The organism is Bradyrhizobium sp. SOJA106 (genome assembly GCF_059448745.1).
On record NZ_CM182549.1, the window covers coordinates 959742 to 1185765 of the forward strand.

Annotated in this window: 208 protein-coding genes, 1 other RNA gene and 2 pseudogenes (2 of these 211 only partly in view); 134 read left to right on the forward strand and 77 right to left on the reverse strand. The window is 64.8% G+C overall.

Annotated elements, in window-relative coordinates; genetic code table 11:
- The 8 genes from AC5V87_RS04495 to AC5V87_RS04530 form a co-directional block, all read right to left on the reverse strand.
- Positions 1–1185, reverse strand: partial view of an ABC transporter substrate-binding protein gene (locus AC5V87_RS04495; RefSeq protein WP_495370130.1) — the 5' portion only. 45 nt of this gene lie to the left of the window's left edge; only the first 1185 of its 1230 coding nucleotides appear in the window; the start codon lies at positions 1183–1185; the stop codon falls past the left edge of the window.
- Between the two features lie 251 nt (positions 1186–1436).
- Positions 1437–2663: an ABC transporter substrate-binding protein gene (locus AC5V87_RS04500; protein WP_495370131.1), complete on the reverse strand. Its 1227-nt coding sequence runs from the start codon at positions 2661–2663 to the stop codon at positions 1437–1439.
- Positions 2664–2800: 137 nt separating this feature from the next.
- Positions 2801–4036, reverse strand: a complete 1236-nt coding sequence (locus AC5V87_RS04505) for an ABC transporter substrate-binding protein (protein ID WP_495370132.1) — start codon at positions 4034–4036, stop codon at positions 2801–2803.
- Between the two features lie 31 nt (positions 4037–4067).
- Positions 4068–5087, reverse strand: coding sequence for a branched-chain amino acid ABC transporter permease (locus tag AC5V87_RS04510; protein ID WP_456841159.1), 1020 nt, complete (start codon positions 5085–5087; stop codon positions 4068–4070).
- 2 nt (positions 5088–5089) lie between these two features.
- Entirely contained in the window at positions 5090–5968 is an 879-nt protein-coding gene (locus AC5V87_RS04515) for a branched-chain amino acid ABC transporter permease (protein WP_456841158.1), read from the reverse strand.
- A gap of 13 nt (positions 5969–5981) precedes the next feature.
- A complete protein-coding gene (locus AC5V87_RS04520; RefSeq protein WP_097660017.1) occupies positions 5982–6695 on the reverse strand; it encodes an ABC transporter ATP-binding protein in 714 nt (237 codons plus the stop codon).
- Positions 6692–7489: an ABC transporter ATP-binding protein gene (locus tag AC5V87_RS04525; RefSeq protein WP_495370133.1), complete on the reverse strand. Its 798-nt coding sequence runs from the start codon at positions 7487–7489 to the stop codon at positions 6692–6694. Before AC5V87_RS04525 ends, AC5V87_RS04520 begins: the two co-directional genes overlap by 4 nt.
- Before the next feature lie 66 nt (positions 7490–7555).
- Positions 7556–8422 carry an IclR family transcriptional regulator gene (locus AC5V87_RS04530; RefSeq protein WP_283087102.1) on the reverse strand — a complete coding sequence of 289 codons (867 nt, stop codon included), beginning with the start codon at positions 8420–8422 and terminating at the stop codon, positions 7556–7558.
- Between the two features lie 131 nt (positions 8423–8553).
- On the opposite strand from AC5V87_RS04530, the gene AC5V87_RS04535 reads away from it, so the two are divergent.
- The 8 genes from AC5V87_RS04535 (at position 8554) to glpK (ending at position 19493) form a co-directional block, all read left to right on the forward strand.
- Positions 8554–10650 (forward strand): 3-hydroxyacyl-CoA dehydrogenase NAD-binding domain-containing protein, encoded by a 2097-nt coding sequence (locus AC5V87_RS04535; protein WP_495370134.1) that lies wholly within the window; start codon positions 8554–8556, stop codon positions 10648–10650.
- A 109-nt stretch (positions 10651–10759) separates the two neighbouring features.
- On the forward strand, positions 10760–12442 hold the full coding sequence (gene pimA, locus AC5V87_RS04540) for a dicarboxylate--CoA ligase PimA (protein ID WP_495370135.1): 1683 nt from the start codon (positions 10760–10762) through the stop codon (positions 12440–12442).
- A complete protein-coding gene (locus tag AC5V87_RS04545; protein ID WP_495370136.1) occupies positions 12439–13626 on the forward strand; it encodes an acetyl-CoA C-acyltransferase in 1188 nt (395 codons plus the stop codon). Before pimA ends, AC5V87_RS04545 begins: the two co-directional genes overlap by 4 nt.
- Before the next feature lie 154 nt (positions 13627–13780).
- Positions 13781–14971 (forward strand): pimeloyl-CoA dehydrogenase large subunit, encoded by a 1191-nt coding sequence (gene pimC, locus AC5V87_RS04550; RefSeq protein ID WP_495370137.1) that lies wholly within the window; start codon positions 13781–13783, stop codon positions 14969–14971.
- 163 nt (positions 14972–15134) lie between these two features.
- Positions 15135–16277 carry a pimeloyl-CoA dehydrogenase small subunit gene (gene pimD / locus AC5V87_RS04555; protein ID WP_495370138.1) on the forward strand — a complete coding sequence of 381 codons (1143 nt, stop codon included), beginning with the start codon at positions 15135–15137 and terminating at the stop codon, positions 16275–16277.
- A 159-nt stretch (positions 16278–16436) separates the two neighbouring features.
- Entirely contained in the window at positions 16437–17210 is a 774-nt protein-coding gene (locus AC5V87_RS04560) for an SDR family NAD(P)-dependent oxidoreductase (RefSeq protein ID WP_495370139.1), read from the forward strand.
- A 106-nt stretch (positions 17211–17316) separates the two neighbouring features.
- The gene (locus AC5V87_RS04565; protein ID WP_495370140.1) at positions 17317–17709 is read left to right on the forward strand and encodes an endonuclease domain-containing protein; all 393 of its coding nucleotides are present in this window, start codon (positions 17317–17319) and stop codon (positions 17707–17709) included.
- 278 nt (positions 17710–17987) lie between these two features.
- Entirely contained in the window at positions 17988–19493 is a 1506-nt protein-coding gene (glpK, locus tag AC5V87_RS04570) for a glycerol kinase GlpK (RefSeq protein WP_456841149.1), read from the forward strand.
- A gap of 293 nt (positions 19494–19786) precedes the next feature.
- On the opposite strand, the gene AC5V87_RS04575 is transcribed toward glpK, so the two are convergent.
- Positions 19787–20770: a threonine/serine dehydratase gene (locus AC5V87_RS04575; protein ID WP_495370141.1), complete on the reverse strand. Its 984-nt coding sequence runs from the start codon at positions 20768–20770 to the stop codon at positions 19787–19789.
- Between the two features lie 166 nt (positions 20771–20936).
- Between AC5V87_RS04575 and AC5V87_RS04580 the strand changes: the two genes are divergently transcribed.
- Positions 20937–21566 carry a glutathione S-transferase family protein gene (locus AC5V87_RS04580; RefSeq protein WP_456841147.1) on the forward strand — a complete coding sequence of 210 codons (630 nt, stop codon included), beginning with the start codon at positions 20937–20939 and terminating at the stop codon, positions 21564–21566.
- Between the two features lie 363 nt (positions 21567–21929).
- Here the strand turns inward: AC5V87_RS04580 and metH are convergent, their stop codons facing one another.
- Together metH and metF are read right to left on the reverse strand one after the other, a co-directional pair.
- Positions 21930–25775: a methionine synthase gene (gene metH / locus AC5V87_RS04585; protein WP_495370142.1), complete on the reverse strand. Its 3846-nt coding sequence runs from the start codon at positions 25773–25775 to the stop codon at positions 21930–21932.
- A gap of 6 nt (positions 25776–25781) precedes the next feature.
- Positions 25782–26702: a methylenetetrahydrofolate reductase [NAD(P)H] gene (gene metF / locus AC5V87_RS04590; protein WP_456841145.1), complete on the reverse strand. Its 921-nt coding sequence runs from the start codon at positions 26700–26702 to the stop codon at positions 25782–25784.
- 383 nt (positions 26703–27085) lie between these two features.
- Here metF and AC5V87_RS04595 point away from each other — a divergent pair, with 383 nt between their 5' ends.
- Positions 27086–28099, forward strand: coding sequence for an LLM class flavin-dependent oxidoreductase (locus tag AC5V87_RS04595; protein WP_495370143.1), 1014 nt, complete (start codon positions 27086–27088; stop codon positions 28097–28099).
- Positions 28100–28215: 116 nt separating this feature from the next.
- Here the strand turns inward: AC5V87_RS04595 and AC5V87_RS04600 are convergent, their stop codons facing one another.
- Both AC5V87_RS04600 and AC5V87_RS04605 read right to left on the reverse strand, forming a co-directional pair.
- Entirely contained in the window at positions 28216–29073 is an 858-nt protein-coding gene (locus AC5V87_RS04600; RefSeq protein WP_456841143.1) for a prephenate dehydratase, read from the reverse strand.
- 21 nt (positions 29074–29094) lie between these two features.
- Positions 29095–29835, reverse strand: a complete 741-nt coding sequence (locus AC5V87_RS04605; RefSeq protein ID WP_495370144.1) for a 3-deoxy-manno-octulosonate cytidylyltransferase — start codon at positions 29833–29835, stop codon at positions 29095–29097.
- A gap of 235 nt (positions 29836–30070) precedes the next feature.
- Between AC5V87_RS04605 and AC5V87_RS04610 the strand changes: the two genes are divergently transcribed.
- The 6 genes from AC5V87_RS04610 to AC5V87_RS04635 all read left to right on the forward strand — a co-directional run bounded on the left by AC5V87_RS04610 (position 30071) and on the right by AC5V87_RS04635 (position 38554).
- Positions 30071–30628 (forward strand): c-type cytochrome, encoded by a 558-nt coding sequence (locus AC5V87_RS04610; RefSeq protein ID WP_456841141.1) that lies wholly within the window; start codon positions 30071–30073, stop codon positions 30626–30628.
- A 212-nt stretch (positions 30629–30840) separates the two neighbouring features.
- Complete coding sequence (locus AC5V87_RS04615) at positions 30841–32733, forward strand: extracellular solute-binding protein (RefSeq protein WP_495370145.1); 1893 nt, start codon at positions 30841–30843, stop codon at positions 32731–32733.
- Positions 32734–32747: 14 nt separating this feature from the next.
- A complete protein-coding gene (locus AC5V87_RS04620) occupies positions 32748–34622 on the forward strand; it encodes an extracellular solute-binding protein (RefSeq protein WP_495370146.1) in 1875 nt (624 codons plus the stop codon).
- A gap of 2 nt (positions 34623–34624) precedes the next feature.
- Positions 34625–35734, forward strand: a complete 1110-nt coding sequence (locus AC5V87_RS04625) for a microcin C ABC transporter permease YejB (RefSeq protein WP_456841138.1) — start codon at positions 34625–34627, stop codon at positions 35732–35734.
- Positions 35734–36912, forward strand: coding sequence for an ABC transporter permease (locus tag AC5V87_RS04630; protein WP_495370147.1), 1179 nt, complete (start codon positions 35734–35736; stop codon positions 36910–36912). The genes AC5V87_RS04625 and AC5V87_RS04630 overlap by 1 nt, the downstream gene beginning before the upstream one ends.
- Before the next feature lie 4 nt (positions 36913–36916).
- A complete protein-coding gene (locus AC5V87_RS04635) occupies positions 36917–38554 on the forward strand; it encodes an ABC transporter ATP-binding protein (protein WP_495370148.1) in 1638 nt (545 codons plus the stop codon).
- Between the two features lie 125 nt (positions 38555–38679).
- On the opposite strand, the gene AC5V87_RS04640 is transcribed toward AC5V87_RS04635, so the two are convergent.
- Both AC5V87_RS04640 and AC5V87_RS04645 read right to left on the reverse strand, forming a co-directional pair.
- The gene (locus AC5V87_RS04640) at positions 38680–39522 is read right to left on the reverse strand and encodes a C40 family peptidase (RefSeq protein WP_495370149.1); all 843 of its coding nucleotides are present in this window, start codon (positions 39520–39522) and stop codon (positions 38680–38682) included.
- Positions 39515–40888, reverse strand: coding sequence for a leucyl aminopeptidase family protein (locus AC5V87_RS04645; RefSeq protein ID WP_456841134.1), 1374 nt, complete (start codon positions 40886–40888; stop codon positions 39515–39517). The genes AC5V87_RS04640 and AC5V87_RS04645 overlap by 8 nt, the downstream gene beginning before the upstream one ends.
- Positions 40889–41085: 197 nt before the next feature.
- Between AC5V87_RS04645 and AC5V87_RS04650 the strand changes: the two genes are divergently transcribed.
- The 3 genes from AC5V87_RS04650 (at position 41086) to AC5V87_RS04660 (ending at position 42686) form a co-directional block, all read left to right on the forward strand.
- Entirely contained in the window at positions 41086–41289 is a 204-nt protein-coding gene (locus tag AC5V87_RS04650) for a hypothetical protein (protein WP_456843469.1), read from the forward strand.
- A gap of 352 nt (positions 41290–41641) precedes the next feature.
- A complete protein-coding gene (locus AC5V87_RS04655) occupies positions 41642–41779 on the forward strand; it encodes a hypothetical protein (RefSeq protein WP_495370150.1) in 138 nt (45 codons plus the stop codon).
- Between the two features lie 94 nt (positions 41780–41873).
- On the forward strand, positions 41874–42686 hold the full coding sequence (locus tag AC5V87_RS04660) for a tetratricopeptide repeat protein (protein ID WP_456841132.1): 813 nt from the start codon (positions 41874–41876) through the stop codon (positions 42684–42686).
- Between the two features lie 59 nt (positions 42687–42745).
- Here the strand turns inward: AC5V87_RS04660 and AC5V87_RS04665 are convergent, their stop codons facing one another.
- From AC5V87_RS04665 to AC5V87_RS04710, 10 genes are all read right to left on the reverse strand, one after another.
- Positions 42746–43720, reverse strand: coding sequence for a type II secretion system F family protein (locus tag AC5V87_RS04665; RefSeq protein WP_456841131.1), 975 nt, complete (start codon positions 43718–43720; stop codon positions 42746–42748).
- A gap of 9 nt (positions 43721–43729) precedes the next feature.
- Positions 43730–44707 carry a type II secretion system F family protein gene (locus AC5V87_RS04670; protein WP_456841130.1) on the reverse strand — a complete coding sequence of 326 codons (978 nt, stop codon included), beginning with the start codon at positions 44705–44707 and terminating at the stop codon, positions 43730–43732.
- 15 nt (positions 44708–44722) lie between these two features.
- The gene (locus AC5V87_RS04675; protein ID WP_495370151.1) at positions 44723–46183 is read right to left on the reverse strand and encodes a TadA family conjugal transfer-associated ATPase; all 1461 of its coding nucleotides are present in this window, start codon (positions 46181–46183) and stop codon (positions 44723–44725) included.
- Positions 46184–46204: 21 nt separating this feature from the next.
- A complete protein-coding gene (locus AC5V87_RS04680; protein WP_456841128.1) occupies positions 46205–47473 on the reverse strand; it encodes a CpaE/TadZ family protein in 1269 nt (422 codons plus the stop codon).
- Complete coding sequence (locus tag AC5V87_RS04685; RefSeq protein ID WP_495370152.1) at positions 47470–48204, reverse strand: CpaD family pilus assembly protein; 735 nt, start codon at positions 48202–48204, stop codon at positions 47470–47472. Before AC5V87_RS04685 ends, AC5V87_RS04680 begins: the two co-directional genes overlap by 4 nt.
- Positions 48205–48224: 20 nt before the next feature.
- Entirely contained in the window at positions 48225–49700 is a 1476-nt protein-coding gene (locus AC5V87_RS04690; RefSeq protein ID WP_456841126.1) for a type II and III secretion system protein family protein, read from the reverse strand.
- An 11-nt stretch (positions 49701–49711) separates the two neighbouring features.
- Positions 49712–50512, reverse strand: coding sequence for a Flp pilus assembly protein CpaB (gene cpaB / locus AC5V87_RS04695; protein ID WP_456841125.1), 801 nt, complete (start codon positions 50510–50512; stop codon positions 49712–49714).
- 128 nt (positions 50513–50640) lie between these two features.
- Positions 50641–51165: an A24 family peptidase gene (locus tag AC5V87_RS04700; RefSeq protein ID WP_456841124.1), complete on the reverse strand. Its 525-nt coding sequence runs from the start codon at positions 51163–51165 to the stop codon at positions 50641–50643.
- A 135-nt stretch (positions 51166–51300) separates the two neighbouring features.
- Positions 51301–51447, reverse strand: a complete 147-nt coding sequence (locus AC5V87_RS04705; protein ID WP_495370153.1) for a hypothetical protein — start codon at positions 51445–51447, stop codon at positions 51301–51303.
- Positions 51448–51517: 70 nt separating this feature from the next.
- On the reverse strand, positions 51518–51682 hold the full coding sequence (locus AC5V87_RS04710) for a Flp family type IVb pilin (protein WP_008546920.1): 165 nt from the start codon (positions 51680–51682) through the stop codon (positions 51518–51520).
- A 270-nt stretch (positions 51683–51952) separates the two neighbouring features.
- Here AC5V87_RS04710 and AC5V87_RS04715 point away from each other — a divergent pair, with 270 nt between their 5' ends.
- From AC5V87_RS04715 to AC5V87_RS04735, 5 genes are all read left to right on the forward strand, one after another.
- Entirely contained in the window at positions 51953–52780 is an 828-nt protein-coding gene (locus AC5V87_RS04715) for a sterol desaturase family protein (RefSeq protein WP_456841123.1), read from the forward strand.
- A gap of 163 nt (positions 52781–52943) precedes the next feature.
- On the forward strand, positions 52944–53435 hold the full coding sequence (locus AC5V87_RS04720; RefSeq protein ID WP_456841122.1) for a pilus assembly protein N-terminal domain-containing protein: 492 nt from the start codon (positions 52944–52946) through the stop codon (positions 53433–53435).
- 303 nt (positions 53436–53738) lie between these two features.
- A complete protein-coding gene (locus tag AC5V87_RS04725) occupies positions 53739–55169 on the forward strand; it encodes a TadE/TadG family type IV pilus assembly protein (RefSeq protein WP_456841121.1) in 1431 nt (476 codons plus the stop codon).
- A gap of 9 nt (positions 55170–55178) precedes the next feature.
- Positions 55179–55736: a TadE/TadG family type IV pilus assembly protein gene (locus AC5V87_RS04730; protein WP_456841120.1), complete on the forward strand. Its 558-nt coding sequence runs from the start codon at positions 55179–55181 to the stop codon at positions 55734–55736.
- 13 nt (positions 55737–55749) lie between these two features.
- Positions 55750–56412 carry a TadE/TadG family type IV pilus assembly protein gene (locus AC5V87_RS04735; RefSeq protein WP_456841119.1) on the forward strand — a complete coding sequence of 221 codons (663 nt, stop codon included), beginning with the start codon at positions 55750–55752 and terminating at the stop codon, positions 56410–56412.
- A gap of 173 nt (positions 56413–56585) precedes the next feature.
- On the opposite strand, the gene AC5V87_RS04740 is transcribed toward AC5V87_RS04735, so the two are convergent.
- From AC5V87_RS04740 to AC5V87_RS04750, 3 genes are all read right to left on the reverse strand, one after another.
- The gene (locus tag AC5V87_RS04740; RefSeq protein WP_027561198.1) at positions 56586–56798 is read right to left on the reverse strand and encodes a cold-shock protein; all 213 of its coding nucleotides are present in this window, start codon (positions 56796–56798) and stop codon (positions 56586–56588) included.
- Between the two features lie 267 nt (positions 56799–57065).
- Complete coding sequence (gene infA / locus AC5V87_RS04745) at positions 57066–57356, reverse strand: translation initiation factor IF-1 (RefSeq protein ID WP_439370577.1); 291 nt, start codon at positions 57354–57356, stop codon at positions 57066–57068.
- A 24-nt stretch (positions 57357–57380) separates the two neighbouring features.
- Positions 57381–58919, reverse strand: a complete 1539-nt coding sequence (locus AC5V87_RS04750) for a DEAD/DEAH box helicase (RefSeq protein WP_495372034.1) — start codon at positions 58917–58919, stop codon at positions 57381–57383.
- Positions 58920–59399: 480 nt separating this feature from the next.
- Between AC5V87_RS04750 and urtA the strand changes: the two genes are divergently transcribed.
- From urtA to AC5V87_RS04825, 15 genes are all read left to right on the forward strand, one after another.
- Positions 59400–60722 (forward strand): urea ABC transporter substrate-binding protein, encoded by a 1323-nt coding sequence (urtA, locus tag AC5V87_RS04755; protein ID WP_495370154.1) that lies wholly within the window; start codon positions 59400–59402, stop codon positions 60720–60722.
- 81 nt (positions 60723–60803) lie between these two features.
- Positions 60804–62411 carry an urea ABC transporter permease subunit UrtB gene (urtB, locus tag AC5V87_RS04760; RefSeq protein ID WP_456841116.1) on the forward strand — a complete coding sequence of 536 codons (1608 nt, stop codon included), beginning with the start codon at positions 60804–60806 and terminating at the stop codon, positions 62409–62411.
- Positions 62408–63574, forward strand: coding sequence for an urea ABC transporter permease subunit UrtC (gene urtC, locus AC5V87_RS04765; protein WP_456841115.1), 1167 nt, complete (start codon positions 62408–62410; stop codon positions 63572–63574). The genes urtB and urtC overlap by 4 nt, the downstream gene beginning before the upstream one ends.
- A 6-nt stretch (positions 63575–63580) precedes the next feature.
- Positions 63581–64342: an urea ABC transporter ATP-binding protein UrtD gene (gene urtD / locus AC5V87_RS04770; RefSeq protein WP_456841114.1), complete on the forward strand. Its 762-nt coding sequence runs from the start codon at positions 63581–63583 to the stop codon at positions 64340–64342.
- Between the two features lie 3 nt (positions 64343–64345).
- Positions 64346–65041 (forward strand): urea ABC transporter ATP-binding subunit UrtE, encoded by a 696-nt coding sequence (gene urtE / locus AC5V87_RS04775; RefSeq protein ID WP_495370155.1) that lies wholly within the window; start codon positions 64346–64348, stop codon positions 65039–65041.
- A gap of 34 nt (positions 65042–65075) precedes the next feature.
- Positions 65076–65906 carry an urease accessory protein UreD gene (locus AC5V87_RS04780; protein WP_495370156.1) on the forward strand — a complete coding sequence of 277 codons (831 nt, stop codon included), beginning with the start codon at positions 65076–65078 and terminating at the stop codon, positions 65904–65906.
- 24 nt (positions 65907–65930) lie between these two features.
- Positions 65931–66233, forward strand: a complete 303-nt coding sequence (locus AC5V87_RS04785) for an urease subunit gamma (protein WP_260374319.1) — start codon at positions 65931–65933, stop codon at positions 66231–66233.
- A 112-nt stretch (positions 66234–66345) separates the two neighbouring features.
- Positions 66346–66651: an urease subunit beta gene (locus AC5V87_RS04790; protein WP_092186707.1), complete on the forward strand. Its 306-nt coding sequence runs from the start codon at positions 66346–66348 to the stop codon at positions 66649–66651.
- A 57-nt stretch (positions 66652–66708) separates the two neighbouring features.
- Positions 66709–67248: an HD domain-containing protein gene (locus AC5V87_RS04795; protein ID WP_456841111.1), complete on the forward strand. Its 540-nt coding sequence runs from the start codon at positions 66709–66711 to the stop codon at positions 67246–67248.
- A gap of 34 nt (positions 67249–67282) precedes the next feature.
- Positions 67283–68998, forward strand: coding sequence for an urease subunit alpha (gene ureC, locus AC5V87_RS04800; protein WP_456841110.1), 1716 nt, complete (start codon positions 67283–67285; stop codon positions 68996–68998).
- A gap of 129 nt (positions 68999–69127) precedes the next feature.
- The gene (locus tag AC5V87_RS04805) at positions 69128–69427 is read left to right on the forward strand and encodes a putative quinol monooxygenase (protein ID WP_456841109.1); all 300 of its coding nucleotides are present in this window, start codon (positions 69128–69130) and stop codon (positions 69425–69427) included.
- 14 nt (positions 69428–69441) lie between these two features.
- Positions 69442–70032, forward strand: coding sequence for an urease accessory protein UreE (locus tag AC5V87_RS04810; protein ID WP_456841108.1), 591 nt, complete (start codon positions 69442–69444; stop codon positions 70030–70032).
- On the forward strand, positions 70013–70741 hold the full coding sequence (locus AC5V87_RS04815) for an urease accessory protein UreF (RefSeq protein ID WP_495372035.1): 729 nt from the start codon (positions 70013–70015) through the stop codon (positions 70739–70741). The genes AC5V87_RS04810 and AC5V87_RS04815 overlap by 20 nt, the downstream gene beginning before the upstream one ends.
- Before the next feature lie 39 nt (positions 70742–70780).
- Positions 70781–71401, forward strand: a complete 621-nt coding sequence (ureG, locus tag AC5V87_RS04820; protein ID WP_495370157.1) for an urease accessory protein UreG — start codon at positions 70781–70783, stop codon at positions 71399–71401.
- Between the two features lie 282 nt (positions 71402–71683).
- Positions 71684–73339, forward strand: a complete 1656-nt coding sequence (locus AC5V87_RS04825) for a CHASE domain-containing protein (protein WP_495370158.1) — start codon at positions 71684–71686, stop codon at positions 73337–73339.
- Here the strand turns inward: AC5V87_RS04825 and AC5V87_RS04830 are convergent.
- Positions 73336–73944 (reverse strand): TetR/AcrR family transcriptional regulator, encoded by a 609-nt coding sequence (locus tag AC5V87_RS04830; RefSeq protein ID WP_456843467.1) that lies wholly within the window; start codon positions 73942–73944, stop codon positions 73336–73338. The two genes, AC5V87_RS04825 and AC5V87_RS04830, sit on opposite strands and share 4 nt — an antisense overlap.
- 176 nt (positions 73945–74120) lie before the next feature.
- On the reverse strand, positions 74121–75263 hold the full coding sequence (locus tag AC5V87_RS04835; RefSeq protein WP_495370159.1) for an OpgC domain-containing protein: 1143 nt from the start codon (positions 75261–75263) through the stop codon (positions 74121–74123).
- A 350-nt stretch (positions 75264–75613) separates the two neighbouring features.
- On the opposite strand from AC5V87_RS04835, the gene AC5V87_RS04840 reads away from it, so the two are divergent.
- The gene (locus AC5V87_RS04840) at positions 75614–75796 is read left to right on the forward strand and encodes a hypothetical protein (RefSeq protein WP_495370160.1); all 183 of its coding nucleotides are present in this window, start codon (positions 75614–75616) and stop codon (positions 75794–75796) included.
- A 2-nt stretch (positions 75797–75798) separates the two neighbouring features.
- On the opposite strand, the gene AC5V87_RS04845 is transcribed toward AC5V87_RS04840, so the two are convergent.
- The 3 genes from AC5V87_RS04845 to AC5V87_RS04855 all read right to left on the reverse strand — a co-directional run bounded on the left by AC5V87_RS04845 (position 75799) and on the right by AC5V87_RS04855 (position 77899).
- Positions 75799–76254 carry a hypothetical protein gene (locus AC5V87_RS04845; RefSeq protein WP_456841103.1) on the reverse strand — a complete coding sequence of 152 codons (456 nt, stop codon included), beginning with the start codon at positions 76252–76254 and terminating at the stop codon, positions 75799–75801.
- Positions 76255–76336: 82 nt separating this feature from the next.
- A complete protein-coding gene (locus AC5V87_RS04850; protein WP_456841102.1) occupies positions 76337–76708 on the reverse strand; it encodes an ElaB/YgaM/YqjD family protein in 372 nt (123 codons plus the stop codon).
- Between the two features lie 78 nt (positions 76709–76786).
- A complete protein-coding gene (locus AC5V87_RS04855; protein WP_456841101.1) occupies positions 76787–77899 on the reverse strand; it encodes an AI-2E family transporter in 1113 nt (370 codons plus the stop codon).
- Positions 77900–78107: 208 nt separating this feature from the next.
- On the opposite strand from AC5V87_RS04855, the gene AC5V87_RS04860 reads away from it, so the two are divergent.
- Positions 78108–78896 carry a L,D-transpeptidase gene (locus AC5V87_RS04860; RefSeq protein WP_495370161.1) on the forward strand — a complete coding sequence of 263 codons (789 nt, stop codon included), beginning with the start codon at positions 78108–78110 and terminating at the stop codon, positions 78894–78896.
- A gap of 16 nt (positions 78897–78912) precedes the next feature.
- On the forward strand, positions 78913–79566 hold the full coding sequence (locus AC5V87_RS04865; protein ID WP_495370162.1) for a DUF2865 domain-containing protein: 654 nt from the start codon (positions 78913–78915) through the stop codon (positions 79564–79566).
- Between the two features lie 224 nt (positions 79567–79790).
- Here the strand turns inward: AC5V87_RS04865 and AC5V87_RS04870 are convergent, their stop codons facing one another.
- Positions 79791–81884, reverse strand: coding sequence for a methyl-accepting chemotaxis protein (locus AC5V87_RS04870; RefSeq protein WP_495370163.1), 2094 nt, complete (start codon positions 81882–81884; stop codon positions 79791–79793).
- 271 nt (positions 81885–82155) lie between these two features.
- On the opposite strand from AC5V87_RS04870, the gene AC5V87_RS04875 reads away from it, so the two are divergent.
- Complete coding sequence (locus AC5V87_RS04875; RefSeq protein ID WP_008546817.1) at positions 82156–82311, forward strand: Thivi_2564 family membrane protein; 156 nt, start codon at positions 82156–82158, stop codon at positions 82309–82311.
- Between the two features lie 161 nt (positions 82312–82472).
- Here AC5V87_RS04875 and AC5V87_RS04880 read toward each other — a convergent pair whose 3' ends face one another.
- From AC5V87_RS04880 to cysD, 4 genes are all read right to left on the reverse strand, one after another.
- Positions 82473–82673: a CsbD family protein gene (locus AC5V87_RS04880; protein ID WP_164934719.1), complete on the reverse strand. Its 201-nt coding sequence runs from the start codon at positions 82671–82673 to the stop codon at positions 82473–82475.
- A gap of 144 nt (positions 82674–82817) precedes the next feature.
- Positions 82818–84983 (reverse strand): malate synthase G, encoded by a 2166-nt coding sequence (locus tag AC5V87_RS04885; protein WP_495370164.1) that lies wholly within the window; start codon positions 84981–84983, stop codon positions 82818–82820.
- A gap of 297 nt (positions 84984–85280) precedes the next feature.
- Complete coding sequence (cysC, locus tag AC5V87_RS04890; RefSeq protein ID WP_495370165.1) at positions 85281–87197, reverse strand: adenylyl-sulfate kinase; 1917 nt, start codon at positions 87195–87197, stop codon at positions 85281–85283.
- A gap of 20 nt (positions 87198–87217) precedes the next feature.
- A complete protein-coding gene (gene cysD, locus AC5V87_RS04895) occupies positions 87218–88012 on the reverse strand; it encodes a sulfate adenylyltransferase subunit CysD (protein ID WP_456843466.1) in 795 nt (264 codons plus the stop codon).
- Between the two features lie 245 nt (positions 88013–88257).
- On the opposite strand from cysD, the gene cysG reads away from it, so the two are divergent.
- The 12 genes from cysG to AC5V87_RS04955 all read left to right on the forward strand — a co-directional run bounded on the left by cysG (position 88258) and on the right by AC5V87_RS04955 (position 99543).
- Complete coding sequence (cysG, locus tag AC5V87_RS04900) at positions 88258–89682, forward strand: siroheme synthase CysG (protein WP_495370166.1); 1425 nt, start codon at positions 88258–88260, stop codon at positions 89680–89682.
- Positions 89679–89996 carry a DUF2849 domain-containing protein gene (locus AC5V87_RS04905; RefSeq protein WP_456841094.1) on the forward strand — a complete coding sequence of 106 codons (318 nt, stop codon included), beginning with the start codon at positions 89679–89681 and terminating at the stop codon, positions 89994–89996. The genes cysG and AC5V87_RS04905 overlap by 4 nt, the downstream gene beginning before the upstream one ends.
- 11 nt (positions 89997–90007) lie before the next feature.
- Positions 90008–91663 (forward strand): nitrite/sulfite reductase, encoded by a 1656-nt coding sequence (locus AC5V87_RS04910; protein WP_456841093.1) that lies wholly within the window; start codon positions 90008–90010, stop codon positions 91661–91663.
- Positions 91650–92165: a DUF934 domain-containing protein gene (locus AC5V87_RS04915; RefSeq protein WP_495370167.1), complete on the forward strand. Its 516-nt coding sequence runs from the start codon at positions 91650–91652 to the stop codon at positions 92163–92165. Before AC5V87_RS04910 ends, AC5V87_RS04915 begins: the two co-directional genes overlap by 14 nt.
- Positions 92162–92887 (forward strand): phosphoadenylyl-sulfate reductase, encoded by a 726-nt coding sequence (locus AC5V87_RS04920; RefSeq protein WP_456841091.1) that lies wholly within the window; start codon positions 92162–92164, stop codon positions 92885–92887. Before AC5V87_RS04915 ends, AC5V87_RS04920 begins: the two co-directional genes overlap by 4 nt.
- A 124-nt stretch (positions 92888–93011) precedes the next feature.
- Positions 93012–94013, forward strand: a complete 1002-nt coding sequence (locus AC5V87_RS04925; protein WP_495370168.1) for a sulfate ABC transporter substrate-binding protein — start codon at positions 93012–93014, stop codon at positions 94011–94013.
- A gap of 87 nt (positions 94014–94100) precedes the next feature.
- The gene (gene cysT, locus AC5V87_RS04930) at positions 94101–94886 is read left to right on the forward strand and encodes a sulfate ABC transporter permease subunit CysT (protein WP_495372036.1); all 786 of its coding nucleotides are present in this window, start codon (positions 94101–94103) and stop codon (positions 94884–94886) included.
- A 10-nt stretch (positions 94887–94896) separates the two neighbouring features.
- The gene (gene cysW, locus AC5V87_RS04935; protein ID WP_456841088.1) at positions 94897–95808 is read left to right on the forward strand and encodes a sulfate ABC transporter permease subunit CysW; all 912 of its coding nucleotides are present in this window, start codon (positions 94897–94899) and stop codon (positions 95806–95808) included.
- Positions 95798–96832, forward strand: a complete 1035-nt coding sequence (locus AC5V87_RS04940; RefSeq protein WP_495370169.1) for a sulfate/molybdate ABC transporter ATP-binding protein — start codon at positions 95798–95800, stop codon at positions 96830–96832. The genes cysW and AC5V87_RS04940 overlap by 11 nt, the downstream gene beginning before the upstream one ends.
- A 166-nt stretch (positions 96833–96998) precedes the next feature.
- Positions 96999–97499 (forward strand): CAP domain-containing protein, encoded by a 501-nt coding sequence (locus AC5V87_RS04945; protein ID WP_456841086.1) that lies wholly within the window; start codon positions 96999–97001, stop codon positions 97497–97499.
- A gap of 78 nt (positions 97500–97577) precedes the next feature.
- A complete protein-coding gene (locus AC5V87_RS04950) occupies positions 97578–98753 on the forward strand; it encodes a DUF3734 domain-containing protein (RefSeq protein WP_495370170.1) in 1176 nt (391 codons plus the stop codon).
- A 1-nt stretch (position 98754) separates the two neighbouring features.
- Positions 98755–99543 carry a 3-hydroxybutyrate dehydrogenase gene (locus tag AC5V87_RS04955; protein WP_456841084.1) on the forward strand — a complete coding sequence of 263 codons (789 nt, stop codon included), beginning with the start codon at positions 98755–98757 and terminating at the stop codon, positions 99541–99543.
- A gap of 132 nt (positions 99544–99675) precedes the next feature.
- Here AC5V87_RS04955 and AC5V87_RS04960 read toward each other — a convergent pair whose 3' ends face one another.
- From AC5V87_RS04960 to AC5V87_RS04970, 3 genes are all read right to left on the reverse strand, one after another.
- Positions 99676–100500, reverse strand: a complete 825-nt coding sequence (locus AC5V87_RS04960) for a sulfite exporter TauE/SafE family protein (protein ID WP_456841083.1) — start codon at positions 100498–100500, stop codon at positions 99676–99678.
- Between the two features lie 187 nt (positions 100501–100687).
- Positions 100688–102055, reverse strand: a complete 1368-nt coding sequence (locus AC5V87_RS04965; RefSeq protein WP_495370171.1) for a flippase — start codon at positions 102053–102055, stop codon at positions 100688–100690.
- 949 nt (positions 102056–103004) lie between these two features.
- Positions 103005–103844 (reverse strand): protein-disulfide reductase DsbD domain-containing protein, encoded by an 840-nt coding sequence (locus tag AC5V87_RS04970; RefSeq protein ID WP_456841081.1) that lies wholly within the window; start codon positions 103842–103844, stop codon positions 103005–103007.
- 141 nt (positions 103845–103985) lie between these two features.
- Here AC5V87_RS04970 and AC5V87_RS04975 point away from each other — a divergent pair, with 141 nt between their 5' ends.
- Positions 103986–104630 carry a YqgE/AlgH family protein gene (locus AC5V87_RS04975; RefSeq protein ID WP_027561154.1) on the forward strand — a complete coding sequence of 215 codons (645 nt, stop codon included), beginning with the start codon at positions 103986–103988 and terminating at the stop codon, positions 104628–104630.
- Between the two features lie 218 nt (positions 104631–104848).
- Here the strand turns inward: AC5V87_RS04975 and AC5V87_RS04980 are convergent, their stop codons facing one another.
- Positions 104849–105736, reverse strand: a complete 888-nt coding sequence (locus tag AC5V87_RS04980; RefSeq protein ID WP_495370172.1) for a TauD/TfdA dioxygenase family protein — start codon at positions 105734–105736, stop codon at positions 104849–104851.
- Positions 105737–105834: 98 nt separating this feature from the next.
- The gene (locus AC5V87_RS04985) at positions 105835–106614 is read right to left on the reverse strand and encodes an SDR family NAD(P)-dependent oxidoreductase (RefSeq protein WP_495370173.1); all 780 of its coding nucleotides are present in this window, start codon (positions 106612–106614) and stop codon (positions 105835–105837) included.
- A 96-nt stretch (positions 106615–106710) separates the two neighbouring features.
- Between AC5V87_RS04985 and AC5V87_RS04990 the strand changes: the two genes are divergently transcribed.
- Together AC5V87_RS04990 and AC5V87_RS04995 are read left to right on the forward strand one after the other, a co-directional pair.
- Positions 106711–107448 (forward strand): SDR family NAD(P)-dependent oxidoreductase, encoded by a 738-nt coding sequence (locus AC5V87_RS04990; RefSeq protein ID WP_495370174.1) that lies wholly within the window; start codon positions 106711–106713, stop codon positions 107446–107448.
- 60 nt (positions 107449–107508) lie between these two features.
- Positions 107509–107886, forward strand: a complete 378-nt coding sequence (locus AC5V87_RS04995) for a CsbD family protein (RefSeq protein WP_456841078.1) — start codon at positions 107509–107511, stop codon at positions 107884–107886.
- A 127-nt stretch (positions 107887–108013) separates the two neighbouring features.
- Here the strand turns inward: AC5V87_RS04995 and AC5V87_RS05000 are convergent, their stop codons facing one another.
- Together AC5V87_RS05000 and AC5V87_RS05005 are read right to left on the reverse strand one after the other, a co-directional pair.
- Entirely contained in the window at positions 108014–109723 is a 1710-nt protein-coding gene (locus AC5V87_RS05000; protein WP_456841077.1) for an SGNH/GDSL hydrolase family protein, read from the reverse strand.
- Between the two features lie 150 nt (positions 109724–109873).
- Entirely contained in the window at positions 109874–111214 is a 1341-nt protein-coding gene (locus tag AC5V87_RS05005; protein WP_495370175.1) for a lytic murein transglycosylase, read from the reverse strand.
- Between the two features lie 250 nt (positions 111215–111464).
- On the opposite strand from AC5V87_RS05005, the gene AC5V87_RS05010 reads away from it, so the two are divergent.
- A complete protein-coding gene (locus tag AC5V87_RS05010) occupies positions 111465–112340 on the forward strand; it encodes a UTP--glucose-1-phosphate uridylyltransferase (protein ID WP_456841075.1) in 876 nt (291 codons plus the stop codon).
- A 112-nt stretch (positions 112341–112452) separates the two neighbouring features.
- Here the strand turns inward: AC5V87_RS05010 and AC5V87_RS05015 are convergent, their stop codons facing one another.
- A complete protein-coding gene (locus AC5V87_RS05015) occupies positions 112453–113949 on the reverse strand; it encodes a sensor domain-containing diguanylate cyclase (protein ID WP_456841074.1) in 1497 nt (498 codons plus the stop codon).
- 153 nt (positions 113950–114102) lie between these two features.
- Here AC5V87_RS05015 and AC5V87_RS05020 point away from each other — a divergent pair, with 153 nt between their 5' ends.
- A complete protein-coding gene (locus AC5V87_RS05020; protein WP_027561145.1) occupies positions 114103–114366 on the forward strand; it encodes a DUF7662 domain-containing protein in 264 nt (87 codons plus the stop codon).
- 45 nt (positions 114367–114411) lie between these two features.
- On the opposite strand, the gene AC5V87_RS05025 is transcribed toward AC5V87_RS05020, so the two are convergent.
- The 3 genes from AC5V87_RS05025 to AC5V87_RS05035 all read right to left on the reverse strand — a co-directional run bounded on the left by AC5V87_RS05025 (position 114412) and on the right by AC5V87_RS05035 (position 118935).
- The gene (locus AC5V87_RS05025) at positions 114412–114669 is read right to left on the reverse strand and encodes a hypothetical protein (RefSeq protein ID WP_456841073.1); all 258 of its coding nucleotides are present in this window, start codon (positions 114667–114669) and stop codon (positions 114412–114414) included.
- A gap of 250 nt (positions 114670–114919) precedes the next feature.
- The gene (locus AC5V87_RS05030) at positions 114920–117796 is read right to left on the reverse strand and encodes an EAL domain-containing protein (RefSeq protein WP_456841072.1); all 2877 of its coding nucleotides are present in this window, start codon (positions 117794–117796) and stop codon (positions 114920–114922) included.
- A 140-nt stretch (positions 117797–117936) separates the two neighbouring features.
- Positions 117937–118935 carry an NAD(P)H-quinone oxidoreductase gene (locus AC5V87_RS05035; protein ID WP_495370176.1) on the reverse strand — a complete coding sequence of 333 codons (999 nt, stop codon included), beginning with the start codon at positions 118933–118935 and terminating at the stop codon, positions 117937–117939.
- Positions 118936–119056: 121 nt separating this feature from the next.
- Between AC5V87_RS05035 and AC5V87_RS05040 the strand changes: the two genes are divergently transcribed.
- From AC5V87_RS05040 to AC5V87_RS05050, 3 genes are all read left to right on the forward strand, one after another.
- Positions 119057–119248 carry a DUF1192 domain-containing protein gene (locus AC5V87_RS05040; protein WP_027561141.1) on the forward strand — a complete coding sequence of 64 codons (192 nt, stop codon included), beginning with the start codon at positions 119057–119059 and terminating at the stop codon, positions 119246–119248.
- 529 nt (positions 119249–119777) lie between these two features.
- Positions 119778–120287: a protease adaptor protein RcdA gene (gene rcdA / locus AC5V87_RS05045; protein ID WP_456841070.1), complete on the forward strand. Its 510-nt coding sequence runs from the start codon at positions 119778–119780 to the stop codon at positions 120285–120287.
- 265 nt (positions 120288–120552) lie between these two features.
- Complete coding sequence (locus AC5V87_RS05050) at positions 120553–121917, forward strand: IS1182 family transposase (RefSeq protein ID WP_495368595.1); 1365 nt, start codon at positions 120553–120555, stop codon at positions 121915–121917.
- A 118-nt stretch (positions 121918–122035) separates the two neighbouring features.
- On the opposite strand, the gene rpmE is transcribed toward AC5V87_RS05050, so the two are convergent.
- The gene (gene rpmE / locus AC5V87_RS05055; RefSeq protein WP_027553890.1) at positions 122036–122263 is read right to left on the reverse strand and encodes a 50S ribosomal protein L31; all 228 of its coding nucleotides are present in this window, start codon (positions 122261–122263) and stop codon (positions 122036–122038) included.
- Positions 122264–122464: 201 nt separating this feature from the next.
- Here rpmE and AC5V87_RS05060 point away from each other — a divergent pair, with 201 nt between their 5' ends.
- The gene (locus tag AC5V87_RS05060) at positions 122465–124315 is read left to right on the forward strand and encodes an ABC transporter ATP-binding protein/permease (protein WP_456841069.1); all 1851 of its coding nucleotides are present in this window, start codon (positions 122465–122467) and stop codon (positions 124313–124315) included.
- A 68-nt stretch (positions 124316–124383) separates the two neighbouring features.
- Here AC5V87_RS05060 and AC5V87_RS05065 read toward each other — a convergent pair whose 3' ends face one another.
- The 4 genes from AC5V87_RS05065 to AC5V87_RS05080 form a co-directional block, all read right to left on the reverse strand.
- Positions 124384–124599: a hypothetical protein gene (locus AC5V87_RS05065; RefSeq protein ID WP_495370177.1), complete on the reverse strand. Its 216-nt coding sequence runs from the start codon at positions 124597–124599 to the stop codon at positions 124384–124386.
- An 87-nt stretch (positions 124600–124686) separates the two neighbouring features.
- Positions 124687–125133: a GNAT family N-acetyltransferase gene (locus tag AC5V87_RS05070; RefSeq protein ID WP_495370178.1), complete on the reverse strand. Its 447-nt coding sequence runs from the start codon at positions 125131–125133 to the stop codon at positions 124687–124689.
- 129 nt (positions 125134–125262) lie between these two features.
- Positions 125263–126291 carry a peptidoglycan -binding protein gene (locus AC5V87_RS05075; RefSeq protein ID WP_495370179.1) on the reverse strand — a complete coding sequence of 343 codons (1029 nt, stop codon included), beginning with the start codon at positions 126289–126291 and terminating at the stop codon, positions 125263–125265.
- A 186-nt stretch (positions 126292–126477) separates the two neighbouring features.
- The gene (locus AC5V87_RS05080; RefSeq protein ID WP_456841066.1) at positions 126478–127497 is read right to left on the reverse strand and encodes a flagellar motor protein MotA; all 1020 of its coding nucleotides are present in this window, start codon (positions 127495–127497) and stop codon (positions 126478–126480) included.
- Positions 127498–127749: 252 nt separating this feature from the next.
- On the opposite strand from AC5V87_RS05080, the gene AC5V87_RS05085 reads away from it, so the two are divergent.
- The 4 genes from AC5V87_RS05085 (at position 127750) to AC5V87_RS05100 (ending at position 134616) form a co-directional block, all read left to right on the forward strand.
- Positions 127750–128769 carry an SAM-dependent methyltransferase gene (locus AC5V87_RS05085; protein ID WP_495370180.1) on the forward strand — a complete coding sequence of 340 codons (1020 nt, stop codon included), beginning with the start codon at positions 127750–127752 and terminating at the stop codon, positions 128767–128769.
- Positions 128770–129000: 231 nt separating this feature from the next.
- Complete coding sequence (locus AC5V87_RS05090; protein WP_495370181.1) at positions 129001–130194, forward strand: efflux RND transporter periplasmic adaptor subunit; 1194 nt, start codon at positions 129001–129003, stop codon at positions 130192–130194.
- Between the two features lie 6 nt (positions 130195–130200).
- Positions 130201–133362 (forward strand): multidrug efflux RND transporter permease subunit, encoded by a 3162-nt coding sequence (locus AC5V87_RS05095; protein WP_495370182.1) that lies wholly within the window; start codon positions 130201–130203, stop codon positions 133360–133362.
- Positions 133363–133488: 126 nt separating this feature from the next.
- The gene (locus AC5V87_RS05100; RefSeq protein WP_456841062.1) at positions 133489–134616 is read left to right on the forward strand and encodes an AAA family ATPase; all 1128 of its coding nucleotides are present in this window, start codon (positions 133489–133491) and stop codon (positions 134614–134616) included.
- Positions 134617–134788: 172 nt separating this feature from the next.
- Here the strand turns inward: AC5V87_RS05100 and AC5V87_RS05105 are convergent, their stop codons facing one another.
- From AC5V87_RS05105 to tkt, 8 genes are all read right to left on the reverse strand, one after another.
- Positions 134789–135580, reverse strand: coding sequence for an inositol monophosphatase family protein (locus AC5V87_RS05105; protein ID WP_456841061.1), 792 nt, complete (start codon positions 135578–135580; stop codon positions 134789–134791).
- Between the two features lie 96 nt (positions 135581–135676).
- Positions 135677–136759 carry a tetratricopeptide repeat protein gene (locus tag AC5V87_RS05110; RefSeq protein ID WP_495370183.1) on the reverse strand — a complete coding sequence of 361 codons (1083 nt, stop codon included), beginning with the start codon at positions 136757–136759 and terminating at the stop codon, positions 135677–135679.
- Positions 136760–136768: 9 nt separating this feature from the next.
- Positions 136769–137443 carry a thiamine phosphate synthase gene (locus AC5V87_RS05115; protein WP_456841059.1) on the reverse strand — a complete coding sequence of 225 codons (675 nt, stop codon included), beginning with the start codon at positions 137441–137443 and terminating at the stop codon, positions 136769–136771.
- Positions 137444–137446: 3 nt separating this feature from the next.
- The gene (locus AC5V87_RS05120; protein WP_456841058.1) at positions 137447–138472 is read right to left on the reverse strand and encodes a class I fructose-bisphosphate aldolase; all 1026 of its coding nucleotides are present in this window, start codon (positions 138470–138472) and stop codon (positions 137447–137449) included.
- 256 nt (positions 138473–138728) lie between these two features.
- On the reverse strand, positions 138729–139796 hold the full coding sequence (gene fba, locus AC5V87_RS05125; RefSeq protein WP_035998315.1) for a class II fructose-bisphosphate aldolase: 1068 nt from the start codon (positions 139794–139796) through the stop codon (positions 138729–138731).
- A 53-nt stretch (positions 139797–139849) separates the two neighbouring features.
- A complete protein-coding gene (locus AC5V87_RS05130) occupies positions 139850–141046 on the reverse strand; it encodes a phosphoglycerate kinase (RefSeq protein WP_495370184.1) in 1197 nt (398 codons plus the stop codon).
- Positions 141047–141185: 139 nt separating this feature from the next.
- Positions 141186–142193: a type I glyceraldehyde-3-phosphate dehydrogenase gene (gap, locus tag AC5V87_RS05135; protein WP_456841056.1), complete on the reverse strand. Its 1008-nt coding sequence runs from the start codon at positions 142191–142193 to the stop codon at positions 141186–141188.
- Positions 142194–142364: 171 nt separating this feature from the next.
- Positions 142365–144350 carry a transketolase gene (gene tkt, locus AC5V87_RS05140; RefSeq protein ID WP_495370185.1) on the reverse strand — a complete coding sequence of 662 codons (1986 nt, stop codon included), beginning with the start codon at positions 144348–144350 and terminating at the stop codon, positions 142365–142367.
- Positions 144351–144755: 405 nt separating this feature from the next.
- Here tkt and AC5V87_RS05145 point away from each other — a divergent pair, with 405 nt between their 5' ends.
- The 5 genes from AC5V87_RS05145 to AC5V87_RS05165 all read left to right on the forward strand — a co-directional run bounded on the left by AC5V87_RS05145 (position 144756) and on the right by AC5V87_RS05165 (position 147470).
- Positions 144756–145076 carry a DUF4164 domain-containing protein gene (locus AC5V87_RS05145; protein WP_014439722.1) on the forward strand — a complete coding sequence of 107 codons (321 nt, stop codon included), beginning with the start codon at positions 144756–144758 and terminating at the stop codon, positions 145074–145076.
- A complete protein-coding gene (locus AC5V87_RS05150) occupies positions 145073–145456 on the forward strand; it encodes a cell division protein ZapA (protein ID WP_027553871.1) in 384 nt (127 codons plus the stop codon). The genes AC5V87_RS05145 and AC5V87_RS05150 overlap by 4 nt, the downstream gene beginning before the upstream one ends.
- A gap of 265 nt (positions 145457–145721) precedes the next feature.
- A non-coding RNA gene (ssrS, locus tag AC5V87_RS05155) (6S RNA) lies at positions 145722–145882 on the forward strand.
- A gap of 189 nt (positions 145883–146071) precedes the next feature.
- Positions 146072–146668 (forward strand): 5-formyltetrahydrofolate cyclo-ligase, encoded by a 597-nt coding sequence (locus AC5V87_RS05160; RefSeq protein WP_495370186.1) that lies wholly within the window; start codon positions 146072–146074, stop codon positions 146666–146668.
- A complete protein-coding gene (locus AC5V87_RS05165; RefSeq protein WP_495370187.1) occupies positions 146646–147470 on the forward strand; it encodes a TIGR00282 family metallophosphoesterase in 825 nt (274 codons plus the stop codon). Before AC5V87_RS05160 ends, AC5V87_RS05165 begins: the two co-directional genes overlap by 23 nt.
- Before the next feature lie 193 nt (positions 147471–147663).
- On the opposite strand, the gene AC5V87_RS05170 is transcribed toward AC5V87_RS05165, so the two are convergent.
- The 5 genes from AC5V87_RS05170 to AC5V87_RS05190 all read right to left on the reverse strand — a co-directional run bounded on the left by AC5V87_RS05170 (position 147664) and on the right by AC5V87_RS05190 (position 155663).
- Complete coding sequence (locus AC5V87_RS05170) at positions 147664–149001, reverse strand: c-type cytochrome (RefSeq protein WP_495370188.1); 1338 nt, start codon at positions 148999–149001, stop codon at positions 147664–147666.
- Positions 148998–151166: a xanthine dehydrogenase family protein molybdopterin-binding subunit gene (locus AC5V87_RS05175; protein ID WP_495370189.1), complete on the reverse strand. Its 2169-nt coding sequence runs from the start codon at positions 151164–151166 to the stop codon at positions 148998–149000. The genes AC5V87_RS05170 and AC5V87_RS05175 overlap by 4 nt, the downstream gene beginning before the upstream one ends.
- An 8-nt stretch (positions 151167–151174) precedes the next feature.
- Complete coding sequence (locus AC5V87_RS05180; protein WP_495370190.1) at positions 151175–151639, reverse strand: (2Fe-2S)-binding protein; 465 nt, start codon at positions 151637–151639, stop codon at positions 151175–151177.
- A 662-nt stretch (positions 151640–152301) separates the two neighbouring features.
- Positions 152302–153726 carry a methyl-accepting chemotaxis protein gene (locus AC5V87_RS05185; RefSeq protein WP_495370191.1) on the reverse strand — a complete coding sequence of 475 codons (1425 nt, stop codon included), beginning with the start codon at positions 153724–153726 and terminating at the stop codon, positions 152302–152304.
- Positions 153727–153914: 188 nt separating this feature from the next.
- Entirely contained in the window at positions 153915–155663 is a 1749-nt protein-coding gene (locus tag AC5V87_RS05190; RefSeq protein WP_495370192.1) for a methyl-accepting chemotaxis protein, read from the reverse strand.
- 200 nt (positions 155664–155863) lie between these two features.
- Here AC5V87_RS05190 and AC5V87_RS05195 point away from each other — a divergent pair, with 200 nt between their 5' ends.
- The 7 genes from AC5V87_RS05195 (at position 155864) to AC5V87_RS05225 (ending at position 161308) form a co-directional block, all read left to right on the forward strand.
- The gene (locus AC5V87_RS05195) at positions 155864–156610 is read left to right on the forward strand and encodes a YebC/PmpR family DNA-binding transcriptional regulator (protein WP_456841046.1); all 747 of its coding nucleotides are present in this window, start codon (positions 155864–155866) and stop codon (positions 156608–156610) included.
- Between the two features lie 229 nt (positions 156611–156839).
- Positions 156840–157367, forward strand: coding sequence for a crossover junction endodeoxyribonuclease RuvC (gene ruvC / locus AC5V87_RS05200; RefSeq protein WP_456841045.1), 528 nt, complete (start codon positions 156840–156842; stop codon positions 157365–157367).
- A 142-nt stretch (positions 157368–157509) separates the two neighbouring features.
- Positions 157510–158127 carry a Holliday junction branch migration protein RuvA gene (gene ruvA, locus AC5V87_RS05205; RefSeq protein WP_254125428.1) on the forward strand — a complete coding sequence of 206 codons (618 nt, stop codon included), beginning with the start codon at positions 157510–157512 and terminating at the stop codon, positions 158125–158127.
- A 20-nt stretch (positions 158128–158147) separates the two neighbouring features.
- The gene (ruvB, locus tag AC5V87_RS05210) at positions 158148–159182 is read left to right on the forward strand and encodes a Holliday junction branch migration DNA helicase RuvB (protein WP_495371827.1); all 1035 of its coding nucleotides are present in this window, start codon (positions 158148–158150) and stop codon (positions 159180–159182) included.
- Positions 159183–159325: 143 nt separating this feature from the next.
- The gene (locus AC5V87_RS05215) at positions 159326–160243 is read left to right on the forward strand and encodes a metallophosphoesterase (RefSeq protein ID WP_456841044.1); all 918 of its coding nucleotides are present in this window, start codon (positions 159326–159328) and stop codon (positions 160241–160243) included.
- Between the two features lie 68 nt (positions 160244–160311).
- Entirely contained in the window at positions 160312–160761 is a 450-nt protein-coding gene (ybgC, locus tag AC5V87_RS05220) for a tol-pal system-associated acyl-CoA thioesterase (protein WP_495370193.1), read from the forward strand.
- 79 nt (positions 160762–160840) lie between these two features.
- Positions 160841–161308: a nuclear transport factor 2 family protein gene (locus AC5V87_RS05225; RefSeq protein ID WP_456841042.1), complete on the forward strand. Its 468-nt coding sequence runs from the start codon at positions 160841–160843 to the stop codon at positions 161306–161308.
- Positions 161309–161504: 196 nt separating this feature from the next.
- Here the strand turns inward: AC5V87_RS05225 and AC5V87_RS05230 are convergent, their stop codons facing one another.
- On the reverse strand, positions 161505–162209 hold the full coding sequence (locus tag AC5V87_RS05230; RefSeq protein WP_456841041.1) for a type 1 glutamine amidotransferase: 705 nt from the start codon (positions 162207–162209) through the stop codon (positions 161505–161507).
- Positions 162210–162237: 28 nt separating this feature from the next.
- Positions 162238–163164 (reverse strand): LysR family transcriptional regulator, encoded by a 927-nt coding sequence (locus AC5V87_RS05235; protein WP_456841040.1) that lies wholly within the window; start codon positions 163162–163164, stop codon positions 162238–162240.
- A 183-nt stretch (positions 163165–163347) separates the two neighbouring features.
- Here AC5V87_RS05235 and AC5V87_RS05240 point away from each other — a divergent pair, with 183 nt between their 5' ends.
- From AC5V87_RS05240 to AC5V87_RS05280, 9 genes are read left to right on the forward strand one after another with little or no spacing between them, the layout of a single operon-like run.
- On the forward strand, positions 163348–164271 hold the full coding sequence (locus AC5V87_RS05240) for an N-carbamoyl-D-amino-acid hydrolase (protein WP_495371828.1): 924 nt from the start codon (positions 163348–163350) through the stop codon (positions 164269–164271).
- 30 nt (positions 164272–164301) lie between these two features.
- Entirely contained in the window at positions 164302–165129 is an 828-nt protein-coding gene (locus AC5V87_RS05245; protein ID WP_495370194.1) for an ABC transporter substrate-binding protein, read from the forward strand.
- Positions 165126–165983 (forward strand): amino acid ABC transporter permease, encoded by an 858-nt coding sequence (locus tag AC5V87_RS05250; RefSeq protein WP_456841037.1) that lies wholly within the window; start codon positions 165126–165128, stop codon positions 165981–165983. Before AC5V87_RS05245 ends, AC5V87_RS05250 begins: the two co-directional genes overlap by 4 nt.
- A complete protein-coding gene (locus AC5V87_RS05255) occupies positions 165980–166744 on the forward strand; it encodes an amino acid ABC transporter ATP-binding protein (RefSeq protein WP_495370195.1) in 765 nt (254 codons plus the stop codon). Before AC5V87_RS05250 ends, AC5V87_RS05255 begins: the two co-directional genes overlap by 4 nt.
- A gap of 16 nt (positions 166745–166760) precedes the next feature.
- Entirely contained in the window at positions 166761–167576 is an 816-nt protein-coding gene (locus AC5V87_RS05260) for an ABC transporter substrate-binding protein (protein WP_495370196.1), read from the forward strand.
- Complete coding sequence (locus AC5V87_RS05265; RefSeq protein WP_495370197.1) at positions 167563–168447, forward strand: polysaccharide deacetylase family protein; 885 nt, start codon at positions 167563–167565, stop codon at positions 168445–168447. Before AC5V87_RS05260 ends, AC5V87_RS05265 begins: the two co-directional genes overlap by 14 nt.
- Before the next feature lie 7 nt (positions 168448–168454).
- Positions 168455–169111 carry an aspartate/glutamate racemase family protein gene (locus AC5V87_RS05270; RefSeq protein ID WP_495370198.1) on the forward strand — a complete coding sequence of 219 codons (657 nt, stop codon included), beginning with the start codon at positions 168455–168457 and terminating at the stop codon, positions 169109–169111.
- A gap of 22 nt (positions 169112–169133) precedes the next feature.
- Positions 169134–170717 (forward strand): ABC transporter substrate-binding protein, encoded by a 1584-nt coding sequence (locus tag AC5V87_RS05275; RefSeq protein ID WP_495370199.1) that lies wholly within the window; start codon positions 169134–169136, stop codon positions 170715–170717.
- Positions 170714–172087, forward strand: coding sequence for an amidohydrolase family protein (locus AC5V87_RS05280; protein WP_495370200.1), 1374 nt, complete (start codon positions 170714–170716; stop codon positions 172085–172087). The genes AC5V87_RS05275 and AC5V87_RS05280 overlap by 4 nt, the downstream gene beginning before the upstream one ends.
- Here the strand turns inward: AC5V87_RS05280 and AC5V87_RS05285 are convergent.
- Positions 172084–172983, reverse strand: a complete 900-nt coding sequence (locus AC5V87_RS05285; RefSeq protein ID WP_456841030.1) for a LysR substrate-binding domain-containing protein — start codon at positions 172981–172983, stop codon at positions 172084–172086. The two genes, AC5V87_RS05280 and AC5V87_RS05285, sit on opposite strands and share 4 nt — an antisense overlap.
- Positions 172984–173259: 276 nt before the next feature.
- On the opposite strand from AC5V87_RS05285, the gene AC5V87_RS05290 reads away from it, so the two are divergent.
- Genes AC5V87_RS05290 through AC5V87_RS05330 form a run of 9 tightly spaced genes read left to right on the forward strand, consistent with a single transcriptional unit; the run spans position 173260 to position 181400 of the window.
- Positions 173260–174294 (forward strand): ABC transporter substrate-binding protein, encoded by a 1035-nt coding sequence (locus AC5V87_RS05290; RefSeq protein WP_495370201.1) that lies wholly within the window; start codon positions 173260–173262, stop codon positions 174292–174294.
- Between the two features lie 23 nt (positions 174295–174317).
- Complete coding sequence (locus AC5V87_RS05295; RefSeq protein ID WP_456841028.1) at positions 174318–175358, forward strand: ABC transporter ATP-binding protein; 1041 nt, start codon at positions 174318–174320, stop codon at positions 175356–175358.
- Positions 175355–176230, forward strand: a complete 876-nt coding sequence (locus tag AC5V87_RS05300) for an ABC transporter permease (RefSeq protein WP_495370202.1) — start codon at positions 175355–175357, stop codon at positions 176228–176230. Before AC5V87_RS05295 ends, AC5V87_RS05300 begins: the two co-directional genes overlap by 4 nt.
- The gene (locus AC5V87_RS05305; RefSeq protein ID WP_456841026.1) at positions 176227–177036 is read left to right on the forward strand and encodes an ABC transporter permease; all 810 of its coding nucleotides are present in this window, start codon (positions 176227–176229) and stop codon (positions 177034–177036) included. The genes AC5V87_RS05300 and AC5V87_RS05305 overlap by 4 nt, the downstream gene beginning before the upstream one ends.
- An 8-nt stretch (positions 177037–177044) precedes the next feature.
- Positions 177045–178181, forward strand: coding sequence for an NAD(P)/FAD-dependent oxidoreductase (locus AC5V87_RS05310; RefSeq protein WP_456841025.1), 1137 nt, complete (start codon positions 177045–177047; stop codon positions 178179–178181).
- A gap of 27 nt (positions 178182–178208) precedes the next feature.
- Positions 178209–178505 carry a (2Fe-2S)-binding protein gene (locus AC5V87_RS05315; RefSeq protein WP_172784813.1) on the forward strand — a complete coding sequence of 99 codons (297 nt, stop codon included), beginning with the start codon at positions 178209–178211 and terminating at the stop codon, positions 178503–178505.
- Complete coding sequence (locus AC5V87_RS05320) at positions 178502–179920, forward strand: FAD/NAD(P)-dependent oxidoreductase (protein WP_495370203.1); 1419 nt, start codon at positions 178502–178504, stop codon at positions 179918–179920. Before AC5V87_RS05315 ends, AC5V87_RS05320 begins: the two co-directional genes overlap by 4 nt.
- Positions 179917–181038 (forward strand): NAD(P)/FAD-dependent oxidoreductase, encoded by a 1122-nt coding sequence (locus AC5V87_RS05325; RefSeq protein ID WP_495370204.1) that lies wholly within the window; start codon positions 179917–179919, stop codon positions 181036–181038. The genes AC5V87_RS05320 and AC5V87_RS05325 overlap by 4 nt, the downstream gene beginning before the upstream one ends.
- A 14-nt stretch (positions 181039–181052) precedes the next feature.
- Entirely contained in the window at positions 181053–181400 is a 348-nt protein-coding gene (locus tag AC5V87_RS05330) for a RidA family protein (RefSeq protein WP_456841022.1), read from the forward strand.
- A 198-nt stretch (positions 181401–181598) separates the two neighbouring features.
- On the opposite strand, the gene AC5V87_RS05335 is transcribed toward AC5V87_RS05330, so the two are convergent.
- Complete coding sequence (locus tag AC5V87_RS05335) at positions 181599–182933, reverse strand: dicarboxylate/amino acid:cation symporter (RefSeq protein WP_495370205.1); 1335 nt, start codon at positions 182931–182933, stop codon at positions 181599–181601.
- A 157-nt stretch (positions 182934–183090) separates the two neighbouring features.
- Between AC5V87_RS05335 and AC5V87_RS05340 the strand changes: the two genes are divergently transcribed.
- The 15 genes and pseudogenes from AC5V87_RS05340 (at position 183091) to AC5V87_RS05410 (ending at position 199227) form a co-directional block, all read left to right on the forward strand.
- Positions 183091–184410, forward strand: coding sequence for a solute carrier family 23 protein (locus AC5V87_RS05340; protein ID WP_495370206.1), 1320 nt, complete (start codon positions 183091–183093; stop codon positions 184408–184410).
- A gap of 72 nt (positions 184411–184482) precedes the next feature.
- Positions 184483–185319: an SDR family oxidoreductase gene (locus AC5V87_RS05345; protein WP_456841021.1), complete on the forward strand. Its 837-nt coding sequence runs from the start codon at positions 184483–184485 to the stop codon at positions 185317–185319.
- A 305-nt stretch (positions 185320–185624) separates the two neighbouring features.
- Positions 185625–185960 (forward strand): annotated as a pseudogene (locus tag AC5V87_RS05350) (hypothetical protein); the annotation flags it as partial.
- Between the two features lie 165 nt (positions 185961–186125).
- Entirely contained in the window at positions 186126–186875 is a 750-nt protein-coding gene (locus AC5V87_RS05355) for a YadA-like family protein (RefSeq protein ID WP_456843464.1), read from the forward strand.
- A gap of 55 nt (positions 186876–186930) precedes the next feature.
- Positions 186931–187491, forward strand: a complete 561-nt coding sequence (locus AC5V87_RS05360; protein ID WP_495371829.1) for a hypothetical protein — start codon at positions 186931–186933, stop codon at positions 187489–187491.
- Between the two features lie 165 nt (positions 187492–187656).
- Positions 187657–188787 (forward strand): helix-turn-helix transcriptional regulator, encoded by a 1131-nt coding sequence (locus AC5V87_RS05365; RefSeq protein WP_495370207.1) that lies wholly within the window; start codon positions 187657–187659, stop codon positions 188785–188787.
- Positions 188788–188824: 37 nt separating this feature from the next.
- Entirely contained in the window at positions 188825–189646 is an 822-nt protein-coding gene (locus tag AC5V87_RS05370) for an NAD-dependent protein deacetylase (protein WP_495370208.1), read from the forward strand.
- A 141-nt stretch (positions 189647–189787) separates the two neighbouring features.
- Positions 189788–191872 (forward strand): hydantoinase/oxoprolinase family protein, encoded by a 2085-nt coding sequence (locus AC5V87_RS05375; RefSeq protein ID WP_495370209.1) that lies wholly within the window; start codon positions 189788–189790, stop codon positions 191870–191872.
- Positions 191873–191874: 2 nt separating this feature from the next.
- A complete protein-coding gene (locus AC5V87_RS05380; RefSeq protein WP_456841017.1) occupies positions 191875–193533 on the forward strand; it encodes a hydantoinase B/oxoprolinase family protein in 1659 nt (552 codons plus the stop codon).
- 33 nt (positions 193534–193566) lie between these two features.
- On the forward strand, positions 193567–194565 hold the full coding sequence (locus tag AC5V87_RS05385) for a TRAP transporter substrate-binding protein (protein ID WP_495370210.1): 999 nt from the start codon (positions 193567–193569) through the stop codon (positions 194563–194565).
- A gap of 10 nt (positions 194566–194575) precedes the next feature.
- Positions 194576–195169, forward strand: a complete 594-nt coding sequence (locus tag AC5V87_RS05390) for a TRAP transporter small permease subunit (protein WP_495370211.1) — start codon at positions 194576–194578, stop codon at positions 195167–195169.
- Between the two features lie 31 nt (positions 195170–195200).
- Positions 195201–195974 (forward strand): annotated as a pseudogene (locus tag AC5V87_RS05395) (TRAP transporter large permease subunit); the annotation flags it as partial.
- Positions 195975–196274: 300 nt separating this feature from the next.
- Positions 196275–197993 (forward strand): pyrroloquinoline quinone-dependent dehydrogenase, encoded by a 1719-nt coding sequence (locus AC5V87_RS05400; protein ID WP_456841013.1) that lies wholly within the window; start codon positions 196275–196277, stop codon positions 197991–197993.
- A gap of 87 nt (positions 197994–198080) precedes the next feature.
- A complete protein-coding gene (locus AC5V87_RS05405; protein ID WP_495370212.1) occupies positions 198081–198422 on the forward strand; it encodes a c-type cytochrome in 342 nt (113 codons plus the stop codon).
- A gap of 37 nt (positions 198423–198459) precedes the next feature.
- Complete coding sequence (locus tag AC5V87_RS05410) at positions 198460–199227, forward strand: substrate-binding periplasmic protein (protein WP_495370213.1); 768 nt, start codon at positions 198460–198462, stop codon at positions 199225–199227.
- Positions 199228–199455: 228 nt separating this feature from the next.
- On the opposite strand, the gene AC5V87_RS05415 is transcribed toward AC5V87_RS05410, so the two are convergent.
- A complete protein-coding gene (locus AC5V87_RS05415) occupies positions 199456–200100 on the reverse strand; it encodes a glutathione binding-like protein (protein ID WP_456841010.1) in 645 nt (214 codons plus the stop codon).
- A 106-nt stretch (positions 200101–200206) separates the two neighbouring features.
- Here AC5V87_RS05415 and AC5V87_RS05420 point away from each other — a divergent pair, with 106 nt between their 5' ends.
- Complete coding sequence (locus AC5V87_RS05420; protein WP_495370214.1) at positions 200207–200857, forward strand: TetR/AcrR family transcriptional regulator; 651 nt, start codon at positions 200207–200209, stop codon at positions 200855–200857.
- A gap of 182 nt (positions 200858–201039) precedes the next feature.
- Here AC5V87_RS05420 and AC5V87_RS05425 read toward each other — a convergent pair whose 3' ends face one another.
- Positions 201040–203007 (reverse strand): methyl-accepting chemotaxis protein, encoded by a 1968-nt coding sequence (locus AC5V87_RS05425; protein WP_495370215.1) that lies wholly within the window; start codon positions 203005–203007, stop codon positions 201040–201042.
- 117 nt (positions 203008–203124) lie between these two features.
- On the reverse strand, positions 203125–204090 hold the full coding sequence (locus AC5V87_RS05430; RefSeq protein ID WP_495370216.1) for a 2-hydroxyacid dehydrogenase: 966 nt from the start codon (positions 204088–204090) through the stop codon (positions 203125–203127).
- A 144-nt stretch (positions 204091–204234) separates the two neighbouring features.
- On the opposite strand from AC5V87_RS05430, the gene AC5V87_RS05435 reads away from it, so the two are divergent.
- The 4 genes from AC5V87_RS05435 to AC5V87_RS05450 all read left to right on the forward strand — a co-directional run bounded on the left by AC5V87_RS05435 (position 204235) and on the right by AC5V87_RS05450 (position 207064).
- Positions 204235–204603: a YciI family protein gene (locus AC5V87_RS05435; protein WP_271582407.1), complete on the forward strand. Its 369-nt coding sequence runs from the start codon at positions 204235–204237 to the stop codon at positions 204601–204603.
- Positions 204600–205901, forward strand: coding sequence for an RNA polymerase sigma factor (locus AC5V87_RS05440; RefSeq protein ID WP_495370217.1), 1302 nt, complete (start codon positions 204600–204602; stop codon positions 205899–205901). The genes AC5V87_RS05435 and AC5V87_RS05440 overlap by 4 nt, the downstream gene beginning before the upstream one ends.
- A gap of 174 nt (positions 205902–206075) precedes the next feature.
- Entirely contained in the window at positions 206076–206612 is a 537-nt protein-coding gene (locus AC5V87_RS05445; RefSeq protein ID WP_495370218.1) for an SRPBCC family protein, read from the forward strand.
- 38 nt (positions 206613–206650) lie between these two features.
- Positions 206651–207064, forward strand: coding sequence for a VOC family protein (locus AC5V87_RS05450; protein ID WP_456841004.1), 414 nt, complete (start codon positions 206651–206653; stop codon positions 207062–207064).
- Positions 207065–207392: 328 nt separating this feature from the next.
- On the opposite strand, the gene AC5V87_RS05455 is transcribed toward AC5V87_RS05450, so the two are convergent.
- Positions 207393–207830 carry a hypothetical protein gene (locus AC5V87_RS05455; protein WP_495370219.1) on the reverse strand — a complete coding sequence of 146 codons (438 nt, stop codon included), beginning with the start codon at positions 207828–207830 and terminating at the stop codon, positions 207393–207395.
- Between the two features lie 130 nt (positions 207831–207960).
- Positions 207961–208749, reverse strand: a complete 789-nt coding sequence (locus AC5V87_RS05460) for an SDR family NAD(P)-dependent oxidoreductase (RefSeq protein WP_456841002.1) — start codon at positions 208747–208749, stop codon at positions 207961–207963.
- 404 nt (positions 208750–209153) lie between these two features.
- On the opposite strand from AC5V87_RS05460, the gene AC5V87_RS05465 reads away from it, so the two are divergent.
- The 5 genes from AC5V87_RS05465 to AC5V87_RS05485 all read left to right on the forward strand — a co-directional run bounded on the left by AC5V87_RS05465 (position 209154) and on the right by AC5V87_RS05485 (position 212015).
- Positions 209154–209558: a YciI family protein gene (locus AC5V87_RS05465; RefSeq protein WP_495370220.1), complete on the forward strand. Its 405-nt coding sequence runs from the start codon at positions 209154–209156 to the stop codon at positions 209556–209558.
- Positions 209559–209619: 61 nt separating this feature from the next.
- Positions 209620–209985 carry a YciI family protein gene (locus AC5V87_RS05470; RefSeq protein ID WP_495370221.1) on the forward strand — a complete coding sequence of 122 codons (366 nt, stop codon included), beginning with the start codon at positions 209620–209622 and terminating at the stop codon, positions 209983–209985.
- Positions 209986–210185: 200 nt separating this feature from the next.
- A complete protein-coding gene (locus AC5V87_RS05475) occupies positions 210186–210926 on the forward strand; it encodes a TetR/AcrR family transcriptional regulator (RefSeq protein WP_456840999.1) in 741 nt (246 codons plus the stop codon).
- Positions 210927–211047: 121 nt separating this feature from the next.
- Positions 211048–211539, forward strand: a complete 492-nt coding sequence (locus AC5V87_RS05480) for a DUF2852 domain-containing protein (protein WP_456840998.1) — start codon at positions 211048–211050, stop codon at positions 211537–211539.
- 305 nt (positions 211540–211844) lie between these two features.
- Positions 211845–212015: a hypothetical protein gene (locus tag AC5V87_RS05485; RefSeq protein WP_495370222.1), complete on the forward strand. Its 171-nt coding sequence runs from the start codon at positions 211845–211847 to the stop codon at positions 212013–212015.
- Positions 212016–212048: 33 nt separating this feature from the next.
- Here AC5V87_RS05485 and AC5V87_RS05490 read toward each other — a convergent pair whose 3' ends face one another.
- The gene (locus tag AC5V87_RS05490; protein WP_456840997.1) at positions 212049–212567 is read right to left on the reverse strand and encodes a DUF2231 domain-containing protein; all 519 of its coding nucleotides are present in this window, start codon (positions 212565–212567) and stop codon (positions 212049–212051) included.
- 512 nt (positions 212568–213079) lie between these two features.
- Between AC5V87_RS05490 and tolQ the strand changes: the two genes are divergently transcribed.
- The 11 genes from tolQ to AC5V87_RS05545 all read left to right on the forward strand — a co-directional run.
- Entirely contained in the window at positions 213080–213796 is a 717-nt protein-coding gene (gene tolQ, locus AC5V87_RS05495; RefSeq protein ID WP_027561063.1) for a protein TolQ, read from the forward strand.
- A gap of 43 nt (positions 213797–213839) precedes the next feature.
- A complete protein-coding gene (gene tolR / locus AC5V87_RS05500) occupies positions 213840–214292 on the forward strand; it encodes a protein TolR (RefSeq protein ID WP_456840996.1) in 453 nt (150 codons plus the stop codon).
- Between the two features lie 4 nt (positions 214293–214296).
- Complete coding sequence (gene tolA / locus AC5V87_RS05505; protein ID WP_456840995.1) at positions 214297–215256, forward strand: cell envelope integrity protein TolA; 960 nt, start codon at positions 214297–214299, stop codon at positions 215254–215256.
- A gap of 41 nt (positions 215257–215297) precedes the next feature.
- Positions 215298–216644, forward strand: a complete 1347-nt coding sequence (gene tolB, locus AC5V87_RS05510; RefSeq protein ID WP_495371830.1) for a Tol-Pal system beta propeller repeat protein TolB — start codon at positions 215298–215300, stop codon at positions 216642–216644.
- A gap of 256 nt (positions 216645–216900) precedes the next feature.
- Positions 216901–219237, forward strand: coding sequence for a putative bifunctional diguanylate cyclase/phosphodiesterase (locus tag AC5V87_RS05515; protein ID WP_456840994.1), 2337 nt, complete (start codon positions 216901–216903; stop codon positions 219235–219237).
- Between the two features lie 180 nt (positions 219238–219417).
- Positions 219418–220149: an N-acyl amino acid synthase FeeM domain-containing protein gene (locus AC5V87_RS05520; RefSeq protein ID WP_456840993.1), complete on the forward strand. Its 732-nt coding sequence runs from the start codon at positions 219418–219420 to the stop codon at positions 220147–220149.
- A gap of 280 nt (positions 220150–220429) precedes the next feature.
- Positions 220430–220918: a peptidoglycan-associated lipoprotein Pal gene (pal, locus tag AC5V87_RS05525; protein ID WP_271672528.1), complete on the forward strand. Its 489-nt coding sequence runs from the start codon at positions 220430–220432 to the stop codon at positions 220916–220918.
- A 186-nt stretch (positions 220919–221104) separates the two neighbouring features.
- A complete protein-coding gene (ybgF, locus tag AC5V87_RS05530) occupies positions 221105–222172 on the forward strand; it encodes a tol-pal system protein YbgF (protein WP_456840992.1) in 1068 nt (355 codons plus the stop codon).
- 143 nt (positions 222173–222315) lie between these two features.
- Entirely contained in the window at positions 222316–223386 is a 1071-nt protein-coding gene (tilS, locus tag AC5V87_RS05535) for a tRNA lysidine(34) synthetase TilS (RefSeq protein WP_495370223.1), read from the forward strand.
- A gap of 293 nt (positions 223387–223679) precedes the next feature.
- Positions 223680–225602, forward strand: coding sequence for an ATP-dependent zinc metalloprotease FtsH (ftsH, locus tag AC5V87_RS05540; protein ID WP_456840990.1), 1923 nt, complete (start codon positions 223680–223682; stop codon positions 225600–225602).
- Positions 225603–225906: 304 nt separating this feature from the next.
- Positions 225907–226024: the 5' end (the start) of an ABC transporter substrate-binding protein gene (locus AC5V87_RS05545; RefSeq protein WP_495370224.1), read on the forward strand. Its footprint extends 1088 nt past the window's final position; only the first 118 of its 1206 coding nucleotides appear in the window; its start codon is at positions 225907–225909; the stop codon falls past the right edge of the window.

Below are 226024 nucleotides of genomic sequence, written 5' to 3' on the forward strand. Positions count from 1 at the left end.
GGTCTCGCCCTTGAAGCGCATCAATTGCAGCTGCGACAGAGGCGCGAAATCGGTCGTCGACGTGTTGACCCTGATGCCTGGCAGCATCATTCCGAGTTCAAGATCCTTGATGCCCGCCGCCTGCCTCATAACATTCTCGCGGGTCAGATTGTCCCCACACTGCTTCAGTACGTGGACCAGCGTCTGGGCGACGGTATAGCCATAGACTACGGAGTTATCTGTCCGGTTTGCATCTGGGTAGTACTTGTCGAGAAACTCGTTCCAGGCCTTCATTCCGGCATCGTCTTTCCATTGCGGGTCCGTCGGATCCTTCAGATACGCGGACGAAATGATGCCCTGCCCGTTCTCGACTCCTGCCGGCTTCATGACGCTGCCGATTGAAATCGACACGTTGTTGAGGAAATGCACAGGCTTCCAGCCTACCTCCGCGTTCTTCTTGATGGCCTGGGCGGCGAATTTCGGCGTCGTGATGTTGACGAAGACGTCGGCTCCCGTCGATTTCAGCTTGACGATGTGCGAGTCGATTGTGGGCTCCGAAACCTCATAGCTTTCCTCCATCACGATCATTGACGCTGCCTTGGCGCCGAGCCCATCCTTCAGCCCCTTCAGATAGTCCTTGCCGTAATCGTCGTTCTGGAACAGGACGGCGATCTTGGCATTCGGCATCTCCTTGAGGATGTATTTCGCATAGATCTGCGTCTCGCTCTGGTAGTTGGGCTGCCAGCCCATCGTCCACGGGAAGTTCTGCGGATCGTTCCACTTCGTGGCGCCGGTGGCGACGAACAACTGCGGTACCTTCTTCTGGTTCATGTATTTCTGGATCGCCGAGTTCGGCGGCGTGCCAAGCGAGTTGAAGATCAGCAGCACCTCGTCGCTCTCAACCAGCTTGCGCGCTTGCTCCACGGTCTTCGGCGGGGAATAGGCGTCATCGTAAGTGATGAAGTTGATCTTCCGGCCGTTGATGCCGCCTTCTGCGTTGATCTTGCGGAAATAGGCCTCTTCGGTCTTGCCGATCACGCCGTAGGCGGACGCCGGACCGCTATAGGGCATGATGTTGCCGATCTTGATTTCGGTGTCGGACGCGCCGGTGTCGTATTTCTTCTGCGCAGACGCTGCCGTGGAAAGGGCGGCAGCCAGCACGAGGGCAGCCGAGACGGCCCCCAATCGCACATGCATTGCAGGCATCTTGCTCTCCCTAGATGGGTTGATTGTGTCGATTGTTCTTGTTGGGAGCGATCGTTGCTGGTCGCTCCGTCGCGTATTCAATACCTATCCGCGGCCATCAGCAAGAAGAACGCCCGCACCGGCCGCGGGCGCGGCGATCTCTTCGTAGGCGAAGGTCAATATTCCGGCGTGTGAGATTTTTTGCGCGACCAACTCACCGTTGGAGTTGCTCTGTGAAGAAACAGCTATCGTCAATTGCATCGCTGCGACGCTCAGTGGCTCATCTCGCTCGAGATGATATCGCCGAACAGCTCCCATTTCCGGCCCTTGAAGCGCATCATCTGGAGCTGCTCGATCGGGGCGAAATTGTCCGGTGCGGTGTTGATCTTGATGCCCGGCAGCAGCGTGTCGGGCTCGAAATCCTTCAAGCTCGCCGCCTGCTTCATGACGTTCTCGCGGGTGAGGTCGTCGCCACACATCTGAAGCACCTTCACCATGGTCTGCGCCGCGGCGTAGCCGAACACCACGCCGGCGTCGAGCTTGTTGGCCTTGGGGTCGTACTGCGCGACGAAGTTATAGAATTTCTTCATCCCGTCATCGGCGTTCCATCGCGGGTCGGAGCCGTCCTTGGTGTAGGTCGCCGACAGGACGCCTTGCGAGATCTCGATGCCGGCCGGCTCGAGCACGCCGCCGACCGAGGCCGAGACGTTGGAGATGATGTGGACCGGGTGCCAGTTGATCTCCGCGGCCTTCTTGATCGCTTGGGCTGCAAATTTCGGCGTGGTGATGCTGATGAAGACGTCGGCGCCCGCGGCCTTCAGCTTCACGATGTGCTCGTCGATCGCTGGCTCCGAGGTCTCGTAGCCATCCTCCATCACGATCATCGACGCCTTGGCGCCGAGGCCATCTTTCAAGCCCTTCAGATAGTCCTTGCCGAAATCGTCGTTCTGATAGAGCACGCCGATCTTCGCGTCCGGCTTCTCCTTCATGATGTACTTGGCGTAGATGCGCGCCTCGCTGGCGTAGCTCGGCTGCCAGCCCATGGTCCACGGATATTGCTGCGGATCGTTCCACTTCGAGGCGCCGCTCGCCACGAACAATTGCGGCACCTTTTTCTCGTTCATGTATTTGCGGATCGCGCTGTTGGTGGAGGTGCCGAGCGAGCCGAAGATCAGCAGCACGTTGTCGCCCTCGACTAGCTTGCGCGCCTGCTCCACCGTCTTCGGCGGCGAATAGGCGTCGTCATAGGAGATGAACTTGATCTTGCGCCCGTTGATGCCACCCTCGGCATTAACCTTGTTGAAATAGGCTTCCTCGGTCTTGCCGATCGCGGCATAGGCGGAGGCCGGCCCGCTATACGGCATGATGTTGCCGATTCTGATCTCGGTATCGGAGGCGCCGCTGTCGTATTTCTTTTGCGCCAGCACCGGGCCAGTCACCGCAGTGCACAACGCGAGCGCGACCCAACGGGACGCAACCTGAAAACGAACGGCGGTCATCGGTCTCCTACCCGGCTCGGATCGGCGCATTGAACAAGATTGGCACGCGTCGTCAACAAAAAGCCCCCGCGATCGCTCGCGGGGGCTTTGTCTCGGACTAAAGCATGATCCGGAAAAGTGCGCTTTGCGTCAGCTTGTCACTCGGAGGCGACGTCGCCGCTGATGATCTCGCCGAAGAGTTCCCATTTCTCGCCCTTGAAGCGCTGCATCTGGAGCTGCGAGATTGGGGCGAAGTCGGTGGCGCTGGTGTTGATCTTGACGCCGGGCAGCAGGGTGTCCGGCGCAAAGTCCTTCAGGCTCGCCGCCTGCTTCATCAGATTGGCGCGGGTGAGATCGTCACCGCACATCTCCAGGACCTTGGCCAGCGTCGAGGCCGCACCATAGCCGTAGACCATGCCGGTATCGGTCTTGTCGGCGCCGGGCATGTACTTGTCGACGAACTCGTTCCATTTCTTCATGCCGGGGTCGTTGTTCCACTGCGGATCCGTGGAATCCTTGGCATAGGCCGCCGACAGCACGTCCTGCGAGGCCTCGAAGCCGGCCGGCTTCATCACGCTGCCGACCGAGATCGACACGTTGGTGAGGATCTGGAGCGGCTTCCAGCTGAGCTCGGCGGTCTTCTTGATGGTCTGCGCGGCGAATTTCGGCGTCGCATAGATCAGCAGCACGTCGGGATTGGCGGCCTTGATCTTGACGATGTGGCCGTCGATCGACGGCTCGGACACCTCATAGCTCTCTTCCAGGATGATCATGGACGAGGCCTTGGCGCCGAGGCCGTCCTTGGTCCCCTTGAGGTAGTCTTTGCCGAAATCGTCGTTCTGGTAGAGGATCGCGATCTTGGCGTTCGGCTTCTCCTTCATCAGCCACTTCGCGTAGATCTGCGCTTCGCTCTGGTAGGAGGGCTGCCAGCCCATGGTCCAGGGGAAGTTCTTCGGATCGTTCCACTTGGTGGCGCCGGTGGCGACGAACAGCTGCGGGATCTTCTTGGCGTTGAGGTATTTCTGGATCGCGGTGTTGGAGGGCGTGCCGAGCGGGTTGAACACGGCCAGCACCTCGTCGCTCTCGACCAGCTTACGGACCTGCTCGACCGCCTTCGGCGGTGAATAGGCGTCGTCATAGGTGACGAAATTGACCTTGCGGCCGTTGATGCCGCCCTTGTCGTTGATCATCTTGAAATAGGCTTCTTCGGTCTTGCCGATGATGCCGTAGGCCGACGCCGGCCCGCTATACGGCATGATGTTGCCGATCTTGATCTCGGTATCGGAAGCGCCGGTGTCGTATTTCTTTTGCGCGAGTGCCGCGCCGGAGGTGAAAGTAAAGGCCGCCGTTGCCGTGACTAGCGCGGCGGCTCGGAGTGTTCTTTCAAAAAGCAATTCGGGTCTCCTTGGTTTAACGAACGAGTCTTCAGTTCTTCCTGAGCTTGCCGGCGAGCTGCTGGCCGAGGATCGCGACCTGCCTTGCGCCGTGCGGCACGAGGTAGATGACCAGGAACAGGAGCACGCCGAACACCGCGCCGGAAAGGCCCTTGGAGATGCCCTCCGCGATGTTCGGCACGAAGATGATGAAGGCGGCGCCGACGATCGAGCCGGGCAGCCAGCCCACGCCGCCGACGACCATGCCGAGGAACAGCGAGATCGCGAGCGTGATGGTGTAGCTGTCGGGCGCGACGAACTGCACCGCGATGGCGCCGAGCGAGCCGGCGACGCCGGTGATGGCGGCGGATACGCCGAAGGCCAGCGTCTTGTACAGCGCGACGTCGACGCCCATCGCGGAAGCTGCGATCTCGTTGTCGCGGATCGCCATGAAGGCGCGGCCCGAGCGGGATCGTAAGAGGTTCACCGAGAAGATGTAGATCGCGATCGTGACGACGAGCGTGAAGTAGTACAGCCACATGTCCTGCGACATCGGCAGGCCGAACGGCGCATCGGGCTTGGTGACGACGAGGCCCTGCACGCCGCCGGTCCAGTGCTCGAGGAAATTCAGCTTGAGCAGCTGCGGCATCGCGGTCGCGAGCGCGAAGGTCGCGAGCGCGAGATAGACGCCGCTTAGCCGCAGCGCCGGCTGGCCGAACAGGAAGCCGAAGCCGAAACAGACCACGCCGGCGATCGGCAGGGTCAGCGCGTAATTGACGTTGAAGTGCTCCATCAGCACCGCCGTCGTGTACGCGCCGACGGCGTAGAACGCGCTCTGTCCCAGCGAGAACTGGCCGCTGCCGCCGGTCAGGATGTTCAGCGCCAGCACCGCGAGCCCGTAGATCAGGAGCATCGTCATCTGGAAGATGATGAAGTTCTTGACGAACACGGGCGCGATCAGCAGCGCGGCGAGCACCACCAGCGAGGTGCCGGTGCCCAAGGTCATGGCCCGCTTCGGGACGGCTTCGACCGCCTGGTGGCCTTCTGCAACGACTTCTTCTGCAGCGCTCATGATCAAACTCGCTTGACGATGTGCCGGCCGAACAGGCCGGCGGGTTTGACGACCAGGACGGAGATGATCAGCGCGAGCGCGATCGGGAGTTTCAGCTCGTTGCCGACGCCGGGAATGTAGGTGCCGGCGAGGTTCTCGAAGATGCCGACCAGGAAGCCGCCGACAACGGCGCCGAACGGGCTGGTGAGGCCGCCGAGCACGGCGGCGGCAAAGCCGTAGATCAAGACCCCGCCCATCATGTTGGGTTCGAGGAACACGACCGGGGCGATCAGCATGCCGGCGATCGAGCCGATCGCCGAGGCCATGCCCCAGCCGAGCGCGATCATCCAGCTGGTGTTGATGCCGACGAGCCGGGCCGATTCAGGCACCGAGGCGGCCGCGCGCATGGCAAGGCCGATCCTGGTGTACTGGAAGAAGAAGTAGAGGCCGAGCAGCAGCAGCACGGTGACGCCGATCATGCCGGCCTGGTGGGTCGAGATCAGCTGGCTGCCGAGGAACGGCGAGGAGCCGAACGGGGTCGGGTACTGCTTGATGGTGAAGTCCCAGATCAGGCCGGCCGAGGAGTTGATGATCGCGAACAGCGCGATGAAGCCGGCGACGTTGGTCAGCACCGGCGCCTTGGCCAGCGGCTTGAACAGGATCCGCTCGATCGCGATGCCGCCGATGAAGGAGAACGCGAGCGTGATAATGAACGCTCCCCAGTACGGCACGCCCCACTGCATCAGCTGCCAGGAGATGAAGGTCGAGAACATCGCCATCTCGCCTTGCGCGAAGTTGAGGTGGTCGATGGCCTGGTAGATCATGACCACGGCCAGCGCCATGCAGGCGTAGATCGCGCCGGTGGCAATCCCAGCCAGGACTTGGTTGGTGAACAGCTCCATTGTCCCGGCTCCCTCAGTAACCCAGATAGGATTTGCGGATTTCTTCGTTGTTCGCGATGTCCTTGGCGTTGCCCGACATTACGATGCGTCCGGTTTCGATCACATAGGCCTGGTCGGCGAGCTCGAGCGCGAGCTGGGCGTTCTGCTCGACCACCAGGATCGACACCTTGTCCTCGCGGTTGATCTTGCCGAGGATGCCGAACAGGTCGCGCACGACGAGGGGAGCAAGGCCGAAGGACGGCTCGTCGAGCAGCATCAGGCGCGGCCGCAGCATCAGCGCGCGGGCGACCGCGAGCATCTGCTGCTCGCCGCCGGAGAGCGTGCCGGCCTGCTGGGTGTGGCGCTGCTTCAGCACCGGGAAATGCGCATACATGCGCTCGATGTCGGAGACGATGCCGGCGCTGTCCTTGCGGGTGATGGCCCCGAGCTGGAGGTTCTCCTCCACCGTCATGTTGGTGAAGGTGCCGCGGCCCTGCGGCACGTGGGCGATGCCGAACCGCACGATGCTCTCGGTGGAGCGGTTGTTCAGCGGCTTGCCGTCGAACTCGATGCCACCGGTGGAGCGCACCATGTTGCAGATCGCGCGCAGCGTGGTGGTCTTGCCGGCGCCGTTGGCCCCTAGCAGCGTCGTCAGCGAGCCCTCGTTGAGCGAGAACGACAGGCCATGGAGCGCCTGGACCTGGCCGTAATAGGCGCGCAGGTCTTTGACGTTGAGCAGTGTCGTCATTGGTCCTTGCTCCCGAGATAGGCCTTGATGACGTCGGGGTCGGCCTGCACCTGCGCGGGAGTGCCTTCCGCGAGCTTCTTGCCGAAATTGAGCGCGACGACGTGGTCGGCGATCGACATCACGAGGCCCATGTGGTGCTCGACCAGCAGCACGGTCATGTGGCGGTCGTCGCGGATGCGGCGGATGAGGTCGCCGAGCACATAGACTTCCTCGTGGTTGAGGCCGCCGGCGGGTTCGTCGAGCAGCAGGATCTTCGGATCGGCCGCCAGTGCGCGCGCCAGCTCGACACGCTTCTGCGTGCCGAACGGCAAGCCCGAGACGGTGGTGTGGGCGACGTCCTCGAGGTCGAGATAAGCGAGGATCTCGTGCACTTTCTTGTTGACGTGACCCTCGCTGCGCCGGACCCAGGCGAGCCTCAAGGAGTCGCTGATGATGTCGCTGGAGGTCTTCGAATGGGCGCCGACGCGGACGTTGTCCATCACCGAGAGGTTCGGAAACAGCGCCACGTTCTGGAAGGTGCGGCCGATGCCGATCTCGGCGATGCGGTGCGGCGGCCGCGACAGGATGCTGACGCCTTCCATCAGGATGTCGCCGGACGAGGGCTGATAGAGCCGCGAGAGACAGTTGAAGAGCGTGGTCTTGCCGGCGCCGTTGGGGCCGATCAAGCCGAGGATCTGGCCCTTGTGCATGTCGAACGACACGCCGTTGAGCGCAACGATGCCGCCGAACACGACGCTGACGTCGCGAACCGCGAGCAGGGGCGATGTTCCCCGCGCGAGCTGTGCCTGCGTCATCTCGTCTCGCCCACTTCGTTCAGTGGGCGACGGGGCGATACGAACCGCTCCCGATGATGACAAAGGCTATCTGATCCCCTCGGCCACACGCGCAACTTTTCCTCCTGATTTCAGCTTTTTGCTGATTTCTTTTTTGGATTGCGGCATCAATCCCCCGAGTGCCGCTTCGATGTTCCTTACCATCGCAAGCAGACGCGGTCCAATGTCGTTGATCAAACGCTCTTCCGTGAAACGGAATGCGGGCGCACCGCAATTGAATGCGTAAGGTCCGGTTCCGTCGTTGAGCCTGAGTGCGACGCCGGCGGCGCCGATGTCGTCGTGCCAGTCGCCGACCGAAATCGCGAAGCCGTATTTCGCGACGGTCTCGCCGGAGCGCTCCAATCCGTCGCGCATCTTGGGCCAGCGGCTGCCGTAATGTTCGCGCAGCATGCGGGACAATTCGGCGCGATCCTCGTCGTCGAGCGCCCAGAAATAGGCGCGGCCCATCGCGCTGGTTGCAATCGGCACGCGGGAGCCGACGTCAAGTTGAACGCCGACCGTCTCGCTGCCGCGGCTCTGCCCGAAATAGATCATGCTGTGACGATCGCGGCCGCCGACGGCCACGGCGCCGCCCGTCGCGCGCATCACTTCCTCGCGGAACGGCTCGGACAAATGCCGAACGCCGAGATTGGCGAGCGCGGCGTAGCCGAGCGACATCGCGGCGGGCGCAAGCTGGTACTTCTCGAAGCGTGGAACCGGCGTCAGATAACCGAGCTTCGTCAACGTGTAGGTCAGGCGCGAAACCGTCGGCTTCGGCAGGTTGGTGCGGGCCGCAATCTCCTGATTGCCGAGCAGGCCGTCATTGGGTTGGAATGCGCGCAATACATCCAGTCCGCGGGAAAGCGCGACGACGAAATTCCGATCGGTCGCAGTCTTCTTTGCTGTACGCTTCATCCCTGATCTGCTTCTTGCGCGGAGTCGTTGACAAGCCACGTGCTTCAAAATAACCCTGCCGTCAAGATGCGGAATTAAATTCCGCACCGCGAAATCTAAACAAAAGTAAATCCCCACCAAGGAGGGACACCGTGAGCGAAGTGGTCAAGCTTGAGCGTCATGACGAAGTCGGCATCGTCACGGTCGACAGTCCTCCGGTCAATGCGCTGAGCGCGGCAGTCCGCGGCGGCATCTTGGAGTGCATCAAGGCCGCGGTCGCCGATCCCGCCATCAAGGGCATCGTGCTGACCTGCGCCGGCCGCACCTTCATTGCCGGTGCCGACATCACCGAATTCGGCAAGCCGCCGAAGCCGCCGGCGCTCAACGACGTGCTCGCCGAGATCGAGAATTCGCCGAAGCCCGTCGTTGCCGCGATCCACGGTACCGCGCTCGGCGGGGGCCTCGAGGTCGCGCTCGCCTGTCATTTCCGCGTTGCGGTGAAGGAAGCCAAGCTCGGCCTGCCCGAGGTGAAGCTCGGCCTGTTGCCCGGCGCCGGTGGCACCCAGCGCCTGCCACGCGCGGTCGGGCCCGAGCTCGCGGTCAAGATGATTGTTGGCGGCGATCCGATCGGCGCGGCGGAAGCGCTGAAGCACGGGTTGATCGAGGAGATCATCGAAGGTCCGGCCGCCGGCGGCGAAGCCTTCGTCCGCAAGCTGATCGCCGAGAAGCGTCCGCTGCGCCGCCTGCGCGACGACGATTCCAAGATCGCGGCCGCCAAGGCCGACCGCTCGATCTTCACCAACGCGGTCGCCGCCATGACCAAGAAGTCGCGCGGTTTGGAAGCGCCGTTCGCGGCGGCCGACGCGGTCGGCTATGCCATCGACCTGCCGTTCGACGAAGGTCTGAAGAAGGAGCGCGAGGGCTTTTTGAAGCTCGTCGCCAGCGACCAGTCCAAGGCGCAGCGTTACGCCTTCTTCGCCGAGCGCGAGGCCAACAAGATCGCGGGCGTGCCGGAAGGCACCAAGCCGCGGCCCGTTAACCGTGTCGCCATTCTCGGCGCCGGCACCATGGGCGGCGGCATCGCGATGTCCTTTGCCAATGCCGGCGTGCCCGTCACGCTGATCGAGACCGGCGATGAGCAGCTCAAGCGCGGCATGGGCATCATGCAGAAGAACTGGGAAGCGACCGCCGCGCGCGGCGGCATCCCGGCCGATGCGCCCGCCAAGCGCATGGCGCTGATCAACGGCGTCGTCGGCATCGAGAATGTCGGCGATGCCGACCTCGTCATCGAGGCCGTGTTCGAGACCATGGCAGTGAAGAAGGAAGTGTTCGGCAAGCTCGATCAGTTCGCCAAGCCTGGCGCGGTGCTCGCCTCCAACACCTCGTATCTCAACATCGACGAGATCGCGAAGTCGACCAAGCGTCCGCAGGACGTCTTGGGCATGCACTTCTTCTCGCCGGCCAACGTCATGAAGCTCTGCGAGATCGTCCGTGCCGACAAGACCGCGCCGGATGCACTGGTGACGGCCGTCGCCATTGCGCGCAAGATTGCAAAAGTGCCGGTCGTGGTCGGCGTCTGCGACGGCTTCGTCGGCAACCGCATGCTGGCCCAGCGCGGCAAGCAGTCGGAAAAGCTGCTGTTCGAAGGCGCGCTGCCGCAGCAGGTCGATGCCGTGGTGACAAAGTTCGGCATGCCGATGGGGCCGTTCGCGATGAGCGACCTCGCCGGCCTCGACATCGGTTGGCGCTCGCGGAAGGATCGCGGCATCAAGTCGGAGATCGCGGACGCGCTGTGCGAAGCCGGCCGCTTCGGCCAAAAGACCGGTAAGGGCTATTACAAGTACGAAGCCGGCTCCCGCGCGCCGCTGCCCGACCCCGAGGTCGAGAAGCTGATCGACGAGACGCTGCTGCGCCTCGGCCGCAAGAAGCGCGTCGTCAGCGACGAGGAGATCCTCGAGCGCATGATGTACCCGATGATCAACGAGGGTGCGAAGATCCTCGAAGAGGGCATCGCCGCGCGTCCCTCCGACATCGACGTGGTCTGGCTCTACGGTTACGGCTGGCCGATCTATCGCGGCGGCCCGATGTACTGGGCCGACAGCGTCGGCCTCAAGCACATCGCCGATCGCCTGTCGTTCTATGCCAAGGAGACCAACGACCCCAGCCTCGAGCCCGCGCCCTTGCTGAAGAAGCTCGCCGCGGAAGGCAAGGCGTTCGCGTCGCTGGCCGCGGCATCGAAGGCGGCGTGATGGTTGGCGTCGTTCCCGGGCGCCCGCAGGGCGAACCCGGAAGCTCGAGATTCCGGGTTCGGCTCTTCGAGCCGCCCCGGAATGACGGTCTCTGTGGCTTAAGGACTCCATGACCCATCCCGGCGAACAGTTTTACCCCGAGGGCGTGCACTGGGACGACACCATCGCCCAGGGCTCGTTGCCTGACCTGCTGTCGAAAGCCGCCGCCGACTACGGTCCGCGCACCGCGCTCGAATTCCGCGATCGCCCCATCACCTATACCGAGCTCGCAGTCATGGCCGAGCGCGCGGCGGCGGCGTTCCTGCGCGAAGGCATCGGCAAGAACAGCTCCGTCGCGCTGTTCCTCGGCAACACGCCCGATCACCCCGCCAATTTCTTCGGCGCGCTGAAGGCCGGCGCCCGCGTCGCGCATCTGTCGCCGCTCGACGGCGAGATCGCGTTGACGCACAAGATCTCCGATTCAGGCTCGCGCGTGCTCGTCACCTCGAATCTTCAGGCGCTGCTGCCGACCGCGCTGAAATTCTTGGAGAAGGGCCTGATCGAGCGCCTCGTCGTCTGCGAGGACGACGATTGGGGCAAGGTCGGCACGCCGCAGGCGGCGATCCCTGCGGATCCCCGCATCGTCACCTTCAAGACTTTTGTCGAGGGCGCCACCGTGCCTGCGCAATGGCCGCAAGTCACCGCCGACGATGTCGCGCTGCTGCAATATACCGGCGGCACCACCGGCCTGCCCAAGGGCGCCATGTTGACGCACGGCAATCTCACCTCGGCGGTGTCGATCTACGACGTCTGGGGCAAGCCGAACCGTGCAGCGCGCGGCGATGTGATCGAGCGCGTGATCTGCGTGCTGCCGCTGTTCCACATCTATGCGCTCACGGTCGTGCTGCTCTCCGCGCTCAGCCGCGGCAATCTGATCTCGCTGCATCAGCGCTTCGACGTCGAAGCCGTGATGCGCGACATCGAGGTCAAGCGCGCGACTTACTTTCCGGGCGTGCCGACGATGTGGATCGCGATCGCCGCGCTCCCTGATCTCGACAAGCGCGACTTCTCCTCGCTCGCCGCCATCGGCTCCGGCGGCGCGCCGCTGCCGGTGGAGGTCGCCAACTTCTTCGAGCGCAAGGTCGGCAAGAAGCTGCGCAGCGGCTGGGGTATGACCGAGACCTGCTCGCCCGGCACCGGCCATCCGCCCACCGGCCCGGACAAGCCGGGCTCGATCGGCCTGATGCTGCCCGGCATCGAGCTCGACGTCGTCGCGCTCGACGATCCCAGACGCGTGCTGCCGCCCGGCGAAGTCGGCGAGATCCGCATCAAGGGCCCGAACGTCACCAAGGGCTACTGGAACAAGCCGGCGGGATCCGCGGAGGCCTTCATCGACGGCCGCTTCCTCACCGGCGACATCGGCTATGTCGACACCGACGGCTATTTCTTCCTTGTCGACCGCAAGAAGGACATGATCATCTCCGGCGGCTTCAACGTCTATCCGCAGATGATCGAGCAGGCGATCTACACCATTCCGGGCGTGCACGAGGTGATCGTGCTCGGCATTCCCGACCAGTACCGGGGTGAGGCCGCAAAGGCCTTCATCAAGCTCAGGCCGGACGCCAAGCCGTTCACGCTCGACGAGCTGCGCGCGCAGCTCGCCGGCAAGCTCGGCAAGCACGAAATGCCGGCGGCAGTCGAGTTCGTCGCCGATCTGCCGCGCACGCCGGTCGGAAAATTGTCGCGCCACGAATTGCGCCAGCAGCAGAAACCACCACAATCCACCCCACTTGCATCAGGAGGTCGTTCTTGACCGACGCCGTCATCGTTTCCACCGCCCGCACCCCGATCGGCAAGGCCTATCGCGGCATGCTCAACGCCACCGAGGGCGCAACCCTGCTCGGCCACGCCATCGGCGAAGCCGTCGCGCGCGCCAAGGTCGATCCGAAGGAGGTCGAGGACGTCGTGATGGGCGCAGCCCTCCAGCAGGGCGCGACCGGCGGCAACATCGCGCGCAAGGCGCTGCTCCGCGCCGGCCTTCCCGTGACCGTCGCCGGCACTACCATCGACCGGCAATGCGCTTCGGGCCTGCAGGCGATCGCGCTCGCCGCGCGCTCGGTGATCTTCGACGGCGTCGAGATCGCGGTCGGCGGCGGCGGCGAGTCGATCAGCCTCGTGCAGAACGACAAGATGAACGGTTTCCACGCCCAGGATCCGGCGCTGCTCAAGATCAAGGGCGAGGTCTACATGCCGATGATCGACACCGCGGAAGTCGTGGCCAAGCGCTACGGCATCTCGCGCGAGAAGCAGGACGAATATTCGCTGGAGAGCCAGCGCCGCACCGCCGCCGCGCAGCAGGGCGGCAAGTTCAGGGATGAGCTCGCGCCGATCACGACGCAGATGGCCGTCACCGACAAGGCGACCGGCGCGGTGTCGATGAAAGAGGTGACGCTGTCGCAGGACGAGGGCCCGCGGCCTGAGACCACCATCGAAGGCCTCGCCGGCCTGAAGCCGGTGCGCGGCGACGGCTTCACCATCACCGCCGGCAATGCCAGCCAGCTCTCCGACGGCGCCAGTGCCTCGGTGATCATGAGCGACAAGGAAGCCTCAAAGCGCGGCCTCAACCCGCTCGGCATCTTCCGCGGCTTCGTCTCCGCCGGCTGCGAGCCGGACGAGATGGGCATCGGCCCGGTCTTCGCCGTGCCGCGCCTCTTGAAGCGCCACGGCCTCACCGTCGACGACATCGGCCTGTGGGAGCTCAACGAAGCCTTCGCGGTGCAGGTGCTGTATTGCCGCGACAAGCTCGGCATCGACCCCGACAAGATCAACGTCAACGGCGGCGCGATCTCGGTCGGCCATCCCTACGGCATGTCCGGCGCACGCCTCACCGGCCACGCTTTGATCGAAGGCCGCCGCCGTAAGGCCAAGTATGCGGTCGTCACCATGTGCGTCGGCGGCGGCATGGGCGCGGCCGGCTTGTTCGAGGTGTTGCAGTAACCGGCCCCGTCGTTCCGGGGCATTCGCATCAGCGAATGAACCCGGAACCTCGAGCCACAAACTTCTAGATTCTCTGATGCGCAATTGCGCATCATAGTTCGCGCTTCGCGCGCCCCGGAATGAGGGCGGGAATAAAAGCTCACAGGAGGATCCGATGGATCTCGCATTCACGAAAGAAGAGCAGGCGTTTCGCGAGGAGGTGCGGCAGTTCTTCCGCGACAACGTGCCGCCGGATACGCGGCGCAAGCTGGTCGAGGGCCGCCACCTCACCAAGGACGAGATGGTGACGTGGTGGCGCATCCTCAACAAGAAGGGCTGGGGCGTCAGCCACTGGCCCAAGCAATATGGCGGCACGGGGTGGACCTCCGTGCAGCACTACATCTTTAACGAGGAGCTGCAGTCCTATCCGGCGCCGCAGCCGCTCGCCTTCGGCGTCAGCATGGTTGGCCCGGTCATCTACACCTTCGGCAACGAGGAGCAGAAGAAGAAGTACCTGCCGCGCATCGCCAATGTCGACGATTGGTGGTGCCAGGGTTTTTCGGAGCCCGGCTCCGGCTCCGACCTCGCCTCGCTGAAGACGAAGGCCGAGCGCCGTGGCGACAGGTGGATCATCAACGGCCAGAAGACCTGGACCACGCTCGCCCAGTACGCCGACATGATCTTCTGCCTCTGCCGCACCGACAACAATGCCAAGAAGCAGATGGGCATCTCCTTCATCGTGTTCTCGATGAAGTCGAAGGGCGTCACTGTGCGTCCGATCCAGACCATCGACGGCGGCCACGAGGTCAACGAGGTCTTCTTCGACGACGTCGAAGTCCCGATCGAGAATCTGATCGGCGAGGAGAACAAGGGCTGGGACTACGCAAAGTTCCTGCTCGGCAATGAGCGCACCGGCATCGCCCGCGTCGGCGTCTCCAAGGAGCGGCTGCGCCGTATCCGCGATCTCGCCGGCAAGGTCGAATCCGCCGGCAAGCCGATCATCCAGGACGCTGCCTTCCGCGAGAAGTTAGCTGCCTGCGAGATCGAGCTGAAGGCGCTCGAGCTGACCCAGCTCCGCGTCGTCGCCGACGAGGGCAAGCACGGCAAGGGCAAGCCCAATCCGGCCTCCTCGGTGCTGAAGATCAAGGGCTCCGAAATCCAGCAGACCACCACCGAGCTGCTCATGGAGGTGATCGGCCCGTTCGCCGCGCCCTACGACGTGCACGGCGACGACGGCTCCAACGAGGCCATGGATTGGACCGCCCAGATCGCGCCGAGCTACTTCAACAACCGCAAGGTCTCGATCTACGGCGGCTCCAACGAGATCCAGCGCAACATCATCGCCAAGGCGGTGCTGGGGCTCTGAGTCAACAATGACGGTGTCGTCCCCCGCGAAGGCGGGGGACCCAGTACGCCGCAGCGGTCGCGAGTACGGCAGGCGGCTGCGTTTACTGGATCCCCGCTTTCGCGGGGATGACGACAGAGGATGAGGCGACGGCAGGGCAATTCCCGCCGATTTGGAGAGAAACATGGATTTTGACCTGAACGAGGAGCAGCGGCTTCTCAAGGAAAGCATCGACGGCCTGCTGACCGATTCCTATGATTTCGAGCAGCGCAAGAAGTACATGAAGGAGAAGGGCGGCTGGAGCCGGGCCGTCTGGGGCAAGCTCGCCGAGCAGGGCCTGCTCGGCCTGCCCTTCAGCGAAGCCGATGGCGGCTTCGGCGGCGGCGGTGTCGAGACCATGATCGTGATGGAAGCGCTCGGCAAGGCGCTGGTGCTGGAGCCCTACCTCCCGACGGTCGTGATCGGCGGCGGCTTCCTCCGCCATGGCGGCAGCGATGCGCAGAAGGCCGCGCACGTGCCGGGGATCATCGACGGCAGCAAGACGCTCGCCTTCGCCCAGCTCGAGAAGAACTCGCGCTACGATCTCTTCGACGTCTCGACGACGGCGAAGAAGAAGGGTGACGGCTGGATCATCGACGGCGAAAAATTCGTCGTGCGCAACGGCGAGAACGCCGACACGCTCGTCGTCACCGCCCGCACCAAGGGTGACCGCCGCGACAAGACCGGCATCGGCGTGTTCCTCGTTCCCGCGAACGCCAAGGGCGTCACCAAGAAGTCCTACCCGACCCAGGACGGCCTGCACGCCGCCGACATCACCTTTACCGGTGTCGAGGTCGGCAGTGACGCGGCGATCGGCAATCCGGAGGACAGCCTCGCGCTGATCGAGCGCGTCGTGGACGAAGCCCGCGTCGCGCTCTGCGCCGAGGCGGTCGGTTTGATGGACGAGTCGCTCAAGACCACGGTCGAGTACATCAAGACGCGAAAGCAGTTCGGCGTCGCGATCGGCTCGTTCCAGGCGCTGCAGCACCGCGCCTCCGACATGTTCGTCGCCACCGAGCAGGCCCGTTCGATGTCGATGTTCGCGACCATGGCGAACGATTTCGAGGACGCCAAGGAGCGCAGCAACGCCATCGCCGCGGCCAAGGTGCAGATCGGCAAGTCGGCCAAATTCGTCGGCCAGCAGTCGATCCAGCTCCACGGCGGCATCGGCATGACCATGGAGGCGAAGATCGGCCACTACTTCAAGCGCCTCACCATGATCGAGAACACCTTCGGCGACACTGACTACCACCAGCGCCGCGTCGCCGATGCGGGCGGGTTGGTTTAGTCGACTAGGCCAAACGAAGACTGTCATGCCCCGGCTTGACCGGGGCATCCAGTACTCCGCGGCAGCAGTTTGCTCATGCAACGTCAGCCGCAGCGTACTGGATCGCCCGATCAAGTCGGGCGATGACACCGAGCAAGTGGACGCAGGGAGGCAATAACAATGAAAAACACCCCGTTCGATCTCACCGGAAAAGTTGCCGTCGTCACCGGCTCCAGCCGCGGCATCGGCCGCTCCTCTGCCGAGCTGCTCGCCAGGCTCGGTGCCAAGGTCGTGGTGTCCTCCCGCAAGCTTGAGGCCTGCAAGGAAGTCGCCGACGGCATCAACGCATCAGGCGGCGATGCCATCGTCATCCCCTGCAACATCGCGCGCAAGAACGAGGTCGAGGCGCTGATCTCGGGCGCCACCAAGCATTACGGCAAGATCGACATCCTCGTCTGCAACGCCGCGGTGAACCCGTATTACGGCCCGCTGCTCGACATCACCGATGAAGCCTTCGACAAGATCATGGGCTCGAACGTCAAGAGCAACATCTGGCTCTCCGCGCTCACGATCCCGCAGATGGCGGAGCGCGGCAGCGGCTCGGTCGTCATCATCTCCTCGATCGGAGGCTTGCGCGGCTCGACCGTGATCGGCGCCTACGGCATTTCGAAAGCCGCCGATTTCGCGCTGTGCCGCTCGCTCGCCGGCGAATGGGGCCCGAAAGGCGTCCGCGTCAACTGCATCGCCCCCGGCCTCATCAAGACCGACTTCGCCCGCGCCTTGTGGGAAGACGAAGCCAACCTCAAGCGCCGCACCGCCACCACGCCGCTTCGCCGCATCGGCGAACCCGACGAAATCGCCGGCGCCGTCGCCTACCTCGCCTCCGACGCCTCGAGCTTCATGACCGGCCAGACCATCGTCATCGACGGCGGCGTGACGACGGCGGCGGTGTAGCCTTACACCACTTGGAATTGCATCGCGGCGGCACTTCGCTTACCCTCCCCTGGAGGGGAGGGTCGCTCACGCGCAGCGTGAGCGGGGTGGGGTGAAGCCACGCAAAATGGTCTCGACATCGATCCGACGCGCCGCCGCGAAGAGGCTGCGAGCGAACACGACGCCATACGAGCGGATTCTGTGGCGCGCACTCAAGGAAGTTCCGCTCGAAGGCTCGCACTTCCGCCGCCAAGCGCCGATCGGTCCCTACGTCGTCGACTTTCTCTGCCCAGCCAAACGTCTCATCATCGAGCTCGACGGCGGGCACCACAACGAAGATCGTACTGCAGAGCGCGACCGCGACAGGCAGCGATGGCTCGAGAATGAGGGGTATCGTGTCGTGCGGTTTTGGAATTCCGAGGTCGCCGCCGACTTGAATGCGGTGCTCGAACGTATTTACGTCGAGCTGTACGGATCACGTGAGGCTGAAGCCATCAAATTGAAACATCGGCGCAAATAAAGCTCCGTTGTCTTACCCTCCCCTGGAGGGGGAGAGTCGATCGCGCGCAGCGCGAGCGGGGTGGGGTGATCTCTCCGCACGGGCACTGTTGGATGTGGAGAGACCGTCACCCCACCCCGTCTCACATTTCGCTGCGCTCAATGTGAGCCGACCCTCCCCCTCCAGGGGAGGGTAAGAGGAGAGCCGCCTTGACCTCTTGCCGGCAATCCCGTTTCTTTGGCGCGACACAATGACCCCTCACGGGAAAACGCTCAAAGAAAACGCCAAGGTAAGCCGCCATGTCTTTCGTCCTCGCCATCGACCAGGGCACCACCTCCTCGCGCGCGATCGTGTTTCGCGGCGACATCTCCATCGCGGCGAAGGCGCAAGCCGAGTTTCCGCAGCATTTTCCGGCCTCGGGCTGGGTCGAGCACGAGCCGGAGGACATCTGGACCTCGACGGTGATGGTCTGCCGCGAGGCGATCGAGCAGGCCGGCATCACGGCAAGGGACATCGCCGCGATCGGCATCACCAACCAGCGCGAGACCACCGTGGTGTGGGACCGCGCCACGGGCCAGGCCGTGCACCGCGCCATCGTCTGGCAGGACCGCCGCACCGCCGACATCTGCGCCAGGCTCAAGGCCGACGGTAGCGAGGATGTGATCTCGCAGAAGACCGGCCTGATCATCGATCCCTATTTCTCCGGCACCAAGGTCGCCTGGATCCTCGACCACGTCCCGGGCGCGCGCGCTCGCGCCGCCCGCGGCGAATTGATGTTCGGCACCATCGACTGCTACCTGCTCTGGCGCCTCACGGGCGGCAAGGTGCACGCCACCGATGCCACCAACGCCTCGCGCACGTTGCTGTTCAACATCCACACCGGCCAGTGGGACGACGAGCTCTTGGAGATCATCGGCGTGCCGCGCTCGATGCTCCCCGAGGTGAAGGATTCCTCGGCGCGTTTCGGCGAGAGCACGCCCGATTTGTTCGGCGGCGCTATCGCAATATCAGGCATCGCCGGCGACCAGCAGGCCGCGACCATCGGCCAGGCCTGCTTCCGCCCGGGCATGATGAAGTCCACCTACGGCACCGGCTGCTTTGCCCTGCTCAACACCGGCACGACTCCCGTCGTATCGAAGAACAAGCTGCTCACCACCGTCGCCTACCAGCTCGACGGCAAGCGCACCTACGCGCTCGAAGGCTCGATCTTTGTCGCCGGCAGCGCGGTGCAGTGGCTGCGCGACGGCCTCGGCATCATCAAGCACGCCGCCGAGACCGGGCCTCTTGCCGACCAGTCGGACTCCATGCAGAGCGTCTATCTCGTCCCCGCCTTCGTCGGCATGGGCGCGCCCTATTGGAATCCGCGCGTGCGCGGCGCGCTGTTCGGCCTCACCCGCAACACCGGCCCCGCCGAGCTCGCCCATGCCGCGCTCGAAAGCGTCTGCTACCAGACCTTCGACCTCTGGGCCGCGATGCGCGCGGACTGGCCGAGCTCGGAAACCGCCAGCGTCGTGCTCCGCGTCGACGGCGGCATGACCGCCTCGGACTGGACCATGCAGCGCCTCGCCGATCTCCTGAATGCGCCGGTCGATCGCCCCGTGATCCAGGAGACGACCGCGCTGGGCGCCGCCTATCTCGCCGGCCTCAATGCCGGCGTCTATCCCGAGCCGACCAAGTTCGCCGACAATTGGCGCCTCGAGCACCGCTTCAAGCCGAACATGAGCGAGGCGACGCGCGAGCGGAAGCTCGCGGGCTGGGCGCGCGCGGTGAAGGGCGTGCTCGCGAGCGATGAGGGGGAGGGGTAGGCGTAGGCACAGCCTCGCAGCTCGATGCCGCGAGCCGCGCTCAACTGCCTCCACCTCGTCATTGCGAGGAGCTCTTGCGACGAAGCACTCCAGACCGCCTCTGCGGAAAGATCCTGGATTGCTTCGCTGGGCCTGTCATCGGGCCGCGCAACGCGCGGACCCGTTGGCTCGCAATGACGGAGTATGGCGCGACTGTCGCCTTTGGAAGCGACGGATCGCTGCTCTAGGCGCTCAAAACATCTTCTGCTCCGCCCGCGCCAGCGCGATGACGATTCATCTCAATCTCATCGCGCTTAGCTGTCGAAATTCACCGCATTGGTGTTGGCGCCGCAGACCAGCACCGCGATGCGCTCGCCGGCCGCGGGAAGATAGCGGCCGGACAGCAGCGCGGCAAAGGCGGCTGCGCCGCCGGGTTCGGTGACGAGACGCAGGCGCGACCACAGGGCGGCCTGGGCCTGCCGGATCGCCTCGTCGCTGACGAGCACGACGCGCTCGACATGGGCGCGTGCGATCGGAAACATCAATGCGCCGACGCGCCGCGGCGCGAGACTGTCGGCGGCGATGCCGCCGGCTGGTGCATCGACCGGCGCGCCGGCCGCGAAGGCGGCATGGAGGGTTGGCGACTGCTCCGGCTCGACCGCCACGATGCGCATGCGGCCGGCGCACCATGCCGCGATGCCGCCGATCAACCCGCCGCCGCCGACGGCCACCAGCAGCGTGTCGATGCCCGGCGCATCCTGCTCCAGCTCCAGGGCCACGCTGCCCTGGCCAAGCAGGGTTTCTGCCTGGTCGTAGGCATGGACGGCCAGCGCGCCGGTCTGCGCGACATGCGCTTCGCTGGCGGCAAGCGCATCGGCGTAGCGATTTCCGGCGATCACGAGCTTTGCGCCATAGAAGCTGATGCGCTCGGCCTTGGCCGGCGAGGTGATGTCGGGCACGAAGATCGTGGCGGGAATGCCGAGCCGCTGCGCCGCATAGGCGACCGCCGCGCCGTGATTGCCGCCGGACGCCGCGACGACGCCCGTTTCTGGCACCTGCCGCAGCAGCAGATTGGCGAAGGCGCCCCGCGCCTTGAACGATCCGGAATGCTGCAGCATCTCGAGCTTGAACGTGACGGGCGCCGCCGGCAGGCCGAAATCGGCGAGGTCGGCCTGAATGAGCGGCGTGCGCCTGATATGCGGACGAATGACCGCCTCGGTCGCCGCGATCCGCTCCCGATTGATGTCCATTGTCGCTGTCATGATGGCGTCCTTCATACCGCATCGGAGAGTTGACATCAATTAGGCCTCTGAGCGCGCCAGGCGCGAGCCGCACGTGACGCGTCAAGCGCGCCGTTGCATGCAGGTCAATGCTCCATGCCCAATATCTTCCTTGCGCCGCGTCGCTGCTCTCGCGGATACTGATCGGCCCTGCCGTCTCCATTGAACGAGAAGAGCGAGAACCATGTTCCTGATCGGCCAATATGATTCCCCCTTCGTCCGCCGCGTCGCGATTGCGCTGAAGCTTTACGGGCTCGCCTTCGAGCACCGGCCGTGGTCGACCTTCGGCGATGCCGACAAGATTGCGCCGTACAACCCGCTGCGCCGCGTGCCGACGCTGGTGCTCGACGACGGCGAGGCGCTGATCGAGAGCACCATCATCCTCGATTATCTCGACGAGCTCGTCGGCGAGGCGAAGGCGATGCTGCCGCGCGGCGGCACTGAGCGGCGCAAGCATTTGCGCATCTGCGCGCTCGCCTCCGGCCTCGGCGACAAGGCGGTGAGCCTGCTCTACGAGCGCGTGCTGCGGAAGGAGCAGTTGGCGCTATGGGTCGAGCGATGCCAGGCGCAGATTTCCGACGTGCTCGGTGTGCTCGAGGCCGAGCGCGCCAGGGTGACGACGCCGTACTGGCTGGGGATGCGCATCGGCCATGCCGATATCGCGGTCGCCTGCGTCACCCGCTTCACCCGCGAGGCGCATCCGCGACTGTTCGATGCCGCGCGCTATCCAGCGCTAGCAGCTCACGCCAACCGTTGCGAGGCGCTCCCGCCATTCCAGGAGATCGTGCAGCCGCTCGCCCCGCCGAAGGGGTGAGCCGCCACCCTCCCCTGGAGGGGGAGGGTCGATCGCGCGCAGCGCGAGCGGGGTGGGGTGATCTCTCGACATGGGCAGCGCTTGGATGGAGAGACCGTCACCCACCTCGGTTCGCATTCCGCTTCGCTGCATGCGAACCGATCCTCCCCCTCCAGGGGAGGATGGGGACCGCGCGTGTGGCAAGAGATGAGGGATACCCGCATCTGCCGCAGTTCGACACCGACGCGGCTGGCGATGATGGAATATTACAGCTGTTTTGCCCGACGGAGCAAGTTGTTTTCGGTAAGGCCGAAATTACTGAGATCTTTCAACCCAGCCCTACTGTGCATGGGGTTGTTTTCTCTACCTTGGTTTTGCAGGCGCCTAACCCGCGCCGGCGCGCTTCTTCTGCCAGACGAGGTGGACCGCGCAGGTGCAGCCCGGAGGATGCGAGGCAAGGTCTTTCGGCATCTCGTCGTTCGCCGGCGTGGCGGCGAAGGTCTTGTCCTGCTGCGAGGGGATGTAGTTCAGCACCGGCGCGAGCCAGCGCTCGGTCTCGGCGACCGTCATGCCCTTGCGCGCGGCGTAGTCCTCGACCTGGTCACGCTCGATCTTGCCGACGCCGAAATAATAGCTCTCGGGGTTGGCGAAATAGAGCCCGGACACGCTGGAGCCCGGCCACATCGCAAAGCTCTCGGTCAGCTTCACGCCGGCGGTCGCTTCCGCATCGAGCAGCGCGAACAGCGTCGCTTTCTCGGTGTGATCAGGCTGCGCGGGATAGCCGGGCGCGGGGCGGATGCCTTGATACTTCTCGAGGATCAGCTCCTCGTTGGAGAGCGCCTCGTCCGGCGCGTAAGCCCAGAACTCGCGGCGCACGCGGGCGTGCATGCGCTCGGCGAAAGCCTCCGCCAAGCGGTCGGCCAGCGCCTTGCATAGGATCGAGGAGTAGTCGTCATTCGCGCTTCTGAAGCGATCGGCCACCGCGTCCTCGCCGATGCCGGCGGTGACGACGAAGCCGCCGATATAGTCGGGCACGCCTGCAGGCGCGATGAAGTCGGACAGCGCCGCGTTGAAACGGCCCTCGCGCTTCTCGAGCTGCTGGCGCAGCGTGTGCAGCGTCGCGATGCTCTTGGTGCGGCTCTCGTCGGCATAGAGCACGATGTCGTCGCCTTGCGCATTTGCCGGCCAGAAGCCGATCGTGGCGCGCGCCCGAAACCACTTTTCCTTGACGATGGTGTCGAGCATCTTGCGCGCATCGTCATAGAGCGAGCGCGCGACCTCGCCGACCTTGGCGTCGTCGAGAATCGCGGGGAAGCGTCCGGCGAGCTCCCAGGTCTGGAAGAACGGCGTCCAGTCGATATAGGGCACGAGCTCGGCGAGGTCGTATTCGTCGAAGCTGCGGGTCCCCAAGAAGGTCGGCTTCACCGGCTTGCTCCTGGCGAAATCGACCGGCACGCGGTTGGCGCGGGCATCGCTGAGCTTCAGGCGCTTCTTGTCCGCCTGCGCGCGCAGATGCGCCTCCGAGATTTTTGCGTATTCGGCGCGCACCTCGGCGGCATAGGCTTCGCGCTTCTCAGGCGAGAGCAGCGCGGAGGCGACGCCGACGGCGCGGCTGGCGTCGTTAACGTGCACGACCGGACCGGCGCGATAGCTCGGGTCGATCTTCACCGCCGTATGCACGCGGCTGGTGGTGGCGCCGCCGATCAAGAGCGGCAGCTTGAGGCCTTCGCGCTGCAATTCGCCGGCGAAGAACGCCATTTCGTCGAGCGAGGGCGTGATCAGGCCTGAGAGGCCGACGATGTCGGCCTTCTCCGCCTTGACGGTCTCGACGATCTTGGCGGCCGGCACCATCACGCCGAGGTCGATGACCTCGAAATTGTTGCACTGGAGCACGATGCCGACGATGTTCTTGCCGATGTCGTGGACGTCGCCCTTCACGGTCGCGAGCACGATCTTGCCGGCGGACGAGGAACCCTCGGCGCCGATCCCGTTGGCGAGATTGCGCGCCTTCTCCTCCTCCATGAACGGCATGAGATACGCCACCGCCTGCTTCATCACGCGGGCCGACTTCACCACCTGCGGCAAAAACATCTTGCCGTCGCCGAAGAGATCGCCGACGACGTTCATGCCAGCCATCAGCGGGCCCTCGATCACGTCGAGCGGGCGCGACGAATTCTTGCGGGCTTCCTCGGTGTCCTGCTCGATGAACTCGGTGATGCCATGCACCAGCGAATGCGACAGCCGCTTCTCCACCGGCCATTCGCGCCAGGCAAGATCAGCTTCCTTGGCTTCGGTCTTCTTGCCGCAGAATTTTTCGGCGAGTGTCAGCAGACGCTCGGATGCGCCCGCATCGCGGTTGAGGACGACGTCCTCGCAAGTCTGGCGCAGCTCCGGATCGATGTCGTCATAGACGATCATCTGCCCGGCATTGACGATGCCCATGTCCATGCCGGCCTTGATGGCGTGATACAGGAACACCGAATGCATGGCCTCGCGCACCGGCTCGTTGCCGCGGAACGAGAACGACAGGTTCGACACGCCGCCCGAGACATGTGCGCCCGGCAGGTTCTGGCGGATCCAGCGTGTCGCCTCGATGAAGTCGACGCCGTAATTGTTGTGCTCCTCGATGCCGGTCGCGATCGCGAAAATGTTCGGATCGAAGATGATGTCTTCTGGCGGGAAGCCGACCTTGTTGACCAGGATGTCGTAGGCGCGCTTGCAGATCTCGGTCTTGCGCGCGAACGTGTCGGCCTGGCCGACCTCGTCGAACGCCATCACCACGACAGCCGCGCCGTGACGGCGCGCGATCTTCGCTTCGTGAATGAACTTGTCCTCGCCTTCCTTCATCGAGATCGAGTTGACGACCGGCTTGCCCTGCACGCATTTCAGGCCGGCCTCGATCACCGAGAATTTCGACGAGTCGACCATCACGGGGACGCGGGCGATGTCGGGCTCGGCGGCGACGAGGTTGAGGAACGTCACCATCGCAGCTTCCGAGTCGAGCAGGCCCTCGTCCATGTTGACGTCAATGATCTGCGCGCCGTTCTCGACCTGGTCGCGCGCGACCTGCAGCGCGGCAGTGTAGTCGCCGGCCGTGATCAGCTTGCGGAAGCGGGCCGAGCCGGTGACGTTGGTGCGCTCACCGACGTTGACGAAGGGAATGGCGTCCGTCAGCACGAACGGCTCGAGGCCGGAGAGGCGCAGCTTCGGTGCGATCTCGGGCACGATGCGCGGCTTGTGGGGAGCGACCGCGGCGGCGATCGCCGCGATGTGGTCCGGCGTGGTGCCGCAGCAGCCGCCGACGATGTTGACGAGGCCGTCGCGGGCGAATTCGCCGACGAGACGGGCCATGTACTCCGGCGTCTCGTCATACTGGCCGAACTCGTTGGGCAGGCCGGCGTTCGGATAGGCGCAGACAAGCGTGTCGGCGACGCGGCCGATATCGGCGATGTGTGCGCGCAGGTCTTCCGCGCCGAGCGCACAGTTGAAGCCGATGGTGATGGGCTTTGCGTGCCGCACCGAATTCCAGAACGCCTCCGGCATCTGGCCCGAAAGCAGGCGGCCGGACTTGTCGGTGATGGTGCCCGACACCATCACCGGCATGTCGATGCCGAGCTCTTCGGTGATCTCGGCGATCGCATAGAGCGCCGCCTTGGCGTTGAGCGTGTCGAAGATGGTCTCGACCAGCAGGAGGTCGACGCCGCCGTCGATCAGGCCGCGGATCTGCTCGCCATAAGACTTGCGCAAATCGTCGAAGGTGACGGCGCGGTAGCCGGGATTGGAAACGTCCGGCGAGATCGAAGCGGTTCGATTGGTGGGGCCGATGGCGCCGGCAACGAAGCGCGGCTTGCCGTCCTCGGCCTCGACGCGGCGAGCGGCATTGCCGGCGAGGCGGGCGCCTTCGCGCGCCATCTCATAGACGATGTCGGTGAGATCGTAGTCGGCCTGCGCGATCGAGGTCGTCGAGAACGTGTTGGTCGCGACGATGTCGGCGCCGGCGCGCAGGTACGCAGCGTGGATGTCCTCGATCGCCTGCGGCTGAGTCAGGATCAACAGGTCGTTGTTGCCGCGCAGGTCGCGATGGAAATTCTTGAAGCGCTCGCCGCGGAAGGCGGCCTCGTCGAGCTGCAGGTTCTGGATCATCGTGCCCATGGCGCCATCGAGCACCAGGATGCGCTCGCGCGCGGCGTTGAGCAGGGCAGTTCGCTTGGCGGAAACGGGTACGGTCATTTTCTCTCACGCAGCCTTCTGGGCGCTCTTGGCGCGGATGCCGAGCAAATGGCTGATCGCGAACACGAGATCGGCGCGGTTCATGGTGTAGAAATGGAAGGTGTCGACGCCGTGCTTGGCGAGCTTCTGCACCTGGCCGGCCGCGACGGTCGCGGCGACCAGCTTGCGGGTCTCGGCGTCCTCATCGAGGCCCTCGAACTTCGCGGCGAACCAGTCCGGCACGGTGGTGCCGGCACGCGTCACGAAATTGCGCGCCTGCTTGAAATTGTGCATGGGCATGATGCCCGGCACGATCGGGATGGTGATGCCGCGGGCGCGGACGCGATCGAGATAGCGGAAGTAGAGGTCGTTATCGAAGAACACCTGCGTGATCGCGCGCGTCGCGCCGGCGTCGACCTTGGCCTGAAGCGTGTCGATGTCGGCGTCGAAGTCGCGCGCCTCGGGGTGCTTCTCGGGATAGGCGGACACCGATACTTCGATGTCGGCGTGGCGCTTCTTGATGCCCGCGACGAGCTCGGCCGAGCTCTGATAGCCCTCGGGATGGCTGGAGTAGGGTGTGCCGATTCCGCCGACGGGGTCGCCGCGCAAGGCCACGATGTGGCGGACGCCCACCTCGTGATAGCGGTCGACGATCTCGTCGATCTCGCCGCGCGAGGCGCCGACGCAGGTCAGATGCGCCGCCGGCAGCAGCGCGGTCTCCTTGAGGATGCGCGAGATGGTCGAGTGAGTGCGCTCGCGAGTCGAGCCGCCGGCACCATAGGTTACCGAGACGAATTTCGGGTCGAGCGGGGCCAGCCGGTTGATGGTCTCCCAGAGATTCCGCTCCATCTCTTCCGTCTTGGGCGGAAAGAACTCGAACGAGATCGCAGGCCGCTTCAGGTGCCCGTCTTGCCCCTCAGCGCGGGCAGGAATCGTCAGGTCGGTCATGGCACCACTCACTCCAGATTTTGGCGGCCGGCGGTCAGGTCTAGATTGGGAGAGTAAGATAAGCCAAAGCGGTTGCGCTCGACAGCCCATCGATGATGGGAAGTGGCCCACTTTTGTGGTAGATCATACGAATTATCGCGCGTATGAAAAGTGGGGTGGGAAGCAGGAGTTTGGCGATATGCTCATAAATCAGCGCGCTGTTCCAACGAAAATGGGCTGTTGGAGCGACGTCATCGTGTGGGCAGTGTGAAACTTACGTTGCAGAGGCAGGGTTCGTCCCACTTCTCTAGCTCAGTCCGCCGCCGGCGCTCGCGGCCGGCACACGCCAGACCTGCGCAGTCTGCCCATTGCTGCTGCGCCGGCCTTCATTAGGTTACCACGCCATGATCCCGCTCTCAGTCCTCGACCTCTCGGTCGTCACATCAGGCACCAAACCCGCCGCGGCGCTGCGCAACAGCATCGACCTGGCGCGCCATGTCGACGGGCTCGGCTATGTCCGCTATTGGCTCGCCGAGCACCACAACCTCGCCTCAGTGGCGAGCCCCGCGCCCGACGTGATGATCGGCCAGATCGCGGCGGTGACGAAACATATCCGCGTCGGCTCCGGTGGCGTGATGCTGCCCAACCACGCGCCGCTGGTGGTGGCTGAGCGCTTCAAGATGCTGGAGGCGTTGTTTCCCGGCCGCATCGATCTTGGCCTTGGCCGCGCGCCCGGCACCGATGGCGCCACGGCCTATGCGTTGCGCAGCCGGCTCGACCGCCGCGAGGGCGACGATTTCCTGGAGCGACTGCACGAATTGATCCTGTGGGAGACCCGCGAATTCCCCGCCGGCCATCCCTACAACAACGTCGTCGCGATGCCCGACGACACGCCCTTGCCGCCGATCTGGCTGCTCGGCTCGAGCGACTATTCCTCGGAGCTCGCCGCGCAGGTCGGCATGGGCTTCGCCTTCGCGCACCATTTCGCCTCGCATGACGCCGTCGATGCCATGGTGCATTACCGCAACCGCTTCCAGCCTTCGGTCTGGCGCGCCAGCCCGCACGCGATCCTCGCAGTGGCGGTCATCACCGCGGATACGGACGATGAGGCCGAGAAGCTCGCGACCTCGTTCGATCTCAACCGCCTGCGCCGCGACCGCGGCCAATATCTGCCGCTGCCGAGCGTCGAAGAGGCGCTGGCGTATCCCTACACGGAGGCCGAGCGCAGCTCGATCCTGCGCAACCGCTCGCGCCTGTTCGTCGGCAGCCCGGCGACGGTGCAGAAGAAGCTTCAGCCGCTGATCGATGCCAGCAAGCCGGACGAATTGATGGTGATCACCGCCGTGTACGATCACGAGGCGCGGAAGAAGTCCTATTCACTGCTGGCGGAGGCGTTCGGGCTTAGAGCGGCCGCGTAACGCTCTCGTGCCCCAGCGCCCGTCAGCGGTGCGCTGCTGAGCCGGGGCCCATCGCCCGTCCGGGCATCGCAGCTCCTGGGTCCCGGCTCGCGCTGCGCGCGTCCGGGACATGCAAATCAATCCTGCGCTTCGCTGAACGTCGCGCGGAACGGATGTCCCGGATAGACGCCGACGATGCGGAATTCGCGCGAGAAGAACTTCAGCTCCTCGATCGCAAACGCCAGGCCCTTGTCGTCGGGGTGGCCGTCGACGTCGGCATAAAACTGCGTGGCGAAGAAATTGCCGTCGACCATATAGCTCTCGAGCTTGGTCATGTTGACGCCGTTGGTGGCGAAGCCGCCGAGCGCCTTGTAGAGCGCTGCGGGCAAATTGCGGACCCGGAATACGAATGTTGTGACCAGCGGGCCCGAGCCCTGCGCCGCCCATTTCGGCTCGCGTGCCAGCATCACGAAGCGCGTGGTGTTGTGCGCCTCGTCCTCGATGTCCTCGGCGAGGATATCGAGGCCGTAGATCTTGGCGGCGAGGCGCGAGGCGATCGCAGCCACCGTCTTGTCGTTGCGCTCGGAGATATCGCGGGCGCTGCCGGCGGTGTCGGCATGCACGATCGGCTTGATGCCGAGCTTGCGGATGATGCGCCGGCACTGGCCGAGCGCGTGCACATGGCTCTCGACGCTCTTGATGTCGTCGAGCTTGGTCCCCTTCACCGCCATCAGCTGATGCCGAACGGGCAGAAACCATTCGCCGATGATGAACAGGCCGGAGGCCGGCAGCAGATGATGGATGTCGGCGACGCGGCCGGCGACGGAGTTCTCGATCGGGATCATGCCGAGATCCGCCTCACCCGAGGAGATCGCCGACAGCGCGTCCTCGAAGGTGGCGCAGGGCATCGGCTCGGCGTCGGGATAGGCCTCGACGATGGCGATGTGGGAATTGGCTCCGGGCTCGCCCTGGAATGCGATCTTCATCTTGCTCATGAGAGGCCTTGTAGCAGCGGCTCAGGATTTGGAAAGGATGCTGCGGGCGGTTTCGAGGTCGGGCGGCGTGTCGACACCGCGGGGCACGCTGTCGACGATCATGATGTCGATGCGCATGCCGGCTTCCACCGCCCGGAGCTGCTCCAGGCTCTCCTGTTTTTCGAGCGGTGACGGCGGTAGCGACACGAATCGCTCCAGCGCGGCGCGGCGATAGGCATAAAGGCCGATGTGGTGGTATCGCGGCCCGTTGCCGTAAGGCGCGGTGGCGCGAGTGAAATAAAGTGCGCGCAACCGCTTCGGCCCGATTGGTGAGCCGATCGCCTTCACGACGCTGGGCGCGAGGTCCTCCTCCTCGGTGTGGATCTGCGAGGCCAGTGTCACGATGTCGACCGCCGGGTCGTCGAAGGGCGGCAGCACCTCGCGGATGGTCTGCGGCGTGATGGTCGGGAAATCGCCCTGGAGATTGATCACGATCTCGGCCGTGCCGTTCGGATCGAGCTTTTGCATGGCCTCGTGGATGCGGTCCGAGCCGGAGGGGTGGGTCGAGCGTGTCATCACGGCCTCGCCGCCATGGGCCGTCACCACCGAGGCGATCTCGTCCGTGTCGGTTGCGACCGCAACCCGGCCGATCCCAGCGGCCTCGGCGCGCCGCAGCACATGCACGACCATCGGCAGGCCCGCGATGTCGGCGAGCGGCTTGCCGGGCAGGCGGGTGGCGGCCATGCGGGCCGGGATCAGCACCAGGATGCGGGGATCGGTCATTGGCTCAAAGGTCTGGGTTCAAGGGCCTGGAAACGGGAGGTTTTCCGCGTCGAGAAATGGAGTGGGGACGGGCTCGAAGCCGGGTCGCTTATACGGGTTGCCAGACCCCGGGCAAACCGATATCTCAATGGCAAAACTCGGGGAAACAACAAGGAACGTTTTGATTCTCCCGAGGCTCGTCCTGGCGGCCGCTTGGGCCGCTGTTTCCTTCTTGCGGTGTGGGGCCTGGCCGGAAATGGACTCGTTTGAACTCAATAAAATCCTCGGTGCCGTGCTCGGGACCTGTCTCGTTCTGCTGGTGACCAGCTTCACCGCCCAGGCACTGTTCTCGCCCAAGATGCCGGAAAAACCGGGCTTCGAGATCGCCGTCAAGGAAGATGCGGGCCACGGCGGCAAGGAAGGTGGCGCGGCCGCCGGATCGTCCGAACCGATCGAAAAGCTGCTCCAGACCGCCTCCGTCGAGAAGGGCGCTGCCGCCGCCAAGAAGTGCGGCGCCTGCCACACCTTCGAGAAGGGCGGCCCGAATCGCGTCGGTCCGAACCTCTATGGCGTCGTCGGCGAAGCTAGAGGTGAGGGCCGCAACGGCTTCAACTTCTCCGCCGCCATGAAGGCCAAGGGAGGCACCTGGACTTTCGAAGACCTCAACAAGTTCATCGCCAATCCGAAGGGCTTCATCCCGGGCACCGCGATGGGCTTTGCCGGTATCCCCAAGGATTCCGAGCGCGCCGACGTCATCGCCTATCTGAACTCGCTGTCGGATCATCCGCAGCCGATCCCGACGGCGTCGAAATAAGGGCGTCAAAAACCTCTTCTGGAACATGCGGCCAGGCTGAAAAGCCTGGCCGTTTCCTTATCCGGGCCTCGCGATGACGTTATCGGGGCGTTTGGCCGCATCCGAGTGGCCGTCCGGCCTTCCAACATGAGGAAAAAGCAACATATTCCGTCGAAACCTCGCCTATATTGGGAACTTAAAGGAGTAGCCTCCTTCAAGACAGGACTATTGATTTGGCCATTACCCGACGCGATCTCCTGCTCACCGGCGCCGCTGCTGCCGCGCTCCCCGTTCTCGGTTCTGTCGCCGGCGTTCCCGCCATCGGCGCGGCCGAGGCGAGTGAGCTACCCTGGCGCCACGCGCTGTCACTGTTCGGAAAGATCAAGTACCCCGCCGACTTCAAGCGTTTCGACTATGTCAATCCGGAAGCGCCAAAAGGCGGGGTCGCGCGTCAGATTGCCGTCGGTACATTCGACAATTTCAACATCGTCGTCTCCGGTGTGAAGGGCCAGGTCGCTGGGGCCGTCGGGTTCATCTATGAATCGCTTCTGACGCCCGCGCTTGACGAGGTCTCGACCGAATACGGTGCGCTCGCTGAGGCCGTCAGCCACCCCGACGATTTCTCCTTCGTTACCTACCGTCTGCGGCCGGAGGCCAAATGGCACGACGGCAAGCCGGTCACCGCGGATGACGTGATCTTCTCGCTCGATTCCTTCAAGAAGCACCACCCGATGTACTCGGCCTATTACAGTCATGTGGTGAAGGCCGAGAAGGTCGGCGAGCGCGAAGTGAGGTTTGTGTTCGACGCGCCGGGCAATCGCGAACTGCCGCAGATCGTCGGGCAGCTCACGGTCTTGCCGAAGCATTGGTGGGAGGGGACCGACGCGCAAGGGCGCAAGCGCGACGTCTCCGCGACCACACTCGAAGTGCCGCTCGGCTCCGGCCCCTACAAGATCAAGGAGTTCGTTGCCGGACGATCGATCGCGCTGGAGCGCGTCAAGGATTATTGGGGGCGCGACCTCCCGGCCAATGTCGGCCGCAACAATTTCGACGAACTGCGCTACGAGTATTTCCGCGACGCCACCGTCGCGATCGAGGCGTTCAAGGCCGATCAGGTCGATTGGCGCACCGAGAACAGCGCGAAGAATTGGGCAACCGCCTACGATTTCCCGGCCGTCGCCGAAAAACGCGTGATCCTCGAGGAGTTCGCCAACCGCAGCTCGGGCGTCATGCAAGCTTTCGTGCCGAACCTGCGCCGCGCCAAGTTCAGCGATCCCCGCGTCCGTCGAGCGCTCAACTACGCGTTCGACTTCGAGGAGATGAACAAGCAGATCTTCTACGGTCAGTACAAGCGCATCACCAGCTATTTCGACGGCATCGACGAACTGATGGCAACCGGCGTGCCGCAAGGAAAGGAGCTCGAGATTCTCGAAACCGTCCGCGGCGAAGTCCCGCCGGAAGTGTTCACCACGGCCTACACCAACCCGGTCGGCGGCAGTCCGGAAGCCGTACGCGATAATCTGCGCGAGGCGCTGCGCCTGTTCAAGGAGGCCGGCTACGAGGTGCGCGACCGCAAGCTGGTCGACGTCAAGACCGGCGCCCAGTTTTCTCTGGAACTGTTGAACCAGGATCCGAGCTTCGAGCGCGTGGCGCTGTTCTACAAGCCGTCGCTGGAACGGCTCGGCATTGCCGTCAGCGTCCGAACGGTCGATCCGACCCAATACGAGAACAGAACACGCGAGTGGGATTTCGATGTCGTCACCAACTCTTGGGGCGAGTCGCAATCTCCGGGCAACGAGCAGCGCGAGTTCTGGTCATCCAAGTCGGCCGACATCGCCGGCTCGCGCAATATCGGCGGCATCAAAAATCCCGCAGTCGACAAGCTGATCGAGCGGCTGATCTACGCCAGAGATCGTGACGATCTCGTCGCGGCAACCAAGGCGCTCGACCGCGTGCTGCTGTGGAATCACTACGTCGTGCCGCAGTGGACCTATACGAAGGTGCGCACCGCGCGATGGGACCGCTTCGGCCGGCCCTCGGAATTGCCCCGATACGGCCAATCCGGCTTCCCGTTCATCTGGTGGTACGACGCAGACAAGGCGGCGCGGATCGCAAAGAAATCGTGAAGGATATCCCCCGCATGGCGCAGCTTTCACGCCGGCAAGTGCTGGCCATAAGTGCCGGCGGTGCACTCAGCGCCGCCTTGTTGCGCGGCGCGGCGGCGTCGGAAGGACCGGCCGAAGTCCACGGCATCTCTGCCTTCGGTGATCTCAAATATTCCGCCGACTTCCATCATTTCGATTACGTCAATCCCGACGCGCCGAAGGGCGGGACGTTCTCGCTCATCCCGTCGGTGCGGTCGTACAACCAGTCCTACCAGACCTTCAACTCGCTCAACGCCTTCATCTTGAAGGGTGATGGTGCGCAAGGCATGGACATGACCTTCGCGCCGCTGATGGTGCGCGCCAATGACGAGCCGGACGCGATGTACGGGCTTGCCGCCAAATCCGTGCAGATCTCGCCGGACAAGCTCACCTATCGCTTCACGATGCGGCCGGAGGCGAAATTCCACGACGGCACCAGGCTCACCGCGCACGATGCGGCGTTTTCGTTGACGGCGCTGAAGACCAAGGGGCATCCGCTGATCATCGTTCAGATGCGCGACATGGTCAGTGCGGAAGCTCTCGACGATGCGACACTTGTCGTCACCTTCGCCAAGGGACGCGCGCGCGACGTGCCGCTCTATGTTGCGGGCCTGCCGATCTTCTCCAAGGCATATTACGCATCCCGCCCGTTCGACGAGTCGTCGCTGGAGATTCCGCTGGGCTCAGGCCCGTATAGGGTCGGCAGGTTCGAGGTCAATCGTTACATCGAGTTCGAACGTGTGAAGGACTGGTGGGCCGCCGATCTGCCGGTTTGCCGCGGCAGCTACAATTTCGATGTCGTGCGGTACGAATTCTATCGCGACCGCGATGTCGCCTTCGAGGGTTTTACCGGCAAGAACTATCTCTACCGCGAGGAATTCACCTCCCGCATCTGGGCGACGCGGTATGACTTTCCGGCCGTGAAGGACGGTCGGGTCAAGATGGAGGTCGTGCCCGATGATACGCCGTCCGGCGCGCAGGGCTGGTTCATCAACACGCGTCGCGAGAAATTCAAAGATCCGCGCGTGCGCGAGGCGCTGATCAATGCCTTCGACTTCGAATGGACCAACAAGACCATCATGTACGGTGCCTATGCCCGCACGCTGTCGCCATTCCAGAATTCTGATCTCATGGCCAGCAATGGGCCCCCGCCGCCGGAAGAGCTGAAGCTGCTGGAGCCGTATCGCGGCCAGGTTCCCGACGATGTATTCGCGGCGCCGTTCACGCCGCCGGTCTCCGACGGCTCCGGGCAGGACCGCAGCCTGCTCCGCAGGGCGCAGCAATTGCTGAACGAGGCCGGCGTGCCGATCAAGGACGGCAAGCGGGTGCTGCCGAACGGCGAGCCGTTCAAGATCGAGTTCCTGCTGGACGAGCCTTCGTTCCAGCCGCACCATGCGCCTTATGTCAAGAATCTCGCAACGCTCGGCATCGAAGCGAGCGTGCGCGTCGTCGATGCCGTGCAGCACAAGGCGCGCCAGGAAGATTTCGACTTCGACATGACGATCCAGCGCTTCAGCATGTCGGCGACACCAGGCGATGCCATGCGCGCGTTCTTCTCCTCCCAGGTCGCGAACACCAAGGGATCATACAATCTCGCAGCAGTCGCGAGCCCGGCGATCGACGCCATGATCGAGAAGATCATGGCCGCCGACAGCCGCGAGGAGTTGACCGTCGCCTGCCGCGCTTTCGATCGCCTGTTCCGGGCCGGCCGCTATTGGGTCCCGCAGTGGTACAATAAGACGCACCGGCTGGCCTATTGGGACCAGTTCGGTCATCCGCAGAAACTGCCGCGTTACGCCAACGGCGTCGGCGCCCCCGACATCTGGTGGTATGATGGTGGCAAGGCGGCCAGGCTCGAGCAGGCGAAATAGTCATGAGCGCTTATATCGCCCGCCGCATCCTCTTGATGATCCCGACGCTGCTCGGAATACTCTTCGTCTCCTTCGTCGTGGTGCAGTTCGCGCCGGGCGGCCCGGTCGAGCGCGTCATTGCACAACTCTCCGGTGCCGACACCGGTGGCAGCTCCCGCATTTCGGGCGGCGGCGATTTTGCGCAGCGTGCGCCGGGACAAATCGGCGCAGGTGGCGATGCCATCAACTCGAAATATCGCGGCGCGCAGGGGCTCGATCCTGATTTCATCAAGAAGCTGGAAGTGCAGTTCGGTTTCGACAAGCCGGCGCCGGAACGCTTCGCCTTGATGGTGTGGAACTTCGCCCGCTTCGATTTCGGCAAGAGCTATTTCCGCGACGTCAGCGTGCTTCAGCTCATCAAGGAGAAGCTGCCGGTCTCGATCTCGCTTGGCCTCTGGCTGACCCTTCTGACCTATCTGATCTCGATCCCGCTCGGCATTCGCAAGGCAGTGAACGACGGCGCGCGGTTCGACACCTGGACGTCGACCGTGCTCGTCCTTGGCTATGCCATTCCCGGCTTCTTGTTCGCGATCTTGCTGATCATCCTGTTTGCCGGTGGCTCGTTCTTCAACTGGTTTCCGCTGCGCGGGTTGACGTCGGACGGCTGGTCGCAATTTCCCTGGTACTGGAAGATCATCGATTATTTCTGGCATCTGACGCTGCCACTGATCGCCATGGGGCTGGGTGCTTTCACCACGATGACGTTCCTGACCAAGAACTCGTTCCTGGACGAGATCCGCAAGCAATACGTCATGACCGCGCGTGCCAAGGGCTGCAGTGAGAACCGGGTGCTCTACGGCCATGTCTTCCGCAACGCCATGTTGATCGTGATCGCCGGCTTTCCCGGAACCTTCATCCACGCCTTCTTTTCAGGCTCGCTCCTGATCGAGACCATCTTCTCGCTCGACGGGCTCGGACTGCTCAGCTTCGAGAGCGTGCTCAACCGCGACTATCCCGTGGTGTTCGGCACGCTCTACATCTTTTCGCTGGTCGGACTTGTGATCAACCTGATCTCCGATCTGACCTATATGTGGATCGACCCCCGGATCGATTTCGAGGCGCGGGAGGTCTGATGACAATCACCGCGCCGACGCCGATCGAGACCACAGCGAAGTCGCCGCTCGGCGATGTCGTTCCGATCACGCGCAAGCCGTTCGCGCCTTCGCCGCTCAACCGGCGGCGGTGGCAGAACTTCAAGGCCAACCGGCGCGGCTATTGGTCGTTCTGGATATTCATTACGCTGTTCGTGATCTCGCTGTTCGCCGAGCTGATCGCCAACGATCGGCCCTTCCTGATCAAGTTCGACGGCCGTCTGTATTGGCCAGCCTTCGTGACTTATTCGGAAACCACCTTCGGCGGTGATTTCGAGACGGCCGCCGACTACCGCGACCCCTATTTGCAGAAGCTGATCAAGGATAAGGGCGGCGTCATCGTCTGGCCGCTGATCCGTTATTCGTACGATACCCACAATCTCGATCTGCCGACGCCGGCGCCGTCGCCGCCGACCTGGATGCTGACGGAAGCGCAATGCAAGCCGGTGGTCGAGAAGAAAGGTCTGAAGAGCTGCCGCGACCTCGAATACAACTGGCTCGGCACCGACGATCAGGGCCGTGACGTGGTGGCGCGGCTGATCTACGGCTTCCGCATCTCCGTGCTGTTCGGCCTTTGCCTCACCATCGTCTCATCCGTCATCGGCATCGCCGCCGGCGCGGTGCAGGGTTATTTCGGCGGCTGGGTCGATCTCATCTTCCAGCGCTTCATCGAGATCTGGACGGCGATACCGTCGCTCTATCTTCTCCTGATCCTGTCCTCGGTCCTCGTGCCCGGCTTCTTCGTGCTGCTCGGTATCCTGCTGCTGTTTTCCTGGGTTTCTCTGGTCGGACTCGTGCGGGCTGAGTTCCTGCGCGGACGCAACTTCGAATACATCCAGGCGGCGCGGGCGCTCGGCGTCTCCAACCCGGTCATCATGTTCCGCCATTTGCTGCCGAACGCGATGGTCGCGACCATGACGTTCCTGCCGTTCATCGTCTCCTCGTCGGTGATGACATTGACGGCGCTGGACTTCCTGGGCTTCGGTCTGCCACCGGGATCGCCCTCGCTCGGCGAATTGCTCTCGCAAGCCAAGGCCAACGTGCAGGCGCCGTGGCTCGGCTTCTCCGGCTTCTTCTCGGTCGCGATCATGCTGTCGCTCTTGATCTTCATCGGCGAAGCGGTGCGCGACGCCTTCGATCCGCGCAAGACGTTCAGGTAAGGCCATGGACGCAATCAACCAGCCCCTGCTCAGCGTGCGCGACCTCTCGGTGGCCTTCCATCAGGGCGGCGCCACCACGCTCGCGGTCGACAAGGTCTCGTTCCAGATCAAGCGCGGCGAATGCGTCGCGCTGGTCGGCGAATCCGGCTCCGGCAAGTCCGTCAGCGCGCTCTCGATCCTGAAGCTCTTGCCCTATCCGAATGCCTCGCATCCCTCGGGCAGCATCCGCTTCAAGGGGCAGGAGCTGATCGACCAGAGCGAGCAGCAGATGCGGGAGATTCGCGGCAGCGACATCTCCATCATCTTTCAAGAGCCGATGACCTCCCTCAATCCGCTGCACACGATCGAGGCGCAGATCGGCGAGATCATCCAGCTGCACAATCCGACCAGCAATTCAGAGGCGCGCCGGCGGACGCTGGAATTGCTGACGCAGGTCGGCATCCCCGAACCGGAAACACGTCTGAAGAGCTATCCGCACCAGCTCTCCGGCGGCCAGCGCCAGCGCGTCATGATCGCGATGGCGCTTGCCAACGAGCCGGACCTGTTGATCGCGGACGAGCCGACCACGGCGCTCGACGTCACCGTACAGGCGCAGATCCTGGCGCTGCTCGCCGAGATCCGCGCGCGGCTCGGCATGAGCCTGCTCTTCATCACCCACGACCTCGGCATCGTGCGCCGCATCGCCGACATCGTCTGCGTCATGAAGGGCGGCGTGATCGTCGAGCAGGGGCCGGTCGAGCAGGTCTTCAAGTCCCCGAAGCATCCCTACACCCGCGACCTGCTCGCGGCCGAGCCGAAGCCCGATCCGGCTCCCCCGCAGCCGGATGCGCCGGTGGTGATGTCCGCCGACGATCTCAAGGTCTGGTTTCCGGTCAAGCGCGGCCTGATGCGCAAGACGGTCGGTCACATCAAGGCGGTCGACGGCGTCAGCGTTGCCGTGCGCAAGGGCGAGACACTCGGCGTCGTCGGCGAATCCGGCTCGGGCAAGACCACGCTCGGGCTCGCCTTGCTCCGACTGATCTCCTCGAACGGGCGCATCGTCTTTCTCGGCAACGACATTCAGGGCCTGCGCTTCAAGGAGATGCGTCCGTTCCGGCGCGACATGCAGATCGTGTTCCAGGATCCGTTCGGCTCGCTCAGCCCGCGCATGTCCGTCGCCGACATCATCGCCGAGGGCCTGTCCGTGCACCAGCCGAAGCTGTCGCGCGAGGAGCGCGAGGCGCGCGTCGTCAAGGCGCTGGAGGATGTCGGGCTGAAGCCGGAGACGCGCAACCGCTATCCGCACGAATTCTCTGGCGGCCAGCGTCAGCGGATCAGCATCGCGCGCGCGGTGGTGCTGGAGCCGGATTTCGTCGTGCTCGACGAGCCGACCAGCGCGCTCGACATGCTGATCCAGGCGCAGATGGTCGATCTGTTGCGCGAGCTTCAGCGCAGGCGCGAGCTCACCTACATGTTCATCTCGCACGATCTGCGCGTTGTCGCCTCGCTCGCCAGCCACCTCATCGTGATGCGCGGCGGCAAGGTGGTCGAGGAAGGCCAGGCCCCGGAGCTATTCAAGAACCCGAAGACCGATTACACGCGCGCGCTGTTTGCGGCGGCGTTCCGGCTGGAGACGGCCGGGAACGGGGCGGCGGCGACTTGATCTCGTCATTCCGGGGCGTGCGATAGCGCGAACCCGGAATCCAGAGATTGAGGCGAGTTTCCCAGATGCGCAATTGCGCACTATAGTTCAGGCGCTGCGCGCGTGCCCCGGAATGACAAGGACAATCAGAGGCGCTTGATCGCGACGACGTCGCTGCCCGCGTGCTTGATCCGCGCAATCGCCGGCGCGATCGGCTCGATCACCGTCGCCATGTGATACGCGTTGGCGTGGACCATGGTGGTGCTGTCGCGAACGATGGCGACGTGCCCTTTCCAGAAGATCAGGTCGCCGCGCAGCAGGCCGCGTCGCTCGTGCGGCTCCAGCGCGCGGCCGAGGCCCGCCAGTTGCATGTCACTGTCGCGCGGGCAGCCGATGCCGGCTGATGTCAGCGAGACCTGCACGAGCCCCGAGCAATCGATGCCAAGACTGCTCTTGCCGCCCCAGAGATAGGGCGTGCCGACAAACCGCTCGGCCACCGTGACGAAATCAGGCTCGTGATGATCGAACGGGGCGAGATGCGTCGTCGGCAAAAATGTCCCGTCATGTGCCACGGCAAAGCTGCCGTCCTCGCGCACAATCGCGAGCTTCGATCCCAACACGAGCGTGCCCGATGGCGGCAGCTTGATGGAGGGGCCGGGGAAAGCCAGCGTTCGCAGCGCGCTGACCACGTGGGTCGGGGCGGCCGATGGCTTGCCCAGCGCCGCGTCCGGCAGCCAGCCGACATAGCCGTCGCCAATGAGCTGGCCCCAGGCCCAGCCCTCGCCGTTGCGATCGTAAACCGTGACGCGCTCGCCGCGCAGCGCTTCGGTCATCAGCATTGCGCCGGATGACGGCTGCTCGCGCACAGGCGCGACCGGATCGACCACCTCGAATTCTTCGCCGGTGACGAAGCGCTGCGCCTCAACCTTGCCTTCGAGATATTTCGCGGCGAGATCGCCCCGCGCCGGCGTCAATCGCGGATCATGCATAGCGCTCGCTCAGCACCTTGTAGATGGCGCGCGCGGCCTGGCATTCGCCGCCCTCGGGCCGCGCGGGCTTCGCCGAGGGCGTCCAGCCGTAGATATCGACGTGCAGCCAGCTCTTGGCGTGCTCGACGAAGCGTTGCAGGAACAGCGCGCACGTGATCGAGCCGGCAAAGCCGCCGGATGGAGCGTTGGTGATGGTGGCGGTCTTGGAATCCAGCCACGCATCATAAGGCGGCCACAGCGGCATGCGCCACAACGGATCGTTCTCCCTGACCGCGCAACGCGAGACGTCGGCGGCGAGCGTCTCATCATTGGTGTAAAAGGGCGGTAAATCCGGCCCCAGTGCAACGCGCGCCGCGCCGGTCAGCGTGCCCAGGTCGATCAGCAGGTCCGGCTTCTCCTCGTCGGCCAGCGCCAGCGCGTCGGCGAGCACGAGCCGGCCTTCCGCGTCGGTGTTGCCGATCTCCACTGTGATACCCTTGCGCGAGGTGAAGATGTCGAGCGGACGGAAGGCGTTGCCGGCGACGGCGTTCTCCACCGCCGGGATCAGCACGCGCAACCGCACCTTCAGCTTGGCGTCCATCACCATGCGCGCCAGCGCCAGCACGTTGGCGGCACCGCCCATGTCCTTCTTCATGATCAGCATGCCGCTCGACGGCTTCAGATCGAGCCCGCCGGTGTCGAAGCAGACGCCCTTGCCGACTAGCGTCACTTTCGGATGTGAGGGATCGCCCCAGCCGATGTCGATCAGCCGCGGGGCGCGGGTGGAGGCCATCCCGACGGCGTGGATCAGCGGAAAATCCTTCTCCAGATCCTCGCCGATCGTGCAGGCAAAGCTTGCACCGAACTCGCTGGCAAGACCTTGCGCGGCTGCAGCGAGCTCCTCAGGCCCCATGTCGTTGGAGGGCGTGTTGATGAGGTCGCGCGCCAGCATCGCGGCATCCGCGATGCGGGTGATCTCGGCGGCATCGACACCGTCAGGCGGCACCAGCCGGACGTCGGGGCGATCGGCTTTGCGATAGCGCGCGAAGCGGTAGCATCCCAGCGCAAAAGCGAGCGCCGCCAAACGTGCATCGTGCGGTGCATTGGCAAAACGATAGGTGCCCGGCGGCAGTAGGCCGGGCAGGGCGCCCGGCCGGAACAGGTCGCGCGATCGTGCGCCCTCGTCCTCGAGACCGAACAGCACCTGTGCGATCGCGCCGTCAGGCGCCGGCAACGCCAGATAACCGCCGGGCTTGGCGGCATAAGCGCTCGCCGTGGCGAACTGGCGCTGCGCCGGCGGCAAGCTTTCGCGCGCGGCATCCCAGCTTGATTTGGTGACGAAGGTGATCGGGATAGCAGTGGACGATGTCTCGAAGACAGAAGGCATTGGCGGGTCCGGATCAGCAGATCATGCGAAGGCACGAGACTTCGCAGAGTTTTGCCGTGGCCGCAATCGGCTTTCATGTCACCGTTCAGCGAGCCGCTACTCGCCGCAAGGGGGCCATGCTAGGTTCCGGAAAGCGGCCGTCCGCTGTGCCGGGGTTGCCAGCGGCCGAGTACGAAAGCCTGCCGGGAGGACGTGTGATGGAAGTTGTGTGGAGCGTGGTCACATTCATCGGCCAGGCCGTCGAAGCCATCTTTGGCTATGTCGAGCATCATCACTGGATCTTCGCGTTCCTTGCCGGCGGTTACGTCTTTTATCTCCACGACCGCTCCGTCCACGCGCGGTTCGATGCGCTCGACAAGCGCATCGACGAGATCCGCAAGCGCCTCGCCATCGAATATTGATCGGGACGCACGAAAATTCCGTCGGGCAGCTCTCGTATCTCGTGCTGAGAACTGCCGTTCACGGTCGCGCAGCCGCAGAGCTTTATTAGCGCGGCGGTTGTGGCATTATCGTCGAGCATTTTAGATTGTGTCGCGCATTTCTGCACGTATCGAGCGTAAGCGCGCAGCGGCAGGCGTTATCCAAGATCGGGGCGGAAGCATGAGCTCGAGGCGCTGGTAGCGGTGACGCAGCTGCTGCAGCGGCTGATCGCGCAATGCGCCGCGGTGCTCGGCATCGACGACGATCGGCTCGATGAGCTCCGCGCCAGGCGTCTGGGTCCATCGCGACGATCTTCAGCGCGAATTGCCGAGGATGCCGCGCACGGACATCGATGTCGCCGCGGAGGCGCGGCAGAGGATTGAATTGCTGCGAGATATGAACGAACAGGTGAAGCAGCTTGATCTCGATCTGGACTTCGGCGGCGAAGCGCCGCCGCAGATGCCGCCGTGAGGGGCAGCGAGGCTGACGTTAACCGGCCGTTAGGGTTAACAGTCTATTGCTGACCGCGTTCGGCTCGATCAATCGGCTCGAGAGTCAAAGCGTCATGCGTCAACGGTTCAGTCCTGCCCGGCTTCTCGCGTCTGCCTCGCTCGTGGCGATGGTGGCGACCGGCCTCGGCGGCTGCACGGCAATGTCAAAGCTCTCCGACGTCACCGGCTCAATCGGGTCGAAGGCGGAAGCCGCGCCGGCAGATCCCGCGCGTGCCGTCGAGGTCTATGGCGAGCGCTATCGCGCCAATCCCAAGGACCCCGACGCCGCCCTCGGCTATGGTCAGGCCTTGCGCGCCAACGGCCAGCGCGCCCAGGCCGCTGCCGTGCTGGAACAGGCGACCATCGCCAACCCCGGCAACAAGGCGCTGCTCGCCCAGTACGGCCGCGCGCTCGCCGACAACGGCAATTTCCAGCAGGCTTTCGACGTGCTGTCGAAGGCGCATTCGCCCGACAATCCCGACTGGCGCCTGCTCTCGGTGCAGGGCACCGCGCTCGATCAGATGGGCCGCCACGAGGAGGCGCGCTCCTACTACGCGAGCGCGTTGAAGATCGCGCCGGGCGATCCCGGCGTGCTCTCCAATCTCGGTCTGTCCTACATGCTGTCGAAGGATTTGCCCAAGGCCGAGGAGGCGCTGCGACAGGCCTATGCCTCGCCGCGCGCAAGCAGCCGGGTACGGCAGAACCTCGGCCTGGTCGTCGGTCTCCAGGGCCGTTTCACCGAGGCTGAGACCATCGTGAAGGCGGACCTGCCGCCGGACCAGGCCGCGGCCAACGTCGCCTATCTGAAGGATATGCTGAGCCGCAGCGAGACTCCACGCGGTGCGCCGAAGCGCACGCCGGTCGCTGCGCTCAGCCAGGCTGACTGATCAAACCGGATCTTGCAATGTGAACCTGATATGCGGGCGGCGCGCGGCCCGCACTGGCATCAATGCAGCTCGGAGATCTTGATGCCGGTCGGTCCGAGGATGACCACGAACAGCACCGGCAGGAAGAACAGGATCATCGGCACCGTCAGTTTCGGCGGTAGCGCGGCAGCCTTCTTCTCTGCCTCGTTCATGCGCATGTCGCGGTTTTCCTGCGCCATGACGCGCAGCGAATGGCCGAGCGGGGTGCCGTAGCGCTCCGCCTGCTGAAGCGCGAGACAGACCGACTTGACGCCCTCGAGCCCGGTGCGCCGCGCCAGGTTCTCATAGGCGGCCTTGCGATCCTGCAAATAGGACAGCTCGGCCGTGGTCAAGGTGAACTCCTCCGACAACGCGATCGACTGGCCGACGATCTCGGTGGCGACTTTGCGGAACGCCATTTCGACCGACATGCCGGATTCGATGCAGATCAGCAGCAGGTCGAGCGCGTCGGGAAAGGCGCGCTTGATCGAGAGTTGACGCTTGGAGATCGCGTTCCTGAGGAACAGCATCGGCGCCTGGAGGCCGAGATAGGCCGCGCCGATGCAGATGCCGATCTTGATCGGCATCGCCTGCTCCATGCGCGCGATCACGAAGACGTAGATCACCGAGCCGACGAACAGCACGATCGGGGCGACCATGCGCGCGAACAGGAAAGTGACGTAGGGAGCCTGGCCGCGATAGCCTGCCATGATGAGCTTGTCGCGCGCGGCTTCCTGCGCGAGCCATTTGGTGAGGTTGAAGTCTTCGACGACCTTGGAGACGATCTGCTTCGGCGTCTGGCGCAGCGAGACCTTTTCGTTCTTGTTGAGGCGGTCGCGCTCGCGCTGCCGGATGCGTTCGCGCTCGCTCGCCACCGCCTTCATGCGCTTGGAGAGCCCCTCGCCGGCGAACAGCGGCATCACCAGCGTATACACGGTAGCGCTGGCGGCGATGGCCGCCAGCAGCATGGTCATGAAATGCGCGTCATGCAGTTTCGTAACGAGGAACTCGACCATGGGGCACCGTCAGAAGTCGAAATTGATCATCTTCTTCATCACCATGATGCCGATCGACATCCAGATGACGCAGCCGACCAGCATCAGCTGGCCGGTCGGATGAGTCCAAAGCAGGGAGATGTATTGCGGCGTCGTGAGATAGACGAGGAACATCACGATCGGCGGCAGCGAGCCGATGATGCCGGCAGAGGCCTTGGCTTCCATCGACATCGCCTGGATCTTCTCCTTCATCTTCTTGCGGTCGCGCAGCACCTTGGACAGGTTGCCGAGCGCTTCGGAGAGGTTTCCGCCCGACTTCTGCTGGATCGACACCACGATGCCGAAGAAATTGGCTTCCGGCAGCGGCATGCGCTCGTACAGCCGCGAGCAGGCCTCGCCGAGCGGCATGCCGATCGCCTGCGTCTCGATGATGGCGAGGAACTCGCTGCGCAGCGGCTCCGGCGAGTCGGCGGCGACGACCTTGATTGATTCGAACAGCGGCAGGCCCGCCTTGATGCCGCGCACGATGACGTCGACCGCATCGGGCAGCGCCGCCAGGAATTTGGTTTCGCGACGCTTCTTCAGGAAGCCGAGCGCCCAGCGCGGCAGGCCGAAGCCGGCGGCAAAGGCGAAGCCGCCGGCGCCGAGCAGACCACCGCCGCCGAACAGAACGACAGCGAAGCACACGCCCGCCACGACGGCGGACACGACCCAGAATTTCTGCGGCGTCCAGTCGAGCCCCGCCTGCGACAGGCGAACGCTAAGCGGGGCGCTCTTCTCCTGGAGGCGCCGGGCCTCGAGATCCTTGAGCGTGGTCTCGACCTGCTCGCGGCGCGAGCGTTGCGTTTTCTCGGCCTGGCGCGCGGTCGGCGCCTCGGCGCGCGCGATCGAGGCGCGGCGGCTTTCGGCCTTCCGTTCCCCCGACAGCAGCGGATAGAGGAAGACCCAGGCGATGCCGCCGACGGCGGCGGTGGCGAGGAAGGCCAGGGCGAGGACCTGCATATTCATGGCGCGCTGACCTGCTTACGTCTTCGGCGCCACTTCCGCAGCGTCGAGCGCCGCGGCAAGGCGCTTCTCGTCGCCATAATAGCGGGCTCGCTCCCAGAATTTCGGACGGCCGATGCCGGTCGAGCGGTGCCGGCCGATGATCTTGCCGTTGGCGTCCTCGCCGATCATGTCGTAGAGGAAGATGTCCTGGGTGATGATGGTGTCGCCTTCCATGCCCATCACCTCGGTGATGTGGGTGATGCGGCGCGAGCCGTCGCGCAGACGCGCGGCCTGGATGATGACGTCGATCGAGGCGCAGATCATCTCGCGAATGGTTCGCGAGGGAAGCGAAAAGCCGCCCATCGTGATCATGGATTCGCAGCGCGACAGCGCCTCGCGCGGGTTGTTGGCGTGCAGCGTGCCCATCGAACCGTCATGGCCCGTGTTCATGGCCTGGAGCAGGTCGAACGCCTCGGGTCCGCGGACCTCGCCGACGATGATGCGTTCGGGGCGCATACGCAGGCAGTTGCGCACCAGTTCGCGCATGGTGACCTGGCCCTCGCCCTCGATGTTGGGCGGCCGGGTCTCCAGCCGAACCACGTGCGGCTGCTGGAGCTGGAGCTCGGCGGCGTCCTCGCACGTGATGACGCGCTCGTCGTGCTCGATATAGTTGGTGAGGCAGTTGAGCAGCGTGGTTTTGCCCGAGCCGGTACCGCCGGAGATCAGTACGTTGCAGCGGCAGCGTCCGATGATCTGGAGGATCTCGGCGCCCTCGGGCGTGATCGCGCCGAACTTGACCAGCTGATCCAGCGTCAGCTTGTCCTTCCTGAATTTGCGGATGGTGAGCGCGGGGCCGTCGATCGACAGCGGCGGCACGATGGCGTTGACGCGGGAGCCGTCGGCGAGGCGCGCGTCGCAGATCGGCGAGGATTCGTCGACGCGCCGGCCGACCTGGCTGACGATGCGCTGGCAGATGTTGAGGAGCTGTTGGTTGTCGCGGAAGCGGATGCCGGTGCGCTGGATCTTGCCGCCGACCTCGATGTAGACGGTGTTGGCGCCATTGACCATGATGTCGGCGATGTCGTCGCGTGACAGCAGGGGCTCGAGCGGGCCGTAGCCGAGCACGTCGTTGCAGATATCGTCGAGCAGCTCTTCCTGCTCGGCGATCGACATCACGATGTTCTTGATCGCGATGATCTCGTTGACGATGTCGCGGATTTCCTCGCGCGCCGATTCGGAATCCAGCTTGGCGAGCTGCGCGAGGTCGATGGCCTCGATCAGCGCGCCGAAGATGGTGGCCTTGACCTCGTAATAATTGTCCGAGCGGCGGGATTCCATCGCCGGCGCGGGCTTTGCCGGAGCAAGCGGCGGCGAGGCGACGGCCGGCGGGGGCGGCGCGCGCGACACGGCGGGCGCCGGAGCCTGGGCAGGCTCGGACACGGCGCCGGGCTTGGGGGCCCGAAGGTCGGTGTCTGTTCCGCTACGCTTACCGAACACTTAACAACTCCATGCGGCGGCTTATTTTCCCCGCAACTTCTCAATCAGCGGTGAAAGCAGGGACGACTTTTGTTTCTTGGTTTCGCTGCGGCCGGTCAGGCGCTGGGCGATCTGAAGGAACATCTCGATCGACTTGTGGTTGGCGGATATCTCCGCGATCATCTGGCCGTTGTTGGCCGCCGAGCCGAAGATCTGCGGCTCAAACGGGATCGAGACCACCGGCTGGCTCTCGATCGCCTTGGCGAACTCGGCTGCGGCGATTTCGGGCCGTTTGGGGACGCCCACCTGGTTCAGGCAGTACAGCGGCGGCCGGTCATTGGGGCGCGAGGCCTTCAACAGGTCGAACAGGTTCTTGGTGTTGCGCAAGTTGGCGAGGTCGGGCGCCGCGACGATCAGGATGTCGTCGGCCCCGATCAGGGCGCGCTTGGTCCAGCCGGACCATTGGTGCGGGATGTCGAGCACGATGCAAGGCATGGTGGAGCGTAGCGTGTCGAACACGGCATCGAAGGCGTCGGTGCCAAAATCATAGACCCGGTCGAGCGTTGCCGGCGCCGCCAGCAGGCTGAGATGGTCCGTGCATTTCGACAGCAGGCGGTCGATGAAGGCGGTGTCGACGCGGTCGGGCGAGAACACTGCGTCGGCAATGCCCTGTGGCGGGTCCTGGTTGTAATCGAGCCCGGCGGTGCCGAAGGCGAGGTCGAGATCGGCGACCACCGCGTCCATCGCAAGGTCGCGCGCGATCGCCCAGGCGACGTTGTGGGAGATGGTGGAGGCGCCCACGCCGCCCTTGGCGCCGACCACGGCGATGATGCGGCCGACCGCCTTGGCCTCCGGCGCCGAGAACAGATTGCAGATCGAGCGGACGACGTCGATGGGGCCGACCGGTGCGAGTACGTAATCGCTGACGCCGCGGCGGACCAGCTCGCGGTAGAGCATGACGTCGTTGATGCGGCCGATCACGACCACGCGAGTGCCGGCGTCGCAGACGGTGGCGAGCTGGTCGAGCCCGCCCAGGAGGTCGTTGCGGCCGTCGCTCTCGAGCACGATCACGTTCGGCGTTGGTGCGGAGCGGTAGGCCTCGATTGCGGCCGCCATGCCGCCCATCTGGATTTTCAGATGGGCCTTGCCGAGACGGCGATCCTCGCCGGCCGACTGCACCGCGGCGGCGGTTTCCACGGTCTCGCAGAAGGCCTGGACCGACACACGTGGGGCGGGCGCAATATGCTCCTCCACCGGCGGGGTCGGGGCCTCCGGCTGCTCTTGTTGGGTCTGGCGAGCGTAGCTGATCATTTGCCGGTGTCGCTGAGTTTGGCCCTGTCGGCTTCAGGATAGGTGGTCGCCGTCGTCGTTCCCTTGCGATATTTCTCGAAGGCCGTGATGCGACGCGCCGTGTAGGACGGTGTTTCCGGCCGCGGCTGATCGAGATCCGACGGATTGTCGACCATCGCCGCCAAATTGCGCTGATAGGCGCAGCCGTAGTTGTAATAGTCCTTGTTCTCGAACCAGCTCTTGTTCTTGATCGAGGGGCCGAGGTCCTCCGGCCACAGACCGCAGGGGCCCGCAACCGCGGCGATCCTGGAATAAGTGAGCCGGATCGGCGGCAGGAAGCGCTTGTCTTCCGGCTGGTAAGGATGAACGTTGATGCCGCGCGGGGGAATGCCGGCTCCTGCCAGGATGGCCTGGATCTCCCGCATCGTGTCCGCAACAGGACGCGCATTGGGCGTGCCGGACGGCACGTCGATGCGGATCGCACCGGTGCCTTGATGCAACCAAGCCGACGCGACACCCATCACGTCGGCACGCTGGGCGGCGGTCAATCCGCCGCGCGCGTGGCCGACGAAGACGACAATCGAGCGGTTCTGCTCCTCGATTGCGATCGGATGGCGCTGCTTGTAGTCGTCGGGAATGGAGGCGGTCGTCACCTCGTCGTGCTGGCAGCCGCCGAGCGCGAGCGCCATGCCGACGAGCGCGCCACCGAGGCCGATGGCGCGTTTGCGAAGCTGGGGTGGTCTAGTCATCATCGTCAAGTCCCCGTTCCGCCTCAGTCGGTAATGAAGCCGTAAGTGCCGCGGTAGCTCTTGGCCGGTTCGGTCCGGCCCGGCACGCCGTAGATGCGGTTGATGTTGCCGATCAGCTCCGCCTGCGGATCGGCGGGCGCTGCGAAGCCGTCATCCGGCCGCGACAGGTCCTTTGGTGCCGTCGCGCGAACGATGTAGGGCGTCACGATCACCACCAGCTCGCTCGCGTTGTTGACGAAGTCGCGGCTGCGGAACAACGTGCCGAGGATCGGCAGCTGCATCAGGCCCGGCAGTCCGCTGATCGCTTGCTTCGTCTGCTGCTGGATCAGGCCGGCCATTGCCATCGCACCGCCGGAGGGAATTTCCAGCGAGGTCTCGGCACGGCGGGTCCGGATCGAGGGCACAGTCAGCGAGTTCACGGAGGTCGAGGTCACGGCCTGGGACAGCGTGATCGCATTTTCGTTCGTAAGCTCGGAGACCTCGGTCATCACCCGCAGGCTGATCTTGCCCTCGCTCAGAACGACCGGGGTGAAGTTGAGCGAGATGCCGAACTTCTTGAAGCTGATCTGGGTGGTGCAGACATGCGTGGTGGGGTCGCACGCATAGCCTGCCGGCACCGGGAATTCGCCGCCGGCGATGAAGGTCGCGGACTCGCCGGAGATCGCGGTGAGGTTCGGCTCGGCCAGCGTGCGGATCACGCCTGCGGATTCCATCGCACGAAGGGTGGCCTGCACCGATGGGGCCCCGCCGAATTTCGCGGTAAGATTGTTGCCGTCGACGAGGTTGTGGCCGAGCGCCGTGAATGGGTTGGTGTTGGTGAAGCTCACCACAGAGGTGCCGTAGTTCAGGTTCGCGGACAGGTCGATGCCGAGCTGCTTGACGATGCTGCGCTGGACCTCGGCCACCGTCACCTTCAGCATGACCTGGTCGCGTCCGCGGATCACGATCGAGTTCACCACCTTGTCGGCGCCGCCGGCGAGGCGCGCAGCGAGATCGTTGGCCTGCTGCGCTTCCAGCGGATTCGCCGCCGAGCCGCTCAGCACGACGCCGTCGGCGAGCCCGTCGATCTGGATGTCGGAGTTCGGCAGGATCTGTTTCAGTGCGGCGCGCACGCCGTTGAGATCGCGCTTGACCGCGATGTCATAGGCCGCGATCTGCTGGCCGGCCGAATCGAAGAACACGATGTTGGTCTGGCCGACCGAGGCACCGATGATGTAGGCGCGCTGCGCCGAGCGGACCACCGCATTGGCGATCTTGGGGTCGGCGACCAGCACGTCCTTGATGTCGCGCGGCAGGTCGATCACGACGGACTTGCCGACACCGAGGGAGAGGAAGCGCGCGTTCATCTGGCCATCGGCCGCGACCGGCGCCACGGGGCGGTAGTCGGCAGCGAGCACCGGCGTGAGCACCGGGTTCAGCGTCAGCGCAAGAGCGGCCGAGAACGACAGGGCGCGGACCGGTGAGGTTCGCATCGTCGCCAAATCTGCCCTGCATTTCATGTCGACAGTCCTCATCGTGCCTTCGCGGTCGAACTCGGGATACCGTAGCGAATGATCGAAACGCCATCGCGCTTCTGCAAGGAATCGTCGAGCGTGATCTCGCTCATCTTGACGTCGGCGATGCTGCGCAGCGCCAGCGACAGCGTTCCGGCCTGACGGGCCGAGGAAAGCGCCTGGGTCTGTGCTGGATTGAGCTCGAGCGTGACGGTCTTGCCGACTACGGTGTTCTGGCCGTCCTTCTCCTTCGGAGCCTGGTCGATGGCCAGGACGCGGACGTTGGACAGGATGATCTCCGAGGTGACGATATCGGGCGCGCCGCTGTTCTGGTCGGGGTTCTTCAGGCGGCGGGTCAGAAGCACGTCAACGCGATCATTGGGCAGGATGAAGCCGCCCGCGCCGGTCTCCGGCGAGATCTCGGTCGAGATCGCCCGCATGCCGCTAGGCAGGATGGCTGCCATGAAGCCGGAGCCCTCGGCCTTGACCAGCTTTTGGTCGCGGATCGGCTCACCCTGGATGAAAGGAGCGCGTGCGATCGAGCCGGTCACCTGGGAAGCGCCGTCGGGGCGCTCGTTACGGCGGATGAAAGTGGAGCTGGCAGTCGCCGCCGGCCAAGTCTGCCATTGCACGTCGTCCGGCTTCACAGTCTGGCCAAGGCCGATGTCGTTCTTGGCCACCAGGACGTCGACGGTCGGAAGCTGCGGGGCTTGCGCCACTGGAAGCTGCGCAGAATTGTCCGAGCCGCTCGCCAGATACGCGGCGACGCCGCCTGCGCAGATGGCGACCGTCAGGACGACAATGCGTGCCCTATTCATACGCTTCACTTTCCAACAAAACGCCGCGACGCTGCCGCCGCCGTAATCGGCAGTTGACCAGCTATTCGTCAAAGCATGGTTAATGAGGCGTATCTAAATCGCCTTAACGCCTGGTTTACCCGGCGTGTTCAGCGCAGCGCGAAGCGAGCGAGGTCAATCGCCTTCACCCACTCGGTCTCCGGATAGACCATCAGCGCGCCAAGCGTGAGCGCGATGCCGTAAGGAATGCCGGTCTGCTTGTCGTGCAGCCGTGCAAGCCAGGCCTGGCCGGCAAGCCCGAAAGGCAGCGGCCATTGCCGGAACTGGAGCAGCAGCAGCGTCAGTGCCCCGCCGAACAGCGAGGCGTAGAGCAGGAAGTCCATCAGCGGTGCGAAGCCGAACCACAGCGCGACGGAAGCTGCGACCTTGGCGTCGCCGCCGCCCATCCAGCCCATCGCGAAGCAGGTGAAGGCCACGGCCAGCAGCAGCGCGCCGGCACCGACATGGCTGAGCATCTCGTAAGGTGCCATGCCACCGGCGAAAGCGAGCACGAAGAAGCCCGCCACCAGCGCCAGCGACACGCGATTCGAGATCGTCATCGTGAAGAGATCGCTCGCGGCGGCGAAGGCCATCAGGGCCGGAAAGAGCAGAAGGCGCGCAAGGTCGAGGATCATGGGCTGCGTCTTGAGGCCTGGTCTTGAGCTTGGGTTCGCCACGGCATCGGGCGTCGCGCGATGCTAGCCGGTAGTGCTAAACAAACCGACAACGGCGGCCGCGGCCTTGAGGGCAAAAGCCCGCCAAAAGCGCGTTCACCAGAAGCTGGCAATGCGCGCGGCGAGCGCGACCGTCGCAAGCAGCAGCGCAAGGCAGACCCAATACGCCGGCGATCCGGTCTGTGCCGCCTCCGCCTCGTTCGCCGCGACCGCGGCATCGGTTCTGTACTTGCGCAACGCCACTGGAACTCGCCGTCTTGGAAAAAAACAAAGGCCCCAGAGTCCGGGGCTTTTGCCGTCGTGTCTCGCTGGCTTACTTCAGCGACGAGCTGATCGAGCCGAACTTGGTGTTCATCGTGCTGCCGAGGTTGTTAACGACGGTGATGATGGCCAGCGCGATACCGGCGGCGATCAGGCCGTATTCGATGGCGGTGGCGCCGGATTCGTCTTTCGCGAAACGCGCAATCAGATTCTTCATGAACGTAACTCCATCTGGTGTGTGTTCGCCGCGTTCGGCGCTATCGTTGACGCGCCGAACATGAGAGCCGAGCTCTTTCGGTAGAGTTAATTCGATCGCGTAAACACACGTCCTGCGCCGCGCTTTTGGCCAGAGTGAATGTCGCCTTAAGGCGCAAGTTGCAATTCCTCGCGGTTCCGGACCTGCGCGCAAGCGCAGCATCGGCTTCACCGTCCCTTAAATTTCGCGGAGTAGGCCTAGGCAGGAACAGAGTTCGGAAGAGAGGCGACGATGTCGAGCCTGCCCATGCAAGTCGCCCTGATGCTTGGCGAGACCATCGAGAAGGTGATTCCGGTCACCTTCGCGCTCGCGGTGGTTTTCACGGTGCTCGAGCATTTCTGGGCCTGCAATCCCGGTCCGTCGTGGTGGCGCAAGCGGGAGATCGTCACCGACATCTGCTACTGGTTCTTCGTTCCGGTGTTCGCCCGCACCATGCGGATCGGGCTGCTGATCGTCACCGCCGGCATCTTCTTCAACATCCACGACGCCGATGAGCTGATCGCCTTCTACGACAATGGCCACGGCCCGCTCTCGCAACTGCCGCTCTGGGTCCAGGGCGTGCTGTTCGTGGTGCTCGCCGACTTCATGCTGTACTGGCTGCACCGGCTGTTTCATGGCGGTGAGTTCTGGAAATACCACGCCATCCATCACTCCTCCGAGGAGATCAGCTGGATTTCGGCGGCCCGCTTTCATCCGGTGAACCTGGTGCTCGGCACGATCGGGGTCGACGTCGTGCTACTGATGGCCGGCATCTCGCCGAACGTGATGATCTGGGTCGGTCCGTTCACCACCTTCCATTCGGCCTTCGTGCACGCCAACCTGAACTGGACCTTCGGCCCGTTCAGATACGTGCTGGCGACGCCGGTGTTCCACCGCTGGCACCACACGCCGCTCGAAGAGGGCGGCGACACCAATTTTGCCGGCACTTTCCCGCTCTGGGACGTGCTGTTCGGGACCTTCCGCATGCCGAAGGGGGAGCTGCCGAAGGAGTACGGCAAGGACGAAGCCACGATGCCGAAGGAGATCGCCGGCCAGCTCGCCTATCCGTTCCGGCGCTAAAGGCAGGGCAGCGGCTTCGAGCGCCGCAAAATCAGTCCGTTCAAACAATAGTCGGCGAATTTGCGGAACGTTCACGAATTAAAGGCAGGTTAGCGAGGTCGGGCACCGGCTCCGCTGTTATCTGATCGCTTCTGCCGGTTTGTGACGTCCCGGGGGTGAGAGTATGCGTAAAGAGTTGCTGCGCCGTCATGCGCGCGTCTGTCTTCTGGTTGCGGCCGCGGTGCTGGCATCGCCTTCTGCCGGCCTTGCCGAGTCGACCGCCGATACCATCGCGGTCAATGTCGATCAGGCCAAGCTGGTCCGGCTTCCGGGCAAGGTGGCAACCATCGTGGTCGGCAATCCGCTGATCGCGGACGTCACGCTCCAGCCCGGCGGCATGGTCATCGTGACCGGTAAGGGTTATGGTGCCACCAATTTCATCGCGCTCGACCGCGGCGGCGAGATCCTGGTCGACCGCCAGATCCAGGTCGAAGGCCCGAGCGACCGGCTCGTCACCGTCTATCGCGGGATCGAGCGCGAGTCCTACAGCTGCATGCCGCTTTGCCAGCGCCGCGTGACGCTGGGCGACAGCGACAGCTATTTCAACAACACCATGAGCCAGGCCGGTTCGCTGGCCAGCACTGCCAGCGGCGGTGGGGCTGCCAAGCAGAATTAACGCGACCGGAGGGGACGTACGGCAGGCGTTTTTCCGCGCTCGGCGTCGCTCGCGTCGGCGTAGCCAGGAAATCCTGCCCCGATTTCGGTTTCTCTTCGAACATTCAAGCTCGGTTAATGATGTCAGTTCAATCTTGCGATGGGATTCCTCGCAGATCGTGTTCACACATTCGAAGTAAGCATTGTTTAAGCGGCCATCCCCAGATTGACCCGTGCAGGAACGTCGCGGCAGAGCAAACCGCGATGCTTCTCCTATTGATGAGGACAAGCCTCGTGCTCGGTCGGAGCCAATCGGGATAAGGTCATGTTTCGCGATACAATGCGACGGTTCCTGGGAGATCGGCGAGCCAACGTCGCCATCATTTTCGCGCTCATGCTGGTTCCGACCATCTTCCTCCTGGGCATGGCGCTCGACTACACGCTCGCTTTGCGTAAGAAAGCGCAACTGGACGCGGCCGCGGACGCCGCGGCGGTCGCCGCTGTGAGGCCGGCCATGCTGACGCAGAGCGACGACACCGTCGTCCAGGCAACCGCAGCAGCCGTCTTCGCGGCGAAGGCAAATCTTCCTGGCCTGTCGTCAGTGCCGACCCCGACGATCAATATTGTCGATTCCGGGCTCCAGCGCACGATCACCGTTTCATATACGGCGCAATCCATCAATAATTTTCCGGGCATTCTTGGCCAGCAGACCTGGCAAATCCAGGGAACGTCGACGGCCAAGGCCTCGAGCGCGCCCAACATGAATTTCTATCTGCTGATGGATGACTCGCCGTCCATGGGTATTGGCGCAACCTATAATGACATCGCCAATCTCATTGCCTACACGGCGCCCGCGAGCCAGGTCGTGAAATCTTCGCAGAATTGCGGCTTCGCCTGCCATGAAACTTCTCCCAGCTCCAACTGCAGTGCCACAAGCCCCTGTCCGAGCGCCGTAGACAACCTGACCATCGCCCGCAACAAGAATGTCACCTTGCGGATTGATCTCGTGACAAGCGCTGTCAACCAGTTGCTCAACACATGGTCGAACTGCCCGCAGTCGGGCGTTTCAGGCGGCGTCATGCAGTGCATGGCGGCGCTGAACAACACGACCTACAAAGCGGCGCTTTATACGTTCGACCTGGGTTTGAACACACTGGCGACGCTGACCACGCCGACCTCCGCCGGAAAGCAGGTTTCCAACATCGCGCTGATGCCGGTCCATCACCAAAACTGCGTCGTCCCAACGACGAACTGCAAGACCGACAATGGGACAAATATCCTCGGCGCGCTGACAACGCTGAACGGCATCATGCCCACGCCCGGCCTTGGCAGCAACAGCTCAGGCGATACGCCGCAGGAAGTGGTGTTCCTGGTCACTGACGGTGTCGAGGACAAGATCTCCGCGACTTGCCCCAACGCGAGCTTTGCCTCCAACAGTCGATGCCAGCAGCCGATGGACACGTCGATCTGCACGACCATCAAGAAACGGGGCATCAAGATTGCGGTCCTCTACACGGAGTATCTGCAACTTATCAAAAATAGCACGACCGGAATTACGGTAACGGACGGCTGGTACATGAGCTGGATCGACAAGTACGACCAGCCCGATCCCTCGAGCGGCACGATCGCGCAAAATCTCCAATCGTGCGCCTCGCCTGGCTTCTATGCCCACGTTCAGACCGGCGGCGATATTTCGAGTGCGCTGACGAACCTCTTCATCAAGGTCGCGTCGAGCACAGCCAGCCTTTCGCAGTAGGACAGCCGCATGACCGGACTTGAGGCCCTAACAAAGAAGAGACGCAGAGGTCGCTGCGCCGCTTTCCTTGGCGACAGCAATGGCGCAACGGCCGTCGAATTCGCGCTCGTTGCCGCGCCGTTCCTCGCCCTCATCATCGCGCTGATTCAGACCTTCCTGGTTTTCTTTGCTCAGCAGCTGCTCGAATCCGTGGTGCGTCAATCCGCACGCCTCATCATGACAGGGCAAGTCCAGTCTGCGCAAATGACGCAGGCCGCATTCAAGCAGAAGGTGTGCGATCAGGTCGTGATCTTCTTCAGCTGCTCGGGCCTCATGGTCGACGTGCAGGTCGCTAACTCCTGGACGACGGCGGACACGAGCATGCCTCCGTTGACCTTCAACGCTCAGGGGCAGGTCACGAATAACTGGCAGTTCAATCCTGGAGACGCCGGGGACATCGTCGTTCTCCGTGTGACCTATGTGTGGCCCGTGGTCCTCGGACCGCTCGGTTTCAATCTCTCGAATTTGTCGAACGGCAACCGGCAGATCATGGCGTCCGCCGCTTTCCAGAACGAGCCTGCATCCTAGAGGGAGTTAAGCCATGATCGCCGGCCTGTCGTTTCGCCCGTGCCACCTGTGGACCGACGTTCGCGGCGTTGCAGCGACCGAGTTTGCCATCGTGGTCCCGTTCATGCTCGTGCTCTATATCGGCGGCGTCGAGCTCGGGAATGGGCTGGCCATGAACGTCAAGGTCAGTGCAACAGCACATAGTGTTGCCGACATGATTTCGCAGAACACGCAGATCAGTACGGCCCGGATGGACAGCATCCTTTCGGCTTCGAGCGCCATCATGGCTCCTTATCCCATCAAGGGTTCGGGTGGCGCTTCCCTGATGACGATCACGGTCTCCGGAGTCTCGACCGACAGTAACGGCAAGGCGACGGTTCAATGGAGCCGGTCAACCAGTGCGTCGGGAGCAAGACCGGTTGGTCAGACGATGACACTGTCGTCGTTTACCGCGCCTGACCCAAAGAATCCGACCAATGCCAATATCTCGCTCGTTCTCAGCGAGGTTTCCTACGACTATACGCCCAACCTCGGCTACACGATTAGCGGCACCGTGAAGCTGACCGACAGCTATTACCTGTTTCCGCGCTGCTCGACCAACAGCCCGAGCAATTCGACCTTTCCCTATTATGACGTGAAGTATCCGGCCACGACAACTTGCACCTGCATACAGCACTTGCAGCAGAAATCTTGTTAGCGGCTGATCTCGGCTGCGGCGTTCTGATTTCCAGTATCGAGGAGGCCGGTTCGACTCCGCAGCGGCGATTGCGTAAGCATCGTTGCTCCACGACATCAATAAAAAAGGCCGCGCATCTCGCGCGGCCTTTTGCCTTTAGTCCGTGACGCGATCCCGTCCTCGGCCCGGCGCGCTCAGCCGGCGGCGCGGAGGTTGTCGGCTGCCTGCTTGCCGGAACGACGGTCGGCCACGATCTCGTAGGAGACCTTCTGGCCTTCGCGCAGCGAGCCGAGGCCGGCGCGCTCGACGGCGCTGATATGAACGAACACGTCGTTGCCGCCGTCGTCGGGCGCAATGAAGCCATAGCCCTTGGTCGCGTTAAACCACTTCACGGTTCCCATGCTCATGGGGGTAGTCCCTTCTCAGATACACAATGTAAAAGCCCGCTCGCGCAGGCAGGTTAGATCGAATTTTTGGAAGGGTCGTCAGCGTGTCTGAACCGGCTGTACCGGTGGATGCTAATGTCGTCCGGCCGAAAATCGATTAATTCATTTTATCGGAAACAGGGCCTCAGAACAATCCTGACGTGCACGATTTTTTGATCCGCCGCGATGCCCGCGGCGGATCAGCATACAGGTCAGAATTTTAATTCCGCGCTCGCGCGCCGAAGGCGATCAGCGGCGGCGGAACTGACCGCCACGCTGCGGGCCACCCCGCGGCGGTCCGCCCGGCGTTGCAGGACGTTCGTCCTTGTGGCGGAAAATCAGCCGGCCTTTCTCGAGGTCGTAGGGCGACATCTCGACCGTCACGCGGTCGCCCGCCAGCGTCTTGATGCGGTTCTTCTTCATCTTGCCGGCGGTGTAGGCGACGATCTCGTGTCCGGCGTCGAGCTGCACGCGGTAGCGCGCGTCGGGGAGGATTTCGGTGACCAGTCCTTCGAACTGGATCAGCTCTTCCTTAGCCATGTGGTTGTCTCCAGTCGTGGACGGCTAATGCGAATGAGGATTGCGGTTCGGTCGACCGGCGGGACGACTCTCGCGGCGCAAAAAGGCAACGCCTTGTATTCCATCAGGCTTGCCTGCGCTATGCGCGGGACGCGGTTCCGGCCGATCGGTTGGTGAGGAATTCATCTTACCACCGGAACGGCGGCGGCGGCGAGACCCCTTCGAGGCGTTGTGGCCTTCGCCGGGCCTGCCATCAACAGGTCTGCCTTCGAGATGACGTCCTTCGCCGTGTCGTCCGTCTGCATGCCGTCCGTCACCATGCCTTCCGCCATGCGGACGCTGGCCGGGACGGCCGGACCGGCCGGAGCGATGCTGCGCAGCAGCGGGGGCTTGAGCGGCCTCTCGGCCGGCATCGGTACGGTGATCCTCACGCGGCAGCGCCACGCGGATCAGCCGCTCGATGTCGCGGAGATAGCTGAGTTCCTCGCCGCCGGCGACCAGCGAGATCGCAGTGCCATCGGCGCCGGCGCGCGCGGTGCGGCCGATGCGGTGGACATAGGTCTCGGGCACGTTGGGCAGGTCGAAGTTGATGACGTGGCTGATGCCATCGACGTCGATGCCGCGCGCGGCGATGTCGGTGGCGACCAGGGTGCGGATCTCGCCCGAGCGGAACTGCGCCAGCGTGCGCTCGCGATGGTTCTGCGACTTGTTGCCGTGGATGGCGTTGGCGGCGATGCCGGCCTTGGCCAGCGTCTTCACCACCTTGTCCGCGCCGTGCTTGGTGCGGGTGAAGACCAGCGCGCGGTTGATCTCTTCGTCCTTCAGCAGCTTGGTCAGGAAGGCCGGCTTGGCCGAGAAATCGACCTGGAGGATGCGCTGGTTGATCCGCTCGGCGGTCGAGGAAACCGGGGTCACCGCGACGCGGGCGGGGTCTCGCAGCATGGAATCGGCAAGCTCGGCGATGTCCTTCGGCATGGTGGCCGAGAAGAACAGCGTCTGCCGCTTGATGGGCAGCTTGGCGACGATTTTGCGGATATCGTTGATGAAACCCATGTCGAGCATGCGGTCGGCCTCGTCAAGCACGAGGAATTCAACGCTCGAGAGCTTCAGTCCGTTGCTCTGCACGAGGTCGAGCAGGCGGCCCGGGGTCGCGACCAGCACGTCGACGCCCTGCATCAGGGCGCGGACCTGTCGGCCCACCGGCACGCCGCCGATGGCGAGTGTCGAGGACAGGCGGATGTGGCGGCCATAGGCGTTGAAGCTGTCGAGGATCTGCCCCGACAGTTCGCGGGTCGGCGACAGCACCAGGACGCGAGCCGTCTTCGGCTGCGGCTTGATGCGGTTCTCGAGCAGCCGATGCAGGATCGGCAGCGCGAAAGACGCGGTCTTGCCGGTCCCGGTCTGGGCGATGCCGACCACGTCGCGGCCGGTCAGTGCCAGCGGAATGGTTTGGGTCTGGATTGGGGTGGGAGTGACGTAATTCTCTTCGCGAAGAGCGCGGGCGATGGGTTCGGCGAGGCCGAAGTCCTGAAACGAAGTCAAAAGACGGGTTCTTTCCATGTCAAAAGCGGACGCCCAGCGCATCTGGCGCGGCGTGCGCAAAAGGGTGTCGAGAAGACACCTGCGTGTTTGGGGTGTCGGATGGCTTGGGAGATATGGGGCAAGCCAGAGGCCCGCAGGGGGCTTAAGAACACGCGGCTTGCTACGACCCCTTGATTCGCAAGAGATCTCGCTCGTTCATATGGAACATCGAGGGGGCGCTTTCAAGGCAAGGCCGCCCGAAACAGCGATTGCGGTGCAGAAATAGTTGTGCCGGAAATTTAGCCAAAGGCTGAAATTTGCTCATAAAATAACCAGCCTGCCACTTTCGCATACATTTGGGTTGCCTGATATTTGGGCGGTTTGACGACGGCGAAACTTTGATTTCTGCCAATTTAAACAACGAAATCAATCGGTTGGTTGGTGTCTCCCCCATGGCACGGTTCTTGCGATTCCGTTAATCGCAGGCGGCCGTGGGGCCGTTTCGCAGCGTATTCACGCCTGCGTCAGGGAGACGAGACACTCATGTTTAGCAAATCCACTCACGATATAGCGGCGTCATTCAGCCGCCGCGGCGTGCTCGCCGCGACCGCCGGCCTGATGCTCGGCCTGGCTTCCATTTCCGGTGCGAAGGCCGCGGACGACACCATCAAAGTCGGCGTGCTTCATTCCCTGTCCGGTACCATGGCCATCAGCGAAACCACGCTGAAGGATACCATCCTCTTCCTGATCGACGAGCAGAACAAGAAGGGCGGCGTGCTCGGCAAGAAGCTCGAGGCCGTCGTTGTCGATCCCGCCTCGAACTGGCCGCTGTTCGCCGAGAAGGCCCGCGAGCTGATTACCAAGGACAAGGTCTCGGTCGTGTTCGGCTGCTGGACCTCGGTGTCGCGCAAATCGGTGCTCCCGGTGTTCAAGGAGCTCAACAACATCCTGTTCTACCCGGTGCAGTACGAGGGCGAAGAGTCCGAGCGTAACGTGTTCTACACGGGCGCTGCGCCGAACCAGCAGGCGATCCCCGCCGTCGACTATCTGATGAAGGAAGAGAAAGTGAAGCGCTGGGTGCTCGCCGGCACCGACTATGTCTATCCGCGCACCACCAACAAGATCCTGGAAGCCTATCTGAAGTCGAAGGGTGTCGCCCAGGAAGACATCATGATCAACTACACGCCGTTCGGTCATTCCGACTGGCAGACCATCGTTGCCGATATCAAGAAGTTCGGCTCGGCCGGCAAGAAGACCGCGGTGGTTTCGACCATCAACGGCGACGCCAACGTTCCCTTCTACAAGGAGCTCGGCAACCAGGGCATCAAGGCCAAGGACATCCCGGTGGTCGCGTTCTCGGTGGGTGAGGAAGAGCTCGCCGGCATCGACACCAAGCCGCTGGTCGGCCATCTCGCCGCCTGGAACTACTTCGAGTCGATCAAGAGCCCGGCGAACGAGAAGTTCATCAAGGACTGGCAGACCTACACCAAGAACCCGAAGCGCGTGACCAACGACCCGATGGAAGCGCACGTGATCGGCTTCAACATGTGGGTGAAGGCCGTCGAGAAGGTGAAGTCGACCGATCCGGACAAGGTGATCGATGCGCTTCCAGGCATCGAGGCGCCGAACCTGACGGGCGGCGTGTCGAAGATGCTGCCGAACCACCACATCACCAAGCCGGTGTTCATCGGCGAGATCAAGGGCAACGGCCAGTTCGACGTGGTCTGGAAGACCCCGAGCCTCGTTGCCGGCGATGCCTGGTCGAAGGAGCTCGACGGTTCCAAGGACCTGATCGGCGACTGGGTCGGCAAGAAGTGCGGCAACTTCAACACCAAGACCAACAAGTGTCTCGGCTCCGGCTCCTGATCCGGATCTGACGTCTATCGCACGATGGGAGAAGACGGCTATTCCGCCGTCTTCTCCCCACTTCTGCCGGGGTGATCCACAGTGCCAACCGATTTATCTGTCCGTCTCTGCACGTTTGTTCTCTCGCTGATTCTGATTGCGTTTGCGCTGCCGGCTTTTGCCGGCCCATTCGAGGATGCGGTCGCCAAATTCGCCAACGACGAGTTTTCCGACACCGAAGAGGCGATCGGCTTGATCGCGAGCAGCGGCAACAAGCTGGCCTTTCCGATCATCAGCGCGCTCCAGGACGGCCGGCTGATGGCCGATGCCGATAGCAAGAAGGTTTACGTCACCGGCCCCGACGGCAAGTCGGTCGACGCCGCAACCGGCGAGCCCGTCGCCAGCGTTCCCGACAGCGCGAGCGCGGTGCGTCTCAACAACCGCCTGCGTCGCAGCGTCGATGCAGCACTCGGCAGCCTGACGCTGCAGTCGCCGGATCTGGCGACGCGCCTCCAGGCCGCGCAATCCGTCTTCAAGTCGCACGAGGAGACTGCGCTCGACGCGGTCGATGCCGCGCTCGCCAAGGAGACCAACAAATCGGTCAAGGCGGCGCTCGGCGAAGCCCGCGCGGCGATCCTGCTGTTCAAGTCTGACGCCAGCGAGGTCGAGAAGCTCGAAGCGGTCGGCACCCTCAAGGCGCGCGGCGACCAGGAGGCATTGGCTCTGCTCACGGGCATGGGCGACCAGCCGGCCTCGGTGACCAAGGCTGCCGCCAGCGCCATCAGCTCGATCCAGTCTTCGCTCGCGGTCTGGTCGACGGTGCAGAACGCCTGGTACGGCCTCTCGCTCGGCTCGGTGCTGCTGCTCGCCGCGATCGGCCTTGCCATCACCTTCGGCGTGATGGGCGTCATCAACATGGCGCATGGCGAGATGGTGATGATCGGGGCCTACACCACCTTCGTGGTGCAGGAGGTGATCCGCACCCGGTATCCCGCATTGTTCGACTTTTCGCTGCTGATCGCGGTGCCGCTCGCCTTCCTCGTCGCCGGTGCGATCGGCGTGTTGATCGAGCGCAGCATCATCCGGTTTCTCTACGGCCGCCCGCTGGAGACGCTGCTCGCGACCTGGGGGCTGTCGCTGGTGCTGCAGCAGGCCGTGCGCACCATGTTCGGCCCGACCAACCGCGAGGTCGGCAACCCCTCCTGGATGAGCGGCGCCTTCGAGCTCGGCCAGATCACCATCACCTATAACCGGCTCTGGATCCTCTGCTTCACGCTCGCCGTGTTCGCGATCCTGCTCGCGATGCTGCGCTACACCGCGCTCGGCCTCGAGATGCGCGCGGTGACGCAGAACCGCCGCATGGCGGCTTCGATGGGCATCGCCACCTCGCGCGTCGACGCGCTGACCTTCGGCCTCGGCTCGGGTATCGCGGGCATTGCCGGCGTGGCGCTGTCGCAGATCGACAATGTCAGCCCCAATCTCGGCCAGAGTTACATCATCGATAGTTTCATGGTCGTGGTGTTCGGCGGGGTCGGCAATCTCTGGGGCACGCTGGTCGGCGCCTTCACGCTCGGCATCGCCAACAAGTTCCTGGAGCCGGTCGCCGGCGCCGTGCTCGGCAAGATCGCGATTCTCGTTCTCATCATCCTGTTCATTCAAAAGCGCCCGCGCGGGCTGTTCGCGCTCAAGGGCCGTGCGGTGGAAGCATGACCCCTCACATGCTGACCCGATCGCTGGACCGCGGTGCGACGATCTTCCTCGTGATCGTCGCGGCCTGCGGCATCCTCATCCCGCTCTCCAATCTGCTGTTGCCTCCAGGCTCGTTCCTCCAGGTGCCGACTTACCTAGTCGCGCTCTGGGGCAAATATGTCTGCTACGCCATCCTGGCGCTCGCGATCGACCTGATCTGGGGCTATTGCGGCATCCTCTCACTCGGCCACGGCGCCTTCTTCGCGCTCGGCGGCTACGCGATGGGCATGTACCTGATGCGGCAGATCGGCACCCGTGGCGTCTACGGCAACCCCATCCTGCCCGATTTTATGGTATTCCTGAACTGGCAGAAGCTGCCCTGGTACTGGTACGGCTTCGACATGTTCTGGTTTGCGGCGCTGATGGTGCTGGTCGTGCCGGGCCTGCTCGCCTTCTGCTTCGGCTGGCTCGCCTTCCGCTCCCGCGTCACCGGCGTGTATTTATCGATCATCACGCAGGCGATGACCTACGCGCTGCTGCTCGCCTTCTTCCGCAACGACTTTGGTTTTGGCGGCAATAACGGCCTCACCGACTTCAAGGACATTCTAGGCTTCAACGTGCAGGCGGAGGGCACCCGCGCAGCGCTGTTCGCGCTGAGCTGCCTCGCGCTGATCCTCGGTTTCCTGATCTGCCGCGCGATCGTCTCGTCCAAGCTCGGCAAGGTGCTGATCGCAGTGCGCGATGCGGAATCGCGCACGCGCTTCCTGGGCTACCGCGTCGAGTCCTACAAGCTGTTCGTGTTCACGGTGTCGGCCTGCATGGCCGGCGTTGCCGGCGCGCTCTACGTGCCGCAGGTCGGCATCATCAATCCGTCCGAATTCGCCCCCGGCAATTCGATCGAGGCGGTGATCTGGGTCGCAGTCGGCGGCCGCGGCACGCTGGTGGGCGCTGCGCTCGGCGCCATCGTCGTCAACTACGCCAAAACCTTCTTCACCTCGGGCGTGCTGGCGCCGTACTGGTTGTTCATGCTGGGCGCGCTGTTCATCCTGGTGACCTTGCTGCTGCCCAAGGGCATCGTCGGCACCTTCAATGCCTGGTGGGACCAGTCGAAGGACAAGCGCGCGGCGACCTCGGCGAGCGCCGCCGCCGAAGACGGCGTCAGCCAACCGAAGATGGCGGAGTAAGCGGTCATGAACGTCATGGACACCCGCGCGACCTCGGCGATGCTTTACCTGGACGGCGTGCACGTCTCGTTCGACGGTTTTCACGCCATCAACAACCTGTCGCTGACACTCGAACCCGGCGAGATGCGCGCCATCATCGGCCCGAACGGCGCCGGCAAGACCACGATGATGGACATCATCACCGGCAAGACCAAGCCCGACGAGGGCACGGTGTTGTTCGACGGCGTCACCGATTTGACGCGGCTCGACGAGACCCGCATCGCCGAGCTCGGCATCGGCCGCAAGTTCCAGAAGCCGACCGTGTTCGAGAGCCAGACCGTGCAGGACAACCTCCTGCTCGCGCTCAATGTTGACCATAGCGTCAAGGGCACGCTGTTCTGGCGCGGCAGCAAGGCCGAATCCGAGCGCATCGACAAGGTGCTGGAGACGATCCGCCTCACCGAGGCGCGCAACCGTCTCGCCGGCAGCCTCAGCCACGGCCAGAAGCAGTGGCTCGAGATCGGCATGCTGCTGGCGCAGGACCCGAAGCTGCTGCTCGTCGACGAGCCCGTCGCCGGCATGACCGACGTGGAGACGCATCTGACCGCCGAGCTCTTGAAAGAGATCAACAAGACCCACACCGTGATGGTGGTCGAGCATGACATGACGTTCGTGCGCGAGCTCGGCGTCAAGGTCACCTGCCTGCACGAAGGCACGGTGCTGGCCGAAGGCACCATCGACCAGGTCTCGTCCAACGAGCGGGTCATCGAAGTCTATCTGGGACGCTGAGCGATGCTTGAGGTCAAGGACATCAACCTGTTCTACGGCGCGGCGCAGGCGCTGCGCGGCGTCTCGATCGCGGCCGAGCCGGGCAAGGTGACGTGCGTGCTCGGGCGCAACGGCGTCGGCAAGACCTCGCTGCTGCGCGCCATGGTCGGGCAATATCCGATCTCCTCGGGCGCGATCATGCTCGACGGCAGCGACATCACCGGCCTCAAGCCCTATGAGCGCGCCCGCAAGGGCATCGGCTTCGTGCCGCAGGGCCGAGAGATCTTTCCGCTTTTGACAGTCGAGGAGAACCTCAAGACCGGCTTCGGCCCGCTCAAGCGCGAGGACAAGCACATTCCGGACGACGTGTTCTCGCTGTTTCCGGTGCTGCAATCCATGCTCGGCCGGCGCGGCGGCGACCTCTCCGGCGGCCAGCAGCAGCAGCTCGCGATCGGCCGCGCGCTGGTGATGCGGCCAAAGCTGCTGCTGCTCGACGAGCCGACCGAGGGCATCCAGCCCTCGATCATCAAGGACATCGGCCGCGCCATCTCATACCTGCGCAATCTCGGCAACATCGCCATCGTGCTGGTCGAACAATATCTCGACTTTGCCTGCGAACTCGGCGACAGTTTTGCCGTGATGGATCGCGGCGCGGTGAAGTTCACCTGCAACCGCTCCAATCTCGACCCGAGCGAAATCAGCCGCCAGATGGCGCTGTAGCCCGGAAATTTGCCGCGACCGGCTGGGGAGGCGGATGCGCAGCGAGCTATCAGCCACGTCTATCTTATTCGAGGCGAACCGCGCCCGCGGCGCGGTGCGGTTCGGCGTGCATGCCCGTGACGGGGTGACGCGACGCGGGGCCCTGCATGAATCCGGCTCCTTGCGTGTGCGCTTTCCCTCGCCGGAAGGCGAAGGGCTCTCCGGCGTGTTCGTCAACACGGCAGGTGGCGTTGCCGGCGGTGATCGCTTCGACATCGAGATCGCGGTCGCCGATGCCGCGCGCCTGACATTGACCACAGCGGCCGCCGAAAAGGTCTATCGCGCGCCTGGCGCGCCGGCGCAGCTCAATATCGCCTTGAAGGTCGCCGCTGGCGCGCATCTCGCCTGGTTGCCCCAGGAGACGATCCTGTTCGATCGTGCCCGGGTCCATCGCCGCTTCGACATCGAGCTCGACGCGGCCGCCTCGCTCCTGCTTTGCGAGATCGTCGTATTCGGCCGCACCGCCATGGGTGAGCGGATGGAGCAGGGCGAGTTCGTCGACCGCTGGCGGCTCTCCCGCGGCGGCAAATTGGTGTTCGCGGAGACCGTCAGGCTCGATGGCAATATCGGCGCCAAACTTGGCCGGTCCGCCGCCGCAAAAGGCGGCGCCGCGATCGGCACGGCGCTGATCGTCCCCGGCGACGAGGCCCTGGTTGAAAAAATCCGCGAGGCCTCGGACTCATTCTCCGGCGAAGTCGGAATCTCGGCCTGGAATGGCTTTGCAATGGCGCGGTTCTGTGCCCAAGATGCAGCGCGTTTGCGGGCCGACATGATGGCCGTGCTGGCGCGCACAGGTGCGGCGCTGCCGCGGCTCTGGCTGAATTGACGTGTTGAATGGAAGAGATTTTTCATGAATCTGTCTCCCCGCGAAAAGGACAAGCTTCTGATCTCGATGGCCGCCATCGTGGCGCGCCGCCGGCTGGATCGCGGCGTCAAGCTCAACCATCCCGAGGCGGTCGCGATCATCTCCGATTTCATTCTCGAAGGCGCGCGCGACGGCCGCACCGTGGCCGATCTGATGCAGTCAGGCGCGCAGGTGCTGACCCGCGACCAGGTGATGCCGGGAATTCCCGAGATGATCCACGACATCCAGGTCGAGGCAACGTTCCCTGATGGCACCAAGCTCGTCACCGTGCACGAGCCGATCAGGTAGCTGCTAATTCGTCATTCCGGGGCGCCCGCAGGGCGAACCCGGAATCCAGAGGTTTTGGTTTCGAGATTCCGGGTTCTCGCTGCGCGAGCCCCGGAATGACGAGGAGGATAGAATGATCCCCGGCGAACTCTTCATCCAGGACGGCGAGATCGAGCTCAATGCCGGCCGCAGAACCGTAACGCTCACGGTCGCCAATACCGGCGACCGCCCGATCCAGGTCGGCTCGCACTACCATTTCTTCGAGACCAACCCCGCGCTGAAGTTCGACCGCAAGAAAGCGCGCGGCATGCGCCTCGACATCGCCGCCGGCACCGCCGTCCGCTTCGAGCCCGGCCAGACCCGCGACGTCCAGCTCGTCGCGTTGGCCGGCAAGAAGACCATCTACGGCTTCCGCGGCGACGTGATGGGGAAGCTGTGAGTTCAGCAGGAACGAGCATGGCGCGGCACCGTTGAGGCGAAAACGGAGGAATTTGCCATGCTCTCCCCGATCCGCCTCGTCACCGAAGCCGCCGAGCTCGCCGCGCACCGCCACAACGGGATGGCGCGGAAGGGGCGCGGCAATCAGCCCTACATCAATCACCTCGCCGAGGTCGCGAACCTGCTTGCGACCGCCACCGACGGCGCCGATGCCGAGCTGGTCGCGGCCGGCTGGCTGCACGATACGATAGAGGACACTGATACTACACGCGAGGAGCTTGCGCAGACATTCTCCGCGCGTGTCGCCTCCCTTGTCGTCGAATGCACCGACGATATGAGCCTGCCGAAGGCCGAGCGGCGGCAGAAGCAGATCGAGGACGCTCCGCACAAATCTCCCGGCGCCAAGCTGATCAAGATCGCCGACAAGATCAGCAATATCGGCGCGCGGATTCAGTCCGATCCAACCGCCGGAGAGCGTGACGAGCTCGCCGACTACACCGGCTGGGCCGAACAGGTGGTCGCGGGCTGCCGCGGCGGCAATGCGTGGCTCGACACGAAATTCGACGATGCCGTGAAAGCAGCGAGGGCTTTGCTGTGAGCAGACAACAGTTCAATCGGAAACGGGGCTTGTGATGTCCGTCAAGATAAAGCGTTCCGTCTATGCCGACATGTTCGGCCCGACCACCGGCGACAGGGTGCGGCTGGCCGATACCGACCTCATCATCGAGGTGGAGAAGGATTTCACCACTTATGGCGAGGAGGTGAAGTTCGGCGGCGGCAAGGTGATCCGCGACGGCATGGGGCAGTCGCAGGTGACCAACAAGCAGGGCGCGGCCGACACCGTCATCACCAATGCGCTGATCGTCGATCACTGGGGCATCGTGAAAGCCGACGTCGCGATCAAGGACGGCATGATCTCCGCGATCGGCAAGGCCGGCAATCCCGACATCCAGCCGGGCATCACCATCGTCATCGGTCCCGGCACCGACGTGATCGCAGGGGAAGGCAAGATCCTCACCGCCGGCGGCTTCGACAGCCACATCCATTTCATCTGCCCGCAGCAGATCGAGCACGCGCTCATGAGCGGCGTCACCTCGATGCTGGGCGGCGGCACAGGCCCGTCGCACGGTACCTTCGCCACCACCTGCACGCCCGGCCCCTGGCACATTGGGCGGATGATCCAGTCGTTCGATGCCTTCCCGGTCAATCTGGGCATCTCCGGCAAGGGCAACGCTTCGCGTCCCGCCGCGCTGGTCGAGATGATCAAGGCCGGCGCCTGTGCGCTGAAGCTGCATGAGGACTGGGGCACCACGCCGGCCGCGATCGACAACTGCTTGTCGGTGGCCGATGACTACGACGTCCAGGTCATGCTGCATTCCGACACGCTGAATGAGTCCGGCTTCGTCGAGGACACGATCAAGGCCTTCAAGGGCCGCACCATCCACGCCTTCCACACCGAGGGCGCTGGCGGCGGCCACGCGCCTGACATCATCAAGGTCGCCGGCCTGAAGAACGTGCTGCCATCCTCGACGAATCCGACGCGGCCCTTCACGCGCAACACCATCGACGAGCATCTGGACATGCTGATGGTGTGCCACCACCTCGATCCGTCGATCGCGGAAGATCTGGCATTCGCAGAAAGCCGCATCCGCAAGGAGACCATAGCGGCGGAGGACATCCTGCACGATCTCGGCGCGCTCTCGATGATGTCCTCGGATTCGCAGGCCATGGGCCGGCTCGGCGAGGTCATCATCCGGACCTGGCAGACCGCCGACAAGATGAAGAAGCAGCGTGGGCAGCTCGCCCAGGACAAGGGCAAGGACAACGACAACTTTCGCGTCAAGCGCTACATCGCCAAGTATACGATCAACCCGGCGATTGCGCACGGCGTGTCAAAATTGATCGGCTCGGTGGAGAAGGGCAAGCTTGCCGATCTGGTGCTGTGGTCGCCCGCGTTCTTCGGCGTCAAGCCGGACTGCGTCGTCAAGGGTGGCACCATCGTCGCAGCGCCCATGGGCGATCCCAACGCCTCGATTCCGACGCCGCAGCCGGTGCATTACCAGCCGATGTTCGGCGCCTTCGGCAGGGCGCGCACCGCATCTTCGGTCGTCTTCACCTCGAAGGCTGCAGTCACCGGCGGTCTCGCGCGAAAGCTCGGCATCGAGAAGAAGCTCTACGCAGTCCAGAACACCCGCGGAAAGATCTCGAAGAAGAGCATGATCCACAACGACGCCACACCCGACATCGAGGTCGATCCGGAGACCTATGAGGTGCGCGCCGATGGCGAACTCCTCACCTGCGCCCCCGCCGAGGTGCTGCCGATGGCGCAGCGATATTTCATGTACTGAAATAGCGGGTCAACGCATGTCCCCGGAACATGTCCGGGGATGGCTTTTCGGGTTTTGCGTTCGATCCCGCCTGGTCTAATGTCCCGCCCGGTATCGTAACCTTGAGAAGAAAAGCCGGGAGGATTTCTCGTGATCTACGTCGTTGCCACCTTGACCATCAAGCCCGAGACGCGCGCCGAATTCATTGCAGCCGCCACCGCCTGTATCAAGGAGACGCGGAAGGAGCCCGGCAATATCGCCTATGATCTGCACGAGAGCGTCACCGATCCCACCAAGATGGTGTTCGTCGAGCAGTGGGAGAATGCCGAGGCGCTGGTGCCGCATCGTGCCATGGAGCACATGAAGACGTTCGGCCGCGTCGCGGTGAAGTGCTTTACCGCGCCACCCAAGATCGAGGTGATCACGCCCGAGAAGGTCGAAGTACGGTAACAGGGTAGAAGCGAATGATCCGGGCGACGCAGGTTAAGGGACAGCACCGCTTCACGGAAGCCCCAGCGGATACGGTCGTGCTTGACTTCGACGATCGGCACCGCCGCCGCATGGTGATGACGGGAACGCGCGGTCTCGAGTTCCTGCTCGACCTGGAGAACGCCGTCGCGCTGCGCGGCGGCGATGCGCTGGTGCTCGAGGACGGAAGGCTGATCGAGGTGGTTGCGGCGCCCGAGCCGCTGCTCGAGATCCGCGGCCGCGATCCGCACCATCTCATCCGCGTCGGCTGGCATCTCGGCAACCGCCATCTGCCGACGCAGATCATGGCGAAGGCCTTGCGCATCCGCCGCGACCACGTCATCGAGGCGATGGTGAAAGGGCTCGGTGCGCGTGTGGTCGAGATCGAGGCGCCGTTCGATCCCGAAGGCGGCGCTTATGCCGATGCCGGTCGTGCGCACGGGCACGATAATCATGCCCATCATGATCACGCGCACGACGATCACGGTCATCATCACCATGATCATGGTCACGACCACCAACACGACGAGCATTGCGACCACCCAGACCATCACCACGGCCACAAGCATGCTCATGACCACAAATGAGCCGGCCAGTGCCGGCGACCTCGGCAAGGGCGAGGCGGCGGCGCTGTACCGGCTGATGACTTGGCTGTCGCCGGCGTTTCCCGTCGGTGGCTTCTCCTATTCCAGCGGCATCGAGTGGGCGGTCGAGGCGGGTGATATCACTGACACCGTGACGCTCGCCGACTGGCTCGAGGCGCTCTTCGCCGATGGCTCCGGCTATTGTGATGCGACGCTTCTGGTCCATGCCTATCGGGCTGCGGAGGCGGGTGACGAGGTCGCCCTGAGCGACATTGCCGAGCTTGCCGCGGCCTTCGTGCCGTCGCGCGAGCGGCAGCTCGAGACGACCTCGCAGGGACGCGCCTTCGTCGACATCGCACGCGCCGCGTGGGATGCCGATGGCCTGGATGCCATGGTGGCGGCATGCCGCACGCCACTGGTCTATCCCGTCGCCGTCGGGGTCGTCGCCGCGATGCACGGCGTCGCGCTGGCGCCGACGCTGCACGCCTTCCTGCATGCGCTGGTCTCGAACTGGATCTCGGCGGCAAGCCGCCTCATTCCGCTTGGCCAGACCGACAGCCAGCGCGTGCTGGTGAAGCTGGAAACCGCTGTGGCCGCCACCGCCAATCGTGCGCTGCATGCGACCCTGGACGATCTCGGCAGCTCGACGTTTCGCGCCGATCTCGCCAGCTTGCGGCACGAGACGCAATATACGCGGCTGTTTCGCTCTTGAGCGTTGCGGCCTTCAATCCATCAGGAGAGAGCTAGTCACATGTCGAAATCCCACGGCCCCTTGCGTGTCGGCGTCGGCGGCCCGGTCGGGTCGGGCAAGACCGCGCTGATGGACCTGCTGTGCAAGAGCATGCGCGAGCGCTATGACATCGCCGCGATCACCAACGACATCTACACGAAATGGGATGCGGAATTCCTGGTGCGGTCGGGCTCGCTGACGCCGGACCGCATCGCCGGCGTCGAGACCGGCGGTTGTCCGCACACCGCGATCCGTGAGGACGCCTCGATGAATCTCGCGGCGGTCGCGGACATGCGCGCGAAATTCCCGGGGCTCGATCTCGTGCTGATCGAATCCGGCGGCGACAATCTCGCTGCCACTTTTTCCCCTGAGCTGGCCGACCTCACCATCTACGTCATCGACGTGGCAGCCGGTGACAAGATCCCGTCCAAGGGCGGTCCCGGCATCACCCGATCCGACCTGCTGGTCATCAACAAGATCGACCTCGCGCCCCATGTCGGCGCCTCCCTGGAGAAGATGGATACGGACGCGCGACGCATGCGCGGCGAACGCCCCTTCGTCATGACAAACCTGAAGAAGAGCGAGGGGCTCGACCGCATCGTCGGCTTCATCGAGGCCAAAGGCGGCCTGAAACGGGCGTAGCGCAGGCGCTTTTCGCCGTTAACACCTGGGGCAAAGCGCGCCGCGCGGAACAAATTTCAGACACGGCGATTAACTACCTCCGGTGCCCGGGGGCAGGTTAATCCCGGCCAGACCATCGGCCGGACGAATTAAGCTTTTCGGGCGACCCAAGTTGCGTACTGATGCCTCCTCCTTCATTATCTCCGCCACTGGGGTTCACCCTGTTTCGGCACATGGCCGTTCGATCGGCGTTCATATGCTCCGTGCTTATTGTCGACCTGCTGCTTTCGCCTGAGTAGTCGCGTGGTCCGGCTGGGTTTCATCATCGGTTTCATCGCTCTGCTCGGAGCTTTGCTCTCCGGGCTGGCGGCCTATCGCGTTCACGACCAGGAGCTGGCGCTGGACCGGATCGCGCTCGCGCGCGCCATCGACGTTCACGCTAGCCTCGTACAGGACCGGCTGACCGAGCGCGAGCTGCTCGCGCGCGTCGCATCAGGCTTGTTCCGCGCGCCATCGGTGCTCAAGCCGAACATGCTGGAGCCGCTGCGCTCGGCCATCTACGCCTTCAAGACCGATTTCGTGGTGGCCGGCTGGGTTGCCCGCCTTCAACCGAACGAGCTCGCAGCGGCGCAGGCCGCGATCGCGGCCGCCGGCTTCCCGAAGCCTGAGATCCGCGACTACAACGATAAGCCGATCACTGGCCTCACCCAGCCGATCGACGTGTTGATGGATCTCGAGCCGCGCAGCGACGAGACCAAGATGCTGCCCGGCCGCAGCTATGATCAGGATCCGGTGCGCAGCGCGATGCTCACCCGCGCCCGGGTCGAGAAGCGGTCGGTCGCCTCCGACCCCGTGCCGCTCCTGCATGCGAACGGGCCGATCGGCGTGATCGTCGCAGCACCCGTCATTCCCGAAGGGGCGACCGTGCCGGTCGGCTTCGTCACATTTTCCTACGAGCTCGCCTCGCTGATGCTGACCAACGACGATATGTCGTTGTTCTCGGTCGCGCTCAAGGACCCGCGCCGGGAAGGCGGCGAGCTGATCGCCAACGACCAGGGCGTGGTCTCGACGCGCGGGGCGGCGGCGGACGGGCCGGCGCCGTCCGCGACGCGCACGGTGAGCTTCGGCGGTCGCGACTGGCAGCTTAGCTATTACGCCAAGACCAACTCGGCGCGGCGGGCCGAGCAGACCGCGATCATCGTGGCCGCGATCGGCTTTGCCATCACCGCGATGGTGTGCGGCCTGTTCGGCTATGTCGCCTACAACAATCTGCGGCTCAGCCGCGAGATCCAGGTGCGGATCGGCTTCGAGCGCCGGCTGACCGCCGTCATCGACGAGCTCAACCACCGGGTCAAGAACATCCTGGCGGTGATCCAGTCGATCGTGACGCGGACGCTGCGCCACGGCTCGGACATCGACGTCGCGCGCGAGCTCCTGATCGGCCGCATCCACGCCATGTCCAACGTGGTCTCGCTGCTCAGCGAGAGCCAGTGGCAGGGCGTCAAGCTGAAGGGCCTGTTCGAGGCGCGGGCCATCCCGCATGCGGACCGCATCGCCGTCACCGGTCCCGACATCGCGGTCAGCGCGCGCGCGGCGCAGAGCCTATCGCTGTTGTTCTTCGAGCTCGCCTCGCACTCCGACGAGGGCCTGTCGCTGGTCGGCAAGCATCCGCACATCACCGCCAACTGGACCGTGACGGGCGAGGCGCCCGACGAGGTCTTCCATTTCCGCTGGGAGGAGTTCAACACCAGCGAAGCGACGCGCCGCCCGGATTCCGATTTCGGCCTGATCCTGCTCGACCGCGTCGCGCCCGAGGCGCTCGGCGGCACCGCCAAGCGCTTCTTCACCGATGTCTCCTATGTCTATGAGCTGACCGCGCCGATGGAGACGGTGGTCGATATGACCGAGCGCGATCGCACCGACAAGATCTCGGCGCCGGTAAGGCCCGTGCGCAGTTAAGCTTTCGGCCGCAAGATCAGGTCGACCAAGTTGCGCGCATACCCAGGCGTGATCGGCGTGATGCCGAAGACATAGCGGTAGAACAGGTTGCCATAGATCGCGTCGTAGAGATCTTCCGCCGGTCCCTCGGCCTGGATGCTGCCGTCGTTCTGGCCTGCGGCAATGATCTCCACCAGCGCGTCGCGGCGGAATTGCAGATAGTGGGCGTAGAACAACTCAGCCGAGCCGGTCTTCGAAATACATTCGGAGATGACAGCAAGCTGGACCTTGCCGAATTCGCCCTGAAGCGCCTCGGCATAGGCCGCGGCGTGGCGGCGGGTGCGCGCCGCGGGGCTGCCGGAGCCGACTGGTGGCAGCGGCAGCATCTGCGCGGCGTGGTGGAGGAAGGCGTCGATCAAAAGCGCCTCGCGCGACGGCCACCATTTATAGATCGTCATCTTGGAGACGCTGGAATGGCGCGCAACGGCGTCGATGGTGGTGGCGGCAAGGCCGGTGGCGGCCATAAGCGCATAGGCGCTTTCGAGGATGGCGTTCGTGGTCTCGATCGACCTCGGCCGGCCGCGCCGGGGCGCGCCGCCGGCCTCTTCACCCCCGCCTTTCGCCATCGCCACGTTCGGTCTCCTCGCGACACCCGGCATAGCGCAGCCGCCGCTTTCGGCCTAGCAGAATCGCACGATTCTTTTGGCAGCACGTGTCCGAGCGAATGGATCCCGGTTCGCGTGAAGAAAACGCGTCAAGATAGGAATCCAAGGCTCCGTTGCGAGTCCATGGGAACAGGGCTCTAGGCCTGCTGGCGCAAGGCCGCCGGCAAGTCCTGCCGCTTGGACCAGGAGATGTAGTAGGCAACTCCGGTCAGCGCGGCGAAACCAACGAGGCTCACCGCGATCTGCATCACCACCAGGTTCGGCCCCGTGATCAAGATGAGATGGCCGGCGAAGGACAGGAACACGGCGATGCAGAACACCGCGAGCCATTCCTCACCGCATGTGATCACCGCCTGAAGCGGCCGCCAATTCAGGCCGGGATGATCGGCCGGAACGAGATGGGTCGCGAGGAAGGCGAGCGCGAGGAAATGGACCACGCGATAGGGCGCGAGGTTTTCCTTGTCGGTCGGCGTGATGCCGTTGAGGAAGAGGTCCGGCAGGTAGGCGGACAAAGCCGGCGAATGGCGCATCAGGGTGACGGCCATCGCAAAGATGAGGTAGGCGCCGGCGAGGATCCGCAGCCATGGCATGCCGCGCAGCGCCCGCCCCGGCGCGCCCGTCACGGCGAACCAGCCGCCCAGCACCATCAGTATCTGCCAGCACAGCGGATTGAAGGTCCACTCCTGGTCGGGATAGACGTGGAAATTCCAGTCGAACCAGCGTGCCGCCACATACAGCGCGATCGATGCGCCGAGCGTCACGTTCGGCCGCCGCAGCAGCCCCCACAGCACGAGCGGAAAGAACGCCATCAGCGGGATCATCAGTTGCAGCAGGTCGAGGTTCAGGGGCTCCTCCTGCAGCACGAGGCCGCGCACCAGGATGCGCAGCGGGTGCTCGAGAATCCCGGAGATGTTGTATTCGTGGATGATCTCCGGCGCCATCGACTGCGAGGCGACATAGGCGATGGTATCGATATAGATCACGAACAGCACGACATAGGCCGCGTAAAGCCGCCAGACGCGGCGGAAGATGCGCGTCGCCGCAACGAGATAGCCGCGCTCCAGCGCCATCCGTCCATGGATGATGGCGACGCCATAACCGACCACGAACACGAACAGGTCAGCCGCGCCGCTGAAGCCGAAGTTGCGCAGCGTCAGCAAATTAACGACGTTGTTCGGGATGTGATCGACGAACACCGACCAGTTGGCGATACCGAGCGTCAAATAGAGCCTGGCGTCGTGCTGGAATGCGGCGAGGTTCGCCTTGACCGACGGCTTCATTGCTAAATATTTCGTTTGGAATCAGGGCGCTGCTTTTAGCGGCAACCGCCTGCCCATCCGAGTAGCGTTTGCGTGAGCGGGGCCGGTTTTGTCCCGGCTGGTGAAAAATTGCGCAAGCGCGCGCCGGCGTGTCGGCGGGCCCCCGCTTTACCCTACCCGGGACGCAATTTTCGGAAAGCGGGGCGATTAGTTCTCCGCTCACCAGAGACCTCCCGAGTGCTGCTGCTCGACCTCGTCACGATCGTGGTGCTCGCCAGCGGAGTTTATCTCTGGTTGGTGCGGTCGCGGGCCAGCAGGACGCAAAAGGGTTCTGCCGCGGCCCTTCCGCTGAGATCGCCAGGTGCCGCGGCATGACCGGACGCCGTTCGCTAGCCCTGATCTGGCACTGGCCGTCGCTGCTCGCAGCCTTGAGCATTTTCGGTCTGCTCTCCGCGCTGCTTGGCCAGACCGGGTTCTGGCTGCCGCTGTCGTGGATCTCGCTCGCAATGCCGCTCGCGGTGGCCGCGATCTGCATCGGCCGCAGCCGGGTGTGACGTCACTCCGCCGGCTCGGCCGAGGCCTCGTCGGAGACGCCGGCGCGGCTCGCCATAATGCCGAGTGCGACGCCGCCGATGGCGAGGATCGGCAAGAGCCGCTTGACCCCGATGGCGCGAACGATCTGGAGTCCCGTGGCGAGCAGCATGGGGTCGGCAAGCATGCTGTGCGCGGCCGACTTTGCGGCGCGCTCGGCCGCGATATGGGCTTCCTTGCGCAACTGCCGCTTGTAGGCCCAATAGGTCACCGCCGCCGTCAGGGTCAGCAGGAAGAAGACGCCGGCCCCCGCGAGGCATGCCTGCACCGGACCATATTTCTCGAGCACGGAGATGAACGCCGCCGCGCACAGGAAGCAGGTCGTGATGAACAGCGCGAATGCGGTGCCTGCGGCGAGCGAGGTCAGCCGCACAGTCGTGCCTGCGGATGCATTGATCCCGTCGATGATGCGCTGAAACATGGCCTTGCTCCTCAGACCCCCACAAGCCGCCGCCGGGCAGCGCCACGGCGCGCTGCCGTTATCTCGATCCGTTCCGCGGACCTTACCGCCGCCAGGCGGCGCCGATCAGGAAACCGATGCCGAGCGCGAGAGCGACAGTCGCGAGCGGCCGCTGCGTGATCGCCTCTTCCAGCGTCTCCTCGATCGATCCGTAGGCGTCCTGCGCAGCCCCCATCATCGCGCTGCCGCGGTCCGACATGTCGTCGATCGCCGAATCCATGTTCTCGCGCGCCTGGCGATAGCCGCGCCTGGCCTGCTTGCTGGTCGAATTCGCAAAGGTGTTGAGCGCGTCGGTGATCTGGTCGGTGAGGGTGGCGATATCGCTTTTCACGGCTGCTACATCCTTCTCGAGGCGTTCTCTGGTGGCTTTGTCGGTCCAGTCTCTGATCCCGGCATCGGCATTGGGCGTGGACATCAGGAGCTCCGAACTGTTGACGGCTGAGATAGCCGGAAAACGCTTCGTCGCCGGGGAAGTTCCGTTCTCGGAAACCAGTCAGTCCTGTGGCAACTGCGGCGCATCCGCCGGCAGAAGATGCTCCTTCAGGATAAGCGCGACGATCAGCAGCGGCGACGACAGGAACGCGCCCATCGGCCCCCACAGCCAGGTCCAGAACGCGAGCGCGAGCAGCACGGCGAGCGCATTCAGCGCCAGCCGCCGCCCGATGATGGTAGGCGTAACGAAATGTCCCTCCAGGAAAGTGATGCCGCCGAAGGCGAGAGCGGCAAGCAGGCCGCTGCTGATGGTCGGGAAGGCGACGAGCCCCACCACGACAAGGATGGCGAACATCGCAATCGGCCCGATGATCGGGATGAAGTTGAGGGTTGCCGCAAGTGCGCCAAGGCCGGCGGGATTGGGCATGCGGGTGAGCGCGCAGACGACGCCGGTGGCAACCCCGACGCCGATATTGATGACGGTCACGGTAAGGAGATAGTTGCCAAGATGGACCTCGATCTCGTTGAGGATCCGTAGCGTCCGCAGCCGCGCGTCGCGGTCGCTGAAGGTCATGATCAGCGCCCGCCGCAAATCGCGCCAGCTCGCGATGAACAGGATGAGCGTAACGAAGAACAGCAGGAATTCGGTGAAGGTCGGCGACAGAAATTCCAGCGTCGGCTGCACCCATTCGAGTTTCGGCATCTGGAAGCTCGGCAGCCCCTCCGAGCCGCCGACCATGGCTTGCAGCTCCTTCCACAACGCCAGCGGCCGGTCGAGCACGTGCAGCTTGTCCTTCAGCTGCGCGCCGAGCTCCGGCAGGCGCGAGCTCCATTCCATCACCGGCGAGGCGATCAGCGCGACGACGAAGGCGACCACCGCAGACACGGCGACCACGATCAGCACGGCGCCGACCCCGCGCGGCACCTTGCGGTTCTCCAGGAACGTCGCTGCTGGAGACAGCATGGTGCCGATGACGAAGGCCATCACCACGGGGAGGAAGAACGGCTTGCCGACATAGAGCACGGCCACGACCGCGATCAGCAGCAGGCCGGCGAGCGCGAAGGCAACGAACTCGGTGCGGCGGATGACCGGCGGCAGCTCGACATGGCTGTCGGGGAGCGGGGCGCCTTCGCCGTTACCGGAAATCAGACGTTCGCTGGGAAGGACGCGCACAATATCTCTCCCGCACGGAAAGCCTCCGCGCGCCCACTGCTGATCATCCAACGCGCGCGCGGCGCTGCGGTTCCATCGCGGCTTCGTGAAGTCGCGCTCGCTTGACTGTGACGTCGCTGCCTCAGACGGCGGCGGAACTTCAGTCGCCTTGGCCGCGTTTGCTGGAAAGCCGCATCACCCCTGATGCACAGATCCAACGGGGCAGCACATGACAACGTTCCTTGCCGTCCGTCGCCGCTTCTCGCCGCGCGCCGTAACCGCTGTGGCCTTTGCGACAGCATTGCTGACAGTGCCGTTCGGCGCTGCCAGCGCGCAAACTTTCGGCTATGCGCCGATGCAGCCGCCCCTCTATCCGCAAGATCAGAGCTATGCGCGAGGCTATGCCAGCCAGGGCTATGTCACCGACGAGCCGCAGGCGAGGGACGAGGATGCCGTGCTGCCCGATCGGCTGCGCAAGCAGATCGTCAGCTTCGACCGCAGCGAGCCGGCCGGCACCATCGTCATCGATACCGGCAACACCTATCTCTACTACGTGCTCGGCAATGGCCGTGCCATCCGCTACGGCGTCGGCGTGGGTCGCGAGGGCTTCACCTGGTCGGGCGTGCAGAGCGTCAGCCGCAAGGCGGAATGGCCGGACTGGCATCCGCCGGCCCAGATGATCGCGCGCCAACCCTATCTGCCGCGCTTCGTCGCCGGCGGCCCGGGTAATCCGCTCGGCGCGCGTGCGATGTATCTCGGCTCGAGCGAATACCGCATCCACGGCACCAACGATCCCACCACGATCGGAAAGTTCGTCTCCTCCGGCTGCATCCGCATGACCAACGAGGACGTCATCGATCTGTTCAGCCGCGTCAATATCGGCGCCAAGGTCGTGGTGCTGCCGAAGAACGCCCCGCTGATGGCCAAGGGAGGCGACCCCGTTCGCAAGCGCCCGGCGATGACGACGCTGCCCTCGGGCCGGCAGGCGCTGAACATCCCGGCGTCGGCCGTGAACTGAGAGTGCGAGAGGTCACATGAACAGACGTTCGATCGGCAAACTGGCCGGTGGCGCGGCAGCATTGTTCGCGGTCGCTTCTCTCGGCTGCGCGCTGACGCCGTCCGCGCATGCGGAGGATTTCTTCTCGGCCTTGTTTGGCGGATTCCGCATGCGTCCGCCGCCGCAGATCCGCGTCCCGTTCCCGGACGACGACATGCCGCGATATGAAGCACCGCGGGCGCGCGCCAGCTATGGCGGCGGCACGGCCTATTGCGTGCGCGGCTGCGATGGCCGTTACTTCCCGGCGCAGGGCAACGATGCCGAGAGCAAGGCGCAATCCTGCAAGAGCTTCTGCCCGGCGTCCGAAACCTCGCTGGTCTATGGCAGCAATATCGACGAGGCGACGACAGAGAACGGAAAATCCTATTCCGACCTGCCCAACGCCTTCCGCTACCGCAACGAGCTCGTTGCCGGCTGCACCTGCAACGGGAAGGATCCGGTCGGGCTCGCCCAGGTCAAGGTCGAGGACGATCCCACCTTGCGCAAGGGCGACATCGTCGCGGGCGCCGAGGGCCTCGTCGTCGCCAACCGCAACGCCAACGACCGCCACGGCGTCGCGATGAACTTCTCCCCGCTGCCGCAATCACTCCGCGCCAAATTCCGCCAGGTGCCCGTGGTGGCGAAGGAGTAGGGCGGCGCCATCGAGTTGGCGACGCTCGTTGCTCCGCCAAAACTGCCGTCCCGGAGCGCGCCGAAGTGGTGAGCCCGGGACCCCAGCGCGAGCGCTTGCGCTTGTCGCGATACCACACGGAGAAGTTTGGCGAAAACTCGGGGTTAGCAGCTCGCGCGTGACTTCCTGTGTGATGGATCCCTGCTTTCGCGGGGACGACACCGAGTGTGTCGCGCCGGTGTGCCCTAGGCCGCGCGGATCTTGCCCAGGAAATCACTGACCTGCTGGCCAAGCTGGCGGCTCTGCGTCTCCAGCGTCTCCGAGGCCTGCTTGACGTTCTCCGCCGCACCAGCCGCGGTGTCGGCGTCGGCCTTCACGCCAGTGATGTTGTCGGAGACGTTCTTGGTGCCCTGCGCCGCGAATTGCGTGCTGCGGGTGATCTCCTGTGTCGCGGCGCCCTGCTCCTGCACGGCGGCGGCGATCGCGGTGGCTACTTCATTGACCTCGCCGATGATGCCGCCGATGGTCTGGATCGCGTTGATGGCGTCGCTCGCCACCCTCTGGATGTCAGCGATCTGCTCGGAAATCTCCTCCGTCGCCTTCGCGGTCTGGCTGGCGAGCGACTTCACCTCGGATGCGACCACGGCGAAGCCGCGGCCGGCCTCGCCGGCGCGTGCCGCCTCGATCGTGGCGTTGAGCGCGAGCAGATTGGTCTGCGCCGCGATGGTGTTGATCAGCCCGATCACCTCGCCGATGCGGCCTGCCGATTGCGCCAGCCCCTGCACGGTGCTGTCGGTCTCGCGGGCCTGGTTGACGGCACGGCTGGCGATGCCTGCGGCGTGGGCCGCCTGCTGGCTGATATCGTTGATCGAGGCCGAAAGCTCCTCGGCGGCGGCGGCGACGCTGTCAACGCTCATCGATGCGTCGTTCGAGGCCTTGCCGGCGATCTCGACGCGCTCATTGGTCTTTTGCGACACAGCCGAGAGGTCGCCCGAGGTCTTGCGCATCTCGCCGGAGGCTTCGCTGAGCTCGCCCAGCGACTTGCGCACCACGCCCTCGAACTCGCCGACATAGGCCTCCATCGCGCGCTGGCGGGCGGCGGCGCCGGCATTGCGCTCGCGCTCCTGCGCTTCGATCTTGAGCTTGTCGATCGCCTGCTGCTTGAACGTCTCCAGCGCGCGGGCGAGCGAGCCGATCTCGTCGTGGCGGTCGAGATAGCCGCTGTCGACCGCGAGATCGCCGCCGGCGACCTTGAGCATGGCGTCGCGGATAGCGTTGAGCGGATGGATGACGCGGCGGCTGACCAGCATGATCGCCCCGGCGGCAAGTCCGATGGCGAGCGCGAGAAGCATGAGCTGCACGATCAGTGCGCGCTGAGCCGCGCCGCGCTGGTCCAGCGTATGGCTCTTGGCGGCATCGAGCGCGGTCTCGGCCACGGCCACCGCGCCGGCGAGGCGGCCCACCGTGACCGGGGTCCATTGGTTCGCGGTCAACTCGGCTTTTTCGCCATTGGCGAGCGTATTGGCGAGCCGATCGCGCAGCGCCAGATATTGCGGATCGAAATAGGCGGTCTTGACCGTCGCCATGGCCGACGACAGGGCCGGCGGCAATTGCATGCCCGAGGCCGACAGTTCCAGCGCCTTCCACGCCGCGGCCGTTCCGCCGACATATTGGGTGTAGGCGAGACGGGCCTCCGGCGTGATGCGGCCGGCGTTGAGCCCCGTCGAGATGATCAGCGAGGCTTCGCCGGCGGTGTTGCGCAACAGCCAGGCATTCTGCTTGATCGACAGCAGCTGGTCGATCTCCGCGTCCTGATGGTTGACGCTGGCGGCCAGGATGTTCGAGAGCTTGTCGAGCGTCTCGAGTAGGCCCTGCGTCGTCTCCATATATTCCTTCGGCAGGCCGGCGCGACGCTGGTCCTTGGGCTTGGCAACCTCCTCCCAGAACTGCTTCTGCTCCTCCGTCAGCGACTTGTAGAGGCGCGCGAGCTCCGGCACCAGCGCGCCCGATTGCGGGAAGTCCATGTCCGGCAGCAGCTCCAGCGCGTGTACCATCGCCGGCATCTCGGCGTCGCGGATCGCGCGCAGATATTTCTCGATCTCGGTATCCATCGGCTCGGTCGCATTGAGGAGCCGGCTGGTGCTCGCGCGATCGGTGCGCAGATTGTGCATCGCCTTGAACAGATCGGCGGAAGCGTCCGCGATCTGCGAGATGCGGTTGGCGGTCTTGAGGCGATCCCAGGACTCGTAGGCGGTGAGCGAGAGTGCAATCACCACGCAGACCGACGTGATCGCAATCACCGCCTTCAGCAGCGCGGATACGGTCAGGCGATTGAGCATCGAAGTCCCCAATTCCCAATTTCGAAGTTGGTCGAAGCGCCCCAGCAACGACGAAAAGGTGGGGCCCGCAAGAATCGGCAATCACAAGCCGCTTGTGCCTCATGGCCCGAGCGGTTTCTGCATATGAAAGGAAAAGGGTAAAGTTTTCGGCAGCCCGCCTGCCGGTAGAAGTACGCATTTACTAGAAGTTGCAGTGGGTTGCTGCGATGGAACCGGCGCGGGACACAGGCGTTAAGATAACGTTCGCAACTTGCCAGAAGGGGGCCTCGCGATGCTGGTGGGCGTACTCGTCACCTTTCTCGTCGTCATTCTCGTGCTTTATCTCATCAACATGCTGCCGATGGACGGCCGCGCCAAGCAGATCGCGCGCGTGATCGTGATCATCATCGGCATCGTCTCGTTATTGAAGTACCTCGCGGTCTTTTAGCGGGAGCGGGCTACGACCCAAACAAAAGCCCCGGCGCGCGCCGGGGCTTTTCGTGCCGCGCTAAAGCATGATCCGGAAAAGTGCGCAGCGGTTTTCCGAAAAGATCATGCTCAAACAACGAGCTAAAGCGCGATGACGATTCGTCCCAATCTCATCGCGCTTTAGTGCAGCGACTTCAACCAGTCGTCGACGTCCTGGCGAACCTGGTCCTTGGCCTTGCCGTAGCGTTCCTGGAGCCGGCCCTCGAGCTGCTCGCGACGACCCTCGATCAATCGAAGATCATCGTCAGTGAGCTTGCCCCACTTCTCCTTGGCTGATCCCTTGAACTGCTTCCAGTTTCCTTCGATCCGATTCCAGTCCATGACCATCTCCCATTAGTTGATGGCCCGATAACGCGAGGCCGGTGCAGCCAGTTCCGCGACGCAACGCGACGTTTCGTCCAACAAAAAAGCCCCGGCACGCGCCGGGGCTTTTGACATTCGAGTGACGTCGCACGCCCGCCGCCGTTATCCAAGCGCCTTGGCCTCGCGGCGGCGCGCGGTGAGGATGTATTCGGTGTAGCCGTTCGGCTGCTCGCGTCCCCTGAAGATGAGGTCGCAGGCCGCCTTGAAGGCGACGCCGTCGAAGCCGGGCGCCATCGGCTTGTAGATCGGATCGCCCGCATTCTGCTTGTCGACGACGACGGCCATGCGCTTGAGCGATTCCATCACCTGCGCCTCGGTGATCACGCCCTGGTGCAGCCAGTTGGCGAGATGCTGGCTGGAGATGCGCAAGGTGGCGCGGTCTTCCATCAGGCCGACATCGTGGATGTCAGGCACCTTGGAGCAGCCGACGCCCTGGTCGATCCAGCGCACCACATAGCCGAGGATACCCTGGCAGTTGTTGTCGATCTCCTGCTTGACGTCATCAGGGGCCCAGTTCGACTTCGACACCGGAATGGTGAGGATGTCCGAGAGCTTTGCACGCGGGCCGGCCTTGGTCAGCTCCTGCTGGCGCGCGATGACGTTGATCTGGTGGTAGTGCAGCGCGTGCAAGGTTGCTGCGGTCGGCGAGGGGACCCAGGCGGTGGTGGCGCCGGCTTGAGGATGCGCGAGCTTCTGCGACAGCATGTCCGCCATCTTGTCGGGCGCGGCCCACATGCCCTTGCCGATCTGGGCATGGCCGGGCAGGCCACAGGTCAGGCCCATGTCGACGTTCCAGTCCTCATAGGCCTTGATCCAGGCTTGCGCCTTCATCTCGTTCTTGCGGATCATCGGGCCCGCTTCCATCGAGGTGTGGATCTCGTCGCCGGTGCGGTCGAGGAAGCCGGTGTTGATGAACATGATGCGCTTGGAGGCGCGCTGGATGCAGGCCTTGAGGTTGACGGTGGTGCGACGCTCCTCGTCCATGATGCCGACCTTGAGCGTGTTCTCGGGCAGGCCCAGCATCTTCTCGACGCGATCGAATATCTCGCAGGTCAGCGACACCTCGTCCGGGCCGTGCATCTTCGGCTTGACGATGTAGGCCGATCCCGTGCGGCTGTTCTTGACCTTGGAGTTGCCCTTGAGGTCGTGGATCGCGAGCAGGCCCGAGACGGCGGCATCGAGCAGGCCTTCCGGGACTTCCTCGCCCTTCTCGTCGAGCACCGCGTCGGTGAACATGTGGTGACCGCAATTGCGCATCAGGAGCAGGCTGCGGCCGTGCACCTTGAGCTCGCCTTTGCCGTCCGGCGTCTTGTAGACGCGGTCGGCGTTGAGCGAGCGCGTCAGCGTCTTGCCGCCTTTTTCGAAGTCCGCCGACAACGTGCCGTTCATCAGGCCGAGCGTGTTGCGATAGACCAGCACCTTGTCCTCGGCGTCCACGGCAGCGACCGAGTCTTCCATGTCGAGAATGGTCGAGACGGCGGCCTCCAGGATCATGTCGGCGACGCCGGCCGGATCGTCCTTGCCGATCGCGCTGCTGCGGTCGATCTTCACCTCGACATGCAGTCCGTTGTTGGCGAGCAGCACGGCGGACGGCGCGGCTGCATCGCCCTGGAAGCCCGCGAACTGCGCGGCGTTCTTCAGCGCGGTAGCGTTGCCGCTCTTGAGCTTCACCGCGAGCTGGCCCGCGACCACGCTGTAGGCGGTCACGTCGGTGTGGCTGCCGGTCGCGAGCGGCGCGGCGGCGTCGAGGAACGCCTTGGCCTTGGCGATCACCTTGTCGCCGCGGGCCTTGTTGTAGCCCTTGCCGGTCTCTGAGGGATCGTGCGGGATCGCGTCGGTGCCGTAGAAGGCGTCATAGAGCGAGCCCCAGCGCGCATTCGCCGCGTTCAGCGCGTAGCGCGCATTGGTGAGGGGCACGACCAGCTGCGGGCCGCAGATCTTGCCGATCTCCTCGTCGACATTGGCGGTCTCGACCTTCTGCGTCGCCGGCTCCGGGACGAGATAGCCGATCTCCTTCAGGAAGGCGGTGTAGGCGTCGAGATCGAACGTCTTCCCCTTGTTGGCGCGGTGCCAATCGTCGATCTTGGCCTGCAGCGTGTCGCGGAAGGCGAGCAGTTCGCGATTCTTCGGCCCCAGCTCCTTGATGATGGCGGCGACCCCGGCCCAGAACGCATCCGGCGCGATCCCCGTTTTCGGGGCCGCTTCCTTGGCGATGAAGTCAAACAGGACGGGAGCGATCTTCAATCCGTGGGCGTCGACGCGTTTCATGATGGGCTTTCTTGTTGGAAATGGCTGTTTTTGGCTGCTTTTGACCCGACGGCAGCAAAATGCGCCCACGAGGGGCGGCTTTCGGGACTTATTAGACCCAAAATCGGGGCGGTGAGAAGACCCCCCAAAAGGCTTGTCAAAATGTCAAGGTGAGGTGGGGTGGCCAGATGCACCGCTGTCATTCCCCGCGAAAGCGGGGAATCCAGTACGCCGCGGTTTCTCCGCACCTCAATCGTGTCTGGAATACTGGGTCGCCCGGTCGAGCCGGGCGACGAGACAGCTGCGAATAGGGCAGGCTCAAATATTCGCGGCGAGGTCCACGAGCTCGTCGAACAGCACGCCTGATGTCTTCAGCATCTGCTCGATCTCGTCCGCGGCTTCAGCGATCGTCCGCTTCGACGTGTCGATCACGAGCTCGGCGGCCTGCGGCGCCTCGTAGTCGTTGCCGATGCCGGTGAACGAGGCGAGCGCACCAGCTCTAGCCTTCTTGTAGTGGCCCTTGGGGTCGCGCTCCTCGCACACCTCCGCCGGGGTCGCGACATGAATCTCGCGGAACGCGGTGTCGGCGATGCGGCGCGCGGCGGCGCGGTCCTCGCGGGCCGGCGAGACGGCGGCGACGATGGCGATATGGCCGTTGCGGGCGAGATGGGTCGCGACCTCGGCGAGGCGGCGGATGTTCTCGCTGCGATCGGCGGCAGAGAAGCCGAGATCGCTGTTGAGCCCGGCACGCAGCGTGTCGCCGTCGAGCAGGATCGGCGAGCCGCCATTGGTGAAGAGGCGCCGCTCCAGCGCCCTTGCCAGCGTCGACTTGCCGGACGCCGGCAGGCCGGTGAGCCAGACCACGGCGCCGTTGTGGCGATAGCGCGCCGAGCGCTCGTCCGCACGCAGCGCCGATTCCACCGGCACGATGTCAACAGGCACGGCGCGCTGGCCGGCATCGACCGACAGCACGAGGCCGCCGCCGGCGATACGGCCGGACACCTCGATCACCAGGCGGCCCGTGCGCGGGTTCTCGGTGTAGGGATCGGTTGCGATCGGGTTCGAAAGAGAAATGTCGATCTCGCCGACATGATTACGCCCGATTGCCTTGTTCTCGCTGCTCGAGAGCTCGCCGGGATCGACCGCCTTCTCGATGGTGACGACGGTGGCGCGGCTTTCCTTCGGGCCGCAGCGGACCAGGAGCTGGTCGCCCTTGTTGAGCGGCTTATCGTGCAGCCAGAAGATGCGCGCGCGCAGCCGCCGCGTCTCGCGCGGGGCTGTGCCGGCATGCGCGACGATGTCGCCGCGCTCGATGAACAATTCACGGTCGAGCGTGATGCCGACCGAGCGGCCCGCGCCCTGACGGCTCGTGACCGGTGTCATCGGCCAGCTCTCGACGGTCTTGATCTTCGCGATCTTGCCGGCAGGCATGATCACGATCTCGTCGCCGGCAACGAGGCTACCGGATTCGATGCGGCCCGCCACGATGCGGCGATCGTCGAACTTGTAGATCGCCTGCACCGGCAGGCGCAGCGCCAGCGTCTCCAGCGGCCGTGCCGGCTCCAGCCGGTCAATCGCCTCGACCACGGTCGGACCCTTGTACCAGCCGATGCGGTCGGTGCGCTCGGCGACGCCGTCACCGTCGCGTGCGGAGATCGGGATCACAGCCGTCGGCGTCACGCCGAGGCCGCTCAGATGCGCGGAAATCTCGTCGCTGATTTCCTTGAAGCGGTCGGCCGAGAAATCGACGCGGTCCATCTTGTTGACGACGACTGCGACCTGCTTCACGCCAAGCAGATGCAGCAAATAGCCGTGCCGCCTGGTCTGGTCGCGCACGCCTTCGAGCGCGTCGATGATCAGCACGGCACCGTCGGCCTGCGAGGCGCCGGTGATCATGTTGCGCAGGAATTCGGCGTGGCCGGGCGCGTCGATCAGGACGATGTCGCGCGAATTGGTGCGGAAGCGGATCTGCGTGGTGTCGATGGTGATGCCCTGGTCGCGCTCGGTCTGCAGCGCATCGAGCAGGAACGACCATTCGAACGGCATGCCGCGCCGCGCGCTGACGGCCTTCAGCATCTCCAGCTTGCCCTCGGGCAGGCTGCCGGTCTCGTGCAGAAGGCGGCCGACCAGCGTCGACTTGCCGTGATCGACATGGCCGACGATGACAATGCGCACTTGCGGACGCGTGGTGCCGTTCGGCGTGGCGGACGACGTGGGGGTGACGATCATGTTCATAGCCGCGGTGCGTCCTAAGATCAGAGATAGCCGGCGACGCGCAGGCGCTCGAAAGCGTCCTCGGTCTCGTGGTCGAGCGCACGGCCGGCGCGCTCCGGCACCTTGGTCTGCTCGAGCTCGATCAGGATCTCGTCGATGGTCGACGCGGTCGAATTCACGGGATTGGTGATGTCCTGATCGCCCAGCGAGCGATAGCGCTTGCCGTTCTTGGCAAGATAAAGCGGGATGATCGGAATGTTCTCGCGCTTGGTGTAGGCCCAGATGTCGGCCTCGGTCCAATGCAGGATCGGGTGGATGCGCAGATGCGCGCCTTGCGGCGGCGAGGCGTTGAAATGATCCCAGAACTCCGGCGGTTGGTCGCGGACGTCCCAATTGCCTTCGAGACCACGCGGCGAGAACACGCGCTCCTTGGCGCGGGTGGCTTCCTCGTCGCGGCGGATGCCGGCGATGAGGCCATCGAAGCCGTATTTGGCGAGCGCCATCTTGAGGCCCTCGGTCTTGCGCGCGGCGGAACGGGCGGCCGGCGGCAGCGTCGGGTCGACGGCATCGATCGGCGGACAGGGCTCGACGCGCAGATCGAGATCCCACTCCTTCCCGTAATGATCGCGGAAGCGATACATCTCCGGAAACTTCTTGCCGGTATCGACATGGAGCGCCGGAAACGGCATGCGGCCGAAGAACGCCTTCCGCGCCAGCCAGATCATGACGTTGGAGTCCTTGCCGAGCGACCACAGGAGGGCGATCTTCTTCAGGCGGGCAAAGGCCTCGCGGAAGATGTAGATGCTCTGCGCCTCGAGCTGGTCGAGATGGTCCATGCTGGGCGCAAGATCGGCGGAAAATTCTTGCGCGCGCACGCGCTCTGCGAGAGCCGGGCTGCTCAGTCCGTCAGCAGCGGAATCGTCCTTGAGAAGATGCATCTCTGCCACTTTGCGTTTGGAGGCGAAAATTCTATAGTTGCGGTGCAGAAGAGAAGAAAAAATTTTCTCTTTGCGCGCTAGAAACGACACATATATAGAAAATAATTCCAGTCAACCCCGGATGTGGGGGAAGCGAGTATCGCATGCGGTTCTTGCCGGTGTTTCTCGATCTCAAGGCCGGTCCGGTGGTCCTCGTCGGTGCGGGCGAGCTCTTGCGGGCAAAATTGCGCGTGCTTGCCGCTGCCGGCGCGCGCATCCGCGTGCACGCGATCGACGGCAATCATGACCTCGGCCTCGGCTCGGAAGACGCGGCGGGTGTAGAGCTCGTATCGAGCGATCCGCTGACCGCTGACCTTTCGGGCGTCATCGCCATCGTCTGCGCCGCTGCGGGCGATGTGGGCGTCGCCATGTCAGTTCGCGCCAAGTCGCTCGGCCTGCCCGTTAACGTCATGGACGATCTCGAACATTCCAGCTTCATCTTCCCGGCCATCGTCGATCGCGGCGAGGTCGTGGTGGCTGTCGGCACCGGCGGCACCTCGCCGGTGGTGGCGCGGCGCGTGCGCGAGAAGATCGAGGCGCTGCTGCCCGCGCGCATCGGCGAGCTCGCGGAGTTCATCGGCACCTTTCGCAAATCGATCAATGAGCGGATCGCCGAATTTCCGCTGCGCCGCCGTTTCTGGGAGCGCGTCATCGACGGGCCGATCGGGGCCGCCGTGCTCGCCGGCCGTAGGGGCGAGGCGGCCGCATCGCTCAACGCCATTTCTGAGCCGTCGGCATTCGCACGCGCGGACCAGCCGGAAGGCTCGGTCGCGCTGGTCGGTGCCGGTCCCGGCGACCCTGATCTGCTCACCATCAAGGCGCTGCGCGCGCTGCAGGACGCCGACATCGTCTTTCATGACGAGCTGGTCTCGCCCGAGATTCTCGATCGCATCCGGCGCGACACCACGCGCGTTGCGGTCGGCCGCCGTGTCGGCAAGCCGGGCATCGGCCAGGATGCCATCAACAAGCGCATGATCGAGGCCGCGCAGTCCGGCCAGCGCGTGGTCCGGCTGAAGGGCGGCGATCCTTTCGTGTTCGGCCGTGGCGGCGAAGAGGTCCAAGCGCTGCGCGCCGCCGGCATCGACTATTCCATCATTCCCGGCATCACCGCAGGGCTTGGCGGCGCCGCCGATTTCGAGGTGCCGCTCACCTACCGTCACGAAGCGACCCGCATCACCTTCCTCACCGCGCACAAGGCGCGCGATGCGGAGAACGTGGACTGGTCGACGCTGACCGACACCAGGATGACCGTCGTGGTCTACATGGGCATGACGGCGGCACCTGCGATCCGCGAGGGCCTGTTCGCCGCCGGCCGCTCGCCGGAGACGCCAGTCGGCGTGTTCGCCCGCGTCACGCGACCGGACGCGCAAGGCGTGATCGGCACGCTGCGCGATCTGCCCGAGCTCGTGCGGCGGACCCATGGCGGTCCCGCCATCCTCATCATCGGCGACGTGGTCCGGCATGCCGGATCACTTCGCCGCCAAACCCCAAAACAAATCATCTCTGACCTATTGGATGCAGCCGAATGACCTCCCCCCTCGAACAGAAGAAGATCAAGATCGCCGGCCCCTCGGTCGTGACCGCCAACCGCACCTGGGACGGCATCGTGGTCTACCGCACCGCGGCCAGGAGCTGGTCTGCGGAGCTCTCGGAAGCGGCCATCGTGCGCAACTCCGACGAGGCCAAGGCGTTGCTTGCGGAAGCCGTAGCCGATGACGTCGGCGCCATCGGCCCCTATATCGCCCCGGTGCAGGTCGGCGCGGACGGCAAGATCGAACCCGGCAATCTGCGCGAGCAGATCCGCCGCACCGGTGTGACCATCGGACAGCCGGCCCAGGTTTAAGGCGCTTTCTTATGTATGCTTACGACGAAATCGACCGCACGCTCGTCAACGAGCGCGTCTCGGAGTTCCGCGACCAGGTGAAGCGCCGCCTCTCCGGCGAGCTCACCGAGGACGAGTTCAAGATGCTGCGGCTTCAGAACGGCGTCTACCTGCAGCTGCACGCGTACATGTTCCGCGTCGCCATTCCCTATGGCACGCTGGCGACGAACCAGTTGCGGGCGCTCGCCCATGTCGCGCGCAAATACGACCGCGGCTACGGCCATTTCACCACGCGGCAGAACATCCAGTTCAACTGGATCAAGCTCGCCGAGCTGCCGGACGCGCTCGAAGATCTCGCCAAGGTCGGCATCCACGCGATGCAGACCTCCGGCAACAACATGCGCAACGTCACCTCCGACCAATGGGCCGGCGTTGCGCCGGGCGAGATCGAGGATCCGCGCATCTGGTCGGAGCTGATCCGCCAGCACACCACGCTGCATCCGGAATTCTCGTTCCTGCCGCGCAAGTTCAAGATCGCGATCACCGCCTCGGACCATGACCGCGCTGCGATCAAGATCCACGACATCGGACTGCGCCTGGTCAAGAACGAGAAAGGCGAGACCGGCTTCGAGGTGCTGGTCGGCGGCGGTCTCGGCCGTACGCCGTTCATCGCCAAGACCATCAAGCACTTCGTGCATGGCCGCGATATCCTCAGCTACATCGAGGCGATCCTGCGCGTCTACAATCAGTACGGCCGCCGCGACAACATCTACAAGGCGCGCATCAAGATCCTGGTGCACGAGCTCGGCATCGAGAAATTCTCGCGCGAGGTCGAGGACGAGTGGCAGCATATCCGAAACTCCTCGCTCCAGATCGACGACGAGGTGATCGAGGACATCCGCTCGCGCTTCACCTATCCGGCCTACGAGAAGCTGCCGCACATGCCGGACGAGCTGCGCCAAGCCGCGGCCGATCCCGAGTTCGAGGCATGGCGCAAGAACTCGGTGGCCCCGCACAAGGTGCAGGGCTATTCCATCGTCACGATCTCGCTGAAGCCGACCGGCGGGCCTCCGGGCGACGCCACCGCCGAGCAGATGGATGCGCTGGCCGATCTCGCCGACAAATATTCGTTCGGCGAGATTCGCGTCGGCCACGAGCAGAACCTCGCGCTGCCGCATGTCGCCAAGCGCGACTTGCCGGCGCTGTGGAAGGCGCTGGACAAGCTGGGGCTCGCGACGCCGAACGTCAATCTGATCACCGACATCATCGCCTGCCCGGGGCTGGACTATTGCTCGCTGGCGAATGCGCGCTCGATCCCGATCGCGCAGGAGCTGACGCGCCGCTTCGCCAACCACGAGCTCGCCAATTTGATCGGCCGTCTCCACATCAACATCTCCGGCTGCATCAATGCCTGCGGCCATCACCATGTCGGCCACATCGGCATTCTCGGCGTCGAGAAGAACGGCGAGGAGGTCTACCAGATCACCATCGGCGGCCGCGCCGACGAGAACGCCGCGCTCGGCACCCTGATCGGTCCGGGCGTCAAGTTCGACGAGGTCGCCGACGTCGTCGAGGACATCGTGGAAGCCTATCTCGCGCTGCGCGAGCGGCCCGAGGAGCTGTTCATGGACACCGTGAAGCGTCTCGGCGTCGAACCATTCAAGGAGCGCGTTTATGCCACTCGTTAACGGCGGAAAGATCGCCGACGACAGCTTCGTCAAGCTTGCCGTCGACACGCCGCTGCCCGAGGGCGGCGACATCCTGGTGCCGGCCGAGCGCTTCCTCGGCGATGCCGCAGGCCTGCTCAAGCGCGCCGGCAAGGTCGGTGTGATCTGGCCGAACAACCGCGACATCGATGAGCTGGTGCCGTATCTCGGCAAGGTCGCCGCGGTCGCGCTGGTGTTCCCGACCTTCCGCGACGGACGCGCCTACAGTCAGGCGCGGCTGCTGCGCGAACGCTATAACTATCGCGGCGAATTGCGCGCGACCGGCCAGGTGCTGCGCGACCAGTTCGTGTTCATGCTGCGGGCCGGCTTCGATTCGTTCGAGGTCAAGAAGCAGGCCGACGCGGAAGCCTTCATGCAGACCGCCAAGCGCTATTCGGTGTTTTACCAGCCGACCGGCGATGGCCGCATCACGGCGCTGCACCGGCGCATGCAGCTGCGTCATTCCGAGGGTGTCGGCACGTGAACGCGATCGCGCCTCAGGTGTCATCCGTCTCTGCGCTGCCTTCGGCTGAGGAGCTCGATCGCGCCTTGCGGGATGCCTCGCCCGCGGAAATCATCGCCGCGGCGCTGAAGACGGTCGGCCGCGAGAAGCTCGCGCTGGTGTCGTCGTTCGGCACGGAATCAGCAACGCTGCTCAAGGTCATGGCGGACGTCGATCCCGCGATCCCCGTGATCTTCCTCGATACCGGGTGGCTGTTCGAGGAGACGCTAACGTATCGCGACGCGCTGATCGAATCGCTGGGCCTCAGGGACGTTCGCTCGATCAAGCCGGCCGAGGAAACGTTGTTGCGCGAGGATCCCGACCGGGACCTCTGGTTTTCCGACCCCGACGCCTGCTGCCGCATCCGCAAGGTGGAACCGCTGGCGCGGGCGCTGAAACCGTTCGATGCCTGGCTCAACGGCCGCAAGCGCTTCCAGGGCAATGCGCGTGCCGACATTCCGGTCGTCGAGGACGACGGCGCACGGTTGAAGTTCAATCCGTTTGCCAATGTCTCGCGCGAGGAACTCGAAGCGATTTTCGTCCGCGCCAAATTGCCGCGTCACCCACTTGCGGCGTCCGGTTTTCGTTCGGTCGGGTGTATGCCTTGCACCAGCAGAACGGCCGAGGGCGAGGATGAGCGCGCGGGTCGCTGGCGTGGCCGGGCCAAGACAGAATGCGGCATCCACACGATGAAGACTTCGTAGCACAGTCGATCTGCCACGCTGCGAACAAGAAAATCCGGTTCCGTTGACTTGAGAGTGTTTCGCCACGAGTTTCGCCTGCATGCCTTCGCTGACATTGGCGTCGCCGAAGTGAATGGAGATGGACATGATGCGCCGTATCGTTCCGCTCGCTGCAGGACTGCTCGTATCGGGTCTCGTGGCAAGCTCGGCTCTCGCTGCCGACATCAATCTTTTGAACGTGTCGTACGATCCGACGCGGGAGCTCTATGCCGAATTCAACAAGGCGTTCGTGAACGCCTATCAGAAGGAGACCGGCAAGAGCGTCGAGATCAAGCAGTCGCATGGCGGCAGCGGCTCTCAGGCGCGCGCGGTGATCGACGGCTTGCAGGCCGACGTGGTGACGCTCGCCCTCGCCTATGACATCGACGCCATCGCCGGCAAGGGCCTCATCGCGGCCGACTGGCAGAAGCGCCTGCCACAGAATTCATCACCCTACACCTCGACGATCGTGTTCCTGGTGCGCAAGGGCAATCCCAAGGGCATCAAGGACTGGGACGATCTGCTCAAATCCGGCGTTGCCGTGATCACGCCGAACCCGAAGACGTCGGGCGGGGCGCGCTGGAATTATCTGGCGGCCTGGGGCTTTGCGCAGAAGAAGTACGGCTCCGCAGACAAGGCCAAGGAGTTCATCGGCAAGCTCTATCAGCAGGTGCCGGTGCTCGACACCGGCGCGCGCGGCGCCACCGTGACCTTCGTGGAGCGCGGCGTCGGCGACGTGCTGCTCGCCTGGGAGAACGAGGCGTTCCTCGCGCTGAAGGAATTCGGTCCGGAAAAATTCCAGATCGTGGCGCCGCCGCAATCGATCCTCGCCGAGCCACCGGTCGCGATCGTCGACAAGGTCGCCGATAAAAAAGGCACCCGCAACGCCGCCGATGCCTATCTCCAGTACTGGTACACCAAGGAAGGTCAGGAGATCGCCGCCCGCAATTTCTACCGGCCGCGCGATCCCGAGATCGCTAAAAAGTACGAAAACTCGTTTGCAAAGGTCGAGCTGTTCACCATCGATGACGTATTCGGCGGCTGGACCAAGGCGCAGAGGGAACATTTCGCCGACGGCGGCGTCTTCGATCAGATCTACAAGAACTGATCGGGCGCTGTCGAAGGGGCTTTAACAGGGGACCTGGTGAGCGCACTCGCAGCACGACGCCGGACACTGCCGGGCTTCGGTCTCACGATGGGACTGACGCTATCCTGGCTGTCCATCATCATTCTGATTCCGCTCGCCGGCCTGTTTCTGAAATCGCTCGAGCTCAGCCCCGAGCAGTTCTGGAATATTCTCTCCAGCCGCCGCACCCTGAATGCGCTGCGCGTCTCGTTCGGCCTCGCCTTCGCCGCGGCCTGCGTCAACCTGGTGATGGGCAGCATCATCGTCTGGGCGCTGGTGCGCTACCGCTTTCCCGGCCGGCGCATCTTCGATGCCATTGTCGATGTGCCCTTCGCACTGCCCACCGCGGTCGCCGGCGTCGCGCTGACCGCGCTGTTCGCCGAGAAGGGCTGGCTGGGCGCGCCGCTCGCCGTGCTCGGCATCAAGGTGGCGTTCACGCCGGTCGGCATCTTCGTCGCCATGATCTTCATCGGTATTCCGTTCGTGGTGCGCACGGTGCAGCCGGTGCTGCAGGATCTCGACCCCGAGATCGAGGAAGCCGCGGGTAGCTTGGGGGCCAGCCGCCGGCAGACCATCGTGCGCGTGATCCTGCCCTCGCTCGCGCCGGCGCTGCTCACGGGCCTCGCGCTGGCCTTTGCACGCGCGGTCGGCGAATACGGCTCGGTGATCTTCATCGCCGGCAACCTGCCCAACGTCTCCGAGATCGCGCCGCTGCTGATCGTGATCCGCCTGTCCGAATTCCGCTACGCCGACGCGACCGCGATCGCGGTGGTCATGCTCGTCGTCTCCTTCGTCATCATCTTCGCCGTCAACCGGCTGCAGCGCTGGGCGCAGAGCCGGATCCCGGCGCGCTGAGGAGGATGCGATGACGATGCAGATTGCGGATACCGTGTCGCTGACGTCGCCCGATGCACGGGCGCGGGCCCACGCTGCCGCAGCGCAGGACAGCCTGCGGACCGAGCCACGCGCGGTGCGCGCCATCATCATCTCGCTGGCGGTGCTGTTCCTTTCCGTCTTCGTCGTGCTGCCGCTGGTCGTGGTGTTCGCACAAGCCTTCTCGCGAGGGATCCTCGCCTATTTCGCCGCGCTCGGCGAGCCGGAGGCGATGGCGGCGATCAAGCTGACGTTGATCGTCGCGGCGATCTCGGTCGGCCTCAATCTCGTCTTCGGCCTCGTGGCGGCATGGGCGATTGCGAAGTTCGATTTCCCGGGCAAGACCTTCCTGATCACGCTGATCGACCTGCCGTTCTCGGTCAGCCCGGTGATCTCCGGCCTCGTCTTCGTGCTCTTGTTCGGCGCGCAGGGCTATTTCGGCGGCTGGCTCAGGGATCACGACATCCAGATCCTGTTCGCGGTGCCCGGCATCGCGCTCGCCACGACTTTCGTGACCTTTCCGTTCGTGGCGCGCGCGCTGATCCCCTTAATGCAGGAGCAGGGCACACAGGAAGAGGAGGCCGCGATCTCGCTCGGCGCCTCGGGCCTGCAGACCTTCTTCCGCGTCACGCTGCCCAACATCAAATGGGGCGTGCTCTACGGCGTCCTGCTCTGCAATGCACGCGCGATGGGAGAGTTCGGCGCGGTCTCCGTCGTCTCGGGCCATATCCGCGGCGAGACCAACACCATGCCGCTCCTGGTCGAGATCCTCTACAACGAGTACCAGTTCGTCGCCGCGTTCGCGATCGCTTCGCTGCTCGCGATGCTGGCGCTGATCACGCTGGTCGCCAAGACAATTCTCGAACGTCACCTCGACGAAGGACACGACGTCAATGACCATTGAAGTCAAAAATCTCGTCAAGAAGTTCGGCAGCTTTGCCGCGCTCGATGGCGTCGACCTCAGGGTCGACAATGGCGAGCTGCTGGCGCTGCTCGGTCCCTCCGGCTCCGGCAAGACCACCTTGCTGCGGATCATCGCCGGCCTCGACTGGCCGGATTCCGGCGAAGTCTCCTTCAACGGCGAGGACGCGCTGGCGCAGGGCGCGCGCGAGCGGCACGTCGGCTTCGTGTTTCAGCATTACGCGCTGTTCCGCCACATGAGCGTGTTCGAGAACGTTGCCTTCGGCCTGCGCGTGCAGCCGCGCGCCGTCCGCAAGGACGAAGCGACCATCCGTGCGCGGGTGAAGGAGCTGCTCGATCTGGTGCAGCTCGACTGGCTTGCCGACCGTTATCCGAGCCAGCTCTCCGGCGGCCAGCGCCAGCGCATCGCGCTTGCTCGCGCGCTCGCGATCGAGCCGCGCATCCTGCTGCTCGACGAACCCTTCGGTGCGCTGGATGCCAAGGTGCGGAAAGAGCTGCGAAGGTGGCTGCGCTCGCTGCATCACGAGATCAACGTCACCTCGATCTTCGTCACCCACGATCAGGAGGAGGCGCTCGAAGTCGCCAACCGCGTCGTGGTGATGGACAAGGGCAAGATCGAGCAGATCGGCTCGCCCGACGACGTCTACGAGACGCCCGCGACCGCCTTCGTCCACGGCTTCATCGGCGAATCCATCGAGCTGCCGGTGCAGGTCGATGGCGGCGTGATCAGGCTCGGCGACCGGCCGCTCGCCCTCGCCGCGGACGGGCTTGTGCCTGGCGCGTCAAAACTGTTCGTGCGGCGACATGACATGCTGGTCGGCCCGCCCGGCAGCGGCGCATTCGAGGGCGCGGTCCAGCACGTCCGCAATTTTGGTCCGGTGCAGCGCGCGGAGATCGCATTGTCAGGCGGCGAAACCATCGAGATCGACGCTCCCCGCGACAAGGAACTCCGCGCCGGCGATACCATCGGCCTCGAGCCGAGGCGCTACAGGATCTTTGCGGGCTAACGTCCGTCATTCCGGGATGGTCCGAAGGACCAGACCCGGAATCTCGAGATTCCGGGTTCGATGCTTCGCATCGCCCCGGAACGACTTGCGTCGATTTTCCTCAAAATTCACCTTTCAGCCACGGTTGGTATGCAACAACGGCCCCCTCATTTGGGGGCCCCGATCCATGCGCGCTGCGGCCGCAATTCTCATTCTTTTGCTTCTCGCCGGCTGCGCCGGCAATGAGGTGCCGGTCCAGCAGCCGTCGATGTATGCCGACATGGCCGTCCCCGGGGCCCAGCTCGATGCGCAGGCAGCCGCGATTATGATCTCGCAATACCGCCAGAACAACATGCTCGGCACGGTCGTGGTCGATCCCGATTTGATGCGGCTCGCCGAATCCCAGTCCCAGGCCATGGCGGCGGCCAACAAGATGGACCACGACGTCCGTGCGCCGTTGGCCAAGCGCCTCGCCACCGGCGGCTATCCCGCGACCGTGGCGGTCGAGAACATTTCGGCCGGCTATCATACGCTGGCGGAAGCGTTTTCCGGCTGGCGCGACTCGCCTCCGCACCGTGCCAACATGCTCAAGAACGGTGTCACAAAATTGGGCATTGCGGCGAGCTATGCTCCCGGCACCAAATACAAGGTGTTCTGGACCATGATCCTGGCCTCGACGGACCGATAAGCCAGACTTGATCCCGGGATGCATTGACGCGGTGACCGACTGTCGCCACGGTGGCTCGTCTTTTGCTATTGTTCCCGCATGACCGATCATAGCCCGGAATCCGCCAGCGTCCCCGCGAATGCGCAACGTGTCCTGGTCCTCCAGGGCGGCGGCGCGCTCGGCTCGTATCAGGCCGGCGCCTATCAGGCGCTGTGCGGCTACGGCTTCGAGCCGGAATGGGTCGCCGGCATCTCGATCGGCGCCGTCAACGCCGCCATCATCGCCGGCAACGAGGGCCACACCCGCGTCGAGCGGCTGAAGGAATTCTGGGAGATGGTGTCCGCACCGGTGCCGTGGAAGCCGATCGGCAAGAGCAATCACAGCCGCGAGCTGTTCAACTCGACCAGCGCCGCTTTGATCGCGACCTTCGGCGTGCCCGGCTTCTTCGTCCCGCGCGTGCCGCCCGCGCCGCTCTGGCCGCCCGGCCATCGCGAAGCCGAAAGCTATTACGACACCGCGCCGCTGAAGAAGACTTTGGAACGGCTGGTCGATTTCGACCGCATCAACGACCTCAAGACGCGCCTGTCGGTCGGCGCCGTCGGCGTCACCTCCGGCAACTTCAAATATTTCGACAATTACGAGTTCAAGAAGCTCGGCAAGAAAATCGGCCCGGAGCACATCATGGCCTCCGGCGCGCTGCCGCCCGGCTTTCCCTCCGTCGTCATCGAGGGCGAGCATTACTGGGACGGCGGCATCGCCTCAAATACCCCGCTCGACTACGTGCTCGATGCCGAGCTCGCGCGCGACATGCTGATCTTCCAGGTCGACCTGTTCAGCGCCCGCGGCGACCTGCCGAATTCGCTGCTGGAAGCGGCCGAGCGCGAGAAGGACATTCGCTATTCCAGCCGCACGCGGATGAACACCGACAAGAACAAGCAGATCCACAACGCCCGCAGAGCGGTGCGCGACCTGATTTCCAAGTTGCCCGATTATCTCAAGAATGATCCTTCGGTCGAATTCCTTTCGAAGGCGGCACGTGAGAGCACCGTCACGGTGGTGCACCTGATCTATCGCAGCAAGAACTACGAATCCTCGTCCAAGGATTACGACTTCTCGCATGTCGCCATGGTCGAGCATTGGGAAGCCGGCGTGCGCGACGTGCATCTGTCGATGCGCCACAAGGACTGGCTGGAGAAGCCGCAGTCCGGCGAGACCATGGTGACCTACGATCTCACGGGGGACGTCACCGCGCCCCCGGCAAAAAGGAGCGAATAACATGGGTACTCTCTCAGGCAAGAACGCCGTCGTGACCGGTTCGACCAGCGGTATCGGGCTTGCTTATGCGCGCGCCTTCGCCGGCGCCGGCGCCAATGTCGTCATCAACGGCTTCGGCTCCCCTGAGGACATCGAGAAGGAGCGTTCCAAGATCGAGTCCGATTTCGGCGTGAAGGCGGTCTACTCGCCCGCCGACATGACCAAGCCGGCCGAGATCGCGCAGATGATCGCGCTCGGCGAGAAGACGTTTGGCTCGGTCGACATCCTCGTCAACAACGCCGGCATCCAGTTCGTCTCGCCGATCGAGGAATTCCCGATCGAGAAGTGGGACCAGATCATCGCGATCAACCTGTCCTCGGCTTTCCATGCCATCCGCGCTGCTGTCCCCGGCATGAAGAAGAAGGGCTGGGGCCGTATCATCAACACGGCTTCGGCGCACTCGCTGGTCGCCTCGCCCTTCAAGTCGGCCTATGTGTCCGCCAAGCACGGTATCGCCGGCCTGACCAAGACCGTGGCGCTCGAGGTCGCGACCCACAAGATCACCTGCAACTGCATCAGCCCCGGCTACGTCTGGACGCCGCTGGTGGAGAAGCAGATCCCCGACACCATGAAGGCCCGCAATTTGACGCGCGAGCAGGTCATCAATGACGTGCTGCTCGACGCGCAGCCGACCAAGGAGTTCGTCACCTCCGAGCAGGTCGCAGCGCTCGCCCTGTTCCTGTGCAGCGACGACGCCGCGCAGATCACCGGCACCAACCTGTCGATCGACGGCGGCTGGACCGCGGAGTAATGGCCCGGTGCCGGGTGGGCAAGGGCGCATCGCGCCGTGCCCACCATTTCGCACCGCGCGCATTCTCGCCGAGTTTGGTGGGCACGCTTCCCTTTGCCCACCGAGAGCGAGGGCGAGGCGCAAGCCTCCCGCTCAATGGCTCCAGGCCAGTGCCGTCACGATGGCGGACGACAAGTTCAACTCCGCGAACATGATCTTGCCGGCGACCACGACGAGAACGCAGGCGAGCGCGGCGCGCAGCACCGTCTCGGGCACGCGCGTCGCGCTGTAGCTGCCGAGGATGATGCCCGGCAGCGAGCCCAGCAGCAGAACGCCCATCAGCCCCCAATCGACCGAGCCGAGCAGCCAGTGTCCGGCGCCCGCGACCAGCGTCAGCGGCACCGCGTGGGCGATGTCGGAGCCGACGATGTTAGCCATCGGCAGCCGCGGGTAGAGCAGCAGCAGCACGGTGACGCCGACTGCGCCGGCGCCGACGGACGAGATCGAAACCAGCACGCCGAGCACGATGCCGGTGAGGACGGTCGCGATCGCGGTGGTGCGCTCGTCAACGCGTTCGAGGCGCTTGCGGTAGCGCTCTATGATCGATTTGCGGAAGATCAGCGAGGTCGCGGTCAGCAGCAGCGCAAAGCACAGCACGAGGTTGACGAGGCTGCGCTCGGCATCGCTTCTGAGATCGAGCTTCCACAGCACCAGCAGCGTCAGCGCGCTCGCCGGAATGCTGCCGCAGGCGAGCCGCAGCACCGCCGGCCAGTGCACGCTGCGCGACCAGCCATGCACCACGCTGCCGCCGGTCTTGGTGGCGGCGGCATAGAGCAGGTCGGTGCCGACGGCGGTCGAGGGATGGATGCCGAACAGCAGGATCAAGAGCGGGGTCATCAACGAGCCGCCGCCCACGCCGGTCATCCCGACAAGCAGGCCGACGCCAAATCCGGAGGCGACATAGAGCGGGTCGATCATATGCGGGGAATCTTAGGTTTATCTCGTCGGTTGGGCAATATGACGTAGAATAAACTTTCCCTGGAGCGCAACTACTTGGATGGAATAAGAAGAATCGTGCTGCAGAGCGGAAGATGGTAGGAGTTTCGCCTCCAAGCCAGCCGTGCCGCGAAATGGCCGTTCCCTGGCGCCGGCAGGTCCGTAACGCCTATTTTCCAAACGCCAGCACGTGCAGGCCCAGCCGCTGCCGCACGATCCAGAACAGCAGCACGGTCTCGAAAGTCAGCGAGATCGAGGTCGCGGCAGCCGCGCCGTGGCCGCCGTAGCGCGGCACCAGGGCGATGCAGAGCACGACGTTCATCAGGAAAGCCAGCGCGTAGGCGAGGGCGCAGATCTTCTGCTGGCCGAGCATGTTGAGCAGGCGCTCGACCGGGCCGATCGCGGCGCGGACCACCAGGCCGATCGCGGCGACGAACATGATGTCGGAGCCGACTACGAATTGCGGGCCGAACAGCCAGAGCAGCGGCTTGCCAAGCGCGAGCAGCACGATGGTCGCCGCCAGCGACGGCCAGAACGTCCAGCTGATGGCGTGCGCCACATAAGCTGAGAGCCGCGCCTTGTCGCCGAGTGCGTTGTACTCGGCAAAGCGATGCGCCGTCGTCGCCGACATCGCGTAGTGAACGAAGGACACCAGCGCCAGCGTCTTCACCACCGCGAAGTACACGCCGACCTCGTCGGAGGGGCGAAACTGCTGCAGCACGAGCACGTCGGTGTAGGACAAGAGCAGGTAAAAGCTTTCCACCAGCAGGATCGGCAACGACACCGCGAGCCAGCCACTGACGTCGTAGGCCTTGGGTCCCGGCTCGATGTGATCAGCGAGCTTGCGGTTCAGCACCACCATCTGCCCGGCCATCGCGATCCACACCGCGCCTGCGCTTGCGACCATCGCGGCCACCGCGCCGAGATGATAGCCGAGCAGGAAGGCCGCGGCCGTGATGCCGATGATCAGCGCCTGGCGGATGATGAATTGCGGCATCAGACCGAGCTGCATCCAGTCATGCGAGCGTGCGATGCCGTCCTGGGCATTGGCAACGACGAAGGCGGGCAACGTCATGCAGCCGATATAGAGCGGCAGCGCTTCGGCCGGATCGATCCAGGGTGACAGCAGCCCGACCATGCCGGCAAGGCCAAGCGACATCAGCGTGGAGATGGCAAAGACCAGCCAGCGGCTGCCGGAGAGGAAGCCGCGCAGCCGCGCATGTTCGCCGCTGGTGCGGTACTCCGGGATGATCTTCTGCGCGGAGGCGGAGATGCCGAAATCCATCATGCTGCCGAGCAGCAGCACCCAGGTCCAGACATAGACATAGATGCCGTAGTCGGAGGTGCCCATCCAGCGCGCCAGCAGCACCTGCGAGACATAGGCGAGACCGGCGCTGATCACGCGGATGATGAAGATGGTGCCCGCCAGCCGCCGCGTCAGCGACGCCTCGCTCGATCCGCCGGTCAGCTTAGCCCTCAACCGCGCGATCAGTCCGGCCGGTCCGGTCGTTGCTGGCTCTGCATCCATCACAGCCACATCGAGATCCCCAAGGCCCGTAGCAAGCGTCCCGTAGCAAACGCCCCGTAGCAAGCGTTCCGCATGCTGCGGCAGCCTTTGACCTAGCAACCATTCGTTAAGATACGGTTGGGTCAACGATGTTGTCCCGGCCTGGGCACGTGCGCATGAGCTGGCGCTGTGGTCAGGGCGCGTATGAGGTGAGCGCTCTGCCGAGAGGGCCAGCGACCATCAGCTGGAAGACAAGCGCCTGGCGTCTCCAAGCTGAGAACCACGGTCTGGCATGAAACAGGCGGCCCTTTGCGGCCGCCTGTTGTAACCTCGGAGTGGATGGGGCTATTGGCAGAGATGCTGGAGACCGTCAGCACCCTTGTAATTGGTGCCGGGCCTGCACACGATGCCGTTGCGGGCAGCATACTGACTCCAGCTGCCGTTCCACCCGTAACCGCCGCCGCCGCCGTACATGGCGTAGGAATTGCCCCAGTTGCCGGGATTGGCCGTGCCCCCGAGGGGACCCGTTACTGGCGCCGGCTGTTGAGACGCCGTTCGCCGAGATACTTGCCGATATCGAGGGCCGGTGGGGGTACTGCCGGTTCCAAGACCCGTGCAGTTGGCGAATTCAGCTTGGCAGAGGTCCGGATTGGAGAGAGCCCGCTGCGCTGGTGCAGCAGAACTGTACAGGGCGGATGCCGCAATCACGGCGGCGCCAAGAATCCTTAGATTCATCATGGCTTGCTCCTTGCGGTTGGACGTGGCGCTGGATGCCACGTTTGGCAGAGCCTATACGACGCTTGCGAGACTGACCATGCTGCTTCGGCATCGCTAAAATTGAGACTGCTCTGGTCCAGCAACAGTAATACTTTGGTTGATCGTGAGATTTCGCTTGAGGGTCAGAGGCTGACGTCTGCACCTTCTCGAGTACACGTTCTCGTGTGCAATCGTGCACGGGAGCGGGGACGATCGGGAAACATCAATCCAGGTTCGTATTGAACTCGTACGACTTCTCCGGCCCAACCAGCGTGAACTTCAGCGCTGCGCCCTCGGCCCTGGCGCCCGGCGGCAACCCGTCGAGTTCGAATGAGAAGCGCTTCACGCCGGGCGGGCTGGGCTCGACCGGTGCGGGGATCGGCAACGACCAGTCGGGCGTCGGCCCTTCCACGAACAGGTTGACGTCACGGCCATCCGGCGCGACCACGTCGACCACCACGTTCTTGGGCCCGTCGCGCTTGACGTCGCGGATGGTCAGCGGATTGGGATCGCCGATATTGGCCGGCTTCGGTACCGTGTCGAGCGCAGCCCGCAGGTTCGCGTCCTCGGTCGAGGCGACATTGTTGAAGCCCAGCTCGGCGCTCGCCTCGACGGGAATGCAGAGCTTCTCGCACACGGCGTAGTTGATCTCGGCGCGCAAGGTCACCGGCTTGTCCGGCGCCTTGGGCACGATCCGCAGGGGAAGCACGATCTGGTCGTGATAGCCGATCGAATGGCCGCCGGCGCCGTCGTCGAATTTCTGCGGCGCCGGCCACATCACCGTCACCGCTTCGACATTATCCGACTTCGAGAAGTCGAACCGCGGCGGAACGCCGGAATCGCCCGGCATGCGCCAATAGGTCTTCCAGCCGGGTTGGATCTGGAAGGCGATACCGCCGAGCAGGACGGCACCGCTGCGCGAGCCCGCGAGCAGCCGCACCGCGGAATGTTCGTCACGCTGCCAGGGCGATGCGTCATCAGCTTGGGCTGTCAACGCCAGGGACGACGCAAGCAAGGTTGTCGCGACGCCAATCGCCGCACGCAGGGGAACTCTTGTCAGCATGGCACGTCTTTACAGGGGCACCCCGGGCCAAACCATTGAATTGCTTGTGATGGATGCACTTGAATCAGGTCTCTGCAAGCCTTGATTTGACAGCGGCCCGGCCCGACATCAGGATAGGAATTGAAACCGGAGTGCTTCACCATGGCTCCTACAGGCAAAAGGACGGGCGAAAGCACCCGCAGCGCAGGCCCTGCGCTCCCCAGCTCGGCTGGTTATCTCGACGGCCGGCTCCTGATCGCAATGCCCGTGATGGGTGACTCCCGCTTCGAGCGTTCGGTGATCTATCTCTGCGCCCATTCGGCCGAGGGCGCGATGGGCATCATCGTCAACCAGCCGGCCGGCAGCATCGATTTTCCCGAGCTCTTGCAGCAGCTCGGCATCATCAAGAAGGGAGAGCACATCAAGCTGCCCGGGAATGCCGAAACCATGAAGGTATTGCAGGGTGGCCCCGTCGACACCGGCCGCGGCTTCGTGCTGCATTCCAGCGACTTCTACATCGAGAAGGCAACGCTGCGCATCGACGACGGCGTCTGCCTCACCGCGACCGTCGACATCCTGCGCGCGATTGCCAACGGCTCCGGCCCCAAGCACGCGATCCTCGCGCTCGGCTATGCCGGCTGGGCGCCGGGCCAGCTCGAGACCGAGATCCAGAGCAACGGCTGGCTGCATTGCGACGCGGATGCCGACCTGATCTTCGGCGACGACGTCGAAGAGAAATACGGCCGGGCGCTGCGCAAGATCGGCATCGACCCCGGCATGCTCTCGAACGAGGCGGGCCATGCGTAGTTATCGTAATCGCTGCCACAACACCCTCCGGTGTCGTCCCCGCGAAAGCGGGGACCCACAACCCCAGCGAGGAGTTGTTGCGCAGGCTGATAACTCCGAGCCCTCGCCAAACCACTTGCTGCGGTTACCGCGACGAGCGCAAGCGCTCGTGCTGGGGTCCCAGATCGGCGCTCCGCTTCGCTGCGCTTGTCCGGGACACGACGGCAGTGTTCGCCACGCTACTCCGCCGCCTGCTGCTGCACCGTCGGCTCGGTCCCCGCCACAGTCGCCCTGCGCATGTCGCGAGGCTGGGACTGATCGTAGCGGCGGACGCGGTGCATGGTCTGGCGGTTGTCCCACATCACGAGGTCATGCAGCTTCCATTTGTGGACGTAGACGAACTCTGCTTGTGTCGCGTGCTCGTTGAGATCGCGCAGCAAGAGCCGTCCTTCCGGCACGCTCATGCCGACGACCTTGCCGGCGTGCGATGACAGGTACAGCGACTTGCGGCGATGCACGGGATGGGTGCGCACCAGCCGTTGCAGCACCGGCTTGAACATCTCCTTTTCCTCGTCGGTGTATTCGGTGAAGCCGAGCGATCCCCGCGAATACATCAGCGAATGCTCGCAGACGAGGTCGTCGATCTCCGCCTTGGTCTCCTCGTCGAGCGCGTCATAGGCCGCCCGCATGTCGGCGAATTCGGTGTTGCCGCCCTTCGGGTTCACCACCCGCGCCGACAGCAGCGAGAATTTTGCCGGAATCGGGCGGAAGGAGCTGTCGGAATGCCACAGGCAGTTGCCGAGGTTGAACAGATGCGTGCGGCTGTCTTTTGCGAGCGGCTTGCCGTGCTTATCGAGGTTGGAGACGTCGTTGAGACCGGACTGGAGCCGGTAATCCTTTTCCTTGGTTACGGTGCCGCCGCGCGCATCCTCGCGCTGGCCGAAGTTGAGCGCAAACGCCATCTGCTGCTCGTCGGTGATGTCCTGGTCGTGGAAGACGAGCACCGCGTATTTGTCCATGGCGGCCTCGATCTCGCGCGCCTCATCCGGTGTGAGAGGCTTGCGCAGGTCGAGGCCGGAAACCTCGCCGACAAAATGCTTCTGAAGCTGCCGGATGGCGATCGTCATGGCGTTCTCTCCCGCGGGCCGCGAGCGGTTGGTCCCGCTCTGCTGACGAAAAAGCTACTCCCGCACTCGGAGTTGTCAACGCTCGCGGCGCATGGCTCTCACGCGTTCCGCGCCATCAATCCGCCGTCGACCGGGATCACCGCGCCGGTCAGGAACGATGCCGCCGGCAGGCACAGGCTCAGCGTCATATGTGCGACCTCTTCGGGGTCGCCGTAGCGGCCAAGTGCCGTGCGGCGCTTGGCATAGATGGTCTTGTGCTCCTCCGAGATGCGGTCGGTGATCGCGGTGCGGATCGGCCCCGGGCAGATGCAGTTGACGGTGATGCCCTCGCGGCCGAGCTCGACCGCGAGCGAGCGCGTGAGGCTCGCCACGCCCCCCTTCGCCGCCGAATAGGGGCTGTGCAACGCGGTGGCGCCGAGCGCCTCGGTCGAGGCGATGTTGACGATGCGCGGGCTCTTCGACCTGCGCAGATGCGGCAGCGCGGCGCGGATGATGCGCGGATGCGCCGTCAGCATCACTGCGATGGCCTTGGCCCAGGCGTCTTCATAAGTCTCATCATCGATCGCGACGCGCACGGAGATGCCGGCATTGTTGATGACGATGTCGAGCCCGCCGAAATGCATGGCGACATCACCGACCACGCGCTTGATCTCGCCGGCATCGGCAACGTCGAGCCTCCACGCCTTCGCCGCGCCGCCGCTTGCCGCAATCTGCTCCGCAACCGATAGCGCGCCTTGCTCGTCATGATCGGTGACGGCAACCTTCGCGCCCTCGCTCGCGAATACGCGCGCGGTCGCGCGTCCCATGCCGCTGGCCGCGCCGGTGACGAGAACGGTCAGGCCCTTCACCGACCGGCTGAGCTCTCTAGAGTCGGACATGCTGTTCCTCGCGGCGTCTTGCTTGTTGTTATGATTGACAAGGCTGGCATCGATCCGCAGACAGGTCAAACAAGCAAAACAAAAGGGGAGGCCGCGATGGCGAACGAGCTCGATTTCTCAGGCAAGCAGGTGCTGGTCGTCGGCGGTTCCAGCGGCATTGGCAACGGCATCGCGCAGGCCTTTCGTACGAGGGGCGCTAGCGTTGCAGTTTGCGGCACGCGTGCTCACGCAACGGAATATTCGACGGCGGAAGGCTCCGATCTCACCGGTCTTGCTTATGCGCAGCTCGACGTCAGCAACCCAAGTGCCGTCGAGGCTTTCACGCCGTCCTTCGACCGGCTCGACATCTTGGTGCTGGCGCAAGGAGCCGTGATCTACCGCCGCGGCGAGTTCGAGATGAGCGGATTCCGTAAGGTCGTCGAGGTCAATCTGATGAGCCTGATGGCGTGCGCCACGCGATTCCATTCCATGTTGCGGGACGCGAAGGGCGCGCTGATCATGGTGTCCTCGACCGCGGCCTATCACTCCACCATGGGTAATCCCGCCTACAATGCCTCGAAGGCCGGCGCGGTCGGATTGACGCGCACGCTGGGCGAAGCCTGGGCCGAGGACCGCATCCGCGTCAACGGCATCGCGCCGGGCCTCGTCGACACCAAGATGACGAAGGTGACGACGGACAACCCCAAGCGGCTCGAAGGCGCATTGTCGCGCATTCCGCTGCGGCGATTGGGCACGCCGGGCGACATGGCGGGCGCCGCGCTCTTCCTGGCCTCGCCGCTGTGGTCCTACATCATCGGTCAGACGCTGGTCGTCGACGGGGGGCTCATTCTCTAGCCCCGCTGGAACCCCGCCGCGCCTGATCGGTTACTTGGGTTGACCCCGAGGAGGAGCATCATGGACACGGATCGGATAGTCGGATCGGCGAAGGAATATGCCGGACGCGCAGAAGGCGCGGTCGGAGAGATGGCAGGCGATGCCAAGACGCAGGCGTCGGGAAAGGCCCGCGAGGCCGCAGGCACGGTGCAGAATCTCTACGGCCAGGCCAAGGATGCGGTGCGCGACGCCGCGGACACTGCGACGAGCTACGCCAAGGACGCATATGAGAACAGCGGCGACACCTTCCGCGATGGCACACAGGCGCTGTCGAAGAAGGTGCAGGACAATCCGCTCGGCGCACTGCTGGTCGCCGGCGGTATCGGCTTCGCACTTGCGCTGCTGATGTCGCGTCCCGCGCGTCGTCCTCCGCCGTCGCGCTGGCGCTACTACGGCTGAGCTATCTGCCACGTCATTCCGGGGCGCCGCGCCTGCGCGGCGAACCCGGAATCCAGACGTTGCGGCACGAGATTCCGGGTTCGCGCTACGCGCACCCCGGAATGACATCTGACATCAACTCAGCAAGCTACCGGAATATCTCCGCCGAGCGTCCGACATTGCCAGGCGGGCGCGGGATCGCGGGGTTGGGATTCGGATTGCGCGGCGCCGGTGCCATTTGACGCGGCGCTGGCTGCGGCGAGCCGAAGCCGAAGAAATCGCGAAACGATGGCGCAGCCTGCGCCGGCTGCTGTGGCGGCGGCGGCGGCTTTTTCGGTGCGAGCTTCGGCGGCGCGATCGCGGCGGCGGCGCCCGTCCCCGCCGAGCCCGGCGCGGCACTGCCTTCAGGCGTCGTCGCCGCCATCGGCGTATCGCCCTTGGCCTGCTCGCGGCCGACTTCGCGGCGCGGCCAGGCATAATCGTCGGCGCGGCCGGCGGGGGCCGTCAGCGGCTCGCCCTTCACCATCGTCTTCGCAGCGAGCGCATCGACGGCGGCGGGACGTGAGCCCGGGCCGCCCAGCAACTGATCGGTCGAGATCGAGGCCGCAACCAGCGGCACGATCGGGCCGGCCAGCGGCCGCGGCGCCGGCTTGCCGGGCTCGGCGCTGGTGTCGGGCGTCGCCGGCTCGCTCGGCAGCGCGATCGGGCCGGAGCGGCCCGCCAAGAGCCGCGTGATCTCGCGCTCGACATAGTGCGCGAGCTTGCGTGCGCCGGCCTTGGTGAAATAGACGCCGTCACCGCTGCGCAGCTGGCGGATCTGGCCTTCGAAGTCCGGGCCCTTCTGGAGGAAGCGGCCGGCTTCGTCGACGAAGCCGTCCCAGACGTCGACATAGGTGATGCCGGCCTTGGCCGCGCCCTCGCGGTACAGCGAATCCAGGAACAGCATGTCGGCGGTGCCCCTGGGGCCGCGGATCGCGGGCAGGCCGACCCAGAGCACCGGCACGCCCTTGGCCTTGAGGACGTTCGCGAGCTCCTCGATCTTCTTGCCGTAGAGCTCGACCCAGCGCTCGTCGCGGAACTCATAGACGCCGTTGGGATTGCGCGCGGTCTTTTCCGGCGCGGCCGCAGGCGTATCGGCGTTGTCGGCATCGTCTTGCGGCAGATCGCTATCGGCCGGCTTGTCGTCGGGCTTGGCGGCGGCGTCCGGCTTGGCGTCGCCGGGCTTGGTCTCACCGGGCTTTGCGTCACCTTTTCCTTGTGGCTTGGCGCGCGCACCCTTGTCGTTCTTCTTGTCCTTGTCCGACTTGTCGACAACCGGCTCGCGGATCGAGGTGCGGTCATTGAGGCCGAGCATGACGACGATGACGTCAGGCTTCTCGGTCTCGAGAATGCCCCTCGCAGCCGCCGCCCAATCCGAGGGCTCGCCCTTCGGCTGGTACTTGATCAGGCCGGAGGTGGTCTTGTGCTTGCGGATCACGCCCATGTCGGGCTGCTCGGTGTAGGCGTCTTCCAGGCCATAGGCGAGCCAGTCGGCCATGGCGTCGCCGATCACGAGCACGTTCTTGTCGGGCGTGGTGTCGCGCTTGGCCGGTGCCGGCGCGCGCGAAAAATCCTGACGCGGGGCCTGCTGCTGTGGCTGCTGGAACGGCGCGAAGAAATCACCACCGAACCAGCCGCCGCCTCCGCCCTGGCGCGGTGGCGGAGCCTGGCGCTGCGGCGGACCGCCAAAGCCGGGGAAGTTGAAGAACTGCGCCGAGGCGGGTCCCGCAATCGAGACCAGGATCGCAAGCGCCGTCCCCAGCGCGATCAACGGGCCGGTCTCGGTCAGCGCCTTCAAGAAGGATTTTGGCTTCGACATGCGATCTCGGGCGCGCGCAACGGGGGTCTGGGATAGGCTCGATATAATAACGGAATCGGGCGCCAAACGGGCAAATTCTCTTGCAAATTCTTGGCGCCATACACCGCGGATCGGCCAGAATCGCCGCTCAGGGTTACTTTCGGGCCGTTTTTACCGCCCGCGCAGCCGGTCCAGCACGTCGGAGGTGGCAAACCCGTCCGCAGGCAGCCCGATCGAGGCCTGGAAGTTGCGCAGGGCTTCCCTTGTCTGGCCGCCGAACTGGCCGTCAGGAGTGCCCTTGTAGAAGCCGCGCTGGGCCAGCAACTGCTGAAGCTCCAGCCGCTCGCTCCGCGACAATTCGCGCTCCTGGCGCGGCCAGGGCTGCACGAAGGGCTCCCCGCCGCGCAGCCGATCGGCGAAATGGCCGATCGCCAGCGCATAGGCCTCGGCCGGGTTGTACTTCATGATGACGCGGTAGTTCTGCAGCATCAGAAAGCTCGGGCCTTGCGCGCCCGCCGGCGCCAGCAGATAGGCTTTTTCCGCTGGATGCGGGAAGGGCTGGCCCGTCGCACGCTTGAGGCCGAGCTTCTCCCATTGCGCGATCGTCATCGTCTTGGCGCGATCGGCCAGCATGTAGTTGAAGCCCTGGGGCACCACGACCTCGAAGCCCCAGCTCTGTCCCGACTGCCAGCCGTCCTTCTTCAGATTGTTGGCGGTCGAGGCGATCAGATCGGTGGGGTTGTCGACGACGTCGCGCCGTCCATCGCCGTCGCCGTCGACGGCAAAGCGCTTGAACGCGGTCGGCATGAACTGGGTCGGGCCGAAGGCGCCGGCCCAGGAGCCGCGCATCTGCTCAGGCCTGAGATCGCCGCGGTTGAGGATCTCCAGCGCCGAGAGGAACTCATCCTTGAAATAGGCCTGGCGGCGGCCGATGCAGGCGAGCGTCGCGGTCGATTGCAGCACGCTGCGGTCGCCCATCTGCGTCGAGTAGTTGGATTCGATGCCCCAGATCGCGGCGATGATGTAGCGATCGACGCCATAGGCCTTCTCGGTGGCGTCGAACTGCGCCTTGTATTTGGCAAGGACTTCGCGGCCCTTCGCGAGGCGGTTGTCGTTGACGAGAATGTCGAGATAGTCCCAGATCGATTTGGTGAATTCCGGCTGCGAGTCCATCAGGTCCATGATGCGCAGGTCGGGCGAGAGCCCGGCGGTGAAGCGCTGGAAATTCTCCTGGGTGATGCCGCGCCGTGCGGCATCGGGCCACATCCCCGCAACGCAATTGTCGAAATTGGAGGCCGCCTCGCGGATCGCCGCCGCCGTCATCAGCGGATGGCCGGAGGCGCCGTCCTCGCCGCTCCAGGGTTGGACTCCGGTTTGCGCGCCGCCGGGCCCGGGCGGGGCTTGCGATGGGGCAGGGTTCGAGCCGGAGAAGATACCGCCGAACAGGTTCGACAGGCCGTTTTGCGACTGGGCGTTCACGCTGGCCGGCAGCAGTATTGCAGCGGCAATCATCACTCCGATCAAAGATCCGGCACGTTTCGCCAGTGCTGCCATCGATTGCGTCATATCCTGTCCGTCCGGCCGAAAATCCGCCCTTCAGGAGGCCTGGCGACGGTTGCCAATAGCTTAACAAAGGTGAAATTTTGGTGGCTGATTTTTTCTTAACTCTGCGAGCGGGAGGCCCCACATCCGCCTTTGTTGGCGGCTGCAAACAAGCTAGCAAGATACCATTGCTCCCTTCCTCAGGTATTCGATCAATCCCATGAAGATTCGCAAAGCCGTATTCCCCGTCGCCGGCCTCGGCACCCGCGTCCTGCCCGCCACCAAGGCGATGCCGAAGGAAATGCTGACCATCGTCGACAAACCGTTGATCCAGTACGTGTATGACGAGGCCAAGGAAGCCGGCATCGAGCACTTCATCTTCGTCACCGGCCGCAATAAAAATGTCATCGAAGATCATTTCGACAGGATGTTCGAGCTCGACACCACGCTGGCCGCGCGGGGCAAGAAGGCCGAGCAGGAGATTTTGGCGCAGAACCAGCCGGATGCCGGCGCGGTCAGCTTCACCCGCCAGCAGGCGCCGCTCGGGCTCGGCCACGCGGTCTGGTGCGCGCGCGACATCGTCGGCAACGAGCCGTTCGCAGTGGTGCTGCCGGACGAGCTCGTGCTCAACACGCCGGGCTGCCTGAAGCAGATGATCGAGACGGCGTCCTCGCTCGGCGAGAAATCCAATCTGATCGCGGTCGAGGCCGTGCCCGACCATCTCACCCATCAATACGGCATCTGCGGCGTCGGCAAGCGCAACGGCAAGATGTTCGAGGTCGATGGCATGGTGGAGAAACCCGCCAAGGGCACCGCGCCGTCCAATCTCTCGATCACCGGCCGCTACATCCTCCAGCCCGAGATCTTCAAGATCCTGGAGACCCAGGAACGCGGCGCCGGCGGCGAGATCCAGCTCACCGACGCCATGATCGGCCTCGCCAAGACGCAGAAATTCTACGGAGTCGAGTTCGAGGGCGAGCGCCACGATTGCGGCTCCAAGCCCGGCTTCCTCCGCGCCAACATCGCCTACGCCCTGAAGCGCCCCGAGCTGCGCGATGGGCTGATCGCGGAGATGAAGAAGTATCTGGGGCAGTGACATCGAAGGCGCACGCCTTCGATGTCATCCCGGGGCGGTCCGCAGGACCGAACCCGGGATCTCGAGATTCAAGGTTCGATGCTTCGCATCGCCCCGGAATGACTGCCTAGCCTCACGCCACCAGCGACAGCTTCGGCAGGCTCGCGACCACCGACTGGTTGCGCCCGCCTGCCTTCGCCGCATAGAGCGCCTTGTCGGCGGCGGCGACCAGGATCGACCAGTCCATGCCGCTCGCGGGCACCAGGCTGGCGATGCCGCAGGACACGGTCGATGTCGCCTGGTCATCGGACCAGCCCTGCACCTTGGCGCGGATGCTCTCGGCGACCTTGAACGCGTCGGTGGCCGAGGTATTCGGCAGCAGCACCGCGAATTCCTCGCCGCCATAACGCGCGGCGCAATCGCCGGCGCGGCTCACCGAATCCGAGATGCAGATGGCGATGCCGACCAGCACCTGGTCGCCGGCCTGGTGGCCGAACGTGTCGTTGTAGGCCTTGAAGTGATCCGCATCGATCATCAGGAGCGCGATCGGCGTCTTCTGTCGCATCGCGCGCCGCCATTCGACGTCGATCACCGAATCGAACTTGCGCCGATTCTTCAGGCCGGTGAGCGCATCCGTCGTCGCCATCTCCTCGAGCTTGCGTTCAGCCGTGGCGCGCCGGCCGATCTCGCGCGCGAGCACGAGCGTCGATGCCAGCATGAACAGCGCCAGCGCCAGCACCACGGCACCGATGCGAAACGCCTCCCTCTGCCAGAGCGCGAACACCGCCGCGAGCGGCTTGCCCGCCACCACGAACAGCGGACCGTTGTCGGCGCTGCGGACATAGAGCCTGGGCGTCGGATCGACCGGGCCCTGCCCCGAATAGGCGGTGCCAACCCGGAGATTGCCGGGCTTCCAGGTCTGGCGCCCGTTCAAATTCTTGCCGATGATGTCGAGATCGAACGGCCGCCGCATCATGATGGTGCGATCGCGCTTGAGAACGGTGATGGTGTCGTCCGCGTCGAGGCTCAGCCGCTCGAACAATTCGTGGAAATAGCTGAAGCGGATCGAGCCGGCGACGACACCCATGAAACCGCCGTCGTTGTCGCTGATACGCCGGCTCAGCACGATCGAATAGGCGCCGCGGAACAGCATCGGCCGGCTGATGAAGAGCCCGATGCCGGGATTGTCGCGATGGACCGTGAAGTAATCCTCCTCGCCGCGGTTCTCCGGCAGGGGATCGAGCGTGGAGGCGTCGATGGTCAGCCGGCCGTCGGCATCGAACACCTGGATGGCGCCGAAATGCTTCGCCGTTGCCGCATGGTCGAACAGGATCAGGTGACGGATCGGCTTGGAAACCGTGGCGAGTTCGGGCAGCAGCATGTTGCTGGCGACCGCCTTCAGCGACAGATCGTAGACCTCGATGTTGCGGCTGATGTCGGACTCGATGGTCGTCGTGAGGTTCTCCAGCGTCTGGCGGGCGAGCGCCTCCTCGCCGCGCCGCATGTCCAGCATGACGTTGACGCAAATGGCGGAAAAGCCGATCACCGTCACGACGGACGAAATGATCAGCAGCTTCGCCGAAATGCGCCACGGCCGGCGGGCCGTGACTTCGCGCCATCCAGACAGCATCGCTTGCTCCCGACCCTGATGGATGCGCCCGAAAGCTTGCGTAGTGTTTAAGCCGCGACGGCGAAGCCGCGATGAGTTAAGAATCGGTTTAATGGGCTAGCGTTTTTCGGCAGGTCTCGTGTGAAGAGACCTAGCCCTGACGAGAGGACGATTGTGAACGACTACGATGCGTTGCGCGACTATCTGATGCGGCAGAAGCAGGCCGAATTCGTCCTGACCTTCGAACAGATCGAGGAGATCATCGGCGCGGCCCTGCCGCGCGCGGCGAACCGCGCCTCGTGGTGGGACAGCCTGCGCAGCCCCGACATCCAGATGCCGCAGCGCGAAGCCTGCCTCGCCGCCGGCTTCGTGGCGACGCGGATGCCGGACGGCCAGAGCGTGCGGTTTACGAAGCGAAAGAACGACCGGCGCCGCTAGGTGCGGCGAGCGACGCTGCTGCCCTCCTCTGGAGGGAAGGTCGTTTCATTGGCGCCACCGGGACCAGCGTTCATCTTCGGCGTGTGCTCGTATCAGACATCTGGTCGTCTGCTGGTCGCAGGCGCGCATGCACACGTTCTGGCGGCCCCGAAAGTCACCGGCCCCGCCGGTGTAGATGGCACATGTGCCGATGCAGTTTGCGCCTCGATCCTCGCATCGCGCCGCCGTCACGGCTTCGGCCGACGAGGCGAGGAACATTCCGGTGCCTATGAGGGTGATCGCGTGGAAAAGGTGCCGGGTCATCCGTAACTCCTGAGAAGGACGCGCTTGGTCGGCTCATTCTAGCCGTTGCGCTTGACGCGTGTGGGCGCGCCGAGAACGACAGCGGCGAGCCCAACGGCCTCGATGATTTAACCGTTCTGGACCGTTCTGGATCGAATGCTCTGCGCCATTTTTGCGGTAGCTGGGCCGCGGCCCATTGATCTGGATCAAGCAGGGCCTCATCGGCACCTCACCCCCGCGCTTTGCGGCGGCCTCAACAAGGGGAGGGAGGCTAGCTCGCCGCTTCCAGCCGCACTTCCGTCAAGAGCCGCATCGCCGCGTCTGCGTCCATCGGCTCGCCGAAGGCAAAGCCCTGCGCGTATTCGCAGCCCATCTGGTACAGCTCGACCGCGTCGGAATCGGTCTCGGCGCCTTCGGCGACGACGTCCATGCCGAGATCGTGCGCGAGCGCGATGATCGATTTCAGGATCACCGGCCGCGTGCCGCGGCTGGTGGTGCGGACGAAGGACTGGTCGATCTTGATGGTGTCGAACGGGAAGCGCTGGAGGTAGGCGAGCGAGGAGTGGCCGGTGCCGAAATCGTCGAGCGACAGGCCGGTGCCGAGCTCGCGGATGCGCGTCAGCATTTGGGCTGCGTGCTCCGGATTCTCCATGACCAGCGATTCCGTCAATTCCAGCTTGAGCGTGCCGCGCGCCACCGAGGAGCGCGACAGCACGGTGCGGACGTCGTGGATCAGATCGTGGCGCAGCAGCTGCCGCGAGGAGACGTTGACCGAGGCGAAGATCGGCTCGCGCGAGCGCATCGCGCGCTGCCACACCGAGAGTTGCTTTGCGGTCTGGTCGAGCACGAACATGCCGAGGTCGACGATCAGACCGGTCTCCTCGGCGATGGTGATGAATTCCGACGGCGCCATGCGCCCGAGCTTCGGGTGATCCCAACGCGACAGCGCCTCGAAGCCGGCGATCGAGCGATCCTCCAGCCGCACGATCGGCTGGTACAGGATGGTGATCTCCTGCCGCTCGATGGCGCGGCGCAGCTCGCTCTCCAGCGTCAGCCGGTCGGTCTTCCGCGCGCGCATCGCCGGTTTGTAGACGTCGATGCGGTCGCCGCCGATGCGCTTGGAGTGATACATCGCAAGCTCGGCGTCCTTGATGATCTCGTCCGTCAGCTGAACCTGCGGATCGGACAGCGCAAGGCCGATCGAGGCGGTCAAAAAGATCTCGCGGTCGTTGAAGGCGATCGGCGCGCGGATGGTCTTGCGGATGGTCTCGGCGAAGGCGGTGATGCGGGCCGGGTCCTGCTCCGACAGCAGGATCAGGCCGAACTGGTCGCCGGCGAGTCGCGCCAGCGTGTCCTGCGGCTTCAGGATGCGGGTGAGGCGGCGGGCGAGCGTCAGGAGGATGGAATCGCCGACCGCGATACCGACGGAATCGTTGACCTGCTTGAAGCGGTCGAGGTCGATCACCATCAGCGTCGGCCGGAGCGTCGGCATGGTCTTGGCGAAATGCGCGACCGCACCGAGCCGGTCTATGAACAGCTTGCGGTTGGGCAGGCCGGTGAGATTGTCGTGCACGGAATCGTGCAGCAGGCGTTCCTCGGCGTTGCGCAGCTCAGTGACGTCGGTGAGCGTGCCGACCACACGCGAGACTTCGCCGTCCGAGCCGACCACCGGGCGTGCCTTCAGGGCGAACCACATGAAATGACCGTCCGGCGTGCGCAGGCGGAAGTCCTGCACCAGGCGGCCGCGGCGCTGGTCCAGGACGCTGTCGAGCGCGGCGCGGAAACGATCCTGGTCGAGCGGATGCAGCACCTCGAGCCACGAGGCCGCGGGCCCTTCCAGCGTGCCGCGCTTGAGGCCGAGCAGGGCCTCGGTCTCGGGGCTGGTGAAGACCTTGTCGGCGGAGACGTCCCAGTCCCAGATCAGATCGCCGGAGCCGGCCAGCGCCAGCGCGCGCCGCTCGATGTCGGAGACGACGCCGGTGCTGGCGCCGCCGCCGGCAAAGGCGTGCTGCATGACGGTGAAGCCGATTAGCATCACGATCAGCACGAGGCCGCCGAGCAGGGCAGGGCCGACGATGTCGTTGGTGACGGAGCCCGCCACCGTCATGCCGGCCGCGACCACCCAGACCACCAGGAGGAACCAGGTCGGGATCAGCAGCACCGCGCGGTCGAAGCCGTGGGTGGAGAGATAGACGATCAGCGCAAAACCGGCGAAGGCGATCAGCACCAGCGAGATGCGGGCGATGCCGGAGGCGACAGCCGGATCGAACAGCGCGAGTGCGACGAGGGAGCCGAGGAACGCCAGCCAGCCCACCGTGATGTGCGAATAGCGCACATGCCATCGACTGAGGTTGAGATAGGCGAACAGGAACACCAGCAGCGTCGCCGCCAATATCGCTTCGCCCGCCGCGCGCCAGATGCGCTCGGCGTTGTTCGACATGTCGAGCACCTTGCCCCAGAAGCCGAAATCGACGCCGATATAGACCAGCACCGCCCAGGCCAGCGCCGCGGCGGCCGGGAACATGATGCTGCCCTTCACCACGAACAGAATCGTGAGCACGAGGGCGAGAAGCCCGGAGATGCCGATCACGATGCCCTGGTACAGCGTGAACGAGTTGACCTTGTCCTTGTAGGCCTCCGGCTCCCACAGATAGAGCTGCGGCAGCTTGTCGGTGCGCAGCTCGGCGACAAAGGTGACAACGGCGCCCGGATCGAGCGTGATGCGGAACACGTCCGCGGTTGCGCTTTCCTGACGTTCGGGCCGGTCGCCGATCGAAGGCGTGATGGTTGCGATACGCGACAGGCCGAGGTCGGGCCAGAGCAGGCCCGATGAGACGATGCGATAGTGCGGGGCGACGATCAGGCGGTCGAGCTGGTCGTCGGTGTTGTTGGCGAGCGCGAACACCACCCAGTTCACGCCGCCCTCGCGGGCGCGCACCTCGATGCGGCGAACGATGCCGTCGGTGCCGGGCGCGGTCGAAACCTGGATGCGGTCGGCGTCGCTGCGCTGATGTTCGAGCACGCCAGTGAGGTCGATCGCGGGCGCGTCACTACGGACGCTGACAGCATCCAGCGCGCGTGCAGGGGACGCGGCGACAAGAATCATGAGGCCCAGCGCGATGGGCGCGAGGCACCTGATCAGACGCAAGGTCAGTTCTCCGCGTTCGACGCAAATTGCGAGTGCAAGACGATTTCAGACCGGACCGGAAGTGGTTCGGCGCGTCGCGATAGATGCCACGAAAGCGAGGAAAATCAAAGGGTTTCCGCCGTCCCCTGTGGGTCAGCGGCCTAGGCCTCCAACACAATTTTGCCAATATGTGCGCTCGTCTCCATGCGCCGGTGCGCATCGGCCGCCTTTTCCAGCGGGAAAGAGCTGTCCATTACCGGTTTGACGCGGCCTTCGCGCAAAAGCGGCATCACTTTCGCTTCGATCGCGGCCACCATCGCTGCCTTGTCCGCATTACTACGGGGGCGCAGCGTCGAGCCGGTATGTGTGAGGCGCTTGACCATCACCTTGGCGATATTGGCGGTGATCTTGGGGCCGTTGAGGGTCGCGATCTGGACGATGCGGCCGTCGACCGCGGCGGCGTCATAGTTTCGATCCACATAGTCGCCGGCGACCATATCGAGGATCAGATTGACACCGGCCTTGCCAGTCTCTTCCTTGACGACAGCGACGAAGTCCTCGGTCTTGTAATTGATGGCGCGGTCGGCGCCCAACTTGAGGCAGGCATCGACCTTGTCCTGCGATCCCACGGTGACGAACACTTTTGCGCCGAACGCTTTCGCGAGCTGGATCGCCATGGTGCCGATGCCGGAGGAGCCGCCATGGATCAGCAGCGTCTCGCCGGCCTTCAGGCCGCCGCGCTCGAACACGTTGTGCCAGACCGTCATCAACGTTTCCGGCAGCGCGCCGGCTTCCTTGATCGACAAGGCCGGCGGCACGCTCATCGCCTGGGCGTCCTGCGCGATGCAGTACTGCGCATAGCCGCCGCCGGCGACCAGCGACATTACCTTGTCGCCGATCTTGTGCCGCTTGGCGTTGCTGCCGACCGCAACCACCTCACCGGCGATCTCGAGGCCGGGCAGATCGCTGGCGCCGGGCGGCGGCGGATAGGCGCCGGAGCGCTGCGCCACATCGGGCCGGTTGACGCCGGCGGCCTCGACCTTGACCAGGATCTCGTCCGGACCGGGCTGCGGCACAGGGCGTTGTTCCGGCACCAGCACCTCCGGTCCGCCGGGCTTGGAGATGGCGACCACGGTCATTTGCGCGGGCAGCTTGTCCATGATGTGTCCTTGAGCAAAGGTGCGGGAAGAGCGAGGCCTTTGCTTAGCCAGCGCGGCCGAAGCTGGCAACCGCCTCAGCTGCAGGTTAGCTGCAGGTGGGACGAACCCAGGAGGAACGAGCATGCCGATCGAGGACGACGACCGCCCGCGCAAGAAGATCAGCCATGAAATCGGACAGGATCTCTCACTCTTGTCAGTGGAGGAACTGACCGAACGTGTGGCTCTGCTCAAGACCGAGATCGCCAGGCTCGAAGAAGCCGCCACCAAGAAGCGCGCCTCGCGCGATGCGGCGAACAGCTTTTTCAAGTCATAGGATGTGAGTGACTTGGCGCGCGTGGTGCGATCTCTCCCCGCCGTCATTCCGGGGCGGGCGCGTAGCGCCGAGCCTGGAATCGATAACCACAGGACGTCGAAACGGGCACGATAGTGAGGGGCCACATCTTCGCATTCCGGGCTTGCGACTTCGTCGCGCCCCGGAATGACGGCGGGAAGATCGTTCCGCGTCGCACTCGGCCTCTGGCCGACATGGCTAACGAACCCTCAAAAAATTAGCTCGTTTACTCCGGATTAAGCTTTTCGTTTTATGACTGGAACGTCCTCTTTGGACACCGAGTGGCTCCTGTCCACTCTGTTTGACGCCTCCCTGTTATCAACTTTCAAAGCCGCCGGTCTCCGGCGGCTCTTTTTTTGCCTCTCCCATCGGTTGAATTCCGAGGAAAGACCCGCAGAAACCATATCCGCGCTTGCCGCTGGACTCCGCGCTTCGCCCGCGCAATGATTTGTTCATCATAAGCCGGCGCCAAAAGCCGGGTGGGTAAACAGTTGCGTAAGGGGCGTTAACCATGGAACGTTTGCAGGCCGACGGCGCTCTCGTTCAACTCAGCGAGCGGTTCACCAATTCTGCGGCGTTCGGCGCGCTGTTCCGCGAGGGCATGGACCTCGTCGAAGAGACCGCCTCCTATCTCGACGGCGCCGGCCGCACCGAGGCCAAGGCGCTCGACCGTGCCGTCAGCCTGACCTACGCGACCGAGAGCATGCGCCTCACCACCCGCCTGATGCAGCTCGCCTCCTGGCTGCTGCTGCACCGCGCGGTGAAGGAAGGCGAGATGACGCTGGTCCAGGCCAACCGCGAGAAGACCAAGGTCAAGCTCACCGCCGCCGATCCCGGCCCCGCTGACACCATCGAGAAGCTGCCGGCCCAGCTCCAGGACCTGATCCACCGCTCGATGAGCCTGCAGACACGCGTCCGCCGTCTCGACACCTCGATCCACACCCCGCCGACCGACCACGCCGCAATCGGAAACCCGCTGGTGCCGCACCTCAACGCGCTCAAGGCCGCGTTCGAGCGGTAAGCTCTGTCGTCGTTCCTCAACGTCGAACCGTCACCCTGAGGTGGCCGCTTCTTCAGCGGCCCTCGAAGGGCGACGGCCCGGCTGCATCTCGGCCGTTCATCCTTCGAGGCTCCGGCGCGATGCTTTGCATCGCGCCACTCGCGCCTCAGGATGACGGGCCTGGTAGCGACATTGCGGCATCCCCCAAAACAAAAACGCCCCTGGTTTGCCGCCAGATCGCTGACAAACCCCTGGCTTTTGCCGGGGGTTTTTGATTCAAGATGGCATGCTGAGGAAGCCGCTGCCGCAACAGACCGCCTGGGAGATGGTCAGTCTCGACGGTCTTGTTCCGAAGGATCACCTGCTTCGCAAGATCGAGGCGGTGGTCGATTTTTCGTTCATCCACGATCGGGTTGCCGGACTTTATTGCCCGGACAACGGGCGTCCGCCGCTGGATCCGACCTTGATGTTCAAGGCTCTGTTCATCGGCTATCTGTTCGGCATTCGCTCCGAGCGGCAGCTGGTGCGTGAGATCGAGGTCAACGTCGCCTATCGCTGGTTTTTGGGGCTCAAGCTGACCGATCCGGTGTTCGACGCCTCGACGCTGAGCCAGAACCGGCGGCGGCGCTACACCGATACGAGGGTGGCGCAGGACATCTTCGATGCGATCGTGGCTCAGGCGATCGCCAAGGGGCTGGTCGATGGCACGGTGCTCTACACCGACTCCACGCATCTGAAGGCCAACGCCAACAAGAACCGCTATGACACCGCGGTGATCGCCAAGTCGCGCGCGGACTACTGGGATGCGCTGGATGGAGCGATCGAGCAAGATCGCGCCGCGCACGGCAAGAAGCCGCTGCCGGAGAAAGAACGCCAGCCGGCCGAGAAAGAGACCAAGGTCTCGCGGACCGACCCGGAGGCCGGCTACATGGTGCGCGAAGGCAAGCCGAAGGGCTTCTTCTACCTGGATCACCGCACCGTCGACGGTCAGCTCGGCATCATCACCGATACCTATGCGACACCTGCCAATGTCCACGACTCGATCGTTTATCTCGGCCGGCTCGACCGTCAACGGCAACGCTTTGACTTCGAGGTCGCAGCCGTCGGGCTAGACGCCGGCTATGCCACCTCCGGCATCGCCCAAGGGCTGGAACAGCGCGGCATTCTGGGCGTCACCGGCTATCGTCGGCCAACGCCGCCGCGCCCCGGTATGATGGCGAATAAGGCATTTGCCTATGAGGCGGATGTCGATGGCTACCGCTGCCCGCAAGGCCAGCTGCTCGCCTACGCCACCACCGACCGCACCGGCTATCGCCACTACCAGAGCGATCCGACCATCTGCAAAACCTGCCCGCTTTTGGCCTCCTGCACCTCAAGCCGCAACGCCGTTCGCCTGATCACCAGGCATGTCTGGGCCGATGCGCGCGAACGCCTCGATGCTCATCGGCTCACACCCTGGGGCAAGCGCATCTACAAGCGCCGCAAGGAAACGGTTGAGCGCTCCTTTGCCGACGCCAAGCAACTCCATGGTCATCGCTACGCGCGCTTCCGCGGCCTACTGGCTGTCACCTGCCAGTGCCTGCTTGCCGCAGCCGCCCAGAACATCAAGAAAATGGCTCTCGCCCTGGCCCCGAGGCCCGTGCCGGCCTGAGTGGTCCTCAGCCCACCCTCAAAACAAAAACCCCGCCAAAGAAACGGCGGGGTTTGTCAGCGGTCTGACGCCCCTGGTTTGCCAGGGGCGCTTTGCGTTCCAACCCTTGCGGGCCGGCTCAATCCTTTTTGAGAAAGCCCGAAAACTTCTTCTGGAAGCGCGAGACGCGGCCGCCGCGATCCATGATCTGGGCCGAGCCGCCGGTCCAGGCCGGGTGCGACTTCGGGTCGATGTCGAGGTGCAGCTTGTCGCCTTCCTTACCCCAGGTCGAACGGGTCTGGTACTCGGTTCCGTCCGTCATGACGACCGTAATCGTATGATAATTCGGGTGAATTTCGGCTTTCATGGCAATTCCTCGGCGCCCGGCGCCTTGCTTGAGTGACTATTGAATGACGGATTTGGGCGGCTCTATACCCCACGAGGTCCCCTAAAACAAGCCATTGTGGGGACTTAAGAACCGGGCCCACCCTTAAGGGACATCCCGGATTTGCCACTCCTCCTGCACCGGCCTATGTGGAGCTGACTTGTCTCCCTGGGTCCGGATCTCATGAGCGCTGTGGAACGGCTTGACGACCAGTACCGCGACGAGCGCGACAGCGCACAGGCGGAAGCCCCGTCGATCGAAGCCGAGCTGATCGAGCAGCCCGCCAAGAGCCGCGCCAGGCTGCGGCCGCTGCTGGCGCTGGCGCCCTATGTCGCGCGCTATCGCGGCCGCGCGGCGCTCGCCTTCGTCGCGCTGACGATCGCGGCGCTGACGACGCTGCTGGTGCCGGTCGCGGTGCGCCGGATGATCGATTTCGGTCTCTCGCCGGAAGGCATCGCGCTGATCAACAGCTATTTCTCGGTGATGATCGCAGTGGTCGCCGTGCTCGCGCTCGCCAGCGCCTCGCGCTATTATCTCGTGATGACGATCGGCGAGCGCATCGTCGCCGATCTCAGGCGCGACGTCTTTGCCCATCTGCTCTCGCTCTCGCCTTCCTTCTTCGATTCCGCGCGCAGCGGCGAATTGGTGTCCCGCCTCACCGCCGACACCACCCAGATCAAATCCGCAGTCGGTGCCTCGGTCTCGATCGCGCTGCGCAATCTCATGATGTTCGTCGGCGCCACGGCGATGATGGTGATCACCAGCCCGCGCCTCTCCGGCTTCGTGCTGCTCGCCATTCCCCTGATCGTGCTGCCGCTGGTTGCCTTCGGCCGCTGGGTGCGGCGGCTGTCGCGCAATGCGCAGGACACGCTGGCCGATGCCTCCGCCTATGCCGGCGAGCTGGTCGGCGCCATTCGCACGGTGCAGGCCTATACCAGCGAGGGGCTGGCCGCGAAACGTTTCGGCGGCGAGGTCGAGCAGGCCTATGAGGCCGCGCGGACCTCGACGCAGGCGCGCGCGGTGCTGACGGCCGTCATCATCTTTATCGTGTTCGCAAGCGTGGTCGCGATCCTCTGGATCGGCTCGCATGACGTCTTGACCGGCACCATCACGCCGGGCCGGCTCGGCCAGTTCGTGCTCTATGCCGCCTTCGCTGCGGCAGGCCTTGGCCAGCTCAGCGAGGTTTGGGGCGAGGTCGCGGCGGCCTCGGGCGCAGCCGAGCGCCTGTTCGAGATCCTGCACGTGCAGCCAGAAATCGCAGCGCCCGCATCGCCGCGCGCCCTGCCGGTGCCGGCGCGCGGGGAGGTCGGCTTCGACCATGTCAGCTTCGCTTATCCCGCGCGGCCCGACGTCAATGTGCTCGACGCCGTCTCATTCACCATTCGCCCCGGCGAGAAGGTCGCGATCGTCGGTCCCTCCGGCGCCGGCAAGAGCACGATCTTCCATCTGCTCTTGCGCTTCTACGATCCGCGCAGCGGCGCGATCTCGCTCGATGGCGTGCCGGTGAAGGCTGCCGATCCGCGCGATTTCCGCTCCCGCATCGCGCTGGTGCCGCAAGAGTCCAACGTGTTCGCGGCAAGCGCCCGCGAGAATATCCGCTTCGGCCGGCCCGATGCGAGCGATGCCGAGGTCGAGCGCGCGGCCGAGCTCGCGCACGCCGCCGAGTTCATCCGCCGCCTGCCCGAAGGTTATGAGACCCCGCTCGGCGAGCGCGGCGTGACGCTGTCGGGCGGCCAGCGCCAGCGTATCGCGATCGCCCGCGCCATTCTGCGCGATGCCCCGCTCTTGCTGCTCGATGAAGCCACCTCCGCGCTCGACGCCGAAAGCGAGACCTTGGTGCAGACCGCGCTGGAAGAGCTGATGCGTCACCGCACCACGCTCGTCATTGCGCATCGCCTCGCCACCGTCCTCTCCTGCGACCGCATCCTGGTGATGGACCAGGGCAGGATCGTCGAGCAGGGCACGCATGCCGAGCTGGTCGCGGCGAACGGGCTTTACGCCCGGCTGGCGAGGTTGCAGTTCGAGGGGGCGTGAGACGCCGCCTCATTCACGTGTCATTGCCCGCGAAAGCCGGGGCATGACGGCTCGTTTTCGAGCCGCGCTCACTGGCACTTCGGCGACAGCGCCGGCACATTCGGCCACGGCCAATTCTTCCAGCTTCCGTCCGTGTCCACGCAGGCCGACGGTCCGGGGCTGTTCGTCGGCGGAGCGGCGCTCGATGTTGCAAAATGCTGGTCGACATAGGTCGTCGATAAAAATCCGGCGACGATGACGCCCAGCATCACCGAGGATCCCTTGGCGAGCTCGCTCAGCTTCATCGATTGTCTCCATCCGCCTGCCATCGCTGACACAACGAATAACCGACGCCGCGGGATCCCCGCGTGACTGGAATCACGCCCGCCAGATCACGCCCGCCAGATCATCTTCAGCACCGGCCGGCCCGAGGTCGGGTTCACGTCGTCGCCGGCGTGGCTAAAGCCGTTGCGCTCGTAGAAGCGGATAGCGCGGGCATTGTCCTTGTTGACGAGCAGCGTGATGCCCGATGGCGACAGCCGTTTCGCCTCATCCACCAGCAGTCGCGCCGCATCCGAGCCCCAGTGATCTGGATCGACCACGAGCTGGTCGAGATAGCCTTCGCCGTCGATGGTGACGAAGCCGGTCAGCGCGCCGTCCTGCTCGGCGACGATGATTTGGGCGTTGGGCACCAGATCCTTGCGCCAGCGCTCGCGCCACCATGTGAGCCGCGCGGCAAAATCGATCTGCGGATAGGCCTCTTGCCAAGTGCGATGCCAGAGGTCGATCGAGGCTGCCTCGTCCTCGGGAAGGTAAGGGCGGAGGTGGATGGTACTCATTTTACAAAGGTCGTCATGCCCCGGGCTTGTCCCGGGCATCCACGCCTTTCTATCGGTGCAGAGCGAAGATCGTGGATGGCCGGGACAAGCCGGCCATGACGGTGCGGTGAGTATCGCGCGCCCCTCACGCTACCGCTCCGTCAGCTTCAGCTCGATGCGGCGGTTGCGCTTGTAGGCCTCCTCGGTGTTGCCGGTGTCGAGCGGCTGGAATTCGCCGAAGCCGGCGGCGACGAGGCGCTGGGCGGGGACGCCGAGCGAGATCAGGTACTGCACCACCGAGATGGCGCGGGCGGCGGACAGGTCCCAGTTCGACTTGAAGTTCGGGCCGTTGACCGGGCGCAAGTCGGTATGGCCGTCGACGCGCAGCACCCAGGGAATTTCGCTCGGGATCTTCTTGTCGAGATCGATCAGCGCGGTCGCCAACGTCTCGAGCTCGGCGCGGCCCTCGGGCAGCAATGTCGCCTGTCCGGTGTCGAAGAACACTTCGGACTGGAACACGAAGCGGTCGCCGACGATGCGAATGTCGGGGCGGTTACCTAGGATCGCGCGCAGGCGACCGAAGAATTCCGAGCGGTAGCGCGACAATTCCTGCACGCGCTGCGCTAGGGCGACGTTCAGGCGGGAGCCGAGATCGGCGATGCGGTTCTGCGATTCCTTGTCGCGCTTCTCGGATGCATCGAGCGCCTCCTCCAGCGCCGCCAATTGCCGTCTGAGCGCGCTGATCTGCTGGTTCAGCACCTCGATCTGCGCCAGCGCCCGCGCCGAGACCGCCTTTTCCGAGTCCAGCGCCTTGCCGAGCTCCGCGGTCTTGCCCTGCGCGTCATTGCCGGCGTTGGCAAGGCCTTCATAGAGGCCCTTCATGCGGTCGCGCTCGGACTCCGCCGAGGCGAGGCCCGCCTTCAACTGCGCGACCTGGTCGTCGAGCGAGAGCTTGCCGAGCTTCTCCAGCGAGAGCAGCTCGTTGAGCTGCGCAATCTTGGCATTGAGCTGCTCCAGCGCCTTGTCCTTGCCTGTCACCTCCTGCGACAGGAAGAATTGCACGACGAGGAAGACCGAAAGCAGGAACACGATCGACAGCACCAGCGTCGACAGCGCGTCGACGAAGCCGGGCCAGTAGTTGAAGGCGCCTTCGCTGCGGCGGCCGCGCGCTAGAGCCATTTATCGTTCTCCGCTTCTTCTCTCGTGTCCTGGATGCGCTGCAGCGTGCAACGCTGCTGCGCAGAGCCGGGATCCATTCTCGTCTCCAGGTCCCGGCTCAGCGATGCATCACCATAGCGTGGCGAAGACGCGCCTAAACGCGCTTCCGGTGCTGCATCGCGTCCGGGGCACGAAACCTTCCGGTCTTCAGCCCTTTTCTGGCTGGCGCGCGAGCCGTTCCAGCAGGCGCCGGATCTCGCGGTTCTGCTCGCCCTGGCCATCGGCCCATTCGCGGATCATCTGCTGCTCGGTGCGCATATGCGAGACCAGCGCCTGGATGGCTTCGGCAAGGCTTGCCATCGCCGCGGTGGTGCCGCGACTGGCGCTGCCCTCCTCGAGCACGGAGCGCAAGCGTTCGACGGCCGCCTGAAGCTCGCCGCCGGCGACGCCGCCGCCAGCGGCGGGGACGGGGACTTCGCCGCTGCCATATTCGCGCACAGTGGTGGCGAGCCAGTCTTCGAGGTCGGTGTAGAAGCGGTTCTGCGCCTGGCTCGATTGCAAATCCAGGAAGCCCAGGATCAGCGAGCCGGCCAGGCCGAACAGGGAGCTGGAGAACGAGATGCCCATGCCGCCGAGCGGGGCGGCGAGGCCCTCCTTCAGGGTGTCGAACAGGGCGCCGGAATCGCTGCCGACCTTCAGCCCGTCGATCACCTTGCCGACCGAACCGACCGTCTCGATCAGGCCCCAGAAGGTGCCGAGCAGGCCAAGGAAGACCAACAGCCCAGTCATGTAGCGCGAGATGTCGCGGGCTTCATCCAGGCGGGTCGCGATCGAATCGAGCAGGTGCCGCATGGTGGTTTGGGTGATGCTCATCCGCCCGGAGCGCTCGCCGCCGAGGATCGCGGCCATCGGCGCCAGCAGCTTGGGGTGCCGGGACGGAGCGAGGCCAGGATCGGCAATGCGGAAATTGTTGACCCAGGAGACCTCAGGATAGAGCCGGATCACCTGGCGGAAGGCCAGGATGATGCCGATGAACAGCACGCCGCCGATCAGGGCATTGAGCCCGGGATTGGCGAAGAAGGCCTGGATGATCTGCTTGTAGAGCACCACGCCCACCAGGGTGCACAGCACCAGGAAGACCAGCATCCGCACCAGGAAGACGCTGGGTGAGGACAGTTTCGTGTACTCGATATCCATGGAGGAGCGGGGCGAGGCGCCAGGCGGCATGGCCGGTATCATCCGTAACTTGATTGCAGTGCGCACTATGGCACAGCGCCGGCCCAAAAAAAGCGCCGGATGCGCCGATTTCGTGGACAGTGCCCGGAACCCAAAGCGGAAACCGTGCTTTGATATCTCGTCGTCTGCAAGAGTTCGCCATCCCCCAAGGCCGCCGGTGCCCTGGGGCTACCCTAGTCGTTGCCGGTACTTGCCCGTTCTTCCCTCCGCTGCCCCCGCGAGATCTGCCAAGGGAGTGGTCGCATGAGCGTTGTCTCCGCCATCATCGGGACTGCCGAACGCGTGCCGCTGCCCGACGTCGTGATCCGCGCCGCGATCCAGCGCCTGTGCTCGCGCACGGCCTCGCGCCTGTCCGCGCTGGATGCAGCCGACGATGCCGCCTTCGCCGGGCGGATGATCCTGCGGCCGATCGCTGGCGAGGCCGATACCGGACATCATGAAGTGCCGGCAGCGTTCTTTGCGCAACTGCTCGGCCCCAACCTCAAATACTCCTGCTGCTTCTACAAGTCCGACGCGACCACCTTGCAGGAGGCGGAAGAGGAGGCGCTGCGGCAGTCCGTCGAGCATGCCGGCATCGCCGACGGCCAGGCCATCCTCGAGCTCGGCTGCGGCTGGGGCTCGCTGTCGCTGTGGATGGCGCGGCGGTTTTCGCACGCGACGGTGACCGCGGTGTCGAACTCGCAGGCGCAGCGAGCCTATGTCGCGGAACAGGCGCGGCTGCGCGGGCTGTCGAACCTGCGCGTGGTCGATGCGGACATGTGCGTGTTCGCACCCGAAGGCGCGTTCGACCGCATCGTCGCGGTCGAGACCTTCGAGCACGTCATGAACTGGCGCAAGCTGATGACGCGCCTGCGGTCGTGGCTCGCCCCCGAGGGGCGCTTCTTCATGCACATCGCCACGCATCGCGCCGGCTCCGATCTGTTCGACCGGATCGATCGCGAGAACGGGATCGCCCAGCACGTCTTCACCGGCGGGCTGATGCCGAGCCATCACCTCGTCAGGCAGTTCGACGACATCTTTTCGGTCGAGAAGGAATGGTGCTGGAGCGGCACGCACTATCAGCGCACCGCGAACGACTGGCTCGCCAATTTCGATGCGCATCGCGATGCGATCGAAGCGTGCTTGCGCAACGTCCATGGCGAGGAGGCCGGCCTTTGGATGCGCCGCTGGCGCTGGTTCCTGCTCGCGACCTCGGGCCTGTTCGGCTATGCCCACGGAACCGAATGGGGCGTCAGCCGGTATCGGATGAGAGCCGCGGGGTGATTGCGATGTTCCGTCGCAGCACGCCGTGATGGAGCCGGACTCACAATCCGGTGAGTCCAGAAAAGCCTCCAGAAGTCAGCGCCATAGGCCGTGTGACATTGAGCCGCCCGCCGCACGCGTTGCGTCGCAGCAAGTCCATTCTATTTTGACGGCACGAGCCGCGCGGATTTGTCCAGAACGGGCCGGCGCGGCGTGTGATCAGTTTTCAACAACCTCGAGGCACTTAACTTCATGTCAGGACTTCGCGCGCGATCGGCATGCGTTGCAATGATGCTCGCGGCCTTTGCGCCGCTGCTCGCAGCTTGCGAGGAATCGAGCTCGGCCGTCTCCGCCGCTCCGCCGGCGGACCCTGACGTCAGCATCGTCGTCGTCAAGCAGCAGGCCCGTGCCGTGGTGCGCGAGCTGCCGGGCCGTATCGCGCCGACCCGGGTCTCCGAGGTGCGCCCGCGCGTCTCCGGCATCGTGGTCGAGCGCCTGTTCCGCCAGGGCAGCGAGGTGAAGGCCGGCGATCCGCTCTACCGCATCGATCCGCGTCCGTTCGAGGTCGAGGTGATGGCCAACGAGGCCGCGCTCGCCAAGGCCGAGGCTGCGCTGATGCAGGCCAAGCAGCAGGCGCACCGTATCGCCACGCTGACCAGCCAGCGCGCCGCGCCCGAGGCCGAGAACGAGAGGGCGGTGGCCGCCGAGCGCCAGGCCCAGGCCGAGGTCGAAGGCCGCAAGGCTGAGCTCGCCCGCGCAAAACTCAATCTCGACTATGCCACCGTGCGCGCGCCGATCGAGGGCGTCGTCGGTGCGGCCCTCGTCAGCGAGGGCGCGCTCGCGGTGCAGAACGAGACCAATCTTGCCACCATCCAGCAGCTCGATCCGATCTATGCCGACTTCACCCAGTCGGTGACCGAGCTCAACCAGCTCCGCCGCGCCTTTGAGAGCGGCGACCTCGAGCGGATCGCCGCCGATGCCGCCAAGGTCCGCCTCGTGCTCGACGACAACACGCTTTATTCGCTCGACGGCAAGCTCTTGTTCTCCGACGCCAAGGTCGACGCCCATACCGGGCAGGTGACCTTGCGCGGCGAGTTCCGCAATCCGAAGCGCGAGCTGCTGCCGGGCATGTATGTCCGCGTTCGCATCGACCAGGGCCTCGACTCCGATGCCATCGCGGTGCCGCAGCAGGCGATCCAGCGCAATGGCGGCGGCGGCAGCGAGGTGTTCGTGGTCAAGGACGACAACCGCATCGCGGTGCAGCCGGTACGCACCGGCTCGGTGCAGGACGGCTTCTGGTTCGTCACCGAGGGCCTGAAGGCCGGCGACAAGGTCGTGGTCGAAGGCTTCCAGAAGTTTGCAGCCGGCGACAAGGTCAAGCCGCAATCCTGGTCGGAGGCGGACGCGACCGCGGACAACCGGCACGCCGAGAAAGTCACGCGGTAATCCGCCATGCCGAGTTTCTTCATCGACAGGCCGATCTTTGCCTGGGTAGTCGCGCTGTTCATCTGTCTGATCGGCGCGATCGCGGTACCGCTGCTGCCGATCGCGCAATATCCGATCATCGCGCCGCCCTCGATCTCGATCTCGACCAGCTATCCCGGCGCTTCGCCCGAAAACCTCTACAACAGCGTCACGCGCCTGATCGAGGAGGAGCTCAACGGCGCCTCCGGCATCCTCAATTTCGAATCGACCAGCGACTCGCTCGGCCAGGTCGAGATCATCGCCAATTTCCAGCCGGGCACCGATACCAGTGCGGCTTCGGTCGAGGTGCAGAACCGCATCAAGCGCGTCGAGGCGCGCCTGCCGCGCGCGGTGATCCAGCAGGGCATCCTGATCGAGGAAGCATCCAGCGCCGTGCTCCAGATCATCACGCTGAATTCGACCGACGGCAGCCTGGACGAGGTCGGCCTCGGCGACTTCATGATCCGCAACGTGCTCGGCGAGATCCGCCGCATCCCCGGCGTCGGCCGCGCCACGCTCTATTCGACCGAGCGCTCGCTTCGCGTCTGGGTCGATCCGGCAAAGCTCGTCGGCTATGGCCTGACCGCGGACGACGTCAACAAGGCGATCGCCGCGCAGAACGCGCAGGTCGCCTCGGGCAGCATCGGCGCCGAGCCGTCGACCGCGACCCAGCGCACCTCCGCTCTGGTCCTGGTCAAGGGCCAGCTCTCCTCGCCCGATGAATTCGGCGCCATCATCCTGCGCGCCAATGCCGACGGCTCGACCGTGCGCCTGCGCGACGTCGCGCGCATCGAGGTCGGCGGCCTCAGCTACCAGTTCAACACGCGCCTCAACGGCAAGCCGACCGCCGGTCTCTCGGTGCTGATGTCGCCGACCGGCAACGCGCTGGCGACCGCGAGCGCGGTCGAGGAGAAGATGAAGGAGCTGTCGCGCTTCTTCCCGGCCAACATCACCTACGAGATCCCCTACAACATCACGCCAGTGGTCGAGGCCTCGATCAAGAAAGTGCTGTCGACGCTGGTCGAAGCGGTGGTGCTGGTGTTCGTGGTGATGTTCCTGTTCCTCCAGAACATCCGCTACACCATCATTCCGACCATCGTGGTGCCGGTGGCGCTTCTGGGCGCCTGCACCACGCTGCTGCTCGCCGGCTACTCCATCAACATGCTTTCGATGTTCGGCATGGTGCTCGCGGTCGGCATCCTCGTCGACGATGCCATCGTCGTGGTCGAGAATGTCGAGCGCATCATGAGCGAGGAGGGGCTGTCGCCGAAGGAGGCGACGCGCAAGGCGATGTCGCAGATATCGGGCGCCATCATCGGCATCACCCTGGTGCTGATGGCGGTGTTCGTGCCGATGGCGTTCTTCCCGGGCTCGGTCGGCATCATCTACCGCCAGTTCTCGGTGACCATGGTCGCCGCGATCGGCTTCTCCGCCTTCCTGGCGCTGTCGCTGACCCCGGCGCTGTGCGCGACCCTGCTCAAGCCCGTTGCCGCCGGTCACGGTCATGCCAGGAAGGGCGTGTTCGGCTGGTTCAACCGCATGCTCGAAGGCGGGAAGGAGCGCTATTCCCGCACCGTCGGCTTCTCGCTCAAGCGCACCGGCCGCCTCATGCTGGTCTATGCCGCGCTGCTGGTGGGTCTGTCCTGGGCCTTCATCAATTTGCCCGGCGGCTTCCTGCCCATCGACGACCAGGGTTTTGTCACCACCGACGTGCAGACGCCATCGGATTCCTCCTATCCGCGCACGGAAGCCGTGATCGAGAAGGTCGAGAAATATCTCGCCGAGCGGCCGGGCGTGAAGGATGTCACCTTCCTTACCGGCTTCAGCTTCTCCGGCCAGGGCATGAACACCGCGCAGGCCTTCATCACCTTGAAGGACTGGTCCGAGCGCGGGCCGAAGGATTCCGCCGCGGCGATCGTCAATGACATCAACCGCGATCTGGGGGCGTCGATCCGCGACGCCAAGATCTCCGCGCTGCAGCCGCCGCCGATCGACAATCTCGGCAACTCCTCGGGCTTCTCGTTCCGCCTCCAGGACCGCGGCCAGAAGGGCTATTCCGCCCTGATGCGCGCGGCCGACCAGCTGATCGCGGACGCCAATGCGAGCCCGGTGCTGCAGAAGGTCTATATCGAGGGCCTGCCCGAGGCGGGCGTGGTCAATCTCGTGATCGACCGCGAGAAGGCCGGCGCCTTCGGCGTCACCTTCGAGGACATCAACAACACGATCTCGACCAATCTCGGCTCGAACTACATCAACGACTTCCCGAACCGCGGCCGCATGCAGCGCGTCGTGGTGCAGGCAGATAGCCGCGACCGCATGCGGACCGAGGATATCCTCAACTACAACGTCAAAAACAGCCGCGGCCAGCTGGTGCCGTTCTCGTCCTTCGCCACGGTGGAATGGGCGCGCGGCCCGACGCAGATCGCCGGCTTCAATTACTATCCCGCGGTGCGCATCTCCGGCGAAGCCAGGCCCGGCTTCACCTCGGGCGACGCCATCGCCGAGATGGAGCGGCTCGCGGGCAGGCTGCCGCGCGGCTTCGGCTATGAATGGACCGGACAGTCGCTGCAGGAGAAGCTGTCGGGCTCGCAGGCGCCGTTCCTGCTCGGCCTCTCGGTGCTCGTGGTGTTCCTGTGTCTGGCCGCGCTCTACGAGAGCTGGACCATTCCGCTCGCGGTGCTGCTCACCGTGCCGCTCGGCATCGTCGGCGCGGTCATCGCCGCGATGCTGCGCGGCCTGCCCAACGACGTCTATTTCACCGTCGGCCTCATCACCATCATCGGTCTCGCCGCCAAGGACGCGATCCTGATCATCGAATTCGCCAAGGATCTGCGCAAAGCGGGCAAGCCGCTGGTGGACGCCACCATCGAAGCCTGCCGCCTGCGCTTCCGCCCGATCCTGATGACCGGCCTTGCCTTCATCTGCGGCGTGCTGCCGATGGCGATCGCGCACGGCGCCGGCGGCGCCAGCCAGCAGGCGCTCGGCAGCGTCGTGATGGGCGGCATGATCGCGGTGGTGATCCTGGCGCTGCTGATGGTGCCGGTGTTCTTCGTCTCGGTGCAGCGCGTGCTGGCGGGCGATCGGGAGCAGACGGAGGGGAAGAAGCCCGAGGCGTATGGGCCGCCCGCGCCGGCAAGGGCGGGCCACTGAACGCCGGATCGGTCGGTCGGCTTGCTTTCTCGGCGTCCTCAATCCAAACTGCATCTCTGGATTGAAGCGGTGTACGTTCGCACCACAGGGCGAATGCACAGCCAGCCGGCCGATTGAGAACATGTGATGCGTTTGACCGACATTGCGATCTCGAACTATCGCTCTATCAGGCGGCTCTCCATACCCATCCACCCCTTGTCAGTGTTCGTAGGCGAGAACGGTGTCGGCAAATCCAACCTTTACAAGTCCCTGTCGCTGTTGCGCGACGCGGCAACGGGGCGGATCACGCGCACTATCGCAGACGAAGGCGGATTGAATTCAGTCTGCTGGTCCGGCGTCCGCAGACGCGGCGAGGATGGACGGCTGCGATTGTCCGCCAGATTCGATCGCCTGAAATATTCCATTGAGATCGGATTCCCCAGCCCGATTGCGGCGGCATTTGCCGGCGAGCCGATGATCAAGGAAGAAAGCATCGAGGCGACTGAGGGCAAGCGAACGGTTCGCCTCATGGAGCGGAAGAATTCGCTCGTGAGCGTCCGCGACGATAGCGGCGCATGGAGCAGCCACAAGGATGCGGTGCTGCCGTCCGAGCCGGCGCTTGCGGGATTTTACGATGGCAAGCAATGTCCCGAGATCGATCTGATCAGAAACGCGATGCTGGGCTGGCGCTTCTATCACGACTTTCGCACCGATCCGGCGTCGCCGATCCGAAAGCCGTGTCTGGCAATCACAACGCCCTCGCTCAGTGCCGATGGAGGCGACCTGGCCGCGGCCCTGGCGACGCTTTATACGATCAGGCAAGACGCCACCGAATTGCAGGACGCAATCCAGGATGCGTTCCCGGGCGCCGAACTCCGCGCCTGGGAGCAGGGCGGCCTGTGCGATTTCGACCTGCAACTGGAGGATATGCCGCGGCCGTTCCGGGCGCATGAACTATCCGACGGGACGCTGAAATACATTTGCCTGCTCGCAGTGTTCATGGGCTATCGGCTGCCGCCCTTCATCGCGCTGAACGAGCCTGAGACCAGCCTGCATCCGTCGCTGCTGGCGCCATTGGCGCGGCTGGTCGCCAAGGCATCACGCCGCGCGGACATCTGGATTGTCACGCATTCCGAACAGTTGATGGAGGCCTTGCGAAGCGAGAGTTCGGTCCCGCTTCGCCGGGTGATCAAGCCGAAAGGCGCCACGACGATCGAGGGCCTGACCCTCGGCGGTGAATATCGCGACGAGGAATCCGATGATGACGACTCTTAGTCGTTGCGGTACCGCCTGGCGCTGGTGAAGTCGTAAGGCACACTGTCATGCCCCGCGAAAGCGGGGCATCCCAGTACGCCGCGGCGATTGTGATTGGACCGAGACGCCACGGAGTACTGGATCACCCGCTTTCGCGGGTGATGACGGCGGAGTGTGAAGCTCGGGCTTCGCCTTACGCCACCTTCCGCAAAATCTTGACCAGCTCCCCGTGCACGAACTCGTTGCCGCACACGACGTGCCCCGTCAGCAGCGGGTCGCCCGGGGTCGCGATGTCGCTCACCGTTCCACCCGCTTCGCGCACCATCAGCATGCCGGCGGCGATATCCCAGGATTGCAGATTGCGCTCCCAGTAGCCGTCGAGGCGACCGGCGGCGACGAAGGCGAGGTCGAGGGCGGCGGCGCCGAAGCGGCGCAGACCCGCGACGCGGTCCTGGATCGCGGTCATCTCGCGGCGGAATTCCTCGTGATCGCCGCGGCCGATATGAGGCAGGCCGCAGGCCACCACGCATTCGTTGAGCTGGCGGCGGCCGGCCACCCGCAGGCGCTGGTCGTTGAGGAAGGCGCCCTTGCCGCGCTCGGCGATGTAGAGCTCGTCATTGGCGGGATTGTAGATCACGCCGGCGATGACCATCCCCTCGCGCGCAAGGCCGATCGAGATCGCAAATTGCGGAATGCCGTGCAGGAAGTTGGTGGTGCCGTCGAGCGGGTCGACGATCCAGGTGTGGCTCTTGTCGGTGCCCTCGCGCGTGCCGCCTTCCTCGCCGATGAAGCCGTAGCCGGGCCGCGCCTTGGCGAGATCCTGGTAGAGGATTTCTTCTGCGCGCTTGTCGGCGAGCGAGACGAAATTGGCCGGCCCCTTCAGCGAGACCTGGAGATGCTCGATCTCGCCGAGATCGCGCTTGAGGCTGCGGCCGGCGCGGCGCGCGGCCTTGACCATGACGTTGATAGTTGCGGAATACAGCATGAGCTCTGGTCTTGTCGGGGGAAAGGGCGCGAAAGCGCGCCTGATTGAGGGACTGGGTGCCCTGCGGGGGGCCCCAGGTCAAGTCATTGCGTCAGGTCATTTCGTCCCGAGCCATTTCTTGGCGGCGGCCTCCGCCTTTGCCCGGTCCTCGGCCGGCAGGTCGGAGAGCTGCTTGTCGAGCTCCGGATCGCCCTTGCCGCCGGTCTTCGCCACCAGATGCCATTTGAAGCCCTCAACCTTGTCCACGGGCGCGCCCATGCCGTTGATCAGCACCCAGGCCAGGCGATTCTGCGCGATCGCGCTGCCTTGGCGGGAGGCCTTGCGAAGCAACGCGACGGCAGCGGGCTGGTTCTTCGGCGTGCCGGTGCCGTTGAACATGGCGATGGCATATTCGACCTCGGCATCAACATTGTCGGCGAGCGAGGCGGCCTGAAGCAGCCGCACCGCGCGCTCGGGGTCCTTCGGCACCCCGGTGCCTTCCTTGTAGAAGGTCGCGAGCGCGTATTGCGCCTCGGGCAGGCCGGCGTCCGCGGCCTGGCGCAAGAGCTCGGCGGAACGCTTCACGTCCTGCGGCAGGGTCTGGCCGTCGAGATAGAGCAGCGCGAGATTGTAGGCCGCCTTGGGCTCGCCGAGCTTGGCGGCGGAGGCCATCAGCTTGACCGCCTCGCCCTTGTCGACCGCACCGCCGCGGCCGGACATCCGCAGCATCGCGAGCGCGGACATCGCCTCGCGGTCGCCGGCATCCGCGGCGCGCTTGTACCATTCGACCGCCTTGGCGTAGTCGCGGCGGATGCCCATGGCGTTGGAATAGAGCTCGCCGAGCATGGTCATCGCCTTGGGATCGCCGGCCGCGGCGCGCGCAGTGGCGAGATCGAACGCGGTCTTGTACTGGCCGCGTTGATAGGCGCCGAACACCAGATCGACGCCGGGCGTGTCGGCGGGCGGCGCGGGGATCACGGTCGCGGGCAGCTGCGGCTTTGGCGAGGCGGCCGGCTTGGGTGAGGCCGACGGTTTCGGCGCCGGCGCGGCCTCCTTCTTCTTGGCGGCGGGAGGCGGCTTGGGTTTCTGCTTCTCGGCGGGCGGGCTCGGGACCGTCGCCGGTGGTGTGATCTGCAGCTGTGCGGCCGCCGGCGCTGTCAGCAGCAGCGTGACAAGGATGGTGATGCGCGGGAGCTTCATGTCAGGGCGCTAGCCGTGCTCCTGTCCCGCAGGCGCCGTGGCATGGGCCTTCTTGATCGCAGCATCGGCCTCGATCAGCGCGGCCTTGGGCCCGCGCGGATCGGCCCAGATGAAGTCGCCGACCAGCACGAAATCGGCGCCGCTGGCGGCGAAATCGTAGGCTTCCTGCAGAGAGGTGGCAAAGCCGACGCAGGGCGGCTCGAACAGTTCGGCCCACCAGTCAAGCCGCTCCGCGATGGCTTGGGCCGAGGGCCGCTGTCCCTTCGCGTCGGGCTCGCCGAACAGCACATAGTCGGCCCCCATCTCGCCCGCGCTCATGGAATCGTGGCGCGTGACAAGCCCGCCGACGCCGGCGATGCGATCCGGCTTGAGTGAGGGCGCGGCCTCCTCCAGTGCGGCGAGGCCGGTGAGATGCGCCCCGTCGGCGCCGCCGCGCGCGACGATGTCGGGATGACCGTCGACGAGCAGTGCCGTGCCCGCCTTCTGCACCGGCGGCGCCAGCGCCTTGACGCGCGAGATCATCGTGCGCTGGTCGGTCTCCTTCAGCCGCAGCAGCACGGCGGCGACGTCCGCGGAGGCGAGCAGGTCCGGCAGCCCGGCAGCGAGCGCAGCCGGATCATCGACAACGGGCGTCGCGAGATAGAGACGCGGCGCCGGGCGCGGCGGAGGCGGTTTGTTCGACAAGATCTAGGCTGCCTTCTTTTCCAGGCTGCTTTGCCATTCGCCCTTGGAGGCGAGACCGTTCATCCGCGCGCGATGGCTGAACGCAGCTTGCCCGGCGGCGACATTCTCGGCCTTGCCCGCCCAGGCCTTCTGCGGCGCGGCCTGCAGCGCGCGGCCGTAGGAGAAGGTCAGGCCCCAGGGCAGCGGACCGAGCTTGTGCATGGCGTTGAGGTGGGCGGTTGCCTCCTCGTCGGACTGGCCGCCGGAGAGGAAGGCGATGCCCGGCACCGCGGCCGGCACGCAGGCCTTCAGCAGCCGGATCGTCTTTTCCGCGACCTCCTCGACGGAAGCCTGCTTCGTGCACTTCTTGCCGGAGATCGCCATGTTCGGCTTCAGCACCATGCCTTCGAGCGCGACGCGCTGCACGCGCAATTCCTGGAACGTCTTGTTGAGCACGCGGCTCGTCACCTCATAGCAGCGATCGATGTCGTGGTCGCCGTCCATCAGCACCTCGGGCTCGACGATCGGCACGATCTGCGCGGCCTGGCACAGCGCCGCATAGCGCGCCAACGCATGGGCGTTGACGCTGATCGCGGTCATCGAGGGAATGCCGCTGCCGATGTCGATCACCGCGCGCCATTTGGCAAAGCGCGCGCCGCGCTCGTAGTATTTCTTCAGCCGCTCGGCGAGCTTGTCGAGCCCGACGGTGACGAGCTCGCCCGGACACATCGGCAAGGCTTGCGTACCCTCGTCGACCTTGATCCCGGGGATGGCGCCGCTCTGTTCGATCAGCTTGACCAGGGGCGTGCCGTCCTTGGCATCCTGCCAGATCGTCTCGTCATAGAGGATCACGCCGGAGATGTACTGGCTCATGGCGTCCCTGGAGCGAAACAGCATCTCGCGATAGTCACGGCGGTTGGTCTCCGTCGATTCCACGCCGATCGCATCAAAACGCTTCTTGATGGTGCCGGAGGATTCGTCGGCGGCAAGGATGCCCTTGCCCGGGGCGACCATGGCGGTCGCGATCCTGTTGAGTTCAGTCAGATTCATCGAGAGGTCCTCCCAAAACGATTCTGCCCTTGCCCGTGAAAATAGACCGTTCTCGGGCAATTGCCGAGTTAACGTTGGTCGCAGGGTAAAGGGGGAGGTGCTGTTACCTCGCCCCGCTTGCAGGGAGAGGTCGGATCGCCCTTGCGATCCGGGTGAGGGGGTACAGGTCCGTCGAAAGGCCACAAGTCGCGGAGAGAGCCCCTCATCCCGACCCTCTCCCCGTAAGAACGGGGAGAGGGAGGGATCATGCCGCCACTTACGCGACGCGGGGGTCCAGCTCGCCCTTGGCGTAGCGCTTGGCCATCTCGGCCGTGGTCAGCACCTTCTTGATCTTGGAGGCCTGGCCGGCGGTGTTGAACTCCTGGAGCCGCTGCTTGCACAGCTTGGTCATGGCTTCCATCGCCGGCTTCAGGTACTTGCGCGGGTCGAACTCCTCCGGGTTGTCCTTCAGCACTTTCCGGATCTGGCCGGTCATCGCCATGCGGTTGTCGGTGTCGATGTTGATCTTGCGCACGCCATTCTTGATGCCGCGCTGGATCTCGGCCACAGGCACACCCCAGGTCGGCTTCATCTTGCCGCCATAGGCGTTGATGATGTCCTGGAGGTCCTGCGGCACCGAGGAGGAGCCGTGCATGACCAGATGCGTGTTCGGCAGCTTGCGGTGGATCTCCTCGATCACGTTCATGGCGAGGATGTCGCCGTCGGGCTTGCGGGTAAATTTATAAGCACCGTGAGAAGTCCCCATCGCGATCGCCAGCGCGTCGACCTTGGTCTCCTGGACGAACTTCACGGCCTCGTCCGGATTGGTCAGCAGCTGGTCGTGGCTGAGCTTGCCCTCGGCGCCGTGGCCGTCTTCCTTGTCGCCCATGCCGGTCTCCAGCGAGCCGAGCACGCCGAGCTCACCCTCGACCGAGATGCCGCCGAGATGGGCCATGTCGGTCACGGTCTTGGTGACGCCGACATTGTAGCCCCAGTCGCCGGGGGTCTTGCCGTCGGCCTTGAGCGAGCCGTCCATCATCACCGAGGTGAAGCCGGCCTGGATCGCGGTCATGCAGGTCGCGGGCTCGTTGCCGTGGTCGAGATGCACGCAGACCGGGATGTGCGGATAGATCTCGGTCACCGCGTCCATCATGTGCTTGAGCATGACGTCGTTGGCGTAGGAACGCGCCCCGCGCGAGGCCTGGATGATGACGGGCGCGTCGACCTGGTTGGCGGCGTCCATGATCGCCAGCGCCTGCTCCATGTTGTTGATGTTGAAGGCCGGTACGCCGTAATCGTTCTCAGCCGCATGGTCGAGCAATTGACGCAACGTGATCCGAGCCATCTGTCTTTCTCTCCGTTTGGGCCTAAAGGGCCGCTTCTTGCTTGCCGTTCCAACTACTTGGTGCGCAGAACTTCGACGCCGGGCAGGGGCTTGCCTTCCATCCATTCAAGGAACGCGCCACCGGCGGTCGAGACATAGGTGAAGTCGCCGGCCACATGGGCCTGGTTGAGCGCGGCAACCGTGTCACCGCCACCCGCGATCGAGATCAGCTTCTTGGCCTTGGTGCGCTCGGCCGCATGCTTGGCCGCCGCGACGGTGCCGCGGTCGAACGGCTGCATCTCGAAGGCCCCGAGCGGTCCGTTCCAGACCAGCGTCGCCGCGTCGTCGATCGCCGCATGGACGCGCGCGACCGATTGCGGCCCGACGTCGAGGATCATGCCGTCGGCCGGGATCGCGTCGAGGCCGTAGGCATGCGAGGGCGCGTTGGCCGCGAAATGGTAGGCGACCGTGGCGTCGACGGGGAGGATGATGGCGCAGTTGGCGGCTTCCGCCTTCTCCATGATGCGCAGCGCCGTCGGCGCGAGATCCTTCTCGGCCAGCGACTTGCCGACCGCGACGCCCTGGGCGTGCAGGAAGGTGTTGGCCATGCCGCCGCCGATCACCAGCGCGTCGACCTTGGTCACGAGATTTTCGAGCAGGTCGATCTTGGTCGACACCTTGGCGCCGCCGATGATGGCGATGACAGGCTTGGTCGGCGAGCCCAGCGCCTTCTCCAGCGCATCGAGCTCGGCCTGCATGGTGCGGCCGGCATAGGCCGGCAGCTTGTGGCCGAGGCCTTCGGTCGAGGCATGGGCGCGGTGCGCGGCCGAGAATGCGTCACTGACCCAGATGTCGCCGAGCTTGGCCAATTCCGCGACGAAGGCGGGATCGTTCTTTTCCTCTTCCTTGTGGAAGCGGGTGTTTTCCAGGCACAGGATGTCGCCGTCCTTCAGGGCGGCCACAGCCGTTGCCGCGGGCTCGCCGATGCAGTCGTCGGCGAAGCCAACGGGCCTCTTCACGACTTTCGACAGCGCCTCCGCAACGGGCTTGAGCGACTCCTTGGGATCGCGTCCCTTGGGCCGGCCGAAATGCGCGAGCAGGATGACCTTAGCTCCCTTGTCTGAAAGCTCCGTGATGGTCGGCGCGACGCGCTCGAGCCGGGTCGCGTCGGTGACGCGCCCGTTGTCCATGGGCACGTTGAGATCGACGCGCAGCAGCACGCGCTTGCCCTTCACGTCGACGTCGTCGAGGGTGCGGAATTTGTTGCTCATCTCAGGCTCTCTTGTCCCGGGCGCTGCGCAGCGCGAAGCGGTGCGCTGCAGAACCGGGACCTACGCGGGACATTGGGTCCCGGCTCTGCGGCGCACCGTGAAGACACGCTGCGCCGCGTCCGGGACGCGAGAGTAACGCTTAGATCACCTTCGCCATCGCGACGGCGGTGTCCGCCATGCGGTTGGAGAAGCCCCACTCGTTGTCGTACCAGGACATCACGCGCACCAGCGTGCCGTTCTGCACCTTGGTCTGGTCCTCGTGGAAGGTCGAGGAGTGCGGGTCGTGGTTGAAGTCGATCGAGACGTTCGGCGCATTGGTGTAGCCGAGGATGCCCTTGAGCTGCTGCTCGCTGGCGCGCTTCATCGCGGCGTTGACTTCCTTGGCGTCGGTGGCGCGCTTGGCCACGATCTTGAGGTCGACGACCGAGACGTTCGGGGTCGGCACGCGGATCGCGACGCCGTCGAGCTTGCCCTTCAGCTCCGGCAGCACCAGTCCGATCGCCTTGGCGGCGCCGGTCGAGGTCGGGATCATCGACATCGCAGCCGCACGGCCGCGGTAGAGATCCTTGTGCAGCGTGTCGAGCGTCGGCTGGTCGCCGGTATAGGCGTGGATCGTGGTCATGAAGCCGGTCTCGATGCCGACGAGATCGTTCAGCACCTTGGCGACCGGCGCGAGGCAGTTGGTGGTGCAGCTTCCGTTGGAGACGACCAGGTGATCCTTGGTCAGGGTCTCGTGGTTGACGCCGTACACGATGGTGGCGTCGGCGCCGTCGGCGGGAGCGGAGACCAGCACGCGCTTGGCGCCGGCGGTCAGATGCGCGGAGGCCTTGTCCTTCGACGTGAAGATGCCGGTGCATTCCAGCGCGATGTCGACGCCGAGATCCTTCCAGGGCAGCTTCGAGGGATCGCGCTCGGCGGTCACCTTGATCTTGCCGCCGCCGAGGCTGATCGAGTCGCCGTCGACGGTGACGGTGCCGGGGAAGCGGCCATGGACGCTGTCGAAGCGAAGAAGATGGGCGTTGGTCTCGACCGGACCGAGATCGTTGATCCCGACGACCTCGATGTCCTTGCGGCCGGACTCGGCGATGGCCCGCAGCACGTTGCGGCCGATGCGGCCAAACCCGTTAATTCCGACGCGGACTGCCATGTTTCGTCTCCTTCAATGACCGTTCAGTGACGGCTGTTCAATAACCCCATCGTCCCACACAACGCGCGGTGTGCGCGCCTGCGAGGGTTTTTAGACGGACGCCCGGTTCGGCCGGACGGTGCTTGATCATATGAGGAGTTAGGTAGTCCTTTTTTTTGGCAAGCTCAACTCTCAGGAAACGCGCTTCAGCACAGCGTTAACCGCAGCCTCGGCGGTAATGCCGAAATGCTTGAAAAGGTCCTTCGCCGGGCCGCTTTCGCCGAAGGAATGCATGCCGACAAATTCACCATCCTGGCCGATCACGGCATCCCAGCCCCAGCGCACGGCGGCCTCGATCGCGACCTTCACCGGCGCGTTGCCGATGATCTCGGCACGCTTGGCCTCTGGTTGCGCTAACAACAGCTCGAGCGAGGGCACCGAGACCACCCGTGACGCAATGCCGCGCTCGGCGAGCTGCTTCTGGGCGGCGACCGCGATCTCGACCTCGGAGCCGGAGGCGAACAGCGTCGCCTTGGCTTCGCCTTGCGCGGCCACCAGCTCGTAGGCGCCGGCGGCGCAAGGGTTATCATTCGGCGCGGTGGTGCGGAGCTGCGGCAGGTTCTGCCGCGTCAGCGCCAGCACGGTCGGGCCGTCGACGCGGTTGAGCGCGAGCTCCCAGCACTCGGCGACCTCGATGGCATCGCAGGGGCGGAACACGCGCATGTTCGGCATGGCGCGAAGCGCGGCGAGATGCTCGACCGGCTGGTGGGTCGGACCGTCTTCGCCGAGGCCGATGGAGTCATGCGTCATCACGTAGACGACGCCGGCGCCCATCAGTGCGGCCAGGCGCATCGCGGGCCGTGCATAGTCGGTGAACACCAGGAAGGTCGCGCCGTTCGGTGCGAAGCCGCCATGCAGGAAGATGCCGTTCATCGCCGCGCACATGCCGTGCTCGCGGATGCCGTAATGAATGAAGCGGCCCTTCGGAGTCTTGGCCGAGAAGGCGGTCGCCGACTTCGCCTTGTTGTTGTTGGAGCCGGTGAGATCGGCCGAGCCGGCCAAAAATTCCATCGGCATCGCGCCGGCAATCACTTCGATCACGGCTTCCGACGACTTGCGCGTCGCCGCCGTCATCGGCTTCTCCAGCAGCTCCTTCTTGTAGGCGCGCACCGCCTTGGCGAGCGAAGCCGGCCGCTCGTGGCGCAGGCGGCGCTCGAACTCGGCACGCTTGCGGCTGCCGAGCTCAGCGAGCCGCGCCTCCCATTCCTGCCTGGCCGAAGCGCCGCGGCTGCCGGCTGCACGCCAGGCCTTCAGCACGTCCTCGGGCACCGAGAACGGCTCGAGCGAGATGCCGAGATTTTCCTTGGCGGCCTTGAGCTCGTCGGCGCCGAGCGCCTCGCCATGCGCCTTCGACGTGCCGGCCTTGTGCGGGGCGCCGAAGCCGATGGTGGTTCGGCAGGCGATCAGCGTCGGCTTGTTCGACTTCTTCGCGCGCGTGATGGCCTCAGTGATGGCGGCCTGATCATGGCCGTCGATCTTCTCGGCGGCCCATCCTGCCGACTTGAAGCGCTTCACCTGGTCGACGGAATCGGCGATCGAGGTCGGGCCGTCGATCGAGATGCCGTTGTCGTCGTAGAGCACGATCAGCTTGCCCAGCTTCCAGTGCCCGGCCATCGCGATCGCTTCCTGCGATACGCCCTCCATCAGGTCGCCGTCGGAGGCGAGCACATAGGTGTGGTGGTCGACGATCTTCTTGCCGAACTCGGCGGCCAGCATCTTCTCGGCGAGCGCCATGCCGACTGCGGTCGAGATGCCCTGGCCGAGCGGGCCGGTGGTGGTCTCGATGCCGTTGGTGCGGAAGTTCTCCGGATGTCCGGGCGTGAGCGAATCGACCTGGCGGAACTGCTTGATCTGGTCCAGCGTCATTTCGGAATTGCCGGTGAGATACAGCAGCGAATAAAGCAGCATCGAGCCGTGGCCGGCCGAGAGCACGAAGCGGTCGCGGTCCGGCCAGGACGGCGTGGACGCATCGTATTTCAGGAACTGCGTGAACAGCACCGTGGCGATGTCGGCGGCACCCATGGGCAGGCCGGGATGGCCCGATTTCGCCTTCTCGACAGCGTCCATCGAAAGGCCGCGGATCGCGTTGGCCATGCGGGTGTGGTCGACCTGCGTCATTGTCTAAAATCCGTCTGGAATGAGGCGCTTGGCGGTGTACGCCCGCGCGGGGAGGGGGCCTCGCGGCCGCGTAAGGTCGGGGCTGGGATAGCACCTCAGTTCCGGAAGTCCAAGGCAATCAAACGCCGGTTTGGCCGCAAAAGTTGCGTCATGCAGGCCCCGAACCCGAAGGGCCGGTGTTAGCGCAAAGTGGCGGCCCGGCTTTGCTCGCCACAAGCGCGGGGCGCTGCCGCGGGGGGCTCGTGCCTGCAAGATCGGTGCATAGTTTCGCGGCGGCGTTGCGCTTGGCTAGCTTGCCACGTAAATTTCTGCTTCTAACCGCTTGCCGAACCGAGTCTTTTGCCGGACGGCAAGCTCCAGGGAAAGGCCACTGGGTAAAGGCCGCCAGGTTCCGCCGCTGACTGCATGAACGATCGCGTTTCCAACAGCTCTGCCATGACCGAGTCCTCGGCCGTCGAGATCGAGATCGCGACCCGCAGGCTGACGGCGGCGCTCGACGCGCTCGAAAGCGCGGTGGAGCGGCGGCGCGATGCCGATCGCGACGAGAACGAGCTCGCTGCGCGCATCCAGGCGCTCGGCGCCGACCGCTCACGGCTTGCCGACGAGCTCGACGGCGCGCTGGTGAAAGCGCGCAAGCTCGAGCGCACCAATCGCGAGATTTCCGACCGGCTGGATTCCGCGATCGTCACGATACGCTCGGTGCTCGATACCGGAGAGGACGGATGAGCCACATCAACGTCACCATCAATGGCCGGCAGTACCGCATGGCGTGCGAGGAAGGCCAGGAGGTGCGGCTGCTCAAGCTCGCCGAGAGCCTGGAGACGCGGATCCAATCGCTGCGCGGAAAATTCGGCGAGATCGGCGATGCGCGCCTCACCGTGATGGCCGCGCTCACCGCTTGCGACGAATTGGTCGATGCCGGCAACCGCATCCGCACCATGGAGCAGGAGCTGAACGAGCTCCGGGATTTCCGCAATGCCGCCGTCGAGCGCGCGAGGATGACGCAGACCGCGGTGGTGAACGCGCTGAACGCCGCCGCCGAGCGCATCGAGAAATCGACCCAGGTCCTGAACCGCACCGTCGGCGGCGGCATCGCGATCGGCTGAGCCTCTTCGGAAGACGCGATCAGTTTGTTGGATTCGATGAGGCTGCGGGCGTTACCCTCCCCTGGAGGGGAGGGTCGATCGCGCGTAGCGCGAGCGGGGTGGGGTGATCTCTCCACACGGGCACTGTTCGAGTGGAGAGATCACCCCACCCCGCGCCGCACTACGCTTCGCTCCATGCGTCACGACCCTCGCCCCCAGGGGAAGGTAAGCAAGTGGCCAGCTCGTCGCACTGGCGATTCGTCAGTATCGTTGTTACATTGCCCCAGCGAGGCTGCGACGCGCGTCAGGAGCCATATATCCCCGGGGCCTTATCGATCCTTTAGGGAACTGTCCCTGGCCGGGCCCGTGGGCTCGGACATATGGTGCCCACCTACTTTCGTAGGGAACTCCGGGATCGAGTGCTTCAACGGCGTCCGCGGCTTCGCACTGTTTCTTCCTTCTGGTTCGTGCCTGTCGAATTGCGTTCCCGACACGCTTGCGGTTCAATCAAGCTCGCTGTCATGGCCCGGCTTGACCGGGGCATCCAGTACGCCGCGGCGTCGAGGTCTAAGCATTGGCGTCTCTGGAATACTGGATCACCCGCATCGCGGGTGATGACGTGGGGGACCAAAGCGCATGTCCAACTCCAAAGCCGAGCTCCGCGCCAAAGCCCTCGCCAAGCGCGATGCGCTGAGCGAGAAGAAGCGCGCGGCTGCCGCCGCAAAACTCGCCGAGCGCGGGCTGCCGTTCGCGCTGCTGCCGGGCAGCATCGTCTCCGGCTATTCGCCGATCCGCAGCGAGATCGATCCGATGCCGCTGTTGAAGAAGCTCGCGGAGGAGGGCGCAAAGCTGGCGCTGCCCTGCGTCACCGCGCGCGGCCAGGCGCTGATCTTCCGCCTCTTCCATCCGAACGATCGGCTGATGCTTGGCCCGCTCGGCATCCCCGAGCCGTCGCCGGCAGCGGCCGAAGTGATCCCCGACATCATGCTGACGCCGCTCGCGGCCTTCGATCGCCTTGGCCATCGCATCGGCTATGGCGCGGGGCATTACGATTTCACCTTCGCGCATTTGCGTAAAGCCAAGCACATCGTCGGCATCGGGCTTGCTTTTGCCGCGCAGGAGATCGAGGCGGTTCCGGCACTATCCCACGACGTGGCGCTGGATTATGTGCTAACGGAATCGGACGTGTTCGATTTCCGGAGTTCTGAAGTTGCGCATTCTCTTCGTGGGTGATGTCGTCGGCCGTAGCGGGCGCACTGCCGTTGCCGAATATCTGCCCGGCATGGTCAAGGACTGGTCCCTCGATTTCGTCGTCGTCAACGGTGAGAATTCGGCCGGCGGGTTCGGCATCACCGAAGCGATCTACCACGAATTGCTCGAGGCCGGCGCCGACGCGGTGACGCTCGGCAATCATTCCTGGGACCAGCGCGAAGCGCTGGTGTTCATCGAGCGCGCCGACCGCCTGGTGCGTCCCGCAAACTATCCGCGCGGCACGCCCGGCCGCGGCGCCGCTCTGGTCGAGACCAAGAACGGCAAGCACGCGCTCGTCGTCAACGCTTTGGGCCGTGTCTTCATGACCCCGTTCGACGATCCCTTCGCAGCGCTCGAGCGCGAGTTAGGGGCCTGCCCGCTCGGCGTTGCCGCGGATGCCATTGTCGTCGACTTCCATTGCGAGGCTTCAAGCGAGAAGCAGGCCATCGGCTTCTTCTGCGACGGCCGCGCCAGCCTCGTCGTCGGCACGCATACGCATGTGCCGACCGCCGACCATCAGATCCTCACCGGTGGCACCGCCTACATGACCGATGCCGGCATGACCGGCGACTACGACTCCATCATCGGCATGCAGAAGGAAGAACCGCTGCGCCGGTTCACCTCGGGAATTCCATCAGGCCGCTTCGAGCCGGCCGCGGGCGTTGCGACCCTCAGCGGCGTTGCGGTGGAGACGGACGACGCAACGGGCCTCGCGCTCAAGGTCGCGCCGGTGCGCATGGGTGGAAGGCTGGAGCCGGCGACGCCGAAGTTTTGGTTGAGTTGAATTTTCGAGCGGCATACGCCGCTGCCCCTTCTCCCCTTGTGGGAGAAGGTGGCGCGAAGCGCCGGATGAGGGGTTGTATCAGCGAATTCGACTGCGAGAGGCTCGCCCGCAGAGAGCACCCCTCACCCGGCTTCGCTTCGCGAAGCCACCCTCTCCCACAAGGGGAGAGGGTGCAGCGTCATTCGCGGAAGCACTACTTCGCCGTCTGCTCCCGCAGCTCCGCCACATCCTTCGCCGTCAGCTTCGAGCCCTTCGCGCCGAACCGCGCCGTCACGTAGTTCGCCACCGCCGCGATCTCGTCGTCGGTATACGCATTGCCGAACGCCGGCATCGACAGCGCACCGTCAGGCGTGTGGCGCTTGGTGCCGGAGATCACGATTTGCGCGACGTTGATGGCCGCGGGGTCGTTGACGGCCCAGGTGCCGGTCAGCGTCGCCATCGGCGACACCGGGCTCTCGCCGCTCCAGCCGTGGCAGCTGGCGCAGGCGCTGGCGAATACTTTCTTGCCGCGCGCGTCGGCGGTGATGCCGTCGCGATGCGAGGCGGGTGCGACCGGCGCCGTGGTAGCGGGAAGGTCAGGCGAGGGCTGCGGCGGCACGCTGCGCAGATAAGCAACGATGGAGCGGATGTCCTCCGGCGCGAACTGGCTAAAACTGTGGTCGACCGCTTCGCCCATCGGACCCGAGGCCGAACCGTGGCTAGGTGCGTGGCCGAGCGACAGATAGGAGATCAGATCCTGGTCGCTCCAGTTGCCGAGACCCGTCGTCTTGTCGGAGGAGATGTTGAAGGCGCGCCAGCCCGCGGTGATCGCGCCGGCGAATTTCTTGCGGTTATCAAGTGCGAAGCCGAGATTGCGCGGCGTGTGGCATTCGCCGCAATGCGTCAGCGCTTCGGCCAGATACGCGCCACGATTCCATTCCGGGCTCTTCGAGCTATCGGGCGCAAAGCGCGTATCCGGATTGAACACGGCCGACCAGACGATCATCGCCCAGCGCTGGTTGAACGGGAACGACAGCGTGTTGTCCGGCGCCTTGGCGCGCACTGCGGGCAGGCTAAACAGATAGGCCTTCACCGCCAGCACGTCCTCGTCGGTCATGAAAGTGTAGGACGTGTACGGCATCGCCGGGTAGAGCCGCGCGCCGTCACGGCGCTTGCCGTGCTGGACCGCGCTCAGAAAATCCTGGTCGCTGTAATTGCCGATGCCCGTGTCCTTGTCCGGCGTGATGTTGGTGGAATAGAGCGTGCCGAACGGAAGCTTGAAGGCGAGACCGCCGGAATAGTCCTTCTCGCCCGGCTTGGTGTGGCAGACCATGCAGTCGGCCGCCTTGGCGAGATATTCGCCGCGTTCGACGAGGCTCGCTTTCTCCAGCTTGGCCGGCACGCCGGTCGGCTTGCCGGCGCGGTAATCCGCCAGCGCCACCTTGGTGCCGCCCGCGAAGTCGAGCGGGCCGGGTCCGCGGATGACGAAGACGCTGAGCGCCACCGCGGCGATGACGACGAGGCTCGTGAGGATACGCATCTTGCCCCTCATGCCTTCTTCCCCGCCGCCAGCAGTTTCCGATCGATGGGCAGGCGCCGCAGCGCCACGCCGGTTGCGGCGTAAATCGCGTTACGCAGCGCCGGTGGTCCGGCATTGACGCCGGCTTCTCCGATGCCGCCCGGCGCCTCGCCGCTCTTCACGACAGTGACCTCGACCTTCGGCGTCTCGTTGATGCGCATCATGCGGTAGTCGTGGAAGTTCGACTGCTGCACGCGGCCCTTGTCGATGGTGATCTCGCCATAGAGCGCGGCGGTGAGGCCGAAGATGAGGCCGCCCTCAATCTGAGCCTTCACCGTATCGGGGTTGACCGCGATGCCGGTGTCGACCACCGAGGTGACGCGGCGGAGCACGATCTCGCCGAACTCGTCGATCTCCGCTTCGACCACGGTCGCGATGAAGCTTGCGAATGACGGCTGCACGCAGACGCCGCGGCCGACGCGCGGCGGCAGTGTCTGACTCCAGCCGGATTTCTCCGCGACCAGGTCGAGGACTGCGAGCATGCGCGGATTCTTGGTCAGCATGGACTTGCGGAACTCGATCGGGTCCTTGCCCGCCTTGCGTGCGAGCTCGTCCATCGCGCATTCGACCGCGAACACGTTGTTGTTCGGGCCGACGCCGCGCCAGAAGCCGGTCGGCACCGACAGCGGCTCGGCGCGGACATATTCGACGTGGAAGTTGGGGAAGTCGTATGGCGCGTCCACTGCGGCATCGATCGCGTCGATATCGATGCCCTTCTGGAACGCCGGCGGCAGCCAGCGCGCCAGCACCGCAGAGCCCGCGACCTTGTACTTCCAGCCCGCGATCTTGCCGTCGACCAGTGATGCCGTGATCTGGTCGCGATAGACCGGACGGTAGACGTCGTGCTGGATGTCCTCCTCGCGGGTCCATATCACCTTCACGGGATAGTCGACCTGCTTGGCAATTTTCACCGCCGCGACGACCATGTCCGGCTCGAGCTTGCGGCCAAAGCCGCCGCCGAGCAGATGCTGGTTGACGATCACCTTGTCGACCGGAACACCGGCGGCCTTCGCCGCTTCCGACTGCACGCGGGTCATGATCTGCGTGCCGGTCCAGATCTCGCAGGCATCCGGCCTGACGTGGACTGTGGCGTTGATCGGCTCCATCGAGGCATGCGCCAAGAACGGCAGCTCGTAGGCCGCCTCGAACCTGTCGCCGCTGGCGAGCGCCTTGGCGATGTCGCCGTCGGACTTGGCGACCGCGCCATCCTTCTGGCTGGCCTTGCGCAGGTCGTCCCAGATGTCCTTGGTGGTGATTTTGGCGTTCGGCCCCTCGTTCCACTCGATCTTGAGCGCTTCGAGGCCTTTCTTGGCCGCCCACATGTGATCGCCGATCACGCCGACCGCGTCGTCGAGCACGACGACCTTGCGCACGCCCGCGACTTTCATCGCGGCGCTGTCGTCGACCTTGCTGACCTTGCCGCCGAACACAGGGCAATTGGCGATTGCTGCGATCTTCATGCCGGGCAGGATCGCGTCGATGCCGTAGAGCGCCTTGCCGTTGACCTTGTCAGGCGTGTCGAGCCGCTTCAGCGGCTGGCCGATGAGGACGAAATCCTTGGGATCCTTGATGGCGACGTCCTTGGGCGGCGTCTCGCCCTGGGCTGCAAGCGCGAGCGCGCCGTAGCTGAGCTTGCGGCCGCTGGCGGCATGCGCGACCTCGCCATTCGACGCGGTGCAGCTGGCTGGTTCGACGCCCCATTGGCTGGCCGCGGCCTGCACCAGCATCGCACGCGCGGTGGCGCCGGCCTTGCGCAGCGGCAGCCACCAGGCGCGGATCGAGTTGGAATTGCCGGTGACTTGCAGTCCGAAGGTCGGGTTGCCGTAGAGCTTGTCGTTGGGCGGGGCGTGCTGCACCTCGACCTTGCTCCAGTCGGCATCCAGCTCTTCGGCGATCACGGCCGAGATTGACGTGTAGGTGCCTTGGCCCATCTCGACCTGCGGCATCATCAGCACGGTGCGGCCGGTCTCGTCGATCCGGATGAAGGCGTTGGGCGCGAACTTGCCGTCGGTCGATTCCTTCGGCTGCACCGGTTCGTTGACGGCGGCGCGCAGCGGCAGGTGGAAGGCGAGCAGGAAGCCGGTGGCGAGGCTGCCAGTCAGAAGCGAACGGCGGGAGACGGTGTCGTGTGCATTCATGGTGGACCTCACGCCTGCTTGCCGTTGGCGGCCAGCTTGATGGCCTCGCGGATGCGGACATAGGTGCCGCAGCGGCAGATGTTGCCGGCCATCGCGGCGTCGATGTCGGAATCATCGGGATTTGGCGTTGTCGCCAGCAATGCGGCGGCCGCCATGATCTGGCCGGACTGGCAATAGCCGCACTGGATCACTTCGGCCTCGAGCCAGGCCTTCTGCACCTTCGCGCCCGCAGGCGTGCTGCCGACATGCTCGATGGTGGTGATGGCGCGGTCCGCGACCGCGCTCACCGGCAGCACGCAGGAGCGCACCGCCTTGCCGTCGACATGCACCGTGCAAGCGCCGCATTGCGCGATGCCGCAGCCGAACTTGGTGCCGGTCATCCCGAGAATGTCGCGCAGCACCCACAGCAAGGGCATTTCGGGTGGCGCGTCGAACGATTTCGTTTCGCCGTTGATGGTGAGAGTTGTAGCCATATGCATCCCCTTGTCCGGCGATCAGCTCGGCGAATTTTCGCGCGACCCTAATCATACCGATGCGAAACGATGAAGCTTTCAAATTCGCAGCAATGCATATCTGCGCAGAGGAAGCGTCAGCCCATGACATTCACGAATTTGTGCGGCGATCGCACCACGCGTTTTAGGCTATTTGATATGATAATCGTCATTTTTTGACGAATTTTCGTCGCGCGTGTCGTCGATCACCGCAGGTCGCCGTGCGAATGCGCAAAATCGTGCGATGACGAAATTCGTGCGATTGGGAAAGCGGGGGACGCGAGCGCGGCAGGCCGACGGGATCAAACGCGACGCCCATTGCTGTGCCCTCTCCCCTTGTGGGAGAGGGCCGCGAAGCCGGCAGACACAGACTCACTCGGGTGAGGGGTCTGTCTTCGCGTATGACCCTGTCTCATTCCGAAGCAGCCTTGTCCGCCGATAGAGACCCTCATCCGGCGCTTCGCGCCACCATCTCCCACAAGGGGAGAAGGGCAGAGGAGTGCATGGCTATTTCGGAATAATAGCATTATGCGCCTGTTTTGCCCGACGAGTCAAGGCGCGCCCGCCGGCTTGCCCCCCACGCCCGGCTACTGTGCATGGGGTTGTTTTTCAGATTTTGATTCAAGGACCGAGAGCAGCGGCGGTCAGCCCTGCCGGAAACCCATCCGGAAGGCGCCCCAGTGCTTGCCGTGAACCACGATCGGCGACGACAGGTCCTTCATCAGCACGAACTGCCCGCCGCCCATGTCGCGGCGATAGGTTTGCAGCAGGAACGGTTTTGTGTTGGCCGCGACCTTCTTCACCGCGCGATCGGTGAACAGGCGGCGGTTGCGGCAGTTGGCGTTGTTCCAGATCGGGTCCTTGCCCTGCGGCAGGCGGTAGTTCGGATTGTGGGTCGGCAAATAGCCGCCCTTGGCCCAGGCGACGCAGAACACGATGCGCGGATCGGACTTCTGGATCGGGTCCTGGATCGCGGGCAGCACGCGGTCGGTGAAGTCGACATAGGCGATGTTGTACTGCTTGGGATCGGTGCCGGGGATTTCGCGATAATTCTCATCCATGAGCTGGTCGAGCGTGATCTCGCCGCGGTTGATCGCGGCTTCGAATTCGGCCGAGATGCGCCTGGCGGTCTCGACCACGACGCGGACCAGCGGCGCGTCCGAGGTCTCGACGCCACTGTCGGCGATCAGCGCGATCAGCCCTTCGGATGTGTCGAGCAGTTTTGCAATCCGCCGGTCGGCATTCCCAAGATCGCGTGAGGACAGGTCGACGCCCTTGGCGAGCTCGTTGAGCTCGCTGATGACGGTGTCGCAGTGGCGGAGATTGGAGGTCGCCGCACGCGCGACGCTGTCGATCTCCGCTTCCACCGAGGCGAAGCCCTGCTGGACGCGCGAGATGATACCGGAGATCGCTTGCGCGCCTTCGCCTGCGGTCTTGGCGCGCTGCGAGGCATCGCTGCTCTCGCCGATCAGGCCTTCGATCTGGCCGTCGAGATCGCGCACCGTGTCGGAGATCTGGTGCGTGGCCTGGCGGGTGGCTTCCGCAAGATTCTTCACTTCACTTGCAACCACCGCGAAGCCGCGGCCGGCATTGCCGGCGCGCGCCGCTTCGATGGTTGCGTTCAGCGCGAGCAGATTGGTCTGCTTCGCGATCGCCTCGATCGAGCCGGACACTTTTGCGACCTGCGCCAGCGCCGAGCCGACGGCGCTGAGGCGCGCCTCGATCCGCTCCACGGCCGCGACCAGCCCGGAGATGTGGCTGACGGCGGTGTCGACCGCGCTGCGCGACTGCGCGATCTCGCCGACGGCGGCGGACGTCGTCGACTGCACCGCTTGCGAGGCGTTGGCGATGTCGTGATTGGCCGAGACCATCGTCTCGGCCGTCTTCTGCAGGTGATGGAACCGTTCCGACTGGTTGGCGACGCGGTTCGCGACTTCCTGGACGTTGCCGGCGATGTCGGCGAGCTCGACGCCAAGACCGCCGATGCGGTCGGCGAGCTGGTCGATCAGCCGTTCAGCCAGCGTCCGGTTGGAGCCGGTGTCCATAACTGCAAGTTGTGCGACGGACATGTCTTAAGGGTCCTCCAGTCGGAGCCGTACGCCGGCCCCCCGCGGCATTCCCATTCCAATTCTGACGTTAAAGGATGATTCGCGGCCGGGGTCTTGCCTGAGCGTGCACAAGGCGCAATTTGCGCCTTGGCTTCTTGCTTGAGCACGGCCTTGTCGAAAAGCCGCTGCCCGCTTATTCGGGCCACGTCCTAAAGCTTGTAGGCGGTGCGAAATCCACCCCAGTGCCGGCCCTGGATGCGGATCGGGACATCGATCTCGCGCATCATGACGGTGTTTCCGTTGCCCATGTCACGCGCATAACTCTGGGCCAGGTACGAGCGGAGGTTGCGCGCGGCGGCGAGCCCCGCCGGATCGTTGAAGATCCGCCGGTTGCGGCTGTTGGCCGTATTCCAGGCGACGTCGCCCGGCCGCTGCGGATGCGAATAGATCTTGTTGTGCACCGGCAGGAAGCCGTTGCGGTCGACCATGGCGCAGAACGCCATGCGCGCGTCCTTGGCGAGGAAGGCCTCCTGGAACGGCGGCAGCGCGCGGTCGGCCCAGTCCAGATAGCGGGTGCGGTATTGCTGCGGATTGGTGCCGGCGATCTCGACATAGTCGGTGTCGAACAGATCGTCGATCTTGATCTCGCCGCGCGCCAGCGCCTGCTCGAAGATCCGGGTCAGTGCGTTGCCCGCCTCCATCGCGCGGGTGACGAACTCGGTATTCTCCTCGTGGATCGACCAGAGCCTGTCCTCGATCTTCTCGCAGAGCTCGGCATCGGGGGCAACGAACTGCGCGCGGGCGCCGGCCTTGGACTGCTCGGTCACGCGCAGGCGGCAGGCGCCGACGTCTTCGAGCCTGCCTTCGATCATCGTGAGCGGTGCCAGCCGTCCAGCGTCCGCGCCGCCGATCAGCACGCCGTCCATCGCAATCTCGTAGACCGGCATGACGCCGCGCGACGTCTCGAATTTGAGATGGCAGGGCAGCCGCTCGGTTTTGCGGCGGTCGTCGTGCTCGCTCTGGCGCAACAGCACTGCGCAACGCGATTTCAGCTTCTGCGCGAAGGTGGTGACCGCCTTGCCGGCGCTGGCGACGTTCTCGCCGTGGGTCTCGGCGGCCTTGGTCGCGGCGTCGATCTCGGCCGCGCTCTCGCCGACCGAGATGATGAACTCCGACGCGCTCGCGGCATTGCCAGAGATTTCGCTGGTGGTGGCATTCTGCTCGGCGACCGCGCCGTTGACGGTGTCGAACACCGGACGGATCGCCTCGATCGCCTGCGAGATGCGGTGTACGGCGTCGGCCGAGCCGGCGGCGTCGCGCTGGAGCGCGTCGATCTTCTTGGAGATCTCTTCCGTGGCGCCTTGCGTCTGCACCGCGAGTGCCTTCACCTCGGTGGCGACGACCGCGAAGCCTTTGCCGGCCGCACCCGCACGCGCGGCCTCGATGGTCGAGTTGAGCGCGAGCAGCGTCGTCTGCCGCGCGATCTGCGCGATCAGGTTGACCACATTGCCGATGGCGGCCGAGGACTCGCGCAGGCGATCGACATTGGCGCGGGCCTCCTGTGCCGCGGTGCTGGCCTCGTCGGCGAGCTTGCCGGCCGCGCGGACCTGCGCGCCGATGCCTTGCGCGGACTGGGTGAACTTGTCGGCGGCATGGGCGAAGGTCGAGGCGGTCGACTGCGCGGCGTTGGTCCGGCCGGTGAGGGCGTCGGTGCGGTCGCGGATGGCGGCAAGCGTCGCGGCGGTCGCTTCGGCGCCGCCAGCCACTGAATTGGCGGCGCGCTCGAGCTGGCGAATCATCGCCCCGAGCTCGAGTTCCAGCAGTTCCAGGATCTCCCGGGCCGAATCAGCCTCGGCGGCCGGAGCGGGCTCGGAATGGGCCGCCGGCTGCATAGCCTCGGGGGCGACCGCGGACGCAGCCGTATCAGGCAGACGCTTCCGAAATAATCCGAACGCCATCAGGTCTCTCTTGTCGGGGAACGGTCGGGCGCTATTTTCGCAGTCCGGAATGAAATCAGGGTTAACGCTGCCTGACTTCTAGGCACGGGCGAGTACGGTGTTACCTTAAAGTCGTAGAGCCTCTTTCATTCCGGTGGGTGGACGGCCTATAAGGCCGCGCTTCCCTAAGCTCACCTTGGCGCACGATTACGAGACCACGCATGGCCGGACATTCCCAATTCAAGAACATCATGCACCGCAAGGGGCGGCAGGATGCGCAGAAGTCGAAGTTGTTCGGCAAGCTGGCGCGGGAAATCACCGTCGCCGCCAAGCTCGGCACGCCAGACCCGGCCATGAACCCGCGCCTGCGCGCCGCCGTGATCGCCGCGCGCCAGGAGAACATGCCGAAGGACAATATCGAGCGCGCCATCAAGAAGGCGGCCGGTAACGACGGCGAGAACTATGACGAGATCCGCTACGAGGGCTACGGCCCCGGCGGCGTCGCCGTCATCGTCGAGGCGCTGACCGACAACCGCAACCGCGCCGCCTCCGACATCCGCTCCTTTTTCACCAAATCGGGCGGCAATCTCGGCGAAACCGGATCGGTCTCCTTCATGTTCGACCGCACCGGCATCATCGAATACGACCGCAGCGTCGCCGATGACGATGCGGTGCTCGATGCCGCGATCGAGGCCGGCGCCGACGACGTCGTCTCCGGCGAAGGCGGCCACGAGATCTACGCCTCGACCGAGAGCTATCGCGACGTCGCCAAGGCGCTGGAAGCCAAGTTCGGCGAGCCGCGCAAGGCCGCGCTGATCTGGAAGCCGCAGAACACGGTGTCAGTCGACGACGAGACCGGCGAGAAGCTGCTCAAGCTGATGGACCTGCTCAACGAGCACGACGACGTCCAGAACGTCTACGCCAATTTCGAGGTGTCGGACGCGCTGATGGCGAAGATGGGCGGGTAGGCCGTCGGGTAGCCTCATCCACCGCTGTCATCGCCCGCGAAGGCGGGCGATCCAGTATTCCAGAGACGCCAGAAGGATACGGATAAGCCGCGGCGTACTGGGTACCCCGCCTCCGCGGGGTACGACACCGAATGCGTTGATGGCGGCTCCGCTGCCGCTCCCCCACATCCCCTGTTACTTCCGTTCTGTTTCTGTTTCCCCCATCGCGGCCAGCCGCTATCACTGGCCCATGACTGCGCTCCCGATTCGTGGCCCCGTTCGCATCATCGGCATCGACCCCGGCCTGCGCCGCACCGGCTGGGGCGTGATCGAGGCTGAGGGCAATCGTTTGGTCTACATCGCCTGCGGTTCGGTGGAACCGCCGGACGATCTGCCGCTGTCGAGCCGCCTGCTCGCGATCCACGAGGGGCTCGCGGCGGTTCTGTCTGATCACAAGCCGATCGAAGCCGCGGTCGAGCAGACTTTCGTCAACAAGGACGGCGTCGCGACGCTGAAGCTCGGCCAGGCCCGCGGCGTCGCCATGCTGGCGCCCGCAATGTTCGGCATCAGTGTTGCCGAATACGCGCCGAACCAGGTCAAGAAGACGGTGGTCGGCGCCGGCCACGCCGACAAGCAACAGATCGCGATGATGCTGAAGATATTGCTGCCGAAAGCCGAGCCGCCGTCCGCGGACGCGGCCGATGCGCTCGCCATCGCCATCACCCACGCCCATCACCGCCAGAGCACGGCGCTCAGGCTGAAGGTGGTGGGGATATGATCGGTCGATGCAACTCATGGTCGTCATCTCCGGGCTTGTCCTGGGCATCCACGTTCTTTCTTGATGATCGCGAAGTCGTGGATGGCCGGGTCAAGCCCGGCCATGACGACAGAGGAGTGTCCGCCGCGATCGAGGTCCTAAAATGATCGGCAAGCTCAAGGGCCTGATCGATTCCTACGGCGAGGATTTCGTCATCCTCGACGTCGGCGGCGTCGGTTATCAGGTGCATTGCTCGTCGCGCACGTTGCAGCATCTGCCTTCGCCCGGCGAGGCCGCCGTGCTGTCGATCGAGACCTATGTTCGCGAGGATCAAATAAAACTGTTCGGCTTCCGGACCGACCAGGAGCGCGAATGGTTTCGCCTGCTCCAGACCGTGCAGGGCGTCGGCGCCAAGGTCGCACTCGCGGTGCTCGGTACGCTGGCGCCGGCCGATCTCGCCAATGCCATCGCGCTCCGCGACAAGGCCGCGGTGTCGCGCACGCCTGGCGTCGGACCCAAGGTCGCTGAACGCATCGTCACCGAATTGAAGGACAAGGCGCCAGCCTTCGCCAACGTCGATCCCGCCGTAGTTCATCTCGCCGGCGCCGTTGACGACCAGCGCGCGCCGCGCCCGGTGGCGGATGCGATCTCCGCCCTGGTCAATCTCGGCTACGGCCAGCCGCAGGCAGCTGCCGCGATTGCCTCGGCATCGCGCAGTGCCGGTGAAGGCGCCGAGACGGCCCAGCTCATCCGGCTCGGCTTGAAGGAGCTCGCGAAGTGAGCGATCCCAGGGCTTCCCGCATGGTCTCGCCCGAGCGCCGCAGCGACGATGTCGGCGACACCGCGCTGCGCCCGCAATCGCTCTCCGACTTCGTCGGCCAGCAGCAGGCGCGCAAGAATCTCTCGATCTTCATCGAGGCGGCGCGCAAGCGCGGCGAGGCCCTGGATCACGTGCTGTTCGTCGGTCCCCCCGGCCTCGGCAAGACCACGCTGGCGCAGATCGTGGCGAAAGAGCTCGGCGTCGGCTTTCGCGCGACGTCAGGCCCTGTCATCGCCAAGGCCGGCGATCTCGCCGCGCTACTGACCAATCTCGAAGAGCGCGACGTGCTCTTCATCGACGAGATCCATCGCCTGAGTCCGGCGGTGGAAGAGGTGCTCTATCCCGCGATGGAGGATTTCCAGCTCGACCTCATCATCGGCGAGGGGCCGGCGGCGCGCTCGGTCAAGATCGAGCTGTCGAAATTCACCCTCGTCGGCGCCACCACGCGCGCAGGCCTGCTCACCAATCCCTTGCGCGACCGTTTCGGCATTCCGGTCCGGCTCAATTTCTACACCATCGAGGAGCTCGAGAGCATCGTCACCCGCGGCGCCCGCGTGCTCAACGTCGGCATGAGCGCTGACGGCGCCAACGAGATCGCGCGCCGCGCCCGCGGCACGCCGCGCATCGCCGGCCGTCTGCTCCGCCGCGTGCGCGACTTTGCTTCAGCCGCCAACGCCGAAAAGATCGACCGAGAGATCGCCGACCACGCGCTGAGCGCGCTCGAGGTCGACGCCGCGGGCCTGGACGCCATGGACCGCCGCTACCTCTCGACCATCGCGCTCAACTATGGCGGCGGTCCCGTCGGCGTCGAAACCATGGCCGCCGCACTCTCGGAGCCGCGCGATGCGATCGAGGACATCATCGAGCCTTATCTCATCCAGTGCGGCTATCTCCAGCGCACCCCGCGCGGTCGCCTACTCACCTCGCACGCCTTCCGCCATCTCGGCCTCGCCGAACCCTCGCGCGATGCGGCGGCACAGTTCGGCCTGTTCGGCACCGACGAGAGCTACGACTGATCGCGCAAAAGACCAGGTTGCCATGAACTTCGAGTAATCTTTGTGCAGGCAATTTGCACGAGGATACGGGTGGTCTGCACCGGCGCACCCCAATTCCGCTTCAATCGGGCCGCATCAGGAAAGTGCATCACGATCGGGCTTCCATGATCTCGCGTCGGCATCTCATCCGGTCCATCGGCGGCCTGTCCGCCCTCGGCGTCTCGACCGCGGCCTATGGCGTCGGCATCGAGCCGATGCGGCTCCGCGTCACCCGCTATCATCCCGCCCCGCGGCAATGGCCGGCGGATTTCCGGCTGAAGATCGCGGCGATCGCTGACATTCATGCCTGCGATCCCTGGATGTCGCTGGAGCGGATCGAGGCGATCGTCGACCGCACCAACGCGTTGAATGCAGATCTCATCGTGCTGCTCGGCGATTATGTCGCGGGCGTTCACCAGGTCACGCGCATCATTCTGCCGAGCGAATGGGCGAGGGTGCTGGCCGGCCTCAAGGCGCCGCTCGGCGTCCATGCCGTCATGGGCAATCACGATTATTGGGACGACAGGAGCGTGCAGCGGGCCGGGCGCGGGCCGACCGTCGCGCATCGCGCGCTGGAGGCGGCCGGCATTCCCGTCTACGAGAACGACACTGTGCGCCTCGCCAAGGACGGCCGCTCCTTCTGGCTCGCCGGCCTCGGCGACCAGCTCGCCTTTGCGCCGGCGCAGCGTTTCCGGAGTGTGACGCGGTTCGGTGCCGACGATCTCGCGGGCACGCTTGCCAAGGTCACCGACGATGCGCCGGTCATCCTGCTGGCGCATGAGCCCAACATCGCACCGCGCGTGCCCGCGCGCGTCGCGCTGCAACTGTCCGGCCACACCCATGGCGGCCAGGTCCGCCTGCTCGGCTGGTCGCCGGCCGTTCGGCCCCAGCATGGCCTCCGGCTCGCCTATGGTCACTTCCGACTGAAATGTGACGTCATCGTCTCCGGCGGCCTCGGTTGCAGCCTCATGCCGATCCGCGTCGGCGTGCCGCCCGAGATCGTCGAGGTGACGCTGGGCCGGGCGGCCCCGGTCGTATCCTGACGCGCTTGCGCGGCCGGCCGCTTTTGCGGCAAAACGGGCTGGTAGCAAAAAGCCAAGAGGCCCGCGACGTGACTGCCCATCTCGACGGCGAGATCCGCGACGGCCGCCATCACATGCAGGTCCGCGTCTACTACGAGGACACGGATTTCTCCGGCATCGTCTATCACGCCAACTATCTGCGCTACATGGAGCGCGGGCGCACCAATCATCTCAGGCTCATGGGTGCCGAGCAGCAGGCGCTGTTCGACCAACCCGAGACCGAAGGCGCCGGCTTTGCCTTCGTCGTGCGCTCGATGCACCTCGATTTCCTCAAGCCGGCGCGGATGGACGATGTGCTTGATGTCGTGACCTGGCCGATTGCGGTGAAGGGCGCCTCGATCATGCTGGCGCAGGAGGTGCGGCGCGGCGAAGACGTGCTGGTGAAAGCCGAAGTCCGGGTCGCCTTCATCAGCGGCGGCCGCGCCCAGCCGATCCCGAAATCGATCCGCACCTTGATGAAGGCCGATCTGATTTCGTGATCGCCCGATAGGGGATCGCCTCTCGACTCCGCGGCAAGCAGCGATAGATTTGCGCACGCAGCAAACCGATGAGGCCATCATGTCGCGCCCGCCACTTCCGCCCTTCACCCGTGAGACCGCCGCGCAAAAGGCGCGCATGGCGGAGGATGCCTGGAATTCACGCGATCCGGTGCGCGTCTCGCTTGCCTATACCGAGGACAGCCGCTGGCGCAATCGCTCCGAAGTGTTCCAGGGCCGCGAAGCCATCGTCGCCTTCCTCACCCGCAAATGGGAGAAGGAGCAGGACTACCGCCTGATCAAGGATCTCTGGGCTTTCGACGGCAACCGCATCGCGGTGCGCTTCCAGTATGAATGGCACGATGGAAACGGCCAATGGTATCGCTCCTATGGCAACGAGCAGTGGGAGTTCGACGAGCACGGCTTGATGCGGCGTCGCGAGGCCTCGATCAACGATATCGCGATTGCGGAGAAGGATCGCCGGTTTCACTGGGCAGCGCCCGGGCCGCGGCCGGCGGATGTGCCGGGGCTGGGGACGGATCCGTTCTGAACCATCCTCTCCCTCTGCCCTTTCTTACGGGGCCACGACGAGCTTCGCTCGCGCTGAAGGGTTGGGGTGAGGGGCTGTCTCAGCAAACGCGATGGCAGACGGACCCGCCGAGAGTCCCCCTGTCCCGGATTGCGCTCGACGATGCTTCGCATCGCCAGGTGCAATCCGACCTCTTCCGCAAGCGGGCGAGGTCAAATCAGCGCTTCGTCAGAAACCGCGTAATCGCCCCGCCCAGCTTTGCGCTGTCCATCGGCTGCGTCAGCGACGCCTTCGCGGTGGCGACGACGTCATCCGGCGCTTTGCCCTTGCGCAGCTCACAACACACCTCGGCAAATCCCACATCGAACTCCGGATGCGGCTGCACGGTCAGCGTCGCGCCGTTGGCGTAAAGCAGGCCGGCATGCGGGGTGAAGTCCGAGGAGAGAATTGTCAGCGCGTCCTTCGGCGGATCGATCACCTGATCCTGATGTGAGGCCGCGATCGCGACCGCTTCGCCATCGATGACGCCGTTCTCCGGCAGCACGCGGTAGACATGCCGCCCGATGCCCCAGCCCTTCTCCGATTTGCGCACGGTGCCGCCGAGCGCCTGCGCGATCAGCTGATGGCCGAAGCAGACGCCGACCATCGGTGTCTCGTTGACGTAGGCGGTGCGTACGAAATCTTCCAGCGGCGCGATCCAGTCGAGCCCGTCATAGACACCGGCGGCAGCGCCGGTGATCAGCACGGCTTCGAGTTCGCGCGGATCGGGAAGCGCATCGCCATTCGGGATGCTGACGACGTCCACCGTCGCGGTCGGGTCCTCGGTGCGGACCATGCGCTCGAACATGTCCGGGAATGAGCCGTAGCGCTCGCGGTACTTTTGCGGGACCTGTCCGGTTTCGATGATGGTGATGCGTGCCATGTGCTCCAACGTCAAAAGCTTGCTAAGCTCAGCTGCTTCCGGCCCCATGTTGCTGCTGCGGCGCTGTGCGCTCCAGCAGCGCGCTTTCCTTGCGCACCTCGTTGAGGAACGCCTTGGCGAGACGCGACAGCGGCTCGGCTTCCGACCATAGCATGTAGGCGACCGCGTGCGTGTTCGGCGCGAACGGCCGCACCACGAGACCGCTGCCGCCGTTCTGCCGCGGCGAGAACGGGTCGACCACAGCGGCGCCGACGCCAGCGGCCGCGAGCACGCAGGCCGTGTTGCAGTAGCGCACCTCGACGGTCGGCCGGAACGGCGCGCCGGCCCGGGCAAAACTGTCGCGCACCGCTTCGCCGAGCCGCGTGCCGCGCTCGAGCCCGATGAAGGGCAGACCGGACAGATCCGCAGCCGAGATCATCGGCTGGCTTGCGAGCGGATGCTGCGGCGGCAGCACGCAGACCATCTCGCCCGTGTGCACCACCTCATGCGCGATGCCGGGGTGATGCGTCAGCCCGAGCGCGAAGCCGAGTTCGGCAACGCGGCTGAGCACGCCCTCGATGATGCCCTCATAGCGCCGCACGTCGAAGAACACGCGCGTCTCCGGGCGGCGGCGCAGGAAGCCGGATAATGCGGACGGGATGATGCTGTAGGCGAGCGGCGGCGTCGCGACGATGGCGAGATGTCCCGAGCGGTTCTCGCGCAGATCGCGCACGCGGCTCTCGAGCTTGGCGTGCAGCGCGAAGATCGCCTCGCTCTCCTTGTAGAGCGCCATCGCTTCCGCGGTCGGAAACAACCGGTTGTTGACGCGCTCGAACAGCGCAAAGCCCGCCTGCGCCTCCATCGTCTTCAGCGCGTTGCTGACCGCGGGCTGCGACAGCGCTAGCTCGTCGGCCGCGGCCACTGTGGTGCGGTGGCGGATGACGGCACGCAGGATCTCGAGCTGACGCAGGTTCATATCACTGCCGGTTATACTCTGGGCCAAAACATCATAGCAGAGCGAATTGATTTTGCAGCCCCGCTTCCGCGTAATGGAGGCGGATTTGCGCGGCGCATCAAAGGGTTCATTCGCCCATTGAGGCAGCATGCGCACAGATTGGAGGCAATCTTGGTTCGTGTCCTTCGCGCCGCCGCTGCCCAGATGGGGCCGACGCAAAAAGCCGATAAGCGTGAACATACGCTGGGGCGGATGCTTGCGCTGCTGGAAGAGGCGGCCGGCCGCGGCGCCAGCCTTGTGGTGTTTCCGGAGCTCGCCTTCACGACCTTCTTTCCACGTTGGTTGCTCGAAGGCGAGGCGCTCGACCAGTATTTCGAGCGCAGCATGCCGAACCCGGCGGTGGCAAAGCTGTTCGATCGTGCACGTGCGCTCCGCGTCGGCTTCTACGTCGGCTATGCCGAGCTGACGCCGGACGGGCGCCGCTACAATTGCGCCGTCCTGGTCGATCGCGACGGCGAGATCCTTGGCCGCTATCGCAAGGTGCATCTGCCGGGCTCGGTCGAGCCTCGGGAAGGCGCGCGCTACCAGCAGCTCGAGAAGCGTTATTTCGAATATGGTGATCTCGGCTTTCCCGCCTTCCGTGCCGGGTCGGCCTGGGCTCACGCCATCATGGGCATGATGATCTGCAACGATCGCCGCTGGCCGGAATCCTGGCGCGTGCTCGGCCTGCAAGGCGTCGAGCTCGTCTGCATCGGCTACAATTCGGCGGCCTATGATCCCAATGGCGGCACGACGGAAGATGCGTCCTTGCGGACCTTCCATTCGGCGCTGGTGACGCAGGCCAACGCCTACATGAATGCGACCTGGGCGATTTCGGTCGCCAAGGCCGGCGAGGAGGACGGCTCCGGGCTGATCGGCGGCTCCTGCATCGTCGATCCCAACGGCCGCATCGTCGCGCAGGCGCAGACGCTCGCGGACGAGGTGATCGTCGCCGACATCGATCTCGACCTCTGCCGCCAGGGCAAGGACAAGATGTTCAATTTCGCCGCCCACCGGCGGCCCGAGCAGTACAGGGTAATCACCGAGCGGGCCGGCATTGTCGAGCCGGCCGTTCTCGACGCGGACTGACTCTTGCACGGCGTTGGCAAAGGAGCTGACATGAGACGCCTCTCGCATTCCCTGTGGTGCGCAGCCTTGGCTGCCGTGACGTCGGCGCAGGCGGCCGAACTTCCGGCGGAGATCAAGCAGGCCGGCACGCTAAAACTCACGGTCAACTCCACCTACGCGCCGATGGAATACCGCGATCCCGCAACCGGCGAGCTGGTCGGGCTCGACATCGATCTGGCGAACGAACTTGCGAAGCGGCTCGGCGGGCTCAAGCTCGTCTGGAGCGAGACGCCGTTCGCCGAGTTGATCCCCTCGCTCCAGACCAGGCGCGCTGATTTCATCATCTCCGGCATCCAGGATCGTAGCTCGCGGCGCGAAACGGCCGACTTCGTCGACTATTTGAGCACCGGCCCGCAGTTCTTTGTGATGGCGGACAACGCGGCCAAGGATGCCACGGATCTCTGCGGCAAGAAGGTCGGCACCACCCGCAGCACTGCGTTCCCGCTCGAGATCGAGAAGTGGAGCAAGCAGAATTGCGAGGCTGCCGGCAAGCCGGCGATTCAATATGTTCCTGGTGAGAATTCGATCGACGTCCGCAACCAGCTCAAGCAGGGCCGGATCGACGCCGCCGTGCAGGGCAGTGAGACCCTGCCCTACGCGCAAAGGCAAGAGCCTGGAAGATACCGCGTCATTGGCGGCCAGCTGTCCACGGGATACCAGGGCATCATGTTTCGCAAGGACGACGCCGCCTTGCGCGAGGTCGTAACCGAGAAACTCACCGCCATGATCGCAGACGGCTCCTATAAGGCCGTGCTCGACAAATGGGGATTGGGGACGAACGCCGTCGAAAAACCCATGCTGAACGCGGCGCCGCAATGAAGCCGGCGCCGGCACTCGCGGAGGGGTTCCCCGATCTGTCGGGAATGCGGATGGCGCGCGAGCCGCACTGGTTTCGCTGGATCAGCGCGGCCCTGATCGTCCTCGTGCTGGCAGCGATCGCGCGCGCGTTCGCAAACGGCCAGATCGAATGGTCCTATGTCAGCCGCTTTCTGACGGCGAAGGTCATTCTCGAAGGCATCGTCAATACCATGGTGATGGCGGTGCTGGCGATGACACTCGGCATCTTCCTTGGTATCGTCGTGGCGATCATGCGGCTGTCGCCCAATCCGGTGTTGAAGACGGTCGCCGCCGGTTACACCTGGCTGTTCCGTGGCACGCCGCTGATCCTGCAACTCTTGCTGTGGTTCAACCTCGCGCTGGTGTTTCCGACCATCGGCATCCCCGGCCTTTGGACCGCGCGCGCGGTGGACGTCATGACGCCATTTCTGGCCGCGCTGCTCGGGCTCGGCATCAACCAGGGCGCCTATACATCGGAAGTGATGCGCGCCGGCATGCTGTCGGTGGACATCGGGCAATATGAGGCAGCGCAGGCGATCGGCATGGGACGGCTGCGCGCGCTCCGCCGCATCGTGCTGCCGCAGGCGATGCGCGTCGTGATCCCGCCGCTCGGCAACGAGTTCATCGGCATGGTGAAGGCGACCTCGCTGGCGAGCGTCATCCAGTATCCGGAATTGCTGCACAACGCCGAGAACATCTATTACGCCAATTCCCGCGTGATCGAGCTCCTGATCGTTGCCGGGCTGTGGTACCTGCTCGTGGTCTCGATCCTGACCCCGCTCCAGATGCTGCTCGAACGCCGTTTCGCACGCGGCACATTGCGGCTGGCGCGATGACAAAACCCCTCGTCGCGATCCGCTCCGTCAGCAAGAATTTTGGAGAGTTTCAGGCTCTCAAGAACGTCTCGCTCGACGTCTGGCCCGGCGAGGTGATGTGTCTGATCGGCGCGTCCGGCTCGGGCAAGACCACGCTGCTTCGTTGCATCAACCAGCTCGCTGCGATCGATGCCGGTGGCATCTGGCTCGACGGCGAGCTGTTAGGGGTGCGCGAGCAGGGCGGCCGGCTGCATCGTCTCACCGAGCGCGAGATCGGCCGGCAGCGGCTGAAGACCGGCATGGTGTTTCAGCGCTTCAACCTGTTTCCGCACAAGACCGCGCTCGAGAACATCACTGAAGGCCCGACCCAGGTGCAGGGGCGTCAAGCCAATGAGGTGCGCGCAGAGGCGCTCGAGCTGCTCGGCCGCGTCGGGCTGGCGGCCAAGGCGGATTCCTACCCCGCCCAGCTCTCCGGCGGCCAGCAGCAGCGCGTCGCGATTGCGCGGGCACTCGCCATGAAGCCGATGCTGATGCTGTTCGACGAGCCGACCAGCGGACTCGATCCCGAGCTCGTCGGCGAGGTGCTCGCGGTGATGAAGGAGCTGGCGAGGAGCGGCATGACCATGATGGTGGTGACGCACGAGCTCGGCTTCGCCCGCGAGGTCGCCGACCGCGTCGTCTACATGGACCAGGGCGCGATCGTCGAGCAGGGGCGCGCCTCGGACGTGCTGGGCGCACCGCGCGAGGAGCGAACCAAGGCATTTCTTTCGGCGGTGATCTGAAACTGGGGGCATGGTGATGAAGAGATTTTTGGTTGCGGCGGCATTGCTGGGCGCCATGAGCACATCGGTGATGGCGATCGAGCTGCCGCCTGATATCGCCAAGCGCGGCAGCCTCAAGGTCGCGCTGGTGCCGAACTATCCACCGATGGAGTTCCGCGATCCCGCCACCAACGCGCTCACGGGATTCGACGTCGATCTTGGCGAGGCGCTCGGGCGCAAGCTCGGCGTCAAGATCGAATGGACCGAGACCAGCTTTGCCGAGTTCATGCCATCGATCTCGACCGGCCGGGTGGATGCAATCCTGTCCGGCTTCACCGACTATGCGAGCCGGCACGAGATCGCGTCCTTCGTCGATTATTTGCGCAGCGGCCCGCAATTTTTCGTGCAGCAGTCGCGCAAGACGGAGTTCAAGGATGCGGCGGCGTTGTGCGGCAAGAAGGTCGGCGCCAGCCGCCGCACCATGTTCCCGGCCCAGATCGCGGCCTGGAGCGAGAAGAATTGCGGCAGCAACCCGATCCAGTTCGTCGGCACCGACGGCTCGGCCGATGCACGCACCCAGCTCCGGCAGGGCCGTATCGATGCCGCAGCCCAAGGCAACGAGACGCTGCCCTACATCATGGACCTGGAGCCCAACACCTATGCGACGCTGGGCGAGCCCATCGCGCAGCAATTCACCGGCATTGCCCTGCCGGTCAAGGAAAAGGCCTTGCAGCAGGCGATGCTGGAGGCGGTCGATGCGCTGATCGCCGACGGCACCTACAAGACCCTGCTTGCCAGGTGGAAACTGACTGACAACGCACTCGAAAAGGCAACGATCAATGCTGGACAGTAAGGCACTCAAGAGCATCCCGCTCGTTCCGGCCAACGCCGCGGATCCCGCGCCCGACTATCCGTGGCCGAGGCCGTACACATCCGCGATGTTCCTGTCCTTCGACGTCGATGCGGAGAGCGCGTGGACCAGCAAGGACGCGCTGCACGCGCAGCGGCTGATCACCATGAGCTATGGCGGCTACGAGGCGCGCGTCGGCACGCCGAAGCTCCTGGAGTTGCTCGACCAGCTCGATCTCAAGGCGACGTTCTTCGTCACCGGCTGGTCGATCGATGCGCATCCGGCGATGGCGGAATCCATCCTGAAGGCCGGCCACGAGATCGGCCATCACGGCTATCACCACCTCCTGCCCGATCCCGGCGATCCCTGGATCGAGGAGGAGCTGGAGCGCGGCTTCGAGGCGCTGAAGCGCCGGCTCGGCGTCAAGCCATCAGGCTATCGCGCCCCCTATGGCGAGTTCACCGAGGAGCTGCGCGTCGCGCTGGTGCGTCACGGCATCGTCTACACGTCCTCGTTCCGCGACGATGTCAGGCCCTATCGTCATCGCCTCGCCGACGGCAAGCCCGGCACGATCGAGCTGCCCGTCACGGCGAGCTATGACGACTGGATGCATGGCCTGTCCGCCCGCTTCAGCCCGCGCTCGATCTTCCCCAAGGAGCACGTGCTCTCGATGTGGAAGGACGAGCTGGATGAGGTCCGCGACTGGGGCGCGATGGTGACGACCGTGCTGCATCCGCAATGCAGCGGCCGTCCGATGCGGCTGCGCCTGCTGCGCGAGTTCCTGAGTTACGCAAAGTCGTGCCCGGACGTCTGGATCACGACCGGCGAGAAGATCGCGGAAAACTTCCTGCGGCACGAAGCCGGCAACCGCTGACCCCGCCATGCCCCGTCGCCGCATTCTCGTCATCAACCCCAACTCCTCTGCCTCGGTCACGGCGGCGATCGACGATGCCGTCGCGCCGCTCCGCATCGCCGGTGGACCCGACATCGAGGTGGTCGGCCTCGCCGAGGGCCCGCCGGGCATCAGCTCGCAGCGCGATGCCGACAGCGTCGTCATGCCGCTGGTCAATCGCGTGTCGCGCGACAACGCCGATGCCTTCGTGCTCGCCTGCTTCAGCGATCCCGGCCTGCATGCGGTGCGTGAAGCCGCCGGCGGGCGTCCGGTGCTGGGCATTGCCGAATGCGCCATCTTCCGCGCGCTGATGCTGGGCGAACGTTTTGGCGTGATCGCTCTGTCGCCGTCGAGCATACGCCGCCAGCAGCGCATGGCGCGGGTGATGGGCGTCGACAGCCGCTATGCCGGAAGCTGGTCGGTGGGCGCGAGCGCGGCCGAAACGGCAGGTACGGACATCCGCGGCCGGTTGATCGAAGCCGGCCATGCGCAGGTCACGCAGTGCCGTGCGGATGTCATCGTGATGGGCTGCGCCGGCATGGCCTCGCATCGCGCGGCGATTGCGGATGCGATCGGCGTGCCCGTGGTCGAGCCGGCGCAGCAGGCGGTCGCGGTCGCGATCGGCGCGGTCTTGTTGAACGCCTAAGATCCTTCAGGAGCCTCTTGCAATGCCCATCTCCCGTCGTTCGCTCCTCAAGGCCGCAGCAGCAGCGCCGGCGCTCTCGATGCCGGGCATTGTGCGCGCCGAATCCCAGAGCACGCTCCGCTTCATTCCCGTCATCGATCTCGCCTTCGTCGATCCCATCTATTCGACCGCGCAGGTGTCGCGAAACCATGGCTTCATGGTCTACGACACGCTCTACGGCATGAGCTCATCGCTGCAGGTCTCTCCGCAAATGCTGGCGGGCCAAGCGATCTCCGGCGAGCAGCTCCAGTGGGACCTCACCTTGCGCGACGGCCTGCTCTGGCACGACGGCGAACGCGTGCTGGCCCGCGACTGCGTCGCCAGCATCCGCCGCTGGGCGGCGCGCGACGGCTTTGGCGGAGAGCTGCTGGAAGCCACCCATGAGCTATCGGCCGCCGACGACCGCACCATCCGCTTCCGTCTCAAGCGCCCGTTCCCGCTGCTGCCGCAGGCGCTCGGCAAGGCCGCGATCAATGCCTGCTTCATGATGCCGGAGCGGCTGGCGAGCCAGGATCCCTTCAAGCCGCTGACCGAAGTGATCGGCAGCGGTCCGTTCCGCTACCTCGCCGACGAGCGCGTGCAGGGCGCGCGCAACGCCTATGCCAGATTCGAGCGTTACCAGCCGCGCACCGACGGCAAGCCGGATTGGACCGCGGGCCCGAAGATCGTGCATTACGATCGCGTGGTCTGGACCACCACGCCCGATGCCGGCACCGGTGTCGCCGCGCTCCAGACCGGTGAGCAGGGTTGGCAGGAGACCACGCCCCATGATCTCTTGCCGATCATCAAGGCCGCCGGCGACATCGAGACGCGCATCCTCGATCCCCGCGGCTACGCGTGCATGCTGCGTCTCAATCACCTGCAGCCGCCGTTCGACAATCCCGCCATCCGCCGCGCGCTGCTGGGCGCGATCGACCAGTCCGCGTTCATGACCGCGGTCGCCGGCACCGATCCCGCCTTCCAGGTGTCGCCGATCGGCTTCTTCGCGCCGGGCACGCCGATGGCGAGCGATGTCGGCCTCGACGTGTTCCGCGGCCCGCGCAACTATGACAAGGTCAAGGCCGACCTGAAAGCCGCCGGCTACAACGGCGAGAAGATCGTGGTGCTCGTCCCCACCAATTCGTTGGCGCAGAAGCCGCTCGGCGAGATTGCGGTCGACAGCTTGCGCAAGGCCGGCATGAACGTCGAATATGCCGGACTCGATTTCGCCGTCGTCCTGCAGCGCCAGCTCAAGAAGGATCCGCTTCCGCAGGGCGGCTGGAGCGCGGCGGTCGGCAATTGGCAGGGCATCGACTGGCTCAACCCGGCCGGCAACACCAACATACGCGGCGAAGGCAAGGTCGCCGGCTGGTATGTGAGCGAGAAGATGGGGCCCTTGCGCAGCCAGTGGCTGGCGGCCTCCGAGCTCGCCGAGCAGCAGCGCATCTGCCGCGAGATCCAGGCCGTCGCGTTCGAGGAAATCCCCTATATTCCGATTGGCCTCTACAAGCAGCCGACCGCGTATCGCAAGGCCATCACCGGCATTCTCGACGGCACCGCCGTCTTCTGGAACGTACGCCCCGCATGAGCACCACAGCAATCTTCGGCAGCTTTGTGCTCTCACGCAAGCACGGCGCGCAGGATGTGCTGCGTGACCATTGGGTCCTGATCGAAGGCAAGAGGATCGCGGCCGTTACGCGCGACAGACCGCGCGCGGATCAGGTCTATGACCGCCCCGGCCGCTTCGTACTGCCGGGTCTGCTCAATTTGCACAATCACTGCTTCTCCGAGGCGGTTGCGCGCAGCCACACCGAGGACGGCAACGGCCGCAAGAACAACCAGAGCATCGTCTATACGGTGCTTCTGCCGCTCACCAAGCGCGGCGCCGATATCCTGTCGGCGGGAGAGCGCCTCGCGGTTGCGCGGCTCGGCATTCTCCAGCTCCTCAAGGGCGGCGCCACCACCGTGATGGAGCCGTTCCGCAACTCGATCCCGGAAATGTTCGACGCGGCGGAAGAGATGGGCATCCGCTTTTACGGCGCGCCCTATCTGTTCTCGACGTCGGATGCCAAGGCCGGCCCGGACGGCGTGGTGCACTATTTCGGCGATGATGGTGCCGCTGACATGGCGATTTGGGACGCGCTCTATCAGCGCTGGAATAATCGCGGCGATGGCCGCATCAGCCTCGCGATGAGCCCGCATGCGACCGACACCTGCGGCCCTGATCTGCTGAAGGCCTGCGCCACGCGGGCGCGCGAGCTCGGCGTGCCCATCACGACCCACATGGCGCAGAGCCGCGCCGAGGTCGAGACCATCGCCAAGCGCTATGGCGGCCGCACGCCGGCGGAGTACCTGGACTGGCTCGGGCTGCTGGCGCCCGACCTGATGGCGGCGCACTGCATGTTCAGCAGCGACGACGATCTCAAGCTGATGGCCGCGCGCGGCATGACCGTCTTGAATTGCCCGCGCGTGTTCGCGCGCGCCGGTGTCACCGCGGCATTCAGCCGCTTCGCCGCGCACGGGGTGCGTACTGTAGTCGGCACCGACGGCTACAACATGGACCTGCTCGGCGAGCTCAATGCGGCATCGCTGATCTCCAAGATCACCTCGGCGCGCCCAGACGCCGCGAACTCACCCGAGCTGATCGAGGCGAACACGGCGGTCGCCGCCGACGTCATCAAGCGGCCTGACCTCGGCCGGATTGAGCCGGGCGCGACCGCCGATCTCACCGTGGTCGATCTCACCCATCCGCATCTGCAGCCGCTGTTCGATCCGCGTCGCGCCCTGATCGCGCTCGCCAACCGCGCCAATATCGATCAGGTCATGGTCGATGGCCGCGTGCTGGTCGATGAGGGCCGCTATCGCGGCGCGGACGAGGCGGCCATCATTGCAGCGGGCAGTGCTGCCATCGGCAAGATCTGGGCCCTGCCGGAGGCGCAGGCGGCGTTCAACGGCTAGCTCTCGAACTCCACCAGCGCCTTGCGCATGGTTTCGACCAGATCCAGCGCCACCGGCGAGGGGCTGCGCTGCGCCGGAAAGACTGCCGAGAATTCGAAGTCGATCCGCGGCAGAAAGCGGCGCACGACGACGCCGCGGGTTGCGAATTCCTGCGCGGTGAAGGGATCGCAGATAGAGACGCCGAGCCCTGACGACACCATGCCGCACATGATCTCCGACAGCGTGGTCTCGACCCGGAGCACGCGGCGGACATCGTGACGGTGGAAAACCTGGTCGACGAGGTGCCGGCTCGACGATCCCGCCGACAGCGAGATGAACGTCTCGCCCTCGAAATCGCGCGGCTCCAGCACGTCCTTCTCCGCGAGGCGATGACCGATCGGCAGCACCGCGACGCGCGCCAATGCCGGCAGCCGCTGGCTCGGCAGGCCGGAATGGGCGATCGGCACCTCGGCAAAACCGATGTCGCATTGGTTGTTCAGCACCCAGTCGACCACGATCGGCGAGATCACGCCGAAGAAGGCGAGGTTGAGGTTTGGCCGCTCCTTCAGGAAGTGCCCAGTGAGTCGCGGGAGATAGCCGTTCGCGAGCGCCGGCAGCGCGGCGATGCGCAACGAGCCTGTGCGGCGGCCGCGGATTTCTTCGGCCGCCGCGGTGATGCGTTCGAGGCCGACGAAGGAGCGCTCGACCTCGGTATAGAGCGCCATGGCGGCCGCGGTTGGCACGAGGCCGGTGCCGCGCCGCTCGAACAGCTCCATCTTGAGCAGCGCCTGGAGGTCGCGGAGCAAGCGGCTCACCGCTGGCTGCGTCACCACCATCAGCTTGGCCGCCTCGGTGACGCTGCCGGTCAGCATCGTCGCCCGGAAGGCCTCCACCTGCCGCGAATTGATCCGGGCCATTTCGAGTTCCGTCCATAACATTCTTGCATGCAGAGGGTGCCATTATTCATTGGACGATGGAAGCATCCGTCTGCGATCTTTTTCATCAGGACTGGAGCCAGCCCGCTTTTTCGGCAGATTGGAGGGGTTCAAACTCCAGATCGCGCCAAAATCCGCCGAATGGGGGCCGGAGCCCTGATCGGGAACGGATTGGCGCGGAAGAAAATGCGGTAGCGCGCTTCAGCCAGCGAGACTCGTCGGCACGTCATCCCATTCCGGTATTGGAGATCGGTCCATATGAAGACTCTTCGCCTTCTGACAGCGGTCAGCATCGCAGCGCTCATTGCCGCCCCGTCGGTCGCGTCGGCTCAGCAAAAGACGCTGTACGTCGCCGGCTATGGCGGTTCGTTCGAGAAGACCATCCGCGACGAGGTGATCCCGACCTTCGAGAAGGAGAACGGCGTCAAGGTCGAATACGTCGCCGGCAATTCCACCGACACGCTGGCCAAACTCCAGGCGCAGAAGGGCAATCAGCAGATCGACGTCGCCATCGTCGACGACGGCCCGATGTACCAGGCGATCCAGCTCGGCTTCTGCGGCAAGCTCGATGGCCTGCCGGCCGATCTCTACGACACCGCGCGCTTCAAGGACGATCGCGCCGTTGCGATCGGCATCGTCGCGACCGGCCTGATGTACAACACCAAGGTCTTCGCCGAAAAAGGCTGGGCGCCGCCGACCTCGTGGAACGATCTGAAGGATACGAAATACGCCAAGCAGCTCGTGATCCCGCCGATCAACAACACCTATGGCCTCGAAGCCCTGGTGATGCTGTCGAAGATGAATGGCGGAGGCGAGTCCAACGTCGATTCCGGTTTCAAGATCTTCAAGGAAGAGATCAATCCGAACGTACTCGCCTATGAGCCGTCGCCGGGCAAGATGACCGAGCTGTTCCAGTCCGGCCAAGCCGTGATCGCGGTGTGGGGCACCGGCCGCGTGCAGAGCTTTGCCAACACCGGCTTTCCCGTCGACTTCGTCTATCCCAAGGAGGGCGCCGCGACGCTGCTGACGACGGCGTGTCCGATCAACAAGCCGAACGCCTCGCCGCTCGCATCGAGCTTCGTCAAGATGTTGCTCGATCCAAAGATCCAGCTCGTGATGCTCAAGGACTACGGCTACGGCCCGGTGCTGAAATCGCTGAAGGTACCGCCGGAGCTCGGCAAGATGGCGCCGATCGGCGAACGCGCGGCCAAGCTCTACAATCCGGACTGGGCGCTCATCAACGAGAAGCGGGAGGAGTGGACCAAGCGCTGGAATCGCGAGGTCGAACGCTGACCGGTCGCAGCGGAGACAGCGTCATGGCCTATCTCGAGCTCGATCGGGTCGCAAAGCAGTTCGGCGCGCAGACTGTGGTCGACGACTTCAGCCTGTCGGTGGGGAAGGGGGAGTTCGTCTCCTTCCTTGGCCCGTCCGGCTGCGGCAAGACCACGACGCTGCAGATGATCGCGGGCTTCCTCGATCCGACGCGCGGCGCGATCCGCCTCGAAGGCAAGGACCTGACCGCGATCCATCCGGCCAAACGCGGCCTCGGCATCGTGTTCCAGAGCTACGCGTTGTTTCCGCACATGACGGCGGCCGAGAACGTCGCGTTCGGCCTGGAGATGCGTAATGTGCCGCGCATGGAAAGGGCCGAGCGCGTCCGCGCCGCGCTCGCGATGGTGGGCCTCGCCGGTTACGAGGATCGCCATCCGCGTCGCATGTCCGGCGGCCAGCAGCAACGTGTGGCGCTGGCGCGCGCGCTGGTGATCAAGCCGAGCGTGCTGCTGCTCGACGAGCCGCTGTCGAACCTCGACGCAAAACTGCGCGAGGAGATGCAGATCGAGCTGCGCCAGATCCAGCGCACCATCGGCACCACCACGATTCTCGTCACCCACGACCAGAACGAGGCGATGTCGCTGTCCGATCGCATCGTGGTGATGAGCCAGGGCAAGATCGAGCAGATCGGCACCCCGCAGGAGACTTATGAAAGGCCCGCCTCGGCTTTCGTCTCGCAGTTTTTGGGCAAGACCAATGATTTTGCCGGGATGATCGACCGGACCGTCTCGCCGACCCAACTGGTGGCGGGCTCCTGGCGCGCACCGGCCCCGGCCGGGCTCGGCGGTCCCGTGATCGTCAGCGTTCGCCCCGAACGAATCGGCTTTGGCGATCAAGGGCTCAGCGCAAAGATCATCACGCGCATCTTCCAGGGCAATCACTGGCTGTTCCAGTGCGACAGCGAATGCGGCCCGGCGATCGTGATCCGTCAGAACGACGGCACGGCGCAACCAGGCGAAGGCGATGCCGTTCGGCTGTCGTGGCGTCCCGAGGACATGAGCGTGCGCGCGAGGGTCGGCGCATGAACGCGGCCGCCGAGGAGCGCAGCGCGCGTGCGCCATGGGCATTGACGGCGCCTGCTCTGATGCTGTTCGTCGGCGTGTTGCTGATTCCGCTCGCGATGACGCTGATGCTCTCGTTCCACGATTGGGGCCAGTACAAGGGCATTGAGCCCGTCTTCATCCTGAAGAACTGGCACGAGATCGCGACCGATCCCTATTACGCCGAGATGTTCTGGCGGACCTTCCGCATCGCAATTCTGACCACACTGCTCACGGCGCTGCTCGGCGCGCCCGAAGCCTACATCCTCAACCGTATGAGCGGCCGCTGGAAGAGCTTCTTCCTGCTGGTCATACTCGGTCCGCTGCTGATCTCCGTGGTGGCGCGCACGCTTGGCTGGGCGCTGCTGTTCGGCGGCAACAACGGGCTGGTCAACAAGCTCCTGATGTCGCTCGGCGTGATCCGTTTCCCCATTCCCTTCATGTTCACCGAAACCGGCATGGTCGTCGCGCTCGCGCATGTGATGATGCCGTTCATGGTTCTCTCGGTGTGGGCCGCGCTGCAGTGGCTCGATCCGCAGATCGAGAATGCCGCGATGTCGCTTGGCGCCGGACCTGTGACCATCATACGCCGCATCATCATGCCGCAGATCATGCCGGGCGTGCTGTCGGGCGCGATCATCGTGTTCTCGCTCTCCGCCAGCGCCTTCGCGACACCCGCGATCATCGGCGGCCGCCGCCTGAAGGTCGCGGCGACGCTCGCTTATGACGAGTTCCTCAATACGCTGAATTGGCCGCTGGGAGCGGCGGTTGCCACGCTGTTGCTGGTCGCGCTGGTGCTGATCGTCGTCGGCAGCAACGCGCTGATCGAGCGCCGTTACGCGGAGGTGTTCCGATGAGGCGCAACGGGCCGCTCGCGCTGATCTTCCACACCCTCTTCGTCATCGTGATGGTGGCGCCGATCCTGGTGGTCTGCCTTGTCGCCTTCACGCCCGAAGGCTTCCTCTCGCTGCCGACCAGCGGCTTCTCGCTGCGCTGGTTCAGGACCATTGCGAACTACCCCGAGTTCATCCACGCCTTCTGGGTCAGCCTTGGGCTGGGCGCGCTGTCGTCCCTGGTCGCGCTGCTGTTCGCGGTGCCTGCGGCGCTGGCGATTGCGCGCTACCGCTTCCGCGGCCGCGATGCGCTTGCCGCGCTGTTCCTGTCACCGCTGATGATCCCGCATGTCGTGCTCGGCATCGCCTTCCTGCGCTTCTTCACCTCGGCAGGCCTCGGCGGCAGCTTCGCCGCGCTGATCATCGCGCACGTCATCATCGTGTTTCCGTTCGCGCTCCGTCTGACGCTTGCGGCTGCGACCGGCATGGACCGCACGGTGGAGATGGCGGCGGTCTCGCTTGGCGCCGGCGGCTGGACGCTGTTCCGACGTGTCACGCTGCCGCTGATCCTGCCCGGCGTCATCAGCGGCTGGGCCCTCGCTTTCATCCAGTCTTTCGACGATCTCACCATGACCGTCTTCCTCGCCGCACCCGGCACCGAGACGCTGCCGGTGCGCATGTTCCTTTACATCCAGGACAACATCGATCCGCTGGTGACGTCGGTCTCGGCCTGCGTGATCGCGATCACCATGACCGCCCTCATTCTGCTCGACCGCTTCTACGGGCTCGACCGCGTGCTCGCCGGCAAGGCTGGCGATACCGGACGATAGGAGAACTCATGTCAGGAGAATACGACGTCGCCGTCGTCGGCGGCGGACTGCTCGGCTCCGCCATTGCCTGGGGCCTCGGCCGCCTCGGTAAGAAGGTCGCCGTGCTCGACGAAGGCGATATCACCAAGCGCGCCTCGCGCGCGAATTTTGCGCTGGTCTGGGTGCAGAGCAAGGGGCTCGGCATGCCCGCCTATACGGTCTGGACCGTGCAGGCCTCGCAGGCATGGGGCCGGCTCGCCTCCGAGCTGAAGCAGCAGACCGGCCTGGATGTCTCGTTGCAGCAGAACGGCGGCTTTCATCTGACGCTCGGCGAGGACGAATTCGGCCAGCGCACCGAACTCGTCAAGCGCATGCACAACCAGGTCGGTGCGGCCGACTACAAGATGGAGATGCTGCCCGCTTCCGAGGTGAAGAAGGCGCTGCCGCTGATCGGGCCGGAAGTGTCCGGTGGCAGCTATTGTCCGCTCGACGGCCACGTCAATTCGCTGCGCACTTTCCGTGCCTTCCACACCGGTTTCAGGGCGTTCGGCATCGATTATTTTCCCGAGCAGCCGGTCTCGGCCATCAGCAAGAGCGGCGGCGAATTCCGACTGACCACGCCGAAGGGCGAGCTGCGGGCCGCCAAGATCGTGCTTGCCGCCGGCAATGCCAACCAGACGCTGGCGCCGATGGTCGGCCTCTTTGCGCCAATGGGCCCGACCCGCGGCCAGATTGTGGTGACCGAGCGCACCACGCCATTCCTGCCGCATCCGCTGACCACGATCCGCCAGACCGACGAGGGCACGGTGATGATCGGCGACAGCAAGGAGGACGAGCTCGACGAACGCACGATGAAGCCTTCGATCAGCGGCGTGATGGCCGATCGCGCCCAGCGGATGTTTCCGCACCTGTCGCGGCTCAACGTGGTCAGAAGCTGGGCGGGCATCCGCGTCATGCCGCAGGACGGCTTTCCGATCTACGACCAGTCGGAGACGCATCCCGGCGCTTTCGTCGCCTGCTGTCATTCCGGCGTGACGCTCGCCTCCAACCACGCCTTCGAGATCGCGCGCATGGTGGCGCAAGGCGCGCTCGAGCCGGAGCTGGTCGGCGCGTTCTCCGCGAGCCGCTTTGGCGGCGCGGGCGCCGCGAACAATAGCGGCTATTAAAGATATCAAGGAGCCAAGAGGCATCCCATGTTTAGACGATCCGAACAGGACAAACGTCCTCAGGTGCAGATCTTCGTCGACGGCGTCGCCGTCGCGGCGCGCCAGGGCGACACCGTCTCTGCCGCGCTGTTGGCCTCCGGCGTCGACGCACGACGTTCCACGGCGGTCAGCGGCGCGCCGCGCCTGCCCTATTGCATGATGGGCGTGTGCTTCGACTGCCTCGTGACGATCGACGGCGTCGGCAATCGACAGGGCTGCCTCGTGCCAGTCGCCGAGGGCATGCAGATCGAGATTCAGAAGGGTAAGCGGGAGATCGGACGATGAGTGTGGCTCCCAAGCGCGAAGACTATGAACTCGTGGTGATCGGTGCGGGGCCTGCCGGCCTTGCCGCCGCCGCGACCGCCGCCGAAGCTGGTCTTTCGACGCTGCTGCTCGACGAGAATATCGGCCCCGGCGGCCAGGTGTTTCGCGCCATCTCCTCGACGCCGGTGACCGACCGCAATCAGCTCGGCGCCGATTACTGGGTCGGCGCCGATCTCGTGCAGGCCCTGCGCGCGAGCAATGCCGAGGTGATCCACCGCGCCACGGTCTGGAGTCTCGACCGCAATCTCGAGATCGCGGTGTCCATCGGCGGCGCGTCGGCGTTCGTCAAGGCAAAGCGCGTGATCCTCGCGACAGGCGCGCTGGAGCGGCCGTTTCCGGTCCCCGGCTGGACCCTGCCGGGCGTGATGACCGCGGGCGCGGCACAGACCATGTTGAAATCGTCGGCGCTGCTGCCCGATGGCCGCACGGTGATCGCCGGGCAGGGACCGCTGCTCTGGCTGCTGGCCGCGCAGATCCTGCGCCTCGGCGGCCGCATCGATCGCATCCTTGATACGACCGAGCGCGGCAACTATTTCGCAGTGCTGCCGCACGCCTTCGCCTTTCTGACCTCGCCCTATTTCGCCAAGGGCTTGTCGATGATGCGCGAGGTGAAGGCGAAAGTTCAGGTCGTCTCCGGCGTCACTGAGCTTGCTGCGGCCGGGGACGGCCAGCTCGCCAGCGTCAGCTATGTCGCCGGCGGAAAGCGCGAGACCTTTCCCGCGGACCTGTTGCTGTTGCATCAGGGTGTCGTGCCCAACGTCAATCTGGCGATGGCGGCCGGCATCGAGCATCGCTGGGATGATCTGCAGCTGTGCTGGTCGCCGGTGCTGGACGCGAGCGGCAATTCTTCGGTCGCCGGCATCGCGATCGCCGGTGACGGCGCCGGCATCGGCGGTGCAAATGCAGCAGTCGTCCGTGGTCGCATTGCCGCGCGCGCCGCGATCGAAGCACTGGCGCCCGCAGCTGCCGCAAAACTTCCTGCGATGGCGGCTCTCCGCTCCGATCTCGCCAAGGCCGAGCGTGGCCGCGTCTTCCTCGACACGCTGTTCCGCCCGCCGCCGCAGTTTCGCATTCCCTCGGGCGATACCATCGTCTGCCGCTGCGAGGAGGTGACCGCCAAGGACGTGCTCGAGTCCGTCGCGATCGGCGCGACCGGGCCGAACCAGCTCAAGGCCTATCGCCGCACCGGCATGGGGCCGTGCCAGGGCCGGCTCTGCGGTCTCACCGTCACTGAGCTGATGGCGCAGGCGCGCGGCAAGACCCCGCAGGAGATCGGCTATTACCGGCTGCGTGCGCCGGTGAAGCCGATCACGCTCGCCGAGCTCGCCGCTGTCCCGAAGAGCGAGGCCGACATCAAGGCCGTGGTGCGCGGATGAGCCAAAACGTGGATGCGATCGTCATTGGCGGCGGCATCCACGGATGCTCGACGACGCTGCATCTGTGCCTCGCCGGCCTGAAGCCGGTGCTGATCGAGAAGGACTATGCCGGCCGGCACGCGTCCGGCGTCAATGCCGGCGGCGTGCGTCAGCTCGCCCGGCACATTCCCGAGATCCCGCTTTCGATCCGTTCGATGGGGATCTGGGAGAAGATCAACGATCTCCTCGACGACGATTGCAGCTTTGAGAGCCACGGCCAGGTCCTCGTCGCCGAGAACGAGGAGGAGCTCGCTGTCTGCCGCGCGCGCGTCGCCGAGCTCAACGCTCTCGGCTTCACCCATGAAGAGTTGATCGATGCCGCCGAATTGCGCCGCCTCGTGCCGGCGGTGGCCGAGACCTGCTCCGGCGGGGTGGTCTCGCGCCGCGACGGCGCAGCCAATCCTGCGCAGACGACGACGGCGTTTCGGCGCAAGGCCCAGCAGCTGGGTGCGACCGTGCGCGAAGGCGTGGCCGCCAGCAACATCCGCCACAGCGACGGCCTCTGGCATGTCGATGCCGGCAGCGAGAGTTTTGCCGCGCCGGTGCTGGTCAATGCGGCCGGAGCCTGGGCCGGAAGGATCGCAGCTGACCTCGGCGAGCCCGTGCCGGTCGAGACCGTGGCGCCGATGCTGATGATCACATCGCGCGTGCCGCACTTCATCGACCCTGTCGTGATCCTGCGCGGGCGAAAACTTTCCTTCAAGCAGTTCAAGAACGGCACCGTGCTGATCGGCGGCGGCCATCTGGCGACGCCCTATCAGGACCGCAACGAGACGGTGCTGGACTGGAAGAGCCTTGCGACCAGCGCGCAGACCGTGTTCGAGCTGTTTCCGGTGATGCGCAGCGCGACCATCGTGCGCGCCTGGGCCGGCATCGAAGCCAAGATGAAGGACGATATCCCCGTGTTCGGGCCGAGCTCCCGCCACAGGGGTCTCTATCATCAGTTCGGCTTCTCGCTGCACGGTTTTCAGCTCGGCCCCGGCGCCGGCGCCGTGATGGCGGAGCTGATCGTCAATGGCGGCACCCAGACCCGCGTCAGCGATCTTGGCATCGACCGCTTCCATCCTTCCACGCTCTAGCCAAAGAGGACTTCATGAGCATCACCCGCAGCATCCGCACGTCCATCATGCACCGCGCCGTCGAGGCCAACGGATTCGTCTTCCTTGGCGGCACCATCGCCGACGACACCTCGGTCTCGATGGGCGAGCAGACCCGCAACATCCTCGGCAAGATCGCCGGCTATCTCAAGGAAGCCGGCACCGACAAGAGCCGCGTCGTCAGCGCCTCGATCTTCGTCACGGATCTCTCCAAGAAGAAGGAAATGGATGCGGCCTGGACCGAGTTTTTCGGCGACAATCTGCCGACCCGCGCCACCGTCGGCGTCGCCGATCTCGGCGGCAGCGCGCTGATCGAGGTGGTGGTCACCGCGCTCAAGGGCTGACGCCATTCAGCGTTGGGCGCGGCCGCTCTTCAAGCGTGGCGCGCCGGTCCCGGCAAGTTGCCCTTGTAACGATGATCAAAACCCGACGCCCTGCCCCCAGCGCGTCGGGTGGAATGAATAAGTATCGTTCGGTGATCCCAACGCCGTCGTTGTGACGCGTGTCTCATCTCACTCCCTCTCGCGGCGGGAGGGGAGAGGTTACGACGTCGCGCTGCCGCCCGGCTCCAGCGACTCGCCGAGTTCCAGCGGATGCGCCATGGTCTCGTGCAGCGCCTCGCGATCGAGCTCGCCTTCGGAGAGGCTGATGACGACGCAGGCGACGCCGTTGCCGATCAGATTGGTCAGCGCGCGGCATTCGCTCATGAACTTGTCGATGCCGACCAGGATCGCGATCGACTGGATCGGGATGTCAGGCACGATCGAGAGCGTCGCGGCGAGCGTGATGAAGCCGGCCCCCGTCACGCCCGAGGCGCCCTTGGAGGTGATCATGGCGATGCCCAGGATGCCGAGCTCCTGCCAGATCGTCAGGTGGGTGTTGGTCGCCTGCGCCAGGAACAGCGTCGCCAGTGTCATGTAGATGTTGGTGCCGTCGAGGTTGAAGCTGTAGCCGGTCGGGATCACGAGGCCGACCACCGAGCGCGAGGCGCCGAGATGCTCCATCTTCTGGATCATCTGCGGCAGCACCGTCTCCGACGAGGAGGTGCCGAGCACGATCAGGAGCTCATCCTTGATGTAGGCGATGAAGCGCAGGATCGAGAAGCCGGCGAGGCGGGCGATCGAGCCCAGCACGATCAGCACGAACAGGATGCTGGTCAGGTAGAACGTGCCGATCAGGGCGGCGAGGTTGAGCAGCGAGCCGAGACCGTAGGCGCCGACCGTGAACGCCATCGCGCCGAAGGCGCCGATCGGCGCCACACGCACGATGATGCGGATGATCGCGAAGAACATCTTCGCGGCCTTGTCGATGGCATCCGCAATGGGCTCGCCGGCCTTGCCGAGGAAGGCGATGGAAAAGCCTGAGAGGATCGAGATCAACAGGACCTGGAGCAGGTCGCCGCGCGCGATCGCGCCCACATAGCTGTCGGGAATGATCGCCATCAGGTGGGCGACGATGCCCTCTTCCTTGGCCTTGGTGACATAGGTTGCGACCGACTTCGGATCGATCGTCGCCGGATCGATGTTGAAGCCGTGGCCGGGCTGGAGGATCTCGCCGACCAGCAGGCCGACGGCGAGCGCGACGGTCGAGACCGTCTCGAAATAGATCAGCGACTTCAGCCCGACCCTGCCAACGCGTTTGAGGTCGCCCATCGAGGAGATGCCGTGCACGACGGTGCAGAAGATCACCGGGGCGATCATCATCTTGATCAGCGCGATGAAGCCGTCGCCGAGCGGCTTTAAGGCCTTGCCGAGATCGGGATAGAAATAGCCGATCAGCACGCCGAGCGCGATCGCGATCAGCACCTGCACGTAGAGGATCTTGTACCAGGGCTGATGCCGGCGATGGACCGCTGGCTGGATCGCGACTTGTGTCATATTGTGGGCCCCGGGACGCATTGATTTTGCAAGATTTGAAATCGGGCAAGATCTGAATCTTGTATGTCCTGCATCATGTGATGGCCGTCGCCGAAGCGACAATCACATTTTTGTCGGATCGCACGAAGATCAGCCGCTGCACCGCAACGGGGGGGACATGACAACGACGACAGGCTCGGACGAGCAAGGGCAGGGCTATTTTCCGCGCTGGAAGCTCAAGACCTCGGGCGTGATCATGCCGGAGGAACGGCTGTCATGGGGCCAGACCATCGTCTCCGGTCTGCAGCATTGCGTCGCGATGTCGGGCTCGACGATCATCGCGCCGCTGCTGATGGGGTTCGATCCCAATGTTGCGGTGCTGTTCTCCGGCATTGGCACGCTGATCTTCTTCGTCGTCGTCGCAGGTCGCGTGCCGAGCTATCTCGGCTCGAGCTTCGCATTCATCGCCGTCGTCATCGCCGCCACCGGCTATGCCGGGCAGGGCCCGAACCCGAATATCTCCGTTGCGCTCGGCGGTATCGTCGGCGCCGGCGTGCTCTATGGCGTGATCGCGCTGGTCGTGATGTGGTCGGGCGTCGGCTGGATCGAGCGCCTGATGCCGCCGGCCGTCACCGGCGCCGTGGTTGCCGCGATCGGCCTCAACCTCGCGCCCGTGGCGGTCAAAGCGGTGAGCGCCAACGCGTTCGAGACCTGGATGGGCCTTGCGACCGTTCTGATGATTGGCGTGCTGGCGGTTGCAGCTCCAGGCCTGTGGCGCCGCCTGCCGATCATCCTTGGCGCGATCGGCGGATATCTGTTGTACCTGCTGTTCGCGAATGGCCTTGGTTTCGGCAAGCCGATCGATTTTGCGCAACTTGCCGCCGCGCCGTGGATCGGCCTGCCGCACTTCACCACGCCGGCCTTCCAGGCCGATGCGATCTTCTTGATCGCGCCGGTCGCGGTCATCCTCGTCGCCGAGAATCTCGGCCACATCAAGGCGGTCGGCGCCATGACCGGACGCAGCCTCGATGCCTATCTCGGCCGCGCTTTGTTCGCCGACAGTCTCGCCACGATCGTCGCGGCCTGCGGCGGCGGCACCGGCGTCACCACCTATGCGGAGAACATCGGGGTCATGGCGGCGACGAAGGTCTATTCGACATTGCTGTTTGCGTTCGCGGCGACGGTCTCGATCCTGCTCGGCTTCTCGCCGAAATTCGGCGCGCTGATCCTGTCGATCCCCGGCCCCGTCATCGGCGGTCTCTCGATCGTGCTGTTCGGATTGATCGCGGCGATGGCCGGACGGATCTGGGTCGAGAACAAGGTCGACTTCGCAAATCCGGCGAACCTGATCACCGTCGCCGTGGCGCTGACCGCGGGCGCCGGCGACCTCACGCTGAAATTCGGCGCGTTCACTATCGGCGGCATCGGCACCGCAACGTTTGGCGCCATCATCCTCTACCAGATCCTGACCTCGCCGCTCGCGCGCCGCGCGGAATGAATCGCAGCGAGCGCTGCGGGGATGGAACAAAATGCTTGTTCCATCCATGATGAAATGTCCCGGAGGAAGCTCATGCCACAGACCGACCACTCAACCCCTTTTTCTTCGCGCCTCGTCGGCCAATACGCGCTGGTGACCGGCGCCTCGCAAGGAATTGGCCGCGCCGTTGCCGTCCGGCTCGCCCAGGAGGGCGCGACCGTCGCCATCAATTATTTCGACCATCCCGAGAAGGCTGAAGAGTCGCTCGCGCTGGCGCGAACGGCGTCGAGCGACCGCGGTCACGGCAAGCTCGATCATATCGTCGTCAAGGCCGACGTCAGCAGCGAGCAGCAGGTCGCGGCGATGTTCGAGACGGTTCTGGCGCGCTTCAAGCGTCTCGACTGTCTGGTCAACAATGCCGGCTTCCAGCGGGAGTCGCCGAGCGAGGCGCTCGACATCGACACCTATCGCCGCATCATCGACGTCAATCTCAACGGCGCCGTGCTCTGCGCGCAGAAGGCGCTCGCGCATTTCGTCGCACGCGGCGGAGGCGGCAGCATCATCAACTGCTCCAGCGTCCACCAGATCATCCCAAAGCCGGGTTATCTCGCTTATTCGATCAGCAAGGGCGGCATGGCCAACCTGACGCGCACGCTGGCGCTGGAATTCGCAAGGCACGGCATCCGCGTCAATGCGGTCGGTCCGGGCGCGATCGACACCCCGATCAACGTCGCCTGGACCGGCGATCCCGAAAAGCGCGGTGTCGTCACCAGCCACATTCCGCTCGGCCGCGTCGGCACGCCGGAGGAGATCGCCGCCGTGTTCGCCTTCCTCGCCTCGGACGAAGCGAGCTATATCACCGGGCAGACCATCTACGCCTGCGGCGGCCTGACGCTGTTTCCGGAGTTTCGCGAGAACTGGGCGAGTTGAGGCCTGCGCCCATCAACCGGCCGTCGCCGGTTCGAAGCCGGCGATCAGTTTCACCAGCTCGCTCTGGCGTGCGGTTCCGGTCTTGCGGAGAAATATTCTCCAGGTTCAGGCGGGAAACCGGGCGAGGCAATTCAGCAACAGTCTGCAAAAAGTAGAATACCAGCGACGGGTTCGCTGCCGACTTCAACCGAATGGTTGATGTCGGGCCCATCACTCTGGCCCAAGTTGCGCACCGTCGCCGATCGGTCGGAATCCGCGGCGTACTGGAGTTGTGAGCGCAAATGCCTAGCCAAATCGTCAAAGCGATGTCTCGTCTGATCAAATCCATTGGTGGCGCCGTGGCACTTGCCATCTGCACTTTGGGACTCGATCTATCGCCCGTGGCCGCGCAGGCCGTTTGTGGTCAGGCAGGCACGGGCCTCCCCCTCGGTACTGCGACAGGCCCGGGCGCGTTCTCGTGTGCCGGCACCGCAAGCGGTGTCAGCAGCACTGCACTCGGATTCACCAGCAAAGCGAGCGGTCTAGGCAGCTTGGCGGTTGGGATCGGCAACACGGCGAGCGGGACAGGCAGCACAGCGATTGGCCTCTCCACTGATGCAAGCGGTGAGTACAGCACCGCGAGCGGCGTAGGCGCCAAGGCGTACGCCGACTACAGCTTGAGCAGCGGCTCGAGCAGCAGCGCGGCGAGCGTCGGGAGCACCGCGTTGGGGGGAGGCGCATTTGTCCGGTCTGGTCTCACCTATGCTGCCACCGCGTCCGGCAATTACAGCGTCGCGCTCGGAGGTGGCGGCGACGGAAGCGCTGGTATGGGCGCGCGGTCCATGGGCGACAAGTCGGTCGCAATCGGCGTCAGTAGTGTCGCTACGGGTGTGTCCTCGACAGCGATTGGGAGCGGCGCCAGCGCTACGGCAACCAACGCGGTGGCGCTGGGCAACGCCGTCACCGCGTCCGGCGCCAATTCTTTTGCGGCCGGCAACGATTCTCACGCCACCGGGACGAGCGCCGTCGCGATCGGCGATGGCGCGACCGCCGGATTCTCGAACTCCGTTGCGGTCGGCACCGGCGCGACGGCCACGGCCGTCAACCAGGTTGCGATCGGCACGGCGAGCAATACCTATCGCCTGGCTGGCGTGGCCTCCGCCGCGAGCCTTGCCGCGCAAAGCGGACCGGTCTCCTTCGTCACGTCCGACGCGGCCGGCAATCTTGCGACGTCTAGCTTCAATCCAGCGAATCTCACCTCCCTGCAATCGCAATTCACCTCCATGCAGTCACAGGTGACCTCGTTGCAGTCCCAGGTGATGGACAGCCGCCTGGAGGCGCGCAGCGGCACCGCGGTTGCGCTCGCGGCCGGCTCGATGCCGGCGCTGCAACCGGGTCGCAAATTCGGGCTCTCGGCCGGCTATGGCAATTTCGAGGGCGCCAACGCGTTCGCGCTCGGTGCCACCGCGCTGCTCTATGACGGCAAGAGTTATGCGATCATCGCCAATGCCGGCGGCGGCATCGGGCTCGAGCGCAACGTTGCGGGTGGGCGCGGTGCGGTGTCGATCCAGTGGTAGCCAGAACAGCTTGCTCGTGACGCTGCATTGGCCGCGTGTGGGGCTTGGTCTTCTGATGATCGGGCTCCTGCTCCTGGGGGCCGTGACGACGTCTGCGCAGCAGACCCCGTCGCAGCCGCACCAGGCAGCGCCACAGCAGCAGGCGGCCAAGCCCGCCAATATCGACCGCAACGGCGTGCTGATGTTGATCCGCTCGACGCTGCTCGCGCTCGACCACGCCAACAAGACCGGAAACTACACCGTGCTGCGCGATCTCGGCGCGCCCGGGTTCCAGGTAAACACCGCGGCAAAGCTCGCGGAAATTTTTGCCAAGCAGCGCGGCGACAAGCTGGACCTCTCCGGCGTCGCCGTCATCGATCCGCAACTGTCATTGTTGCCGCAGATCGAGCCGAACGGTCTGCTGCACATGGCAGGGTTTTTCCCGTCGGTGCCCTCGCAGGTGAATTTCGAACTGTTGTTTGCGCCGGTCGAAGGGCAATGGCGCGTGTTCGGCGTGTCGCTGTCGGTCGGTCAGTCCGCGCCTGTCGCGCCCGCCGCACCGGAAGCGGCGCCCGCCAAAGCGATGGTTTCGCAAAAGCAGTCCGCGCCGCCGAAACCGAACGTGCCTGCGAAATAGCAGATGTCGGCTGCAATGCATTGATCGGCGATCGCGTGCCGCTTCCTCGTGCAACGTGCGTCTCAACATTTGTGCACGCGAGTTTTGCGGCTGTCGTTGACCTTGTGGTAGAGTGTTAGTGAATGTGCCAATGCCCTGCATGTCATTCGTGACGAAGAGTTGATCGTGAAGTCTGAAGCCGCCTTGCTTTCAGAGCTGATCGGCCTCGTCTACGACGCCGCGCTCGATCCCTCCTTGTGGACGCGTGCCCTCGAGCAGGCGTGCCTGTTCGTCGGCGGCTCCTCCGGAGCGCTGTTCTGGCACGATGCTGCCATCGAGAAAACAGGGGTACTACACCTCTTCAATGAAGCGCCCCACTACACAAAGCTCTATCTCGAGAAATATCTTGCCTTAAATCCATGCTTCCCGGCCGCCACTTTCTGCGAGGCAGGTCTCGTCTACGCGTCCACCGACTTCGTCCCTTTCGCGGAGATGGCAGAGACACGCTTCTATGAAGAGTGGATGAAGCCGCAGGGCATAATCGATGCGCTGGGAGTCAATCTGGAGAAAGGGGCGACCCATTCGTCGATTGTCAGCGTCCGGCTGCATGAGAAGGATGGCCTCGTCGACGCCGAGAGCCGCCGCCGGTTTGCGTTGATCGTGCCCCACTTCCAGCGCGCAGTTTCCATCGGACGGCTGTTCGACCAGAGCAAGACGGCGCAGTCAGTGCTGACTGAGACGCTCGACAATGTGCCGGCCGCCGTCTTCCTGGTCGGCTCCAACGGGCGTCTTGTCTTCACGAATGCGCCGGGACGCGCGATGCTGGACGAGGGGGCGTTGGTCACCGAGAGGAACGGCGCGTTAGTCCCGGCCCGGGCGGATGCGCAGCGCGCGTTCCGCGATGCGCTGCTTGCCGCCGAGAACGGCAGGGCAGTGGCCGATGGTGGCGGCGCGATTCCGATCTCGACATCTCAGGGCCGCTGGTTCGCTGACGTGCTGCCGCTGACCTCCGGCGACCGCCAGCGCACCGGCGCGCTGCACTCGGCAATTGCAGCGGTCTTCGTTCGCAAGACCTCGCTGGCGAGTCCGCCGCCGCTTGAAGCCCTGGCAAAACTGTACAAGCTCACCGCGAGCGAAATCCGCGTGATCGATGCCGTGATGAAGGTCAGCGGGGTGAAGGCCCTGGCCGAGGCACTCGGGCTGACGCAGGCGACGGTGAAGACGCATCTGCACAATGTGTTCCGCAAGACCGGCACGGCCCGGCAGAGCGAGTTCGTCAAGCTGATCGCCGGCTTCGAGCCGCCGGCGCGGGAGTGATCTGGCAAAACCGGCCGGCGCGGACTACATCTGCGCCATGACAAGCCCTCCGCTGGCAAATTCCCCGCTCCAGGATTTCGTCGGCCGGCACGAACGTCTGTTCGTGCTGACCGGCGCCGGCTGCAGCACCAATTCGGGCATTCCCGACTATCGCGACAGAAACGGCAATTGGAAGCGGACCCAGCCGGTGAATGTCCAGGCCTTCATGTCGGAACAGCACACGCGCCAGCGTTATTGGGCGCGCAGCCTGATCGGCTGGCGGCGCTTCGGCCGGGCGAAGCCGAACGATGCGCATCACGCGCTGGCCCGGCTCGAGGCGGGCGGCCGCTGCGGCATGTTGCTGACCCAGAATGTCGACCGGCTGCATCAAGCCGCCGGCCACCGGCAAGTGATCGATCTGCACGGCCGGCTCGATCTCGTCCGCTGCATGGGCTGCGGGGCGAAGACACAGCGCAGCGAATTCCAGGACAGGCTCGGCCGCGCCAATGCCGAATGGCTGACGCTCGATGCCGCGGACGCGCCCGACGGCGACGCCGATCTGGAGCAGGCCGACTTCTCGTCCTTCAACGTGCCTCCTTGCGAAGCCTGCGGCGGCATCCTCAAGCCCGATGTCGTGTTCTTCGGCGAGAACGTCCCGCGCGATGTCGTCGCCACCGCGCACGATCATCTGGCGCAGGCCGACGCCATGCTGATCGTCGGCTCCTCGCTGATGGTCTATTCCGGCTTCCGCTTCGTGCAGGCGGCCGCGCAGCGCAACATTCCGATCGCCGCCGTCAATCTCGGCCGCACCCGCGCCGACGATCTCCTGACGCTGAAGGTCGAGGAGCGCTGCGAAGCGGCGCTTGCATTCCTGCTCTGAAGGGCCGCGAGACGAACACGTCTTGCCTATTGCATAGGTGCCAAGCAGAATGGCCGGGCGCGGCGCTTTCGGCATGCTCGATGGCATGGAAATTGCTGCATTTTCGCCCTGGGTTTTGACGATCTGCCGGAGAATAGTGGAATGCTTGAGGGAGCCGAGGTGCGGCTTGCAGTTGATATCGGTGGCACGTTCACCGACATCGTGCTGGACGTGGGGCAGGATCGCAAGACGCGCAAGGTGCTGACGACGCCGCAGCGGCCGGAGCAGGCGGTGCTGGACGGCATGCGTCTCATTCTCACCGATGCGCGTGCCCATATCAGCGACATTGACGTCTTCATTCACGGCACGACGCTCGCGACCAACGCGATCATCGAGCGCCGCGGCGCCAGGACGGCGCTGATCGCGACCGAGGGCTTTCGCGACGTGCTCGATATCGGCACCGAGAGCCGCTACGACCAGTACGATCTCTCGATCGACAAGCCGAAACCGCTGGCGCCGCGTTCCCTGCGCTTCACCGTACCTGAGCGCATCGACGCCCATGGCGCCGTCCGCCTCCCGCTCGACGAGGCCGCAGTGCGCGCGCTCGTCCCGAAATTGCGCGAGCTGAAGGTTGAGAGCGTCGCGATCGCGTTCCTGCACTCCTATGCCAATCCCGAGCATGAGCGCCGCGCGGCTGCGATCATCAGCGAGGAAATGCCCGGCATCTCCGTGACCGTGTCCTCCGCCGTGTGTCCGGAGATCCGCGAATACGAGCGCACGTCGACCGCGGTTGCGAATGCCTATGTGCAGCCGCTGATCGACGGCTATCTTGCCCGGATGGCCGATGCCTTGCAGGTCGAGCAGTTCCGCGGCGCCATCTATCTCGTCACATCAGGTGGAGGCGTCACCTCGATCGAGACGGCGCGGCGCTTTCCGGTACGTCTCGTCGAATCCGGTCCGGCCGGCGGTGCCATCTTCGCGGCGCAGATCGCAGCACGGCTAGGCGAGAGCAAGGTGCTGTCGTTCGACATGGGCGGCACCACCGCAAAGATCTGCCTGATCGAAAAATATCAGCCTGAAACCTCGCGCGTGTTCGAGGTCGATCGCGCCGCGCGCTTCCTCAAAGGCTCGGGCCTGCCGGTGCGCATCCCCGTGATCGAGATGGTCGAGATCGGCGCCGGTGGCGGCTCGATTGCCCATGTCGACGCGATGAAGCGCGTCACCGTTGGCCCCGAGAGTGCCTCGTCCGAGCCGGGGCCCGCCTGCTACGGGCGCGGCGGCCAGCGCCCGGCCGTGACGGACGCGGACGTTGCCCTCGGCATGATCGATCCCGATGCCTTTGCGGCCGGCACGATCAAGCTCGACGCGGAGCTTTCGAAGCAGGCACTGCTGCGCGACGTGGGCGCGCCGCTCGGCCTCTCCGCGGAGACCGCGGCCTACGCCGTGCACGAGGTCGTTTGCGAGAACATGGCGAGCGCGGCGCGCGTGCACGCGGTCGAGCGCGGCGAGATCGTCGGCCAGCACACGCTGATCGCCTTTGGCGGTGCCGCGCCGCTGCATGCGGCGCGCGTCGCCGAGAAGATCGGCGTCTCCCGCGTGATCGTGCCGTCGAACGCCGGCGTCGGCTCGGCTGTCGGATTTCTTGCAGCTCCGATCGCCTATGAGCTGGTGCGCAGCCGGCACGTCCGGCTCGACGATTTCGACACCGAGGCGGTCTCCGACCTCTTGCAGGAGATGGTGACCGAGGCGCGCGCGCTGGTCGAGCCCGGCGCAGCCGGCGCGCCGGTACGGGAGCGCCGCGCCGCCTTCATGCGCTATGTCGGCCAAGGTCACGAGATCAGCGTCGAGCTGCCGAACCGGCGGCTGACGGCGGCCGATCTCGCCGGCCTGCGCCAGAAATTCGAGGCGGATTATTCCGGGATGTTCGAACGTCCGATCCCAGGCGCCGCAATCGAGGTGTTGAGCTGGTCGGTGCTCGCAACCACTGAGGCGCGCAATCCGCCGCCCGTTGCAGCCGTCGCGCGCAAGCCCGCGGCCAAAGCCTCCGGCAGCCGAAAATTCTTCGACGGCCGCGCCGGCGAGGTGATCGAGATCCCGCTCTATCGCCGCGAGGACATGGCGCCGGGTGCAACGATCGCGGGCCCCGCGGTCATCGCGGAGGACGAGACTTCCACCTTCGTCTCCACCAGTTTCGACGCCCATATCGACGGTGCCGGCAGCATCGTCATGGAACGGAAGGCAGCCTGATCATGAGCAAGGCAAACGGCGCGAGCCTGATCGACCTTCAGATCATGTGGCACCGGCTGATCGCGGTGGTCGAGGAGCAGGCTCAGGTCCTGCTCCGCACCGCCTTCAGCCCGATCGTGCGCGAATGCGGCGACCTCTCGGCCGGCGTGTTCGACCTCAGGGGACGCATGCTCGCGCAGGCGGTGACCGGCACGCCCGGTCACGTCAACTCGATGGCGGAATCGGTCAAACACTTCATCGCGCATTTCCCGCTGGAGACGATGAAGGAGGGCGACGCCTACATCACCAATGATCCCTGGATGGGCACCGGACATCTCAACGATTTCGTCGTCACCACGCCCTGCTTCAAGGATGGCAAGATCGTCGCGCTGTTCTCCTGCACCAGCCATCTCATGGATATCGGCGGCATCGGCTTCGGGCCCGACGCCACCGACGTGTTCATGGAGGGGCTTTACATCCCCATGCTGAAGCTGATCGACCAGGGCGTCGTCAACGAGACGCTGATGGCGATGATCCGCACCAACACGCGGCTTCCGATCGATACCGAGGGCGACACCTATTCGCTCGCCGGCTGCAACGATGTGGGCTGCGAGCGCCTGGTCGAGATGATGACCGAGTTCGGCATCGACACGCTCGACGAGCTCGGCGACTACATCTGCGACCGCTCGCGCGAGGCCGTGCTGGCCGAGATCGCAAAGCTGCCGAAGGGCAGCTGGCGCAACACCATGGTCGTTGACGGCTATGATGCGCCGGTCACGCTCGCTGCGACGTTGACGATCTCGGATGAAGGCATCCACGTCGATTTCGACGGCACCTCGGCCGCGTCGAAATTCGGCATCAACGTGCCCTTGTCCTATACCACGGCCTACACCGTGTTCGGCCTCGGCTGCGTCGTCGCATCGCAGATCCCGAATAATGCCGGCTCGCTCTCGCCGCTGACGGTGTCGGCGCCCTCAGGCGCGATCCTCAACGCGCCGAAGCCGGCGCCGGTCGCCTCGCGCCACATCATCGGCCAGATGCTGCCCGACGTCGTGTTCGGCTGCCTGCGCCAGATCATCCCCGAGCGCGTGCCGGCGGAAGGCACCTCGTGCCTGTGGAATCTCAACGTGCGCGGCCAGACCCGCTCCGGCGTCGGCGGCAATTACGGATTCTCGATGGCGGTGACCTCGAACGGCGGCACCGGCGCGCGCTTCAGCAAGGATGGACTGTCGGCGACGGCCTATCCCAGCGGCGTGCGCGGCACGCCGGTCGAGATCGCGGAAACGCAGACGCCGCTGATCTTCTGGCGCAAGGAGCTGCGCCCGGATTCCGGCGGGGCAGGACGCACCCGCGGCGGCCTCGGTCAGATCATCGAGGTCGGCAGCGGCGTCGATGCGCCGTTCGACATCCTGGCGGCGTTCGATCGCATCGATCATCCGCCGCGCGGCCGCGATGGCGGCAAGAACGGCGAGGCCGGCTATGTCGGTCTCAAGTCCGGCAAGAAGCTGCGCGGCAAAGGTTTCCAGCAGGTTCCGCCGGACGACCGGCTGGTGGTGATGACGCCCGGCGGGGCCGGCATCGGTGCGCCGACGATGCGGGATCGCGCGGCAGTCAAGGACGATATCGAAAGCGGTCTCGTCTCCGCCGACAACGCAGCTGAGGTGTATGGGTACGTGCGCTGATGCATCGGCGCGCTTGATAAACGGAGGGGCTCGATGATCACGCGACGGAACTTCACCGCGGGCGCAGCCACGCTACTCGCCGCCGGGCACATCTCGACCCGCGCGCGGGCTGCGACCGTCAGTTGGGACATGTCGACGGTCTGGCCGGACGGCAATTTCCACACCCAGAACGCGATGGCGTTTGCGGAAGAAGTGAGGAAGCAGAGCAATGGCTCCGTCGCCATTACCGTGAAGGCCGGCGGTCAGCTCGGCTTCAAGGGCCCCGAGCACCTGCGCGCCGTGCGTGATGGTCTCGTGCCGCTCGCCGACGTCCTCAACATCCAGCAGGTCGGCGACGAGCCGTTCATGGGAGTCGAGAGCATCCCGTTCCTCTGCGGCTCGATGGACGAGCTCAAGGTGCTGCACAAATATGTGCGGCCCGAATACGAGAAGGTCGCCGCACGCAACAACCAGAAGATCCTCTACATCGTGCCGTGGCCGACGCAGTATCTGCATCTTAAGACCAAGGTCGCCGACGTCGAGGGATTGAAGAACATCAAAATCCGCGTCCCCGACAAGAATGCGGTCGACATGCTGGCCGTGGTCGGCATGGCGCCCGTGATGATTCCCTGGGGCGAGACCATCCCTGCGTTGGCATCGGGAGCGGTCTCCGGCGTCTCCACCTCGGCGGTGTCCGGCGTCGACGGCAAGTTCTGGGAGTTCCTGAAATACATCTATCCGACCAATCACGTTTGGTCGTCGCAGATGCTCACCGTCAATCTCGATTCCTGGAAGGCGCGCAGCGCCGACCAGCAGAAGCTCGTCGCCGATATCGCAGCGAAGATGGAGCCGGGCTTCTGGGCGAATTCGCTGAAGGCCGATGTCGACAGCCTCAACCGCCTCAAGGAGGGCGGCATGGAGGTAGTGCCGGTCTCGGACGCCATGATGACGGAGATCCGGGCCAAGACCGCCCCGCAGCTCGATGCCTTCCTCAAGCGCGTGCCGGCGGCCGACAAGCCGGTACGGGCCTATCTCGCAGAAATGAAGCGCTGAGGTCGAGCTCATGACCGGCGTTTCGCCCGCGGATCCGCAAAGTCTCAACGCGGCGGCGCCGGCGCCGCTGCGCATCCTGCTCGACGCCATCGACCGGCTTGGCCGGCTCGACGGCTGGATCGGCGGCGGCTGTCTCCTCACGCTGACGCTGCTGATGTTGTGCGAGGTCGCAACGCGCTTCCTCTCGAATTTCCTGTCGTTGTTCCCCCCGACCATCTCGATCGCCTGGGAATACTCCTCTTACCTGATGGCGGCTTCGTTCACTTTCGGTGCCGCCATGACGCTACGCGTCGGCGGCCACATCCGCGTCGTGCTGCTTCTGAAGAACGTCTCGCCCCCGCTGCAGCGGGCGATCGAGATCCTCTCGGCAGCGGCCGGTTTTGCCTTCATGGCATTCCTGACCTCGTCCATGGCGAAGTTCGCGTGGAGCGCCTTCGTGCGCGGCCAGGTCTCGACCTCGAGCGACACGCCGCTGTGGTTTCCGCAAGCGGTCGTCACCTTCGGCATGCTGCTGCTGACGCTTCAGTTCCTGGCGCGCGCGATCCAGGCGGTGCTCGGCCTGCCGCTGGAGGATCACCGCATGAAGGCCTCGCCTGTCGAATGACCGCGTTGCTCGCTATCGGATTTTGGATCCCATGACCATCGAAGTCGTCGCCCTGTTCGGGATTTTGTTTGCGCTGCTGGCGGGTGGCGTCTGGATCGGTCTCACGCTTGCGCTCACCGCGACGCTGCTGCTCGCGATGTTTCGCTCGATCCCGCTCGACAAGCTGCTGCCGCAATATGCCTGGAACATCCTGACCACGCAGGAGCTGCTGGCGCTGCCGCTGTTCATCCTGATGGGCGAATTGCTGTTCCGCACCCGCCTGTCGCGCTCGCTGTTCCAGGGACTTGCGCCCTGGGCCGGCCTTCTGCCCGGCCGGCTGCTGCATGTGAATGTGATCGGCTGCACCATCTTCGCCGCGATCTCGGGCTCCTCGGCCGCAACCACGCAGGTGATCGGCCGCATGTCGCTCAACGAGCTGCTGCGCCGCGGCTATTCCCGCGACATCGCGATCGGCTCGCTCGCCGGCGCCGGCACGCTCGGCTTCCTGATCCCGCCGTCCAACATCATGATCATCTATGGCGTGCTCGGCGACGTCTCGATCCTCAAGCTCTTCACTGCCGGCGTGCTGCCCGGCCTGCTGCTCGCCGCAACCTTCATGGGCTGGGTGATGCTGCACACCTCGCTCAAGCCTTCGATGGTGCCGGAGATGGAAGCAAAGCTCTCGCAGGTGCCGTGGGGCGAACGCTTCGCCGCGCTCAAGGATCTCGCGCCGGCGCTGTTCCTGATCGCCTGCGTGCTGGGCTCGATGTATGGCGGGCTCGCCACTCCCTCGGAGGCCGCCGCCGTCGGCGTTCTCGGCGCAGCAGGGGATCGAACGGTCAGCGCTACTGCCGTTTCAATTCCCCTTCTGCTTCTGCGCCAATTCGCCCCCGCGCGCATTCCGTCTTTGCATGCCCCGCAATCCGTCGTACGCTGTGCATGCAGACGTGCGACAGCAATCACGCCAGTGAACGCAGCTCCTTCGGCGATATGTGCCGAGGGAGAGGGAGATCTATTGGCAGGTCATCTCCGATGGAGAACAATCGACGCGTACTGAACTGCAAACATTCCTCGCAGCGGCGTTCACGAGACCCAAGCAATAAACACAAAGCGGGAGGAAGTGCATATGAGGAAGCAGTGGCTTAGCTCGGGCTTACCTGTTCTTGTCGGCGCGACACTTGCGGCGTCGGCAGCGTTGGCGCAATCCGTGGATACGGCCCGGATCGAGGCCGCCGGTCAGAACGATTGGCTCACCTATCACGGTTCGTACAAATCGCATCACTATAGCCCGCTCGCGCAGATCAATGCGAGCAACATCGGCAATCTAGGCGTAGCCTGGATGCACATCCCCGGGCGATCGACGCGCGGCCTGCAGTCAATGCCGCTCGTGGCCGACGGCGTGCTCTACTATTCGGGCTCCTACAGCCGTGTCTTTGCGCTGAACGGCGCGACGGGCGAGGTGATCTGGTCGTTCTTTCCGGAGCTGGATGAGGCGCTCATCAGCCGACAGACCCATTCGCCTTACAACCGCGGCGTGGCCCTTGGTGAAGGCAAGGTCTTCGTCGGGACGATGGATGGCCGGCTCTTCGGTCTCGATGCGAAATCGGGAAAGGTTCTCTGGGAAACCAGGCTGATCGACTCCCAGAAGCTCACGGTCGGCTTCACCGGCGCGCCGCTTTACGCGAAGGGCAGCGTGATCATCGGCTCGCAAGGAGGGGAATGGCCGGGGCGCGGCCCGATCTTCGCCGTCGATGCCGCCACCGGCAAGAAGAAGTGGGAGTTCCTGACGGTCGCGGGCACCGACGAAGCCATGAAGACCTGGGGTAACGATTCCTGGCGCACCGGCGGTGGCGGCGGCTGGATGCCGGGCACCTATGACTCCGAGACCAACACCCTCCTGTGGGGCACGGCGAACCCGGCGCCGCTCTACGACTGGTCGGGCGCCGACTACAAGACGCAAGGTGCGCGGCCCGGCGACAATCTCTATACGAGTTCGGTCATCGCTCTCGACATCGATACCGGAAAGCTGAAATCCTACCATCAGGAACTGCCGCACGACGCTTGGGACTTTGACAGCGCCGTCGGCGAGTTCGTGATGCTCGAGCGCGACGGCCAGAAATACGTGGTTCACCCGAACAAGGGCGGCTTCGTCTTCGTCTACGACCGCAATCTCGGCGTGAAGAACGTCTGGCGGCTAGTCGAGAACATCAACTTCGTCAAGGATATCGATCCGAAGACGGGCGCGTTGATCGGCCGTCGCGATTTCTCGGTCGGGAAGGTCACCGAACCGCCACTGTGTCCGTTCATCGGCGGCGGCATCAGCTGGAACGCCGGGTCGTACAGCCCGAAGACCGGTCTCTACTACAAGATCGGCCAGGAATGGTGCATGACGCTCGATATCCAGAAGACGACGCCCGTCACCACGCCGCAGGTTCAGCTCAACATCGGCGCCGATTTCAAGATGGCGCCGCCTCCTGGCGGTGAGATCTATGGACACCTCGACGCGCGCGACCCCATAACCGGGGCAAAGAAATGGGAGGTTCGCTACCCCGAGCCGCCGCTCGGGAGCGTGCTGTCGACTGCCGGCAACCTCGTGTTCGTGCCTGATTCCCGCGGCGTCCTGCACGCCTATGATGCCGAAACCGGGGGCGAGTTGTGGAACCACAACAACGGCACCGGCCACCAGGGCGGCATCGTCAGCTATTCCGTTGGCGGCAAGCAATACATTGCGGTGACAGCCGGCTTTGGCGGCATGTTGTCAGACGAGTATGCACCAAACTTCGGTGGTCCCTACAAGAGCATGCCGCGTGACGACGGCGCGCTCATCGTCTTCAGCCTGAAATAGTCCTCGAAAGATCTGCCGAGGAACGGGTGCGAGCCCGCTCCTCGGTCGATCGCAGCGACCGTCGCGTGATTCAGGGATGGAGCGGACGTGTTGAAAGCGCATTTGAAGTCGTACCCGGCGGTGCTGGGTGCTTCGTTGTTGTGCGTCGTGGTGGCTCAAGCACAATCTCCTTCGCCCGCGCCGGACAACGGGTCGTTGGACGTCGAGCAGTTGTTTGCGGGGACTTGCGGGTTTTGCCACTCCGACGGCGGCCGGGCCGCCGGCCGGGGACCGCAACTGATGAATTCGCCGCGAGACGACGAGTTTCTGCACAACCGCATCAAGACCGGCAAGCAAGGTGCGATGCCGGCTTTCGGCGAGAGCTTCAATGACGCGCAGATCGACCAGATCGTCAAATATATCCGCGCCTTGAAGCCGCGCACGGGTTGACCCGCCAAGACCTGATCGATCCAGATGAGGACGCGGAATGAAGGCAATTGTGCTGGCTATCGTCGCTGCCGCCATCGGCCTATCGGAAGTTGCGCAGGCGCGGACCCTGGACGCGATCCGCGCGAGTGGCGAGATCGGGCTGTGCGCGCATCCCAACTCGCTTCCTTTTGCGAGCAAGGCCGGTGATCCGCCCGGCTTCCAGGTCGAGTTGGGACGGGCGCTGGCGCGCGAGCTCGGTGTCTCACTGCGGCTCGACTGGATCATCACGCAGTACCAGATGCGCAGCGCCGGCTGTGACATTCTTCTCGACGTGATCGCCGACCGCGAAGCACAAGGCGAAACCCGCTTGCGGATCTCGAAACCGTACTACCGCACGGGCGTCGCACTCGCTGTGCCGTCATCCAGCACGCTCACCTCGTTCGGGAGCCTCAGCGAGGCGACCAAGGTGGGCGTGCAGGTTGGATCGATCGCAGCCATGATCATCGGTCAACGGCGGGTGCCGACGTCGACCTTCGGCTTCGAAAGCGACAGCCTGGATGCCGTGTCGAACCATGAGATCGATGCGGCTGCGGTTACGCCCACCGCGGCGAGCTATTTCAATCTGACCCATCCGGACAAGGCGCTTCGGATCCTGGATCGCGACGAGAGCGTGGCCGACCTCAACTGGAACGTCGCGGTCGGCATGATCCGTCCGGATGATGCGTTACGCGAGTCGATCGACAGAGCGCTGGAGCGGTTGCGAAGCGACGGCACGATCGATCGGATCTACGGCCGCTATGGGATCGTCCTGCAGGCACCGAGATAGCGCGCTGCACGACGCAACGGCTTTGCTTGAATCGATTGCCGCGGCTCGTCGACCTCTTCCGCCTTGCGGGAGAGGTCGGCGCGAGGCGCCGGGTGAGGGCTTTCTCCTGTTGGGGATTGTCCCATTGGAAAAGCACTCTCCCCCAACTCTCTCCCGCAAGCCCGCAAGCAGGCGGGAGAGGGAGCGCGCCTTCATGTTTGCAGCAATCGAGCCTCATTTCATCGTGTTTTAGGCCGCCGCCTTCTTCCGCGCCTGCTCGGCCTTGTACAGCTCGAACTCCTCCGCGATCGCCTTGGCGATCGAGGGACGCTGGCGCAGCCGCTCGTAATAGGCCTTCACGTTCGGCCATTTCGCAAGCTCGATCGGCGGCGTCGCCATGGTCCAGTTGATGACCGTGACGAGATAGGCGTCGGCCACGCTGAAATGGTCGAGCAGGAACTCGCGCCCGTCCAGGTACCTGTCGAGATAGTCGAGCCGCGACAGGTTCTTCTCCAGCACATAGGCTTTCGCTTCCTGCGGCGCCTTGCGGTCGAGCACGGGAATGAACAGGCCCTTGTGCAGCTCGGTGCCGATGAAGCAGAGCCATTGATGCAGCCGGGTGCGCTCGATGCCCTGTGCCGCACCGAGGCCGGATTGCGGAAAGCGGTCGGCGACGTATTGCAGGATCGCGGCGTTCTCGGTCAGCACCACGCCTTCGTCGGTGCGGAGCGTCGGCACGAGGCCGATCGGGTTCACGGTGCGGAAGTCGGTGCCGTCGTTCAGCACTTTCTTGGTCGGCGGATCGACTTCGAGATAGTTCGCGTCGGCGCCGGCTTCATACAGCGCGACGCGGGTCGCCATCGAGCAGGCGAGCGGCGAGAAATAAAGATCCATCCTGGGGCTCCTTGGGCAAAATCCTCTTGGGTGTCGCTCAACCTGGCCAGATTGATTTTTGTACCATCTTGCATAATATATCGGCGGTCAAGGATTATTTTGCGAAATGGTACAAAAATCGAAGCCGCCAGCTGCTGCCAATCAGCCTAAGCGCCGCGGACGGCCGCGCGCCTACGAGCCGGATGTCGCGCTCGGCAAGGCGCTCGACCTGTTCCGCAAGCAGGGGTTTGCCGCGACCTCGCTCGACGATCTCAGCGAAGCCACCGGCATGAATCGGCCGAGCCTTTATGGCGCGTTCGGCGATAAGCGCGAGCTCTACATCAAGAGCTACCAGCGCTATCGCGACGAAGCCGGCGAGGCGATGATCGAGATCTTCCGCCAGGAGATGCCGCTACGCCAGCGGCTGGAGCGCATCTACGCTTCCGCGCTGGACATCTATCTGTCCGGCGACACCGGCCCGCGCGGCTGCTTCACGGTGGTGACGGCGGCGTCCGAGGCCGTGAGCGATCCCGAGATCCGCGCCATGGTGCTCGACGGTCTCACCGGCCTCGACAAGGCTTTTGCGAGCTGCTTCCGCCGCGCCAAGGAGAAGGGCGAGTTGCCGCAGAGCGCCGATCCGCTCGCGCTGGCGCAGATCGCCTCCGCCACCGTCCACACCATCGCCATCCGCTCGCGCGCCCGGGTCCCGCGCAAGGAGCTCGAGGCCATCGTGAAAGGCGCGATCGATGTGATGGTGGGAGCTGGCACCAAAGCCTGAGCCGTCGTCCCGGGGCGCGCGTAGCGCGAGCCCGGGACCCCAGCGCGAGCGCTTGCACTCGTCGCAGTAGCCACAGGAAGACGTTTGGCGAAGGCTCGGAGCTACCAGCTTCGCACCGTGGGGTTATGGGTTCCCGCGTTTGCGGGAACGACAGCGGGCGTGTGGACCGCTACCGCGCCTGACTACGCCGCGCGAATCTGCGCGAGGAAACGATCCACCTCGTCCCGCAGCCGCTGCGACTGTTTGGACAGCTCGATCGCCGAGCCCAGCACTTCCTCAGCGGCCGTGCCGGTCACCGCGATGCCGTCCGTGACGCCCGCAATGTTCTGCGAGACTTCGCCGGTGCGGGCGGCGGCCTGCTGGACGTTCTGCGCGATCTCCTGCGTCGCCGTGCCCTGCTGGCCGACGGCGGCGGCGATCGCCGCCGAGATCTCATCGACCTGCTGGATCGTTGCGCAGATCGACTGGATGCCGTCCACCGCACCTGATGTTTCGCCCTGCACGGCCTTGACCTGCGCGCCGATTTCTTCCGTCGCTTTCGCGGTTTGGGTTGCCAGTGCTTTCACTTCGGAAGCGACCACGGCAAAGCCGCGGCCGGCTTCGCCTGCGCGCGCCGCCTCGATCGTCGCGTTCAGCGCCAGCAGATTGGTCTGGCCCGCGATGCCGTTGATGAAGGAGACGACGTCGCCGATCTTCTGCGCGGCATCGGCAAGGCTCTGCACCCGTGCGTTCGACGCCCGGCCGTCGCTGGCGGCCTTGCCCACCACTTCGGTCGCGTGCGCGAGACGACGGCTGATCTCGGTCATCGACGAGGACAGCTCTTCCGCGGCGGCCGCGACGGTCTGCACGTTCTCCGAGGCCAGCGCCGAGGCCGACGACACGTTGCGGGTCTGCTGCCGCGACTGCTCGACGATGGCTGACATGGAGCGTGCGGTCTGCTCCATCTCGACCGCGGCCGAGGACACGGTGGTGACGACGTCGCGAATCGACGCTTCGAAATTGTCGGCGAGCGCGGCGAAGGCACGCCGCTTCTCGGCTTCCGACTGCGCCTTGGCCTCGTGCTGATCGGCCTGGAGCCTGCTGAAATTGACGGCATTGTCGCGGAACACTGCGACCGCCTTCACCATGGCACCGACCTCGTCATTCGTCTTGCTTGCGGGCACCTCGACATCGAGCCGTCCGTCCGCGAGCTCGCGCATCACGCCTGTGATGGAGAGGATCGGGCGCGAGATGCTGCGGGCGATGAGATAGCCGACGACCGCCGCCAGCACGAGCCCGAGCGCGGCAATGCCGAGCGACAGCCACCAGGCACGGTCCGCAGACGCGACATAGTCGGCATTGTCCATCACCAGCTCGACCGCGCCGAGCGCCTTGCCGGAAAAGTCCCTGATCGGTCCGAGCAACGCGGCGACCGGCGTAGCGTCCAGTTTCCCCTGCCGCACCGTAAAATCGCCGCCGGCGGCGCGGGCGTAATCTGCCCCATCGAAGAAGCTCTTGCCCATGAGCGTGCCGCCGAACAGCTTGAAGCCGGCACCGTCGGCGAGATGGAAGGCGACATCGACATGGCGATTCGTCTTGAAGTCGTCGAGGAAGGACTGGCCGAAGGTCAGGCCGAACTCGACCGAACCGAGATGCTTGCCGGCTTGCGCGATCGGCACCACGCCGCGGATGCCGAGCCCGGCGACGCCGCCCTCAAGGCCGACCACGACCTTGCGCTCCTGGTTGGCGAGGACGACGGTCTTGCGGAAGCCGGAGAGGTCGTCGCCGAATTTGGCGGGCTGGTGCACGCGCAGGAACGAGGTCGCCGGCGCCACATGGAACTGGAACTGCTCGACGCCGTAGTCCGATTTGGTTGCGGCAAACACCGGTCCGAACAGGCCGACGAGGGCATTGCGGTCCTGCTTGGCCATCGCATCCTGCGTCGCCGGCATCGCGGCCACCACCGTGCTCATGGCGGCGGCGCGGCGGGATTCTTCAGCGATGCGCGACAGCAGCGCATCATAATGGCTGCGCAGCTCGCGCTGGTCGGCGCGGTCGATGATTCCTGAGATGATCCACATCGCGCCCAGCACGGCAAACAGCGCGGTCGCCGCCGCCGTCACCGCCAGCGCAACCGTGATCCGCATCCTGAGACCGAGGCTCACCCGCATGTCCGACTCGTTGTTTGAGCGTTGGTTAACAACGCCTATCAACTTCTCGCTAAGAGAGGGTGAACGGGGGGGACGACACCGATTGTGACGCGCCAGCGTTCGCGAAATCCCGGGGCCCTAATACCCTCTCCCCCGATCCACCACGTTTTCCAGCACCCCGCCCGCCTCGAACCGCGCGATCTGTTCGGCGACATAGGCCGAGATGGCCTCTGCATCCGTATCGGCTGCGTTGTGCGGGGTCAGCACCACTTTCGGATGGGTCCAGAACCGGCTGTCTTTCGGCTGCGGCTCCTGCACGAAGACGTCGAGCGAGGCAGCGCCGAGCGTGCCGTCGTCGAGGCAGGCCAGGATGTCGGCTTCGTTCTGAAGGCCGCCACGGCCGGCATTGATCAGCACGGGCGCGCCGAGGGGGCTGGTGCGGTTCAGCTTGGCGAAAACGTCGCGATTGAGGATGCCGCGCGTGTCGGGCGTCAGCGGCAGCAGCGACACCAGGATGTCGGTTTTGCGCAGGAACGCATCCATGCCCGCGGTGCCGTGAAAACATTCGACGCCTACGATCGTGCGCGGGCTGCGGCTCCAGCCGGCGACGCGGAAGCCGAGCCGGCGCAGCACGTCGGCCGCGTCGGCGCCGAGCGTTCCGAGGCCCATCACGCCGACCGTGACGGCGCTCGCCGGCCACTGATATTGCGGCTCCCAGCGTTTGGCGCGCTGCGACTCGCGCAGGTACAGCTCCTGGCGGTGGTGCATCAGTACGTGCAGCACGACATATTCGGTCATGCGGTTGGTGAGGTCAGGAAGGGCGACGCGCACCAGCGGCACGTCGGGCAGGCTCTTGTCCGCCATCAGTGCATCGACGCCGGCGCCGAGATTGAAGATCGCCCGCAGATTGGGGAAGGAGCCGAGGTCGCCCGGCACCGGCTTCCACACCGCCGCATAGTGCACCTCGGCCGGATCGAGGCAGGCATCCGGCAGCAGCACCACGCGGCGGCCGCCGCAGACCGCATCGAACCGCGCCTTCCAGCGCTCCGGCAGCCAGTTCTGCTGGGTGCTGTTGATCAGGACGGCCAGTGTGCCCATGGTCATTCGTAGTGCCTCATCAGGTTCCGCGTTCGAAAGCCCTCCTTGACACGATCTGCCGGATTTTTCTCGCAATTTTTTTCCGCAGCGCTGTCGGAGCGAGGCATAGTGGACCGTCTTCAAAACAAGCGGTCAGGGAAGGTGCTGCCCATGCTTTATGCGATCCTTTGCTATCACGACGAGGACTTCGTCGGCTCCTGGAGCAAGGAGCAGGACGAGGCCGTGATGAAGAAGCTCGCCGTGGTGCAGGAGAAGCTGACGAGCCAAGGCCGGCTCGGCCCGGTGGCGCGGCTGCTGCCGACCACGGCGGCGGCGACCTTGCGCAAGGAGGACCCGCCGCTGGTGCTCGACGGCCCCTATGCCGAGACCAAGGAGCAGCTGCTCGGCTTCTACATCGTCGACTGCAAGAATCTCGATGACGCACTCGACGTCGCGCGCGATCTTGGCGCTGCCAATCCCGGCGGCGCCTATGAGGTGCGTCCCGTCGGCGTGTTCCGGCCCGGAGGAATTTCGGCGTGAGCGATACTGACACCGCCTGGATCGAGACCGCGCTGACCTCGGCGCGACCCCAGGCGGTCGGCGCGCTGTTGCGCTATTTCCGCGATCTCGATACGGCCGAGGAGGCCTTCCAGAACGCCTGCCTGCGCGCGCTGAAAACCTGGCCGCAGAACGGGCCGCCGCGCGATCCCGCGGCCTGGCTGATCATGGTCGGCCGCAACGTCGCGATCGACGAGGTGCGCCGCGCCCGCAAGCAGCAGCCGCTGCCGGAGGACGACCAGGCCATCTCCGATCTCGACGATGCCGAAGGCGCCCTCGCCGAGCGGCTCGACGGCTCGCATTACCGCGACGACATCTTGCGGCTGATGTTCATCTGCTGCCATCCGCAACTGCCGGCGACGCAGCAGATCGCGCTCGCCTTGCGCATCGTCTCCGGCCTGACGGTGAAGCAGATCGCGCGCGCCTTCCTGGTGTCGGAAGCGGCGATGGAGCAGCGTATCACCCGCGCCAAGGCCAAGGTCGCCGAGGCCGGGACGCCGTTCGAGGCGCCCGGCGCGGTCGAGCGCTCGGAGCGGCTCGCCGGCGTCGCAGCGATGATCTATCTGATCTTCAACGAGGGCTATTCGGCGAGCGGCGATACCGCCGAGATCAGGAAGCCGCTGTGCGAGGAGGCGATCCGGCTGGCGCGGCTGCTGCTGCGGCTGTTCCAGAGTGAGCCGGAGATCATGGGGCTCACGGCGCTGATCCTGCTGCAGCATGCCCGCAGCGCCGCGCGTTTCGCCGCCGATGGTTCGCTGATCCTGCTCGAAGACCAGGACCGTTCGCTGTGGAACGGCACCATGATCGCCGAAGGCCTTGCGCTGATCGACAAGGCGATGCGCCATCGCCGCACCGGGCCCTACCAGATTCAGGCCGCGATCGCCGCGCTGCATGCGCGCGCGGCAACGCCTGAGGAGACCGACTGGACTCAGATCGACCTGCTCTATGGCGCGCTGGAGGTGGTGCAGCCTTCACCCGTGGTGACGCTCAACCGCGCCGTCGCGGTGTCCAAGGTGCGCGGGCCGCAAGCCGCGCTCGATCTGATCGAGCCGCTGGCGCCGAAACTTGCCAACTACTTCCATTTCTACGGCGTGCGCGGCGCCTTCCTGATGCAGCTCGGCCGCAACGACGAAGCCCGCATCGCCTTCGACCGCGCCATCGCCCTCGCCAACACCTCGGCCGAAGCCGCCCATATCCGCATGCATCTCGATCGCCTGATCCGGGATAGCCAGCCGAAAGGCGGCGAGGGAGCCACGAAGCAGGCTGCGAAGGTGAAGTGACGCCGCAGGCGTCATTCCGGGGCGCCCGAAGGGTGAACCCGGAATCTCGAGATTCCGGGTTCGATGCTGCGCATCGCCCCGGAATGACGAGCGAGGGAACGCGAAAAATCTCCTCTCGAATTGTCGGTCCCCGCCGTTCCCCTTCGTCTTAATCCCATATCAAGGGAGCCATTCATGCTGAAAGCTGTTGCCATCGCCGCTGTCGTGCTCGCGGTCGGAATTGCCGCCATCCTCGTCGTCGCGCTGACAAAGCCCGATACGTTCCGTGTCGAGCGCTCGATCGCCGTGAAGGCGCCGGCCGCTGCGATCTATCCGCTGGTTTCCGATTTCCACTTCTGGACCAACTGGTCGCCCTACGAGAACCGCGATCCCGCCATGAAGCGCAGCTACGGCGGAACCGCTGCAGGCAAGGGCGCCACCTATGCCTGGGATGGCAACAACAATGTCGGCGCCGGCCACATGGAGATCCTCGAGGCGAACACGCCCTCGAAGCTCCGTATCAAGCTCGATTTCGAGCGCCCGTTCGAAGGTCACAACACTGCGGAGTTCACCTTTGTGCCGCAAGGCGATGCCACACTGGTCACGTGGGCGATGTACGGTCCGGCCCCGTTCATGTCGAAGCTCATGCAGGTCTTCATCAACATGGACCACATGATCGGCAAGGATTTTGAGACTGGCCTCTCCAGTCTGAAGAAGCTCACCGAGAAGTAACGCGCGTACTGCCCAGAGAAGCGAAAAGGAGAGAAACGATGCTCAATCCCTATCTGTTCTATCAGGACACCTGCGAAGCTGCGTTCAACTACTATGCCAAGGTTCTCGGCGGCAAGATCGACGCGATGATGCGCGCCTCCGAGGCGCCGCCGGACATGCCCGCCGCGCCTGGCCGCGAGAAGACGATCATGCATGCGCGGATGTCGCTGCCCGACGGCAGCGTGCTAATGGCCTCGGACGCGCCGCCCGAGCATGCTCAAAAACCCCAGGGCTTTTCGATCTCGCTCACGGTTGCGGACCCCGCGGAGGGCGAGCGCAAGTTCAACGCGCTTGCCGATGGCGGCACCGTTACCATGCCCTTCAGCAAGACCTTCTGGGCCAAGGGCTTTGGCATGTGCGTCGACAAGTTCGGCATTCCCTGGATGGTGAACTGCCCCGCCGAAGGCATGTAGGTCCGCTCGGCTGCTTGATGCGGTCAGCGGAAATTGCGGTCCGCGTCGTCACATCACGCGGACCGCAGCGCACAACAACTGGCGCAAGATTAAGCTGTCATCTCCGCGACAAAATCGCTAATTCTGGTTCACAAGACCGACAAACCGGGATGAACGGACTTGGAAGGGGAGCGACCGATGGCAGCGGCGCTACAGATCAATTTCGCTCTTTGGGGGATGCTCATCTGTGCAAGCTTGAAGCTGGCGCCGTTGATCCAGACTCTTTTTTAGAAGACCCGCCTATGTCTGCCGCGCTCCGCGCGGGCAGGAGCAGCTGGCCGCGAAAACTTCATCGGCAGCGCGGATAGATCGCGGCGAGATCGCGCCCTTTCAGCAAGAGCAGCCGCGAGGTGAGGCCGCCGCGGCGGCTGATCCAGTCGCGCACCGGGCCGGGATAGGCGGCGAGCACCGCGTCGGATGCTTCCGGCTCGGCATAGAAGCGCCCGCGCCGATCGACCGACCGCGCTGCATGGAAGCCGAGCACGGCCCGGTTCGTCACACAGATGCGCTCGCCCGGCACGATGCTCAGCACCAGCGTGCAGGCCGACAGGCACGGACCGTCGATCACCACGCGCTCGCCGCTCTCGCGCACCTTCTCGAACAGATCGAGGAATGGACCGACCTGTCCGCCCGGCGACTGGATGATGCGGATTTCGGCCGCGGCGGGCACGGCGGCGAGCACCGCAGATGCGAGCATCAGGACTTTGAGGAAGGTGACGCGTCGCATGATACTCTCCGCACAATCGACACCGCAGGTCTCGTAGCGTTGGCAAAGCCTAGCGTGCCCACCAATGGCGCCGCAAATTGGGAGAATTGGTCGGCGCGGCGCGCTGCGCCTTTGCCCACCCAACAAGGTGCTACCCGTTTCGCCGCTGCCCGCGCAGCGTCGGCAGGCCGATGCCGGCTGCATCGAAGCCGCCATCAACGGCCAAAATTTGGCCGGTGATGTAGCTCGCGCGTTCCGAGCACAGGAAGTAGATCGCCTCGGCGAGTTCCTCCTCCAGGCCGTAGCGGTTGAGCGGAATGGCGTCGTGATAATCGGCGCGGATCTCCCTGGTGTGCACCTGCTTGGCCATCGCGGTGTCGACCGGACCCGGCGCCACCGCATTGACGCGGATGTTGAGCGAGGCGAGCTCGACCGCAAGCTGCTTCGTCAGGTGTGCGAGGCCCGCTTTGCTGGTGCCGTAGGCCGAGCGCAGCGTCGAGGCGCGCACCGCCGAGATCGAGGTGATGTTGACGATGGCGCCGCCGCCCTGCTCGCGCATCAGGGGCACCGCCGCCTTGGTGCACAGGAAAGGGCCGGTGAGGTTGACCGCCATGATCCTGTTCCAGTCCGCATCGCTGGTCTCCAGCACCGGCGCGAACACGGCGACGCCGGCATTGTTGACGAGCGCATCGAGCCGGCCGAAGCGGCTCATGATTACGGCCATCGCAGCTCCGACGGCCGCTGTGTCGGATATATCGCAGCTGATCGCAAGCGTGTCGTCGGGCTTCTCCAGCGCCGCGGCCGCGCTCGCCTGCAACTCGCCCTCGATGTCGAGCAGCGCCACGCGCCAGCCCTCGGCCAGGAACTTTTTCGCCGTCGCAAGCCCGATGCCGCGCGCGGCTCCAGTGACCAGGGCGACTTTTTGCGGGGCAGGGGGCATGGCTGATCTATCCTTGAGTCAAAAGGGGGGCGTGCGGGCGGGCTTCTTTTACTGCGTTTTTGTCTGGAGGAGAAAGACGCTTGCCGATGAACGGACTGCTCGCGCGTTAGGACCGTCCCCTTGAGCCGGCCGCTTCTTCGGTGGCCTCGAAGGGCGACGGCCTGGCTGCATCGGGGCCGATTCATCCTTGGAGGCTCACGCGGCTTTGCCGCGTGAGCGCCTTCAGCGACACCCGCTTCGCGGTTGCGCGCGGATGACGGGAATGCGGAGCGCATAGACGGCACCTACGAAAGCCTGCCAGATAATTTTCGTCGCCGTGTCGGTTCCGCAAGGTCCCGCTCGTCTTGGAGGTGAGGGGACGGCTCTGCCGCCTTTCTCGCCGACAGTGAAAGCAAGGAACTCCCATGCGATTCATGATGCTGATGATCCCGCTTGGCTACGAGAGCGCGCCGCCGGACGTTCAACTCGATCCCGAGCGCGTCGCCGCGATGATGCGCTACAACGAGGCGCTGAAGGATGCCGGCGTGCTGATCACGCTCGACGGCCTGCACCCGCCCTCGATGGGCGCGCGCGTCTCGTTTGCGACCGGCGAGCCGGTCGTGACCGACGGCCCCTTCGCGGAAGCCAAGGAAGTCCTCGGTGGCTACTGGATGATCGAGGTGGATTCGCGCGCGGAAGCGATCGCCTGGGCCAAGAAGTGCCCGGCCTCGGCCAACGAGATCATCGAGATCCGGCAGGTGCAGGAGATGTCCGACTTTCCGCCCGACGTGCAGGCGGCCGCCGCCGGCTTCGACGACCTCAGGAAGTAGCGACCGTGCCCGCGAGACGATCACGGCTTGCCTCAATCCATCAACAAGGGAGAGAGAACCGATGAGCACCGAACACAAATTTCTCGCCGTCTATCTCGGCAGCATGAGCGGCGAAAAAATGAAAGCCTGGCACGCGATGCCCGAAGCGGATCGGAAGGCCAGGGAGCGCGAGGGCATGGCCGCCTGGCATGGCTGGGTCGAGAAGCACAAGGACGTCATCGTCGAGATGGGCGGCCCGCTCGGCAAGACCCGCCGGATCGACGCAAAGGGCATCACCGAGATCAGCAACGCGCTGACCGGCTTCACCGTGATCCGGGCCGCCTCGGAGGAGGAGGCCGCAAGATTGTTCGAGAACCATCCGCATTTTGCGATCTTCCCGGGTGAGGCCATCGAGGTCATGCCCGTGCTGGCGATTCCGCAGATGTAGCTTCGGGCGACTGTCAAGTTGGCCATCATTCCGGGGCGATGCGAAGCCTCGAACTATGGTGCGCAATTGCGCACCTGAGAATCTCGAGATTCCGGGTTCGGCTCTTCGAGCCGCCCCGGAATGACTGCGGAAAATACGGGTTCATCAAACCCGGCCTGCGCTAGTGACCTTCACGCGCGGCTCATGTAAAAGCCGTTCACATGAGCTGGCGCAAGGAGCAGCGCCGCGCCGAGCGCGGCTACCACCACGGCAATCTGAAGGAAGCCCTGTTGCAGGCCGCCCTCGGGCTGATCGCCGAGAAGGGCGCGGCCGGCTTCACCTTCGCCGATGCAGCGCGCATGGCCGGCGTCAGTGCGGCGGCGCCGTACCGGCATTTCCGCGACCGTGACGAGCTGTTGTCCTCGATTGCCCAGCGTGGCTTTGAACAGTTTGAATCGCGGCTGACCGCAGCCTGGGACGACGGGCGCCCCGACACCGTCACCGCGTTCGAGCGTGTCGGCCGGGCCTATCTCGCCTTCGCCCGCGAAGAGCCCGCCTTCTACAACGCGATGTTCGAATCCGGCCTGCCGGTCGATGCCAATCCGGCGCTACAGGCCGCTAGCGAGCGCGCTTTTAACGTCATTCGCGCCGCCGCTGAGCGTCTCGCGGCGCTCGCACCTCCCGGCACGCCGCGTCCGCCGGCGATGATGATGGCACTGCACATTTGGTCGATGGCACACGGCGTCGCTTCGCTGTTCTCCCGCGGCGATGCCGCGCGGCGCAAGCTGCCGATGTCGCCGGACGAGCTGCTCGAGGCCGAGGTGCTGATCTATCTGCGCGGCCTCGGCTTCCCGACCGACCGCCGGCCGGCCGCGAAGAGCGCCGAGCCGCCGCCGGTGCCCTCGGAGGCTTCCTCCGGTTCTGGAGTCCCGCCCGGCGGACCCTGGGGCAAGCCGAAATAAAGTTGCGCAAATAATTCCGCGGGCCTGTTGGGCGGCCAGCTTGACAAAATCGCGGGATGGTCTAGCTATGTAAATGTTATTTACATTCACAACGGCGCTGATGCCGTGATGGAGATGGGAAATGGCCTACACCGCTGATGTCAATCGATGGCGCGGCCCTTCGGATCAATACCAACAGTACGAGCGTCCCCGCATGCTCGACACGCCCTGGCATCCCGGCTGGATCGCCGTGACCATCCTCGGCTTCATCATCTGGTGGCCGATCGGACTTGCCCTTCTCTTTTTCACACTCGGGAGCAGAAGAATGTCGTGCTGGAGCCATCAGGATCGCTGGCAGAACAAGATGGAGCGGATGCAGTACAAGATGGATCGCATGCGTGATCGCATGGAGCGCCGCGGCTTCGGCTTTGGCTTCGGCCCGCCGTCCTCGGGCAACCGCGCCTTTGACGAATACCGCGCCGAGACGCTGCAGCGGCTCGAGGAAGAGCAGCGCGAGTTCAAGGATTTCCTGACCCGTCTGCGTCACGCCAAGGACAAGGAAGAGTTCGACCAGTTCATGGCGCAGCACAAGGCGCGTCCGACCCCGCCGCCGACGGACCAGCAACAGGGCTGATCTGACGCCGACACCTCTCAAAGCGTTCAGGCGCATGCCCCCAAAGTCCTGATGGCCCCGAGCCGCCCGCCTGCGCAACCCGCAGGCGGGCGGTCGGGTTTGGTGACCTCTCCCCGCTCTCGTACGCCAAAGCTTCAGCGGAGGCGCGCAGTCCGCGATTTCGCGATTTATGGCCTTCCCGTGCTCGCCGCGGCGTGCGGCCGACTGTATGCGCTCGACTTGCGCAAGCAGGCCCGGTTTGCCTGCGCATCCGAGCGGCGCTACGTCCCGCCGGCATCACTGGCGCTCTGATCCGGACCGCCTATATGCGCCTCGCAGGCGACAAGATCTTCTCGCGCTTTCCGGATGCGGCCGGCCGCGAGGACAGTCTGATCGACATCAAAGGCATCGTCGATGCCTTCGCCTTCCTCTACCGCCAGCCCGAACGCGCCTGGTCGTTCGAGCTCGATGTGCGGACCTCCAAGGAGAAGTGGTGAGGGCCCGTCACCGGCGATCCGTCGCGAGCTCACTCAGGCCGCGCGGCGATGGCTCTCGCCGCCATGGTGCGGCGTGACCGGCTCCGAGCTGGTCTGGCCTGGAGCATCCACCACCGCGACGTGATGGCGATACACCATCTCCCAGCCCTTCCATCCCGTGAACAGCAGGATGCCGACCACGATCAGGGACAGCACGACGCCCCACGGCTTGATCGCAGCCTCCGCACCTTGTGCATAGCGCAGATAGACATTGATCAGCGCCAGCACGACGGCCGCAAGATTGCCGACCATGTGATACCAGGCATCGTTGAGCCGGCGGATGCGGGGCTCGCTGAGGAAATCGGTGAAGCCGGCGGCGGCGGCAACCAGCGCCATGACGATGCCGGCGCCGATCAGCCACATCGCGGCCCTAGCCCAGAAGGTGTCGCCGGTGCCGATGAACGCCAGATCGGCGATGGGCGCGCCGACCAGGAACGCGACAGGGAACGGGATGATCATGGGGTGGACCGGATGATCGCCGATCGCGGCGGTCGTCTTGGGATTGATGCTCATGGCAATGACTCGCTGAAAGTGATTTTCGGGACAATTTTTTGGGGCGAGCGCTAGTTCCTCAGGTCAACGCGGCAGACCCGATGCTCGCCTTGCAAGGAAGTCCAGGGTGAGGCTGCGCGGCCGACTGCGCTCCCTCTCCCCTTGCGGGGGTCCGCCGGGCCGGCCTGACCCCAGGGAGCCGCCGCACAATGCCTCCGCCGCGGCAAGACGGCCATCCCCCTGCGCTACCGACCTTTCCCGCAGCCAAATTTGCTCCTGGTAACCCGGCGTTAACCATCGGCGGGCTCTGGTATTTATGGACAATCGCGCCCAAAGCCCGAGGTCGAGGCCCATAGTTTTGACATCTTGGCAGGGAAATGCAGGCAGCCGGCTTTGGACCAGCCCTTGCACCCCAGAAAGATGAGGCTTTGAGCGGGCTTGCCGCTGCACCGGTTCCGGCGCGGCAGTTGGGAACCGGCAGCCATTTGCTGTCACGGACATCAGGTAACGATCGCCTTGAGAGGATACTGCTTATGAATCCGGCCGACGTGGCTCAGTCAGCCCTTCCGGTTGCCGCTTCCGCGGACGTGTCGCTGATCGCGCTGTTCTGGCAGGCTCACTGGATCGTGAAAGGGGTCATGCTGGGGCTTCTGTCCTGCTCCGTCTGGGTCTGGGCGATCGCCATCGACAAGATCTTCCTGTTTTCCCGCACCCGCCGTTCGATGGACCGCTTCGAGCAGGCTTTCTGGTCCGGCGAATCGATCGAGGAGCTCTACCGCACCCTCTCGGCCAAGCCGACGCATTCGATGGCCGCCTGCTTCGTCGCCGCGATGCGCGAGTGGAAGCGCTCGTTCGAAAGCCACGCCCGCTCGGTCGCCGGCCTTCAAATGCGCATCGACAAGGTCATGAACGTCTCGATCGCGCGCGAGGTCGAGCGGCTGGAACGCCGGCTCCTGGTGCTCGCCACCGTCGGCTCCGCCGGCCCCTTCGTCGGCCTGTTCGGCACGGTCTGGGGCATCATGTCGAGCTTCCAGTCCATCGCGGCGTCGAAAAATACCTCTTTGGCGGTGGTGGCCCCCGGTATCGCGGAAGCGCTGTTCGCGACCGCGGTCGGCCTTATCGCCGCCATTCCTGCCACTATTTTCTACAATAAGTTCACGTCCGAGGTGAACCGGCAGGCGCAGCGGCTCGAGGGCTTCGCCGATGAATTTTCAGCCATCCTGTCGCGTCAGATCGACGAGCGGGGCTGACGGACGGCATGTATAGTGTGAAGGGCAATTTGGGCACCAGACCATGGGCATGAACGTCGCGAGTTCGTCCGGAGGCGGCGGCCGCCGCAGCCGGCGCAAGCCGGTCATGGCCGAGATCAACGTCACCCCGATGGTCGACGTGATGCTGGTGCTGCTCATCATCTTCATGGTGTCGGCACCGCTGCTCACCGTCGGCGTGCCGCTCGATCTGCCGCAGACCCAGGCCAAGAGCCTCGAGCAGAACGACCAGAAGCCGATCCAGATGTCGGTCGACGTCAAGGGCAAGGTGTTCATCAACGACCAGGAGATCGCGATCAACGAGCTGGTGCCGAAGCTGAAGGCAATCACGGATGCGCGCGGCGGGCTCGAGGAGCGGATTTATCTCCGCGCCGACAAGAAGGCGGATTACGGCACGGTAGCCAAGGTGATGGGGCTGTTGTCGGGAGCCGGATTCAAGAAGCTGGCGCTCGTCACGGAAGCGGATCAGGGGTCTTAAGGCCGTGAAGGTGAAGGTCGACAAGACACTCGTTGCGTCGATTGCCCTCCATGTCCTGGTGCTGGGATGGGGTCTCGTCACCTTTAGCAGCAGGGCCTTCGTCGCGCCGGAAGAGTCGCTTCCGATCGACATCATCTCCTCCGATCAGCTCGCCAAGATGATGGCGGGGCAGAAGACCGGCAAGAAGGAAGAGCTGAAGCCCAAGGTCGAGAAGATCGCGGAAGCCAAGCCGGAAGAAGATGCCGTCGGCAAGGTCACCGAGAAGAAAGAGCTGATCAAGACCAACTCGACGCCGGAGCCGCCGCCGAAACCCGTCGAGAAGCCGGTCGAGAAGAAGCCCGAGCCGCCGAAGCCGGTTGCCGAGACGAAGCCGAAGGAGGAACCGAAGCCGCAGGAGAAGAAGCCTGATCCGGCCAAGGAAGATCCGATCGCCGAGCTGCAGAAGAAGCTGGAAACGAAGAAGCCGCCGCCCAAGCCCGTGGAGCAGAAGATCGCCGCGGTGCAGCCGCAGCAGCAGCCCAAGCCCAAGGAGCGCACCTTCGATCCTGCGCAGATCCAGCGCGATCTCGACAAGCGCGCCGCGACCCGGCACGAGCTTGCCGGCGCGGCGCTGAACGCGTCGGCATCTCTGGGAGCGGCCACCGGGACCGCCGCCAACAATGTCGCGACCTGGCGCGGCGCGTTCCAGGGTGCGGTCAAGCGCTGCTTTACACCCACCTATAACGGGCAGGATGCGGATCTGTACGAAGCCGACATCGACATCCCGATGAAGATCGACGGATCGCTCGCGTCCGAGCCTATCGTCGTCGCGGTGAGGGGACCGTCGCGGTCGATCGCCCAGGCGGTGGCCGAGAGCGCCAAGCGCGCCATCGTGCAGTGCCAGGTCTATTCCTTCATGCCGAAGCAGCAATACGAGAGCTGGAAGCTCATTCCGATGACTTTCGGCCTGAAAGACATGTTGTGACATCCGAACAAAAGAATTTTGCAATGAATGACGCTCGATCGATGAACCGCCGCCGCTTCATGACCCTGACCGGGTCGACGCTCGCGATGCTCGGCGGCGGACACGCCTTCGCGCAAGGCCAGCCGCGCATCCGCATCGATCCCACCGAATTCCAGCCGATCCCGATCGCGATCTCCAATTTCCTGCCGGGTTCGCCGTCCGACAGCGACGTCGGCAACGGCGTGACGCAGGTCATCACCAACAATCTGAAGCGCTCCGGCCTGTTTGCGCCGATCGACCAGGCCGCTTTCATCGAGCGCATCAGCAACATCGACGTCGCGCCCCAATTCCAGAACTGGAAGACCATCAACGCGCAGGCCCTCGTCACCGGCCGCATGACGCGGCAGCCGGACGGCCGGCTCAAGGCCGAATTCCGCCTGTGGGACGTGGTCTCCGGCCAGCAGCTCACGGGTCAGCAATATTTCACGTCGCCGGAATACTGGCGCCGCATCGCCCACATCATCTCCGACCAGATCTACGAGCGGATGACCGGCGAGAAGGGCTATTTCGACAGCCGCGTCGTGTTCGTCGACGAGACCGGCCCGAAGGAGCGCCGCGTCAAGCGGCTCGCGATGATGGACCAGGACGGCGCCAATGTGCGCTACCTGACCCGCGGCTCCGATCTCGTGCTGACACCGCGCTTCTCGCCGAACTCGCAAGAGATCACCTATATGGAGTTCGGCCAGGGCGATCCGAAGGTCTATCTCTTCAACATCGAGACCGGCCAGCGCGAGATCGTCGGCAACTTCCCCGGCATGACTTTCGCGCCGCGGTTCTCGCCGGATGGCCAGCGCGTCATCATGAGCCTGCAGCAGGGTGGCAATTCCAACCTGTTCGTGATGGATCTGCGCTCGCGTTCGACCACGCGCCTCACCGACACGCCGGCGATCGACACGTCGCCTTCTTACTCGCCGGACGGCACCCGCATCTGCTTCGAATCCGATCGTGGCGGCCGGTCGCAGATCTATGTGATGGGCGCGGGCGGAGGAGCGGCGCAGCGCATATCCTTCTCCAAGGACGACACCAACGCCAGCTATTCGACGCCGGTGTGGTCGCCGAAGGGCGATTACATCGCCTTCACCCGGCAGGGCGGCGGACAGTTCTCGATCGGCGTCATGAAGCCGGACGGCAGCGGCGAGCGGCTGCTCACCTCCGGCTTCCACAATGAAGGTCCGACGTTCTCGCCGAACGGCCGCGTTTTGATGTTCTTCCGCGATCCCGGCGGCAATGCCGGACCGTCGCTGTACTCCGTCGACATTTCCGGCCGCAACGAGCTGAAGGTGCCGACGCCGGGCTTCGCCTCCGATCCGGCATGGTCGCCGCTGCTGTCCTCGACCGCGGGCCAATGAGGACACGCGGCCAAAACATCGCGCGTTCAGACGCGCGATGTTTTCGAAAAAAAGCACCGATTTTTTCGCGTCCGGCGTGCAAGGCAAGTGTTCCTTTACCTTGTACCCGGCAAGGCTTGCCTAGCTGATTGATAATATAAGCGGAAATCGGTTCGTTATTGCCGAAAAACAACTCGACTTTAACGATGTTCCCTCAGAAAGGCTTCACCTGGTCTGGGTAAAAGTACGCGTCAAACAGGACGCGCGTACAAACCAGATGCAGTTCGCAAGCCAGACCGGAGAACCCGATCGGGGACAGGCCGCGCCGAAGGCGTCGACCGCGCAGATCGATTCTCTCTTCGAGGCGCCCGGTCCGCTGCTTGCTGGAATCGTCTTCGTCGCCATCGGAGCGGCCATCACCGCGTTGAGGACCGGGCAGATCCTGACCTGGGCAACGGTGGGACTGATCATCCTCGCCGGAGCGATCCGGTTGTTCGATCTGCGACGATTCCTGCCTCGCAAATCGAACCTGACCGCCGAAGAGGCTGCGATTTGGCAGCGGCGCTATCTGATCGGCGCGCTGATCCAGGCTGCCGCGATCGGGATATGGTGCTCGCTGGCTCTGGTGAGCACCAACGACGCCGTGGTTCACATGATCGCCCTGTCCGTCACGACGGGCATCGTGGGGGGCGGTGCGGGCAGGGCTTACGGCCGGCCGTCGATCTATCATCTGCAGGCCGCGCTGATGTTCGTCCCGTCGGTCATCGCGCTGGCATCGCACGGCACGCCCTACTACGTGGCGATGTCGGTCTTGAGCGCCGCATTCCTGCTGGCGATCATGCAGCTCTCCGCCAATCTGCACAAAATCTTCATGCGGGCGGTCATCGCGCGCGAACGCGAGGCGGCACTCGCCGGCCAGTTCGATACCGCGCTGAACAACATGCCGCACGGCCTGTGCATGTTCGGCGTCGACAGGCAGCTCGCGGTGATGAATCACCGGTTCGGCGAAATGCTGGACCTGCCCGACACGCTCGTTCGCAGCGGCGTCAGCGCGCGCGACATCGTGGCGGCGTGCGTCTCCTCCGGCTCCATCTCGGCTGCGAGCGGCGAGACCATCGTGGCCGAGATCGAGAGTTCGCGGGCGAAGGAGATCGTCACCGTCGATCCCGACGCGCAGAGAAACCGGTCGTTGTCCTGGACCGTGCAACCGATGGCGGACGGAGGCGCGGTTGTGCTGCTCGAGGACGTCACCGAGCGGCGCAACGCCGAGGCCAAGATCACCCATCTCGCCCGCTATGATGAGCTGACGGCGCTGCCCAACCGCGTTCATTTCCGCAACGAGATCGAGTGCCTGCTGGCGGCTTCGCATTCGGCCGAGCGTCTGTCGGCGCTGCTGTTCATCGATCTCGACCAGTTCAAGCAGGTCAACGACACGCTCGGCCATCCCTGCGGCGACCAGCTGCTCTGCGCCGTCGCCAATCGCCTGCGCGAGATGCTGCGTCCGGAGGATTTCGTCGCGCGCTTCGGCGGCGACGAGTTCGTCGTGTTCCAGCAGAACCTCAATGCGCCCGAGGACGCGGCGGCGCTCGCGCGCCGTATCGTCGAGCGCCTGAGCGAGCGCTACCGCATCGACAATCATCTGGTCGAGATCGGCGCGAGCGTCGGCATCGCGCTGACCTCGCCGGAGGGGGCCAGCGCGGATACGCTGCTGAAGAACGCCGACATGGCGCTCTACCGCGCCAAGGCCGACGGCCGCGGCACCTTCTGCTTCTTCCGCGACGAGATGGCGGCCACCGTCGAGGCGCGCCGCATCCTCGAGCTCGACCTGCGCAAGGCGCTCGCCAACGAGGAGTTCGAGCTGTTCTACCAGCCGCTGGTCAACCTCAAGTCCGGCAAGATCACCACCTGCGAGGCGCTGCTGCGCTGGAATCATCCGGTGCGCGGCACGGTCTCGCCGGTCGACATCATCCCTGTCGCCGAGGACATGGGGCTGATCGTCGATCTCGGCCGCTGGATCCTGCGCCGCGCCTGCATGGAATGCATGAAGTGGCCGGACGGCGTCAGCGTCGCCGTCAACTTCTCGCCGCAGCAATTCCACCAGCGCGACGTGCTGAGCGAAATCCGCTATGCGCTGGAGGTCTCAGGGCTTCCGGCGCATCGCCTCGAGATCGAGATCACCGAATCCTCGCTGCTGCGCAACACCCAGCTCACCCACGACATCCTGTCGCAATTGCATGCGCTCGGCGTGCGCATCTCGCTCGACGATTTCGGCACCGGCTATTCCAGCCTCAGCTATCTGCACAATTTCCCGATGCAGAAGGTCAAGATCGACCGCTCCTTCCTGGAAGGAATCGACACCGACCGTCCGCTGACGCTGCTGCGCGGCGTGGCGCGGCTGTCCGCCGATCTCGGCATGTCGGTCGTTGTCGAGGGCATCGAGACCAACGAGCAGCTCGAGTTGATCAGCGCCGATGGCACCGTCTCCGAAGGGCAGGGCTACCTGTTCAGCCGGCCGGTGCCCGCGATCCGGATCCGTCAGCTGCTCGACGCCTCGCATGGCCGCCGCATCGCGGACGCCCAGATCGTTTCGATCTCCTCGCGCTCCTTCGCCTAGCGGCGCGCACGCAGCCCCTCCTTTTTTCTCCTCTCCTTCCAGGATGTTTCTGGCGCTCCCCCGGAGTCTTGCGGGCCCCCGAAGTTAACCGTAAAGGGCCTAATCCTTTGCAATTTTATTAAGGAGTCATTAATCTTCCCTTGCACTCGCGGAAGTTGTTTGCAGTGTCGGGAGTACCAGATGAAGTCAGGAGCCGAACCGCGAGCACCGCAGGACATGCGGGGGGCAGGGCTGTTCGACCGCGTCGACTACCGTCTCATCGAGACTCCCGAGGAACGAGATGCCGTCTATGAGATGCGCTACCGGGCCTATCTCCACGGCGGATTGATCTCGCCGTCGCAATCGCAGCGGATCGTCGACGTCTACGATGAATCGCCCAACGCCTGGATCTTCGGAATCTATCTCGACGGCGAACTCTGTAGTTCTCTTCGCCTTCACGTCCTGACGTCGGAGCAGCGGATGTCCTACACATCCGAATTGTTCGGCGACGTTCTTCATCCGCGCCTCGATCGCGGCGAGGTTTTCGTCGATCCGGCGCGCTTTGCCGCGGACCCCGAAAAGAGCCAGCGCTTTCACGAACTGCCCTATTTGACGCTGCGACTGGCCTATCTGGCCTGCGATCATTTCAAGGCCGATCTCGGCCTCGCGATGGTGCGTACGGACCACCAGGCGTTCTATCGCCGCGTCTTCCTGCACGAGACCCTCACGGAGCCGCGGCCGTTCCCGGGCTGGCATTCGCGACAGGTGGTCCTGATGGCCTCCGATTTCGCCAAGCTCCGCGAGCGGGTCCTGACCCGCTTTCCGATCATGCGCTCGAGCGCTTTCGAGCGCAGGATGCTGTTCGACCGTGCCAGCCAGCGCCAGGCCGTGTCCCGGCCGATGCTCGTTTCAGCGCCGCTCAGCCCGGCTTAAGCCCAGGTCGCTGGGCCAACTTGGGGGCCTCACGGCATTCCGTGGCCGCGTGGCCTCTGCTGTCCAAAATTCCAGCAAAACCCGGCATTTTGGCTCCGGCGCGGCTTGCCTTCACCCTCGCGCCACATTTACAACCCATTAACCATGATGGGTGCTTTTCGCGGGTTGGGGGCATTTGACGGTGTGAGGCAAGGTTCCGTCAAGGTTGACGGAACGTTCGCTTAACCAACCCCCTGTAGACCGGACAGCAGTGGACGAACGTGAGCGTGGAGGCTCCGGAATGAAATATCCTATGCGTATCCTCCAGGGATTGAAGCTGGCCGCGGTGGTGGCAATCGCGCTGTCGATGGGCGCCTGCGCCAAGCAGAACGGGGGCCTGGATGCAAATGCGAGCGCGGCGACGCCGGGCAGTCAGCAGGACTTCGTCGTCAACGTCGGCGACCGCGTGTTCTTCGAGAGCGACCAGACCGATCTGACCCCGCAGGCGATCGTGACCCTGGAGAAGCAGGCGCAGTGGCTCCAGACCTATCCGCGCTACTCCTTCACCATCGAGGGCCATGCCGACGAGCGCGGCACCCGCGAATACAACATCGCCCTCGGCGCCCGCCGCGCCCAGTCGGTGCGCTCGTTCCTCGCCTCGCGCGGCATCGATCCGAACCGCATGCGCACGATCTCCTACGGCAAGGAGCGGCCCGTCGCCGTCTGCAACGACATCTCCTGCTGGTCGCAGAACCGGCGCGCCGTCACCGTCCTGAACGCGAGCTCGTAACGACCAGTCAGCGGCCGTTCAGCTTCGGAAACAGATGATCCGGCGCCCTCCTGGGCGCCGGTTTCGTTTCAGCGATCTGTGACAGAAACCCCTTTGTAGCAGTCACATTTTTGGCGTACTCCACTTCAATGTGTGGCGCGTCGAAGGTTCCGTCGCAGGCCATTTCGCTTTTGTCGTCAGGGCAAGATGTCATCCAGATTTAAGGCTTTTACCGGCACCGCGGCGACCGCCGCGCTGCTCTCCTTGTGCTCGCCGATGGTCTTGAGCTCGCCCGCCTTGGCGCAGTCGATCCTGGCGCAGTCGGATGACGATCCCGAGATGCGGATCGAACGGCTGGAGAACCAGCTGCGCCAGCTCACCGGCCAGAATGAAGAGCTGCAATATCGCAACCGCCAACTCGAAGAGCGCCTGCGCGCGCTCGAGGGCGGCGCGCAAGCCGCGCCCGGACAGGTGCCGGTCCAGCCCAATGTCTCAGCCGCGCCGCCCGCGCCGGCCTATCGCCAGCCGCAGCATGCCGCGCAGCCGGGTTACGAGCAGCCGCAGATCGCATCGCCCGCGCCGATCGTCCAGGAGCAGCCGGCGCCCGGTGCCCCCGGCACGCGCCGCCGCGGCGATGCCTTCGACCCGAGCCAGAACCCCAATGCGCCCGGCGCGCCGCGCGCGCTCGGCGGCGGCCAGCAGCCGGTGCCGGCCACCGGTCAGGTCGGTGCCCCCGGCGGCCGCAACGCCGGCGAGCCGCTCGATCTCGCCAACACCAGCCCGCGCTACCAGCAGGGCGTGCCGCCGGCCGCACAGCCGGGCTATCCTCCGGCACAACAGGGCTATCCCGCGCCATCGGGCGGCACCGGCCTGACGACGCTGCCGCCCTCGGCAACGCCGCGCGACGAGTTCGACCTCGGCATCGGCTACATGCAGCGCAAGGACTACGCGCTCGCCGAGCAGACCATGAAGAACTTTGCGCAGAAATATCCGAACGACCCGCTGCTCGGCGATGCGCAATACTGGCTCGGCGAAAGCTACTACCAGCGCCAGCAATATCGCGATTCCGCAGAGGCCTTCCTCGCCGTCACCACAAAATACGACAAATCGGCCAAGGCGCCCGATGCGCTGCTGCGGCTCGGCCAGTCGCTCGCGGCGCTGAAGGAGAAGGAGGCCGCCTGCGCCGCGTTCGGTGAGGTCGGCCGCAAATATCCGCGCGCCTCGGCCGGCGTCAAGGCCGCGGTCGATCGCGAGCAGAAGCGGGTGAAGTGCTAGAGCATGATCCGGACCCGAAGGGCCGCGTTAGCGCAAATTGTGCAGCGGTTTTCCGAAAGATCATGCTCGAACAAGCGCGGTCGCTGACAAGGCGGACGGCGTTGCGCTAAACAGTCGATCCATCCGCGGACGATTGCAGCGTCATGTCAGACGACGACGATTCACCGATCTCGGCGCGCGAGGCGAAGCAGCTCTTCGCAGAGCTGAAAAGCGCCCCCGCGCTGGTGCTCGCGGTCTCCGGCGGGCCCGACTCCGTTGCCCTGATGTGGCTCGCGGCGCGCTGGCAGCGAAGCCTCGCACGCGGGCCGCAGCTCACCGTCGTCACCGTCGATCATGGTCTGCGTCCCGAAGCCGCGCGCGAGGCGCGCGAGGTCAAGCGGCTCGCGACCGAGCTCGGCCTGCCGCACCGGACCCTGCGCTGGCGCGGCGAAAAGCCGAAGACGGGTCTGGCCGCGGCGGCGCGCGAGGCCCGCTACCGCCTCCTCGCAGAGGCCGCGCGCAAGGCGGGCGCGAGCCATGTGCTGACCGCCCACACCCGTGACGACCAGGCGGAGACGCTGCTGATGCGGATGCTGCGCGGCAGCGGATTGGCCGGATTGTCGGCGATGGCGCGGCTCTCGAGGCGCGATGGCATCGTGCTGGCCCGTCCGCTGCTCGACGTCCCGAAGTCAAAGCTGATCGCGACGTTGCGGCGGGCGAAGATCGGCTTCGCCGACGATCCCACCAACCGTGATGTGAATTTCACCCGGCCGCGGCTGCGCGCGCTGCTGCCGCAGCTCGCGGCCGAGGGCGGCGATGCCCGCAGCCTGGCGCGGCTTGCAGGCAGGCTCGCCCGCGCCAATGCGGCGGTCGAGGTGCTCGCCGACGGCGCCGAGCGCTTCCTTCGGCTGAGGGATCGCGGCGATGCGTCGCAGGCAGCGGGTCGAAGCTTCGAGGCGTCGGCCTTTGCCCTGCTTCCAGAGGAAGTCCGGCTGCGGCTCCTGCTGCGGGCCATCGACGCGATCGGCCATGAAGGACCGGCGGAACTCGGCAAGGTCGAGACCCTTCTGGCCGCGCTCGATCGGGCCATCGCCGCCGGTTTGGCGGCCAATCGCCGTGCCCGCGCAAATGGCCGTGCGATCCTGAAGCAAACCCTCGCGGGAGCCTTGATCAGCCTTGCCGGGGGGCGTATCCACATCGCGCCGGCGCCGGCCCGGCGATCCAAAGGTGGGTGAGGGCGGATCATGACACCGGCCGTTTCCGCCGTGCCGCGTCAGGACACCTTAACCAGGCAGGAGAAACCCCGGCCAGCTCGCCATTATTTCAGCGGGAATCGCTCTAAGATGGGATAAATAGTCCCATCTCGTTCCCTTGGCAGCGACGGGGGCGGCACCTAAATTGTAGACGTCTAACGACGGGGATTCCTTGAGGATTTCCTCGCATTGCCCACGATAACTGGGCCAGATAAATGGGCAAATAGCTCCCGAAGGACCAGGGCCGCGATCCGCGCGACCACGAAGGAAGATCGATGAACGCCAATCTGCGCAATTTCGCCCTCTGGGTCATCATTGTCTTGCTGCTGTTGGCGTTGTTCACGCTCTTCCAGAATCCGGGCCAGCGCGCCTCCTCGCAGGACATCGCCTTCTCCCAGCTCCTGAGCGAAGTTGACCGCGGCAATGTGCGCGACGTCGTGATCCAGGGGCCGGAGATCCACGGCACCTTCACCAACGGCTCCAGCTTCCAGACCTATGCGCCGAACGACCCGACGCTGGTGAAGCGCCTCTATGACAGCAAGGTCCAGATCACCGCGAAGCCGCCCGGCGACAACGTGCCGTGGTTCGTCTCGCTACTGGTCTCCTGGCTGCCCTTCATCGCGCTGATCGGTGTCTGGATCTTCCTGTCGCGGCAGATGCAGGGCGGCGCCGGCAAGGCGATGGGCTTTGGCAAGTCGCGCGCCAAGATGCTGACCGAGGCGCATGGCCGCGTCACCTTCGAGGACGTTGCGGGCGTCGACGAGGCCAAGCAGGACCTCCAGGAGATCGTCGAATTCCTCCGCGACCCCGGCAAATTCCAGCGCCTCGGCGGCCGGATTCCGCGCGGCGTGCTGCTGGTCGGACCTCCCGGTACCGGTAAGACGCTGATCGCCCGCGCGGTGGCTGGTGAGGCTAACGTTCCCTTCTTCACCATCTCGGGATCTGACTTCGTCGAGATGTTCGTCGGCGTCGGCGCCAGCCGCGTCCGCGACATGTTCGAGCAGGCCAAGAAGAACGCGCCCTGCATCATCTTCATCGACGAAATCGACGCGGTCGGCCGTCACCGTGGCGCCGGTCTCGGCGGCGGCAATGACGAGCGTGAGCAGACGCTGAACCAGCTGCTGGTCGAGATGGACGGCTTCGAGGCCAACGAGGGCGTGATCCTGATCGCCGCCACCAACCGCCCCGACGTGCTCGATCCCGCGCTGCTGCGTCCCGGCCGCTTCGACCGTCAGGTCGTGGTGCCCAATCCCGACGTCGTTGGCCGCGAGCAGATCCTCAAGGTTCACGTCCGCAAGGTGCCGCTGGCCCCCGATATCAACCTCAAGACCATCGCGCGCGGCACCCCGGGCTTCTCCGGCGCCGACCTGATGAACCTCGTCAACGAAGCTGCGCTGACCGCTGCGCGCCGTAACAAGCGCATGGTGACCCAGGCCGAGTTCGAGGAAGCCAAGGACAAGGTGATGATGGGCGCCGAGCGCAAGTCGCTCGTCATGACCGAGGAAGAGAAGCTGCTGACGGCCTATCACGAGGGCGGCCACGCCATCGTCGGCCTCAACGTGCCGGCGACCGATCCGATCCACAAGGCGACCATCATCCCGCGCGGCCGTGCGCTCGGCATGGTCATGCAGCTGCCGGAGCGCGACAAGCTGTCGATGTCGCTGGAGCAGATGACCTCGCGCCTTGCCATCATGATGGGTGGCCGCGTCGCCGAAGAGCTGATCTTCGGCCGCGAGAAGGTGACCTCGGGTGCTGCCTCCGACATCGAGCAGGCCACGCGCCTGGCCCGCATGATGGTGACGCGCTGGGGCCTGTCCGAAGAGCTCGGCACCGTCTCCTACGGCGAAAACCAGGACGAGGTCTTCCTCGGCATGTCGGTCTCGCGCACGCAGAACGCCTCCGAGGCCACGGTCCAGAAGATCGACTCCGAGATCAAGCGCCTGGTCGAGGAAGGCTATCAGGAAGCGACCCGCATCCTCACCGAGAAGCGCGCCGATCTCGAAGCCTTGGCCAAGGGCCTCTTGGAGTTCGAGACGCTGACCGGCGACGAGATCGTCGACCTGCTCAAGGGCAAGAAGCCGAACCGGGAGTCCGTGCTCGAGCCGACCACCCCGCGCGCCTCCGCCGTGCCGCCGGCCGGCAAGTCGCGCCCGCGCCCCGATCCGGATCCCGGCCTGGAGCCGCAGCCGCAGGCGTAACGCACGGCAGGACAAATTGAAAAACGCGGCGGAGCGCCGCGTTTTTTTGTTGCCAGGGTTGACGCAGTTGCGCCCGAAACTCAGGTCTCGTGCCCCGGACGCGGTGCGGTGCGAAGTGCCGCTCCGCAGAGCGGGGGCCCATGCCCCCGCATCCTCCACGTCGCTTTGTGGGGCCCGGCTCTGCGCGCTTTACCCACCCGACAATCTGGCGCCATAATGATTGGAGTTCGCCGCGATGTCATGGCATGCTGCCTTCAAATAAGGGTGCGGCGCGATCGCACGAACAGAACGGGAGGGGAGGCGGATGCGCTTTGCGAGAGCATTGGGCGTGCTGTGCGCCGTTGCATTTGTAACATTGTCTGCCCCGTCCGTCGCTGCCGAGATGCGCGGCGTCACCGCATCCGAAATCAGAATCGGCCAGA

What these genes read in the sequence shown, in the direction of transcription:
- AC5V87_RS04980 (WP_495370172.1), bottom strand. Translation starts at nt 105,736, where the DNA reads ATGACGATCGCCATCCGGCAGCTTCAGAAGCATTTTGTCGGCGAGGTT.
- AC5V87_RS05465 (WP_495370220.1), top strand. Translation starts at nt 209,154, where the DNA reads ATGCGATTCATGATGCTGATGATCCCGCTTGGCTACGAGAGCGCGCCG.
- gap (WP_456841056.1), bottom strand. Translation starts at nt 142,193, where the DNA reads ATGGCAGTCCGCGTCGGAATTAACGGGTTTGGCCGCATCGGCCGCAAC.
- infA (WP_439370577.1), bottom strand. Translation starts at nt 57,356, where the DNA reads ATGGCTAAGGAAGAGCTGATCCAGTTCGAAGGACTGGTCACCGAAATC.
- AC5V87_RS04595 (WP_495370143.1), top strand. Translation starts at nt 27,086, where the DNA reads ATGATCCCGCTCTCAGTCCTCGACCTCTCGGTCGTCACATCAGGCACC.
- AC5V87_RS04835 (WP_495370159.1), bottom strand. Translation starts at nt 75,263, where the DNA reads ATGAAGCCGTCGGTCAAGGCGAACCTCGCCGCATTCCAGCACGACGCC.
- AC5V87_RS05035 (WP_495370176.1), bottom strand. Translation starts at nt 118,935, where the DNA reads ATGGACAAGCTGCCCGCGCAAATGACCGTGGTCGCCATCTCCAAGCCC.
- AC5V87_RS05090 (WP_495370181.1), top strand. Translation starts at nt 129,001, where the DNA reads ATGTCAGGACTTCGCGCGCGATCGGCATGCGTTGCAATGATGCTCGCG.
- AC5V87_RS05010 (WP_456841075.1), top strand. Translation starts at nt 111,465, where the DNA reads ATGAAGATTCGCAAAGCCGTATTCCCCGTCGCCGGCCTCGGCACCCGC.
- AC5V87_RS05330 (WP_456841022.1), top strand. Translation starts at nt 181,053, where the DNA reads ATGAGCATCACCCGCAGCATCCGCACGTCCATCATGCACCGCGCCGTC.
- AC5V87_RS05145 (WP_014439722.1), top strand. Translation starts at nt 144,756, where the DNA reads ATGAACGATCGCGTTTCCAACAGCTCTGCCATGACCGAGTCCTCGGCC.
- AC5V87_RS05025 (WP_456841073.1), bottom strand. Translation starts at nt 114,669, where the DNA reads ATGACCCGGCACCTTTTCCACGCGATCACCCTCATAGGCACCGGAATG.
- AC5V87_RS05100 (WP_456841062.1), top strand. Translation starts at nt 133,489, where the DNA reads ATGCGTTTGACCGACATTGCGATCTCGAACTATCGCTCTATCAGGCGG.
- AC5V87_RS05000 (WP_456841077.1), bottom strand. Translation starts at nt 109,723, where the DNA reads ATGTCGAAGCCAAAATCCTTCTTGAAGGCGCTGACCGAGACCGGCCCG.
- ruvA (WP_254125428.1), top strand. Translation starts at nt 157,510, where the DNA reads ATGATCGGCAAGCTCAAGGGCCTGATCGATTCCTACGGCGAGGATTTC.
- AC5V87_RS05260 (WP_495370196.1), top strand. Translation starts at nt 166,761, where the DNA reads ATGAAGAGATTTTTGGTTGCGGCGGCATTGCTGGGCGCCATGAGCACA.
- AC5V87_RS05400 (WP_456841013.1), top strand. Translation starts at nt 196,275, where the DNA reads ATGAGGAAGCAGTGGCTTAGCTCGGGCTTACCTGTTCTTGTCGGCGCG.
- AC5V87_RS04735 (WP_456841119.1), top strand. Translation starts at nt 55,750, where the DNA reads ATGATCGCCGGCCTGTCGTTTCGCCCGTGCCACCTGTGGACCGACGTT.
- glpK (WP_456841149.1), top strand. Translation starts at nt 17,988, where the DNA reads ATGTCTTTCGTCCTCGCCATCGACCAGGGCACCACCTCCTCGCGCGCG.
- AC5V87_RS04995 (WP_456841078.1), top strand. Translation starts at nt 107,509, where the DNA reads ATGGACACGGATCGGATAGTCGGATCGGCGAAGGAATATGCCGGACGC.
- AC5V87_RS04650 (WP_456843469.1), top strand. Translation starts at nt 41,086, where the DNA reads ATGGAAGTTGTGTGGAGCGTGGTCACATTCATCGGCCAGGCCGTCGAA.
- AC5V87_RS04620 (WP_495370146.1), top strand. Translation starts at nt 32,748, where the DNA reads ATGGCGCAGCTTTCACGCCGGCAAGTGCTGGCCATAAGTGCCGGCGGT.
- AC5V87_RS04605 (WP_495370144.1), bottom strand. Translation starts at nt 29,835, where the DNA reads ATGACCGATCCCCGCATCCTGGTGCTGATCCCGGCCCGCATGGCCGCC.
- AC5V87_RS05265 (WP_495370197.1), top strand. Translation starts at nt 167,563, where the DNA reads ATGCTGGACAGTAAGGCACTCAAGAGCATCCCGCTCGTTCCGGCCAAC.
- AC5V87_RS05070 (WP_495370178.1), bottom strand. Translation starts at nt 125,133, where the DNA reads ATGAGTACCATCCACCTCCGCCCTTACCTTCCCGAGGACGAGGCAGCC.
- AC5V87_RS05355 (WP_456843464.1), top strand. Translation starts at nt 186,126, where the DNA reads ATGGGCGCGCGGTCCATGGGCGACAAGTCGGTCGCAATCGGCGTCAGT.
- AC5V87_RS05270 (WP_495370198.1), top strand. Translation starts at nt 168,455, where the DNA reads ATGCCCCGTCGCCGCATTCTCGTCATCAACCCCAACTCCTCTGCCTCG.
- AC5V87_RS05410 (WP_495370213.1), top strand. Translation starts at nt 198,460, where the DNA reads ATGAAGGCAATTGTGCTGGCTATCGTCGCTGCCGCCATCGGCCTATCG.
- AC5V87_RS05445 (WP_495370218.1), top strand. Translation starts at nt 206,076, where the DNA reads ATGCTGAAAGCTGTTGCCATCGCCGCTGTCGTGCTCGCGGTCGGAATT.
- pal (WP_271672528.1), top strand. Translation starts at nt 220,430, where the DNA reads ATGAAATATCCTATGCGTATCCTCCAGGGATTGAAGCTGGCCGCGGTG.
- AC5V87_RS04845 (WP_456841103.1), bottom strand. Translation starts at nt 76,254, where the DNA reads ATGTTTCAGCGCATCATCGACGGGATCAATGCATCCGCAGGCACGACT.
- AC5V87_RS05240 (WP_495371828.1), top strand. Translation starts at nt 163,348, where the DNA reads ATGGGGCCGACGCAAAAAGCCGATAAGCGTGAACATACGCTGGGGCGG.
- AC5V87_RS04525 (WP_495370133.1), bottom strand. Translation starts at nt 7,489, where the DNA reads ATGACGCAGGCACAGCTCGCGCGGGGAACATCGCCCCTGCTCGCGGTT.
- AC5V87_RS05085 (WP_495370180.1), top strand. Translation starts at nt 127,750, where the DNA reads ATGAGCGTTGTCTCCGCCATCATCGGGACTGCCGAACGCGTGCCGCTG.
- AC5V87_RS04750 (WP_495372034.1), bottom strand. Translation starts at nt 58,919, where the DNA reads ATGCGCTGGGCGTCCGCTTTTGACATGGAAAGAACCCGTCTTTTGACT.
- AC5V87_RS05385 (WP_495370210.1), top strand. Translation starts at nt 193,567, where the DNA reads ATGATCACGCGACGGAACTTCACCGCGGGCGCAGCCACGCTACTCGCC.
- AC5V87_RS04560 (WP_495370139.1), top strand. Translation starts at nt 16,437, where the DNA reads ATGAAAAACACCCCGTTCGATCTCACCGGAAAAGTTGCCGTCGTCACC.
- AC5V87_RS05095 (WP_495370182.1), top strand. Translation starts at nt 130,201, where the DNA reads ATGCCGAGTTTCTTCATCGACAGGCCGATCTTTGCCTGGGTAGTCGCG.
- AC5V87_RS05245 (WP_495370194.1), top strand. Translation starts at nt 164,302, where the DNA reads ATGAGACGCCTCTCGCATTCCCTGTGGTGCGCAGCCTTGGCTGCCGTG.
- AC5V87_RS05420 (WP_495370214.1), top strand. Translation starts at nt 200,207, where the DNA reads ATGGTACAAAAATCGAAGCCGCCAGCTGCTGCCAATCAGCCTAAGCGC.
- pimC (WP_495370137.1), top strand. Translation starts at nt 13,781, where the DNA reads ATGGATCTCGCATTCACGAAAGAAGAGCAGGCGTTTCGCGAGGAGGTG.
- AC5V87_RS05290 (WP_495370201.1), top strand. Translation starts at nt 173,260, where the DNA reads ATGAAGACTCTTCGCCTTCTGACAGCGGTCAGCATCGCAGCGCTCATT.
- AC5V87_RS05120 (WP_456841058.1), bottom strand. Translation starts at nt 138,472, where the DNA reads ATGAATCTGACTGAACTCAACAGGATCGCGACCGCCATGGTCGCCCCG.
- AC5V87_RS05160 (WP_495370186.1), top strand. Translation starts at nt 146,072, where the DNA reads ATGTCCAACTCCAAAGCCGAGCTCCGCGCCAAAGCCCTCGCCAAGCGC.
- AC5V87_RS04530 (WP_283087102.1), bottom strand. Translation starts at nt 8,422, where the DNA reads ATGAAGCGTACAGCAAAGAAGACTGCGACCGATCGGAATTTCGTCGTC.
- AC5V87_RS05425 (WP_495370215.1), bottom strand. Translation starts at nt 203,007, where the DNA reads ATGCGGGTGAGCCTCGGTCTCAGGATGCGGATCACGGTTGCGCTGGCG.
- AC5V87_RS05235 (WP_456841040.1), bottom strand. Translation starts at nt 163,164, where the DNA reads ATGAACCTGCGTCAGCTCGAGATCCTGCGTGCCGTCATCCGCCACCGC.
- AC5V87_RS05370 (WP_495370208.1), top strand. Translation starts at nt 188,825, where the DNA reads ATGACAAGCCCTCCGCTGGCAAATTCCCCGCTCCAGGATTTCGTCGGC.
- AC5V87_RS05215 (WP_456841044.1), top strand. Translation starts at nt 159,326, where the DNA reads ATGATCTCGCGTCGGCATCTCATCCGGTCCATCGGCGGCCTGTCCGCC.
- AC5V87_RS05065 (WP_495370177.1), bottom strand. Translation starts at nt 124,599, where the DNA reads ATGAAGCTGAGCGAGCTCGCCAAGGGATCCTCGGTGATGCTGGGCGTC.
- AC5V87_RS04985 (WP_495370173.1), bottom strand. Translation starts at nt 106,614, where the DNA reads ATGTCCGACTCTAGAGAGCTCAGCCGGTCGGTGAAGGGCCTGACCGTT.
- AC5V87_RS04600 (WP_456841143.1), bottom strand. Translation starts at nt 29,073, where the DNA reads ATGAGCAAGATGAAGATCGCATTCCAGGGCGAGCCCGGAGCCAATTCC.
- pimD (WP_495370138.1), top strand. Translation starts at nt 15,135, where the DNA reads ATGGATTTTGACCTGAACGAGGAGCAGCGGCTTCTCAAGGAAAGCATC.
- AC5V87_RS04510 (WP_456841159.1), bottom strand. Translation starts at nt 5,087, where the DNA reads ATGAGCGCTGCAGAAGAAGTCGTTGCAGAAGGCCACCAGGCGGTCGAA.
- AC5V87_RS05250 (WP_456841037.1), top strand. Translation starts at nt 165,126, where the DNA reads ATGAAGCCGGCGCCGGCACTCGCGGAGGGGTTCCCCGATCTGTCGGGA.
- AC5V87_RS05515 (WP_456840994.1), top strand. Translation starts at nt 216,901, where the DNA reads ATGCAGTTCGCAAGCCAGACCGGAGAACCCGATCGGGGACAGGCCGCG.
- AC5V87_RS04870 (WP_495370163.1), bottom strand. Translation starts at nt 81,884, where the DNA reads ATGCTCAATCGCCTGACCGTATCCGCGCTGCTGAAGGCGGTGATTGCG.
- AC5V87_RS05475 (WP_456840999.1), top strand. Translation starts at nt 210,186, where the DNA reads ATGAGCTGGCGCAAGGAGCAGCGCCGCGCCGAGCGCGGCTACCACCAC.
- AC5V87_RS05325 (WP_495370204.1), top strand. Translation starts at nt 179,917, where the DNA reads ATGAGCCAAAACGTGGATGCGATCGTCATTGGCGGCGGCATCCACGGA.
- AC5V87_RS04720 (WP_456841122.1), top strand. Translation starts at nt 52,944, where the DNA reads ATGCGTAAAGAGTTGCTGCGCCGTCATGCGCGCGTCTGTCTTCTGGTT.
- AC5V87_RS04630 (WP_495370147.1), top strand. Translation starts at nt 35,734, where the DNA reads ATGACAATCACCGCGCCGACGCCGATCGAGACCACAGCGAAGTCGCCG.
- cysC (WP_495370165.1), bottom strand. Translation starts at nt 87,197, where the DNA reads ATGAACATGATCGTCACCCCCACGTCGTCCGCCACGCCGAACGGCACC.
- AC5V87_RS04700 (WP_456841124.1), bottom strand. Translation starts at nt 51,165, where the DNA reads ATGATCCTCGACCTTGCGCGCCTTCTGCTCTTTCCGGCCCTGATGGCC.
- AC5V87_RS05195 (WP_456841046.1), top strand. Translation starts at nt 155,864, where the DNA reads ATGGCCGGACATTCCCAATTCAAGAACATCATGCACCGCAAGGGGCGG.
- AC5V87_RS05225 (WP_456841042.1), top strand. Translation starts at nt 160,841, where the DNA reads ATGTCGCGCCCGCCACTTCCGCCCTTCACCCGTGAGACCGCCGCGCAA.
- AC5V87_RS04640 (WP_495370149.1), bottom strand. Translation starts at nt 39,522, where the DNA reads ATGCATGATCCGCGATTGACGCCGGCGCGGGGCGATCTCGCCGCGAAA.
- metF (WP_456841145.1), bottom strand. Translation starts at nt 26,702, where the DNA reads ATGACCGACCTGACGATTCCTGCCCGCGCTGAGGGGCAAGACGGGCAC.
- AC5V87_RS04515 (WP_456841158.1), bottom strand. Translation starts at nt 5,968, where the DNA reads ATGGAGCTGTTCACCAACCAAGTCCTGGCTGGGATTGCCACCGGCGCG.
- AC5V87_RS04830 (WP_456843467.1), bottom strand. Translation starts at nt 73,944, where the DNA reads ATGGCGAAAGGCGGGGGTGAAGAGGCCGGCGGCGCGCCCCGGCGCGGC.
- AC5V87_RS04860 (WP_495370161.1), top strand. Translation starts at nt 78,108, where the DNA reads ATGACAACGTTCCTTGCCGTCCGTCGCCGCTTCTCGCCGCGCGCCGTA.
- AC5V87_RS04785 (WP_260374319.1), top strand. Translation starts at nt 65,931, where the DNA reads ATGAATCTGTCTCCCCGCGAAAAGGACAAGCTTCTGATCTCGATGGCC.
- AC5V87_RS04635 (WP_495370148.1), top strand. Translation starts at nt 36,917, where the DNA reads ATGGACGCAATCAACCAGCCCCTGCTCAGCGTGCGCGACCTCTCGGTG.
- AC5V87_RS05470 (WP_495370221.1), top strand. Translation starts at nt 209,620, where the DNA reads ATGAGCACCGAACACAAATTTCTCGCCGTCTATCTCGGCAGCATGAGC.
- AC5V87_RS05360 (WP_495371829.1), top strand. Translation starts at nt 186,931, where the DNA reads ATGATCGGGCTCCTGCTCCTGGGGGCCGTGACGACGTCTGCGCAGCAG.
- AC5V87_RS04685 (WP_495370152.1), bottom strand. Translation starts at nt 48,204, where the DNA reads ATGATGACTAGACCACCCCAGCTTCGCAAACGCGCCATCGGCCTCGGT.
- AC5V87_RS05005 (WP_495370175.1), bottom strand. Translation starts at nt 111,214, where the DNA reads ATGATTGCCGCTGCAATACTGCTGCCGGCCAGCGTGAACGCCCAGTCG.
- ruvB (WP_495371827.1), top strand. Translation starts at nt 158,148, where the DNA reads ATGGTCTCGCCCGAGCGCCGCAGCGACGATGTCGGCGACACCGCGCTG.
- AC5V87_RS04910 (WP_456841093.1), top strand. Translation starts at nt 90,008, where the DNA reads ATGTATGCTTACGACGAAATCGACCGCACGCTCGTCAACGAGCGCGTC.
- urtD (WP_456841114.1), top strand. Translation starts at nt 63,581, where the DNA reads ATGAACGTCATGGACACCCGCGCGACCTCGGCGATGCTTTACCTGGAC.
- AC5V87_RS05345 (WP_456841021.1), top strand. Translation starts at nt 184,483, where the DNA reads ATGCCACAGACCGACCACTCAACCCCTTTTTCTTCGCGCCTCGTCGGC.
- AC5V87_RS05490 (WP_456840997.1), bottom strand. Translation starts at nt 212,567, where the DNA reads ATGAGCATCAATCCCAAGACGACCGCCGCGATCGGCGATCATCCGGTC.
- cysT (WP_495372036.1), top strand. Translation starts at nt 94,101, where the DNA reads ATGGGACTGACGCTATCCTGGCTGTCCATCATCATTCTGATTCCGCTC.
- AC5V87_RS05300 (WP_495370202.1), top strand. Translation starts at nt 175,355, where the DNA reads ATGAACGCGGCCGCCGAGGAGCGCAGCGCGCGTGCGCCATGGGCATTG.
- AC5V87_RS05275 (WP_495370199.1), top strand. Translation starts at nt 169,134, where the DNA reads ATGCCCATCTCCCGTCGTTCGCTCCTCAAGGCCGCAGCAGCAGCGCCG.
- AC5V87_RS04725 (WP_456841121.1), top strand. Translation starts at nt 53,739, where the DNA reads ATGTTTCGCGATACAATGCGACGGTTCCTGGGAGATCGGCGAGCCAAC.
- AC5V87_RS05295 (WP_456841028.1), top strand. Translation starts at nt 174,318, where the DNA reads ATGGCCTATCTCGAGCTCGATCGGGTCGCAAAGCAGTTCGGCGCGCAG.
- tolR (WP_456840996.1), top strand. Translation starts at nt 213,840, where the DNA reads ATGGGCATGAACGTCGCGAGTTCGTCCGGAGGCGGCGGCCGCCGCAGC.
- AC5V87_RS04975 (WP_027561154.1), top strand. Translation starts at nt 103,986, where the DNA reads ATGGCTCCTACAGGCAAAAGGACGGGCGAAAGCACCCGCAGCGCAGGC.
- tkt (WP_495370185.1), bottom strand. Translation starts at nt 144,350, where the DNA reads ATGACGCAGGTCGACCACACCCGCATGGCCAACGCGATCCGCGGCCTT.
- AC5V87_RS05105 (WP_456841061.1), bottom strand. Translation starts at nt 135,580, where the DNA reads ATGCTGTATTCCGCAACTATCAACGTCATGGTCAAGGCCGCGCGCCGC.
- AC5V87_RS05315 (WP_172784813.1), top strand. Translation starts at nt 178,209, where the DNA reads ATGTTTAGACGATCCGAACAGGACAAACGTCCTCAGGTGCAGATCTTC.
- AC5V87_RS04665 (WP_456841131.1), bottom strand. Translation starts at nt 43,720, where the DNA reads ATGGTCGAGTTCCTCGTTACGAAACTGCATGACGCGCATTTCATGACC.
- rcdA (WP_456841070.1), top strand. Translation starts at nt 119,778, where the DNA reads ATGGAACGTTTGCAGGCCGACGGCGCTCTCGTTCAACTCAGCGAGCGG.
- AC5V87_RS04885 (WP_495370164.1), bottom strand. Translation starts at nt 84,983, where the DNA reads ATGAAACGCGTCGACGCCCACGGATTGAAGATCGCTCCCGTCCTGTTT.
- rpmE (WP_027553890.1), bottom strand. Translation starts at nt 122,263, where the DNA reads ATGAAAGCCGAAATTCACCCGAATTATCATACGATTACGGTCGTCATG.
- AC5V87_RS04655 (WP_495370150.1), top strand. Translation starts at nt 41,642, where the DNA reads ATGCCGCGCACGGACATCGATGTCGCCGCGGAGGCGCGGCAGAGGATT.
- urtA (WP_495370154.1), top strand. Translation starts at nt 59,400, where the DNA reads ATGTTTAGCAAATCCACTCACGATATAGCGGCGTCATTCAGCCGCCGC.
- ureC (WP_456841110.1), top strand. Translation starts at nt 67,283, where the DNA reads ATGTCCGTCAAGATAAAGCGTTCCGTCTATGCCGACATGTTCGGCCCG.
- tolQ (WP_027561063.1), top strand. Translation starts at nt 213,080, where the DNA reads ATGAATCCGGCCGACGTGGCTCAGTCAGCCCTTCCGGTTGCCGCTTCC.
- AC5V87_RS04795 (WP_456841111.1), top strand. Translation starts at nt 66,709, where the DNA reads ATGCTCTCCCCGATCCGCCTCGTCACCGAAGCCGCCGAGCTCGCCGCG.
- AC5V87_RS05460 (WP_456841002.1), bottom strand. Translation starts at nt 208,749, where the DNA reads ATGCCCCCTGCCCCGCAAAAAGTCGCCCTGGTCACTGGAGCCGCGCGC.
- cysW (WP_456841088.1), top strand. Translation starts at nt 94,897, where the DNA reads ATGACGATGCAGATTGCGGATACCGTGTCGCTGACGTCGCCCGATGCA.
- AC5V87_RS04940 (WP_495370169.1), top strand. Translation starts at nt 95,798, where the DNA reads ATGACCATTGAAGTCAAAAATCTCGTCAAGAAGTTCGGCAGCTTTGCC.
- AC5V87_RS04690 (WP_456841126.1), bottom strand. Translation starts at nt 49,700, where the DNA reads ATGAAATGCAGGGCAGATTTGGCGACGATGCGAACCTCACCGGTCCGC.
- fba (WP_035998315.1), bottom strand. Translation starts at nt 139,796, where the DNA reads ATGGCTCGGATCACGTTGCGTCAATTGCTCGACCATGCGGCTGAGAAC.
- AC5V87_RS05480 (WP_456840998.1), top strand. Translation starts at nt 211,048, where the DNA reads ATGGCCTACACCGCTGATGTCAATCGATGGCGCGGCCCTTCGGATCAA.
- AC5V87_RS05230 (WP_456841041.1), bottom strand. Translation starts at nt 162,209, where the DNA reads ATGGCACGCATCACCATCATCGAAACCGGACAGGTCCCGCAAAAGTAC.
- AC5V87_RS05390 (WP_495370211.1), top strand. Translation starts at nt 194,576, where the DNA reads ATGACCGGCGTTTCGCCCGCGGATCCGCAAAGTCTCAACGCGGCGGCG.
- AC5V87_RS05110 (WP_495370183.1), bottom strand. Translation starts at nt 136,759, where the DNA reads ATGAAGCTCCCGCGCATCACCATCCTTGTCACGCTGCTGCTGACAGCG.
- AC5V87_RS05335 (WP_495370205.1), bottom strand. Translation starts at nt 182,933, where the DNA reads ATGACACAAGTCGCGATCCAGCCAGCGGTCCATCGCCGGCATCAGCCC.
- AC5V87_RS05285 (WP_456841030.1), bottom strand. Translation starts at nt 172,983, where the DNA reads ATGGCCCGGATCAATTCGCGGCAGGTGGAGGCCTTCCGGGCGACGATG.
- tolB (WP_495371830.1), top strand. Translation starts at nt 215,298, where the DNA reads ATGAACCGCCGCCGCTTCATGACCCTGACCGGGTCGACGCTCGCGATG.
- AC5V87_RS04950 (WP_495370170.1), top strand. Translation starts at nt 97,578, where the DNA reads ATGACCGATCATAGCCCGGAATCCGCCAGCGTCCCCGCGAATGCGCAA.
- AC5V87_RS05015 (WP_456841074.1), bottom strand. Translation starts at nt 113,949, where the DNA reads ATGCTGTCTGGATGGCGCGAAGTCACGGCCCGCCGGCCGTGGCGCATT.
- AC5V87_RS04660 (WP_456841132.1), top strand. Translation starts at nt 41,874, where the DNA reads ATGCGTCAACGGTTCAGTCCTGCCCGGCTTCTCGCGTCTGCCTCGCTC.
- urtC (WP_456841115.1), top strand. Translation starts at nt 62,408, where the DNA reads ATGACCCCTCACATGCTGACCCGATCGCTGGACCGCGGTGCGACGATC.
- AC5V87_RS05485 (WP_495370222.1), top strand. Translation starts at nt 211,845, where the DNA reads ATGCGCCTCGCAGGCGACAAGATCTTCTCGCGCTTTCCGGATGCGGCC.
- AC5V87_RS04850 (WP_456841102.1), bottom strand. Translation starts at nt 76,708, where the DNA reads ATGTCCACGCCCAATGCCGATGCCGGGATCAGAGACTGGACCGACAAA.
- AC5V87_RS04730 (WP_456841120.1), top strand. Translation starts at nt 55,179, where the DNA reads ATGACCGGACTTGAGGCCCTAACAAAGAAGAGACGCAGAGGTCGCTGC.
- AC5V87_RS05375 (WP_495370209.1), top strand. Translation starts at nt 189,788, where the DNA reads ATGCTTGAGGGAGCCGAGGTGCGGCTTGCAGTTGATATCGGTGGCACG.
- AC5V87_RS04565 (WP_495370140.1), top strand. Translation starts at nt 17,317, where the DNA reads ATGGTCTCGACATCGATCCGACGCGCCGCCGCGAAGAGGCTGCGAGCG.
- AC5V87_RS04520 (WP_097660017.1), bottom strand. Translation starts at nt 6,695, where the DNA reads ATGACGACACTGCTCAACGTCAAAGACCTGCGCGCCTATTACGGCCAG.
- AC5V87_RS05415 (WP_456841010.1), bottom strand. Translation starts at nt 200,100, where the DNA reads ATGGATCTTTATTTCTCGCCGCTCGCCTGCTCGATGGCGACCCGCGTC.
- AC5V87_RS05060 (WP_456841069.1), top strand. Translation starts at nt 122,465, where the DNA reads ATGAGCGCTGTGGAACGGCTTGACGACCAGTACCGCGACGAGCGCGAC.
- tilS (WP_495370223.1), top strand. Translation starts at nt 222,316, where the DNA reads ATGTCAGACGACGACGATTCACCGATCTCGGCGCGCGAGGCGAAGCAG.
- AC5V87_RS04945 (WP_456841086.1), top strand. Translation starts at nt 96,999, where the DNA reads ATGCGCGCTGCGGCCGCAATTCTCATTCTTTTGCTTCTCGCCGGCTGC.
- AC5V87_RS04865 (WP_495370162.1), top strand. Translation starts at nt 78,913, where the DNA reads ATGAACAGACGTTCGATCGGCAAACTGGCCGGTGGCGCGGCAGCATTG.
- AC5V87_RS04715 (WP_456841123.1), top strand. Translation starts at nt 51,953, where the DNA reads ATGTCGAGCCTGCCCATGCAAGTCGCCCTGATGCTTGGCGAGACCATC.
- AC5V87_RS04905 (WP_456841094.1), top strand. Translation starts at nt 89,679, where the DNA reads ATGACCTCCCCCCTCGAACAGAAGAAGATCAAGATCGCCGGCCCCTCG.
- AC5V87_RS05455 (WP_495370219.1), bottom strand. Translation starts at nt 207,830, where the DNA reads ATGCGACGCGTCACCTTCCTCAAAGTCCTGATGCTCGCATCTGCGGTG.
- pimA (WP_495370135.1), top strand. Translation starts at nt 10,760, where the DNA reads ATGACCCATCCCGGCGAACAGTTTTACCCCGAGGGCGTGCACTGGGAC.
- AC5V87_RS05380 (WP_456841017.1), top strand. Translation starts at nt 191,875, where the DNA reads ATGAGCAAGGCAAACGGCGCGAGCCTGATCGACCTTCAGATCATGTGG.
- AC5V87_RS04955 (WP_456841084.1), top strand. Translation starts at nt 98,755, where the DNA reads ATGGGTACTCTCTCAGGCAAGAACGCCGTCGTGACCGGTTCGACCAGC.
- AC5V87_RS05450 (WP_456841004.1), top strand. Translation starts at nt 206,651, where the DNA reads ATGCTCAATCCCTATCTGTTCTATCAGGACACCTGCGAAGCTGCGTTC.
- AC5V87_RS04740 (WP_027561198.1), bottom strand. Translation starts at nt 56,798, where the DNA reads ATGAGCATGGGAACCGTGAAGTGGTTTAACGCGACCAAGGGCTATGGC.
- AC5V87_RS05050 (WP_495368595.1), top strand. Translation starts at nt 120,553, where the DNA reads ATGCTGAGGAAGCCGCTGCCGCAACAGACCGCCTGGGAGATGGTCAGT.
- AC5V87_RS04990 (WP_495370174.1), top strand. Translation starts at nt 106,711, where the DNA reads ATGGCGAACGAGCTCGATTTCTCAGGCAAGCAGGTGCTGGTCGTCGGC.
- AC5V87_RS05320 (WP_495370203.1), top strand. Translation starts at nt 178,502, where the DNA reads ATGAGTGTGGCTCCCAAGCGCGAAGACTATGAACTCGTGGTGATCGGT.
- urtE (WP_495370155.1), top strand. Translation starts at nt 64,346, where the DNA reads ATGCTTGAGGTCAAGGACATCAACCTGTTCTACGGCGCGGCGCAGGCG.
- AC5V87_RS05310 (WP_456841025.1), top strand. Translation starts at nt 177,045, where the DNA reads ATGTCAGGAGAATACGACGTCGCCGTCGTCGGCGGCGGACTGCTCGGC.
- AC5V87_RS04610 (WP_456841141.1), top strand. Translation starts at nt 30,071, where the DNA reads ATGGACTCGTTTGAACTCAATAAAATCCTCGGTGCCGTGCTCGGGACC.
- ftsH (WP_456840990.1), top strand. Translation starts at nt 223,680, where the DNA reads ATGAACGCCAATCTGCGCAATTTCGCCCTCTGGGTCATCATTGTCTTG.
- AC5V87_RS05150 (WP_027553871.1), top strand. Translation starts at nt 145,073, where the DNA reads ATGAGCCACATCAACGTCACCATCAATGGCCGGCAGTACCGCATGGCG.
- cysG (WP_495370166.1), top strand. Translation starts at nt 88,258, where the DNA reads ATGCGGTTCTTGCCGGTGTTTCTCGATCTCAAGGCCGGTCCGGTGGTC.
- AC5V87_RS04875 (WP_008546817.1), top strand. Translation starts at nt 82,156, where the DNA reads ATGCTGGTGGGCGTACTCGTCACCTTTCTCGTCGTCATTCTCGTGCTT.
- AC5V87_RS05040 (WP_027561141.1), top strand. Translation starts at nt 119,057, where the DNA reads ATGCCGATCGAGGACGACGACCGCCCGCGCAAGAAGATCAGCCATGAA.
- AC5V87_RS04500 (WP_495370131.1), bottom strand. Translation starts at nt 2,663, where the DNA reads ATGACCGCCGTTCGTTTTCAGGTTGCGTCCCGTTGGGTCGCGCTCGCG.
- AC5V87_RS05520 (WP_456840993.1), top strand. Translation starts at nt 219,418, where the DNA reads ATGAAGTCAGGAGCCGAACCGCGAGCACCGCAGGACATGCGGGGGGCA.
- AC5V87_RS04625 (WP_456841138.1), top strand. Translation starts at nt 34,625, where the DNA reads ATGAGCGCTTATATCGCCCGCCGCATCCTCTTGATGATCCCGACGCTG.
- AC5V87_RS05130 (WP_495370184.1), bottom strand. Translation starts at nt 141,046, where the DNA reads ATGAGCAACAAATTCCGCACCCTCGACGACGTCGACGTGAAGGGCAAG.
- AC5V87_RS05075 (WP_495370179.1), bottom strand. Translation starts at nt 126,291, where the DNA reads ATGGCTCTAGCGCGCGGCCGCCGCAGCGAAGGCGCCTTCAACTACTGG.
- AC5V87_RS05305 (WP_456841026.1), top strand. Translation starts at nt 176,227, where the DNA reads ATGAGGCGCAACGGGCCGCTCGCGCTGATCTTCCACACCCTCTTCGTC.
- AC5V87_RS04645 (WP_456841134.1), bottom strand. Translation starts at nt 40,888, where the DNA reads ATGCCTTCTGTCTTCGAGACATCGTCCACTGCTATCCCGATCACCTTC.
- AC5V87_RS04790 (WP_092186707.1), top strand. Translation starts at nt 66,346, where the DNA reads ATGATCCCCGGCGAACTCTTCATCCAGGACGGCGAGATCGAGCTCAAT.
- AC5V87_RS04575 (WP_495370141.1), bottom strand. Translation starts at nt 20,770, where the DNA reads ATGTCAACTCTCCGATGCGGTATGAAGGACGCCATCATGACAGCGACA.
- AC5V87_RS05175 (WP_495370189.1), bottom strand. Translation starts at nt 151,166, where the DNA reads ATGAATGCACACGACACCGTCTCCCGCCGTTCGCTTCTGACTGGCAGC.
- AC5V87_RS04880 (WP_164934719.1), bottom strand. Translation starts at nt 82,673, where the DNA reads ATGGACTGGAATCGGATCGAAGGAAACTGGAAGCAGTTCAAGGGATCA.
- AC5V87_RS05435 (WP_271582407.1), top strand. Translation starts at nt 204,235, where the DNA reads ATGCTTTATGCGATCCTTTGCTATCACGACGAGGACTTCGTCGGCTCC.
- ureG (WP_495370157.1), top strand. Translation starts at nt 70,781, where the DNA reads ATGTCGAAATCCCACGGCCCCTTGCGTGTCGGCGTCGGCGGCCCGGTC.
- cpaB (WP_456841125.1), bottom strand. Translation starts at nt 50,512, where the DNA reads ATGAATAGGGCACGCATTGTCGTCCTGACGGTCGCCATCTGCGCAGGC.
- AC5V87_RS04840 (WP_495370160.1), top strand. Translation starts at nt 75,614, where the DNA reads ATGACCGGACGCCGTTCGCTAGCCCTGATCTGGCACTGGCCGTCGCTG.
- AC5V87_RS05280 (WP_495370200.1), top strand. Translation starts at nt 170,714, where the DNA reads ATGAGCACCACAGCAATCTTCGGCAGCTTTGTGCTCTCACGCAAGCAC.
- AC5V87_RS05170 (WP_495370188.1), bottom strand. Translation starts at nt 149,001, where the DNA reads ATGAGGGGCAAGATGCGTATCCTCACGAGCCTCGTCGTCATCGCCGCG.
- AC5V87_RS04780 (WP_495370156.1), top strand. Translation starts at nt 65,076, where the DNA reads ATGCGCAGCGAGCTATCAGCCACGTCTATCTTATTCGAGGCGAACCGC.
- AC5V87_RS04680 (WP_456841128.1), bottom strand. Translation starts at nt 47,473, where the DNA reads ATGATCAGCTACGCTCGCCAGACCCAACAAGAGCAGCCGGAGGCCCCG.
- AC5V87_RS04710 (WP_008546920.1), bottom strand. Translation starts at nt 51,682, where the DNA reads ATGAAGAATCTGATTGCGCGTTTCGCGAAAGACGAATCCGGCGCCACC.
- AC5V87_RS04580 (WP_456841147.1), top strand. Translation starts at nt 20,937, where the DNA reads ATGTTCCTGATCGGCCAATATGATTCCCCCTTCGTCCGCCGCGTCGCG.
- AC5V87_RS05190 (WP_495370192.1), bottom strand. Translation starts at nt 155,663, where the DNA reads ATGGCGTTCGGATTATTTCGGAAGCGTCTGCCTGATACGGCTGCGTCC.
- AC5V87_RS05430 (WP_495370216.1), bottom strand. Translation starts at nt 204,090, where the DNA reads ATGACCATGGGCACACTGGCCGTCCTGATCAACAGCACCCAGCAGAAC.
- AC5V87_RS04970 (WP_456841081.1), bottom strand. Translation starts at nt 103,844, where the DNA reads ATGCTGACAAGAGTTCCCCTGCGTGCGGCGATTGGCGTCGCGACAACC.
- AC5V87_RS04815 (WP_495372035.1), top strand. Translation starts at nt 70,013, where the DNA reads ATGCTCATGACCACAAATGAGCCGGCCAGTGCCGGCGACCTCGGCAAG.
- AC5V87_RS04915 (WP_495370167.1), top strand. Translation starts at nt 91,650, where the DNA reads ATGCCACTCGTTAACGGCGGAAAGATCGCCGACGACAGCTTCGTCAAG.
- cysD (WP_456843466.1), bottom strand. Translation starts at nt 88,012, where the DNA reads ATGGACCATCTCGACCAGCTCGAGGCGCAGAGCATCTACATCTTCCGC.
- ruvC (WP_456841045.1), top strand. Translation starts at nt 156,840, where the DNA reads ATGACTGCGCTCCCGATTCGTGGCCCCGTTCGCATCATCGGCATCGAC.
- AC5V87_RS05255 (WP_495370195.1), top strand. Translation starts at nt 165,980, where the DNA reads ATGACAAAACCCCTCGTCGCGATCCGCTCCGTCAGCAAGAATTTTGGA.
- metH (WP_495370142.1), bottom strand. Translation starts at nt 25,775, where the DNA reads ATGACCGTACCCGTTTCCGCCAAGCGAACTGCCCTGCTCAACGCCGCG.
- AC5V87_RS04960 (WP_456841083.1), bottom strand. Translation starts at nt 100,500, where the DNA reads ATGATCGACCCGCTCTATGTCGCCTCCGGATTTGGCGTCGGCCTGCTT.
- AC5V87_RS05340 (WP_495370206.1), top strand. Translation starts at nt 183,091, where the DNA reads ATGACAACGACGACAGGCTCGGACGAGCAAGGGCAGGGCTATTTTCCG.
- AC5V87_RS05185 (WP_495370191.1), bottom strand. Translation starts at nt 153,726, where the DNA reads ATGTCCGTCGCACAACTTGCAGTTATGGACACCGGCTCCAACCGGACG.
- AC5V87_RS05180 (WP_495370190.1), bottom strand. Translation starts at nt 151,639, where the DNA reads ATGGCTACAACTCTCACCATCAACGGCGAAACGAAATCGTTCGACGCG.
- AC5V87_RS04810 (WP_456841108.1), top strand. Translation starts at nt 69,442, where the DNA reads ATGATCCGGGCGACGCAGGTTAAGGGACAGCACCGCTTCACGGAAGCC.
- AC5V87_RS04925 (WP_495370168.1), top strand. Translation starts at nt 93,012, where the DNA reads ATGATGCGCCGTATCGTTCCGCTCGCTGCAGGACTGCTCGTATCGGGT.
- AC5V87_RS04670 (WP_456841130.1), bottom strand. Translation starts at nt 44,707, where the DNA reads ATGAATATGCAGGTCCTCGCCCTGGCCTTCCTCGCCACCGCCGCCGTC.
- AC5V87_RS05080 (WP_456841066.1), bottom strand. Translation starts at nt 127,497, where the DNA reads ATGCCGCCTGGCGCCTCGCCCCGCTCCTCCATGGATATCGAGTACACG.
- ybgF (WP_456840992.1), top strand. Translation starts at nt 221,105, where the DNA reads ATGTCATCCAGATTTAAGGCTTTTACCGGCACCGCGGCGACCGCCGCG.